Origin of the sequence: Rossellomorea vietnamensis, assembly GCF_025398035.1 — a bacterium.
In the GTDB taxonomy this organism is placed as follows: domain Bacteria; phylum Bacillota; class Bacilli; order Bacillales; family Bacillaceae_B; genus Rossellomorea; species Rossellomorea vietnamensis_B.
This window is the reverse complement of sequence record NZ_CP104558.1, coordinates 3632650-3863335: the sequence shown is the minus strand read 5'-3', so window position 1 is coordinate 3863335 and position 230686 is coordinate 3632650. Positions and strand designations below refer to the sequence as shown.

Below are 230686 nucleotides of genomic sequence, written 5' to 3'. Positions count from 1 at the left end.
GTCGTATCTGTTGAATGACGTCAGGGACCTGGCTCCCGATCTGATTGATCCTGATGCATCGTTCCAACAACCGGAAGGGGTCGTCAGAAGATCCTTCTGTTCCATCTCGGGACTGCTTCCATCCGAAGCATGCAGCCAGGCGGGACTCGTTAAAAGTGATTTATTCAATGCAAAATACGTTCCTACCAAAACGGATGACAGCTTACTTATGAGTCGTTACGTCATGGTGAACGGAAAGAAATACCTGGCATTGCCGAATACGCCGGCAGAATTTTCACAGCCGGGTGTCATCCTGAACCCTGACTTTGTAAAAAATATCTTCGGTGCAGTGCCTGGAGACCCTGACAAACTGATCCCGGATGGAGACGAACGATTTAAAAATGTCCTCATCGCGGAGAACAAGATTTCTGATGACGGGGCAGCTCCCGGAACCGTCAATGCAAGCGGAAACGGGAACAAAATCACGTGGACACCATCCGCAAGCGGCGATGTCGTCGGATACCGGGTATACCGGACATCCGGCGGAAAAGTCGGAAGCGTCAAGTCCGGATCCAGTTTAGCAGTATCTGTTGGAAACGGTGATTTCTACGTGGTTGCCGTCGATGTAGCCGGTAAAGAATCTGCCCGTTCCAACACGGTCCAGATCGGACAACCGGCACCAAAACCGGATCCCAAACCTGAAAAACCAGGTACAGATCCGAAACCACCTGGTGACAAACCAGCCGATCCACCTCCTAAACCCGATAAACCGGACAAGCCGGAGCCACCACCTCCTGCAGATGATGGCGGCGGAGATGGCGGCGGAGATGGCGGCGGAGATGGCGGCGGAGACGGCGGTGGTGACGGTGGTGGTGACGGTGGCGGAACCGAACCACCTACAGAACCGGATCCACCACCCGCGCAGAACTGATGATTGATTGAAAAGAGGGAAACGTCGTTGTGACGTTTCCCTCTTTTTTTGCATTGTAATCACGTATTAGCTGTGCTTACATGGCTTATGTTGCCTTCATTCACATAGTAGGGGGAATGTGCATTTTTGTAAGAGGTCTTATCCTTAATTTAGGAACCAGTTAAAGTGAAAATAAGCGGAAATTTTCCGGTTAAGACTGCATAATAGAGCTTTTGTTCGGGATATAAGCGGAATTATTCCGCTTAAGCAAAGGAAAATTAACCATTTTTATCGTTTTCGAGTAAATAGTCGGAATTTTTCCGTCTATTTAAGGTATTTTCCGTTCTATTTGAGAAATAAGCGTAATTTCTCCGCTTATTGAGTCAAGTCCTTTATATTGTGTAAATTCCATACTTGTCTTTCTTAACTGTAAATTGAATATAGGTATTCCATTCAACATTTTTTTGCGAAACTTCCATAATTAATTTATTCATAGCCAGGGCAGGCTGTCAAAGGCTCCTCACTTTGACAGCCTGCCCTGGCTATGACACCATTCGAATGGGAAGTTTCATTCAAAAATGCTTAGGGCTTTTAAAAGAATTTTCTTTTTGAATAATTGGTCTCTTGGTAATGAAATAATACTGCCCCAACCAACCGAAAAGCTGACTGCGTATTAGGGAAAATCCGTATGACCTTTTCTCTTCTTCGAACCTCTTGGTTTAAGCGTTCCAAACTGTTTGTACTACGAATGTGTGGTCGAATTTCCTCTGGGTGCTCCATGTACTGTATGGTATCTTCAAAGCCTTCATCTAAGATGGCCAACGCTTTTTCATATTTTTTATTCTCGCTAAACTGACTCATCAGTTCTTCTTTAAAGTTCCTCATATCTTCGATTTTGACGGCTTCAAATACCCGCTTAATCATCGTTCTAATTTCTTTGGAATCTTTCTTAGGGAGTTGGTTAATAATATTTCGTTTGAAATGTACATTACACCTCTGCCAACTGGTTCCAATAAATTCACGGAGAACGGCTTTTTGTAGGCCCTTATGGGCATCTGAAATCACAAGCTTAGGTGACTGTAAACCGCGCGATTTCAGCTGTTGAAAGAACCTACTCCAACTTTCGTAGCTCTCGACATGATCGACCATTAATCCTAAAATCTCACGATTATTTTTCTCAGTAAGAGCTGTCGCAATGTAGACGGCTTTTGAAACGACACGATGGTGTTCGCGAACTTTTATATACATGGCATCTACAAATATAAATGGAAAATAAGTTCCGTTCAGAGGTCTCTTAGCCCAATCATTAATGATAGGATCTAATTTTTGAGTCAGGGAAGAAACGAATGATTTTGAAACTGTTTCACCACAAAGCTGTTCCACAATATGAGTAACCTTACGGGTAGAAACACCATTGATCACCATTTCAAGCATCGAAAGAACAAAAGCTTGATCACAACGTGAGTACTTTTCAAATATGGAAGGAGAAAAATCTCCATTACGGGTGCGTGGTACCTTCAATTTGATCTTCCCAACACTCATCGTGAAATCACGCTCATAGTATCCGTTACGATAATCTAAACGATCAGTAGATCGTTCGTAGGAAGCTGCTTGTAGGTACTGGTCTCTCTCCCTTTCCATGTATTCATTTAATACAAGGACGATGGCTGAGCGAACCACCGTTTCGATGTTAGAATTTATTACTGCTTCTTTTAAAGAATCCAAATCTAGGTTAAACTGTAATTGAGTCATCTTTATTCCTCTTCTCATTGTTTATCGTCGTTGAAAACAGTGTTGACAAGAAGGAATAAAATGACTCTTTCTTTTTACACAATTATATGGACTTAATCGCTTATTGACCATACCGGCATTAGCCTCCATTATTGATCACGGACAAAAGAAATTCGAAAAAAGCCTTAGAGAAATTTGTATCTCTAAGGCTTTTTTCTATGTGTTTTTTCACCAGGCTGCAATCTCTCCTCACAAATAAACCCCCACTCACAAAGAGCGGGGGTCCTTCCAACACATCTATCAATCTTCCATCGTACTCAAATCACCTGTCGGCAAGTCTAACTCCCATGCCTTCAATACGCGGCGCATGATTTTTCCGCTACGCGTCTTCGGAAGCTTGTCGCGGAATTCGATTTCCCTCGGTGCCGCGTGGGCTGCGAGTCCTTTTTTAACGAACTGGCGAATCTCTTCCTTCAACTCGTCCGTCACTTCGTATCCGTCACGAAGGGCGATGAATGCTTTGATGACTTCACCGCGGACCGGATCGGGCTTCCCAATGACACCTGCTTCAGCGACAGCCGGATGTTCAACAAGCTTGCTTTCCACCTCGAAAGGACCTACCCTTTCTCCGGACGTCATGATGACATCGTCGATCCGGCCCTGGAACCAGAAGTATCCGTCTTCATCCATATAAGCGGAATCCCCTGATACATACCAGTCTCCAGGCATGAAGTAAGATTCATACTTCTGTGGGTTGTTCCAGATTTGATTCATCATGGATGGCCAGCCTTTTTTGATGGCCAGGTTCCCCATCCGGTATGGTGGTACTTCATTTCCTTGATCATCGACGATCGCAGCTTGGATACCAGGAAATGGTTTTCCCATGGAACCCGGTTTGATCTCCATGCTTGGATAGTTACAGATCAGCTGACCGCCTGTTTCCGTCATCCACCACGTATCATGGATGCGCAGGTTGAATACCTTCATTCCCCAGCGGACAACCTCGGGATTCAACGGTTCCCCAACGCTCAGGATATGACGTAGGGAGCTCAGGTCGAACTGCTTCACGACTTCATCCCCTGCACCCATCAGCATTCTGAAAGCAGTCGGTGCACTGTACCAGACCGTCACACCATAGTCTTCAATTGTTTTATACCAGTTCTCCGGCTTGAAACGTCCCCCGACAATGACATTGGAGGCGCCAGTCAGCCAAGGGCCGAAGATTCCATAAGAAGTACCTGTCACCCAGCCTGGATCCGCTGTGCACCAATACACATCTTCTTCCTGGAGATCCAATACCCACTTAGATGTTTGGTAATGCTGGATCATGGCGTTATGGACGTGAAGCACCCCTTTAGGTTTTCCAGTGGAACCTGACGTATAGTGAAGAATCAGACCATCGTTCCGGTCCACCCATTCCACTTGGAGCTTATCGCTTGCTTCAGCAAATTTAGCCATAAAGTCCACATGAACATCATCTTCCTCCACATCTTCCCCAACAAGGAATACATGCTTCAGATTCGGCAGCTCACTTACAGGAACCCTCTTCAACAGCTCAGGCGTGGTGATCAATACCTTCGCTTCACTGTCTTCCAGGCGATCCCGCACGGCACCTTCCATAAAGGCTTCAAACAATGGTCCGACGATGGCACCCAGTTTGATCGCACCCAATACGGAAAAATATAGTTCAGGAGATCTTGGCATGAAGATGAACACGCGGTCACCCTTTTCCACATCCCCGAAACGCTTTAATACATTTCCTGCTTTGTTCGACATCTTCTTCATATCAGAGTACGTATATTTTTCATCACGTTCTGCATCTCGGTAATAAAGAGCGACCTTATTCTTCCTGAAAGACACTGCATGCCGGTCAATTGCTTCGTGAGCAAGATTGACGCGACCTGTTTCCGCCCATGAAAATTCCTTCTCGACCTCTTTCCAATCGAATGAATCATACGTATTTTCATAGTTTTCAAGATTATAGTTTCCCTTTGTCACTGGTAGCGCTTCCACTTTCATATACCGTATCCCCCTTATGTAAGAAATTACAATCTTATTATAGTATAAAACGAATATTTTCTCAATTTTTTAAAAAATCTGCCATGGAGTATATCCACTGGATTCTGATTCAATAACCCCTCTAAACCTTGTCATTAATAGGTATTTCAGAATAACAATCCGAATCTAAACGTCTGAATTTTTTGTGAAAGCGCTCTCTCGTTTTTAATTTCATGTATAATGGAAGGGAGGAATATCTTTAGGTGGTGTCCAGATGAAATTGAAAAAAACCTATAATGCAACAGAGTTAAAGACAACTAAAGGAAATATCATTATTGAAGGTCCGATTTCGGCAGAGGAGTTATCACGCCTTGATTTCCATGAGGACCTGGTCGCTTTCAGACCCCCGGCCCAGCAGCACAAAGCCCTTGTCGAGATCGCCGGTTTACCGGAAGGGCGCATCTTGATTGCCAGGGACAATCATACAATCGTCGGGTACGTTACATATTTATACCCTGATCCCCTCGAACGGTGGTCACAGGGGAAGATGAAGAACCTGATCGAACTTGGGGCCATCGAGGTCATCCCAAAATTCCGCGGGGCGGCCGTCGGGAAGAATCTATTGAAAGTATCCATGATGGATGATCATATGGAAGATTATATCGTCATTACGACAGAATACTATTGGCACTGGGACCTTAAAGGGACGGGCCTTAATGTATGGGAATACCGGAAAGTGATGGAGAAAATGATGAACGCCGGCGGATTGGAATACTACGCAACGGATGATCCTGAAATCAGTTCCCATCCGGCCAACTGCTTAATGGCAAGAATCGGCAAACGGGTGGATGCAGATTCCATCCAGCAATTTGACCAGCTTCGATTTATGAATCGTTTTATGTATTGACGTGACTGTTTCTAAAAGGGGTGGAGAGCGTGATTGTAGAAGAGATAATGAAAACGAAAATCGAAACATTGAAAGCCGCCGATACGATCGAATCGGCCATCAATTTAATGAGGGAAAAGAAAATCAAACATATCCCGATCACGAATGACGAGATGGAAGTCGTCGGCATCGTAAGTGACCGGGACGTGAAGGATGGTACACCTTCCATCTTCCATGATGGATCCGTTACGTCCGAGCTGCAGAAGCCTCTTAAATACATCATGAAGACCGACGTGATCACGGGGCATCCACTGGATTTCGTGGAAGAAGTCGCTGCCCTCTTTTATGAGCATCATATCAGCTGCCTTCCCATACTGAAGGAAAAGAAACTAGTCGGGATCATTACGGAAACCGATCTGCTGTATACCCTCATTCAATTGACCGGTGCCCATCAGCCCGGATCCCAGATTGAAGTGAAGGTCCCTCATAAAGCAGGCATCCTCTATGAAGTGGCCGGCATCATCAGACGGCATAATTCCAATATCCAAAGTGTCCTTGTCTATCCGGATAAAAAAGACGAAGCCTTTAAAATCCTTGTATTCCGGGTTCGGACGATGAACCCGATGAACGTGATCAGTGATCTTAAGAAAGAAGGATATGACGTGTTATGGCCAAACATGCCGGGAATCTCATCATGACAAAGGATGCTGTCTTCATTTATTCAGATGAACTGCTGGGGTACCGGTTCTCTGATGAGCATCCCTTCAATCAGACCCGGATCACCCTGACGATGGACCTCTTAAAGGAAGTGAAGGCTCTTCAACCGGATGACATCGTCCCTCCGCGGATGGCTACTGATGAAGAGTTGTTCCTTAATCATGATCCCAACTATGTAAACGCTGTCAGACAAGCGAGTAATGGCCAGCTTTCTCAAGATCAGGCAGAAGGGTTCGGGATCGGTACAGAAGATACCCCTATGTTTCAAGGTATGCATGAAGCTAGTGCGTATTTAGTGGGCGGCACGCTGACGGCCGTCGACTGCGTCATGACCGGTAAGGCGAAGCATGCCCTGCACCTCGGGGGCGGATTACATCACGGGTTCAAGGGGAAGGCTTCCGGATTCTGCATTTATAATGACAGTTCCGTGGCGATCCGTTATTTGCAGGAAAAATACGGTGCAAGGGTATTGTACGTCGATACCGATGCCCATCATGGGGATGGGGTCCAGTGGTCATTTTACGATGATCCCGATGTTTGCACCCTGTCGATTCACGAAACAGGCCGGTATCTCTTCCCGGGAACGGGCAATATCAATGAGCGTGGTCACGGAAAAGGATATGGATATTCATTCAATATCCCCCTTGACGCCTTCACGGAGGATGAATCGTGGCTCGAGGCCTATGAGACGTCCTTCAGGGAAGTCATTGAATTCTTCAAACCGGACGTGATCCTCACCCAAAACGGGGCGGATGCCCATTACTATGATCCACTCACCCATCTTTCGGCAACCATGAACATCTACCGGGAAATTCCCCGCATCGCCCATGAGCTTGCCCACGAGTATTGCGATGGGAAATGGATTGCCGTCGGCGGCGGCGGCTATGATATTTGGAGGGTCGTCCCCCGTGCCTGGAGCATGATCTGGATGGAAATGACGGGGCAGATGGACCTCGCTTCCTCTTTCCCATCTAAATGGGTCGAACGCTGGAAAGGAAAAGCTGGCGTCACCTTACCGACAGAATGGACTGATGCACCCGATATCTATAAGCCGATACCACGAAAAGGGGAAATCACGGAAAAGAATAAACAAACCGTTGAAAAAGCCCTTTATTCCATTCGGCAGCAGCTGAAACACAAGCCATCGATGTAATGCAAGACTAACAAGTGTACAGTAGAGATGATAGAATGATAGAATAAGTGCCGAGCCCCGAAACATATGCCGGGGTTTGGCGCTTTTCTGATTAAATCTTTCTATCAATTTGTTTACATAGCTTTCTTGTAAAGGAAAATGTGTTAAACTCCTCCATAATCTTCTAAGAAAAAGGATGTGTGAGGCAATGAATAAATATTTGCCGCTAATGTTAACCGTAACACTTGCACTGGGAGCCTGTTCCTCCCCCACTGCAACAAAAGAACCTGAAAAGAAAGAAACTGCTTCGGAACAAGACAAGGCAGAAAAGAAACCGAAAGAAGACAAGGTAGCAGAAAAGAAGGAAGAGAGTCAGCCACCTTTTAAACCGCTGGAGCCGGCTAAGGATGCAGTGTCCTTGAAGGAAAGCCTGGCTGAAGAAACTCCGGCCGAAGAAACAGAGACCGATCAGGAGGGGCAAAAGGAAAAACCTCAGCGTACGGTACCTTTGGGTGAGACGCTTGCTAACGGTGTGGAAGACCCATCGGACGGACCATTAAAGAATCATCGTCTCGTAACCTACTACGGAACTCCGGCATCGAAACATATGGGGATTCTCGGAAAATACGAACCAGAAGAATACATAAAGAAACTGAAAGAACAAACCCAGGTCTATTCTGATCTCGACCCGGACCGTCCAGCGGTCCCGACGATTGAATTGATTACCACCATGGCCCAAAATGCGCCGGGTCCAGACGGTGATTATGTGCAGATGACGTCTGAGGAAAATATCGAAACGTATGTGAAGCTTGCCGAGAAGCATGATGCTCTCGTACTGCTCGATATCCAACTCGGAACGGATACGGTGATGAATCAGGTGAAAATGGTAGAAAAGTGGCTTAAGCGCCCGAATGTTCACCTCGCCATCGATACGGAATTCCACGTAGCGGAAGGTGAAAAACCCGGAGAGGATCTCGGTGAAGTCGATGGCCGCGACATCCAGGAGGCCATCGAGTATATAGGGGCGATGGCGGAAGAAAATAACCTCCCGGATAAACTGGTCCTCGTCCACCAATTCACCGGTCCCGTGCTGACGAACAAAGATGCAATCAAACCGACTGAAAACGTCGAAGTCGCCATCAACTTCGACGGTTGGGGAGCAGCCGCGGATAAGCAGGCATTGTATGGCCGATACGTCCGGGATGAGCCGACTCAGTATGGCGCCTTCAAAGTCTTCTATGAGAAGGATTTTCCTGTCCTGACACCCGAAGAGGTGCTGAAAATGGATCCGAGTCCGGCAGTCGTCAACTATCAGTAATTATGTTGACCTGTATAAAAAAAGCAAGGAATTCTCTTTGATGAGAAATCCTTGCTTTTTCATTTATCCTCCAATATAGGACATCTCGATTTTCCGGGATGCCTGGCTTTCTTCCGTCCTTATTTCAGAATAACGATCATCCCGTTTTTCCCATACGTTTCTGATCGCCTCTTTCAATTCATCATCTGAAGCATTACCCCGTATCATGGACTTCAAGTCGAATCCGCTTTGGGCAAATAGACAAGTGAACAGCTTTCCATCTGTGGATATCCGTGCCCGGTTGCAGCTGGTACAAAAACTTTCCGTCACGGAGGAAATGAATCCTACCTCCGTATCGGTCCCGTTATACCTATACCTTTTTGCCACCTCTCCGACGTAACCGGGCTCGACGGGTTCCAACGGATAGTGACTGTTTATGAGATCATGGATTTCCTTCTTGCTGATGACATCTTTATAATTCCAGCCATTTGTGGTTCCGACATCCATAAACTCGATGAACCTGAGAGTGATCCCTTCTCGTTTGAAATAGTGGACCATGGGCATGATCTCATTGTCGCTAAGACCTTTTTTCACGACCATATTCACTTTCACTTCAAGACCTTCCCCTTGTGCAGCGCGAATTCCATCTAATACAGGCTTCACTCCCCTGCCCACATCATTGATCTTCATAAATACCTCATCATTCAAGGAATCCAGACTTACATTCACTCTTGTCAGGCCGGCTTGTTTCAATGCCTTTGCATGCTTTGGCAGGAATACCCCGTTTGTCGTTAAGGCGATATCCTTTATCCCTGACACGTTATATAAGCTTTCAATCAGGACCGGCAGATTTCGTCTAAGCAACGGTTCTCCGCCCGTGAGTCGGATTTTTTCCACACCGAACTCAGAAAAAATGCCGGCTAAACGAGTGATCTCCTCAAATGAAAGAATCTCTTCTCTTTCTAAAAAGGGATAATCTGCACCAAAAATTTCTTTCGGCATGCAATACCTGCACCGGAAATTACATCGATCCGTTACAGAAATCCTCAAATCACGAAGGGTTCGGGTTCTCTTGTCTTTGATATGTTCCATGCAGGGCTCACTCCAGTTACATATTTCATACTTTCATTTAATATGAGTGTCGTAATCTTGCTTCGTATTAATATTATGAAAGGCTTCCCTTTCTCCTATTTCCTCTTCTGTCAGATAGAGGACAGAGAGTCCTTTAAGTATAGTACCCATTTTGTACTCTTCCCTAACGAGCTGGTCATAGATTCTTTCCCTGACAGAATTTCGGTACAGGGCCAATAAAGGCTGAAGCTTACCTCCGATGACCGGCACAATCGCATCGTACGTTCCATCTATTTTACTTACCAGGCAGTCCACTAAACTACTCGTCACCAGCGGTACATCGACAGGGAGGACGGCATACCATTCCGCTTGGCATTCATTCATGGCCGTGTAGATTCCAGCCAGGGGTCCACAGCCTTTGAATTCTTCCATATCCTCCACTACCTTCACATTCGCCATAGCATTGAATCGGGGAAATAACGTTCTGCTCGTTACAATGATCACCTCATCAGCAAATGAAGAAACGGCCTGAAGAGAGTGTTGAAAGAACGGCTTTCCTTTGAAGAGTGAGAAAGCTTTATCGCTTCCGAACCGCCTGGATTGTCCACCTGCCACTATGACTCCGGCTATTTTGACTTCACGCATCCTCCACACCTCTTTCCTTTTTCAAAGATGACTGAACCCATGAAAGATACCATTCTTCAAATTCCTTCATCCCGTCAGGTGAAAAATAAGCAATTTTCTCCTTCTGCTCTTCAATCACGAAAGGGGCGATCACCGCCATCACATTCTCGATCTCTCCAAGGAGTCCATGATCACTTTGGTCCCGGAGAAGGACGATCTTCGGATATCGTTCCCTTTTATATCCTTCTACTATGACGAGCTCCGTTTTCATATAAGAATAGATCGCTAGAATGTCATCAAGCTGCCAGTCCGGTTTTGAAATGGACAGCTGAAGCATGCCGTCTCCTTCTACACCTGATATCTCAGCTCCTGACTTCTGGTGAAACGTACTATCTGTGTCTTCAACCACATCGGGCGTACCGCCGTGCCCATGATGCTTACAAGAAGAGACCGAAACACCTGATGAAGTCGCCCATTCAATCATGCGGCACACCAGTGAAGTCTTCCCGCTATTCTTATACCCAACCACCTGTATAACCGGAACACCCTTGAACACACGCATCACCTCTCTGTCATTTATTAAATCCCTGTTCCAGGAGTGGGCAATTTACTTTCCTCCACATTACGATTACACTAAAAACAGAGGTGAACACAATGTCTAACTTTACTCATTTTAATGAAGAGGGCAGAGCAAAGATGGTCGATATATCGGATAAAAAGGAAACCGTCCGGAATGCCATTGCTCACTCTTCGATTCAAGTCAATCAGGAAATTCATCAAAAGATCGTCGATCATGATTTTAAAAAAGGCGATGTCCTTGGAGTGGCACAGGTTGCCGGTATCATGGCGGCAAAACAAACATCTTCCATTATCCCGATGTGCCATCCCATTCCCATCAGCAGTGTCAATATCTCTTTTACATGGAAAGAAATGAGTGAAGCCGCTTATGAGTTACATATTACGGCAGAAGTCAAAACGAAAGGGAGCACCGGCGTGGAGATGGAAGCCTTGACTGCCGCTACGGCAACAGCCCTTTGTGTGTATGATATGTGTAAGTCTGTAGATAAAGGAATGATCATCGGACAAACCTACTTATTGCATAAATCCGGCGGGAAAAATGGTGATTTTCACCGGGATCATCTCTGACACGCCATCCCCATGAATCTTCCGGCCTTCGATTTTCAAGGCCGGTCGTTGATTCGGTTCACCAATAACAGGAAGAGGAAGGAAAGTGCGATGCTTATCCCGACATACTTCCACGCCAGTCCGTCTTCCCCGGATTCAATGGCTACGTAAATGGCCGTCGAGATGGTCTGGGTTTTCCCCGGGATGTTCCCTGCAAACAATAACGTGGCGCCGAATTCCCCCAATGCCCTTGTGAAACTGAGTACCGATCCGGTCAGCAGGGATCTGCTTGCAAGCGGGATCGAAACGTACATTAGTGTCTTCCTCTCTGAAGCCCCATCCACCCGTGATGCATCCTCGATATCTTCATCTATGCCAAGAAATCCTGCTTTGGCTGATTGATACATCAAAGGGAACGCCACCACGACAGCGGCCACGATGGCGGCATATGGTGTAAACAAAATCGTTTCTCCCATTACTTTTTCTATAGCTCTCCCTATTGGACTATTGATCCCAAACACTATGAGAAGGATAAATCCAACGACGGACGGGGGTAATACGAGCGGCAGCATGAACACGGTTTCCAAAACGGTCTTGCCCCGAAAATGGATCCGGGAGAACGTATATGAAAGTGCTACAGAAACAATGAACGTAAAAATGGTTGCTGACGCTGCGACCAAAAGGGAAAGCTTGATAGGGAACCAAAATGATTCCATCTGAATGTCCACCTACTTTTATTCACAAATTACCCTTTCGAAAATCCAAATCTTTCAAACGTCGCTTTTCTTTTATCACTGATGACAAATTTATAGAAAGCGGCTGCTTCTTTAGGATGCTTGCTGCTTTTCAATACTCCGGCGTAGTAACCGATCTTTGAATGATAGGAAGGGTTGATCTCCCGAATGGATTTCACCTTTTCGCTTGCGGTCAAATCACTGGCATAGACAATCCCGAACGAAACAGACTGATTCTCTACCAGTGTAAGGACTCCTCTAACATCTTTGGCCAATACCAGCTGATCCTTGACCATATTCCACTTATCCATTCCCATCAGTGCCTGTTTCGCATAGTATCCCGCCGGTACGAATGCCGGGTTCCCTATGGCAAGCTTATCCTTTGAGCGGGAAAGTTCATTCAGATTTGGATTCCTGCTGGATGCAGGGGCGATGATCACTAACCGGTTTGTTAAGAACGACCCTCCAAGGCTTGAGTCAATCAATCCCCGGTCTACCAATCTCTCGTAATCCTTTTTTGATGCAGAAAGGAACACATCACTCGGTGCCCCCTGTTCCACCTGTTTTCTTAATGACCCGGTCCCTCCAAAGTTAAAGACGACCTGAATGGTGGGATGCTGCTTTTCAAATTCCTTTTTCACTTCCATCATACTATCTTTCAGACTGGCCGCTGCCGATATGGTCAGGGTGACCTTGTCCTGTTCTTCAGGAGAACAGCCGGTTACGAGGAGTATGATGGTGATGATGATCCATATCCTTTTTCTCATCATGTGTTCCTTCTACCTCGAATCCTTTGTCAATTCACTTGCCATATGACCTATTTCGGGAATGATCAATTGTTCCATCGCAAGCTTCACGGCCCCCGATGATCCCGGCATGGAAAAAATGATCGTGTCACCCGATACTCCTGCTATCGCCCTTGATAGAATGGCGGCAGAGCCTATATCATCCCGGTAGCTCAGGAATCGGAACAGTTCACCAAAGCCCACCAATTCTTTATCCAATAACGATTTTACCGCTTCTATCGTTACATCCCTTTTGCTTATACCGGTTCCGCCATTTAATAGAACCGCCTGTATTTCTTGATTATGTATCGCTTTTTCCAGTGCAGCCGTGATGAGGCTGATATCATCTTTTACGATTTCATATTCAGCGACTGCATGGCCTGATTGTTGGAGAAGTTCCTTCAGCAGCTTCCCGCTTTTATCTGTTTCTTTTGTTCTTGTATCGCTTACTGTAACCACTTTACATGAGACTACTTTAGCCGATGACTTCCGATGTTCCGCTAGCAATGGATCGTCCCCTTTCATATCTTTATCGTTCGTTGTCCATTATCCCCCGCTTACTGGGGGAATGAGGGCAACGACGTCTCCTGATGAAATCACTTCATCTTCAAGGGAGTATTGTTCATTGACGGCAACCATGACACCATCCAGGGGAAGGTCATACTCCTCCATCAGCCTTTCCTTCAACTCTTTCACGGTGAGTTCCCCCTTATCGATCGTCATCTCTTGTCGACCTGCTCTTTCCTGCAGATGGGCAAAAAGGAATACCTTAATCATCCGTTCCACTTCCTTTCATCGGTTTCCCGTCAGGATATTCCACCTGCTGTAGTTGATCTCCTATCCACTGTTCCCCATCTTCCCAGTGCTCTTTCTTCCAGATCGGGACGACTTTCTTAATCTGTTCAATCACGTATTCATTGGCTTCATAGGCCGCTTTCCTGTGGGGGGATGATACGGCAATGACCACTGCGTGATCGGATATTTCGAGCCTTCCCACCCGGTGTGTGATCGCTACCTTGGCAGCCGGCCATTTGTCTTGGACCTGCCCCCCGATTTCTGCAAGTTTCTTTACAGCCATTGATTCATAGGCCTGATATTCTAAATAGAGGGTTCTTCTTCCTTTCGTCCATTCCCTGACGGTGCCGCAAAAAATGGTTACGGCCCCGGCGTCGCGGCTTTCCACTTTCGCAGAAACTTCTTCTGGATGAATAGGAGCGTCTGTTATCACAAATAAATCATCATTCACGGAGCTGCATCCTTTCTTCACTTGATTCCTTTTTCTGAAAAGGATTCCCGAACTGTTCACTGCCCTGCTGATCGTCCAGCAGCAGGACCTGAACCCGCATTCCCTGCTTATATCCCCTTGTTCCACCCGGAAGGACAATCAGGACATTGGCAGAAGCCAGGGAGGATACGACTCCTGATTTATCAAGACCTGTAGGCGCGGCAATCACGCTTCCGCCTGAATACGTCATTTCCCCCCGGACAAACCGGGTAAAGGGATTTGGTTTGGGAAAATCTTTACCGAGAACGGCTTCTTCACTTCTGACAAAAAGATGTGGGCAGTTTAAAAAATACCGAATGACGGGTCGGACGAATAATTCAAAGCCTACATAACAGGCAGATGGATTGCCGGATAATCCGAATAGGAGCTTTCCATCCTTCTCTGCAACCGTTGTGACACTTCCAGGCCGCATTCCAACTTTATTGAAAAGTACATTGGCACCAAGCTTACGATAAATATCCGGAAGGTAATCATAATCGCCGACGGATACACCGCCTGTCGTGATCAGGAAATCCACCTGTTGAAGGGCATTTTCCACGTGCCCGAAACACAAGTCAAAGTCATCGCTCAATTGCCCCAGGAAAATCCCTTCGCCCCCTGCCCGTTCAATCTGGGAGAGGACCATATAGGAATTACTATTCCGAATCTTGCCGGGTGCGAGTGGTTCATTTATTTCAAGCAGTTCACTTCCCGTCGCCAGGACCCCTACTTTCGGTTTCCTGCTGACGGGTACTTCCTTATAGCCGAATGTGGCCAGGAGTGCCACGATCCCGGGATTGATGTACGTTCCTTTTTCAGCAAGGATCGTCCCTTTTTTCGTATCCTCCCCGCGGAAGGAAATATTGTCCCCCTCCTTATACGGCCGGTTTATGGTCATGTATACTCTTCCGTTTTCTTCATAGTTCTTCACCAATTCAAGCATGACCACTGCGTTCGCTCCCTCGGGAATCGGTGCGCCTGTCATGATCCTGACGGCCTGGTTTTCTTTTATTGGTTGATTATATACACTTCCTGCCCCAATTTCAGAAACCACTTCCATCCTAACAGGGTTTTCCCTCGATGCATCTGCCGTATCTTCGGCTCTTATGGCAAACCCATCATATGGAGAGCGATCAAATAGAGGGACGTCATGATCGGCAAATAGATTTCCCCCAAGGATTCTGCCGGTTGCCTTTTCAATTTCCACGGTTTCGATTGTGCCTGTCTTTTTATACTTCAGGAGACTTTCTATGGCTTCTTCTACATTAATGGGCGTTCGACGTTCCAACATCTATCCCCCTCCTATCCAATTAAGCGATGGTAAATCTTTTTAGCTTCGTTCATATCATTGGTACCATGGATAAATGTCCGGCCATCATGAAAGAACACGATCCTGTAAGGCTCATAATGAAACGAAAGCAAATAGGGATTCCGCTTCATATCACCTAACCCCTCTAAGTTTTGTTCCAGCTCATGTAATGAGTGAGTATGATGCGGCGACCTGATCTGCACTGTATCCCTTCCACAAAGAACCGTTGTCTTTATCCGGTTTTCGAACTGTAAATATGGATAAACAGGATTTTCACCACAGGAAGGGCAGTCCTCTCTTTTCGCCTTTGATACATTCATCGTAAAGGATTGATTGCCCCACAGATCGAAGGTGATCAGCCCGCTTCTCAATGAGTCGTAATCTTCCACTAAAAGCTTCAGTGCTTCCGTCGTTTGATAGGCCGCTACCATTTGCACCGCAGGAGCGATGATACCGGAAGAATCACACGTCCCCCCTGACATCGGGAAGGATCCCGTGAGACAATTCAAGCAAGGCGTCTTTCCCGGAAGGATCGTATAGCTCATCCCTGTGCTCCCGACACAGGATCCATATATCCACGGAACGTGATGTTTTAGAGAGATGTCATTTATGATAAAGCGAATATCAAAATTATCCGTACAATCCAACAACAGATCCGCATCGTTCGCGTGTTTTGACAGCCACTCTGCGTCAGCTTCTGCCACGCAGGCGGTGATATGTACTCCTGAATGAATTTTTTCCAATCGGTTTTTGGCGGCGACCGCTTTAGGTAACCCCTCCACGGCATCGCTCTCTGTATATAACTGCTGACGATGAAGGTTGCTCATCTCTACATAATCGCGGTCAATGATTGTCAATCTGCCTACACCCGCCCTGACAAGGGATTCTGCATTGGCAGATCCCAACGCCCCCGCCCCGATCACGACGACATGCTTTTCAGCTATCTTCCCCTGCCCGGCTTCCCCGATAGGTTTGAACAATATTTGACGGGAATATCTGTCACTCATCCTGCTTCCGCCCCTTTTAGGCTCTGTTCGTTTCAAGTGAAGGGTTGGTATCCCTTCCCCGAACTCTATTTTTCAGAGCATTCTTAATAATCATAGAAACATTATCTTTTACCCTAAAGAGTCCATTTATATTCCTAATATGATCATAACTTTCTATCAATCTATCTTTTTACCGACATCACACCGTTTATACGGTTTATATTAAGCACTTTTCCCAAAGGTTGTTGTTTTCTAACATAGGAAATGCCGAGGCTCTGTCTATGTGAGGATGGGATAGATGGTGAGGGGAACGGCTTCGCTTTCCGGCGGACGAACGAACAAGCCTCCTCGCATTCGCTGCGGGGTCTTGTCTCGTCCGTTTTTCCGCAGGAGTCTACGCCGTTCCCCTCCCCATCTAAAAGAGAAATCGTGACAGAGCTTACTAGTAGAAAAACGAATGGAATAATACTTTACTATTCAAGCTAAAATCGACCACTATGCACATAAAAAAATGATTTTTTCTAAACGTGTATGGAAGTATATTAATCTCCATACCAATACAGTTGATTGTAGCGGAAGGTGCTCGACTCCGACGGGAATAGCGGGAAAGTTGAGACCCCGCAGGGCAAAGCCCGAGGAGGCTCAACTCACGCCCCGCGGAAAGCGAGCACCTGCAGCGGAAATCAACCACTCCTCGCTACCTTACATAGCCACAAAGTTTACGAAATGAACCTTATATCAAATTAAGAACCTATTTTTTCATTTTTTTAAACATTTCATGTTTTCCTTTCTTACTTAATAGGGAAAACACGATATGATGATAGTTTCATAAAGGGGAGGAGATCCTGTTGGAGGATAAAAGTATTCTAACCCGTACTGTCCGCAAATATGGAAATGGAGCCTTTTTTGATGAAGTGGATGAGGTGGCGGCTGAATTCCCGCTTACCGTTCATTTAAATGGGGAAGAATGGGCGACGATGGTCTGTTCTCCTTCCAATCTGGAGGAATTGGTGGTTGGCTTTCTGGCTTCTGAGGGGATCATTCGGCGCTTCAGTGAAATCACCCGTCTCTCCATCGATCAGGATAAAGGGTTCGCCTATGTACAAATCGATAAGCTGCCGGAAGACCGGGCAAGGAATACCTCGAAACGATTTATCGGTTCCTGCTGCGGGAAAAGCAGACAATTTTATTTCACGAACGATATGCTCACGGCTAAAACGGTTACGGCCAATACGGAACTTACCGCTCTCATGGCCATTCATCACATGCAAGAGCTGCAGGAGCATTCCCAGGATTTTCACAGAACAGGAGGAATGCACAATGCAGCAATTTGCAGTACCACCGGCATCATCCAATGTTATCAGGATATCGGAAGACATAACGCACTGGATAAGCTCTATGGATACTGCCTCATGAATCACATTCCGGTCAGGGATAAGGTCATTGCGTTCAGCGGGAGGATCTCTTCTGAGGTGCTGCTGAAGATTTCCAAGATGGGGATTGCCATCCTGCTTTCCAAGTCGGCGCCGACCAATCTTGCATTGGAACTTGCAGATGACCTGGGGATCACGGCCGTTGGATTCATCAGGGGTGACAGAATGAATATCTATACACACCCTGAAAGGATCACCGGTACAGAGCTACATATTTAGGAAAGCATGTAAATCGATTAAGAGGGGGAGTTTTTTTAATGGAAGGAAAGGTAACCGTTTTCATCAATGGCATTCAATATGAGGCAGAACCAGGTATGTCTGTCCTGGAATTTCTTAATCTAAGGAAGGTGGAAATTCCACAGGTTTGTTACCAGGAAAGCCTCGGAGCCATCGAAACCTGTGATACATGCATTGTCTCCATTAATGGGGAATTGAAAAGAGCCTGTGGGACACCGCTTCAGGAAGCAATGGATATTCAGACGGAGCTTTCCCATGTGAAAGAGGCCAGATTCAAAGCGATGGACACCATTTTAGAAAACCACGAACTATACTGTACGGTCTGTGAGAAAAACAATGGTGACTGCACCCTCCATAATACAGTGGCCATGATGGGGCTTGAGCATCAGATGAAACCGTTCGAACCGAAGCCATATGAGAAAGATTTCTCCGGCCAATTCTATCGGTATGATCCGGATCAATGCATCCTTTGCGGAAAATGCGTGGAAGCATGCCAGGATATCCAGGTCAATGAAACACTGTCCATTGACTGGGAGCGTAAAAATCCCCGTGTCATCTGGGACAATGATGTCCCGATCGATCAGTCCTCCTGTGTCAGCTGCGGGCAATGTGTGACCGTATGTCCGTGCAACGCCCTCATGGAAAACGATATGCTCGGAAAAGCGGGGTATATGACAGGCTATAATACGAGCCTCCTGCGCTCGATGATTGATATCACGAAAAATGTGGAAACTGGCTACGGTCCCCTTTTCGCCGTTTCCGATTCAGAAGCCCAGATGAGGGATGATCAAATCAAGAAAACCAAAACCGTGTGCACGTATTGCGGGGTGGGCTGCAGCTTCAATGTCTGGACAAAAGGAAGGGACATACTAAAGATGTCCCCTACAGAAGAAGCTCCGGCTAACGGGATTGCGTCCTGTGTGAAAGGGAAATTCGGATACGGTCATGTGAACAGCGACAAACGGCTCACCCGTCCATTGATCCGCGAGGGAGATCATTTCAAAGAAGTCGAATGGGAAGAAGCCCTCCATTATGTGGCAGAGAAATTCAAGGAAATCAAAGAAAAGAATGGACCGGACGCACTCGGATTCATCGCCTCCTCCAAGGCCACCAATGAAGAGTCCTATCTCCTGCAAAAGTTGGCGAGACAGGTCATCGGAACGAATAACGTGGATAATTGTTCCCGCTATTGCCAATCTCCCGCAACCAAAGGGTTATTCAGGACAGTCGGATACGGAGGGGATGCAGGTTCCATGAAGGATATCGAGCATGCCGACCTGGTCATGCTGGTCGGGACAAACACAGCGGATGCCCATCCTGTGCTCGCTTCCAAAATCAAACGTTCTCACAAACTCTTCGGACAAAAATTGATTGTGGCTGACTTACGAAAGCATGAAATGGCCCAGAGAGCCGATATGTTCCTACATCCAAATCCAGGGACCGATCTCGTATGGCTATCTGCCCTATCCAAATTCATCATTGATCAAGGTTGGCATGATAAAGAGTTCATCGATGAAAAGGTGAATGATTTCGATGAATTTTATCAAAGCCTTGCTCCTTTCACCATGGAATATGCCGAGGAAAAAACGGGTATTTCCCAGGAACATCTCAAAGCCGTTGCAGAGAATATCCACCGAGCTGGTTCAACAGTCATTTGCTGGGCAATGGGGGTTACACAGCATCAAATCGGGTCTGATACGTCCACTGCCATCTCGAACCTTCTGCTGGTGACAGGAAACTATGGAAAACCCGGGGCAGGCGCATACCCTCTCCGCGGTCATAATAACGTCCAGGGAGCAAGCGATTTCGGAAGCATGCCGAATACCTTCCCGGGCTACCAGAGTGTGGAGGATGAAGAAATCCGTGCAAAATTCGAAAAGGCCTGGAAAACGGAGCTTCCTAAAGATGTCGGTATGAACAACCACGAAATGGTGGAGGAAATCCATGAAGGAAACCTGAAAGGATTGTATGTCACCGGTGAGGATATGGGAATCGTCGACTCGAACATCAACTATGTGACAGACGCCTTTGAGAAGCTTGAGTTCTTCGTCGTCCAGGATCTGTTCCTTACAAAGACCGCAGAATATGCCGACGTCGTGCTTCCTGCCGTACCAAGTGTCGAAAAGGAAGGGACCTTCACGAATACGGAGCGACGCATCCAGCGTATATATCAAGCCCTCGAACCGTTAGGGGAAGCAAGACCCGACTGGGAAATTTATTCAGGTATCGCTGAAAAACTTGGATTCAATTGGAATTATCAATCTCCGGCAGACATCATGGATGAAGCCGCTTCACTCACACCATTGATTGCCGGGGTTTCCTACGACAGATTGGAAGGATTCAACAGTCTGCAATGGCCCGTACAGGAGGACGGGACGGATACACCTCTCCTATACACGGACGGATTCCACTTCGATGACGGAAAAGCCCGATTCTACCCGCTCCAATATGAATACAATTATCCTGCACAAAAAGGATACGATTATCATGTGAATAACGGGCGGGTTCTTGAACATTTCCATGAAGGAAATATGACCTCCCATACGAGAGGCATCCGAAATAAAATCCCGGAACCATTTTTTGAAGTATCCGAGAAAATGGCTAAGGAACTTGACATTGAAGAAGGGGCCCTCATCAAGCTTTCCAATGATAATGGAGAGAGCACCGGCAGGGTCCATGTGACGAAGGAAGTATTTGACAAGGAATTGTTCATTACCTTAAACAGTGACGGTAAAAATGCGGTGAACTACTTGACGAGCAGCCGTGTGGATAAAGACACGGATACACCTGCTTATAAAGAGGTTCCTGCCAAAGTGGAAGTTCTCGAGAAAAAAGGGAAATCTCCCATTCCCCATAATAATCACCGCTGGGCAACACGCAATCCGCAAATGGGCCCTGAAGTAGAAAGAAAATGGGATCGAAAAGATTACGTCTTCCCGGGAAGTGAGGTTGATACGAATGGCTAAATCCATTGATAAGATTATTCCTCTCGAGATTCCGAAAGAAAAAATTCAGGAGCAGAACTTGAATGAACTGATAGAAGCCCTGGCTGATAATAAAGATTCCCTTTTAAAGGTCATCGGAATCATAAAGCACATGGATGAAAATCGAAATCTGGATACAATCAGCGCAATGGTAAATCATCAGGAGGACATCCTGTATAACTTTTCAAAGGAAGCCAATAAAGATCAGAACGCGGCCATCCTTAATAATCTGGCCCGTATGACTGAATTACTCGGGAGTTTGAATCTGGAAGGAATTGAAACATTGAGTGTCCGGAATACACGAAATCTGAATATAGGAAAAGAAAGGCCTCCTACCAAGAGAACCGGGATTTTCGGACTGTTTCGCGCCCTCGGGGACCCGGCCGTTCAGCGTACGATTACGATCATCATCTATATTTTAAGAGGGATCGGGAAAAACCGGGTGAAAAACGACAAGAAATAATATACAAAAAACAGGCTTCCGACCTTTAAGGTTGTGGAAGCCTGTTTTCTATTTTTCCTGAAAGTCTATTGTTCCTCATAAGCGGGGTCGGTGATGATCACTTCGACACGCCTGTTTTTCTGAAGGTTCTCCACTTTATCATTAGGAGCGACCGGACGTGTATCCCCATATCCGACGGCGATGAACCGCTTTGGATCGAGATCTTCCGTTGTGATCAAGTAACGGACCACACTGCTCGCCCTTGCCGATGAGAGCTCCCAGTTTGACGGGAAGCGATATGTATTGATTGGGCGGTTATCTGTATGTCCCTCCACTTTTACAAAGTTGGGGATTTCGGATAATAGCCCGCCGACCTTGTCCAAAAACGGATAAGCATCCGGAAGGACCGTTGCTTCACCTGAAGCAAACAGTGCTTGCTCCTGAAGGACCAGGACGACTCCCCGCTCGGATCTGGTCGCCACCACGACGTCAGTCAATTCGTTTTCTTTCAAATAGCTCTGAATATTTGAAAGTAATGAGTTCAGGTCCTGTTCCGCTTCTCTGCCTTCACCAGATTTCACTTCGGGTTCTGCCGACGGTTGATCAAAAGGGATGACAGAAGGATAGAATTCGAGAATCTGCCGCTGCTGAAAGGAATCCGCGATGGTCCTGAATTTCACAATATCGATCTGTGACATCGAGAATAATAGAATAAAGAATACAAGAATAAGAGTAATAAGATCAGAAAACGTAACCATCCATTTTGGAGCCCCCGGAGACTGAGATGCCGGTCTTCTTCTACGCTTCATCTGGTGCTGCCCCTTCTTGTTTCCTTTCTGTATACATCTGTAATTCCTCGTTGGATAAGAATACTCTTAATTTCTCTTCCAATATTTTCGGATTTTGACCGGATTGTACCCCGATGACCCCTTCGATCACGATTTGTTTCATAAACACTTCTTTCTCTGTTTTCATCGCAAGCTTGGATGCCATTGGCAGGAAGACGAGATTCGCAAGCAGGGATCCATACAAGGTCGTAAGTAAGGCGATCGCCATATTGGGACCAAGTGAAGAAGGATCATTTAAATTCTTTAACATCAGGACGAGACCGATCAGCGTACCGATCATCCCCCATGCAGGGGCATATTCCCCTGCCTTATCCAATAAACTCTTATTTTTGCGGTGCCGCTCTTCTAACGCAATGATTTCAGCATTCATGATATCGACGATCACATCCTGCTCGATTCCATCGACTGCGAGGAGGACCCCTTTTCGGATAAAGGGATCCTCGACCGCTTCCACTTCTGCCTCAAGTGAGAGGAGACCTTCCCGCCTCGCTTTTTCTGACAGGGTCACAAACGTCCGGATCAAGTCATGAAGATCATATTCCACATCCCGGAAGGATTCTCTCATCACTTTCCCCAGCTGTTTCAATTCCCTGATCGAAAAGCTGACCAGCATGGCTGCGATCAATCCGCCTATGACCACGAAGATGGACGGAAGATCAATGAAGGAACTGAATCCGGTCACTCCCGCATTCGAAATGATCGCGAATGCCACGAATAGAAACCCTACTACAACCCCGATTGGTGTAAGAACATCAAGCTTTTTCATTTTGACTCTCCCTACAAAATAAGTTCTGTTTGTCTTTATCCTTTATATCGACAAACTTCTTACTTTGTTGAGTTGCGGTGTTCAAGTCGATGCGGAAGAACAACCGTCGATTCTTCAACCGTTTCCTTGTTCATGTATTTCGTCAATAACCGCATCGCCACTGCTCCGATATCGTATAAAGGCTGAACGACGGACGTCAGTTGAGGTCTGACCATCAGGGCAAGTCTAGTGTTATCAAAACTGATGACTTCCACTTCTTCCGGGATGGACACGTTCTGATCCTGAGCCCCGTGGACGACACCAAGGGCCGTTTCATCATTCCCGACGAAGATGGCTGTCGGCTTGTCCGATAGCTCTGAGAACTTCTGCCATGCTTCAAGTCCTGAATCATACGTGTATTCACCTTCTACAACCAGGTCATCACTGTATTCGACGCCTGCCTTGGCAAGTGCTTCCCTGTATCCTTCAAGTTTGAACTTCATATTGATCGTATCGTGGAAAGGACCGCTTACAAAGCCGATGCGCTTGTGTCCCTTCTCAAGAAGGTCAGAAACCGCATCAAAGGACGCCGCCTTATAATCGATGTTCACTGAAGGAACCTTGTTCGTTTCTTCAACGGCACCGGCCAATACGATCGGAACCGGGGAACGTTCGAATTCCTGGACATGCTCTTCTGAAATATGACCGCCAAGGAACAGGATGCCATCCACTTGCTTCCCAAGCATCGTATTCAATAGATGAAGTTCCTTCTCTGTATTCTGATCCGAATTACTTAAAATGATATTGTATTTATACATCGTGGCGATGTCTTCAATCCCACGTGCAAGTTCTGCATAGAAAATATTTGAGATATCAGGGATGATGACCCCTACCGTCGTCGTTTTCTTGCTCGCAAGCCCTCTTGCTACAGCATTCGGACGATAGCCGAGTCGATCGATGACCTCTAATACCTTCTTCCTTGTTGCCGGTTTGACATTCGGATTTCCGTTAACCACCCGGGACACCGTCGCCATACTTACATTGGCTTCTCTTGCTACATCATATATTGTCACGTTCATAGCTTACACTCCTTTACTCTTCTACTCATTTACCTTATTCTACACCAAATAAACCTAAAGAAAAAAGCGATTACAATAGTTTGTTAAAAAATGCACATATTTATGTTCACATTAGTGTTATATAGGTTATTTATCTGCAATTATGTAGATAATCATACGATAGTCTTGATATTACTGCAATAATCACATTTGATTTGTGCAAAAAGATTATTATAGCATATTGAACGGGTGCACGGTCGGTTTATTTTTTATGTGATGAGATAGAGGAAATGGTATTTCGCTGATATCCATACCATCCTCCCATCAATGCACTTCTTTCCCACAATCAAAAAGGGCTGAATCCCCGTTAAAAAGGATTCAGCCCTTCATTTATTATACTTCTATCGTTCTGCCCTTCAACACTTCCTTGTAGAAATGATCGAATTGGTCAAGGTCCATTTGCTGAGCGGAGTCGGATAAGGCAACGGCAGGATCGGGATGAACCTCAGCCATCACTCCATCTGCGCCGATGGCAAGTGCCGCTTTCGCTGTTGGAAGCAACAGATCTCTGCGTCCGGTTGAGTGCGTTACATCCACGAATACCGGTAGATGCGTCTCCTGCTTAAGAATTGGTACAGCGGAAATGTCAAGTGTGTTTCTAGTTGCTTTCTCGTACGTACGGATTCCACGCTCACAAAGGATGATGTCACCGTTCCCCTGAGAGATGATGTATTCAGCAGCATTGATGAATTCATCGATCGTTGCCGCTAAACCACGTTTAAGCAATACCGGCTTTTTAACGGCACCGGCTGCTTTTAATAATTCGAAGTTTTGCATATTTCTTGCACCGATCTGAATCACATCAATGTATTCCACCGCATGTTCGATATCAGCTGGATTCACGATTTCACTGACAACAGCCAAATCATATTCATCCGCCACTTTTTTAAGGATTTTCAAGCCTTCAATCCCCAGACCCTGGAAGTCATAAGGCGACGTTCTTGGTTTGAACGCTCCGCCACGGAGCATTTTCAAGCCTTTTGCTTTAACGGCTTTCGCGACTTCTGCCACTTGCTCGTATGATTCAACGGCACATGGACCGAAGACGAAATGAGGCTTTCCATCTCCAATGGCTTCTCCATTAATATTGACGATTGTGTCTTCCGGTTTCTTTTTACGGGAAACCAGCAGGGCTTTCCGGTGATCGTCCTTCTGAAGTTCGAGACCGGCTTTGAAGATTTCTTTAAAAATATGTTCAATGGTCGAATGTTCGAATGGACCATCATTATTTTCTTTAATCAGATCAAGCATTCCTCGTTCACGAACAGGATCATAGCGGTATACTCCTTGAGTCTCCTTGACACGACCGATTTCTTGAACTAGTTTAGCACGTTCATTAATGGTGTCTAATAGTTTTAAGTTCATCTCGTCTACTTGTTTACGTAATTGATCGAGCTCTTGATTACTCACAATACAGCACCCTTTCTTTTTTTATCCTGTTCATACGTAAAAACTGTTATAGTTTTAAGAAAGTATGATACATTTTTGATATTGAAACTTATTATAATAGAACACATCGAAAATGTCACGATAAAATTCTTTATTAATTAGACGCTTTTAAGCGCTAAAGTATTTTAGTATTGTATGAGACTAGGCTAAAGCGGGTGAATACGAATTGAAAAAAAAGCAAAAAATCTTTGCATTGGACATCGGAACACGGTCGGTTGTCGGGATCATTCTGGAAGAAATAGACGGAATATTTCAAGTTTCCGATATTTTAATAGAAGAACATAAGAAACGGGCCATGCTCGATGGACAGATTCATGATGTCCCGGCTGTTTCGGAGGTTATCTCCTCCATTAAAGGACAGTTGGAAAAGAAACACGGTCCCCTTTATAAAGTGTGTGTCGCAGCTGCAGGACGCGCCCTGAAAACAGAAACGGCCCTATCAACGTCAACGATCAAGGGAAAACCCTTGCTTCAGAAAAACGACGTCCTTCATCTGGAGCTGAGCGCCGTTCAACAGGCACAAGCAGCTGCTGCTGAAAATGAGAACGATTCAAAGGGCTATCATTATTACTGTGTTGGGTACTCCGTCCTTTTTTACCGGCTGGAAGGCGAGGAGATCGGCAGCCTGATCGACCAGCAGGGGGATGAAGCAAGCGTCGAAATCATCGCGACCTTCCTGCCCCGTGTCGTCGTGGACTCCCTTATTGCGGCACTGACACGGTCAGGGCTTGAGATGGAAGCCCTGACACTGGAGCCCATCGCTGCCATCAACGTTCTCATCCCTGAATCCATGCGCCGGCTGAACGTTGCCCTGGTTGATATCGGAGCGGGAACCTCGGATATCGCCATCACCAATTTGGGCACGGTCATTGCCTATGGGATGGTGCCGACAGCAGGTGATGAAATCACTGAAGCGATCAGTAACGAGTTATTGCTTGATTTCCCTTTGGCCGAACAGGCGAAGCGGGATCTTCAGTCTTCAGAAGAGATTACGGTGACCGATATTCTCGGGTTTGAAACGAGCTTTCCGTCCCATGAAGTGGTAGAGAAAATCTCTCCTTCTGTGAACCGGCTAGCCGGCGAGATTTCGAATGAAATCCTGCGCCTGAACAACGGAAAACCGCCACAGGCCGTCATGCTCGTAGGGGGAGGCAGCCTGACACCCGGCCTCCCTGTCCAACTGGCTTCATCCCTGGAGCTGCCTGCCAACCGGGTGGCCGTAAGAGGTGTGGACGCGATTCAGAACATAACTGTATCGGATGAAGTGACAAAGGGACCTGAACTTGTCACGCCGATCGGGATCGCCATTGCAGCGAAGCAGGCCCCGGTCCAATATGTCACGGCGTATGTAAATGACCAGCCTGTCCGCTTATTCGAAGTCAAGGATCTGACAGTTGGCGACTGCCTCCTTGCTGCGGGGTTAAAATTAACCAAGTGGCATGGTACACCTGGAAATGGATTCTTCGTCAATGTGAACGGACAGGACATCACGTTACCTGGTGGTCACGGCGAGCCGCCACACATCGAAAAAAATGGCCTCCAGTGTGCACTGGACGAAAAAATTCAGAATCATGACCGGATTTCTGTTCAGAAAGGGAAAGACGGATCATCTCCTCAGGTGACAATCGGAGACCTGGTGGATTCCTCCTCGGCAATGCAGATTGTCATAGATGGGAACCCGCACCTTCTCTCCCCTCTCGTCTTCAGGAATAATCAAGTCGCACGATTGGAAGACATCATTTGCGACCGTGATGCGATCCGGATTGAATTGATCGATACCCTGCAGGATCTGTTGACCCACTTGGGCTACAACGAGTGGATGGAGGGAACGAAGCCTTATCGAATCTCCATCAACGGGGTGGATACCTTCTTCCCATCCTATTCCGGAAAATTATTGATCAATGGGATCGAGGCGAAACACTCATCTAAAGTCAAGAATGGGGATGAGATCTCATACAAACCGGGTGTCACTCCAACGGTGAATGAACTGCTTGCCAAGAAACAGATAACAGTGGAAAAAGCAATCATGATTACGTTTAACGGCCAGGAATTACATCTTCAGAAGGAAAGCAGCACCGTCACACGGAATGGCATCAAGCTCGCCATGGAAGATCGTTTATTCCCTGGTGATTCCATACTGATAGAAGAACAGCATGCGGGTTCATTTATCTTTCAGGACTTATTTAATGCGGTGGAAATCAACATGCCCCCTCATTCGAACGGAAGCTTTGTCCTTTTGAAAAATGGAGTGGAAACGACTTTTTACGAAGAAATCGAGCAGGGTGACGAACTGGAAATCATCTGGCCCCAAGCTTCCCGCAGATAAAAATCAGACAACAAAAAAACTGGCGATTACGCCAGTTTTTTATTATGATCCAACTTGTCCCGGAATGCTGCTTGTACGGTTCGTTGGATGAATCGACTGATCATCTGATGTGGAAGTAGAGCTTGTCACAGGCTTAGACGGAGTGGATTCACCAGTCACTTCTTCTCCCGCTTCTTTTACCTTACTGCCGATATCCTTTAATTCTTCTGCGGCTTCTTTCGTCGTGGCAATCATTTCAGTTGAATCATCTTTAATTTGATTGACTTGATCCACCACATCGTCATTCACCTTTTCGTACAGGTTCTGCGCGTCGTTGATGGCTTCTTTCAACACATTGGACGCTGTTTTCAGGCGGTCCTGCCAGTCATTCACCACTCCTGAAGGATTCTCTCTCACCTTGGCAACCATCCCCATTGTAGAGTCCTTCATGTCAGATGTCCTTGATGTCACATTTTTCCTCGTTGTTTTATCCAGCATGGCAAGGGCTCCACCTACGACGGCTCCCATCACCATTCCTTTTACTAATTTGCCGCTCCTTTTTCCGTTCACTTTCGCATTATTTCTTGTCCCAGTTTCATAAGGTACAGGCTGTGTCATAAATCGTTCCTCCATTTATCTATTTTTTATTCTTATAAGTTACCTTCCCTGTGAGAAGATAAATAAACGTTTAGGAGGGAATTACCAAATATTTTCAAAAAAAAAGACCCTGATTAAATCAGAGTCTCCTTTGTCTTATAGTTTGTCCAGTTCGCTTTCGGTGATTTTCCAGTGGGAGGCATTCCAGCCGGGTTTTCCCTCTATGAAGAGGAAGGCCTGGGGTGATTCGTGGCGGATGCCGTATTTTTCGGCGATATGCTGTGACAGTTCCCTTGATTCCTGGACGGCCAGATAGTAGCCATCTTCCTCTTCATGCTTGTTCAAAAATGCCTGGTATTCGGTGAAGGCATTCGAGCTTACAGGGCAAGTGAGACTGTGTTTCATAAAGAAGAAACGCGGATTTGTCTCGGAAAGTTGTTCAAACTCCTGAACGGTATCGATCTTTTTCATCTGTTCCATACTTCCTTTCACAATTGTAATGGTTCCTTAGCCATAGTGATTTATAAACCTTTTCATTTCAACAAAAAAACGGTGAAGTCATCATATCACTTCACCGCCCTTTGAATCAATGATTATTGATTGTATGTCTTTTCAGTTTCGTCAAAAGCTTTCTTCGTTTCTTCAAGCTTCTGATTCACATCTTCCGTTTCGTCAGCAGGTGTCGTTCCCACTGCTGAAACTGCTTGAAGCTCTTCATTTGTTTCTTGGAGTTCGTTATTATTGGTGCGGTATGTTTTCAGTTTCCCAACCACATTGTTGGACTGTTCTTGTACGGATTTTGTCAGGGCAGAAGATTTTTCTTTCGCCACTGCTGCAAGCTCATTGCTCTTCTCTACAGCCGTGTCTTTCCATTGTCCTGTCTTTTCCTTAAGGACGACGGTTTTCTCATTGATATCATTTCGAAGGTCCTTACCTGATTTCGGTGCCATTAGAAGGGCCGCTGCCGCTCCCACGATTCCTCCGATCAGTGTTCCGATCATGAAATCCTTTGAGTTGATGTTGTTGCTGTCATTTGTCTGGTTTTGGTTCTGGTTTTGATTGTACTGTTGAGTCATGTAAAAATTCCCCTCTCTAATTGTTATAAGATCTTGCTCTTTTAACTAATTTTTCTCGAGATCGAACTTCCTTGGATGCTTGGTTTGGAACAGCTACATCAGCAACATCAGGTTGTGTTGGCTGTTTTTCCTGTTTTTGTTTCCATTTGTCCTTTAACTCAATGAATGCATTACCCCATTGAACCACCTGTGAAATCTTGCCCTGGTTGCGCTCCAGTTCAGTCGAAATGGAAGTACTTACCTTCTTCACCGAGTTATTAAGGTTCTGGATGGAATGCCCTACATCTCTTACCGCATAAACAACCGTGTTCAGATCCTCAGACTTCTTCTGGATATCCTCAGCCAATAGATTCGTTTTATGTAGTAATTCTGTAGACTCTCTTGTTACTCCTTGAAGCTGGCTCTCAAGTCCGGTCATTGTCGTTGAGACGCTGTCCAATGTAGAGCCCAGGGACTTCAAAGTCTTCATCAAACTCATAACCAAAATGAAAAATGCAACTGCTATGACAGCTACGCTTAGATAAAGAATGATTTCCATATGCCACACCTCCATGTATAGAAATTCTTTACCCTTATGATGAACAAATAAACATTATACTAGTATTTCTTCATCCCAAACCAATTTCCTGCATGAAAAATAAATATTTTTTCTTGGGTTAGCATTTCACATTTTGGTCGAGTCATGCCAACGTATTTTAGGGTACAATAAAAAAGACTACATATAAGGGGGAAAAAGAAATGAAAGATCCACGCATTGAAAAGCTGGCGAAAAATTTAATTCAATATTCTGTTCAATTACAGCCTGGAGAAAAAGTGCTGATCGAAAACTTCGGATTGCAGCGTGAACTGGTGACGGCTCTCGTAAAAGAAGCGTATGCAGCCGGAGGTCATCCTTTCGTATCCATCAAAGATCATGCAGTCGACCGTGCACTGTTAATGGGGGCACAGGAAGAGCAGTATGATATGATCGCAAGCTTCGAAGCAAATGTCATGGAGCAGATGGATGCGTATATCGGTTTACGTGCAGGCGATAACATCAGCGAACAATCAGATGTACCGGACGAAAAAATGAAGATCCACGGTAATACGATCGGGAAGAAAGTACATAGAGAAATCCGCGTCCCTAAGAAGAAGTGGGTCGTGCTCCGCTACCCGACGGCATCCATGGCACAGCTCGCCAACATGAGCACAGAAGGCTTCGAAGACTTCTACTTTGACGTTTGCAACCTGGACTACAGCAAAATGGACAAAGCGATGGATAACCTCGTTGAACTCATGAACAACACAGATAAAGTCCGCCTTGTCGGGGAAGGGACGGACCTTACATTCTCCATCAAGGACATTCCTGCCGTGAAATGTGCGGGGTGCCTGAACATTCCTGATGGAGAAGTGTACAGTGCACCTGTGAAGGACTCGGTGAACGGCGTGATTTCCTACAATACGCCATCTCCTTATAACGGATTTACGTTCGAAAACGTCAAATTGACATTCAAAGAAGGAAAGATCGTGGAAGCCACTGCGAACGACACAGACCGGATCAACAAAATCTTTGATACGGATGAAGGGGCACGATATGTCGGGGAATTCGCCATCGGCGTGAATCCATTCATCCAGCATCCGATGCAGGACATCCTCTTTGACGAGAAAATCGACGGCAGCTTCCACTTCACACCGGGGGAATGCTACGAAGAGGCATATAACGGAAACCACTCCAACATCCACTGGGATATGGTGATGATCCAGCGTCCTGAATATGGCGGCGGCGAAATCTATTTCGATGATGTATTGATTCGAAAAGACGGTCGATTTGTCATCGAAGAGCTTGAAGTGTTGAATCCGGAGAATTTGAAGTAAGAAGTTTGAAGCCGCCGTCATTACTGACGGTGGCTTTTTTATCAAACCACAAAAAAACCGGCTCCCATAAGAGCCGGTTTTATCTATTATTTCTCTTCTTTCAATTGTTCCCCAAGCTTCTGTTCATATGCCTGCTGGAACTTTTGCACGTCTCCCGCCCCCATGAAAATCAGTACGGCGTTTTCATGTTTGAGTAAAGCGGTCGTATCTTGTTCGTCTATGATTTCGCATCCTTCGATCTTACTTTCAAGATCGTGGATGGAAAGTTTTCCGTGGTTTTCCCGTGCGGAACCGAAGATTTCACATAAGTACACTTTGTCCGCAAGACTCAAGGTTTCGGCAAACTCGGTCAGGAAGGTCTGCGTACGTGTAAATGTGTGAGGCTGGAAGACAGCGATGATCTCTTTTTCAGGATATTTCTGTCTTGCCGAATCAACGGTTGCCTTGATTTCAGTCGGATGGTGAGCATAGTCATCGATCAGGATCTGTGAGCCCACTTCTTTTTCAGAGAAACGGCGCTTGACTCCTTTAAATGTGCTCAACCGTTCTTGGACGATGGCCGTATCAAGCTCTTCATAGTGACAGATGGCAATGACGGATAGGGCGTTCATGATGTTATGGTCACCGAAGGTCGGGATTTTGAATGCGGCATAAAATTCATTCCGCACAAACACATCGAATGATGTACCCGTTCTGTCCCGTGAAACGTTTCTCGCCTGAAAGTCGTTTTCCTCGGCGAAACCGTAAAACACCACCGGTACCTGCGCCTGGATTTTTTGTAACTGCTCGTCATCCCCGCATGCAATGATTCCTTTTTTCACCTGCATGGCCATCTCCTGGAAAGCAGAAAAGACGTCATCCACATTTGCAAAGTAGTCGGGATGATCGAAATCAATGTTCGTCATGATGGCATAGTCAGGGAAATAAGACAGGAAGTGTCGTCTGTATTCACATGCTTCGAATACAAAGTAATTCGCATCCACTTCGCCTTTACCGGTTCCATCCCCGATCAGGAAGGAAGTCGGCTTTGCGCCACTGATGACATGTGCCAGTAAACCGGTTGTCGATGTTTTTCCGTGGGCGCCCGTTACGGCAACACTTGTGAATTCCTGCATGAAGTCACCAAGGAATTTATGATATCTTGTCACAGGCAGTCCTTGTTCAACGGCCGCTTGTATTTCTTCATGGGTGTCAGGGAAAGCATTCCCTGCGATCACATGCATATCCCCTCCAATGTTTTCTTTTTGGAAAGGTAGTATTTTTATATTTGATTCATCCAGAGCCTTCTGAGTAAAGAAATATTTATCTACGTCAGATCCTTGGACCTCGTAGTCCATATCATGGAGTATTTGGGCTAATGCACTCATGCCCGACCCCTTTATTCCTACGAAATGATATATCGTCATAATAGAACCTCCAACAATCGTCTATCTAAAAGCATTATATGAAATCTATATTTATTTTGCCATCGGTCTTTAGCTTTCGATATGTGAGTTTAGAAAAAAGCGTACTTTCTTCAACTTGAAACATTATATCATTTTTTGAAATCCCTGACCATGCAGAAGCTACGAAAGACTGGGCAGAATGAAGTTTGGCGCTTCTTCTTTTAAGAACGTCCTCCATAATACCCCAGTTTCTTGATTCATTTGACTATAGTGTGTTTGTAAATTTGCTATTACGTCCATTGATTTCACGGGAAAAACAGGACCTAAGATCCACTGATGAACCACCAGCGGGACTTTCCTCACGAAATAGACCTGTTCTTCAAATATTTCCTTTTCTATCCAATCAGGGTTCATTTTAACAATCACTTCTTCTCCCTGAATGATCGTTTGGCAGCGTACGGTCCGTTCTTCTTTCCCTTTGACGATGACGGGTTCCCAGGCAGCCGTCAATACAACGGCACCAAGGAGTTTGGTTGATTCCTGAAGGGGATGTGACTGCAGAAATTGAAAGAATAAGGTTTGCCCCTTGATGGTTTTATAATCAAATAGAAACCATTCTTGAAACAATTTCTCGAATCGAGCCTCTATCCGGGCCTCATCGTGTTGAAGAAAACGTTTAGAGAAGATCATTTTAGCCCGTACTTTTTCCCTTATATTCGTTTCCTTAAAAGCGTACTCATACGCTCTACGGTAGAGGTCCTCAATATGACCCTCGGCGATCTGCTGTTTTTTCTGCCTGAACCGCTCAAGATCTAACGTGCTTTCCTGCTCTTGCATGTTCTCACCTATTCGAATTCTACTTTTTCCAGACGGGGGTTCGGGCGAAGCTTCCTTCCTGCCTTCGCTTCCGGGGAACCGTCGATGACGACGTTGTCCCCGGTGAATCCAACGTGGATCTTCAGAAGACTGCTTCCGACTCCGTACATATCGACTGGAACTTGATTTTCCTCAAACTGGCGTATGCGGTCTTCGTTAAAGCCGCCCGATACGACAATCTTGACGTGCTGGTAGCCTTCTTCGTCCAAAGCATCTCTCAATGCATTGATGAGTTGCATATTGACCCCGCGGGGATCAAAGGTTCCAAGCACATGCTGATTACGAAGGAAGTATTTATCGATCATCATTCTTGATGTATCTACCCTTACCCCTTTTAATTCCTGGCCAAACTCTCTCGCGACCTTCAATGAGTCCGTAATGACATCATTATTGTAATCGACCAGGGTGATCAGCTCATCTTCGGGGAATGTTTCCTTGTACGCTTTCGTTGCCTCTACGATATCCCCATTGAATAATTGAATGAGGGCATGAGGCATGGTTCCCATCCCTTTTTTTCCCCACCATTCATTCATGGCGTGGGTCGCCTGGGCGGTAGACCCTCCTATGAAGGCTGCATAACCGTCTCCCGCCTGTTGGGTAAAATGATCGTCACGGTCTCCCATAAAGATGACGGGCTTCTGTTTCCCCGATAAGGAAGCAGCTTTCATCACATTGTAAACGCTCGTCGCAACGGACGTCCTTCTCGCAAGAATGCCGTCGATGATGCCTTCTAAATATCCAAAGTCCTGATAGCGGCCCTTGATGGTCAGTACGGTTTCAAACGGAGAGATCTGGTCTCCATCCTTTAAGGAGTGGATCTCAAGATTCTGCGGGTTGTCAGCGAATGTATGCAGAAGGGCGATGACTTCGTCCGTTCCGCAAATCACGGCATGTGTCTTTTGAAAGAATTGCATGGTGATGACTGCATCCGGTTTATGTTTCTTGGCAATTTCCTTCGTCTTTAAAAAATACACAGCTGAAAACCAGCCATCCTTGATTCTTTCATCAAACTTGAATGTATGATTGGTCAACCTGTTGAGTTTTCCTTGAAGTTTTAATTCGATTTCTTTCATCACTAAAGCTCCTTATGGCTCTTCCTACACAAAAAGAATAGGTATTCTGTTTACATTCGTCCTTGTTGGACAGATATAAACAGAATACCATGTATTAAATATTTGTACTAGTCTATGCGAGTGTCTCCAATTCACTTTCGGAAATGAGGACATCCCTTGGTTTACTGCCTCTGGACTCGGAAATGATTCCATTACTCTCCATCATTTCCATCAATCTTGCGGCCCGGTTATAACCGATCCTGAATCGGCGCTGCAGACTTGAGGCCGATGCTCCGCCCTGATCGACGACAAACTCACATGCTTCTAAAAACAAGTCGTCCTCTTCCTCGGTGACCTGCGCTTTCTTGATCAATTCATCCTGCTGGAAGAGATAATCCGGTTCCCTTTGTTCCCTGACATGACGGATGATGTCATCGATTTCGTCATCGGATACGAACGTACCCTGCAAGCGGACCGGTTTGGATGAACCATTCTCAAGGAACAGCATATCCCCTTTACCGAGAAGGCGCTCTGCACCGCTCCCATCGATGATCGTCCTTGAGTCGACGCTTGAGGAAACGGAAAATGCAACCCTTGTTGGTACATTCGCCTTGATCAAGCCTGTGATGACATCAACTGAAGGACGCTGAGTGGCAATGATCAAGTGAATTCCGCAGGCACGTGCCTTCTGGGCGATACGGCAAATGGCTTCTTCCACATCTGCAGGCGACATCATCATCAAATCTGCGAGCTCATCGATGACAATGACGAGGTAAGGTAGCATATCGCTGTATTGTTTATTCCGCTTGGCGAGTTCGTTGAAACGCTTGATATCCCTTACCCCAGTGTGGGCAAATAATTCGTATCGTCTTTCCATCTCTTCCACCGCCCATTTAAGGGCGGCGGTCGCTGCTTTCACATCGGTGATCACCGGGCTCACCAAGTGAGGGATCCGGTTATAAGGTGCAAGCTCGACCATCTTAGGGTCAATGAGGAGCATCTTCAATTCATCCGGAGATGACTTATACAGAAGACTGACGAGAATCGAATTGATACACACACTTTTTCCCGAACCTGTCGCCCCGGCGATGAGACCGTGCGGCATCTTGCTCAGATCCGTCACGATGGGCTGTCCGGAAATATCCAGTCCAAGGGCCGCGGTCAATGGTGAAGACGGCTCCTGGAAGGCAGGACTCGCTATGACTTCACTGATGCATACCGGACGGCTCTCCCTGTTCGGCACCTCGATCCCGATGGTGTGTTTACCCGGAATCGGCGCTTCCATCCGGATATCCTTGGCTGCCAGGCTCAGCTTTATGTCGTCTGTCAGATTCGTAATCTTATTGACCTTCACCCCTGGTTCAGGCTGCACTTCAAAACGTGTGACCGAAGGCCCCTGGGTGACATTCACCACTTTTGCCCTGACGTTGAAATTATGAAGGGTCTCATCAAGTAAAAGTCTTTGAGAATCCAGCCACTCTTCGCTCATTTCCTTTGATACGGGCGGCGTCAAATAATCCACTTTCGGAAAGACATAGTCTCTTGTCCGTTTCGATGACGAGCTTAATTCACTGTAGCTCTTTACCGCTTCTTCTCCTTGGACCTGAGTCTGTTGAGACGGCTTTTCTTCGCGTCCCACGTCTTCAGCAGCTTTTTCCACACGTGCCTCTTGAACAGGAGGTGCCGCCTGTTCAGTGGTGGTTCTCTGTCTCTCCATGGAAGGGGAACCTTCCGTACGTACGGACGATTTTCGAGAATCCATCTGCCGTTTATCTTGTTTAAGCATCAGCACGTTAAAAGGAAGATGTGACCTCTTCCTTCTTTCCGGTTCCTTCTTGATCGGCTCTGAAGGTACGGTCGCTTCTGGTTCTTCGTCGACGTGACTTTCTTCAACAAGGGGCTCTTCTTCAATGACAGGCTTCTCATCAACAGCCGGTCCTTCTTCCTCTGCCGATTCTTGATGCGGTTGAGCCGTTTCGCCGGCAGGAACTTCCTGAACCGATTTAGCTGATTCCGCTGCTTCGAATTGGAGGGACGGACCTTCCTCTTGAGCCGTATCACGATGCACTGCCATATCCGGTTCTTCTTTAACCGGCTCAGGTTCGTTTATTAGTGAAATACACTCATGTGATGAGGTAGGAATGACTGTTACTTCGTCGCCCTTTTGTTCCGTTTCATGTATTTGATACGGTTGTATCTCTTCAGCTTCGATCTTCTCAGCGTGAGTCGGGTGTTCTACAGGTTGGCTGCTTTCTTTCACTTCTTCCGTATATGACTGTACAGGGGCTTCAACCTCTGGCTCCTTAGCAAAGGCAGACTCTTTTTCTACAACAGGAAGGGATTCCTCTACGATCGATAGAGCTTTTTGATTGATGACTGCTTCTTTTCTCTCTTCTTCATTATGTAAAAACTTATTCAGCTCATATTCGACACTTTCTTCTTTCTTAACCGGTCTTCCTCTAAAACCATAGATGGGCGATGGAATCTCCGTTGGCGTAAACGGCCGGCTGTTTCCTTTTTCCACCTTTGTCGCTTTCTTTGTCTTGATGGGGGTAGACTGGTTCTCTTCCTTCCACTTTCGGTTGTCTGAAGAGTGGTTTCGGCTTTTCGGCTGCCGACGCTCCTGCTCTCTAGGTTTTTCTTTTTCTATTTCTCTTTCTTGATTCCTTTGAGTTCTCCGTGGACGCTCTCTGTTTTCACCGTCTGATATTAGGGGAAATCGGAAATTCCCTTTTGGGTATTGATAGGTCATCCTTGCTTCTACATCACGTGAATGATTCGGCCCTGCTATATATTTACGTTCAGCCTTTGTCGGTTCGAGCTGCTGAACATTGTCGTGGTTTTCATCATAGTACTCTTCAAATTGTTCATCATTATCTGATAATTTACCAAATATTTTTTTAATCCAGCTCACAAACATCACTCTTTCTTTCATACTTACTATTTATTTTATCAGGTAAAGAGAAAAATTCGAGTCATTTCGATAGAATAGGAGAATTGTTAAAGGATTGTGTCGAAATAAACATAGGTGTAAAGGGTTTGTAATATACAAAAATACCTGAGCCCACACTCCGGACCCAGGTATTTGTTGTTATGCTGTGAATGGTTGACCTATTTGGTATGTGTCTTCTAGGACGAGGATCCCTTTTTCCTGGGGTGCATCTGGAAGGGCAAGTTCTTTGGCTGAGCAGATCATGCCTGATGATGCGACTCCTCTAAGTTCTGCGTCTTTGATGACCATACCGCTCGGCATGACGGCGCCTACTTTTGCGACAACGACTTTTTGACCTTTGTCTACGTTAGGTGCACCACACACGATTTGCAGGGTTTCATCCCCGACATCGACGGTACAGATGTTCAGTTTGTCCGCATTTGGATGCTTTTCTTTTTCAGATACATAGCCGACAACAAATTTAGGTGAAAAGTCTGCTTCCAATACTTCATCGAAACCGTTCTTCTTGATGGCTTCGTTGATCAATTGGAGCTTCTCATCATTCATTTCTACAGGTCCCACTTCACTTACACTTAAATACTTGGATGCATGGAATAGGTTATAGCCGAGTGTTTTCCCTGTTTTCTCATCGAATAAACGCGCTGCGTCTTCTTTTCTTTCGTGCTGTACTTCTCCTTCAAAGCCCGGATCCAGTGTAACAATCAGGGTATCACCAATGCCTTCCAAGTTATAAAATACGTTCATCATTTTTTCTCCCTTTCCTTTTTGCGATTTTTTGCCAAAATGAAGATCGGTTCCAATTCCCCTTCTTCATATACAAAGGATAATGCTGTGATCGGTACATTTCCTGTCGTAAAGAAACTCATTGTCATCTGGGCAAGGACGTCATAGCCCGTTTCATTCCGGATATCACCGATGACCAATACATCCTGATGGGGGACCGATACCGTCATCTCACCTTGAATATCCTTGCTGACCTGTTTTAAGAAACTATCATTCAAAATACGACTGGCATCGTATCCGTCATTGTTATTGAGAAAATAGAATAGATTTCCTGCTACTTCATCCTTTTTCATGTCTGTCGGCAGGCTTCTGACGTTGAAAAGGGCAGTCTCCTTCATTTGCTCATGAGTCCATCCTTCCGCCTCCAGCATGTTTTCATCCAGCAGACGGTAGGTTTTCCCTAAATCAACGGCATAGTAGATACGCGTTTCAGCTGTATGCTCGTCCGTCACGAGTGCCACACCTTCATTTGATTCGGTTGCAAAACTGGTGGAACGGATGACAGGAAAGACCTTCTTCTCTTTATTGCCAAGATTTGCTTCTGTTCCCATCACATTTAAAGCTTCTTCTACGTAATAGACGACTTCATCGATGATGGATTTATTGTTTTCCTTCCATTTCGATACGATCGGCGGCAGGGCGACGGTGATCCCTTTTTTCGTAGTGGTATTCTCGATTCTCAGTGAATCTTTATCCCGATCATATGTAAACGTACGATTTGGTTTCTCTAATCGTTCCTGGAGTATGCTTTTTAGCTTTTTTATGTCCAAATCTGATCCTCCTTTGGTGATACATTTATATAGAAAGTACTGATCCTAAACCTTCGTTTTTCATTCTCACTTATAACATTTTACATGAAAATGGCGAGATTACAAAAGGAACCTTTTGATTTAGGGAAAAAGAAAAGGGATCCCGTTTTTCAGGAGATCCCCTTTGCTGTTAATTATGAAGCTAACGAATTCATGAAGTCTTCGATTTGTTCTTTTGATTTCCGGTCTTTGCTCACGAAGCGTCCGAGTTCACGACCGTCTCCGTACGCGAGGAAGCTCGGAATTCCGAAGATATCAAGCTCGATGCAGAGGTCGATGAATTGATCTCTATCTACATATAAGAATGTATAGTCACTGTACTCACTTTCGATTTCCGGAAGGATCGGTTCGATGATTCGGCAATCCGGACACCAGTCGGCTGAGAACATGAATACATGCTTCCCGCTTTCTTTCAATTGATAGAATTCTTCCACTGATTCAAGTTTACGCATTTTATTTGCCCCCTGTTTCAATCGTCATTTGGTTTGGTTTGATCCAACCTAGTTTACGCATATATTCAGATATTAACAGGCTAATGAATGCAGGTCCAACAAAATGCAACAGCAGGATTTTCATTGTGACATCCCAGCTGAATCCCATCGTTTTGAACGTCATGACCTGTCCGACGAATCCGCTCGTTCCCATCCCGGCTCCGGCTGCATTATTTTCCATCAGCCAAACGGTCGTGCCGATGGGAGCGAGAATCATGCCAGCCAAAGTCGGTGGAATAAGGATAAGAGGATTTCGAACAATATTCGGGACCTGTAGCATGGAAGTCCCGATTCCCTGGGCGAATAATCCGCCCACCCGGTTCTCCCGATAGCTGATGACGGCAAATCCAACCATTTGAGCGGCGCAGCCAATCGTGGCGGCGCCGGCAGCGACCCCATTCAAATCAAGCATCAACGCAATGGCCGCACTTGAAATCGGGGCAGTCAGGGCAAGACCCATGAGGGCCGCAACCAGGATCCCCATGATGATCGGTCTCTGTTCCGTCGCCCAGCTGATCCAGCTTCCAAACATACTCATAAAGTCGGCGATTCCCGGCCCGATGAAGTAGGCGACCGTGAATCCTGCAAAAATCGTGACAAATGGCGTCACGATAATATCTATCTTCGTTGTCTTACTGACAAGCTTTCCAATTTCCGTAGACAGGACAGCCGCTACATAAGCTCCTGCCGGTCCTCCAAGGGTCGCTCCGGCAGCCCCTGTCACCACGGCAGCGAATATGACCAACGGCGGCGCCCCAAGACCAAAGGCAATCGCCACACCGATCGCCGGCCCCATCAAGCTGATGGCAAGTGTCCCCATCTCAATGAAGAATTCACTTAACCCTGCAGGAAGGGGAAGCTGCTCCCCGATCGTCTTGATGATCAATCCAATGATCAACGAACTGAACAACCCCAGCGCCATATAACTTAAAGCATCTATAAAATACGTCTTCGCCGACAACGTAACACCTTTTCTATCCAAATACCCTCTCATGTCCTTCACTCCTCTGCTTACCATTCCTTTTACTAGTGTAAAGACACATGTTTGATTTGTCTATTATTTTCATTAAACTAAAGAGTATTTATTTTCTTCTATTTCTCCATCTGATATGACCTATCATGAACTTTCTGGGCTCTGTCAATCCACAAGTACTGTTTGGAAAGGATGACAAAGCTAAATAGTGACGATTGGAAGAAACCCATGACTGTTTACATCTCATGAAAAAATTTCTGTTAATGGACTAGCGAAAATGATATGGACAACTGAATTAACATAATTTCAAGGAAAATTGAGTTAAGATTGTAGTTTGCTGTGGGGAGGTGGTGTTGTTTTCAATATAGAAGAAGTGTCGTACCACAGAGTGGATTGTAGCGGAAGGCACTTGACTCCTGCGGGAAATAGAGGAAAGGTTGAGACCCCGCAGGGCAAAGCCCGAGGAGGCTCAACTTCCTCCCCGCGCGAGTCTTGTGCCTGCAGCGGAAAGGAACGGTCTTTGTTTTCACTTATATAATCCTCGCGAAAGGTTAATAAAAAAAAACGGCCCCTCCCCGCTCCCGCAGAAAAAAACCGGTCTATATCATCTAGTTGTGTTTGACTGATGCTGCAATTTTCATCATCATTTCAGCGTTATCCGCCAAGTCTTCCATTTCTGACTGAGTTGTGACTTTCGTTCCGCCCACTCCTACAGTAAGTTCATATTCTTCTGTATCCGGCAATTCCTTAATGACATAATATCCTAAGCGGTTGTCTTCCTTAAAAGTCCCATGCTTCACGAGACTCTCCTTGTCATTAATGGCCATTTTATATAGAAGTTCACTATCCTTATCTTCTTGAGGATTCGTGAAAAGTATAAACGTATCAGAACTTTTTGAAATAATGATATTATAAGGAGATTCTTTTTCTATCTTGGCACCGAACGGGAGATAAAAGCTGATGTTCCCAGCGTCTTCACCGGCTTTCTCATTGGAGTCCAAAGCTCCCTCCACCACGCTTGCCGTCTCCTCTTTTTCCTGGTCGATCGATGTATTGCATCCTGCTAAAATAAGCAAAAGTATAAAGAAAATGATCGATGCTGTGGTTTTCATCCTCGATTTCCCTCCCTTTCATACCTAGGACCTACGCTTATGATACCCTCATAAAGTCCCGGCTGACAACCCTTCCAAAAATAAATTCTGCCTTTTTCATGGGAAAAGTGGTTGAAATACCTTTGAAAGGGTATTTATGATAAGATGACTAAAAACAGGAAGGTGATCAATATGGAATTAACCGTGTATTTAGCCGGAGAGATACATAGCTCCTGGAGGGATGAATTAAAAGAGAAAGCGAAAGCCCTCAGACTCCCCCTACAGTTCGTTGGCCCCATGGAAAATCATGACCGTTCCGATTCAATCGGGGAAGAAATCCTCGGTGAACAGCCGAACAAGATATTCCGGGATGAAGCTGCTTCTGCCATCAATAATTTCCGGACGGAACTGCTTATGAAGAAATCCGATGTGGTGATTGCTTTATTCGGTGAAGAATATAAGCAATGGAACACGGCAATGGACGCGAGCACGGCCATTACCCTACAAAAGCCCCTGATCCTCATTCGCCCGGAAAAACTTCATCATCCATTGAAAGAGCTTACAAATAAGGCGAATGTCACAGTAACGTCCATCGAACAGGCACTAAAGACCCTTTCTTACGTTTTTGAATCCGAATGACCCAAACCTGTCAAAAAGCCTGCAGGATCAATCCTGCAGGCTTTTTTCTGCGCAATTCTCATACACCCTAAAGACCTAATTATTTTTACTATTTAAAAATAATTAAATATTAGCAATCTATAGAAATTTTATGTTATAATTAACCATTTGCAAACTTTTTTTGACTTTAAGAAAATATTAAAATATTATAGTAAAAGAATAAGGGAGGTAGTAACATGTCATCAATGAATAAACAGAAAATTGTGGATAGTGTCCCTCAAAAAGGATTCTTTGGTCATCCGAAGGGATTATTCACTTTATTCTTCACGGAATTTTGGGAGCGCTTTTCTTACTACGGAATGCGTGCCATCCTCGTATTCTACATGTACTATGAGGTATCAAAAGGTGGACTGGGTCTAGAGGAAGGTACAGCTTTAGCCATCATGTCCATTTACGGTTCACTCGTGTATATGTCCGGGGTCATCGGAGGCTGGTTGGCTGATAGGATATTCGGAACTTCGAAAGCCGTCTTCTACGGTGGAATATTCATCATGTTTGGTCACATTGCTTTATCATTTCCAGGGAGCTTATCTCTGTTCTTTGTTTCAATGGTATTGATTGTTGTCGGAACAGGTTTATTAAAACCGAATGTTTCTACAGTTGTAGGTGAAATGTACAGTGAAAATGATACCCGCCGTGATGCGGCATTCAGTATTTTCTACATGGGGATCAACTTAGGTGCATTCATCGCTCCACTGATTGTCGGTAGTCTTATGGAATCGAAAGGTTTCCACTGGGGATTCGCGGCAGCCGCAATCGGTATGTTCTTAGGTCTTGTTGTATTCATGTTAACGAAGAAAAAGAATCTTGGCCTTGCGGGTACATATGTACCAAACCCGCTTAATGCCCGTGAAAAGAAGAAATACGGATTAATCGTAGGTGCGGTAGTAGTTGCTTTGGCTATCATCTTAGGTACTACAATTCCAGCAGGTTTATTTACACTGGACGTATTCATCAATATTGTCGGAATCTTTGGTATCGTCGTTCCAACCATCTACTTTATTGTGATGTACTATAGTCCGAAAACAACGGCAACGGAGCGTTCAAGGGTACTAGCATATATTCCATTATTTATTTCAGCCGTGATGTTCTGGTCGATCCAGGAACAAGGATCCACTATCCTTGCGGCATATGCAGACAAGCGTACACAGCTTGATTTCATGGGGATTTCGATTTCTCCTGCTTGGTTCCAGTCACTGAACCCATTATTTATCATCCTGCTGGCACCAGTATTTGCATGGATGTGGGTGAAATTGGGTGACCGTCAGCCATCCATCCCGAAGAAATTCTCATTCGGTCTATTGTTTGCCGGTTTATCTTTCTTAGTGATCCTGTTACCTGCACAAATGGGTGGAGAAGGTTCACTTGTTAATCCATTATGGCTTGTACTAAGTTACTTCATCGTCGTTCTTGGTGAATTATGCTTATCACCAGTCGGTCTGTCAGCTACAACAAAGCTCGCTCCTGAAGCGTTCTCAGCTCAAACGATGAGTCTCTGGTTCCTGGCTTCTGCCGGTGCACAGGCTCTGAATGCACAGCTTGTCCGCTTCTATTCACCTGAAAATGAAACCATTTATTTTGGTTCAATCGGTGGAATGGCCATCGCGTTAGGTGTCATCTTATTCCTGATTTCACCAATGATCCAACGAGCGATGAAAGGTGTAAAATAAGCATTTCAATCCCCCTGGACTTGTTTCAGGGGGATTTTTTCGCATAAAAAAGAGAACCCCATTCACAACGGGGTTCCCCTGTTCTTACCAGAAAAGTCCGCAGCCACAACCGCAGCGCTTGTGTCTCTTGCATCCGCATCTTCCACGATTGTCATCATCGCCTCTTCTGCCTCTGCATCCTCTGTTACGGTCTTCTGCTCCTCGTACGTTGTCTCTATCGCATCCGCATCGTCTACGATCCTCATTCGCCCCAAACAAGTTACATCTTCTTCTGTCCCCAAAAAGGAATTTATCCCAGTCGCAACAGAAACCACGGTCACGACAATCGTCGCGACGATCATCACGGCGTCCGCCAACTCGGTCGTTACAATAGTTGCATCCCATAAATTCTAACCTCCTTAGAAAGAATTTATCAGATAATAGAAAGTCTGATATACTCCATCCTATGAAGGACCAGTGAAATTGGTATGGGCCAAGTACCTTGGAAGGACAGATATACATAAGATTATTTTGTCCGGTATTGCCACTGCCCAAGCAGGAGCTGAACGACGTGCAGGAACATCGTTTCCCTTGTAACGAGTCCATTGGTGAATATCCCCACGGCCCCTTCTTTCTTCCTGATTCCCGTCCGCTGGGTATACTCATCCATCAGGGGTCCGAGCTCTTTCCCTGCTTTTAATTCCCGGCTGATTTCGTTTGGCAGGGCAATCCTGGCACCACCGCCGATGATTTCGTTCCCCTGCCTGTCGACGAGGGCCCCCCAGTTACAGACGAACATTCCGTAGAGGGATTCTGATACTCCCCCTTCAAGGCCGATCCCTACATCACAATCTGTTACCTTGAGAACATTTTTTGCGCGGTTCAATGCGCCTTCGATCGTCTCCTGATCGGTCATGGGCTGCTCACTGACATGGGACTCGGTTTTCAGGCACTGGAACTGAACCTCCTTGTATTGCTCCTCGAACACCTTTTGTATCGCTTGCACCTTCGCTGGATTCGTTGTTCCGATTGCTATCTTCAACAAATTCATACCTCATTTCTAAAAGGTCTGACAAACGCCTTTTTTTCTCTCCATAAAAAAGCTGTCCCAACTTGAATATGATTGAGACAGCCCTATCCTATTTTTTTAGTGGTGATCATCCATTGGATTTAATGGTTTCGATGGTCGAGCGGTCGCATTCTTTCACTAACTTGACGATCAGCTCTTTGGCTGCCGCATAATCATCTACATGGATCATGGACGCATGAGTGTGGATATATCTCGAACAGATACCCACTACCGCACTCGGGACACCTTCATTGGACATGTGCACCCTTCCGGCATCTGTACCGCCTTGTGAGACAAAGTACTGATACGGAATGTCGTTTGACTCCGCTGTATCCAGAACAAATTCCCTGATTCCCCTGTGCGTGACCATGGAACGGTCGAGAATGCGGAGCAGTGCCCCTTTTCCAAGTTGACCAAATTCATTCTTATCCCCTGACATATCATTTGCCGGACTCGCATCGAGGGCAAAGAAAATATCCGGATTGATCATATTGGCTGCTGTCTGGGCGCCGCGAAGTCCCACTTCCTCCTGAACCGTCGCACCGGAGTAAAGGGTGTTGGGCAGGTTCACGCCCTGAAGCTCTTTTAATAATTCAATGGATAATCCGCATCCATAGCGGTTATCCCAAGCCTTGGCCAAGATCTTCTTCTCATTGGCCATCGGGGTGAATGGACAGATCGGTACAATCTGCTGACCAGGTTTGATTCCGATTTCACGGGCATTTTCCCGATCATCCGCACCGATATCGATGAGCATATTCTTGATGTCCATCGGCTTGCGGCGCTGTTCTTCCCCTAACAGGTGAGGCGGTATACTTCCAATCACACCTGTCACCGGCCCGTTATCTGTCATGATCTGGACCCGCTGAGCAAGCAGCACCTGGCTCCACCAGCCGCCGAGGGTTTGAAAACGGATCATTCCATTGTCTGTAATCGATGTAACCATGAAGCCGACTTCATCCATGTGCCCGGCAACCATGACAACGGGATCCTGATCGCTTCCTTTTCTTACACCGAATACTCCACCCAATCGATCTTGAACGATTTCATCAGAGTACCGGGATAAATGTTCTTTCATAAATGCCCGGACCGCATGCTCATTACCGGGAGCTCCCTGTAATTCAGTCAATGTCTTAAATAACTCTAACGTATCTTGTTTCATGTCTTATGCCCCTTTTATATAAAATCTGCAGTATGTATAATCTTATTTTACAGAACTTTCGCACCTCTTACCACCTATTGAGAATAAAAGCAGTTCTCTTTTTTCTGTTTTCTTTGATAGAATGTACCTAAGGATGACAAATTATCGATCATTGCCGGCAAGGCTTGAATGGACCAAGATGGACGGTCCGAGGGTTCCGGCACGTGAAATTAGCCTGTGGAGGGAATAAAGGATGAACTGGAAATCTTTTGTATTTGGAATCGGGATCGGAGCAGCGGGCGGTTATCTGCTTAAAGAAAAGCTTGATGATTCCCGCCTTATTTCTGCTGAAAAAGTATTAAAAGACGTCAAACTTTCTTTCAAAAAAGAAGGCGGCATCGATGGTTCATGGATCGGGATGAAGCCTGAAGACTATCAGAAGCACTCCGTCAGCACCAAAGTGTATAAAGGCGGCATATCAAGACGGAAAAACGGTGAGCTTGAGCAGTATGAGTTCGTAGCTGACGCTTATACCGGTACCGTTGTGGATGTATACCCTTTAGTGTAAAAAAATGGGATGATCCCGATTATCTCCGGGATCATCCTTTTCTTATTTTTCTCTCATTACCTTATCCATGATTTCCCCGTCCTTATTCCACTTGATGCCTCTGTATACCGCATCATGATAGAAAAGGAACCAGAATTCTTCTTCAATCGCTTTCCCTATCCATTTTTCTTTTGCCCCGATGGACGTCATCGGATAGTCATCATAAGCTAGTACCCATAATGGATTCTTGTGTGCGTGGGTCGGCATGATATCTGCCATATGAATGAATGTCTCTTTGCCATGCTCTATGAGGATGATCGAATGGCCGTCACTGTGACCTCCGGTGTGAACCATCTTGATCCCTGGAAGGACCTCTATCTCGCCTTTGAACGTTTCCACTTGTGACTGAATGCTTTCCCAATTTTCCTTCCAGTATGTATTGCGGGAGCGCACGTTGGGATTCCTCATCTCATCCCATTCCACCTGAGAGGTGTAGATGACGGCATTCGGGAAGACAGGAACCAGTTCCTCTCCCTCGAACTTCGTCAATCCGCAAGCATGGTCAAAGTGCATGTGCGTCATCAAGACCACATCAATATCGTTTGGCGTAAGGCCAAGGGATGAAAGGGATGCTTCAATATCCGATTCCTCATGCACACCGTAATTACGCTTTTGTTTTTCATTCAGTTTCCCTTTGCCGATACCCGATTCGATCAATACATTTTTCCCTTCCCACTGGAAGAATAGCGGGTCGGTTCGCAATTCAATCTGATTGTATTCATTGACTTCATACTTCTTGGACCACAGCGGCTTTGGAACCACTCCAAACATGGCTCCCCCATCCATGTGCGTCACGCCGCCGTTTAACCAGTGTATCGTCAGATCTCCAACCTTCAACGTTTCCATCCTGATTCCTCCTTTGTTCATACCCCTTCATTTTATCAGAATAGATGGACAACTTGTAGGCGAATGCCTCGCCAATCAAAAAACCGCCCTGCGACTTCACAGGGCGGCCTCTCTCTTATGCTTGATGTTGAAACTGGGCTTCGACACGGTAGATCCTTTGCCCTTTGGCTGAGAATTTCTCTTCGTATTCTGTCATGATATTGCCTTCGAATTCACTGTTATGAAGGTCGAGGCTTAAGAAATTCAGATGAAGTCCGTACCATGAGAAACTCTTTAAGGAGTACTCGAATAATCCTTGATTATCTGTTTTGAAGTGGATTTCCCCGCCCTTGATCAGGATTTGCTCATACATGGATAAGAAGTCCTTGTACGTCAGGCGGCGTTTTTCATGGCGATTCTTCGGCCATGGATCAGAGAAGTTCAGATACACTCTATCCACTTCTCCCGCTTCGAAGTATTCCGTGAGATTCCTCGCATCGACATTCAACAGCTTAACGTTCGGAAGTTCCGCTTCGATCAGACGATCAAGAGCCGTCACGATGACACTTTCATATAACTCGATTCCAATATAATTAACGTCCGGATTGGCCCTTGCCATTTCCGTGACGAATTGACCTTTTCCTGTCCCTACCTCGATATGGATCGGGTTATCATTACCAAACTCTTTGTTCCATTGACCTTTTTTCTCCTGGGGTTCTGCCACAACATACTGTGGATGATCACTGATTTTCTCAGAAGCCCATGGTTTATGACGTAAACGCATGTAGACACCTCATTTTTTATTATCGAAAAAACCATACCATGACTCCCCGTCCTATGCAAGAGCCAAAAATGGAATGGAGCGCCCGGTGGAGGTCCGTCCCTCAAAAAAGGGCGCATAATTGAAAAAGGAATTCACACACTAACAGTGAATTCCTTTTTGGGTCTGTTCATTTGAAGGGCCCTTGGGATGTACGTGTTTCATTCCACCATACGAAAAATGAAAGGGTGTACCCGATGCCTTTAAATTCACAGAATCAAATGCAGTTGTTATCAGATATATTAAGCAACCATTCGACGGATTGCTGCGGTTCGGTTTCGGAATGTGAGCAGGTTGAACGGTTGGTTAAGTCATTGATGGTCAATGCCGATATTCACGAAAACGTCAAACCCGTTTTGCAGGAAATTTATCAATACAGTCAGAGCGGGATTTCCTCATCTGACTTAACGAACCATATTACGACGAATAAGCAAAACCTGTCCCAATGGGTCACGGATATGAACAGCTATTCCTGATTCATATCACCTTGTGTAAATATTGAATCCAATGATTCATTTCGTGGAAACGGGCTTTCCCCTTATGCCATTGGATGGATAGGATCGTCTGAGCCACCACATACCATTTCATGCGCAGCTTCAAGTTATCCGTAAGCTCGGCACCATACTGGGTAAGCCAGCTTTCCCACTGATCCTCAGGGATATACCAGTATAACAGCAAGCCTACATCAAAAGCCGGATCTGCAATCATCGCTCCGTCCCAGTCAATTAAATACAACTGGTTGTAATCAGACAGCAGCCAGTTGTTATGGTTGACATCTCCGTGACAGACCACATATTCATCCTGTTGTACTTCCATAAGCTCCTTTTGAAGAAATGAAAGCGCTTCTCTGATGACAGGCAATGAAAGAAGATCGAACTCGAGCCCTGTCTCCACTTCCGTCAGCATATGCTCCGGTTGAAACGGTTCTTTCCCAAGCCGCTCGAGCATGGTTGAAAGAGGCTTCGAGGAGTGGATCTTGTTCAGCAGCCTCGCCACCCGTTCGTCCTTCATCTCTTCAGGCTTCAACTCTCTCCCATTTAACCAGTGTTGTGCCGTGATGACGTCCCCGTTTTCCATTCGTTTTGTCCAAACAAGCTTGGGCACGATTCCTTCTGCTGACAAAACAGCCACAAAAGGGGAAGAATTACGCTTCAGAAATAACCTCTGCTCCTGATACTGAGCAAAGAACGCTTCTCCCGTCGCACCGCCTGCGGGGACTATTTCCCAATCTTGGTCAAATAAGTGTTCCAATATATTCACCTTCTATTGGTCCTTTGTCATGTTTATATGTTCACGTTTATAGGGTCTTTTTTATCATGTTGGTGCCTTATTAAAAGGTCTAATAAAATAAAAAAGACAGCTATTGGGCAATACAAATCAATAGCCATCTGTTTACGATTTTATCGTCATCTTGCGTTTTCGTCAAGCACTGGAATGAATGGTCACCTTACAAATACATAGGAAGACACCGGCCGGAGGGTGATGGAAGTCTCCTTCACATCATACAGGCCGCTTACGCTTGCCTGATTGCCATCCGATAAACAGACCCATTGTTTTCCTTCAGCGAGGGAATATTCGCAGGGTTTTGTATCCGAGTGAAAGACCATGAGGATCTCATCCCATGGACCATATGGATGGACATTCTGATAGGTGACATCCACGAGATTCGCCTTGCTGTGGGACACTTTCACATGCTCCCGGATCAAATCACTTTGTTGAAAACGGAAGGCCCCGTGACTTTTCCGTATCTGGATGAGGGCTTTCACATACCGGACCACTTCGTCGTACTCTTCTCTTCTGACCCAGTCCAGCTGATTGATTTCTACGGGTGAGTTATAGCTGTTCTCGATTCCCTTTTTTGTTCTGAAGAATTCCTGCCCCGCATGGAGAAACGGGATCCCTTGAGACAAGAGCACCATCGTGGTCGCTAATTTGTGCCTGGCCTTAAGAGTTTCTTCCTCTTCATTCATGCATGCCTTCATTTTATCCCACAAGGTATGGTTATCATGGGACTCTACATAGTTGACGGATTGAGCGGGTTCTTTAAAGAGTCCCCGTTCCCCGCTCTTCATTCCGATGCTGCCGGTGAGGACCAGCTCCACCTTCTGTTCGAGATGTCCGTGACCGAGGGCAAAGCCTTTGTCATATAAATTAAACGTGCTTCCTTTAATGGTATCCCTGAACCAATCATTGAATTGTCCGATTCCCTGAAGATGATGGGCATTCCGAAGATTGGCTTTTTGGTGGGGAGGGAGTGGCGTATTCAGATCCCACCCTTCTCCTATTAGAATCGCCCCCGGCAACACTTTATCCACTTCTTCACGGATCACGGTCATCGTCTTGACGTCCAGGATTCCCATCAAATCAAAACGGAAACCGTCGACACCGTATTCTTTTATCCAATAAAGAATCGAATCGACAATGAACTTCCTGGCCATGAGACGTTCTGAGGCAAAGTCATTCCCTACCCCCGTCCCGTTTGACGGTAAGCCATTTTCATCATGTCGGAAAAAATAGCCGGGCACGAGTTTTTCAAAAGAGGAATGTTCACGGATGAACACGTGGTTGTAGACCACGTCCTGAATGACCCTGATATTCTCATCGTGAAGGCTTTGAACCACAGCTTTTAATTCCCTGATCCGCTCATACGGATCTTCAGGCTTTAAGCTGTAACTCCCTTCAGGTGCATTGAAAAATAAAGGATTGTATCCCCAATTATAGGTGGTATCAGAAGGGTTATCCGTCACACCGTCGAAGTCGTTTACGGGAAGCAGCTCCACATGTGTGATGCCGAGCTCCTTCAAGTATTCGATCCCGCTCGAGAATCCTTTCGGTGTCTTCGTTCCTTTTTCCGTAAAGGCGCTGTACTTCCCCCGAAACTTCATTCCACTCTCTTTCTGGGCAGAGAAATCCCTGATATTCAATTCGTAAATCACGCTATCCGTCGGTGAGGCTAATGGGGCGAGGGGAGCAACCTTTTCCCCGGGATTGATGACACAGCCCCACTCGCTATTCAATGAGACCGCTTTCACATAAGGATCGATCAGCTCATCCCAAACGAGATTGATGCACGGGAGGATCGAATACAAATATCCTTCTATATCGTGATCTACCCGGCATTCCCATACACCGTTTTCCATTCTCGTATACGGGTATTGGATTTCTTCATCATCCGGGGAATTGAGCTTCAACCGGACCTCTGTCGCTGTAGGGGCCCATACCTTGAATACGGTGCATCCATCCTGATACGTAACACCGAGGTCATTTCCATCGTAATAGTACCTTTGATCAAATTCTTCGGTCCGTATGACCGCCCCGATCTGAAGGTCCGTCTTTGTCCCATGCTCGTCGACGATTTCATACGTGTCGCCTAAGATGATCTTTTCACTCTGAATGGTCGTCACATATTTCATCGCATCATTCAGGGGGATCTTCTCTTCAATGTGAAGAGCGATCTTTTCATCATCCTTGACCAGGGTGAAGTGATTGGAATTTCCTTCATGATAATCGTATGGAAGGATCATGGTAATTACATTGAAAGTATCTAAAAACGCGTCATAATGCCTGCTAATGACTAACACTTCTGCCACCCACTTTTGTTTAACATTTTCCGACTCTCTGCCATCTATAAGAACTGTATTCGTTAGAATGACCGCTACCTTATAGTATTCACTGCATTTCTATTTGCTCCGCTGTTCACGGTTTCATTTCCCATCTCTATCTTTCATCTTTTATTAAGGTATATGCCTGTTTTTAATGAAGTAGTCAATCAACTCTATTTGAAAGAATATACCCTGTACCCGTCTTCTCAAAACCGACGGCTACTCCTTTGACGCCGCTTCTTCCCACTGCAGCCTCTTGAAGGAAGTCGTTTGACAATACTCCATAATGGCCTGAGCCGCTTTCAATTGGACACTCTTGATCGGTGAAGAGCTTGAACGCTGCTGCTGGAACCATTCATGGTGGATCCGTTTATCCAAAAACTGAATCCCGACTGGGGATTGAGGATAATCTATGTACCCATTCCTGCTTATGACGGCTTGGTAAATGGGCAGTTCCACCCCGGCATAACGGGTGATCTGATGGACGATTCTCTCCATCCTTTTCAAGCCGATAAGGGGATTTAACACCTTTTCTTCCCTATCCCCCCATTTTTTTACCCAGAACCGCTCCCCTGAACCGATATAGGCTGTTCCCTCTTCAAACTCGAGAAAGGTCAAACACCATATGCCTGTAGGGGTGATCAGGACCGTTTCCAGTTCGACGGGTGCATTTTTAATTTTCAGGACGGGGTTGTACATGACAAAAATATTATCCGGGAAGCGTTGAAGAAGATACCGTAATCGTTCGTCATAATGGTAGCTGTTATCCACATAGGATTTCTCCGTGATCGTAGAACTCGCCCATCTCAGCTGAAAATCAAATACAAGGTTCAAGAAGGAAGCTTTCAATTCTTCTTCCGAGTGAATATCCTGACCTGCATCCATGTCCAATTGAAGGTCTTCATCACTCGACTCCGGAATCGTTACTTCTTCTTCATCCTCTTTCTTCTTAAAAAGGGAAAAGAGCTTGTCTTTCATGGAGTTCTTCTCTTCGTCAGCCCATTCCTGGACTGGTGGTGATGGCTTTGGCAGATCTCCATTCTCCCAATGTTGTTTCATTTTTTCCCATTGCTGCTTTTTTAATCGGACAAATTGGGAAGGATATCTATATAAATCCGTTTCGTATCGTGAAACGTAATCTTGAAGTTTAATCAGCTGTGCCATAGGAATCGGTCCTTTCGTGTCGGTCAATTTGCCTGTAAAGGGATGGTGTGGATGGCTTCATACTTAGGCAGCCGGTCCATGTGGGTTTGATATAATACCACTTCTGTTGCTGTAAACGTATGGCGTTCAGGAGGCTTGTATCCATTCAGCCACTCTTGGGTAAAGGGAGCTTCCTCATTCCATTTCCGCCCCACTGTGATATGCGGTGAAAATGGTCTCTGATCCAATTGAAAGCCCGCTTCTTCACATGCACCAAACACAAGGTCCTTGAGACGGTGAAGCATGTCGGAAGGCTCGACCCCCATCCACAGGATCCTCGGGGAATCACTCTTCCCGAACGTGCCAAATCCGCTCAAGGTCAACGGAAAAGAAGGATGCCTCAGCCTCCCCACTTTATCCATGACCGGCACGAGTTCAGCCGCACTCCCCAAAAAGGCCAGAGTCAGGTGATAATCCTCCGGGTGGACCCATTTCTTAAACGAGCCCTCAAGCCTCATCGGCTCCATGCAATCATTCAAATACCGCTTCGTTTCCTCAGGCAGGGAAAGTGCAAAGAAATAGTGAGCTTTCAACATATCACCCGTCCTTTCAGTTATTACTTTCATTTTAGCAAAATGTGTCATGAGAGAGAATGACTAGAAGGAAATGCAATAAAAATGAAATACAAAGCTAATTTATTTGATAACATTTATCTGAATTAGTACGATAGAAGAAGAAAGTTTTCTGAAAGGAAGATGAACATGAAAGTTGTACAAAATATCGCAGAATTGATCGGGGACACCCCCCTTGTAAAATTAAATAGGTTAAACCCTGCTGACGGTGCGGATGTATATGTAAAATTGGAATTCTACAATCCGAGTAAAAGCGTCAAGGACAGAGCCGCTTATCAAATGATCGTGGAAGCGGAAAAAGAAGGCTTCTTGAAAGAAGGTTCAACCATCATCGAGCCTACGAGTGGAAACACGGGGATCGGCCTTGCCATGAATGCAGCGGCACGGGGCTATCGTGCGATCCTTGTCATGCCGGATACGATGACTCAAGAACGGATCAACCTCCTGAAGGCCTATGGAGCTGAAGTGGTATTGACACCAGGGGATGACAAAATGCCCGGTGCCATCGAAAAAGCCAAAGAACTGACAGAGCAGATCCCTAACAGCTTCATGCCCATGCAGTTTGAAAACGATGCAAATCCCGAGGCCCACCGGAAAACAACGGCCCTTGAGATCGTCGAAGCCATGAAGGAAATCGGCAAGCCCCTGTCGGCATTCGTCGCTACGGCGGGTACAGGGGGAACGATCACCGGAACAGGCGAGGTGCTCAAGGAACATTATCCCGAGCTCGCTGTCCATGTAGTGGAGCCGGCGGGATCACCGGTCCTATCCGGAGGGAAACCAGGCAGGCATAAATTGGTCGGTACAAGTCCAGGCTTCGTTCCCGACATCCTGAATACGGATGTATATGATGAAATTCATAAAATCGAAGACGAACAGGCCTATGACATCGCCCGCCGAATGGCAAGCGAAGAAGGGATCCTAGTCGGACCATCATCAGGAGCCGCCTGTTACGCTGCGATCGAAGTGGCGAAAAAATTATCACCTGAAGATGTCGTGGTGTGCATCGCCTGCGATACGGGAGAACGCTATCTATCAAGTGACTTATTCAGATTTTAATAAAACGACAAGAGGCTGCCCCAAATACGTGGCAGCCTCTTTCTTATGTTCATTTAACGCGATGATAATGTGAGATGAATTGTTCGGGAGAAGATTTGACGACGAACGTCCAGACCCCTTCGATCGTGTGAAGATACAAAAACGTATAATAAGCGGACAGGGGCTTACTTGTCACATCCATCACATCACTGATGGTGAAGCTTTTCGTAGGCGTGACAATCCGGTCACTGTACAAATACAGATGCTCCTCCGTCTCTACGGTGAATTGCTGGTTGTCTTCTATTCTTCGTTCGGTCTTCATAAATGGTTGTGAACAAATCAACATGTATTGCCTCCAAAACTGGTTTAACGGGCTTCCTTCCCTTTTCTTTCATTGAACAGCGACTGAAGCCTTTTCGTGACAGCACCTGGTGTTCCTTCTCCGATTTCCTGTCCATCGATCTTGACCACAGGCATCACTTCTGAAGTGGTACTGGCAATGAATACTTCATCTGCTGTCATCAATTCAGAAACGGAAAACGTTTCTTCTTGAAAAGAGATCCCATTTTTTCTGCATAGATCTTCAATGACTCTTCTTGTGATTCCATTCAGGATCAGGTTTGTCACGGGATGCGTATAGATGATCCCGTCTTTCACCATAAAGGCATTGGAAGAGGAGCCTTCGGTTACCGTGTCACCGCGATGCAGAATTGCTTCGAAGTGCCCTTCTGACGCCGCCTCCTGTTTTGCCAGAAGGTTACCAAGGAGATTAAGGCTCTTTATGTCACAACGCAGCCATCTGATATCTTCCACGAGCTTGGCCGTTACGCCCTGCTCCATCTGGTGAGCCGGAACAGGGAAGTCCTTCGTATACGCAACGACACTTCCCACTACATCTCCTGAAGGAAAATGATGCTGACGTGCTGATACACCACGTGTCACCTGTAAATAGACGATTCCGTCCTTGACGCCATTGACGTTAATCAAATGAAGGAGCTTAGATGTGAAATCCTCTTCGCCATACGGGATGGAAAGCTTCATTTTTTCAGCGCTTTGATACAGCCTTTCCATATGCTCCTTCATGGTGAATGTGTTTCCGTCGTACACCCGGATCACTTCATAGATGCCGTCCCCGAATTGATAACCACGGTCCTCGATATCGACCTTCGCCTTGTCACGATCGATCAGTTCCCCGTTTACAAATACTGTGTTCATCCTACCCTCTCCCCCTTCTCTCTCTTATGATTCACACGCTAATTCATAAATCGCCTGGGCGTAAATGGCCGTCGCTTTAAGGAGATCCTCGATATACATGTATTCATCCTTTTGATGGGCAATATCTTCACGGCCCGGGAATAATGCTCCAAAGGCTACACCGGCTTCCAGGCTTCTCGCATATGTGCCTCCACCGATACTCAATAACTCGCCTCTTTCGCCCGTTTGATCTTCATATACTTTTTTCAGTGTCCGTACGAGTTCATCATCCTTGGAAACATGATGAGGCTTGCTGTCTGTGAAATTCTCGATGGAATACCCCTCAATGTTCTCGATGATGCTCTTCCCTTTATCCATATCAAAGGTCACCGGATAGCGCATGTTCAACCCTAATCGTCCGCCTTCAGCTTCCGAGTAGCGGAGCTTCCCGACGTTGATGGTCAGATCCCCCGTAATGTCGTCCGTGTAGCTGACACCAAGCTGGATCCCCCTTGAATCTTTGAAGAAATGCTTAGTCGTGAATTCAAAGAACTGTTTTCCCTGAGAGGAAAGTGGCAGCTTTGATAAGAACGCGGCTAAATAAAGACCGGCATTTTTTCCATTGTCCGGCTCCATGCCGTGTGAAGACACGCCTTCCACCTGGAACACGAGCTCTCCATTTTCGATATAGTAGCTTCCTTTGACCCCTTCATCCTTTGTGAAGATTTCAAAGTTCTGTACCCATTTCGTATGATCCTCATCAACAACCAGGATGGCCTTTGCATAATCAGGTACCATATTGTACCGGCGTCCGGATTCAAAGGAAAGGACTTTGATCCCTGAATCAGCCACCTGCCCGGGCTTCACCTGGACCAGATCATAATCCGCGATCCCTTTTTCAGCATGGATGATCGGAAAATCTGCATCTGGAGCAAATCCCATCGTCGGCATTTCCTCGTTTTTGAAATAATGCTCTACGCATCTCCAATCGCTTTCTTCATCCGTACCGATGATCATGCGGATCCTCTTATTGAAGGTTGGATCCAGATCCTTAACGATTTTCATGGCATAATAAGCGGCCATGGTCGGTCCCTTGTCATCGATCGCTCCACGGGCAAAAATCTTCCCGTCTTTGATTTCACCGCCATAAGGATCGACGCTCCATCCGTCCCCTTCAGGAACCACATCCACGTGACAAAGAATGCCGAGAAGATCCTTCCCTTCACCGAATTCCAAATGCCCGGCAAGGTGATCAACGTTTTTAGGAGTGAATCCGTCTTTTTCACCCAGAGTCAACAGGTAAGACAGAGCTTCCTTCACACCTTTTCCAAGAGGAGCCTCTTCTGTTGCATCCTCTTCATCCAGCACACTTTTGATCTGAAGGAATTTCTGCAAGTCCTTAAGCAAATCATCTTTCCGTTTCTCCACTTCATTCGTCCAATTGATACTCATACACTCCACCTGCTTTATATGTATTGTCTTCCCCTCCCATTTTATACTGTTTGACGGGGAAATCCAAACGAGGCGAATGAAGAAAAATCCTTACTTATGAAAAAGCTCATTTTCTCAAAGATTTATATCGATTATCTTTAAACAAAGCTATTTTTGTAATCATTGTTGCTTTTTTATGTAGCGAGTTGTGGTTGATTTCCGCTACAGGTGCTCGCTTTCCGCGGGGCGTGAGTTGAGCCTCCTCAGGCTTTGCCTTGCGGGGTCTCAACTTTCCCGCAATTCCCGCAGGAGTCGAGCACCTTCCGCTCCAATCAACATTCCAAGTGTAAGTGTTTCTCCTTATAGATTAAATCTCTCATCCTTTCAACTAAAACATTCTCAACTGCATTGAACAAAATAGCTAATGACACTAATAATCTTTTCCTTCATTCAGATGAACCATTTAGCTTTATCAACTATCGCTTCCCCTCAGGCAGATTTTGAATGACATAGCAAATCAAAGCCTAAGAAAAGAGCCTTAAATACTCATAAACCAAATCTTAAGTGGTAATGATTATTAAGCTATCATAATAAGGTTAATCCGGTGATATATAAATAATTTGTTGTTGAAATAAACCATTAACATATCTATGAATTTTTTGTCTTTCCGTCATTAGGCAGTCAGATTATAGAAGCACAGAGTGGATTGTAGCGGAAGGCACTTGACTCCTGCGGGAAATAGAGGAAAGGTTGAGACCCCACAGGGCAAAGCCCGAGGAGGCTCAACTTCCTCCCCGCCGGAAAGCAAGTGCCTGCAGCGAAAAGGAACGGTCTACGTTTTATTCCTACAAACCTCCTCTAGAGCAAATCAACTACTTCCTATCAACTGTGAGGTAGCAATACTCTACACGAAAAGAGCTTTATAGAGATAAATACATATTTTTAGCATTTTCTTCATATTCTAGGAATACACCCAACAAGTTACTAGGTAAATTGTTTGTAAATTTGGACAATATTCTAGAAATTTTGTCGGATTAGGGGTACAATGTAATTGTCTGACATCTTATGAGTAAACTCTATTTGTAGAAAAGGGGTTGTCTAAAGCGCATAGTACATATGGTAGCACGTGAGGTGCACACATGACGCATGTAGTCTTGGCCTTTTTGGAAAAATGATGAGGGAGTGGTTTTTTGAAACCTTCAACCAATCGTATGCTCACTAGAATCAAAGCTGTATACATGTACATCAAACAGAAGGGTACTGTAACAACTCAAGATCTTGTAGACGAATTTGGCATTACTCCTCGAACCATACAAAGAGATCTCAACGTGTTAGCCTATAACGACCTCGTCCAAAGCCCAAGCCGTGGACAGTGGACAACAACAGAGAAAAAAGTGAAGCTGACGTCATAAACAAACATTGACGGCTACAGACTGAACGTACCAGAACAAATATCGGACTAAATGACTGAAATAACAAAAAAACGGGACAGCACCTTTAGCGAAGGGTGCTGCCCCGTTTTTTTATTGGGGTTTATATTCTTTCAGGAGCGTTACTTCCTCTTCCGTCAGTTCACGGTACTCACCAAGCTCCAGGTCTTCATCAAGCTCAAGGGGTCCCATGGTCAAACGCTTCAGATAAACTACGCGCTTCCCGACACTTTCAAACATCCTTTTCACCTGATGGAATTTCCCTTCCGTAATCGTCAATTCGATATCCGAAGTCAGACCCGATTTTAAGATCGTTAAATCCCCCGGCTTCGTTTCATATCCATCGTCCAACGTGACACCATTTTTGAACGCTTCCACATCGGCTTCGGTCACTTCTCCGTCGATCACGGCAAAATACGTCTTCGGCACATGGCGCTTTGGCGAAAGAAGCTGGTGGGATAATTGACCGTCGTTCGTGATCAGAAGGAAGCCTTCCGTATCCTTATCCAGTCTTCCCACTGGAAACGGATTGAAGATTTGATCTTCCAGCTGAAGTAAATCAATCACTGTTTCATCCTGTCCGTCTTCAGTGGCGGAAATGACTCCCGGCGGCTTATTCATCAGCAGGTAGATGTATTCCTTATATTCGACCTGTTCACCGTACAGCATGACGGTATCCTTTTCTGTATCAATATGGACCTTTCCATCCTTGATGACTTCCCCATTCACCTGCAGGCCGCCATCCTTCAATAATTTCTTTACTTCCTTCCGGCTGCCGTAGCCCATATTCGCAAGCATTTTATCTATTCTCAAGTCAATCACACTCCATTCATTATTCCTTTTAAGGTCGTACTTCAACGGGCATGCGCCCTTCCTTCTATTATTCTTCACAGAGGCTGCTGAAGGTAAGCAGCTTTACTCAAAATAAAAAAGGGATGACCACGCATCATCCCTTTTTCTTTTACCCGATACGCAGCTTACTGCGGATTTTCGAAATCTTGTCACCGAACAATTTGTCTGCGAGTTTGCTTCTTAAGCTCAGGTAGAAGTATACGAGTGCTCCCACTCCGCCGCAGATGGCTACAAGGATGATGGATTGAAATCCTGTCTCCGGACTAAGGAATTTAACCAGGACAGCATACAGTACCAATACGACCCCTGCCATAACGGCATTCAAAGCGCCGATGAACATGGTCCTTCTCAAAATCAACCTGAATTGATATCGAGCGTACTTTTTGATCACATAGAGATTGATCAGGATTGCCACTGCATATCCGATCGTTGTCGCAAGCACGGCCCCCTGTGTTTCAAACAGGCGAATGAGCGGGATGTTCAGGACCAGCTTCAGAAGCAGTCCTACAAGCAGGCTGAAAATCGTGAACTTTTGCTCATCAATCCCTTGAAGGATCGCTGCTGTCACCGCAAATAATGCAAACAGGATCGCTACAGGTGCATATGATCGTAAAATCGACGTCCCGAGAGCGTCACTGTGGTAGAACAACGTATACATCGGTTCAGCCAAAAGGGCCAGTCCGAGTGCTGCCGGCACGGTCAGAAACAACAGAATCTGAAAGGTCTGATCAATGTTCCTGCGCATCGTCTTCCGGTCACCGCTCGTATAAGACGTAGTGATCAACGGAATCAGCGTCATGGAAAAAGCTGTCGCCAGTGACACCGGAATGATGACGAGTTTGTGCGTATAGAAGTTCAATACGGCAAAAGCATGGTCCGAGACTTTCGCGTTCCCGATATCTGCCATGGCAGTGTTGAACGTGATCTGATCCACCAGTTGAAACAATGGATTGGCGAGTCCCACAAAAATGAAGGGAATCGAATAAGCAATGATTTCTTTGTACATCGCTTTTAACGAAATCTCTTCGTTCCCCCGGTCCTCTTCAAGGAGTTCATCCAAATGAGGTTTTCGCTTGAACCAATACCAGATCAATGCTCCGAGACTTGCAAGTCCCCCTACGAAAGCTGCGAATGTCGCAACGGAAATGGCCGTTGTCACGGTCCCATCCAGAATGTTCAATACAACATAAATCCCGCCAAGGAGGAAGACGATCCGGACGATCTGTTCAATCACCTGGGAAACCGCTGTCGGCCCCATGGATTGATGACCCTGGAAGAATCCCCGGATCAAACTCATGAACGGAATGATGATCAGGGCAAAGCTCACGGCCCGGATGACGGTGGTCACCTGGGCAACGGAAATGACCTGCTCATCGCTTTTGATCGTCATTTCTGCAAAGATCGGTGCGAATGCATACATAATGAGGAATGATACGACACCAGTCAGCGTCATGAGCAAGAGCCCGGATTTAAATAATTTCCGCCCTACGGCATATTCTCCGATGGCATTATATTTTGAAACAAATTTTGAAACGGCCAGTGGCACTCCTGCAGTCGCTACTGTCAGAAAGATCGTATAAGGTACATATCCATATTGATAAAGGGATGCCCCTTCTTCATGACCTTTTAACAAATCATCAAACGGTATAACATAAAAAAGACCCAAAAACTTCGAAATAAAGGTCCCTAACGTTAAGATAAACGTTCCTCTTATTAATTTAGATGACATAGTATCCCTCTCTATATATCTTGTTGCCCGTTACACAAACAAAATAAAATCCAACTCGAAATTTACACACTATCAGTAGTTTACTACTGTACGAATCGAATGACAATTTTTTTCGAATGTTGTATTTAAAACCCATCCCCTTTAAAATAAGGTGAAACTTCTTTTCTAGAAGCGAATATTAAAAGTTGGTGGAAAAAATGGTAAAAACATACGATGTCATCATCATAGGCGGAGGACCATCGGGATTGATGGCCAGTATCGCAGCCGGGGAAAACGGCGCGAAAGTCCTCCTTGTAGATAAAGGGACAAAGCTTGGAAGAAAGCTTGCGATATCAGGTGGCGGCCGCTGCAATGTGACCAACCGTCTTCCTGTAGAGGAAATCATCAAACATATCCCCGGAAACGGGCGTTTTCTATACAGCGCATTTTCAGAGTTTAATAATGAAGATATCATTTCCTTCTTTGAAAACCTGGGAATTCAGTTGAAAGAAGAAGATCACGGACGGATGTTCCCTGTGTCGAACAGGGCCATGGATGTCGTGGAAGCTTTACTCGGACGCATGAAGGAATTGAAGGTCGACACCCGGACAAGCACCAGTGTCGAAGAGGTTCTGTACGAAAATGGCAAAACGGCGGGCATCCTCTTGAAAGACGGGGAAACGATTGCTGCCAATGCTGTCGTGATTGCGGTCGGAGGAAAGTCCGTCCCTCACACCGGATCGACAGGTGACGGGTACCCATGGGCGACCAAAGCCGGTCATACGATCACGGATCTGTTTCCGACAGAGGTTCCCCTTACATCGGACGAGCCATTTGTGAAAAAGAAAGAGCTTCAGGGCCTTTCTTTGCGAAGCGTCGATTTAAGCGTGCTGAATCCGAAAGGGAAAAAGATCGTCACCCATAAGATGGACATGATCTTCACTCACCTCGGCATTTCCGGCCCGGCTGTTCTCCGCTGCAGCCAATACGTCGTAAAGGCAATGAAGAAATGGAACCTGACACACGTGGCCATGCAGATCGATTCCATGCCCGATCAAAATGAAGAGCAGCTATTCCAATCCCTGAATAAACAAGTGAAGGAAGATGGAAAGAAAGCGGCGAAAAATATCTTTAAAGGCCTGGTTCCTGAGCGATACCTTCTATTTTTACTGGATCGCGCAGAAATCGATCATGATGAAAAAGGAGATCACATCTCCTCAGAAAAAATCCGTCATTTTGCCAAGCTCTTAAAGCAGTTCACCTTCAATGTGAACGGCACACTGTCCATTGATAAAGCCTTTGTAACGGGAGGCGGGGTGTCCATCAAAGAAATCGAACCGAAAACGATGGCTTCGAAAAAGATGGAGGGTCTCTTCTTCTGCGGGGAAGTGCTTGATATCCACGGATACACAGGCGGTTACAATATCACCTCTGCCTTAGTGACCGGCCGGCTTGCCGGGTTGAATGCAGCAAAGGTTTAATGGTCAGAAAGAAAGGTTGATCCTCATCCCCTGAGCGATCAACCTTTTTATTTTCTATACACGACCATGGCAGAGAAGCAATAGATCTGGTCCTCCACTTCCTCCGACATCGCAGCCACATGATATTTAATATCCACGATCTTTTTATCATCCATCTTGCTGAGAAAATGGTTCATATCTTTCTCTAAATCTTTTTCATGCTCATAATCGAATACCTTCACCTGGATCATGGGATCCCCTCCCGGATTGCTTTTGGTACCATTATTGTCAGAATATTATATTTTTAAACAACAGAGACGGGGATTATACACACTACGAGTTGAAACAAGGTAAAAGGATACATATGCATCCTGCTTCTCAGCTTATATATTATGACAATATATTCATTTTTTGTATAAAAACTGAAATATTATAATAATTTTCTAAATTTTCATTTAATATAAGGACGTAAGCCAATTAGGAGGGATATTCATGAAGCACTTAAAATCCACCAGGAACCGCATGCTGGCCATTCTATTTCTTTTCACACTTATCTTAAGCCCCTTACACTCCACAGAGAATCCTTCAACAGCAAACGCATCGAATGACTATGCAGATTTGGATCAGAAAATTCATGACATACTGGCAGATGAACGATTAGATGGGGCGATTGGTTCTGTCAGTGTGCGTGATGCAGAAAGTGGTGAGATCGTTCTTGACCGCTTGGGTGATATCCGGTTAAAAACAGCCTCTAATATGAAGCTTCTTACTGCAGCCGCTGCGCTTCACACACTTGGGCCGGATTTCAGATTCCAGACAGAAATCCTGACAGATGGAGAGATTGTCGGAAAGGTCTTGAAAGGAAACCTATACCTAAAAGGAAAAGGTGATCCGACACTCCTGAAAGAAGATTTTGACAAGATGGCTGCCTTCCTGAAGTCGAAACATATTCAATCGATTCAAGGGAATATCATGGCGGATGACACTTGGTATAATTCGGTCAGACTTTCTGAAGATATGATTTGGAATGATGAATCTTATTATTATGGTGCCCAGATCTCAGCTCTTACCGCTTCACCAAATACTGATTACGATGCTGGTACGGTCATTGTTGAAACGTCTCCTACACAAGTCGGACAGCAAGCAGATATCACACTTTCCCCTGATACAAGCTATCCGACCATCATTAACAAAACGAAGACCGTGGAGAGCGGTACACGGTCGATCAGCGTCACAAGGGAACACGGGTCCAACAATATTATTGTAGAAGGCACTATTCCGGTAGGCAGTTCCACCGCCCGCTCTTGGGTGACCCTTTGGGAGCCGACAGGGTATGCGTTGGATCTATTTAAGAAATCCCTTGTACAAGCAGGAATCCAAGTCAAACAGCAACAGGGGGATACCGGAAAAGCCCCGGCAGAAGCTGAAGTCCTGTACACCAAGGAGTCCATGCCTCTTTCCGAATTAATGATTCCTTTCATGAAGCTAAGTAACAATACCATCGCTGAAACGTTAGTGAAAGAAATGGGACGGGCAGTTCATAACGATGGCAGTTGGGATAGAGGATTGGAGGTCATTGAAGATTACCTTTCAACCCAAGGATTGAACACAGATACCATGCGCCTCCGGGATGGTTCCGGTATATCACACGTAACGAACGTCCCGGCAAATGAGTTGTCGAAGTTACTATATACTGTTCAACAGGAAGACTGGTTTCCTGTCTATTTAAACTCCCTACCCATTGCAGGTGCCAGTAACAGACTCGAGGGAGGAACCCTGAGAAACCGCATGAAAGGAACCCTTGCTGAAGGGAACGTAAAAGCCAAGACCGGAACCATCACAGGGGTTACCGCACTTTCAGGATATGTGACGACGAAAGATGGTAAGGACCTTGTGTTTTCCATCCTATTAAATAACTTTGTTGGCGGTAACCTTAGAGATATTGAAGATAGGATTGCTGTTGCATTATCGGAGTATGAAGTAAATCAAGATTGAGATAGAGTGGATTTTCTATACAAAAACCTTGATTCAAAAAAAGCACATCCCACTCAAAAATGGGATGTGCTTCTATACTATACTATCTCATTATTTCTTCGCAGCCGTATCCCCGGCCCAGTTCATCATGCCGCCTTCCATGTTCACCACTTTATAACCTTGTTCCTGCATATAGTGAGCAACATTTCCGCTGCGGTTTCCGGAACGGCAGATAAAGATATATTCTTTATCCTTGTCAAACTGATCAAGTGACTCAGGGATTTCCCCCATCTTGATATGCTTCGCTCCCGGGATCATACCCTCTGCCACTTCTTCATCCTCACGGACATCCACTAAAAGCAGATCCTCACCGTTCTTCAACTTCTGCTCTAACTCATCCGTCGTAATCGTTTTAATAGTATCCATCTTCTCAACTTCCTTTCCACATTCAATCATTATTCAACACGATTATACCAAAGCCTGTCCCCCAAACAAAAATATCAGACTCAAAAAGAGGGACGGACCTCATCGAAATGCTGATTTAAAGCGATTTACGCTTCAAAACAGGCCCATTTCGAGGTCCGTCCCTCCCATTTATCAGTTGGCTACGATGTTGACTAGTTTGCCTGGTACGGCGATGACTTTGCGGATGGTTTTGCCTTCGATTTGTGTTTTGATTTCATCGTTATCCATCGCTGTTTTTTCAAGGTCATCTTTGGTCATGTCGCGCGGGATCATGACTTTAGCTTTCACTTTTCCGTTCACTTGAAGAACGATTTCGACTTCGTTGTCGACTAGCTTCGATTCATCGAATGTCGGCCATGCTTCGTAAGAGATCGTTCCTTCGTGACCAAGCTTGCTCCAAAGTTCCTCTGTCATGTGAGGAGCGATCGGAGAAAGAAGCTTGATGAAGCCTTCTACGTATTCCTTCGGAAGGGTGTCCGCTTTATAGGCATCATTGATGAATACCATCAGCTGTGAAATCCCTGTGTTGAAACGAAGTCCTTCATAATCCTCCGTCACTTTCTTAACGGTTTGGTTATACGTTTTATCAAGATCACTGTTCGGTGCATCTTTCACTTTAGAGGATAATGAACCATCCTCTTCGACAAGAAGGCGCCATACACGATCAAGGAAGCGGCGAGCTCCATCAAGTCCGTTTGTGCTCCAGGCAATGGATGCTTCCAGTGGTCCCATGAACATTTCATATAGGCGAAGGGTATCGGCTCCGTGAGATTCCACAACCTCATCCGGATTCACGACATTCCCTTTTGATTTACTCATTTTTTCATTATTTTCCCCAAGGATCATTCCCTGGTTGAACAGCTTCTGGAACGGCTCTTTCGTTGGCACTACCCCGATATCATAAAGGAACTTGTGCCAGAAACGTGCGTACAGTAAGTGAAGGACCGCATGCTCGGCTCCCCCGATATACGTATCCACCGGCAGCCATTCCTGCATTTTCTTCGCATCGGCAAGGGCATCTTCGTTATGTGGATCGATATAACGGATATAGTACCAGCAGCTTCCTGCCCACTGCGGCATAGTATTGGTTTCACGACGTCCTTTTTTGCCTGTTTCAGGATCCTCGACGTTCACCCATTCACTGATGTTCGCAAGTGGAGATTCACCTGTTCCGGACGGCTTGATTTCAGTCGTCTTCGGAAGGACAAGCGGCAGCTCACTTTCAGGAACGGTTGTTGTCGTACCATCTTCCCAGTGGATGACTGGAATCGGCTCACCCCAGTAACGCTGGCGGCTGAACAACCAATCGCGTAGACGGTACGTGATTTTCTTCGTTCCGATATTCTTCTCCTCTAACCAGGAAATGGCTTTCGCAATCGCTTCTTCTTTACCAAGTCCGTCAAGGAAGCCGGAATTCACATGATCACCGTCACCTGTGTATGCTTCTTTTTCAACGTTGCCACCAGCGACGACTTCCACGATTGGAAGGTCGAATTCTTTCGCAAATTCATAATCCCGTTCGTCATGGGCAGGAACGGCCATGATGGCACCGGAACCGTAGCTCATCAGAACGTAGTCGGCGATCCAGATTGGCATTTTCTCACCGTTAGCCGGGTTGATTGCATAAGCTCCTGTGAAAACACCGGTTTTTTCTTTTGCAAGATCGGTACGTTCAAGATCACTTTTCGACTTGATCTTGTCGATGTACTCATCCACTTTCGAGCGCTGTGCGTCCGTCGTGATTTCTGCGACGAACGGATGCTCAGGAGCAAGTACCGCATAGGTCGCACCAAAGATCGTATCCGGACGCGTCGTGAACACATCGAATGATTTGTCATGACCTTCGATGGCAAAATTCACTTCTGCCCCTTCAGAGCGTCCGATCCAGTTACGCTGCATGTCTTTGATGCTTTCCGGCCAGTCAACCTCTTCAAGGTCTTCAACAAGACGATCAGCATAAGCCGTGATCTTCAGCATCCACTGCTTCATCGGACGGCGCTCTACAGGGTGGCCTCCGCGTTCACTCTTCCCGTCAATGACCTCTTCATTGGCAAGCACCGTTCCAAGTGCCGGACACCAGTTCACGGCAACCTCATCCACATAGGCTAAACCTTTTTCATAAAGCTTGGTGAAGATCCACTGCGTCCACTTGTAGTAGCCGGGATCAGTCGTATTCACTTCACGGTCCCAGTCGTAGGAGAAACCAAGTGATTTGATTTGTCGGCGGAATGTATCAATATTTTTTTGAGTGAATTCTGCCGGATCATTTCCTGTATCAAGGGCATATTGCTCAGCCGGTAAACCGAATGCATCCCAGCCCATTGGATGAAGGACATTGTACCCCTGCATACGCTTCATGCGGGAAAGGATGTCTGTTGCCGTAAAGCCTTCCGGATGCCCGACGTGAAGACCGGCACCTGATGGATACGGGAACATATCCAGTGCATAGAAATTGGATTTCCCTTCGTCTTCCGTTACCTTGAACGTTTTATTCTCTTCCCAATACTGCTGCCATTTCGTCTCAACACTTTTATGATTAAAACTCATATTGAGATCCTCCTTTAATTTTCATGTTCTTAAAAAAATAAAAAAAACCCTCATCCCAAATAAATATTTGGGACGAGAGTCTGTATGTACATTCTCCCGCGGTACCACCCACATTAGTGTACGCGCACTCAGCTTCATTCATCCTTAACGCGGAAAACGGCAAGTCTTACTGTAACTTCACACTTGCAACTCAGCAGGCGAGTTCATGATGCTTCTGGTTGACTTTCACCACCCGTCAACTCTCTACGACAGAAAACCGTCACTACTACTCCCGATCAACGTTTCAATATAAGTAAACACTATATGTATTCACTATTTTAGTGAAAAATATACAGAAGCGCAAGCCTATTATTGGTTTGGAGAGGATATTTTAGTCATTTGTTTGAGAGTATGTTCGCAAATCTGGACCTACTCGTCAGTTATCAGGCTATTATTGAGAAGAATCCGGTTTTTCGATGGAAGGGGAACGGTCACGGGAGACGACTCCGTCCCTTTCATTGCAAATTGGGACCGGGCTCGAGACGAATCCAGCCGATTCTGCTGAAAATCCGGCCGATATCGAGAAAAATCCGGCCGTTTCGACCTTGAATCCAGCCGAAATGGAAGATAATCCGGCCGTTTTGATGAAGAATCCAGCCGTTTTACATTTTCATCCAACTCAATATTCACTTTCGCTACACACTCCGCAAAAAAAGAAACGGCCCCCTAAGGAACCGTCTCTCCTCCATCAATCTATTGAACCGTATACCCGCCGTCCAGTACGACTGCCTGCCCGGTGATCCCTTTTGCGGCATCACTGCACAGGAACATCGTATAGTCGGCAATTTCTTTTACGTCCAGCAGTCTTTTCTGGGGCACCAAAGGATAAATGACTTCTTCAATCACTCTCTCGAAAGGGACGTTGCGCGTCTTCGCGAGGTCCGCCAGTTGATTCCGGACCAAAGGCGTATCCACGTAGCCAGGACATACGGCATTCACGGTGATGCCATGTTCCGCCGTTTCCAGTGCCGCGACTTTCGTCAAGCCGATGACTCCGTGTTTCGCAGAATTATAGGCGGCTTTGCCTGAAAATCCGACCAATCCGTTAATGGACGCCATGTTGATGATCCGTCCCGCCCCCTGCTTCTTCATGTGGGGAAGAGCATTCTTAATGGCGACAAATGGGGCCGTCAGCATGACTTTTAACAGCAGCTCGAATTTTTCAGTAGGGAACTCTTCGATATGTGAAACATGCTGAAGCCCTGCATTGTTGATCAAGACATCGAGCCGACCGAAATGATCCACCGTTTTTTCGATCGCTTCTTTTAATTCTGTTTCCGATGTTACGTCACAGCCCAACCCGAGAACCTCATAACCTTCTGCTTTAAGAGATTCCGAAGCTTCCCCAACAGCATCTTCCTTCAGATCCGTGAGGACGACTTTCGCTCCAGCTGCGGCGAATTCTCTGCCGATTTGGTAGCCGATCCCTTGGGCTGCCCCTGTTATGAATACCACTTTATTTTCTACCATTTTCTTAAATCCCCACTCCCAAGCTGAATAATACGATCGCAAGTGCCAATCCGATTAGCGGGACGATGACCGTCAATGCTCCGACAGCGCCATACGCTTCTCCGTGTGATTCATTACAGATCGAGCGGATCGTCGTCACGACGTATCCATTATGCGGCAGTGAGTCCAGTGCTCCTGAAGATATCGCCACTACCCGGTGAAGGGCTTCTGGATTCACACCCATATCGACGTAGTGCGGTGCAAGGATCGGCAGGGCAATCGCCTGACCACCCGAAGCCGAACCTGTCATACCGGCAATCACACTGACGGCGATGGCTCCACCGATCAATGGTGAACCAGGAATATTCGTCATGACATCGACTGCTGTCGTGAAGGCAGGAACCGCTTTGGCCACCCCACCGAAACCGACAACGGCCGCCGTGTTCCCGATGGCGATCAACGCTCCGACCGTCCCCTCGGAAACCGCTCCCCAGAAACCTTTGAAATACTTACGATTCAATACATAAGCGGAAATGACCCCGCCAAGCAAGGCGATGATCAGAGCCGACTGCTTTAACGAATCGTGGAATGAAAAAGCCAGGATGAGGACGACCAATAATGGGATCAATCCCATGAACGGGTTTGGTAACGGTCTGCCTTCATCGATGACCGGATCTTCTTCACGGGCGTGGAATTTCTCTCCTTTTCTCACAGCCTTCGTGATCATGCGCTTTAACCACCAGTACCCAAACACCGCCATGAATACGGCAACGATCAAGCTGACCTCCCAGCCTGCATAAGGTGTTGTGTTCAAGTATTCGATGGGGATCCAGTTCTGGATCTCCGGTGAACCGGCTGAGGTCATCGTGAACGTGACCGAACCGAACGCCAGTGCCGCCGGAATGAAACGGCGCGGCAGATCCGCTTGTTTAAACAGACTGACCGCCATAGGATAAACGGAGAATGCAACAACGAACAGGCTGACTCCACCGTACGTCAATACCGCACAGGCCAACACGATGGCGAATACAGCGTATTTCATTCCCAATTTTTCTACTACAAAACGGGAGACACTGTCTGCTGCACCACTATCCTCCATCACTTTCCCGAACACGGCTCCCAGTAGGAACATCAAATACCAGGCTGCGACAAAGCTTGTGAAACCCGACATATAGTTCGTGACGAGATCTGCTTCACCTTTTCCCGCCAGCTGCGGAAAAAGCGGCATCCCGCTTAGCACGGCTACAAATAATGCCGAGATGGGTCCAACGATCAGGATGTTCATGCCCCTCATCGTTAAAAAGATTAATAAAATGAGTCCTCCAATCAGACCGATCATGCTTAACATGATATTTCCCCCTTTGTTCTCTAAAGATGATGACGCTTACATTTTTATCTTGATGCGTACGCTCCCCTTTCCCAAAAATATGTTCACTTACTAAACATGCAATAATTGTGCCAACTTTCAGATTACTATAAAAGCACTTCCAGAGTTTTTTGTAGTCCGAAATTCTGGACAAATCCACTCTTCAGTCACGAAATGTTCACCATTTCTCTTAAAAATAAGATAGTCCGGAAAAGCGGACTGTTTTCCGTATTTCCGGACTACTTCTTAAGTTTATAGAAGACCATACTTATTTAATTTTTCATACATGCTGGATTTACTGATTCCCAGTGACTTTGCAGCCTTTCGCTTATCGGGCTGGGCTTGCAGACTCTGGGTGAGAACCGACTTTTCCGTTTCTTCCAGGATTTCTTTCAGCGTTTTAGATCCCACTCCGTATATATTTCCCGTCTTCATATACGTCGGTAATGACTGAAGGGAAATCGTGCTTCCATTCGTCAAATAGGTGGAAGCATGAATGACATTTTCCAATTCACGGAGATTCCCCGGCCAGCTGTAGGAAAGAAAAATCCGCAGCACCTCCTGGTCGAAATCCTTGATGCGTTTTCCCGAGGATTTTGTGGATTTCTCCAGGAAAAAGGATGCGAGGGTTTCAATATCATCTTTCCGCTCACGCAGTGGAGGGATCTGAAACGGGATGACATTGATCCGGTAATACAGGTCACTCCGGAATCTCTTTTCTTCCATCATTTTTTCAAGCGGACGGTTCGTGGCGGCAATGATCCTTACGTCCACATTCTGTACCCGGGTTGAACCGACTGCCTCGACTTCCCCTTCCTGTAAAACCCTGAGAAGCTTCGCCTGCATATTAAGAGGCATATCACCGATTTCATCAAGGAATAATGTCCCCTTATGGGCAAGTTGGAATTTCCCTTTCTTTCCGCCCTTTTTGGCCCCGGTAAATGCTCCTTCTTCGTAACCGAAGAGCTCCGACTCCAGGAGCTGCTCGGGGATCGCTGCACAATTCACTTTAATGAAAGGCTGTCCGCTTCTTTCACTCAGCTGATGGATGCTGTGTGCGAACAGTTCTTTACCCGTTCCGCTCTCCCCCCTGATCAGGATGGAAATATCACTCGGCGCGATCATTTGGGCTTTGTCCTTCAATTCATTCATACCGGGTGATTCCCCGATGATGTCATTGAGCGAGTATTTCACACCGGTATTGATATCCTGTATGTAACTTTGGATCTTTGACATCATATTTTTCACATGTGAACTCATTTGCATCCATTCACTCGTGTCACGGAAAATGACGGATCCGAATGCTCCGATCACCTTCCCGTCCACCAGAATCGGGATTCGGTTGGCGATCATGTAATTTCCTTTAATATATTGAAGATCTGCCACCTCTTCTTTCCCGCTCTCCGCCACTATATGCATCCTCGTGTTTTCAATCACGTTTGTTACGTGTGATCCTATCGCTTTATCCCGTTCAACCTCAAGAAAGCGACAGTAATTGTCGTTTATATAGATGATGATCCCTTTGTCATCGACGACGACCAACCATTCGAAAGCGTTTTCAAGAATGATTTCAATCATGTCGACGGACACCTTTTTTAATAAGCTGCTCATTTCCCATCGCCTCCGCTGTTTTGCAAGAGAATATATACTTCTATAGTAGCACAACCTATTATGCGTTTTTTGAAAACTATTCAGATTTGTCAATAATTTCAATTACCAGTCGGGATTCGGTTTAATGCCTGCCGTATTAGGGAATCTTCATAACAATGAATGGAGGAATGAAAGGATGAAAATCGCAGAACTGAAAATATTTTATTTCGAAGACGATGGAATCATCCCGAATAACCCGGACCTGCCCGTTCTCATTTACCGGAACGCACTCGATCAGGCAAATGAAGCCGAAGAGGTTTTTAATCAAAATCACTGGCTGAACAGCTGGACAAACGGCATTTACGATTATCACCATTATCACAGCAATGCCCATGAAGTTTTGGGTGTCATGCAGGGTGAGGCAAGAGTTCAATTAGGCGGGGAAATGGGCGAAGAAGTAACGGTTCATCAAGGTGATGTGATGGTCCTTCCAGCCGGGACCGGTCATAAGAAATTGACAGCAAGTCCGGACTTTAAAGTCGCCGGCGCTTATCCTGACGGGGACAGTTATAATGTAAAAAAGGGTTCATTACGCGAACGTCCCAGTGTGTTAATTGAGATCAAGAACGTTTCTCTTCCAACATCAGATCCTGTATTTGGAGATAAGGGTCCTCTGATAAAATATTGGCTCAAGAAATGAGTTAGAAACCATTCTGCACTGTATTCATTCTTATTTCTCTATAGTAATGCTTCTTAGAAACGGCTATCATTACTTATAAAAGCGCATTGTAATCTTCGGATAAAGATTATATTTATAAAATAGTCTTGTTTTCTTTCAAGTCCTATGCTATTCTATATTAGCGATGAGCTGAATTGTGTAAGTCGGTGATCACGTCCTTGTGACAACAAACGATGTGGCGTTTGCTGATTATCCGCCTCAATTTTTTGCAAGTGGGCTTCCATAGGAAATGGGAGCCCTTTTTATATGGAGAAAAACCCCCAATGATTCCTCATTGGGGTTTTTTCATTGTTGAACGGACATGGTCACGGCGCTTTTCTTTTTCAATGGACGGTCATATTGACTGGTAATCCATAACGATACGATGAAAAACGCAATCAGCGTCATGAAGAGCACCTGCATGCTGAATACATCCACCAGCACCCCTCCGATAAATGGACCGATCATTCTTCCACCCGTGGCCGTACTGTTGACGATTCCCTGGTAAAATCCTTCCCTGCCCTTTGGAGCAAGTGAGTTGGCGATTGTCGGGACCGCCGGCCAGATCAGCATTTCACCGATCGTCAAGATGATCATGGCAATGGCAAACCACTGAAATTGATCGGCAATCGACGCTACACCGAACGAAATCATGAAAATGACGGTCCCGATCATGATTTGCAGCTTTAAATTGTTCTCAAAACGCTTGATCAATTTGGATAAAAGCGGCTGAGCCAGAACGATCAATGCTCCATTGATCGTCCACAATAAGCTGTACTGTTTCAGGGATATATTGATTTCCTGCGTATAGGTGGCGATGGTGGACTGCCATTGCACGTATCCCATCCAGCATAAAAGATAAGCAACACATATGAAGAGCAGCGCCTTCAGCTTCGATTTGTCCCTTATCACCTTCGATTCATTCAATACCGATGTTTGATGACCCGCAACCGAAATGTTCCGGTATCCGAAGAAGGCGATGAAGAAAAAGACGATATACATACTCAGATTAGCCATAAATATATAGTTAAAGGAGAATGAGGCGACGAACCCGCCCAATGCGGCTCCGACGGCCACTCCAATATTTTGGGCTACATAGACGGAATTGAATGCTTTCCGTCCCCCTTCCGGCCACACCGAACCTGCCATGGCGTACATGGAAGGAAATACGATACCTGAACCGAATCCGACAACGGTAAGGAAGACGACATAGTATGAAAAGCCGTGCCATATATTCATTCCGATAAGGGCGGATAATGTGATTGAAATTCCCAACAGGATGGATCGATAACCGCCAAAACGATCGAATAACGTCCCTCCGATAAGATTTCCGATCACACTCGCGCCTGCATTCATCATCAGCACAATTCCCGCTACAGACAATGACTTTCCTAAATTTTCATGAAGGTAAATCGTATTAAGCGGCCATAAAAAAGAGGCTCCCGTCACATTCACCATCATTCCAATGACAAGTAACCATAATGATTTGGGCATCATTCTGCCCCCTTTCCACTCTTTTATTTCGAGTCCCAAAAGGATTTTACTCCTTTTCACGAAAGGGGGCAAGAATTATTTTTTCATATCAAAAAAAAGACCAGGCACTCCTTATGAGCACCTGGCCGGGGACGTTTTATTTCCCGTTATGATGATTGGATTTGACGGGCTGACCCTGTTTTTCGTAGCGCTTTTTGGCTTCTTTGACAGGATTGTTTTCAGCACCGAATTCTGTATCCAATTTTCGGAAATCACTGCGGGTCTTTTGTTCAGGATTGTTTTGATCAGAGCGTGTACTCAATGTAATTTACCTCCCACTACATTCGGATCATGATCCAGCAAAATCATTTCGTTTTGCAGGTTTTGAAGTTGAAGTCTCATGCGATGCAGTTGTTCACGCTGCTGGGAGTTTGCACTGTTCGCCATGTGAGCCACGTCGTTGACGGCTTCTTCAAGCTGCTGCATGGCCTGTGTGTATTCCACATCATGATAATGCTCCTGCTGTGACCCTGCTTTATATTGTTGCTGAGCGTAACGAATGGCATCTTCGCATTTCTGAATGCATTCATCCATCGAATTCCTTGTTGCCATTTCGACTACCTCCTTGATGATTGGAATCAAGAAGAGGAAGGTCCTATCCTTACTCCCCTCCATCTTAGTTTGAACCTGTTTGCCCGTTTCAGAAGTGGTAATCTTCGCCTATTTCTATGGTCAGGATACATTTGTCCCCGTGTTCATGATAAAATCTCTTTAGCGTCATACATACCGCTATATCACTTGAAATTTAGGAGGTGTTTGTCATCGGGACAAACCCATTTCCATATGCCACAGATTCAAAACGATATCACACATGGAATTATCACCTCCGAAACCATTTCGGACATAAGGTGTTTAAAGTTGCCCTCGACGGCGGGTTCGATTGCCCGAACAGGGATGGCACCGTTGCACACGGCGGTTGTACTTTTTGCAGTGCCGCAGGCTCCGGGGACTTTGCCGGAAGCAGGGTCGACTCCTTAGAGAAACAATTCCATGACATCAAGGGAAGAATGCATCAAAAGTGGAAAGACGGAAAGTACATGGCGTATTTCCAGGCGTTCACGAATACCCATGCACCCGTTGACGTCCTGAGGGAAAAGTACGAATCCGTTTTGAAGCAGGATGGAGTCGTAGGCATATCCATCGCCACACGTCCTGATTGCCTTCCTGACGACGTCGTCGAATATTTGGCTGAATTGAATGAGAGAACTTATCTATGGGTTGAGCTCGGGCTACAAACCGTCCATGAAAAAACGGCAGGCTTGATCAACCGGGCTCATGATTACCAGTGTTATATGGAAGGCGTACAAAAATTGCGCAAGCACGGGATCCGTGTATGCTCCCATATTATTAACGGACTTCCCCAGGAAAATGAGGAAATGATGATGGAAACGGCACGTGAAGTCGCAAAGCTTGACGTCCAGGGAATCAAGATCCATCTTCTGCACTTACTGAAGGGAACCCCCATGGTCAAGCAATATGAAAAAGGTCTGGTGGAGTTCATGGATTTTGATCAATACGTGAAACTCGTTTGTGACCAACTGGAAGTCATCCCTCCTGAAATGATCATTCATCGCATCACCGGAGACGGACCTATCGACCTGATGATCGGACCGATGTGGAGCGTGAATAAATGGAACGTACTGAACGCCATCGATGATGAATTGAAACGCCGGGACAGCTGGCAGGGGAAATTTTATAAAATGGATGTGAAAGCATGAAATTAGATCGAATACTACCTTTCGCGAGAGAGCTTCTGGAACGGGCGGTGAAGCCAGGAGATATCACGATAGACGCAACGCTTGGAAATGGACATGACACCCTGTTCCTTGCCCGTTTGGTCGGGGAAAATGGCCGGGTATATGGTTTCGATATCCAGGAAGAAGCCATCCACAACACGAGGGAACAACTTATTACCCATGATCTCGCCGACCGGGTGACCCTGTTCCACCAGGGACATGAGACCGTCATGAACGTCATCCCCCCATTGCATTACGGGAAAGTGACGGGGGCCGTCTTCAATCTTGGGTATTTACCCGGCGGTGACAAGGATATCGTCACCCGTCCGAAAACGACGATACTCGCCTTGAATCAAATCCTTGAGATGATGGCCCCTGAAGGGATCCTTGTCCTTGTCATTTATCACGGACATCCTGAAGGCGCCGTCGAACGGGACTACATCCTCCGCTACGTAGAGCGATTGGACCAAAACTACGTGCATGTGCTGAGATATCAGTTCATGAACCAACTGAATAATCCGCCGTTTATCGTGGCGCTTGAGAAAAGATAAAAGTAGGGACGGACCTCCGTGGAGGTCCGTCCCTATCTATTTATAATAATTCGTTTGCGATCAGTTCGAATGATTTGAGTTTATCTTTGAAGTCATAGGTGATGCTGACAAGCATGATTTCATCGGTTTGGTATTGCTCGCTTAGTGCGAGTAGCTTTTCTTTTACTTTTTTCGGACCACCGACGACCATGCGTTTGCGGTTTTCACGCACTCTCATTGCTTCGAATGGGGTGTACTGATACGCTGCCGCCTTCTCAGGGCTCGGGGTTCCGTTCGAGCGCATGCCCTGTTCGATCATCAGGATGGATAGGTCGATGCTTGATGCGACCCTTTCCGCTTCTTCATCCGTTTCGGCACAAATGGCAAAAACGGCTACGATGTTCTTCGGTTCCTTCAAGTACTCGGAAGGAACAAAGTTATTCCGGTAGGCTTGAGTATATTGCGGACCGCCTTCCCCATTGATGAATTGGGCAAATGTGTATGGCAGTCCTTTTTGCGCGGCAAGCATGGCACTGGAAGGACTTGATCCGAGCATCCAGACTTCCGGCATGGTTTTGATCATCGGAGCTGCCGTAAGTCCTTGGTACGGATGGGCATCAGGCAGGGAATCCGTCAGATAACCGAGTAAGTCATCGATTTGTTCCGGATAACGGTTTACATCCCGCGGCTTCCCGTCATGGAGGGCCATCGTGGCCATCGGCATTCCACCGGGAGCCCTTCCCAACCCTAAATCGATCCGATTCGGATTCAAGCCTTCAAGCAAACGGAAATTTTCCGCCACTTTATAAGATGAGTAATGGGGAAGCATGACCCCTCCGGACCCGACACGGATTCTTGACGTATTTTGGGCAAGATGGGCAATCAGCACTTCCGGTGATGAACCGGCAAGGCTCGTGGAATCATGATGCTCGGATACCCAGAACCGTTCAAACCCTAATTTTTCTGCATGTTTTGCTAATTCTACTGTATTATTTAAAGCCTCCTGCGGGCTCATTCCTTCTGCAATCGGTGACTGATCTAGTACACTTAGCTTCAAAATGGACATCTCCTTTGATTGATGTGTGTATTATTATCAATTCTGAGGAAAAAAATGTCCACTAACATGCTTAAAGGGTGATGGCCGAAATGGCCATCACCCTTTGCTTGATTATTTCTTGTAGATTAACACTTTACCGACTGAACCATCATGACTTTGGCCAGTAACGCGGAATTTTAATCCGTAGTTCGGTACGTTACGTCCAGCGTCTACCATACCTTTGTTGCTGTAATCTTTACTATCGTCGAATAGTGGATTACGTTTAGTATGGTTGTCTTTCATCGTCAGCCCAAGCAGTTCAGTGTAATCCAGGAACATTTTTTCTGATTTATCCAAACTGAAAGCTGCATCGTGAACCTGGTAGCGTGTAGACCCTACAGATCCATCGCTCCAGTAGTTGGTTTTCTGGTCAGCATCGACAACTCCAACGAAACCGTCTCCAGGATGAGTACCTGTCCAGTTATCGCTGTATGATTTATCTACATACCATACGACCAATCCGTCATCGAATTGCATTAAGCTTGCGCCGCGGCGGATGTTGGCAAGACCTTCATCTACACCGTTATGACTGCGCCATTCAAGCAGGTAGTAGTGCTCCTTCAGGGAAATTCCGTTTGATACTTCGAAGCCTTCTGTTTTGAATTGAGGCTCACCTTCTGCACCATCTTCAAATACGACATTTCCATCGACAGTTAAAGTGGCGTTATCCAAAGCGAAACCATCAAGAGCAAGACCGCCATCTGTAACGTAATTGAATGTAAGCGTTACCTTCTGACCGGCAAATTGGCTTAAATCGTAAGACTTATCAACCCACTGACCTTTTGTAGATTCAGCTCGGCCGTCTCCATCAGTATCGTCGTTACCGATTGTGTCAATTTCTACTTCCTCGCCATTGGCTGTCTTAGCAACAACGTGAAGGAAATCGTAATCGTACTCAACATCATATAAGGTTTTGAAGCTGAATGTAGCGTTTGTTGCATTTGTTAGATCAAATTCAGGAGAAACGAGTGATGTATTAAGGTCATCTCCCTTTGTACTGTAGTAGTACTTTTCACCAAACTCAGGCAGGATACCCTGTACCTCTTTGTCTGGAAGGTTCACTTTCACGACATCATTGTTGGTACCCTTTGTCGCAGCCTCATCCAACAGATATTCCTTACCTTTGCGGGTAACATCCGCTGCATTGATTTCATCGCCGGATTGCCAATTCCCTTGTGTTCCTTCATTGTCCACTACAGCAGAAGCCTGCAGCATTTCTTTCATATAAGGACTGAATCCAGAAGGCATTGAACCCGGGATATCCCCAGCCCAGCTTCCGCTTGCCATGATGGACCAGTAGCTTACCGGTTCACCCGTTCCAGTGTATTGTGTATCGTATTCATCAGGGAGCCCTAAATCATGTCCAAATTCATGGGCCATGACTCCTACTGCACCGTCTTCAGGTTCGATTGTGTAATCATACGCGTACATTGTTCCTTGTCCCCAATAATCAACTTCCGGAGTAGGGGAGCCCGCAATCGGGAAGATTCCACCAAGGTTCCAGCGGTGTGACCAGATAGCGTCAGATCCCAATGATCCTCCACCTGCTTCTTCACCTACACCAGAATGGATAACCATCAGGTGGTCAACAAGTCCATCCGGCTCTAAGTAGTTCCCATCACCGTCAAGATCATAACGATCCCATTTGTCGTACTCTGAAAGATCAACGTTCGGGTCCGCTGCTGCTTGTGCAAGAGCTTCTTTGATCAGACCGCGTGCATCGACATCACTGCCGTCCGGCTGCGGATCATTTCCGCCATATGCAGCTGCCGGTTTACTTGCTGTGTACCAGCCCGCAACGTTTCCGTCCACTGAATAACTTCCACCAGATTGCTGCTCATAGTACTGCTTCATGGAAACGTATGTCTTTCCATCTGGACCTTTCCATCCTCCAGTACCAAATAGCATATCTTGATAGTGTTCTCGGGAGTAAGCATCCTCCCCTTCATAGTACATATCCGTCTCATCAGCCGTCATGGAATTATGAGGCTTGTCCGGATAGTCTACAAGAAGTACCAATACTTCATCGGTACGTTTTTCACCATCATATGCTTCTTCCTTTACCGGGTCAGGAGAGTTCTTCTTTGCATGTCCAAGTTTATTTCCTTTACCGTTCTTTACACCATTGTCTTTCATGGATTTTTGAAGCTTTGCTTTCGCTTCTGCTTCTTCGTTGTGAAGTTCGCCTTCACCTTCATCTGCTTGCTTCTCAGCTGATTCTGCTTTGGCTTCAAGGAATTTCTGCAGTCCCTTTTGTGCCTCTGCAGCAGAAGCATTTTTCTTGATCTTGCCTTCTTCCTTCAGCATTTCGATCAGTCGATCATCATTCGCAATCCCTAAATCAAACGCCCCCCCATGCTTATGATCATATTTCACCGTCGGCTTCGCTAACACATTCTGAGGCCCTACGGTCGCAGCTGATGCAGGTACAGCAAATGCCCCTACACTAAGCGCTGCGGCCATGGCCATGGATAAAACTTTACGTGATTTCAAGCACGATTCCCCCTTAGTTATGTACTAAATATTTACACTAACTACAATATACTCCACTATTCTGAAAAGTAAATATATTCAGAATACATTTGGTTATTTAGTATTACGAAATAAATTCAATATAGTTAAAAAGGTGCATATACACTCGACAGAACCAAAGGACTATCGTCACTAAACCAGGAAAATCAACAAAAAATTTATGTATAATTATGGTATATTTGGTCTCTTGTTGGGTGACTGTGTCCAACTTTGGTTGGGGAAAACAGACAGAAAAAGGGACGGACCTCCGAAGTATTTCGGAGGTCCGTCCCTCGATCGTCTATTATGATGTTTTTTTGCGGTTTCTCCATTTGCGGTAGATTTTCCCGTTCAGGTAGAAGAATCTGGTGATCCAGCCGGCTTCTCCGATGAATTGTTTGGAGAAGGATTGGACGCTTGCCTGTTTACTGGCTTTCTCGTCAGACAAATAGACTCCGATGAGTCCTTTATTGATCAAACGGTGAAAGTGAGCATGGGGAAGCTCATGGGTATGTTCATCGGCCTTCTGCAGAAAATGGATGAGTCGCTCCTTTAAATGCTCATCATTTTCATAGTAGAAACAGAAGTTCAAATCTCCCCCTTCCCGGTCCTCATCCTGATCGATGAAGTAATCGAGAAGGATATGTAATCCTTGAATGTATGGGAAATAGCCCCGCTTGATTTTCTCTGTATGCGAAGGCTTGAAGTCACTTCGATTGGCATAAGAGACTAAGCAGAAGATTCCAAGGGTCGAACCTGAACATGCGGAAAATTCATACCAGTCCATTTCAGGCAGGTTCGGTCGATGGGTTTCGAACCAATCCTGAAGCCGTCCCTCTCTCTCTTCTTTCTTCACGTGTTTATGTATCTGCAGATCACAATAGTACTCACACAGTTCCAGGAGATCATCCTTGATGCTTTCGTAATGGCGTAAGCTACCTAGAACGGATTGGCAGGTCAGGACCAGATCCCTGAGATATCCTCCATCATCCTGATCTCGTCTTAATGCATAATAATTGACGGGTTCCGCCCCCACCGTCAAGGAATCCTTCATGGACTGATGCAGGAGGGCAAAGTCATCGGGATCAAGGGAAACACTGCGATCGCACAGATTATCCAGGTAATCGCTGATCGTCTGATACGCGACGATGAACCGGATCGTATCTGCTTTATGATCCAATGCCAGAAGGGAAAGGATCGATCCTCCCTCGCAATGGAACGTTTTATGCTGGATGCTTGCAAGTGCCTGGTTTCTCAGTTCCTGATTGGGTATCTTTTCCGCCCGCTTTTTCCAGCCGTCCAATTCTTCATGCACGATGGGAAAAACGGTGCGGTACACTCTTGTCATTAATGAAAAGGGATCACTTGGTATCGACATTTCATCACCTCTTTTACAAAATGTATCCCAGCGCTTTCAATCGACTTTCAATGAAGATCTTAGAATACTCATAGATCTCTTCTCTTTCAGGTTCATTATAAATTTCATGATAGCACTTTGGCCATTCTTTGTAATGCATTTCAGATAATGACAGCTCATTGAACCATTTTTTCACTGTCTTCTTTTCGACGATTTTATCATCCCCCGCCTGCATCACAAGCAATGGGACGTCTGGCATTTTTTCCAGGTTGGCAAATGCTTGCTTCATCGCCTGTACAAGCTCCCTGTACCAGCGGACAGACACTTTCGTGATATAGAGCGTATCATTGCTGTCGATTTCCCGGACATCTGCGTTCCGGGTCGCCATATCGATGGTCAAACCTGACGGGAACTTCACCATCGGAGCGATTTTATTTAAACCGAGGGATAATAGCTCGACCGGTTTAGCCGGGGTCGTAACCAGTCCCAAACAAGGCGAGGATAAAATGACACCCGCTACGTTCACATGGGATTCCTGAAGGAGTCTTATGGCGATAAGCCCACCCATACTATGACCGATCACAAAGACAGGCAATTCGAATTGATAGGCTGCCTGGACCCAGTCCTTCACTTCCACGATGTATTCATCAAAGGAATCGATATGGCCCCTTTGACTTCTTGACGTCATTCCCTGACCGGGTAAGTCACCCATGACGACGTGAAAGCCTGCAGCACGCCACATTTCAATGAGCCAACCATATCTTCCGTGATGTTCCATCGCCCCATGAATGATGACGATGACTGCCTTTGCCTCTTGATCTGATTCCCATTTCCACATGACAAATCCTCCTTTGTAGTTCTCTCCATGAATGAATTCTGCTACCATTATTATAATAAATATTATTGAAAGGGGTAGTAAAAAATGCTCTATCCATATTACGATAAAAAACCCATCATCGCACATTCGGCATTCATCGCCGATTACGTGACCATCTCCGGGGACGTGGAGATTGGTGAAGAATCGAGTATCTGGTTCAACACCGTCATCAGGGGGGATGTCGCTCCCACTAAGATCGGTGATAAAGTAAATATACAGGATAACTCCATTCTTCATCAGAGTCCAAATAACCCTCTTATCCTTGAAGATGAAGTGACTGTCGGACATGGGGTGATCTTACATAGCTGCAAGATCAGGAAAAAGGCATTGATCGGCATGGGTTCCATCATCCTCGATAATGCCGAAATCGGCGAAGGAGCGTTCATCGGAGCCGGAAGCCTTGTCCCCCAGGGGAAGGTCATCCCGCCAAATACCCTTGCGTTTGGACGACCGGCAAAAGTCGTGAGGGAGCTCAATGAGCACGATATCAGTGAAATGAAGCGCATTTCAAGGGAATACGCAGAAAAAGGTCAGTATTATAAGAACATCAAACCCTTTTAACTTCCTATACTTGGGATACCCCATCCTCCTTGAGAATACTCATGGAAGATTTTCTTGAGGGTCTGATACCTCTCAGAAACCAACCCAGAATGCAATCACGAAAAAGACCAACACCCCAAAAAGTGTTGGTCTCTTCTATCTTTCATTATTCAGCCAATGCTTCTGCTTTCAACGCATCCGCTTTGTTCGTGCGTTCCCAAGGAAGATCGATGTCATTGCGACCGAAGTGTCCGTAAGCAGCTGTCTGCTTGTAGATCGGACGACGAAGATCAAGCATCTTGATGATTCCTGCAGGACGAAGGTCAAAGTTATTGCTCACAACGTCAATTAATACATCTTCTGAAACTTTCCCTGTTCCAAATGTATCAACGGAGATGGATACGGGCTTCGCCACACCGATTGCATACGCTAATTGAACTTCACATTTCTCAGCAAGTCCCGCTGCCACGATGTTCTTCGCAACATAGCGCGCTGCATAGGCCGCTGAACGGTCCACTTTCGTTGCATCCTTACCAGAGAAGGCACCTCCACCGTGACGGGCGTATCCGCCGTAAGTGTCAACGATGATTTTACGTCCTGTCAGACCTGCATCACCTTGTGGTCCACCAATTACGAAGCGGCCAGTCGGGTTGATGAAGTATTTCGTTTCTTCATCGATCAGTTCTTTCGGTACAACCGGGTCGATGACATATTCTTTCAGGTTGCGCTGGATTTGCTCAAGCGTCACTTCAGGGTGATGCTGAGTCGAGATAACGATCGTGTCGATGCGGACCGGCTTATCGTTTTCATCGTATTCAACGGTTACTTGTGTTTTTCCATCCGGACGAAGGTAAGGAAGGATCTCTTCTTTACGTACTTCCGTTAAGCGACGGGAGATTTTGTGTGCAAGGGAGATCGGAAGAGGCATAAGCTCTTTCGTTTCATTACAAGCGAATCCGAACATCAACCCTTGGTCACCAGCACCGATTGCATCGATTTCTTCATCCGTCATTTGACCTTCACGGGCTTCAAGGGCCTGATCGACACCTTGAGCGATATCCGCAGACTGCTCATCAATGGAAGTCAGAACCGCACATGTTTCAGCATCAAAGCCGTATTTCGCACGGGTATAGCCAATTTCACGGATCGTTTCACGAACGATTTTCGGGATATCGACATACGTATTCGTAGTGATTTCACCGGCAACGAGCACAAGACCCGTCGTGACAGACGTTTCACACGCTACACGTGCATTCGGATCATTGGTAAGAATTGCATCAAGAATTGAATCAGAGATTTGGTCACAAATTTTATCTGGATGTCCTTCGGTTACGGACTCAGATGTAAACAGACGACGTTTAGTTGACATCAAGGTTCCTCCTTAAGCATATTTGTCAAAAATCTTCTTCTGACAAAACAGTAAACAGATACGGTACTCATTTCCCTAAGTAGTATGAAGTAAACATGATTCTTTTATCAATCAATCATGATTTATGTGCATGTGGTCCACTATAAACAGAAAAAACCCTTCCTCAGGAAAAAAGCTTCAGAGGAAAGGTTTCAGATCATAGCCGCGCCTTTTCTCTCTTATCGTTCAAGGTTTTAGAGACCTTGCCTCAGTTTAGCACCTTCGCTTAATCGGATTCATTAAAGAAATGGATCCATTCACTATTTAGCAGGTTGCTGGGTTTCATAGGGTCTGCTCCCTCCACCAGCTCAGGATAAGAGTATCCGTTCAAGGAACAATGATAACGGTTAGGACAAGTGGTGTCAACTTTTTTTGAATGACAGGTTTAACCATTCCTTTCATGGTTTCAACCTGTTTTTTTATCATTACATAACCTAATGGGGTAATGAGGCTAAACATTTAGAGGTGGATTTCATATAAATAAGAAGAAACATGCTTTATTCGGTCAAGAAATGTGACAAAATGAAGACACATTATAAAATTAAATAAATAGTATAGACTAATAGCTTGATTGTGTTATACTATTTTTGTAAAGTAAACGATACCATTTAAATAAATTTATATAAAGGAAGGGTTCGAATGAATTCAGTGAGCATGTCTAATGAATTAACGGAATTACTTAATGGTCAAAACATCCAGGAACAATTATCTGTTTCTCAACTAGTCGAAAAGGTCCTTCAGCGAAATGAAGGCGTTTTAACTTCATCAGGTGCAATCAGAGCAGAAACTGGTAAATACACAGGACGCTCTCCTAAAGATAAATTTATTGTGGAAGAACCAACGACGAAAGATAAAATCGAATGGGGTTCTGTCAATCAGCCGATCTCATCGGAATCGTTCGATAAATTATATACGAAAGTCATCGAATACTTAAAAGAAAAAGAAGAAGTATTTTCATTTAAAGGGTTCGCAGGTGCCGACCCGAAACATAGACTACCGATCCAGGTGATCAATGAATTTGCCTGGCATAATCTGTTTGCCCACCAATTATTCATTCGCCCGGAAGCAGAAGAGTTAAAAGATCACAAGTCAGAATTCACCGTCATTTCAGCCCCGAACTTCAAGGCTGATCCTGAAGTCGACGGCACTCACTCCGAAACGTTCATCATCGTTTCATTTGAAAAAAGAATCGTATTGATCGGTGGTACGGAATATGCCGGTGAAATGAAGAAGTCGATCTTCTCGGTCATGAACTATGTACTTCCTGAATCCGACATCCTTTCCATGCACTGCTCTTCGAACGTCGGTCGTGAAGGCGATGTTGCATTGTTCTTCGGATTGTCCGGTACAGGGAAAACGACTTTATCCGCTGACCCTAACCGCCGCTTGATCGGTGATGACGAGCACGGCTGGTCCCCGAACGGCGTATTCAATATTGAAGGCGGATGCTATGCTAAGTGCATCGGGCTTACACGTGAAAAAGAACCTCAGATCTTTGATGCGATCCGTTTCGGTTCCGTCCTGGAAAATGTCGTTCTTGATGATATGTCCCGCATCGCGGATTATGATGATAACACTTTAACAGAAAACACGCGTGCTGCCTACCCCCTTCAAGCGATGGAAAACATCGTGGAGCCAAGTATCGCAGGACACCCAAATACAATTGTATTCTTAACAGCTGATGCTTTCGGGGTATTACCTCCGATCAGCAAGCTGACAAAAGAACAGGCGATGTACCATTTCTTAAGCGGCTATACATCGAAGCTTGCAGGTACAGAGCGTGGAATCACGTCACCACAGGCTACATTCTCGACATGCTTCGGTTCACCGTTCCTCCCTCTTCCTGCCACTCGCTATGCAGAGATGCTTGGTAAGAAGATCGATGAGCACAATGCACAAGTATTCCTCGTGAATACAGGTTGGACCGGCGGAGAATACGGGGTTGGGAATCGCATGAAGCTTTCCTACACCCGCGCCATGATCCAGGCGGCCCTTGAGGGTGAACTTACGAATGTGGAAACGGCAACAGACGAGATTTTCGGCCTGAACATCCCGGTTCACGTTCCTGGTGTTCCAGACGAAGTGCTTCAACCTAAGAAGACATGGTCCAATGAAGCGGCCTATGAAGTGAAAGCAAAAGAACTTGCTCATAAATTCAACGAGAACTTCAAGAAATTCTCGAACGTCCCTTCTGACATCGAACAAAAAGGCGGCCCGTCCGTAAAATAAATCACTTAACATACAAAGGTCCGTCCCTCAAATCAGAGGGACGGACCTTTGTTATGGTTATAGCCCTTTTTTGCGGCCGGTGATTCTGTTAAATAAGAATACGACAACGGCGATGATCAGTAGAACATGGATGACGGCTCCACCGATTTTAAAGATCAATCCTAGTAACCAAAGAACTAATAAGATTCCGATGATGGTCCAAAGCATGTGTGCTCCTCCTTAGAACTGTTATAGAAAAACTGTTATTGATCATAAGTTTCCCTAAAAGGTGAATTTTAAAACCACTACCATTTCCCTATTCTTTTATTACGATCCTAAAGAAAAATAATACTTTACTAAATATTACTAATTTTGGTATGATTATGATTAAATTTTACAGGGGGAATAGAGATGATCAGACAGCTTACAGAGAAAGATCATGTTATTTGTCAGCGACTCATTCAGCAGCAGCCTGCTGAGAACTTGTTCATCATCGGAGACATCGAAGCCTTTGGGTATGAACAGGATTTCCAGAAGATTTGGGGAGATTTTGATGAGGAAGGAAATCTCAGGGGGATCCTCCTCAAATACAGGGAAAATTTCATCCCTTATTCCATGGGGGATTTTGACGCAGAAGGCTTTGCCGCCATTATCAACGGAACAGAAGACTACAGCATCGTTTCAGGATTGAAACGGATTGTCACTGAAGTTGAACCCTTCTTATCCAGGGAAATCAATTCGAAAAGACATATGTATTACGCCAAATGTGACAGTGCATCCTCCATGGAAGACCGGGAGCTTCCTCATGTGAAAGAAGCTTCTTTCACCGATCTACCTCAACTCGTGGAGCTTTTGAACGCTATCCCGGAATTCAGTGAAGGAAGTTTTACGGTAGAGAAAAGAAAGCATGGGATGGAAAAGGGCGTAGCCCGCAGTTACTATGTAGAAGAGGACGGAAAGTTCGTTTCTTCCGCTTCCACAACAGCGGAAAACAGCATGTCCGCCATGATCGTCGCCGTATGCACACATCCCCAATACAAGAAAAAGGGCTACGCAACAGAGTGCATGACAAAGCTTTGCCGTGACGTATTGAACGAAGGAAAAGAACTATGCCTTTTTTATGATAATCCTGAAGCAGGAAAAATTTATAAGCGTATCGGATTCAAAGATATCGGTTATTGGTCAATGTATAAATTCAACTAAAAAAAGTGGATTCCTATAAATAGGAGTCCACTTATTTCTTATGCTGCCACGTTCGGGTTCTGGATCAATTTTGCCTGTACCAATCGTTTTCTTACGGTGATTCCAATCCAGCTTGCCAGGAATGCTTTGATCAGTCCCACGACGATAAATGGATAAACCCCCGCTGCCATCGCTTGACTCCAGCCGAGATCCGCCACAAATTTCAGTTGGATGGTTCCAAGGATCAACGTGATGATCATGCCGACCGTGTTGGCGATCATCGCCATTGGAATCGTAAATCTCGTTTTTTCAAGAATGAGTCCTGTGAAGTAAGCCGCAATGATAAATCCGAAGATATAGCCTCCTGTCGGACCGACCAGGACCTGTGCCCCTCCACTGAAACCGGCAAACACCGGGACCCCTACCGCGCCGAGTGCCGCATAACATATCAAGGACAGCGCCCCGTATCTGCTTCCAAGAATCGTAGCCGTGATCCCGACTGCCAGGGTTTGGCCGCTGATGGGAACGAGTGGCAGTGGTATTTCAATCTGTGCGAAAATTCCTGTCATGGCAGCAAAGATGGCACAGTGAATGATCATCCTCAATTTTTCTCCATTCATGTGTAAATCCCCCTTATGTATGTAAACTTCTTATACATTTTAGTTTACACAAATCTGAAGAATTAAGGAAGCACCATTTCCATAAAAAAAGCGGAAAAAATATCATGTTAGCGTACAAGCTTGAATATCTTTTGAGTATGTGCGGAATGGAAAAGGAGGAGACATATGAAGCGTCTGGCCGTATTAGTGTTATGTGTATTCCTATTGAGTGCCTGCGGGGAGAAGAAACCTGCATCGTATGAATTATGCGGGTATGGGGATATGATGGTCGTGAACGACAAAGAGTATGTGAAGGTATCTGCCGAGAAGAAACTCACCCTTCAGAAAAAGGTGGGATCCATTAAAGAAAAGATCGAAACCAAGTATCACCCCGTCAATAATTTCACCGCTAACACACTGGCGGAAGGTACCCCCATTTATAGCGTAAAAGACCACAAGAACTATCTGATCGCACAAACGAAGGATAACCGCTATCTGCTATATGAGGAAATCAAATAAAATGGAAGGCTGTAAGCATTTGTTTACAGCCTTCCGTTTTCAATTGGTGGAATTGAGGGAAATGAGCCGGTAGACGATCGTCGTCTTCTCATCCTTCCACTCCATCTTTTCAATTCTTCCGAAACCACTCGGATCACTGTGCTTCGTTTTTTTCACATCTATGGGAAGATGCATCGGATAGAGCCGGTATCCGTCCTTTTGAAGCTGAAACAGATTCTCTTCTTTTCTCACTTCTTTTCCTTTAGTCACAATCATCGTATTCAATTCCAGACCCATGCCCATCTTATATGACCTCAATCCTTATTAGTTTATTGATTTTTCATCCATGATGCCAGCAGGGAAACGATTTCTTGATTCTTCCGTGGCGGAAAGTAGTGCGTAAACTCTTTGAAATAATGGGACGAAACCCGCTTCCCGAGCTCCTTCAATCTTTTTTCTAATCTATATGCATGCTCGACGGAAACGTTCTGATCTTTTTCACCATGAATGATCAAGACCGGGGCCTCAAGGTTTTCAAGTGAATACAGGGGAGTCCTCCATTCGTATCGTTCGGGCACTTTATTCGGACTTCCCCCGATCACCCTCTTCATCATTCTCCGCATGTCCTTTCGTTCATCATACGTCAAGAACATATCAGACACACCTCCCCATGTGACGATGGACGTCACGTCCCTCGACTCGATCCCTGCCATCAGGGCCATGACGCCGCCCCTCGAGAAGCCGAAAACATGGATACGATTCTTTGCCACCCGGGAGTGATTTCTCAACAGTTCCACTCCTGCAACAGCATCTTGTCGGTCATCCCCGGCGAAATCTTCATTCCCTTCTCCCCCTAGGTTCCCCCTGTAATATGGCGCAAACACGATGAATCCGTGTGATGCGAACTGAGCGATCCTGGCGGGCCTGACCATGCCGACACCTTTGATCCCTCCCCTTAAATAAAGGAAACCATCGTATGTACCTTTTAAAACAGGCTCTGCCAGCAAGCCCTTCACCCTCAGTCCCGAGGATATATAGGTGATTTCATATAATTTGACATGAGGGTTCGGAGAGGGAAACAACGTTTTCTTCACGATCATTCCGTTCTTCATATTCTCTTCCTTTCAAAACGTGCTATGGGTATTCACACATTTTTTATACTCTACATAGACTATTTTAGCAAATGGAATTCACGTTGCTTTATGACCATCCTACCCTACTGCCAACCAAATAAACAAGGTTAGGCTGCACTCATCCCGACTACTGATTACGTGAAAAGTAAAGGAGGAAGATTAAATTGAAAAAATGGCTTCGAAGCGGTTTAGGTGTATTCCTCATTCTTATGCTGACCATTGGATTGACTGCATGTGGAGAAAAAGAGGAGGCTGTCCAAAAGGTTCGTGTAGCGGAAGTGACCCGCTCGATTTTTTACGCACCTGAATATGTAGCAATCGAAAAAGGATTCTTTAAAGAAGAAGGACTCGACATTGAACTGACCACCACATGGGGAGGGGATAAGACGATGACCACCCTTTTATCAAACGGTGCGGATGTCGCACTGGTCGGCTCTGAAACGTCCATCTACGTCCATGCACAAGGGTCGGATGATCCCGTCATCAACTTCGCTCAATTAACCCAAACCGACGGTACGTTTCTCGTCTCCAGGGAAAAGGTGGAGAACTTCGAATGGGATCAGTTGAAGGGATCAACCTTCCTTGGACAGCGTAAAGGCGGCATGCCGCAAATGGTCGGGGAATTCGTGTTGAAGAACCACGGCATCGATCCGCAGAACGATTTGAACCTGATCCAGAACATTGATTTCGCCAATGTTGCCAATGCCTTTGCATCCGGTACAGGCGACTACGTCCAATTATTCGAACCGACCGCCTCCATCTTTGAACAAGAAGGAAAAGGCCATATCGTCGCTTCCTTTGGGACCGAATCAGGGCATGTGCCGTACACAACCTTCATGGCGAAAGACAGTTACATGAAAGAGAACAAAGAAACGGTGGAGAAATTCACGAAAGCCCTTTACAAAGCTCAGCAATGGGTGGAAGAACATTCAGCGGCCGACATCGCCAAAGTGATTGAGCCATACTTCGAAGATACGGAAGTGGATTTAATCGAGACGGTTGTCGACCGGTATAAATCACAAGGCTCCTTCGCCACAGACCCGATCCTGGATGAAGAAGAGTGGAACAATCTTCAGGCCATCATGGATGAAGCAGGAGAACTCCCTCAGTCAATTGATCACAAAACGCTCGTAAACACTTCCATCGCTGAAAAAGCATCAAAGTAGCAACACCCGGGGGCTGACACATGTCAGCCCTTCCGTTGTAAAAAAATTCGAAAATGGAGGCTTAAAACAGTGAACTTTCTATCGATCGATTCCGTCCACCACACCTACTTTTCACCGAAAACGGCCACCCATGCCCTCACAGACATAACATTGCAGGTAGAGGAAGGTGAATTCGTCTCGTTCATCGGTCCATCGGGATGCGGAAAGACGACGCTGCTTTCCATCGTTGCCGGCCTGATTCAGCCGACAGAAGGAACCGTCACCTTGTACAATAAGCCCATCAGGAATATGAAGAAAAAATTGGGATATATGCTTCAGCAGGACTATCTGTTCCCGTGGAAAACGATTGAAGAGAATATTCTTCTCGGATTGGCCATTATGGGGAACCTGACAGAGGACAAAAGAAAAGAAGCATATGCTTTATTGAGGGAAATGGGCCTTGAGGGTGTAGAGACATCCTACCCACGGGAATTGTCAGGGGGAATGCGTCAGCGGGTCGCACTGATCCGGACACTCATCACCGAGCCCCAACTGCTTCTCCTGGATGAACCTTTCTCTGCACTTGATTATCAAACGAAATTGAAGTTAGAGGACCTGGTGTTTTCCACTTTGAAGTCCTTCGGGAAAACGGCCATCCTCGTCACACATGATATCGGGGAAGCGATTTCCATGAGTGACCGCATCATTCTATTCGGTTCGAAACCGGGGCGTGTCCATATCATATTCGAAGTGCCACAACCGTTAAAGGGATTGATGCCCTTCGAGGTCAGAAATCATGAAGCGTATCCGGAATTTTTCCAGACGATTTGGAAGGAGCTTGAGAAACTTGAATCAAGAATCGATTAAACAAAAACACCAGGAATACATTCAATCATTGAAAAGAGAGCAGCGATGGGTTTGGTTTTATCAAGCCCTTATTTTCACCGTCTTCTTCTCACTGTGGGAAATCGCCAGTCGAAACAGCTGGGTGGACCCCCTCATCTTCAGTTCGCCTTCGAAGATATGGAAGCTGTTCATCGTGAAGTTGGGGGACGGGAGCCTTTTAGCCAACCTGTCTGTGACACTTGGGGAAACCGTCATCGGATTCATCCTCGGCACCCTGCTAGGCACCCTGCTTGCCGCTTTACTTTGGTGGTCTCCGTTTCTTTCGAAAGTATTGGACCCTTATCTTGTCATCCTGAACGCCATGCCTAAGGTCGCCCTCGGACCTATCCTGATTGTCGGACTCGGACCGGGCTTCACGTCCATCATTGCCATGGGAACCGTCATCTCTGTCATCATCACCACCATCGTCGTCTATACATCCTTTCGGGAAGTCGACCCGAATTACTTGAAGGTGATGCAGACATTCGGGGCGAAACGGGGACAGATGTTTAAAGAAGTCATCCTCCCCGCTTCCTTCCCTACCATCATTTCGACCTTGAAAGTCAATGTAGGGCTATCCTGGGTCGGTGTCATCGTCGGGGAATTCCTTGTGTCCGCCAAAGGTCTCGGATACATGATCATCTACGGATTCCAGGTCTTCAACTTCACACTAGTCCTTCTCTCCCTACTCGTCATAGCCGTATTCGCAACCATTATGTATAAGCTCGTGGAGCAGCTCGAGAAGAAATGGATCAAGTCATAAGATCGAGGTCTCTTACCCTTTTCAGTGCCGATTCCACCACCCGATCCTTCATGATGAAACTAAAGGAAGGGTCTTCGTGAATCTGTGTAAAATCACCGTCCCAAAGCACGGACCCTTCTGTTTCCAGGTAATCATCTTTTTGGATCATCTCTTCTGCTTCCGCAAAGAAAATCGTTTTGACAAATGGTGTGTGGTCAAACACCTTATATTCCCCAATGAAAAGGGGCTCTTTGATCACTCCCCCCGTCTCTTCAAACGTTTCGCGGACTGCAGCGTTCTCAAGGGTCTCCCCCTTTTCCCTCTTCCCACCTGGAAACTCGAGACCCCTTTTTTTATGGCGGGTCAATACCCATCGCCCTTTATAGCGGCAGATTACAAGGACATGGCAGGACTCCTGTTGAAACTCCCCCTCATGAAAGGATAATTCCACTCTTTTGCCATTTTCATCTATAAACCGTTCCATCTACGTCACCTCATCCGTACACACTTTCTTTCATCTAACCACAAATAAAAAGCATTGGTCCACAGATATCACTTCTGAACCAACACTTTTATCATTACTCGTGATCTTCATGAGGCTTGGAGTCGAGGATGCCTATGCTTTCGATGAAAGTCTTGACGTCTTCATCTCCCAGCCGGTGAAGCATTTCATACACTTGATGCAGATTTTCATCATAGGCATCATTTTCCCGGTCAAAATGGTATTGAACATAAGGAACGTGAGCCCTGTAGAAATTTTGCCAGTCGACCGAATGATTGGAATCAAACACTTCCCGGAGCTGGGTGATTTCTTCATCGGTCGCAGATATTTTAAAGTTCCATTCGGAATCCGTCGAGCTTCTTGAAATTTCACCGGTGGCCACTTCAATATAATAATCATGTCGTTCTTCGCTCATCTTCCCACTCCTTCACTGTACTTACCCTTCATTTTCCTCAATTGACGGAATTCTATTCACTTGGATTTCTTCTTCAACACTTCAACCGCTTTCCGCAAAAATTCCGGTACGGGCACTCCTGCTCTCCCGACATTCTCAATGATCGAAATCAACTCATTGCATAAATAAAAAATAATCGTCGCATTACGAATAAAGTGTTGATTTGTTAGTATAGTATCAATAAGATGAGCAACGGTGACAAGCGAGAAAATCAGCACTTTCCGGCCGATCCCCTTTATACCGAATTTGCTTGAAAGTTTTCCTTCGATCCCGCTTGCGATCATCCCTGTAAAATAATCGAGGGTCACGGCGATCAACAGAAACGTAATCAACATGTCCCACTCTCCGAATAAATTAAGAATAAGGGCACTGAGACCCGAGCCAACGAACAGCAAGCTTTTCTCCAATTAAAGCATCTCCTTTTTCTAGTGGCTGGTTTATCGCAGACAACTTTTTCATCACCAGTGAAACGACGGACGCGGGCGGCAGAACGCCTTTACACGGTTAAAAAGTCCGATAAAAGGGTAAAGACAAATAAGAGTTGTCCTAGCATAATATGTAGAGTAATTCATAAACGTTCATGTTAAAATGAAACAAAAGGGAGGTGAAGTGCATGAAGTTGATCGAAGAGATTTATGAAATGTACCGTGGAAGAATCAAAGGTACCGACGAAGACTTAGACCTCATTGCCCTTACAATCTTAGAAGATACATCCAGGAATGAATTATTGGAAATGATCCAGGAAATGGAAACAGAAGAATTGCAATACTTCTTCCGCTTATACATATTTGAAACATTGAAAGAAAAATGGTCCAACAGCGAGGAACGGGTGAGACTGGAGAAGAAAAGCCTTCATTAAGCCGAAATCTTTTCGCAAAAAAAGCGTTGCCCCGATTAACCGGAGCAACGCTCTTTTCATCCTTTTATATCCACTGCATGTCCTTTACTTGGATGAGGAGCAGGTTGACTGGCCTGCAGATCCCTCATCATCACCGTGACCTGAGCCGTTTGAGTCGCCATCTGGCTCTTAAGCAGGTTCATGCTGAGCGTCCTCTGAAGCTCAGCCACCTGTTTTCCCATCATAGAAGACATTTCCATGGTATCTTCCCCCTCGCTTCGTCTTTCAAGGATCGTGCATACTATATTCAGAATACCAAACATCCAATGGAAAACATAGGAAACGTCATAAAAATGTTGTTTTTTCTCCTATATGGCCGATCCTTCTATGGTAAAATAGTGAAAAAAGGGGGTTGCATGATGTCAATGACTCTTGTCCTGATTATTGCGGTTGTCATATGTATCCTGGTGATTTTCGTCAGTGCCCTTACAACGTCCAAAGCCTATACAACCGTTAAACATACAGTCGATCCACTCGAAAACAATCCTCACCTCGAACAGATGAAACAGGATGAGGAAAAGAAAGAATAAATTCAAAAAAACCACCGCTCATGATGAACGGTGGTTTTTCTTTATGCAAATACTTGCTTCAATTCTTCATTGCTCTGACTCAGCCAGAAACGCATCAGTTTCTTGGCCCCTTCCAGGTCATGAAGCTTCGCCTGCCCGCATTGCTTCTCATTGGCTGCAGGAATTTCTTCGATTTCTACCGCTTCTTTCATGGTAGCATTCAACAGGTCGATGATCTCTTCCACTTTCGGCTCACCGCTGACGACTAAATAATAGCCCGTTTGGCAACCCATCGGGGAAATATCAATAATATCAAAATGAGCATACGGCTCAGCATATTTACGGATCGTGAAGGCTAATAAATGCTCAAGAGTATGAATGGAATCAGGCTTCATCGCCTGCTTGTTCGGCTGACAGAAACGGATATCAAACTTATTCACAAGTCCGTCGCTTCCCACTTTATGGACACCGCAATGTCTCACATATGGTGCTTTCACTGCATCATGATCTAATTCAAAGCTTTCTACTGAAGGCATTAAAATCACTCCCATTTAGTTTCTACTTCATAGTATAACGTAAATTCATAGTTATTTCATCAACTTAATCTGAATTAGGCGAAAATCCTATTTTCCTACCCGGGCTGACAGGCCAAAATCTTTCAATCCCCCTCCAGATTCTGATATAGTAAAAGAAAATCAACAGGGAGACGGATTATGAAACAAGTATTGTTAGTATTGTTCAAGTTTTACCAGCGCGTCATTTCTCCCCTTAAACCCCCTACTTGCCGCTTTTATCCTACATGCTCCCATTACGGTGTCGAAGCCGTGAGCCGGTTTGGCGCACTAAAGGGCGGCTGGCTGACGATCAAGCGGATCGTGAAATGTCACCCATTTCATCCTGGAGGGATCGACCACGTGCCGGAAGAATGGCCACGGCAAAAAGATAAATGATTCAGGCTGGCTCCAAATCGGGAGGCAGTCTTTTTTTTATAAAAATAATCCATTTATCTTGCTTATTCCCCTTATCGGTAGTAAAATAACCTTTGTGCTAAATCGTAATCATTACAGTTAAGGAATGAATACCACTAAAAAAGGAGGATTCCTCTTGAACTATATTCGCATGAGTTTGCTATTATTATTGATTTTCGTATTGTCTGCCTGCGGAGCCGACTCCGCTCAGGACGGCAAAAAGAAAGATGTTTTAGAAATTTACACGACCGTCTATCCACTGGAGGATTTCACGAAAAAAATCGGCGGGGACTATGTGGATGTTGAAAGTATCTACCCTCCAGGTGCCGATGAACACACCTTCGAACCATCTCAGAAAGATATGATGAAGATGGCTGACGGGGACGTTTTCTTCTATGTTGGAATGGGCCTTGAAGGATTCGTTGAAAACTCCAAATCACTATTAGAAAATGAAGGCGTTACTGTGGTACCGACAAGCAAAGGTATCGAAGTGCCTCATGAAGAAGAGGCTGATGAACACGACCATGACGACCATCACCATGATGTGAACCCTCACATCTGGCTGGATCCCGTATATTCGAAGGAAATGGCCAAGAATATCGCCGACACCCTCTCGAAGGAAATGCCCGAGCATAAGGATGAGTTCCAGGCTAATCTTGAAACGTTGTCGAGTGACCTGGACGAGTTGGATGCTGAGTTCAAAAAGATGGCTGACAACGCGCCAAAGAAGACATTTTACGTGTCCCACGCCGCCTACAGCTATTGGGAAGAACGCTACGGACTTCACCAGGAAGCCATCGCCGGCTTGAATACAGCCAATGAACCATCCCAGCAGGAGCTGAAGAAAATCATCGAAAAAGGAAAAAAAGACAATGTTCAATACGTTCTCTTTGAACAAAACGTCTCTTCACGGCTGACAGAAGTCGTCCAAAATGAGCTTGGTGCGAAGTCACTGACACTTCATAACTTATCCGTCCTTACAGCAGATGATCGAAAAAAGGATGAGGATTATTTTTCACTGATGAAAAGGAACATCGATACATTACAAAAAGCATTGCAATAAGAGTGGCCACGGTGGCCGCTCTTTTTTTATGGTGTTTATAATCGGTGAAGGTTTAACACTCTCCCAAAATAGAAAATCTCCCTCCCAAAAAACATGAATATTATTTTCCATTAAGTGGACAATAAGGAAATGTTAAAGACTAGTAAGGGAGATTTGAAAATGGATGAATTAGTAATCGCTCGTTCCATGTTTGGGATCACCATGGGGTTTCATATCATTTTTGCCACACTTGGAGTAGGTATTCCGTTAATGATCCTCGTGGCCGAAATCATGTTTCAACGGACCAATGACCTTGATTATTCGGTGATGGCGAAGCGCTGGACGAAGGCGTTTGCCGTTCTGTTAGGGGTGGGTATCCCAACCGGGACGATCGCCGGCGTTCAACTCTCACTCCTTTGGCCGGGATTCATGGAGGTCATCGGGCGCGTCATGGCCCTGCCGTTTCAAATTGAAATCTATGCTTTCTTTGTGGAAGCATTGTTTATGTCCATTTATGTATATGCAGCAAGCCGGATCGCACCATGGATGAGGATCGTGAGCCTGGTCCTTGTTGCCATTGGCGGTCTTGCTTCAGCCGTATTGATCACCAATGTCCATGCGTTTGAAGGAACGCCTGCGGGATTTGAAATCATAAACGGACAAATCACCAACGTAGATCCGTGGAAGGCATTCTTTAATCCGAGTTTCTTCGTGACAGCCGGACACGTGGCGTTATCGGCCTATGTAGTCGGGTCGTTTACGATTGCGACGGTGTCCGCATTTAAAATGCTCCGATCTTCTTTCGGTTCGAGAATTTATGCCTTTCACCGAAAGTCGCTCATGATTTGCTTATTAGTCGGGGGTGTCTTCGCATTCTTGACCGCCATCAATGGACATGAATCAGCCCAGAAGCTCCATGAGTATCAACCTGAGAAATTGGCAGCCGCCGAAGGTCTGTTCGAAACCCAGACTCATGCTCCCCTTTCGGTTGGAGGATTCACCGACCCTGTCACACAAGAAGTGAAGTGGGGGATTGAAATTCCGTGGGCCCTCAGTTTCCTTGCCGGGAACAGTTTCGATACGGAAGTGATCGGATTGAACGACTTCCCTGAAGAATATTGGCCGCCTCTATTCGTCCATACCTTATTTAATGCGATGGTCGGGATCGGCTCATTGCTTATCTTACTGTCACTGGTCGCCTATGTATGGAACAAATTACTGAAAAAGGACCGGTTCCCGAAATGGCTGATGTGGGCATTCGTTGCGGGTGGCCCGCTGTCGATCATGGCCATCGAATTCGGTTGGATTTTCGCCTGTACCGGCCGACAGCCTTGGACGATCTACCGTATTCTCAGTACGGAAGACTCGGTGACCACTTCAGGGAACTTAGGAACCCTATTCATCCTATTCGTGTCCGTATATGCGATTTTGGCCGTGTCCGTCGTTCTCGTCCTTCTCTATTATTTCAAACGGAATCCGCCAGAGAAGGATATTACCAAAGCGGAAGCGAGTCACAAGGATATTCCATTATCAACTTAAACAGCAGGAGGTGAAGATATGACACAATCATTGATTGCCATCACGATCCTATGGGGCTTCGTTTTTATCTATGCCGTCATGGCCACGATGGATTTCGGCGCAGGTTTCTGGTCGATGATCTACATCAATCATGACAAAACGAAGGCGACGAACATTGCCAATCGCTATCTGTCCCCGACCTGGGAGGTCACCAATACATTCATCGTCGCCCTGGTCGTCGCCGTGTACAGTATGTTCCCTGGAGCCGCCTATTCATTAGGGACCGTATTGCTCGTTCCCGGAAGTTTGATTCTGCTGCTTCTGGCCCTGCGGAGTGCCTTCCTTGTATTCTCTCATGTAGCAGATGACTACAGAAAACCGCTGACCTATGTAACGGGGATCACCGGGTTATTGATTCCGGGCCTGCTCATCAGTGTACTGCCCATTTCTCACGGACCTTATATTGATTTCAGCGACGGACAGACCCTTCACCTGGGAAAATTGTTTACTAGTCCACATGAATATGCCTTCTTCGGTTTCGCCGTCGCAAGTACGCTATTCTTGTCATCTCTGCTTCTCGCTGACTACTCCAAGGCTTCAAAGGAATTCGAAGCCTTCAAAGTATATCGCCGGGACGCTCTGATCATCGGTCCCATCTCGGTTGTCATGGCCTTTCTCATCATGTTCACCATGAAAAATGAGGCAAGATGGATTTACGATCGTATGATGGACGACCTGCCGATTCTACTCGTCTCCCTTCTCGGGTTCCTCGTCGCCGGAGGTGCTTTGTTCCTTCCGACGAACAAGGAAGGGATGAAAGGGATGCCCCGGGTGGCCGTCATTGCCGTTACCTTTCAATATGTACTGGCGAGTTATGTGTACGGTCGGGCACATTTACCTTATATCATCTATCCGGAGGTCACGATCCAATCGGGTTTTACCGACCCAAACTCCTTTAAGGCTGTATTCATCACCTATATCGTCGGGTTCATCATCCTGTTCCCTGGTTTTGTCTACTTCTGGAGTTTATTCATGAATGATAAACGGTATTTACGGCAAAAAAGTGAATGAATTCGCTCCGGGACTCCCGGGGCTTTTTTCATTCTGATCCGTCAGGTAGATTAGTTGCCTATCCGCACTCCTACACTTTACACTTACTGTAGAACCTGATGGAAAGGATGATGGAAGATGGCACAATCGATTAAAGGCAAAACGGCTTATATTACGGGGGCTGCCCGGGGAATCGGAAAAGCGACTGCATTAGAGCTTGCCCGTGAAGGCGTCCATGTCGGGTTGATCGCACGTACAGAAAGCACGCTGGCACAAGTGGCGGAGGAAGCACGATCTCTTGGAGTGAAAGCCAGTGTGGCTGTAGCCGATATTTCCGATATGGAACAAGTGGATACGGCCGTTTCAAAACTTACAAATGAATTGGGACCGGCAGACATCCTAATCAATAACGCTGGTATCGGAACGTACGGCTCGTTCCTGGACATCGATCCCGAAGAGTGGAAACGGACCTTTGAGGTCAATGTATTCGGCACCTATTATGTCACCCGTGCCGTCCTGCCCCAGCTGATTGAGAAGAACCGGGGGGACATCATCAATATCTCATCGAGCAGCGGCTTGAAAGGCACAGAGGGAAGCACGGCATACAGTGGATCCAAGTTCGCCGTCCAGGGGATGACAGAGGCACTGATGCAGGAAGTCCGAAAACATAACATCCGTGTCATGACCCTGAATCCGAGCCTGGTGGCAACGGACCTGAACTTTGGAGATAAGCTTGACGAGGCAGACAAAGAAAAGTATATGCAGCCCGAGGATTTGGCAGAGCATATGGTTTCGCAGCTGAAATTACACCAGAGGATCTTCATCAAACAGTCTCTTCAGTGGGCGACGAATCCGTTTTAAATGGAAGAAAGCCAGGGAGCATATGCTTCCTGGCTTTTATCTGTGTTGATCGACAAGAATGGTATTACCGTCCGGATCTTCAATCGTGAAGCTGGCTGGTCCCTCGCTTGTTTCATCCGCTTCAGACAGCATCGTTACCCCATTTGCTTTCAGATTCTTTTGAAGGTCTCGAACGTCCGTAAAGGAATCAAGGTTTTCCGCATTTTGATCCCAGCCTGGATTAAATGTCAGGATGTTCTTTTCAAACATTCCCTGGAACAAGCCGATGATACAACTTTCATTCTTCATGATCAGCCAATTTTGATCGATATTCCCGCCCATGACTTCAAATCCAAGGTTTTCGTAAAATGATTTTGATAAATGGATGTCTTTTACACTTAAACTGACAGAAAATGCACCTAGTTTCATGGTTCCTCCTCTAAGGATTTTTCTTTAAGTATAAAGGGACCTGTTTGAAAATACAATATTTCCCGCTTTATATTCAAGTGATCAGTGGGAGGACAATGTCTCTTTATATAATGTGACTTCTTTTAGACGAGCCCGATTTAATTCCACTCCAATCCCTGCCCCTTCCAAACGATTCGCGACACCATTTCTCACAACGATCGGAGAGGTAATGATGTCTTCTTCCCAATACTTCGAGGATGAAGAGATATCACCCGGAATAGAGAATCCTTCAAGGGTTGAAAGCGCCAGATTATGAGCCCGGGATACCCCGAATTCGATCATCCCCCCGCACCATACCTTGATCCCGTTTTCCCGGCACAACCGGTAGATTTCAAGCGCACTCGTGTATCCCCCGACCCTGCCAAGCTTGATGTTGACCACTCCGCAGCTATTCAAATGGATGGCACTCTTCATGTCGTGGGGTGTCACGATGCTTTCATCGAGACAGATCGGGGTGTTTATCTCCTTTTGCAATAAAGAATGTTCAATCAGATCGTCGACCCCAAGCGGCTGTTCGATCATCTCTAAATCAAATTCATCCAATGCCTGAAGCTTTGTTATGTCTTCAAGGGTGTAAGCGGAATTGGCATCGGCTAAGAGAGACAGGTTCGGGAAATGGGACCTTAATTCTCTGACGATCCCGACATCTTTTCCCGGAGAAATCTTCAGCTTTATTCGCTGATAACCATCTTTCACGAGATCTTCAGTCTGTGCGACCATCTCTTTCAAAGTCCCCGATCCAACCACAGCTCCGGCAAGAATTTCTTTACGCGTCCCGCCGATCATGTTCCATAGTGGCTCCCCTTGCTGCCTTGCATAAAGATCCCATAAGGCCATTTCAAGGGCAGCCTTCGCCATGGCATTTCCCCGTACCGCTTCGAACCGCTTACCGATTTCCTCAGGATGATGAAATGGTTTACTGTTCATAAGGGGGATCAACACATCCTTCAGCATATGAAAGGATGTGTTCACCGTCTCCTCTGTATACCATGGTGTGGAAAAGGCGACACCTTCCCCCAGTCCACACATTCCATCACTGTCCCTGACTTCGACGATGATGCCTTCCCGGTCTTTAACCGTTTGAAGATGGGTCACAAATGGCTTCTTTAAAGGCATGGAAATAACATGGAGGGTGATGGATTCAATCTTCATCGGCAACCATCCCTTTTTCCCACTGCTCTCTTAACACTCTCCTCAGCAGTTTGTTTGAGGCATTTCGTGGAAGTTCATCTACAAACACGATTTTTTTCGGACGTTTATAAGACGCCAGGTTCTTCTCGCAGTGTGTAATGATATCCTCTTTTGTCAGATGATCTTTTTTTACAATGAAGGCACACGGAACTTGCCCCCATTCGTCACTTGTAATCCCAGCCACACCTGCATCCTCCACCCCGTCACAGCTGAGGAGGACACTCTCGATTTCAGCCGGATACACATTTTCCCCTCCGGAAATGATCAAGTCCGAACGCCGGTCGAGGACAAATAAGAACCCTTCTTCATCCATATATCCGATATCTCCCGTATGAAACCAGCCGGATTCAAAGCTCTTGGCGTTGGCTTCCTCCCTACGGTAATATCCAGTCGTCACATTCGGTCCTTTCACAAGGATTTCGCCTTCCTGATTCGCCTTGGCGGTTCCTTCTTCATTCTTGATTTTTAATTCAGAAGGAAAGAGGGGCTTTCCGGCCGATCCGAGCTTAGACATACTGTACTCCGGCGACAATGTCACAATCTGAGAGGCAGTCTCTGTCATACCATAGGTTTGGAAGACCGGCACCCCGTTTTCTTTACACTTCTGCAGTAATGGAAGCGGTGCAGGACCACCGCCCAGCAGCATACAGCGAAAACGTGGGTGATAGGTTTCATCCCCCATGTCTTTCATCAAACGGGAGAGCATATTGCTGACAACCGACATGATGGTGACATTCCCGGACATCAATTCACGGTTGATCCCTTCCACATCGAAGGTTTCAAACAGACGTACGTTCATTCCGTAAACAACGCTTCGCATCAGGATTGAGTAACCACTGATATGAAAAAGGGGTACAGAACAAAGCCATGTATCATTTTCAGTTATTCCAAGATTCAGGGAAGAACCGATGGCGCTCCACCAATGGTTGCCGTACGATTGAAGAACACCCTTTGGCGCTCCTGTCGTACCCGATGTATACATGACCGAGCATGCTTGGTCTAACTGAAAATGATCCTTCACCTCAAAGCGTGTCGGGTCAGTGCCGAATAATTGAGAGAAAGAGACTCCCTCCACTTCTCCCCCTAAAAAAGAAAGCTTCCCTGCAAATTCATCATCATAAATGACCGTCCCTAATCCCATATCTTGAATCTGGAAAGAAAGTTCATTTTCACTTAACTTATTGTTTAACAGTACAGTCGTGAAACCGAGCTGTTGAATGGCATGAACAAGGAAGACAGACTCCACTTTGTTTTTAATCATGAGTCCCAAAAAAGGATGAGACGAATGTTTCACGATGGTATGCAGTTGTTCCCCGATCGAAATGGCTTTTTCCCACAGCTCTCCAAATGTATACTCCACATCACCATTCGTTAACGCTGTTCGATCAGGGGTTAAAAACGCTCGTTGTTTCAGCCAGTTAGGCAATTCCTGTGTAGTCATCCTGTCATTCTCCATTCCTTTCGTATTGATTCACTTTTCATTTAAAAAAGCCCGATGAATCCATATCAGATTCATCAGGCCACCCTCAAATCAAGGGAAACGAGGGAATTGTCCGAAGTCCGGCTTGCGCTTCTCTTTGAATGCGTCGCGTCCTTCTTTTGCTTCTTCCGTTGTGTAGTAGAGAAGGGTAGCGTCACCTGCAAGCTGCTGGAGACCTGCCAGTCCATCTGTATCTGCGTTGAATGAAGCTTTTAAGAAACGAAGGGCAGTCGGGCTTTTCTCAAGCATTTCTGAAGCCCATTGAACCGTTTCCGCTTCCAGCTGCTCATATGGCACAACTGTATTCACAAGACCCATTTCAAGGGCTTCCTGGGCGTTGTACTGACGGCATAGGTACCAGATTTCTTTCGCTTTCTTGTGGCCGATGATGCGTGCAAGATAGCCTGCACCGTATCCAGCGTCAAAGCTTCCTACTTTAGGACCTGTTTGTCCGAAGATTGCATTGTCAGCGGCGATCGTAATATCACATACAACGTGAAGGACATGTCCTCCTCCGATCGCATAACCGGCTACCATTGCAATGACCGGCTTAGGAATCACACGGATCAGACGCTGTAAGTCCAATACATTCAAGCGAGGAATTTCGTCTTCCCCTACATATCCGCCATGACCGCGTACACGTTGGTCTCCGCCTGAACAGAATGCTTTCTCACCTGCACCTGTTAAAACGATGACACCAACCTTGGAATCGTCGCGTGCATAAGCGAATGCATCGATTAGTTCCATCACGGTTTTAGGACGGAATGCGTTACGAACTTCTGGTCGATTGATCGTGATCTTAGCGATCCCATTGTATGTTTCGTATAAAATATCTTCGTAATTTCTTTCTGAAACCCATTCAAAAGCCATTGGTTTGTTCCTCCTTTATGTAGTAAAAAGTAGTTCCTCTATTATTGTACCAAACTTTCGCGATTCTTCCACATGAATTGCATGACCGGTGTTGGAAAATGTCAGGATTTGAAAATCGGGATTGAGCTTTTTCATCTCGCCGGCAATATGAATGAACTTATGATCCAGCTCTCCGACGAGTAACCGGACTGGACATGTCAGTTCATCGAGCCTGTCCCATAAAGAATCCTGTGCACCGGTCCCCATCCCTTTCAAGCTATTGGATAAGCCTGTGGCCGATTGGTTCAGGCGCTGTTGCCTGATGTCGGAACGTTCTCCATCCGATAGCCTCTTCTGAGACGCGAACAGGGGAATCTCCTGCCAGAAGTCGACAAAGTCTTTGATGCCTTCCCTTTCTATTCTATCAGCCAGTGCATGATCCTTCTTCCGCCGCTCTTCTCTTTCTTCACTCGTCCTCAATCCTGGAGAGGCGCTTTCCAATATCAATGCCTTCACTTTTTCAGGATAAGTCAAGCTGAAGTGAAGTGCCATACGCCCACCCATTGAATACCCGACCAACACTGCGTTGGGGATGTCGAGCTTATCCAGGAGGCTGCATATATCCGCTGCACCCCGCTCCATTGTGTATCTTGTAGCGTCTTTCGGGGATTCCGTACGACCATGACCGATCAAGTCAATGCTGACACATCGAAAGTTCACAGACAATTGATCGGTGATCCTGGACCACGTTGTTGTGTCGCCTGTGAAGCCGTGAAGGAAAACCAATGGGTCTCCCTCCCCTTTCACTTCTACAAAATAATGAATATCATTCACTTGAAGAATCAAGATTTTCACCCTTTAAGTTCTTCGTCATTTCCCGGGAAACAAAATTCCACAATTTCCGATGATTTGCTACATTTTCTTCCCGATTGGTCACGACCTCAATGATCTTGATTCCCTTGCTATGCTCTGCTTCCTGGAGAGCCGGGATGAATTCTTCCTGGGTTCCAACATGGAAATAATGGGCTCCGTATAGTTTGGCTGCATGAGCAAACTCCAAATCCATCGGGGTTCCGAACAGATCTTCGAAGTGAGTCTGGTCACCCGCTTGTGGCAAGTAGGAAAAGATCCCGCCACCATTATTGTTCATCACCACAATCGTCACGTCCAATTGATATTTCCTTGCTGTCAATAACCCATTAAGATCATGGAAAAAGGCGAGATCCCCAATCAGGAGATACATCGGCTGAGATACGGTACTCATGCCGAGAGCCGTGGATACGACTCCGTCAATCCCGTTGGCTCCGCGGTTGGCAAAGATCCGAAGGGACCGGTCATTCGTGAAAAAGTATGTATCCAAATCACGGATGGGCATGCTGTTGCTGGAAAACAGGGTGGATCCTTCAGGCAAATGCTGTATCAACTGATGGACCGCCATCCCTTCATCCCAGGATTGGTGACCCTTGACGAGTAAATCCTTTGTTTCCTTATTGACACGCTTCCACTCTTCCAGCCAGTCCATATTCCTTTGCCCACTTTGTTCCATCAAGCTTTGACAAAACAGGTTTTCCCCGCATTGGATGAAATCGGTGCCGCGTGCCGTCGGATCCTGCCACTCTTCCCCCTTACTCACAACCCATGCCGGAATATCCGGCAGGCCTTTCAGGAAGAGCATAAGAGCCTTTGATACGGGCATGGCACCGAAACGGATAATGAGATCTGGCTGAAGTGATTCTTTCAATTCATCTATTCTTAAGAACGTGTCGTAGCAGTCAATGATATGTTCTTTAGAATGGTTCCCGCTCCGGACGAAGGACAGTGGATCCGCCACGATCGGCAGCGCATATTCCTCGGCAAATCGCACGATGGACGGAACAGCTTCTTCGCTTAGACCGGGGCCGCACACGATGAGGCCCCGCTGTGTATTCACTAATGTCTCCTGGAGTTCATGCTTGAAGTCAGGAGATAACTGTCGCTCTCCTTGAAGGACTCTTTTTCCAGGTGTTCCACTTGAGAATTCAACTTTTTGCAAATCCGGGATCAACGGTTCCCTAAACGGGAAGTTATAATGAACCGGCCCTTCCGGATACCCCGTTGAAAGAGCTACGCCCCTGACAGCAGATGACCGTGCATACTGCAGCATCGACGGAATGCTTTCAGGCAACGCCATATCGATGGACCATTTCACATGCTTCCCATAAAGATCGATCTGATCAATGGCTTGAGGGGCACCCACTTCCCTAAGTTCATGGGGCCGGTCGGCCGTCAGCACGATGAGGGGCACCTTAGCATAACGAGCTTCAATGACAGCAGGATAGTAATTGGCCCCGGCCGTCCCGGAACTGCATAGGATGGCGACGGGCTTTTTCTTAGCCTTGGCGATCCCCAACGCAAAAAAAGCCGCAGAGCGTTCATCCACATTGATGTACGTCTTCACCCCGGGATGATGCGCAAATAACAACGCTAAAGGAGTAGAACGAGAGCCGGGACTGATGACGACTTCGTCTACTCCATTTCCAACCAATTCTTCCATGAAGGCCGCTAAATAATCTGTCAGTTTCTTTTGATGTTCATCATTCATGTACGGTCCCTCCTAATCCCCGGAGCATCGGCCGAAATTTCATCTGTGTTTCCTTAAACTCACTTTCAGGTTCAGAGTCGGCTACGATCCCGCACCCTGCATACAAGTAGGCCTTGTCTCCCTGAAGGAGGCCTGAGCGAAGGGCCACGGCATATTCACCATTTCCATAGGCATCGATCCAGCCGATGGGAGCGGCATATAGACCACGGTCCATATCTTCCTCCTGCCTGATCACATGCATCGCCTTGTCCCTCGGGACGCCACCCAGTGCGGGAGTGGGATGCAATTTTTCAACAAGGCTCAAAAGGGATGTATTCTCGGATGCCTGTCCGATGACCGGTGTATAAAGATGCTGGATATCCTTGAGCTTCATAAGCTGTGGCGTAGAAGGAATCAAAAGTGTGTCACAAAATGGGTCGAGGGCCTGTCGGATGCTATCCACAACAAGATGATGTTCGTATCGGTTCTTTTCATCCTCGAGTAGCTCTTCCCCAAGTTTCTCATCACTTTCCAAGGTATTTCCCCTCGCGATCGAACCCGCAAGGCAGGTGGAGAGGATTTCTTCCCCTGTTTTCTTTACGAGTCGCTCAGGAGTTGCACCGATAAAGCAGCTTCCTTCCCATTCAAAGCTGAATACGAAGCTGTCTGGCTGCTGCTTCCACAGGTTATCCAATACAAAATCAGATGTCACCTGTTGGTTGAATGACACTTCACATTTTCTCGCAAGGACGACTTTATCCATCTCACCCTTCTGAAGGCGATTCACTACACTCTGCACGGATTCCTTCCATTCTTCAGGTTTTACATCACGGTTCCCGATCCATTCAGGGCGTTCGGGAATGATGGCCTTTCGGGCGTTTGCAAGAAGTTCTTCCTTTAATCTGATCCGTTCATGGAATGAGCGTTCATCTTCATCCGGATGACAGATGACATTCATCGTCAAATAGTTCGTTTTTTCAGGCTTTGTTAACATGAACATCGGGAGTTGGAATGTCCCTGTAGAGAATTGATTCCATTCTTCACTATTATCATTCAACGGGTCAAAACGGAACCCACCGTATAATAGTGGGCCTGTTCCTGCCCATTTATCTCCTGTCACGATCACAGATTCCTGAGTAAAGCGCTTCCACTCGTTCTCAACGGTAAAAAAGCGCCCTTCTTTTTCATCTGTAGACAGAATATGAGCCGCTCCGAGCCCTACCAGCGTGATGGTATGATCGCGGTCCTTCCATAGAAAACGTTCTCCATGAAAAGAGTTTCCTCCATAATAAAAAGAAAGAGGATCCACGGCATCCACTTCCTCCACTATACTGAGAAGGACGGGGCGATGTATTTGTTTAGCCTTCGTTCTGGCTGTATCATATGCTTTTTCAATATTGGTCTTATGGATGGTAACCAATTGAATTCCCCCAAACAAAATCACGTACAATAGTCAAACTTACTATAAGATACACCTGTCCTTATAGTGTGTCAACGGAGTTCAAGACATGTTTACAATATTTATCCTTATTATATATATAATAAACCCTTTTTCTTCTTTTGAGAAACCAAAAGCTTTGTAAAAGTCCTCAATTACTGGAAAATAGAACCTTCACGAATTTGTAGAAAATGATTGACAGTCCCCTTCCCTTTACCTACACTTTAATCTGTAAAGGAATTGTAATGTTTTCTGAAAATTCCTTATTGCGTAAGGGAGAGAGTATGATGGAACAACAAGCATCCAACGTGTTGGAATCAGATAAAGGGTGGAAAATCTGGTGGCAATTGACCCGGCCACACACTCTGACAGCGGCATTCGTACCTGTATTATTAGGGACGGTACTCGCGCTGCAATTTACGAAAGTGGACATTTTGCTGTTTGCAGCCATGCTGGTTGCCTGCCTGTTGATCCAGGCGGCTACGAATATGTTCAACGAATATTATGATTATAAACGGGGCCTGGATACAGAGCACTCGGTCGGGATCGGCGGAGCGATCGTCCGTAATGGGGTCAAACCATCAACGGTCATCAACCTTGCCTTCTCACTATACGGTATAGCCCTTCTGTTAGGGATTTATATCTGTCTTAACAGTACATGGTGGCTGGCCCTCATAGGAATAGTGTGCATGGCAGCGGGGTACTTTTATACTGGCGGACCAATGCCAATTGCTTACACACCATTCGGCGAAATCGTAGCCGGATTTTTCATGGGATTTGTGATCATCCTCATCTCATTTTACATCCAGACCGGCTACATCAATGGGGACAGTGTCCTCATCTCGATTCCGGTTTCCATATTGGTAGGTTCCATATTATTGGCCAACAATATCCGTGACCTCGATGGAGACAAAGAAAACGGCCGCAAAACCATCGCGATCCTGTTAGGAAAAAAAGGGGCGATCATTCTCTTAGGCAGTATGTTTGTCGTTTCCTACGCCTGGATCATCGGATTGGTCGTAACGGGGATCTCATCCCCATGGCTGTTCGTAGCCTTCTTGAGCATCCCTAAAGCGGTCAAGGCTACCACCGGATTCATCGGGAAATCACAACCCATCGAAATGATGCCCGCCATGAAAGCCACGGCCCAGACCAATACCATATTTGGATTCCTATTATCCATTGGATTATTACTTGCATATATGCTGTAAAGAACACAAAAAGTCGACCCGACAAATCCGGGTCGACTTTTTTTTAATGTTTTAACCTTCCCACTTTCGGATAAAGTATGGTTAGGACAAGTTTTAAGCGAACATAATGAAGGATGTGAAGAAATTGCTAACAGACAGCCAAATGCAGTCATTAAAAGAAGAATTGGTTCAACAGGAAAAGCAGTTAAAGGAACATTTACATCAGGATTTAGATAATCTTCACCATACAAACGAACGCGATAACTCAGGAGAACTTTCCCTTTATGATAACCATCCTGCCGATATGGGTACAGAGTTATATGAACGGGAGAAGGATTTCGCCATCGACGACCATGCGAAGCTTGAACTGGATAAAATCCAACAGGCCCTGCACGCGATTGAAGACGGTTCGTACGGAGAATGTAAAGAATGTGGACAGGATATCCCTTACGAGCGTCTCGAAGTCATTCCGACCACCCTTTATTGTAAGGACCATACCCCGGAGAAGTCGACACCGCAGGATAGGCCGGTGGAAGAAGACGTGCTGCAGCCGCCAGTCGATAATGAATTCAGACATGAAACCGATGGGAATGTGCGCGACGATCAAGACAGCTTCCAGGAAGTCGGCCGTTTCGGGACATCGGAAACCCCATCCGACTTTGAAGGGGATCACGAGGATTACTCAGACCTGTATCAGGATGAGGACACATCGGAAGGGTTCACCGAGGATTTTGAATCATTCGTCGGGACCGACATGGAAGGTTCGAACCGTAAAGCATATCCGTCGAAGACACATGAAGAGTATGAGGATATGCTCGATGAAAATGATATGGAGTCCCCTCTGGGTGACATCCCCTATAAAGATGGAGACAGCTACGTTTCAGACAAGAAGAAAAAATAGAAAAAACGCTTGGGATCCGATTCCCAAGCGTTTTTTCTATTTCATCAAGCTTCCCTGTGCAATGCCCCATATATCCTTCGCATATTGCTCGATTGTCCGGTCACTGGAGAAATAGCCCGAATTGGCAATGTTCTGCAGGCACATCCTTGACCAGTGCTCTTTGTTTTCATACGCCTTTCCGGCCTGTTCATGAACCCTTACGTAGGAATCAAAATCCCTCAAAACAAAGAATTGATCATTCTCAGTGAGTAACGAGTCATAAATGGTTTCGAAATGATCACCTGCATCCGGCAGGGTATCATCGATCAATTGGTTCAGCACCTTTTTGATCCGTGTATCATAGTGGAAGTACTCCATGGCGTAATAGCCTCCATGGTGCTGATATTTCATCACTTCCTCAGCTGTTAAACCGAAAATAAAGATATTGTCCCTCCCGACCTGTTCGAGGATCTCAATATTGGCACCGTCAAGTGTCCCAAGGGTCAAAGCACCGTTCATCATGAACTTCATATTCCCCGTACCGGACGCTTCCTTACTCGCCGTTGAGATCTGCTCGGACAAGTCAGCTGCCGGGATGATCTCTTCTGCAAGGGACACCCGGTAATTTTCAAGGAACACGACTTTAATGCGCCCCTTCACAAGCGGGTGATCATTTACGAGATCGGCTACAGAGTGGATCAGTTTAATGATTTTTTTGGCATAATAGTAACCCGGGGACGCCTTTGCCCCGAAAATGAATGTCCGTGGATGAAAATCAAATCCCGGATCTTCCACACAGCGATTGTACAGGTGAAGGATATGCAGCACATTCATTAACTGACGTTTGTACGCATGAAGCCGCTTCACCTGGATATCGAATATCGAAGACGGATCGACAATGATACCATTGCTTTCATATATCAGCCCGGCAAGCTTTTGTTTATTTCCCTGCTTCACATCATACAGGTCTTTCAGAAATGCCGTATCATGATGATACTCCTTCAGCTTCACCAGTTTGGAAGGGTCTTTGATCCACTCATCCCCGATCGAGGAGCTAATCAGGTTCGAAAGGGATGGATTGCTGTTAAGGAGCCACCTTCTATGGGTGATCCCATTGGTCTTACTATTAAATTTCCCTGGATAATATTGATAGAATAAGTTCATTTCCCGCTGCTTCAGGATTTCCGTGTGGATCTTTGCCACACCGTTTACACTGAAGCTTCCTACAATCGCAAGATGGGCCATTTTGACTTCATCATGAGAGATGATCGCCATGTCCTCTATCCTCTTCCACTCACCGGGATACTCTTTCCATAGTTCCCTGCAGAACCGTTCATTGATTTCATTCACAATCATGTGGATGCGGGGCAGAAGGGGCTGGAATATACGGATCGGCCATCTCTCCAGTGCTTCTGACAGCGTCGTATGGTTTGTATAAGCGAATGTATTCGTCGTGATCTCCCATGCCTCTTCCCATTCAAAGGAGTATTCATCCAGAAGGACCCTCATCAATTCCGGGATGGCAAGAACCGGATGGGTATCATTGATATGGATTGAAATATTCTCATGCAGTTCCTTCAGATCCCCATTTCGGTAAAGGTACGAATCCAGAATCGAGCGGATACTTGCTGACACCAGGAAGTATTGCTGCTTCAGACGCAGGATTTTCCCTTCCTCATGGGTATCGTCAGGATATAGGAATTCCGTGATGGCTTCTGTATCACGCTTGTATTTCATCATATCTTTTCCCGCTTTATAGGCGGCAGGTTCGGCACTCCATAATCGGAGCGTATTGACCGTCGACGTTTCGAACCCCACGACAGGCATATCATAAGGAACCGCTGCGACGATTTCTGCATCTACATGTCGAAACCTTAAGACATCCTTTTCCGTATAGGATTCCACCTTCCCCCAGAAAGGCACTTCGACTGTCAGGTCGGATTTGCGGACCTCCCACACATGTCCATGACGAAGCCACTGTTCCGGAAGCTCCATCTGAAATCCGTTCACGATCTTTTGTTCAAACAATCCATGCTTATAACGGATCCCATATCCATGGCCGGGTAAATTAAGGGAAGCCAGGGAATCCAGAAAGCAGGCGGCTAAACGGCCAAGACCGCCATTTCCAAGGCCAGCATCGTGCTCAACCTCTTCCATTTCCGCAAGGTCGATTCCAAGATCCAGAAGACCTTTATCCACAATTTCGTAAATCCCCAGATTCGTCAGATTTTGCCTGAGCAGACGCCCCAGCAGGAATTCGATGGATAAATAATACACCTGCTTTTGTTTATTGAACCGGTACTGCTCATTCGTATGGATCCAGTTCATCGAAATATATTCCCGTATCAAATGACCCAATGTGAAAAACTGATCCTGACTGGTGGACTCAGGAAACGTCTTTCCATACATCATTTCAAGCTTCTTCAGAAACAATTCTTTGAATTCAATCGGATCAGAAAACATGGCTTTCACTCCTTGATACCAGGTCAGCGTATAGTTGATTATACTTAAAGGCCGATTGGGCCCAACTATAATCTTTATTCATTGCGTTACGTACAATATGATTCCATGTTTCCGGATCTTCGTGGAAATACGATAGGGCTCTTCGATAGGTGTAAAGCATATCGTGAGCATTAAAGTTTTTGAATGAGAAGCCGTTTCCGCTCTTCGTCTCCTCATTGTAGGATTCAACGGTATCGTTCAGTCCGCCTGTCTCCCTTACAAGTGGCAGGGCTCCGTATCTCATGGCGATCAACTGTCCCAGGCCGCATGGTTCGAACTTGGAAGGCATCAGGAACAAATCGCTGGCAGAATAGATTTGTTTCGCCAATTCTTCGTTGAAGCCGATCTGTACTCTGACCTTCTCTGGATACGTCCACTCCATTTCCCTGAAAAACTGTTCAAACTCCCAATCTCCTGTCCCCAACAGGACAAACTGGACATTTTCCTGGATCATCTCATGAAAGACGCCCCTGATGAGTTCGAGACCCTTTTGGTTCGTCAGTCTCGAAATGATGGACACAAGTGGAATTCCTTCATTTTCCTCGAGGCCCAGACTTTTTTGCAGATGTTGCTTCGCCTGCTTCTTTCCTTGAAGATTTCCGCTGAAGAAAGGAAACTCCCCGTCATCAGGATTATACACCTCATCATCAATTCCATTGAGGATCCCCAGTAATTGGTTATACCGCTGGCCAAGTATATTATGAAGCTTTTCCCCGTAGTAAGGCGTGAGGATTTCTTCTTTATATGTAGGACTCACCGTTGTGACGAAATCCGAAGAAATGAGCGCGCCTTTCATGAAATTGATATTCCCATAAAATTCGAGGTACTCATGATGAAAATACTTCTCCGGGATAGCGAGTAACTCCGTCATCACCTGTTTAGGGTAGATTCCTTGAAATTGCAGGTTATGAATCGTGAATACACTGCGGATGAATGAGTAGCCCGGTCTCTCCTGATACTCGCTTCGGAGTAGGAACGGCACCATCCCCGTGTGCCAATCGTGACAATGAATCACATCAGGATAGAAATCAAGGACAGCGATGCTTTCCAACACAGCCCTTGTAAAATAGGAGAATCTTTCCCCATCGTCAAAGTATCCGTATAACCGCTCCCGGTTAAAATAATATTCATTATCCACAAAATAATAGGTCACGCCATTTTCACTATACTCTTCAATTCCACAATACTGATTTCTCCAGCCTACTGACACGAAAAACTCTTTCTTCCGCTTCATTCTTGAACGGAATTCTTGAGGGATCCCGCCGTATTTAGGCAGAATCACCCTGACATCCGTGCCTAAACTTCTTAACTCCTTGGGCAAAGCGCCTGCAACGTCGGCCAAGCCCCCGGATTTAATAAATGGGACACACTCAGATACTACAAATAACACTTTCACGAATTCATCAGCGCTCCTTGAATCATCCCTTTGCGAATGACGATTGGATTGTTTGCTTCCCCGATAAGCTTGACACCATCTTCTATCCTTACATCTTTATCCAGAATTACATTCTCCAGTACACAGTTATCTCCAATTTGGCTCTTCTGCATAATGATGCTGTTAGAAATTGTGGTATCCTTGCCGACCTTCACCGCTCTGAACATGGTAGAATTCTTCACACTGCCTTCAATGAAACATCCATTGGCGATGATGCTGTTTTTCACGCTTGCAGCGGATGTATAGCGTGTCGGCGGCTCATCCTTCACTTTCGTATAAATGGGCATATCTTTCTTGAACAGCTCTTTCCAATAGGAGAGGTTCATAAGCTTCATGCTCGCATCATAGTATTCTTCAATGGAATCTATCGTCTGAACAAATCCTGCATGCTCATATCCGCACACCTTGAATCCGCTATCCATGTCGTCCACTACATCCTGCATACATGTATAGCCCGATTCACGTCTGTTCTCGACCAAATCAATCAATGTAGACGTTTTGACTAGGTACATATCTAAGGAGCTGCCGTTGTGACGCATTTCGGTTATATCACAACCGATACGGATATGACGTTCCAGTACGGGTTGATAATCGATGTTGCATAACGTGAAGCAATTGCTGATCAGGGCGTACTCCTGGGTACTGCGTCTGAAGTAGTCCATATGATGGGCAAAGTGATTAAAGGACCCGACACCCTCTTCATTCGCTTCCAATCCAGGAGCAGGAAAGAAAAACAAGCCATCCCGCTTCCGGTTCAGGTCCCAGTTCTTTCCTGACCCGAGGTGATCCATCAATGATCTGTATTGAAACTTTGGAAAAATCGCAACGCTGCCGATATCAGAATTCACCATATTGGAAAGGACAAAGTCAATCAACCGGTATCTGCCGGCTATGGGAAGGGCCGCTAATGAGCGATGCAGCAATAAATCCTCCAGGGAATCGTAGTAACTCGTAGCATCAATAACACCAAGCATTGTATTTTTCAAAACACTTCTCCTCCTCTAATGTTGTTAAGATGGTCTTGAACCTTACACTCTTTCCTGTTCCAGAAGCGTTTCAATGAAAGATTCCGTCACGAGAATCACTTCATCTGATCCTTCTTCCGGCATGATGCATAAGCCCTTTGGAACCCTTACATTTGAAGGCACAATCGCCTGCTCGATATAGGCGTTTTCCTCAACGACAGCGTCCGGCATAATGACTGAACGACTGACATGCGCTCCCTTTTTCACCGTCGTTCCCTGGAAGAGTACGGACTTTTGAATCGTTCCTTCAATCGTACACCCTTCATTTACCAGAGATCCCTCCACAAGGGCATCTTCTGAAATATATTGAGGCGGCTCATTCGGATTAACCGAATACACTCTCCAATCATGATCGAACAGGTTCAGCTCATTCTCTTCATCGATCAGGTCCATATTTGCTTCCCAAAGGCTCTTGACCGTACCGACATCCTTCCAATAGCCTTCAAATGGATAGGCCATCAATTTCTTCTTCTCATCCAGGAGGAGAGGGATGACATCCTTCCCAAAATCATGGCTCGAATCTGGATTCCGTTCATCCATCTCCAAATAATCCTTCAGCACGGAATAATTGAAGATGTAAATGCCCATCGAAGCAAGATTGCTTTTCGGGAAAGGTGGTTTTTCTTCAAACTCCGTGACACGCATATCCTCATTCGTGTTCATCAGTCCAAAACGGCTCGCTTCATCCCATCCCACTTCAATGACTGAAATCGAGACATCTGCTTTTTTCTCGATATGATAATCAAGCATTTTACTATAATCCATTTTGTAAATGTGATCACCTGACAGAATCAATACGTACTCGGGATCGTATTGCTCAAGGTAATTCATATTTTGATAGATGGCACTGGCAGTCCCTGTATACCAGCGCATTTCGGATGATTCTGCATATGGGGGCAGGACGGTCACACCACCGTTCTTGCGGTCAAGATCCCACGCACTCCCGATCCCGATATAAGAATTCAATACGAGGGGCTGGTACTGGGTAAGAACTCCGACCGTGTCGATGCCTGAGTTCGTGCAATTGCTCAGGGTGAAATCAATGATACGGTACTTTCCTCCAAATGGTACGGCGGGTTTCGCAAGACTTTTCGTCAATGAACTTAACCTGCTCCCTTTTCCACCTGCTAACAACATGGCCACACATCTTCCTTTTGCCATTCCTCTTCTCCCCTTTCACTCGTTTGGTCTTAAATAAACGGCTGCGTATGGTGGTATCGTCATTTCCACATACCCATCCCTTCCATGATACGGTTGATTGTGCACGGTAAGTGGGGTGGGGTTCACCTGATGGGAACCTCCAAACCTTCCATCATCACTATTCCAGATCTCTTCATACGCAGAAACCTTATCTACCCCCACCTTATACTGGTGATACACATGAGGACTGAAATTGCAGATCACCACAAGATGATCTCCCTTCTCTATCCCGTAACGGATGAAAGAGAAAATCTGCTGCTCTGCATTATTTACATCAACCCACTGGAATCCGTCTGAACGATGATCCATCTGAAATAATGGCTCAGCACCTTTATATAAATGCATTAGCTCTTTAAAATATGAATTGAATTTGTGATGAAATTCGTAATCCAGTAAATGCCAATCCAACTCCTCAAGATCCTTCCATTCTGAAAACGGGGCCAGTTCACTTCCCATGAACAGAAGCTTTTTTCCTGGATGAGCCATCATGAAGCCGAGGAGCAGCCGGTATTGAGCGAATTTCTGCCAGTAATCCCCGGGCATTTTATTTAATAACGACTTCTTCCCATGCACCACCTCATCATGGGAGAAGGGAAGAACATAATTCTCTGAAAAGGCATATAACAGTGAAAACGTGATGAGAGAATGTACATGCCTTCGTTCAGAGGGATCGGTTTCCATATATTTAAGGACGTCATTCATCCATCCCATATTCCACTTATAATTAAATCCAAGTCCTCCATAATGAACGGGAGACGTCACCTGGGGCCAGTCCGTAGAATCCTCTGCAATCATCAGGATCGAAGAATCAAACTCAAAAACGGCCTTGTTCAAGTTTTTCAAAAACTGTATGGCACCTTCATTCGGGTTAAGCTCACCCTGATTCGCCCAATAGATGATGTTCGCCACCGCATCGATCCTGAAGCCATCGATATGATACTGATCCATCCAGAAGCGGGCGTTTGAAATCAGGAAACTCCTCACTTCTCCTTTGCCTAAGTCAAAGTTCGCCGTACCCCACGTATAATTCTCCCGGTCCCTTTCCTCACTGTACTCGTAGGCAAACGACCCATCAAACTCGTATAACCCATGCGCATCCTTACAAAAATGACCTGGGACCCAATCCAGGATCACGCCAATATTATGTAAATGACATTCATTCACAAATGCCATCAAATCATGTGGTGAGCCGTAGCGACTGGTAGGGGAATAATATCCCGTACCCTGATAACCCCAGGACCGGTCAAATGGATGCTCCGTGACAGGCAGCAGCTCGATATGGGTGAACCCCTGCTCTTTCACATGGGGAATCAATTGCTGCGCTAATTCCCTATAAGATAGAAACGTTCCCGCTTCCTTCTTCCACGTACCTAAATGGACTTCATAAATCGCCATTGGCTTGTCATAGATCGTAGTGGATGAACGGTCCTCAAGCCACTTCTCATCTTCCCATCGAAAGCCCTCCAGCTCATACACGACACTTGCCGTATGAGGACGCTTTTCAGAGGCAAACCCGTACGGATCCGCCTTTAGCTTCTTTGCCCCAAGGGGAGTCGTAATCTCATACTTATACGTTTCTCCTGTCAGATCTTGATCGACTCGAATCGTCCACAGACCTTCACTGTTCCGCTTTTTTAAATCATATCCATTCCCATTCCATTGATTAAAGGAACCCACCAATGAAACATGCCTTGCTTTCGGTGCCCAAACGCAAAATTCTGTATAGGTCCCAGTGGAATCCCTTCTCACATGTGCACCCATAAACTGATAGGCCTGCTGCAAATTTCCCTCATGAAACAAAAACACATCGTAATCTGTTATGGTCATTGCGTTCATCATCTCACCTACATTTTTTCAATCTACATAACTACTTTCTAACAACATCACCAAAATCCTCTTTATAATCGTCGTTCAATTACGACAATTTACTACATGCATATATGTAAAAGCGGCCAATTTGGAAAGTTATACTAAATGGTAAGGTTTACATTGTAAAAACATAGGGGAATTACGTTGAATTCTTAGCGGAATTTGTCGAAAGTTTTTTTATGAAAAAGGTTAATATTTGTAGGAAATATAGAGGGATTCCGTTATTTTGTATAGGATTTTGATTGGTTGGAAGATGGAGCAGCGGTGTCGAATGAAGGGAGGAAAAAGAGGTTAGAAGTTGATAGTAAAAGGGGAAAATGAATAATATATCCATTGATGAAAAAACCAGGAACAAATTTTTCTTAATATTAAACATGCTCATATCAACTTCATTTCAAGCAAAGTACTTCTATGTACAATAAAAAAAGACTATCAAAAATGATAGTCTTTTCATAATGACCCATACGGGATTCGAACCCGTGTTACCGCCGTGAAAGGGCGGTGTCTTAACCGCTTGACCAATGGGCCTTAATGGCGGAGAAGGAGGGATTTGAACCCTCGCGCCAGTTGCCCGACCTACACCCTTAGCAGGGGCGCCTCTTCAGCCACTTGAGTACTTCTCCAAATATGGCTCCGCAGGCAAGATTCGAACTTGCGACCGATCGGTTAACAGCCGATAGCTCTACCACTGAGCTACTGCGGAATAATGAAATGGTGGGCCTAAGTGGACTCGAACCACCGACCTCACGCTTATCAGGCGTGCGCTCTAACCAGCTGAGCTATAGGCCCAAAAATGAATTGGAGCGGGTGAAGGGAATCGAACCCTCATCATCAGCTTGGAAGGCTGAGGTTTTACCACTAAACTACACCCGCACTAAAACATGGGGCGACTGATGGGAATCGAACCCACGAATGCCTGAACCACAATCAGGTGCGTTAACCACTTCGCCACAATCGCCATAATGTGTCTAAATATAAAAATGGTGGCTCAGGACGGAATCGAACCGCCGACACATGGATTTTCAGTCCATTGCTCTACCAACTGAGCTACTGAGCCAAATAGTTTTCGGCTTCCGCTAAGCTTCGAATCTCTTCGTCAGCTCACTCAGTCACATCCTCACGTATGTTAAATACGCTCCGGTGTTCCTTCGATCGCTTCCTCGACCTTCTCGCTTATCGAAACCCTTTTCCTTTTCAATAAACAGAACTATATTAAAAAATAAATGGCGGTCCGGACGGGACTCGAACCCGCGACCTCCTGCGTGACAGGCAGGCATTCTAACCAACTGAACTACCGGACCAGAGTTTTTTGCGCAAGCAAAATAACTACCCTTACCTTGCACCAGCAAAATAGGTTTCCATATTCTGCGCTAGCAAAAATAACTATCCATACGTGACTCATCGTGAATTATAAAGTTCCTAATTCATAAACAAATCAAAATGGTATTGCGGGGACAGGATTTGAACCTGCGACCTTCGGGTTATGAGCCCGACGAGCTACCGAACTGCTCCACCCCGCGACGATAAAATATAAAAGATAATATGGAGGAGGAAGGGGGATTCGAACCCCCGCGGGCTGTTACACCCCTGTCGGTTTTCAAGACCGATCCCTTCAGCCGGACTTGGGTATTCCTCCGTAATAAAAATGGTACTTGGTGGACCTTGTAGGACTCGAACCTACGACCGGACGGTTATGAGCCGTCTGCTCTAACCAACTGAGCTAAAGGTCCCTATTGGTAGCGGCGGAGGGGATCGAACCCCCGACCTCACGGGTATGAACCGTACGCTCTAGCCAGCTGAGCTACACCGCCAAGAAACTACTAGCTATTAGGCTTATGAATAAAACCAATGAAGTTTATTTTACTGTCGTAAAAAAAACTTGGTGGAGCCTAGCGGGATCGAACCGCTGACCTCCTGCGTGCAAAGCAGGCGCTCTCCCAGCTGAGCTAAGGCCCCAAAGAAGTGGTCGGGAAGACAGGATTCGAACCTGCGACCCCTTGGTCCCAAACCAAGTGCTCTACCAAGCTGAGCTACTTCCCGATATATGGCGCGCCCGAGAGGAGTCGAACCCCTAACCTTTTGATCCGTAGTCAAACGCTCTATCCAATTGAGCTACGGGCGCTAAATGAATTCTAGTTTTTTCACTAAGTAACGTAAGGAAAGATATTTTGCTGGCGCAAAAATCTTTGGTGCCGAGGACCGGAATCGAACCGGTACGGTAGTCACCTACCGCAGGATTTTAAGTCCTGTGCGTCTGCCAGTTCCGCCACCCCGGCAAGTCTCTGGAGCGGAAGACGGGATTCGAACCCGCGACCCCCACCTTGGCAAGGTGGTGTTCTACCACTGAACTACTTCCGCAAAAGAAATGGTGCGGGTGAAGGGACTTGAACCCCCACGCCTTGCGGCGCCAGATCCTAAGTCTGGTGCGTCTGCCAATTCCGCCACACCCGCATATTCTATTCATTTTCACATTAGAGAAAATGAAGGTAAGATATTTTGCTGACGCAAAAATCTTTGGTGAGCCATGAAGGATTCGAACCTTCGACCCTCTGATTAAAAGTCAGATGCTCTACCAACTGAGCTAATGGCTCATCTCATATAAAACCAAATGGTGCCGGCAAGAGGACTTGAACCCCCAACCTACTGATTACAAGTCAGTTGCTCTACCAGTTGAGCTACACCGGCGTGTATGTTGTGGTGGTGAATACTGCTTAAATAAAGCAATTCACCGAAGAAATGCATGGAAATATATTTTGCTGGCGCAAAAATCTTTGGTGGAGGATGACGGGATCGAACCGCCGACCCTCTGCTTGTAAGGCAGATGCTCTCCCAGCTGAGCTAATCCTCCATTGTATACAGCCTGGCGACGTCCTACTCTCACAGGGGGAGATCCCCCAACTACCATCGGCGCTGAAGAGCTTAACTTCCGTGTTCGGCATGGGAACGGGTGTGACCTCTTCGCCATTGTCACCAGACTATGTCTTGTCTCTTTTTAAGGACAAGTATTATTATATCGTGTAGATATAATTTTTCAAGGCTTTTTTATATTTTCGCATAAAATTATTCCCTGAAAACTAGATAAAGAATTGATGTCAAGAAAGCCGAATATCGACCAATTGTTGTTCATATAAATATGACTCTTTGTGGTTAAGTCCTCGATCGATTAGTATCAGTCAACTCCACATGTCGCCATGCTTCCATCTCTGACCTATCTACCTAGTCATCTTCTAGGGATCTTACTCACTTACGTGATGGGAAATCTCATCTCGAGGGGGGCTTCATGCTTAGATGCTTTCAGCACTTATCCCTTCCGCACATAGCTACCCAGCGATGCCTTTGGCAAGACAACTGGTACACCAGCGGTGCGTCCATCCCGGTCCTCTCGTACTAAGGACAGCTCCTCTCAAATTTCCTGCGCCCACGACGGATAGGGACCGAACTGTCTCACGACGTTCTGAACCCAGCTCGCGTACCGCTTTAATGGGCGAACAGCCCAACCCTTGGGACCGACTACAGCCCCAGGATGCGATGAGCCGACATCGAGGTGCCAAACCTCCCCGTCGATGTGGACTCTTGGGGGAGATAAGCCTGTTATCCCCGGGGTAGCTTTTATCCGTTGAGCGATGGCCCTTCCATGCGGAACCACCGGATCACTAAGCCCGACTTTCGTCCCTGCTCGACTTGTAGGTCTCGCAGTCAAGCTCCCTTGTGCCTTTACACTCTGCGAATGATTTCCAACCATTCTGAGGGAACCTTTGGGCGCCTCCGTTACTCTTTAGGAGGCGACCGCCCCAGTCAAACTGCCCACCTGACACTGTCTCCCACCCCGATAAGGGGCGCGGGTTAGAATTTCAATACAGCCAGGGTAGTATCCCACCGATGCCTCCACCGAAGCTGGCGCTCCGGTTTCCAAGGCTCCTACCTATCCTGTACAAGCTGTACCAAAATTCAATATCAGGCTACAGTAAAGCTCCACGGGGTCTTTCCGTCCTGTCGCGGGTAACCTGCATCTTCACAGGTACTATAATTTCACCGAGTCTCTCGTTGAGACAGTGCCCAGATCGTTACGCCTTTCGTGCGGGTCGGAACTTACCCGACAAGGAATTTCGCTACCTTAGGACCGTTATAGTTACGGCCGCCGTTTACTGGGGCTTCGATTCGCACCTTCGCTTGCGCTAAGCACTCCTCTTAACCTTCCAGCACCGGGCAGGCGTCAGCCCCTATACTTCGCCTTACGGCTTCGCAGAGACCTGTGTTTTTGCTAAACAGTCGCCTGGGCCTATTCACTGCGGCTCTCTCGGGCTTGCACCCTACCAGAGCACCCCTTCTCCCGAAGTTACGGGGTCATTTTGCCGAGTTCCTTAACGAGAGTTCTCTCGCTCACCTTAGGATTCTCTCCTCGCCTACCTGTGTCGGTTTGCGGTACGGGCACCTTTTTCCTCGCTAGAGGCTTTTCTTGGCAGTGTGGAATCAGGAACTTCGCTACTATAATTCGCTCGCTATCACAGCTCAGCCTTCGCGATGACGGGATTTGCCTCATCATCAGCCTAACTGCTTAGACGCACATATCCAGCAGTGCGCTTACCCTATCCTCCTGCGTCCCCCCATTGCTCAAACGGAAAAGAGGTGGTACAGGAATATCAACCTGTTGTCCATCGTCTACGCCTATCGGCCTCGACTTAGGTCCCGACTAACCCTGAGCGGACGAGCCTTCCTCAGGAAACCTTAGGCATTCGGTGGATGGGATTCTCACCCATCTTTCGCTACTCATACCGGCATTCTCACTTCTAAGCACTCCACCAGTCCTTACGGTCTAGCTTCGCAGTCCTTAGAACGCTCTCCTACCACTGACACCTAGAGGTGTCAATCCACAGCTTCGGTGATACGTTTAGCCCCGGTACATTTTCGGCGCAGAGTCACTCGACCAGTGAGCTATTACGCACTCTTTAAATGGTGGCTGCTTCTAAGCCAACATCCTGGTTGTCTAAGCAACTCCACATCCTTTTCCACTTAACGTATACTTTGGGACCTTAGCTGGTGGTCTGGGCTGTTTCCCTTTCGACTACGGATCTTATCACTCGCAGTCTGACTCCCATGGATAAGTCTTTGGCATTCGGAGTTTGTCTGAATTCGGTAACCCGATGAGGGCCCCTAGTCCAAACAGTGCTCTACCTCCAAGACTCTTACACATGAGGCTAGCCCTAAAGCTATTTCGGAGAGAACCAGCTATCTCCAAGTTCGATTGGAATTTCTCCGCTACCCACACCTCATCCCCGCACTTTTCAACGTGCGTGGGTTCGGACCTCCATTCAGTGTTACCTGAACTTCATCCTGGACATGGGTAGATCACCTGGTTTCGGGTCTACGACCACATACTCAAATCGCCCTATTCAGACTCGCTTTCGCTGCGGCTCCGTCTTATCAACTTAACCTTGCATGGGATCGTAACTCGCCGGTTCATTCTACAAAAGGCACGCCATCACCCGTTAACGGGCTCTGACTACTTGTAGGCACACGGTTTCAGGTTCTATTTCACTCCCCTTCCGGGGTGCTTTTCACCTTTCCCTCACGGTACTGGTTCACTATCGGTCACTAGGGAGTATTTAGCCTTGGGAGATGGTCCTCCCAGCTTCCGACGGGATTTCACGTGTCCCGCCGTACTCAGGATCCACTCAAGAGGGAATGAAGTTTCAACTACAGGGTTGTTACCTTCTTTGACGAGCCTTTCCAGACTTCTTCGTCTACCTCATTCCTTTGTAACTCCGTATAGAGTGTCCTACAACCCCAAGAGGCAAGCCTCTTGGTTTGGGCTATATCCCGTTTCGCTCGCCGCTACTCAGGGAATCGCAATTGCTTTCTCTTCCTCCAGGTACTTAGATGTTTCAGTTCCCTGGGTCTGCCTTCCATACTCTATGTATTCAAGTAAGGATATTGTTCCATTACGAACAATGGGTTCCCCCATTCGGAAATCTCTGGATCAAAGCTCACTTACAGCTCCCCAAAGCATATCGGTGTTAGTCCCGTCCTTCGTCGGCTCCTAGTGCCAAGGCATCCACCGTGCGCCCTTCATAACTTAACCGAATTGGTTGTTACATCAGGTTTAAAACCTAAAATGGCGATACTCGGTAATTTCTTGACTATCAATTTATCTTTATCTAGTTTTCAAAGAACAAACACAACTTCTATCTCGTAAGAGATAGAAAATGTTTTGATGGTTGAACCATCAAAACTGAACAAAACTTCGACGTGTCAACTTGTTTTGTAAATCTTCCTTAGAAAGGAGGTGATCCAGCCGCACCTTCCGATACGGCTACCTTGTTACGACTTCACCCCAATCATCTGTCCCACCTTAGGCGGCTGGCTCCAAAAGGTTACCTCACCGACTTCGGGTGTTACAAACTCTCGTGGTGTGACGGGCGGTGTGTACAAGGCCCGGGAACGTATTCACCGCGGCATGCTGATCCGCGATTACTAGCGATTCCAGCTTCATGTAGGCGAGTTGCAGCCTACAATCCGAACTGAGAACGGTTTTATGGGATTGGCTAAACCTCGCGGTCTCGCTGCCCTTTGTACCGTCCATTGTAGCACGTGTGTAGCCCAGGTCATAAGGGGCATGATGATTTGACGTCATCCCCACCTTCCTCCGGTTTGTCACCGGCAGTCATCTTAGAGTGCCCAACTGAATGCTGGCAACTAAGATCAAGGGTTGCGCTCGTTGCGGGACTTAACCCAACATCTCACGACACGAGCTGACGACAACCATGCACCACCTGTCACTCTGTCCCCCGAAGGGGAAAGCCCTATCTCTAGGGTTGTCAGAGGATGTCAAGACCTGGTAAGGTTCTTCGCGTTGCTTCGAATTAAACCACATGCTCCACCGCTTGTGCGGGCCCCCGTCAATTCCTTTGAGTTTCAGTCTTGCGACCGTACTCCCCAGGCGGAGTGCTTAATGCGTTAGCTGCAGCACTAAGGGGCGGAAACCCCCTAACACTTAGCACTCATCGTTTACGGCGTGGACTACCAGGGTATCTAATCCTGTTTGCTCCCCACGCTTTCGCGCCTCAGTGTCAGTTACAGACCAGAAAGTCGCCTTCGCCACTGGTGTTCCTCCAAATATCTACGCATTTCACCGCTACACTTGGAATTCCACTTTCCTCTTCTGCACTCAAGTTCCCCAGTTTCCAATGACCCTCCACGGTTGAGCCGTGGGCTTTCACATCAGACTTAAGGAACCACCTGCGCGCGCTTTACGCCCAATAATTCCGGACAACGCTTGCCACCTACGTATTACCGCGGCTGCTGGCACGTAGTTAGCCGTGGCTTTCTGGTTAGGTACCGTCAAGGTGCCGCCCTATTCGAACGGCACTTGTTCTTCCCTAACAACAGAGCTTTACGATCCGAAAACCTTCATCACTCACGCGGCGTTGCTCCGTCAGACTTTCGTCCATTGCGGAAGATTCCCTACTGCTGCCTCCCGTAGGAGTCTGGGCCGTGTCTCAGTCCCAGTGTGGCCGATCACCCTCTCAGGTCGGCTACGCATCGTTGCCTTGGTGAGCCGTTACCTCACCAACTAGCTAATGCGCCGCGGGTCCATCTGTAAGTGGTAGCTAAAAGCCACCTTTCAACATTTCCTCATGCGAGGAAATGAGTTATCCGGTATTAGCCCCGGTTTCCCGGAGTTATCCCAGTCTTACAGGCAGGTTACCCACGTGTTACTCACCCGTCCGCCGCTGATATCAGGGAGCAAGCTCCCATCAATCCGCTCGACTTGCATGTATTAGGCACGCCGCCAGCGTTCGTCCTGAGCCAGGATCAAACTCTCCGATAAAAGTTTGAATAGCTCTTTAAAAATAAATCTAGAATTAACGTTGACGTATTGTCTTGTTTTGTTCAGTTTTCAAGGTTCAATGTTTATCACTTGTCCAAGAAGCGACTTTATTAATATATCATGTTTTTCACTCTCGCGTCAACAACTTTTTTCATTTGTTTTTCGTAAATGTTGATTGCTGTATCAGCGACGTTTATTAATATAACACGCTGTTAATGCTATTGCAATATATTTTTAAGGAAAACGTAAAAATATTATTAATCCCGAGCATGTTCTGATAAATGAACATTCCCCATATACATGAGTACTACGCATTCTGAAAGGGGATTTCACTGACATGCTTACAACCGTTGCACTATTTCTATCTTTCATTATGGCCGTGTATTTATTTGCGTATTCTTATGTACAGGCCCTTAAGATATGTGAAAGTACTGTTCCTGTAAGGGGATTGACCTTTATTTTTTCAGTGGTCATGGCATTTGTATTTTCCGGGTTTACATACGTATTTTCTTAGTTCGGCGTATCGAAAAAGACTAAGGGGCTCCTTCGCTCCTTAGTCTTTTTGATTGAGGTCCACCAGCAGCCCTTCTTCCCTGTGCTCTTCATTCCCTATTGTCAAAATTTCTTCCTCCAACAGGACAGGATTATATTTATAATAAAAGTGTTTCGACGGGTTCTCCTTCAACACCCAGATCCACATGGAGTTGAAGCCCATGTTCTTGAGCTCTCCCCTGGCAATCCCGAATAATTCTTTTCCGATGCCCTTCCCTTGATAATCTTCAAGAAGATAGATGGCATACAGCTCTCCTTCATATTTACCAGAACGCTCTTTTCCAATTGAAACAAAACCGACGATTTCTCCGTCTTCCTTTTCACATACATACGTGTGATGGGAATCTGAAAGGATACTGGCCCACCTCTTTTCTCTTTCCACTATGGATAAAGACTCCAGGTAATCTTCTGAGACAATTCCCCGGTAGGTGGTCCTCCAGCTATGCACATGGACGTAAGCGAGGCTCCCAGCGTCTTGTAACTCTGCCTTTCTATAGGGCATCCGTCTTCACCTCACTGGCTTGGGTAAGCTTTTTCAGTTTTCTTTCTTCTATTAAGAAAAGGGTCACACCGGTCATAATGACCATGCCGCCCAGCACCTGAGTCATCAGCACTTTTTCCCCTAACAGCCAATAGGCCAGCAGAGATGCGCCGATTGGTTCAAAGAGAATGGCCATGGAGATCGTCGAGGTACTTAACCACTTTAGGGACCAATTAAACAATGTATGCCCGAGTAGCGTCGGGATGATGGCAAGAAGAAGGAAATAAATCCAATCTTCCTTTGGATAAGGTCCAAGACTTTCCGATTGGATCATAACATAGAGCAATAAGACGATAGAGCTTATGACATAAACGAGGTACGTATAGGTCATTAGAGACAGCCGCTTTCTGATTGTCTGTCCGAATAAGAGGTATCCCGTTATCAGGGCGCATGCAATCAAAGCCAAAATGTCTCCCCAAAGGGCGCTGCCGCTTATCCGGAAGTCCCCCCAGCTTATGATGAAGCTCCCGGCAACGGCTAAGACAGCGGATAATAAAGCCTTTGGCGTTAACTTCTCCTGAAAGAACAGGTACGCACCGATAAAAGCAAATAACGGTTGCAGTGTGACAAGCACCGTGGAACTCGCGACCGAGGTGTAGTGTAAGGATTCAAACCAAAGGATGAAATGAAACGCCAGGAATACACCGGCTAAAATCGAAAACATCCAATCTCTCACTGTAATAAGTTTCAATTCCTTCACATACTTTAAGAAAAATACCGGGGACATTAGAAGAACGGTGAAAAACAAACGGTAAAATGCCAAAATGCCTGACGGCGCACTCGATACCTTTACTAAGATGGCAGAGGTAGAAACGGAGATGACTCCGATAGCAAGGATAAGGTATGGATTCACTTTCGCATCCGACATGAGAGACCTCCTGAAATATGTAGTTCATTGCTCTATTTTATAATCAGACGAATCGAATTACTACATGAAATTTTTACAGTTTGGAAGGATTGGAGGGGGATGGATGGAGCTATTAGATACGACATTCTTGATCAAACTCGGTGTTTCAGCCGTATTGGGATTGATCATTGGTCTCGAGAGGGAATTAAAGAGAAAGCCTGTAGGACTGAAGACGTCCCTTGTCATTTGCATTGTGAGTTGTTTGTTGACGATTGTGTCCATGGAATCCGCCTATCTTTCTGAAGGATCGGACAAAGTGAATATCACCATGGACCCGCTTCGACTAGCCGCTCAGATTGTTTCGGGTATCGGCTTCCTCGGAGCAGGTGTCATCCTTCGCAAAGGGAACGATAGTATTTCAGGTTTGACCACTGCCGCGATGATTTGGGGGGCAGCAGGAATAGGGATAGCCGTCGGTGCAGGCTTTTATTTCGAAGCAACTGCAGGGGTCATCCTTTTGATCGTATCCGTTGAAGTGGTCCCGGTCATCATTACTTACTTAGGCCCAAAACGCCTGAGGGAAAAAGAATTGTCCCTTCGCGCCACGATAGCGGAGAAGAAGGAGATCAAGTCGATCATCGAGAAAATCAAAGCCGAAGAAATCACCATTGAAAATATCCGGATCAAAGACTTAAAGAATGGGCACCATCTATTAGAATTAAAGATCATTGTCGATTTCAGGAAAAAGACGGTAGACATTTACTACACCATTTCAGAGATAGAAGGAATCAAGGATGTAGAGATTGAGAGCTTATAAACGCAAGAAAGAACGAGAGGAAATCCCCTCGTTCTTTTATTTGTCCTTCTCTATTTTACTGGTTTCTTCAAGAAGCCTACCATCAGCGCTGTGATGACGGAGCCGATCAGAACCGCCAGTAGATATAAGAACGGATTTCCTTCCACTACAGGGAAGACGAATAATCCTCCATGAGGTGCCGGTAAACCGATCCCGAAGAACATGGTCAGCGCCCCTGCGATCGCCGATCCCGTCACAATCGAAGGAATCACACGGAATGGATCCGCTGCTGCAAATGGAATCGCACCTTCTGTGATAAAGGAAGCGCCCATAAAGTAAGCTGCAATACCTGCTTTTCGCTCATTGTCATTGAACTTCTTCTTAAATAAGGTTGTAGCCATGGCGAGTCCTAATGGAGGAACCATCCCTCCTGCCATGATGGCCGCATGGGGAGCCAGATTACCGCCTTCTATCATGGCAATACCGAATGTGAAGGCTGCTTTATTGATGGGACCTCCCATGTCGACTGCCATCATTCCACCCAGGATCAACCCAAGCAATATCAAGTTCCCTGTTCCCAGGCCGTCAAGCCAGTTCTGTATGCCTGTATTGACTGCACTAAGGGGTTCAACCAGGAATTGAAGCATGATCACACCTGTAATGAAAATACCAAGTAACGGATAAATGAGTACCGGCTTGATTCCTTCCAGTGCGGAAGGGAAATTCTTCGTTAAACGTTTGATTCCAAGTACGACATAACCGGCTAAGAAACCGGCAATGATCCCGCCTAAAAATCCACTTTGACCCGTTGCGGCAATCAATCCGCCTACCATACCAGGGGCAAATCCCGGTCTGTCGGCAATACTCATGGCAATGAATCCTGCAAGGACTGGAACCATCAGGTAAAAGGCATTCCCTCCACCGATCGTATTCAAGATCGCTGCAAACTCATTGTACTCGGGAGAATCAGGGTTCGCTGACTGGATGCCGAATAAGAATGAGATGGCAATCAGGATCCCTCCCCCTACCACGAATGGAAGCATATTGGATACACCATTCATGAGATGCTTATAGAACCCTGATTTTTGCTTTTTCTCAGAGCCCTTGTCGGAATCTTTCTCCTGCTCTCCCCCTTTATATATTGGGGCATCCTGTGTCATGGCTTGATTCAATAGTTCTTCAGGACGCCTGATCGCCTCGGCCACTGGGACTTCGATGACGTGTTTTCCTTTGAACCGGTTCATTTCCACTTTTGTGTCAGCTGCGACAATGATGGCTACGGCACTTTCAATGTCCTCTTGTGTCAGGACGTTCTTCGCCCCTCCTGAACCATTCGTCTCTACCTTCAGGTTCACATCCATCGTTTTCGCCTTAGCCTTTAAAGCGTCGGCTGCCATATACGTATGAGCGATCCCTGTGGGACATGCCGTTACAGCCAGGATTTTCCCACCCGGAGCAGACGTTTCAACCGTTGTCTCTTCTTCCTCACCATCATGGGCATTAATGATTTCCAAAACCTCTTCTTCCGTACCTGCTTTCAACAGTGCTTTCCGCACATCCACATCCATCAGCATGGATGAAAGGCGACTGAGTGCTTCTAAATGGGTTTGATTCGCTCCTTCAGTCGCGGCAATCATGAAGAACAAATGAGCTGGTTCGCCATCAAGGGATTCATAATCAACACCCGCTTCTGATTTACCGAACGCAATCGCAGGCGCTTTGACTGCGGATGTTTTCGCATGGGGAATCGCAATCCCTTCCCCGATTCCCGTCGTACTCTGTGCTTCCCGATTAAGAATCGCTTTCTTGAATTCATCTCGGTCCTGCAATTTACCACTTTGGTCCAAAACGGATACCAACTCGTCTATGACTCCGTTTTTCGAATGAGAAGATATATGAAGCTGAATCGTATCTTTTGTCAGTAACTCCGTTATTCTCATTTTGAACTCCCCCTCTATATGTTTGTAATCTGAATGTCTTCAAATAATCTTTCCACGTGTTCCGATGAACAGAGGCCAATGGAATAGGCAGTCGCCGATCCGGCTGAGGTACCCAAGCGGAAAGAATCCTTCACGCTCCATCCCCTGGACAGGCCTGCAAGGAATCCGGCGACCGTTGAATCCCCTGCACCGACCGAGCTTTTCAATTCCCCTTTGGGTACAGAGGAAAAAAACACCTCATCTTCAGTCAACAGGAGTGCACCTTTTTCAGCCATGGACACCATGACGTTTTCAACACCGGTATCCTTGAGTATCTTTCCGTAATGTACAGCTTTTTCAATAGAGTGGATCTCTACATCAAACATTTCCCCGAGCTCATGATGATTCGGCTTGATGAGGAATGGCTTTAAGGGCAGGACCGGTTCGATTAATTTTTTCTCAGCATCGATGATCACTTTCGTCCCTTGTTTTTGACATTGAGCGGCAATCTCCTGATAAAATGTTTTCGGAACCGAACCAGGTATGCTTCCTGCAAGCACAATCATGTCATCTGCCGTCAAGGAAGATATTTGATCGAACAGCTCCCGGATATGCTCTTCCCTGATGGAAGGCCCGCTCCCGTTTATTTCGGTCTCATCATCCGCCTTCACCTTGACGTTTATGCGAGAGGCTTCCTCTACCTCGACAAACTCTGTCCTGATATCCTCTTGATTCAAAAATTGTTTAATATACTCTCCCGTATATCCCCCTGCAAATCCAAGAGCCACACTATCCACATTCAATAAGTGTAAAACGCGGGAAACATTGATCCCCTTCCCCCCTGGAAAGGCACTTTCTGCACTGCTCCGATTAAGACCGCCTTTTTGAAAGGAATCCAGTTCCATAATGTAATCCACAGAAGGATTCAGTGTTAATGTATAAATCATGTTTTCACAACCTTTATCGTAGTTTGATTCTTCATCGCCGTATCGTGTTCTTCTTCTATAGTGTTCGTAATGATCATCGCTTTATCGAGGTCCACTATTTTACTGAAAGCAATCTCTCCAAATTTCGAATCGTCGGCAAGGAACATTGCTTCTCTTGATAACTCAATGGCCATGCGTTTCACCTGGGCCTCTTCCGGATCAGGCGTGGTGAAACCATATTGTGCATGCACGCCGTTTGCCCCCATAAATGCTTTATCAAACCGGTATTGACGAATGGAATCCAGTGCCCCACTACCGACCATCGCTCTTGTAACGGGCTTGACGTACCCACCGATCATATACGTTTTAATTCCTTTCTGAAGCAGGGCTTCCACATGGGTCAATCCATTCGTGACGACGACGATGTCTTTTTCAGGAAGATGATCGATCAGACTCAGGGTCGTCGTACCGGCATCCAGATAGATGCAATCCCCATCTTCCACCAGAGAAGCTGCGTATTGGCCGATTATCTGTTTTTCATGAAGGCTTTTGGATGATTTTTCAGAAACGCTCAATTCCTTCAATTTCCCTTGAAGCTTCGACGCTCCGCCGTGGACCCGTTTCAGGAATTTTTCCTGCTCAAGCTGTGTCAGGTCCCTGCGAATCGTTGACTCTGAGGCATTCGTTGCGTCCACGATATCCTGGATCTTAATCGCATCCTTCTCCTTCAATAAGTCTAAAATGATTCGATGACGTTCCTCGGTTAACATGGTCTCTCCTACTTTCTCCGATCGTTTGTTACCTTCATTATAATGATAACGGTTACAAAAATCAATCATTTTTAATCAAAAACATTCATAATCAGTCATATTTCAATCATAAATGAGCATCAATTGGCTAGCCCAGGGTGGGTTTGCCTGTTGAATCAGCTTTTATATTTACCTGTCAAAACCGGCTATATATTTGACAGGCAAAATCATCGGTATTTTCTCCTGTTGAAATCCTTCCATTTTTCAGCTGCTGATTTCCCCCACATAATCAGCAGCTGAACGTATAGCCACCCACAACAAAAAAAGCCAGCCCCCTCACCATCATGGTGAAAGGACTGGCTTACTATTCCCGAATTACTCGTGAGACTCTTCATGAGAAGCCTCAGGATTTTCTGAACTTTTCGGATTCGGATTTATATATTGATAATCTGAACGATCGATTTGCTTATAGCCTTCTGGCTTGTAGAAACGAAGTAAGTCTTCATATACTACTTTATCTGAGAGTTCAAGACGTTTCGTAGCTTCTTTAGACGCTTCTTCACATGCGTTGCTTCCTTCTTCTACAGGTTGACCCGTTTCGTTATCGTAACATACTCCTTTGATATCAGAGTATTCAGGTGTGATGACGTCTCCATTACGGAAAGGAACGATTTGCTTGCGATCTTTGGACAATAAGTCCTGACCGAAACTGATGTAGTCCTTGTTATCCACACCAAGAAGGTTGAATAGTGTTTCACGGACGTCCACTTGACCACCGTATGTGTGGTTGACTTCACCTTTTACACCAGGAGCGATGATAAATAACGGAACGCGTTGAAGCTGTGCATTTTTGAAATCTGTGATTTCTTCGCCTGTGACTTGTTCCATTGCTCTGTTGTGGTTTTCAGAAATACCATAGTGGTCACCGTAAAGGACGATGACGGTATCATCATATAGTCCACTTTCTTTCAAATCATTAAAGAATTGTTCCAAAGCAGAATCCATATAGTTGGCCGTTTGGAAATAACGGTTCACTACACCATCGCCGAATTGACCCGGTTCGAAGTCCGTATCATTCTCATGACGATCGAACGGGAAGTGATTCGATAGCGAAATGAATTTCGTATAGAACGGCTGTGGTAATTCTTTAAGCATCGGCATGGACTCTTTGAAGAACGGCTTATCCTTTAATCCGTAAGGAAGCTGCTCTTCAGGTTTACTCATATCATAATACGTTGCATCGTAGAACTCATCATATCCCATCGTACGATACATTTCAGAACGGTTCCAGAACGTTTTATAGTTTCCGTGGAACGCAGCTGAAGTATATCCTTCACCTTTTAAGATTCCAGGTGCTGATTGTAACGTGTTATTGGCGTTCGTCATGTAGACGGCACCCTGAGGTAAACCGAATAATCCATTTTCCATGATGAACTCGGCATCGGATGTCTTCCCTTGACCCGTCTGGTGGAAGAAGTTATCGAAATAAATCGCATCTTCTTTTTCCACTAGGGAGTTAAGAAATGGTGTTACCTCTTGACCATCGATTTCTTTCCCGATCACAAAGTTTTGCAGGGATTCCATCGATACATAAATGACGTTTTTCCCTTTTGCTTTACCGAAATATTCAGGGTTCGGATCCACTTTATTTGCTTTTACATAGTTCTCTACTTCTGATACTTCATTGCTGTCTGCCAGGGCACGCTTGGCAGATGTCTTGGAGTTCTGGATCACATCATAAATCGTGAAGTTGTGAGTACCAAGATACTTCACAAGATAGTTACGGTCAAAGCTTCGTGTTAATAGTTCCGGACGGTCGATCTCTGCAAGACCAAGGTTCAGTAAGAATACAAGGACTGCCGATGTCATGACCGCGAATACTGAACGGAAGCGTAATTTTTCCTGTGGCTTCACTTTCTTCATGATCATCAGTCCGATGATAATGAACAGGTCAGAGAAGTACAGGATATCGATAGGACTCAATAGTTCCAGTGCACTTCCGCCAAGTCCGTTATTCGTCTTAGCCTGAAATAATACCGGGACTGTAATGAAGTCATTAAAGAAACGATAGTACACGACGTTCGCATACAGGACAAAGGACATCAGGAAGTTAATGACGATGAATGCAATATACCGTCCCTTGCCTTTCCAGAATAATGCGAGAGCAAAGAATAGGAGCGCTGAACTTAATGGGTTAAGAAATAAAAGAAAATGCTGAAGCGCATTTTGTATTCCGAGATTAAATTCAGCTAAATATACCGCGTAGGTCTTGATCCAAAATAATACGACGACTGTAAAGAAGAACGATAACTTCCCAGTGCGCATATCTTCAAACTGTCTTTTAAAGAAGTTCATACTTCATCACCTTTTTTTATTGTATTTAATTTGTGGCATTTATGAGCATCATTTGATTAAGGAATTGTTAAGCGAATGTAAATCCAATCGAATCAACAACGAGTATTATAACAAAAATTGATTTCATGTGTATAACAATTTGCGGTAATTGTATCAAAAATATTTCATGGGGATTCGACAATCACTGCTGATTGGAGTGCGGAATCCATATCTGCCAAGGGCTGAGGAATTTTGAACAAGAAGTGAACGGCCCATATATTCCCACTCTGGTGGTTGAATATACTACCATTGTTAAAAATATCCGTGTTTTGTTTGCTCAGTGTAAACTAATTCCCCATAAATCTTTACGTAAAACATAAATATCTAATTAAATTATTCCCAGTAAGTCAGGGTCTTCTCCTTTATTATGCTCCACCCTTACATATTTACCTTTTGAAAATCGGACTCCTCGAGCTCTTTCACTTTGTTTTCCTTCACCTGGCGGTAGGCCGCTTTGAATTTCTTTTTATAGTAGGATTGTCCGCTCGTTGCCTGGACATATCCTTCTATCATGAACGAAACCGATAGCATCGTCGCAGAAAAAAACAGGATCGGCGTCAACGGGATCCACGGTGACCCTTGTAGATAGCGGAAGGAATCGCCTATCAGACCGGACCATTCATACGTAATCGATCTCGGCGGGTCATGTACCATCTGATAGTCCACGTCCGTCCCACCCAGGAATAAGGTGAGCAGCCCAAGATGTATGAAGATGACGAGCGTTTGCATGAATTGCTGCCCCAGTAAAATCACGAGCTTTTCTTTCATGGAAGGTAAGATATGCTTAAAGATGATCCTCCACTTCCCTGCCCCCAGTGTTTTCGCACTCAAAATGAATTCCTGCTTGTACACTAAAGACACTTCATTCCCGAGAAGCGCAGACAGGATCGGGACGATAAGGAATGTTAATATGAGAATTTCGATGACGAACCGCTCCACGATGGAAGTGGAAAATCCTTCGAACGGTTCCCAAAGGACCGGCTCCAGCAAAAAATACGCAAGGATCGTCAAAGGGATGTAGTGGAAGGAATCGATCCAGCCATTGATGTACTTCTTGTACTTCATCAGGAAGGTTCCCAGTATCAAACCGAGGGGAATCGATAAAAATACCCGTAAGAAGGCAATCACAAAGGCCGTTAAGATGGTATATTTGGCCCCGATGATGATTTTACCGAGCATGTCAAGGCCCTGGGCGTCGGTCCCGAATGGAAATAACCACTTCGGTGAAATAGGCGAAGATTCTACGACGACCCCTTCTACAGAGATAAAATACAACCTTCTGACCTCGTTCCCCCATATAAACGAGTACAAGAAGCTTGAAGCAATCATCACAAAAATAAAGATGAATCCAATAAGAAAGAACGGGTTTCTCCATACGCTTTTCTTCATATTAAATTTCCTCCCCCTTGTTGGCTTTTTTAGAGAGAATCATTTCTCCCACCGTATAAAAGACAAATAGAGGAATGAAAATCGAAAGAATGGCGATCGTAAACATCTTCGGCTGTAACGTCGACTTCAGGAAACGGGTAATTCCGGCGATATTGAACAAAAGCTCCAGGACGAATAAATTGGAAAGCATGAACCACACCGTTTTCTTGGATTGAAAAAAAACGGAGATGATGGCATTCCTTAATATATGGAAGGTTAAGATCACCAGTTTCCCCAAACCGATTGATTGAGCAAGTGTTACATAGTCTTTTCCTTCTTCCCTTTCAAATGAAAGGATTGAAATCCTGAACAGCTGGACCGTCGGCAATACCGCCAACACAAGGATAGGAAGAAGATATGCCTTTTCTGTCGCCACGGAAGCAATTTCAAAAAATAAAATGCCCGTCTGCTTATACAGGAAGAGGACAAGAAGCTGTGAAAGCAAGATGACCAGAACATCCGGCATCGATTCGAATAGATATAGGAAGAATTTGATTCGATTTCGTTTTTTCTGTGAAAACAGCATGGTGAAGATCGTGAGGAGAATGCTTAAGAAACTTGCGAGTAGAAATGCGGAAAATAAAATGATGAGTGAATAGATGATCGGCTCCCATAAATAAGGAAACAGGCTGCGTTCCTGCTCTAAACCGATTACCTTATATGTTAAATCCCCGGCATGAAACAGGGCATATACGATTTCGTTTACCGATTGCCAGTACGCCTGCAATCTCAATTCCCGCTCACCAATACCCGAAAGCAGTACGGGCAGGCCGCCTATAAAAATGATCCCTATGATCGATAATAGGAATTTCACTACTATACCACCTATAAATTTCAACTCTCTGTCCTCCGTTTACAATATTACTTTTAATAGTATCATAGATCGGAAGGTTTTATACATTTTTTCCCTTTTATTTTAAAAGAGGCAAAATAAAGACCGGAGTCCCCTAAATGGACTCCGGTCCTTTCACAATCAGATTTTGGACAATTCATTCAACACAAATGTTTCGACCACTTCTGCTACACCGTCTTCCATATTGGAAGCTGCAACGTAATCCGCCTTCTTCTTAATGTCATCCGGGGCGTTACCCATGGCGACTCCGAGGCCGGCAAATTCAATCATGGTCAGATCATTGTAGCTGTCCCCGATGGCAATGACTTCCTCGGGCTTGATTCCCATTGGTTTGATCAGATAGTCGAGGCTGGCTCCCTTTGTGACACCCAGCTGGGTGAATTCCAGGAAGAATGGCTTCGATCGCATCACGCTTAGTTCACCATCAAGCTCGGCTTGGAGCTTTTTCTCCACTTCCGCCAAATGATCGGCTTCTTTCAGCATAAGAGCTTTCACGACCGGGCCCGTGATCGCTTCCTTAAAATCCGGAACGACCTTCACCGGCAGGCCCGTCAAGTCACTTTCTATGGAAGCGAATGGATTCGTTTCTTCTACTATAATGGCATCTTCTGCATAAGTCAGAATACCTACATCTTCACGCTTACTTATATCATATAAGGAATGAGCCGTTTCAGCTGTAAGAGTTCGGCTGTATTTCTCTTCATTTGTCTTGCAATCTATGATTTTCGATCCATTGAAAGGCAGGATGTAGCTTCCGTAATGATCAAGTTTCAATTCTTCCGCTACCCAACGCATTCCCTGGGTTGGACGTCCGGATGCAAGGACGACTTTCACTCCGGCTTCCTGTGCCTGTATGAGTGCGTCTTTCGTGCGTGCTGAAATCGTTTGGTCGTCCTGTAATAATGTATCATCTAAATCAAGTACAATCATTTTATAGCTCATAAAGAACATCCTTTCAGGAAATCCAATTTTATATTATCTTACTATAACATCTACATTCATAATGAAAAAGAAAATAGACCGCCAGAATGACAGTCTATTTCAAGTTTACATGTTTCAGATCCCACTTTCTAATGGTAAAAACAGCCTGATGTGACGTTTCAAACCGGACCGTATCATTGTTTGGTGATGGGTAGAATCGGGCTGTAAATGTTTCCTCTCCTTCATTGACGAATACTTCAATGGAAGATGTGTCGACAAATACCCTTAGTGAATTTAGTTGCTTCACTGAACATTGACGCTTCTCGACCACTCCATTCACATAGCTTTTACGCTCAAGAGTCACGGTCTGTTCCCCTGAAGAATAAACAAATCTGATTCCATCTCCGACCGTTAAATCAAACCAGCCTTCAGTCATAGACAGATCCGTTATCTCCATCTCAAATGCTTTTCCCTTCACAGCCTTAAGCACGCGGGTTTCTCTATTTAATTCCACATTGACCTGGATGGCTGGTCCGACTCTTAAATCCTCCATTTCTTCAAGTGGAACCTGCCTCACCTTACCGTCCACAAGTTTCAGTTCCCGGGGGAGAGTCATGGTATGAAGCCATTTATGTTCAATGGTGGGATGATCCTGTTCGTTTTGATCAGGTACACTCATCCAGGCAAACAGGATACGTCTGCCTTTGTCGTCCAATGTCGTTTGAGGTGCATAGAAGTCGAACCCCCTGTCCAATTCTTCAAACTCCCCATGTTCGAATGTACCTGTTGCTGAATCGAATTGTCCGGCCACATAGCCTGCCTGATATACATTCTGATACTTCATGCCGGAAGCCTCAATCCCCTGGGGTGAGAAGATAAGGATATCACGCTCTCCTAACGGAAACAGGTCGGGGCATTCAAACATATAACCGAAGTCAGCAAGCCTGCCTTCTCCCCCTCCTGTCAGGACACCTTGATAGTCCCAATTCTCGAGGTCATCCGACCGGAACAATGCGACAGCACCTTTTAGCTCCCGTGTCTGGGCACCGACCACCATAAAGAAGGCTCCATCTTGTTCCCACACTTTCGGATCGCGGAAATGGGCCGTAAATCCGTCCGGCAGATGAACGACAGGTCCTCTTTTGTCAAAATGAAGGCTTTCTTCTGAAATCGCCAGGCACTGATACGTTTCCCGGTTTCCTTCTTCGTCCTTTACATTCCCTGTATAGTAGGCATAGATTTTCCCATCGTGTTCGATGGCGCTGCCTGAGTAACAGCCGTTTTTTTCATACCATTCTGATGGGGTGAGGGCGATTTCTTCATGGGTCCAATTAACAAAATCGTTTGAAGAGTAATGTCCCCAGAACTTTGCCCCGTGTCCTGTCTTGAAGGGCATCCATTGATAGTACACATGGTACGTGCCTTTGAATTGGATGAACCCGTTTGGATCATTTAATAAGCCAACTGTAGGCATGAGGTGATAATGGAGGCGGTATGGATCTTTCTCTACCACATCCTTATGCTTTTCCATTTCTTCATAGGCTGCTCTTCGCAGCTGTTCATCCCTTGACATCACACTTCCCCCTTTTTCAGATGAAGGCTGACTTCCTCCAGGGAGGGAAGGGCTGTCATCGCTCCTTTGGTGGAGGCGGCAAGTGCCCCTGACACAGCAGCAAACCGGGCCATGCTTGCTGCTTCTTCAATAGATAGTGATTCCATGCTTCCTTTGTATTCATGGAGTGAATATAGAATCCCAGATACGAATGCATCACCGGCTCCCGTTGTATCCACCGCTTTTACCTTCATAGACGGAACATGCTGACTTTCATCCCCTACGCACACATAACTTCCCACTGCCCCCATCGTAATGATTAGGAATGGGATATGATATGATTTCATCTTCGAGATCCCGGCTTCGATCTCTTTCTCTCCTGTAATGAATTCCAGTTCTTCCTCAGAGATCTTCACAACATCACTTTCCGAAAGCATACTTTTGATTGTATCCCGGGCGTTTTCCTCGGAATCCCATAATCCCAATCGTAAATTCGGATCATACGACACCAATAAACCATTCTCTTTCGCAACTGTTACCGCATGATGCGTCGCTTCCTTTGACGGAGAGCTGATCATGGAAATCGAACCAAAGTGAAGGATCCTATGGGAAAGGAAATCCTCTTCGTCTATCTCTTCCACTTCAAGGAATCGGTCGGCGCTCGGGTCGATATAAAAGTCGAAACTGCGCTCGCCGCCTTCTCCATTTGTGACAAATACAACTCCTGTACGAATGTCAGGAGTCAGAAGCATGTGATGGGTCCTGACCCCATAATCCTGAAGGGTTTCTTTCAGGAACCTCCCCAATACATCGTTACCCACTTTCCCGAGGAAAGTAGATTTCGCACCTAACCTAGCCAGTCCGACGGCTACATTGGCAGGAGCTCCTCCGGGACTTTTTTGAAAAGTACTATTGTTTTCGTCCAGCGGGATGAAGTCGATCAATGCTTCTCCCAACGAAATGATTCCCTCTTTCATATCTGGTTCCTCCTCGTTTCATCTAGGCTTATCTTAAATATAGCAAATCCTTACCAGTCAAGGTGACCGGTAAGGAAGAGTAGTCCTCATTATTTTGTTTCTTCCTTCCAGCCAAGAAGTAATGTGGCAATGAAGGCACCTGCCACTGCGATGACAAATCCGATTCCATAATTAAGCGGATCCTGGGCAATGGCAAACATGGGAATACCGGTAAGTCCGATTCCATTCGCCATCACATGGGTGAATACGACGTACGCCCCACCAAGTGCACCACCTATTGCCGCTCCGATAAATGGTCGACGATGCTTTAAATTCACTCCGAAAATGGCCGGTTCTGTAATTCCAAGAAAAGCAGATACCGCTGCAGGTACAGCGATCTCCTTCGTTTTCTTGTTTTTCGTCCTGAAGAAGACAGCAAGTGTCGCCCCACCCTGTGCAACGTTTGCCATTGCCCATATTGGAAGCAAATAGTTCCCGCCTATATTCGATAACAGCTCAGCCTCAATGGCGTGGAAACTGTGATGCACGCCCGTTAATACAATGGTTGAATACAATCCCCCGAAGATGAGCCCGGCAATGGGTCCGGCCGTGTTATAGACAACATCCAGAACTGTTGTGATACCGTTACCAAGGATTCTTCCAAGTGGTCCCACAACGAGTAAGGCTGTAAACCCAGTAAAGATGACGGTCAAGAAAGGAGTCACCAATAAATCTATAGTATTCGGTACTACTTTCCGTAATCCCTTTTCAACCTTTGCCATTACATAAACCGTTAATAATACTGGAATGACTGTTCCCTGATAGCCGAGCATTTCAACTCCGAATCCGAAGAAATCAAGTGTGGACGGCTGTGCATCTGCAAGCCCCCAGGGGTTGAGTAATGCAGGGTGGGTCATGATTCCCCCGATGACTGCACCTAAATAACCATTTGCGCCAAATTCCTTCGCCGCACTCATCCCGATCAGGATCGGCAGAATGATAAAGGCTGCAGAAGAAAACATATCGAGCATGACGAATAGACCGCTTTCAGGATCGACCCATTCATACGTTTTCATCAGGCCAAGTAATCCCATCAACATACCAGCCGCTACGATGGCCGGGATGATTGGAACAAATATATTGGAAAGTGTACGGGCAAAGCGGGCAAACGGGTTCATCTTCCGTTTCGCTGCATCACTGTGAGTCTCACCCGTTGGTGACTTATCATCCATTGTTGCCCCGACAAGCGGTGCAAAATGTTCAAATACTTTGTTTACATTCCCAGTCCCGAAGATGATCTGGAACTGTCCGGAGCTTGAAAATGCCCCTTTCACACCATCCAATTCTTCGATGCCACTCTTGTCTATCTGACTTTCATCATCGATGACGAGACGCAACCGCGTCGCACAATGTGTGGCGCTCACCACATTATTTTCACCGCCCAATAAAGGGACAAGTTGTTCTGCCACTTCACGATAATTCATTAAGAACCCCTCCTGTTTTTTAAAGAAAATCAATAAAAAAAGACCCAGTACCCTTAAGAGGATAGAAGTAGGTCAAAGAGAGACGCTTACCATTATCGTCTTAAAGATTCTAGGTCTTGCCTGCATGATCAGTAACAATCCTACTGTATGAATTTAACTTGAGTTCATTCTACAAGATGAGAGCGATACCGTCAACCCAATCACTTTAACAAACGCTGAATATGAAGGGCGATATACGCGACCTCCGATGAGGGGAATTCGATGCCATATTCTTTCTCCAAATACCCGGCAATTTGTTCAGAACATTCATACGCCCGTACATACTTCACTTTAATGAGGTCAAGCATATCCTCATCAATGGGATCAAACTGGTCCCCCTGTTCGATCCTGTTCAAGGCAAAACGGAGGTGGGTGATCAACCGTTGATAGTTGATGCTCGACTCCTCTACCTCTATGGACAAGATGGATTCCACCTGTTCCACAAAATCTCTCAGGACCGTTGCCTGCTTCAACGATTCACTCATGGACGGTGCATCCATCTTCGCCGTATGGATGTGGAGGGCGATGTGAGCTGCCTCATCATCGGGGATTTCAATGCCCAGTTTCTCCATGATTTCCGCCTTTGCCCATATACCCACTTCATACTCCTTTTTATAAAGGAGCTTGATTTCGTTTAACAGCTTATTTTGAATGGGTATCCCTTGCTCAAGTCTTTCCAATGCAAATGAAAGGTGATCCGTCAAAGCGATATGGATATGATCGCTCAAAGGTGCATTCAGATGACCTTCTGCATAGCTGATGATGTTTTCAGCGATTTCAATATGTTCCTCCGGCAAGGTAGCCAGGAGCTGTTGGAATTTCTCGGATGATTGTTCATGAAGGACAAAAATCTTCTCAATTTTATTCTTTGGGATGATATCATTCCTCTTTTTCTGAAAGGCAATCCCGCTTCCCATCACAATCTTCTCCTGGGGTCCATCCACCACTACGACAGCATTGTTGTTCAGTATTCTAAAAATGCGCATACCTATCCTCCGTACAGTTCATTATCTTTATGTTACACGAGTTGGTGCAAAGATAACAAGATAAGTGTGGCGATACAACATTTTCTTAATACATGGTATGCTGAAAGAAAAATGGAAAGCGGGAACAGAATGATAACTACATATTTTGAGAAAATCCAGGAAAAACTTCATGTGGTGCAAACGAAAGAAGCAGACAGAATGGCAAGTCTTGCCCAACGCATTTCTTCCTGCATCCAACAAGACGGCATCATCCACCTTTTCGGGTGCGGCCACTCTCACATCCTCTCTGAAGAGGTGTTCTACAGGGCAGGTGGACTGGTTCCGATCAACCCGATTTTGATCGAGCCCCTCATGCTTCACGAAGGCGCCGTACGCTCTTCTCAATTAGAAAAAGCGGAAGGGTATGCGTCTGAGTTCATGAGTGGTCAGGACATCCAGCCTCAAGACGTGGTGATCGTTCTCTCCACCTCAGGAAAGAACCCTGTCCCTATCGACGTGGCCCTTTATGCAAAGGAAAACAGTACCTATGTCGCTTCCATCAGTTCCTTTGACTATGTTGAAAAAGAAACATCCAGGCACCCGAGCGGGAAATTCCTTAGTGAAGTGGTGGATCTTGCCATTAACAACCACTCCGTCGTAGGGGACGCTGTTATGACCCACGAACGGGTGGCGGTTCCATTTTCACCTTCATCAACCGTCATCGGAGCTGCAATTTTGAATAACATCATGGCCGGTGCCATCGAACATATGGCGGATAAAGGATATAAGCCGCCTATCTTCATAAGTGGAAACGTGGACGGTGCGGGTGATCATAACGAAAAGCTGATCGAGAAGTACCGAATGCGGATCCCCCTTTTAACAAAAGGACTGTAATCATAAAAGGAGCAGGAACCCTATCATCATGGGTTCCTGCTCTTTTTTCACATTCTGTCCAGGTTAATCTTAAACTTATATTTATCCGCCCGATAAACGGATCGTACCAATTCAAAAGGGGTTCCATCTTCCAGGAATGAATCCCGTTGGATGAAGAGCACCGGCTCCCCGCTTTTTACCTTGAGATGCTTCGTATCCGCTTCTGTCACAAGAGCTGCTTCCACCGATTGGGTGGCATGACTGATGTGAAGGTTCAACTCTCTTTCGATATAATGGTACAGGGATTTCTCCAATATTTCCTGATTCAATCCAGGAAGCAGCCTGACGGGTATATAACTCGTCTCCAAGGCCATCGGTTCGCCGTTTGCAAGGCGGATCCGTTTCATCGTATACACAAGTTCTTCTTCCTCCAGAGAAAGAAGCTCCCGAATATCCTCCGATGCCGGGGAAATTTCGAAATGCAATAATTTATTGCCAGGCTCAAGTCCCCTGCTTTTCATATCTTCGCTAAAGCTTGTCAGTCCTTGGAGGCTTTGTTCGATTTTCCGGTGGGAGACGAATGTGCCCCGCCCTTTTTCTCTATATAAGACATTCTTATTCACCAGATTGGTAATCGCCTGTCTAACGGTCATCCTGCTGATTTTAAATGACTCAGCAAGCTCCCTTTCCGATGGCAGGGCGTCCCCCGGTTTTAGCTCTTCAGACTGTATTAAATGGTTAAGGTGTTCTTCTAACTGATAATACAAAGGAAGAGGAGAATTTTTATTAACCACGAACGGTTCTCCTTTCGATCTAACGGGTTTTATTTTATTATATCTGGCATGTGTATAACAGACAACGATGCGATGAGGGCAGACTGTGTACACAACCTGCCCTTTCCATTTATTTCAGCTTTCTCAGCTCGTCTGCGACAAATTCTACATCCGTTCCTACAATGACTTGAAGGTTCCGATTATTCACCTTCATCACACCTTTCGCCCCGTGAGCTTTTAACGCTTTTTCATCTACCAGTGTGACATCATTGATTTCGAGACGTAATCGTGTGGCACAGTTATCAATGACAGCCAGATTTTCTTTACCACCCAGATCTTTAAGGAAGTGAGAAGCCATGATTTCGTACTTACCATTCCCGCCTGAACCTTTATCCGGTGCCACCACATCTTCATCATCTTCACGACCCGGAGTCTTCAAATTGAACTTCTTGATCAAGAAAGTGAAGAGGAGGAAGTAGATGATCCCGTAAAGGATCCCGACTCCGAGTAGCAGCCAAGGTTTCTGACCGATACTGAAATTAAGGATGTAATCAAAGGCACCCGCCGAGAAACCGAATCCATGATGAATGCCAAGTACATAGGTAACGACCATAGAGCTCGCTGTCAGGACAGCGTGAATCCCGTAAAGGACAGGAGATAAGAACATGAAGCTGAATTCGATCGGCTCAGTGATCCCTGTTAAAAAAGAAGTGACGGCGAGTCCGATTAACATACCTGCTACATTGGCACGCAGATGTTTTTTTGCTGTCACGATCATGGCAAGACACGCTGCCGGAAGACCGAACATCATGATCGGGAAGAAGCCGGTTTGGAACGTTCCGGCTGTAGGATCTCCTGCGAAGAAGCGTGGGATATCCCCTTTCACGACTTCACCCGCTGCATCTTTGAATGTACCGAATTCAAACCAGACAAGGGTATTCAATACATGATGCAGTCCAACCGGAATCAGGAGACGATTCAGCAGGCCGAACACACCCACTCCCGTCGCACCTGCACCGATGATCCATTCACCGATGGAATTGATCCCGCTCTGAATCGGTGGCCAGATGATACCGAAGATCCCTGCAAGTACAACCATGGATGCAGCCGTCACAATGGGAACGAAGCGTCTGCCTCCAAAAAATCCGAGCCATGCCGGAAGTTTAATATCATTGTAACGGTTATATAATAAGCCTGCCACGACTCCGGATATAATCCCTCCGAAAATCGCCATATTGGAATCGGGATCCAGGGCTTTTAAACCGCCCGTCAGTACCAAATAACCAATGGCACCAGCCAATCCGGCTGTACCATTTCCATCTTTCGAAAATCCGATCGCCACACCGATCGCAAAGATTAAAGCTAAATTTTTAAATATGGCATCTCCTGCTTCAGACATGAACGCGATACCCAATAGATCATCCTGACCCAGGCGCAGCAATAAGGCAGCTGCCGGCAGGACCGCGATGGGAAGCATGAGCGATTTACCGATTCGTTGTAAGAAACCTAACATACTATTCTCTCCTTTTATTTCATTTCATTTGAAAGCGCTTAGGAAAAATAATATCACTAAAAAGGAATAGATGTCTATACCAATTAATTGATTGGAACTTATTGCTTTATTGTTTCCGTTATCCCATACACATTGCATTATTAAAATATCATGTTTCACCAATAAACTGGTATAGACATCTATACTTACTGATGGTATTGTAGAATGGTAAAGTACACAAGGAGTGATTTCAATGAACTCAAATATAGAAAAACTGCTGATACTGAATGGAACGATCTATGCAGAAAATACAGTGTATGAAAAAGGCTATATCAAAATAGAAAATGGCATGATTACCGAAATGGGTGAACGCTCCCGTTTAACCGATACAGAAGATTATAAAGTGATTTCCCTTCCCCATGGGTATAGTGTGGTCCCGGGAATGATAGATATTCATATCCATGGCGTAAATGGAGCCGATACCATGGATGCGACCAGGGAAGCCCTAGATACGATGACCGGGACTCTTCCGAAAGAAGGAACCACGAGCTTCCTTGCCACAACCATGACAGAAGGATCCGATTCAATCGAAAAAGCATTGAAGAATACTGCAGATTATATGGCCAATCATCAAAAAGGCGGTCAGGCGGAAATTCTCGGACTTCACCTGGAAGGACCGTTCATCAACCCTGACCGGGCAGGCGCGCAGCCTCTCGATCGAATTCAAAAGCCGAGTGTCGACATATTTAAACGCTGGCAGACACTCTCTCAGAACCAAATAAAATTAGTCACCCTCGCCCCCGAGCTTGATGAGGATCATGAACTGATCTCTTACTTAAAAGAAAACGGGATCATCTCTTCAGTGGGCCACTCCAGTGCAACCTTCGATGAAGTCGGGGAAGCCATCGACGCCGGCTTGTCCCATGTGACCCATTTGTTTAATCAAATGTCAGGCCTGCATCATCGTGAGCCCGGTATTGTCGGGGCATCCTTCCTGCGACAGGAACTGATGGTGGAATTGATTACAGACGGCATCCACGTCCGCCCTGAAGTGATTCAACTGGCTTTCAATCAGATCACAGATGAACGCTTGATCCTTATCACCGATTCCATGAGGGCGAAATGTCTGAAGAATGGTCAGTATGATCTAGGCGGTCAGATGGTGACGGTCAAGGACGGCAGGGCCCTATTAGATGAAGACACATTGGCAGGAAGCGTCCTGAAAATGAAGGATGCCTTTTCAAATATCCAATCATTCACTACAGGTGATATGAGAAGTGCGATCAAAATGACCGCAGAAAATCCCGCCAAACAATTAAACATCTTTGACCGGAAAGGAAGCCTTGCCCTCCGGAAAGATGCAGACATTGTCCTATTGGATGAAAACAAAGACGTATTCACAACGATATGCAAAGGAAAAATAGCCTATACCCGAGAGGATGACACTCATGAAACTAATTGAAGTAAAAGACTATCAGGAAATGAGTCAAGTCGCTGCAGACTATCTATTATCCAAAGTGAAAACATCCGGAAATCTGACCCTGGGACTGGCCACAGGGGGTACCCCAAAAGGGCTTTACGAGGCACTGATAGAAGACCATGAGCAAAACGGGACGTCTTATCGACATGTATCTTCCTTCAATCTGGACGAATACATCGGACTACCCCGTCAACACCCGAACAGCTACTATCAATACATGAATGAGAACCTATTCAGACACATTGATATCGATTCGGAAAACACCCATATCCCTTCAGGAGATGCAGCCGACGCCGAAAAAGAATCCAATGCGTATGATGAAAAAATCCGTTCCCACGGCGGCATCGACATCCAGGTACTGGGAATCGGCAGCAACGGTCATATCGGGTTTAATGAACCCGGCACCTCTTTTGACTCCAGCACTCATGTCGTGGAACTTGCCCAATCAACCCGCGAGGCTAATGCCCGTTATTTTGATTCAATCAATGAAGTACCGACACATGCGATAACGATGGGAATCGCTTCAATCATGAAAAGCAGGGAAATTCTCCTCCTTGTTTCAGGCGAAGCGAAACAGGAAGCACTAAAAAAATTAGTAGAGGGCTCTATTTCCGAAAGCTTCCCTGCTTCCATCCTGAATAACCATGACCATGTAACGGTAATCGCTGATGAAGAGGCTTTCGCCCTCGTAAAAGGGTTGGAATTAGCGAATAAAGATGTGAAGTGACGAATGAAAGCCGGGCCATATCCGAAAAGCGGCGGCGAGGCACCAGCCGCCGCTTTTCCATTGATAAAAAATAATTTTAAAAAAGCATTGACGAACACTCTGAACTTTCTTATAATAAATCTTGACCGAATCACGGGGCATTAGCTCAGCTGGGAGAGCGTTTGGCTGGCAGCCAAAAGGTCAGCGGTTCGATCCCGCTATGCTCCATACCGCAATATAAAAAAAGGCGTCCTTATTGACACAATAAGGACGCCTTTTTTTATTGTGTCAACAATGGGTTTATTGTCCTGGTTCTAAGGGTAGTAGATAAAAAGTAAATTTATGGATAAAATACGACGTTGTATGACTCTATCGGCAAAAAGGAGAATGATATGAAAGAAATGAAGCCTCTATTTATTATAGCCTTGTTACTCCTCCTTCTAACAGGATGTCAGGGAGATGCAGAAAATGCTGCTTCAAAGGAAAAAGGCGGACAGGATCCCGGTCAACCCGCCCAAGCTTCCAAGGAGGTTGACCTATCAAATACCCCGGAAGAATGGATCAATGAGGATGAGGGCGAACTCTATCAAAAATACATAGAAAAGAAAAGCTGGTCCAAAGAACCCGAAGCCTATAAAAAGGCAACAGGGAAGGCCGTCGATGAATATATGAAGAACATTGGAACGAAGGAAACGAAGAAATGGACCGAACAAAATTGGGCACAGTCCATCCTCTCAAGCCTCCAGACGGGATACGGGGATATTGCCTCTGAGCTTGAAAACTATGAGGTCGTGTATGAGGAAATGAAGCTTCCCGATGGCAGACTTCTGCAGGATGTCCCGATGGATGAGATCACCGAGAAAGAAGACAAAAAGGTTAATGTCGCCTTGTTGATCGATTCCAGCGGGAGTATGAAAGCCGAAGTGGATGGTGAAAGCAAGATGGCCCTTGCCAAGGATAGCCTGGAAAGCCTAGCAAAGGAGTTACCCGAATCCGTGAATGTTTCCCTGATCGCGTTCGGACATAAGGGAACAGGCAGTGATGCCGATAAAGACATGTCATGTAAGGCAGTCGAATCTATCTATCCCCTTCAACCATATGATGAGGGTGCCTTCTCGGAATCACTGAAGAAATTCGATCCGAAGGGCTGGACCCCACTGGCATCAAGCATCGAATTGGCCAACGAACAACTTACTTCCCATAGTGACGAAAAGACGGAGAACTTCATCTATGTCGTGAGCGATGGAATCGAAACCTGCGATGGGGATCCCGTGGCTGCTGCCAAAAAGGTTAAGGCGGACAATACCAATGTCAAAATCAATATCATCGGGTTCGATGTGGACTCAGAAGCCGACGGGCAATTGAAGAAGGTGGCAGAGGCCGGTGGTGGAGAGTACTCCTCCGTGAAAACGAAACAACAACTGTCTGAAATTGAAAATGTGTGGAAAGAAGTCATCAATAAAAATACGTGGAGATGGTGGGCGGTCAACCGGTTCAGTGACAATGTTTGGACGACAGTCGATCATTATAATGCCTTGAGGGATATCGCCTCTACCTATCAAACGATGATTCGGAATGAAGAAAACAGGATGATCCAGACTCTCAATCGCCTGGAAAAAGAGGAGCTCATCGATTCAGAGAAACGCTCTGCCATCTCTTCTCTCCTCGATGGCCGTCAAGAGAAAATCAGGAACTACCTGAATGACCTGGAATCAACGAAGCGCAAAGAAGTGAAAACCGTTTCCGATGAGCTGGATAAACGATTGGATGCGATTAAAAAGCAGGTTGGGATATAAATTGGGAGCCGGTCATATGACCGGTCTCTTTTTTCGTGTGATTTAATTGACTTTTCTGAATACGATAAGTACCATTTTCTTTATAAGGAAAAGCACGCCGATTACATACGCTTCCTTTTGACGATTGCATTTCTTCCGGCAGAGATGAAAGGAGAACAAAGATCATGAATCAGTATGGAAACCATGTCCAAAATGAAATTTATCAAAGGAAGGTCCGTCCCTCCATCCCCTTCCGGTTTGAAGAGCTGGAGCAAATGGCACGGGAAAAGCTTGAAGACGGCCCGTTTTATTATGTGGCGGGAGGTGCCGGCGGCGAGGGGACGATGCGCGCGAACAGAAGGGCCCTCGACCGCTGGCAGATCGTCCCCCGTATGTTGAATAATGTCGAGAACCGCGACCTGAACGTGACTTTATTCGGCGAAACCTACTCCTCCCCCCTCCTCCTTGCACCGATCGGAGTGCAATCCATCGTTCACCCTGATGGGGAGCTGGCGTCAGCCCGCGCGGCGGCATCCATGAATGTCCCGTTCATTGCAAGTTCAGCGTCTACTTACTCCATGGAAGAAATCGCTTCCGTCATGGGGGAGTCCCCAAGATGGTTCCAGCTGTATTGGAGTAATGACCTTGAGATTGCAGCAAGTATGCTTCAGAGGGCTGAAGCGTCAGGATACTCGGCTATCGTCGTGACCCTTGATGCCCCGATGATGGCGTGGCGTGAATACGATCTTGAAAACGCCTATCTTCCCTTTTTGTCGGGAGAAGGAGTCGGTAATTACGTGAGCGATCCTGTCTTTCGTTCAAAATTGAAAGAACCCCCTGAAGTCGACCGGAATGCAGCTGCCATCCTCTGGTCCCAAGTGTTTGGCAATGCAAGACTTACATGGGATGACCTGGCCTTTCTGCGTGAACATACGAGTCTGCCGATCCTGCTGAAAGGCATTCTCCATCCCGATGACGCCAAGCTTGCCATCGACCGGGGAATGGATGGAATCATCGTATCCAATCATGGTGGAAGACAGGTTGACGGGGCCATCGGAGCCTTAGACTCCCTGCCCGTCATATGCGACGTCGTGAACGGCCGTATCCCTGTGCTTTTTGACAGCGGGATCCGGCGAGGAGCCGATGTCGTAAAAGCCCTTGCCCTCGGAGCAGATTCCGTTCTCATAGGCAGGCCCTATATGTACGGTCTGACCCTGGCAGGTGAACAAGGGGTGAAAGACGTGATCCGGAATATACTGGCCGATCTCGATTTAACATTGGCCCTTTCAGGTCAATCATCTGTTTCCGGATGTGATGCCTCTCTTCTAAAAGACGTGAAGGACGGTTCATTTCATTCGAAGAAAGGATGGAACGCACAGCCAACTGCAGGATTCAAGTCATAGTGAAGGAGCCTCTGTCCAATCTCTGGCAGAGGCTTTTTGCGTAGATGATTTTGGCCCCCTGCCAAGGGTTTTTCCATGGTATACTTTCTTCTATAAAGGGGTTGATAAATATGGAAAAATATCCAGTATTTGAAACAGAGAGATTGGTTCTAAGACAGATTGCAATGGAAGATGTCGGTTTTCTTTATGAACTCTATACGTCCCTGGACGTTCTCCGCTATTTCGGCATGAGTCCGATTGAATCGAAAGACGTGGCGGTCAGTATGGTTGAAAACTATGAAAAGCACCTGGAAACAGGCGGTCCCATGCGTTGGGCCATCGTAGAGAAGGATTCCAACAAGATGATCGGGACATGCGGGTTCCATGGCATTTCAAAGGCTTATAAACGCTGCGAAATCGGATATGACCTGCATCCCGGCCATTGGGGCAAGGGAATCATGGGTGAAGCCCTGGCCCCACTACTCCATTACCTTTTTTCAGAAAAAGGAATGATTCGTATAGGAGCAGTGATCGTTCCTTATAATAAGGCATCAGCACGGGTAGTGGAGAAGCTTGGATTCAAGCAGGAAGGTTTGCTGAGGGAATATATCCTACAGGATGACCAGGCATTTGACGCATATATGTACAGTTTATTGAAGAAAGAATGGCTTTCTGAGTTTTAGAAGAACCTGAATAGGAAATAATGGTCAGTGCATATGAAAAAGGAGCTGGTAGAATGGTACAGCAATTGTTTCATGGGTTCTTGCGCTGGCCCTTAGTTATTCGGATCTTCATGATTGCCATCACGCTGATGCTATCTTTCGGCACAGTCATTCATTTTATAGAACCTGATACTTTCCCTTCGTTATTTGACGGGATCTGGTGGGCCATCATTACAACGTCCACCGTGGGTTATGGAGATTTCGTCCCCTTAACATGGGAAGGAAGATTGCTTGGGATTGTACTCATCCTGGTTGGTGCAGGTTTCCTTTCAACCTATTTCGTCACACTGGCAGCAGAAACCGTCATGACCCAGAATGCCTATCTGGAAGGAAAGGCAACATTTAAAGGAAAAGAACATGTCATCATTGTAGGCTGGAATGAGCGTACACGGGAAGTGATCAATCAGCTGACCTCCCTTCAGTCAACCTGTGATATTATCCTGGTCGATGAAACCCTCCAAAAGAACCCCTATAACAATCATCATATCCATTTTGTAAAGGGGACTCCTTTCAAGGATTCCATCCTGAAGAAAGCCAATTTGAATGAAGCATCGATTGCCATCATCACAGCCGATCAAAATAAAGACGAAATGACTTCTGATATGAATTCGGTCCTGACCCTCCTTGCCATTAAAGGAAATCATCCCGGACTATATACCGTGGTCGAAATTCTCCAGAAGGATCAAGTCGCTAATGCGAAACGGGCCGGTGCCGATGAAGTCATCCAGACCAATATGCAGACAAGCTACGTAATGATGAATAGCATCATATCCCAGGGAATGTCCAAAACAATCTTAAAGCTGTTGAATCACCTTAAAGGAAATAATCTGAAGCTCATCCCTGTTGCAGAAGAGTACATCAATGAAAACTTCCACTCCCTCAGTGGACACCTACTCAAGAACAACATTATCCTTCTGGGCATAAAAAAAGGAGAAAACACATCCGTGAATCCTCCTTTAACGACGATTGTTGAAGCATCAGACGAACTTCTTGTGATTTCTAACTAGAAAACAGAGTGGTCTCAAGTTCCTTCACAAGTTCCTTCCCAACGGCAATGTACTTTTCAGGAAAACTTGCATCGGGATCCTGTGGCTCTGAAAATTGATTGACAGAACCGGAAAAGTTCCCTGTCGACGCAAAGTCGTCCAGGCCGATCTGATACTTATGTGAAAGAAGGAACGGTTTACCGAATTCAACGGTAGCCCCCCTTGAGTCCAGTTGACCGTCCACTGAGGTAAACGGCACTCTTAAAAATTGATACCCGACCTCGTCATCAATTTTATAATCGAAGTAGCCGTGATCGTAATCCCAGTTACCGCCGATCGAATATCCAAGCGGCTTTAGTAGCTGTTCCAGTTTATACAGTTGATAATGCTGTCCTTCAATGCTTGATGAAAGCTCAATCACGTGGATGCATCCCCTTTCTTTTAGGGATAGTTTCTCCTAAAAGAAAAGAAAAATGTAAAAGAGCACTGAGATTTACTCAGTGCTCTTGTTCATTATTTCAGACGTTTTTCAAGCTCGGCTTTCTTCTCTTCGAATCCAGGTTTTCCAAGAAGGGCAAACATATTCACTTTATATGCTTCCACTCCCGGCTGATCGAATGGATTCACACCAAGAAGGTATCCACTCATGGCACATGCTTTTTCGAAGAAGTACACAAGGTAACCGAATGTGTAGGTATCCATTGCAGGAATCTCCACGATCAGGTTAGGTACCCCTCCATCTGTATGGGCAAGCAGTGTCCCTTCAAATGCTTTATTGTTCACGAAGTCCACAGTTTCACCCGCAAGATAATTCAATCCATCCAGGTCACTGTCCGCTTTCTCGATTTTCAGCTCATGACGGGGCTCTGAAACCTTGATGACTGTTTCGAAAATGTCACGGCGTCCTTCTTGAACGTATTGTCCAAGAGAATGAAGATCTGTCGAGAAGTTCGCAGAAGAAGGATAAATGCCTTTTTGGTCTTTTCCTTCACTTTCACCAAACAACTGCTTCCACCATTCCGCAAAGTACTGTAATCCCGGCTCATAGTTGATGAGCATTTCGATTGTCTTGCCTTTGTTATATAAAGCGTTACGAACCGCAGCATATTGGTAAGCAGCGTTTTCAGTCAGCTCGGATTTACCGAAATCTTCCCGGGCCTGTGCAGCACCGTTCATCATCGTCTCGATTTCCACTCCGCTGACGGCGATTGGAAGCAATCCTACTGCTGTCAGGACAGAATAGCGTCCCCCGATATCATCTGGAACGACGAATGTTTCATAGCCTTCGTCTGTCGCCAGCGTCTTCAGTGCACCCTTCGATTTATCCGTAGTGGCATAAATACGTTTACGTGCTTCCTCCACTCCGTACTTTTCTTCCAACATATTGCGGAAGATACGGAAGGCAAGCGCCGGTTCAGTCGTCGTACCTGACTTTGAAATCACATTGATGGAGAAGTCCTTTCCATCAAGAAGATCCATTAAGTCTCTCATGTATGTGGAACTGATGTTTTGTCCAACGAATAACACTTGGGGTGTGGAACGCTTATCTTTCGGAAGAGCGTTATAGAAGCTGTGGTTCAGCATCTCAATCGCCGCACGCGCTCCCAGATAAGATCCACCGATACCGATCACAAGAAGGATATCGGAATCATTCTTGATTTTCTCCGCTGACTTCTGAATGCGGGAAAATTCTTCTTTGTCGTAATCTACAGGAAGATCGATCCAACCAAGGAAGTCGCTCCCTGCACCTGTTTGTTCATGTAGTGAATGATGGGCAACCTTAACCGCATCACTTAAGTATGTAAGTTCGTGTTCTCCAAAAAACGATAGCGCTTTTGAATAATCAAAACGAATGTGTGTCATAACCATCCTCCGATTAAAATATTTTCTTCTATCTCACTTTATCGAAAGCTGACCCGAGAATCAAGAAAGCTCCCTCTATGTAAGCGTGTGCATGAGAAACTTTTTATCCACTGCTGCCTTACCCGCTTATATTCCCCTAGTTATTGGGAAAGAAACCCTGATATTTTAGGAATTTGTGGAGGGGTTATGGTGATTCCACCCGCTAAGCGTGGGAGAGGGACGGAATCCAGCCGAAACCGACAGAAATCCAGCCGATTTTTGCTTGAATCCAGCCGAAACGTCTTCAAATCCAGCCGTTTCACTCAAGAATCCAGCCAAAAAAGCATAAAATCCAGCCAATTAACTTTATTTCCCAAAAGCTCACCACCGCCAACCAACACCAATAACCACTCCACAAAAAAGAGGGACGGACCTCGTTCACCAAGGTCCGTCCCTCCCCATTTCATTATAGAGATGCTCTTAAAATCGCAAGAACGTCGTCTTTATTCAGTTTATTGAAGTTACCGAATTCGCCGTTGACCATGGCTTTGTCTGCCATAAGGTCGATCTGGCTATCATCAATGTCATAGTCCGCCAATCGTGTTGGTGCACCTAGGCTTGACCAGAATTCACGAAGCTTTTCGATTCCTTCAAGTGCCACTTCTTCTTCCGATTTGCCGGCTGGGTCGACGTTGAATACACGTTCAGCCATTTGGGCAAATCGTGATGGGTTCACTTTCAGGTTATGCTTCATCCAGTTCGGGAACAGAATCGCCAGTCCACCGGCATGTGGGATATCATATACAGCTGACACGGCATGCTCGATGTTATGGCTTGCCCAGTCACCGTTATAACCCATTTGCAGCATTCCGTTAAGGGCAATCGTACCGGAGTACAGAATCGTCTCACGAAGCTCATAGTTTTCAAGATCATCGATCAGCTTCGGAGCTGTTTCGATCACTGTTTTCAGAACAGATTCACACATGCGGTCTTGAAGCGGTGTGTTTGTTGCATTATTGAAATACTGTTCAAACACGTGACTCATCATGTCCACCATGCCATAGATGGTGTGATCCTTTGGTACAGTAAACGTATTTTCCGGATCCAGGATGGAGAATTGAGGGAATGTCACCGGGCTTCCCCAACCATACTTTTCATTTGTTTCCCAGTTTGTGATAACCGATCCGGCATTCATTTCAGAACCCGTCGCAGCCAAAGTAAGAACCGTTCCGAACGGAAGGGCTTCTTTCGCGAACGTTTTCTTCGTTACAAGGTCCCAAGCGTCTCCATCATATTTTGCACCTGCAGCGATGGCTTTCGTACAATCGATGACGCTTCCGCCGCCGACGGCCAGGATAAAGTCGATGTTCTTCTCCTTAGCGATTTCCACTCCTCGTCTCACTGTAGAAAGACGTGGATTCGGCTCAACTCCGGATAATTCAAATACTTCACTGTCAATCCCTTTCAGCACTGACATCACTTGATCGTATAATCCGTTACGCTTGATGCTTCCCCCGCCGTAAACGACAAGCACCTTTTTACCATATTGAGGCACCAATTCTTTCAATTGTTCTACTTGTCCTTTACCAAAAATTAATTTAGTCGGATTGTAAAATGTAAAGTCATTCATTATTTGTTACCTCCTTGTATTCTGTAAGGGCCGGTTTATTTCGTTACCCAAAATGTTCTTAGCACATTTTCTATTATCGAATATATCATCCCCAAATTGCAAAGAACTTGCACAAGGAAATTTTTCTAAGGGCAAGTTGAATAGGAATGGGCTCAGGGGGAAACTTATGAATGAGCCATTGAATAGAAGGAGGAAAACAACATGAGTGGTATTCAGCGTATTGCTTTGGTGCTTACGATCATTGGTGCTATCAACTGGGGACTTATCGGTTTCTTTCAATTCGATCTTGTTGCAGCGATCTTTGGCGGACAAGATGCCGCATTGTCCCGTATCGTTTACGGTTTAGTCGGGATTGCCGGCCTCATCAACCTTGGTCTGTTATTCAAACCGACGGAAGAGCTTGAAAGAGAACCTCATACAGAGCCGACGAGATAATATAAGAACCTCAACGAAAAAGGTGACCCACCCCGGGTCACCTTTTCTCATTTCAATAACTTCTTGATGATCTGCAGGCCGAATCGCCCGCTTGGGTATCTGAAGCTCATATCGAACTTCGTCGTCTGTTTCAAGATGCTCTTATAATGGGAGAAGGTCGAAAAGCTCGATTCCCCGTGATAATTTCCGATTCCGCTCTCACCTACCCCGCCAAAAGGAAGATAAGGTGTGACGATGTGCATGAGCGTATCATTCACGCATCCGCCCCCATAGGAAATCGTTCCGTTGATCCTCTCTTCCGTAACAGGATTGCTGGTGAACAAATAAAGGGCAAGGGGTTTCGGACGTTCGGTCACAAACTCGATGACTTCATCCAGATCCTCATACTCAATGACAGGAAAAACAGGGCCGAAAATCTCATCCTGCATCACCGGAACAGAAAAATCCCTTGGCTCCATTAAGGTCGGTTCGATTTTTAAGCTCGCGGGATCAACATTTCCACCTAATAGGATTTCCCCGTCATCCAGATAGCTTGTCAGACGATTGAAATGACGCTCGTTGACAATCCGTCCGAATTTATCGCTTTTCAAAGGTTCAGTCCCATAAAACTCAATGACGGTTTTCTTGAATTCGGTGATGAATTCATCTTTCTTGCTTTTATGGATAAATAAATAATCCGGTGCGATGCACGTTTGACCTGCATTTGTCACTTTCCCGAAAGCGATACGCTTGGCGGCAAGAGGGATATCCGCCGTTTCGTCGACAATACACGGGCTTTTCCCACCCAGTTCAAGGGTTACCGGGATCAACTGCTTGGCCGCGGCTTCCATGACCACTTTCCCGACAGGCACACTTCCGGTGAAAAAAATATAATCAAAACCTTGTTTGAGAAGATTCTGGGTCGTTTCCACTCCACCCTCTATGACGAACAACTGTCTTGGATCAAAATGAGTGTTGATCATTTGAGCGAGTAATGCAGAAGTCGTCGGGGTGAGCTCCGACGGTTTGATGATTGCTGTATTCCCCGCTGCAATCGCTCCGATGACCGGTGCCAGGGCAAGCTGGATCGGATAATTCCACGGTGCGATGATCAAGGTGACACCGTATGGCTCCGGCACAGTATAGGCCTTCGATCCAATATGGGTTTTCGCCGTTTTCATTTTTTTCGGTTCTGCCCACTCATCGATATTCTTAAGGACGAATCGAATCTCCTCCAGAAGGATGCCGATTTCCGTCGTATACGCTTCCATGTCGGATTTATTCAAGTCTTTTTTCAGGGCACTGATGATTTCCGTTTCATGATTTTTTATGACCGTGGAGAATTTTTCTAACAAATCTTTTCTGTATTGAAGGGGTCGGGTCACCCCGGACTTAAAAAATTGCTTATGCTGCTGAAGACTTGCTTCTATCGCCTCGAGAGAAGCTTCCTCTATGAACAATTCAGTAGACATTTGATTCCCTCCGAATCTTTAATGTTTATAAGTTTAAACATAAGAACTAAAATTCCGCAAGCAATGTACATATACCTATAGGCATTTTCAGTGATTTTACCCTAAACCACCACTTTCTAATCATTTCTACATTCCTTTCGGGAACTCCTTTAAATTAAAAAAAGAACGTACCTCATATAAAATGAGAATACGTTCTTCTTATTCATGCGATCGTTACACCCAACCTCTAAATCTTGAGGCTTCAGCCATTTTGCGTGCGCCGACCATGTATGCGGCTAGTCGCATATTCACTCGACGATTCTGAGATGTTTCGTATACATTGTTGAAAGCTTCGACAAGTTTAGCATAAAGCTTCTCGTTTACTTCTTCTTCAGTCCAGTAGTATCCTTGATTGTTCTGAACCCATTCGAAATAAGAAACCGTTACCCCTCCGGCACTTGCCAGTACGTCCGGCACCAGGAGGATCCCTCTTTCTGACAGGATTCGTGTTGCTTCGAAGGTAGTAGGACCGTTTGCAGCTTCTACCACAATGGATGCTTTAATATCATAGACATTTTCTTCCGTGATTTGATTTGAAATCGCTGCAGGTACAAGGATGTCACACTCGAGTTCCAGCAGTTCCTTATTTGAAATCGTGTTTTCAAATAAAGTCGTTACGGTACCAAAGCTGTCCCTGCGATCCAACAGATAATCAATATCCAAACCAGCCGGATCATGGAGAGCTCCATGGGCATCGGAAATCGCGATGACCTTCGCACCGGCATCATTCATGAATTTTGCAAGGAAGCTTCCGGCATTACCAAATCCCTGGATGACGACGCGTGCACCTTTAATATCGATGCCGCGTTTCTTTGCTGCTTGTTCGATACAGATGGTCACACCTTGAGCCGTTGCTTTTTCACGACCTTGGGAACCACCAAGGACGATCGGTTTTCCCGTAATGAATCCCGGTGAGTCATTTTCACGGAGACGGCTGTATTCATCCATCATCCAAGCCATGATCTGAGAGTTCGTGTACACATCAGGTGCCGGGATATCCTTTGTCGGCCCAACGATCTGACTGATGGCACGTACGTAGCCGCGGCTTAGCTTCTCAAGCTCAGTGAAAGACATCGTGCGCGGATCACAGATGATCCCGCCTTTCCCTCCACCATAAGGCAGATCCACAATCCCGCATTTCAAGCTCATCCACATGGACAAAGCTTTGACTTCCTCTTCATCCACTTCAGGATGAAATCGTACTCCACCCTTTGTAGGACCTACTGCATCGTTATGTTGTGCACGGTAGCCTGTAAATACTTTGATACTGCCATCGTCCATGCGAACCGGGATCCGGACGGTCAACATACGAATCGGCTCTTTCAGGAGTTCATACATTTCTTCCGTATATCCAAGCTTCGATAAAGCATCATTGATGACATGCTGTGTAGAAGTAAACAGATTAAGGTTTTCTCCCATTGTAAACATTCGCCTCTTTATTATGTGATCTGAAACGTTGTTATTGTAACACATTACCGTATCTTAAACCATTGACTTGGGAAAGAAATAATTTTTATTTTCAAGCGTTTTCAAGGCTATTCAAGAAAAAAACTTCTCAGTCCGCCTGCGCTATCAAGACAGTACTTTTTTGATTCTTTCAATGGCCCAATCAAGGTCTTCTTGTGAGATGACCAGCGGCGGGGCAAAACGGATGACTGTATCATGTGTTTCTTTACAAAGCAATCCTTCTTCTTTCAGTTGTTCACAGTATTTGCGGGCCGGTTCTGTCAGTTCCACCCCGATAAATAATCCGCTTCCACGAACTTCCTTAATCATAGGATTATCTATCTCACGAAGTTTACTCATAAAGTATTCTCCCATTTGAAGGGAACGGCCAGCCAGGTCTTCATCGATCAATACATCAAGGGACGCAACAGACACCGCACACGCCATCGGATTCCCTCCGAATGTCGAGCCATGGGAACCTGGATTGAATACGCCCAGCACTTCTTCATCAGCAACCACACATGAGATCGGGAACACGCCCCCTCCCAGTGCTTTTCCAAGGATGTACATATCAGGATTGACATCTTCCCACTCACATGCAAACATTTTTCCGGAACGGGCCAGTCCTGCCTGGATTTCATCTGCAATGAAAAGGACATTATTTTCCTTACATAGTTCATAAGCCGCTTTCAAGAACCCTTTTGGAGGGAACACGATGCCTGCTTCCCCTTGGATCGGTTCGATGAGGAACGCCGCTGTGTTTGGTGTGATTGCTTCCTTCAACGCATCAAGATCCCCGTAAGGAATCAGGTTGATACCCGGAAGCATAGGACCGAATCCCCGCTTGTATTCCTCTTCTGAAGAAAGGGATACAGCTGTCATCGTCCTGCCGTGGAAGTTTCCGTTACAGGCGATGATTTCAGCGCTGTTTTCCGCTACACCCTTCACATCATACGCCCAGCGACGAGCCGTCTTGATCGCCGTTTCCACAGCCTCAGCACCTGTATTCATCGGAAGAGCCATGTCTTTACCCGTCAGCTGACAGATCTTCTCATACCACGGTGCCAATTGATCATTATGAAACGCACGTGACGTAAGCGTCACACGGTCTGCCTGATCTTTCAGCGCCTGGATGATCTTTGGATGACGGTGTCCCTGGTTGACCGCTGAATAGGCGCTGAGCATATCCATATACTTATTGCCTTCAGGATCCTTTACCCATACACCTTCCGCTTCTGAAATAACGATTGGAAGTGGAAGATAATTTTTGGCACCATACTTTTCTGTTTGTTCAATAATTGAATGAGTACTTACTGTCATACTGATTCCTCCTTACATATTTTAAACCTTTATCTTTTTATAAAAGGATGGAGCCCCTGTATTCAAAGGCCCCTCCCGTTTTCACATTTAACGTGTTACTGATTTTATTTTCACTCCAAGGTGTAGCAGAGGATCATCGGTATGCTCGATTTTATTCATCCTCATCCTTAAGTGTGCAAAAAATATTTGCATTTAGAAAACCCTTACATTTATAATAATGCAAAAGATAGTTGCGTTTTTCAAGAGTTTTTTTAAAATTTTTTATAATTCCACTCTTTTTGCGTTCCCGATGAAGTGGGGCTCGCTACCATCCATGTCAATATGGGAAATTCGTTGAAAAAATAAGAACCAAAGATCAGTAAGGGGAGAGAAACAGCATGCTGGAATCTGAAAAACGATTGTATATGTATGAAAAAGTCGCTGAACATCTCGAATCAGGCGTCCATGTCATCGATTCTACCGGGAGAACCATCATCTACAATCGCAAGATGCGTGAAATCGAAGGAATGGAAATTGAAGACGTCCTCGATAAAAATCTGCTGGATGTTTTTCAATTTCACTCCGAGGAAGAAAGCACCCTTTTAAAGGTCCTGAAAACGAATAAACCTACCCTCAATGTCAAGCAGACCTATTTTAATATGAACGGAATCGAAATCACGACGATGAATGACACCTTCCCGATTTTTCTCGATGAAGTGCTGATCGGAGCCATCGAAATTGCCAGGGACATCACCAAACTGGAGAAGGTGATGAGGGATCAAATACATAAAAAGTCCAGCAGCTTTTTCACATTCGAAAGCATCATAGGGCATCATCCCCGTCTCGAGGACGCTGTCGAAACAGGAAAACAGGCGACACGTACCTCCTCCCCTGTCTTGATCTGCGGCGAAATCGGGACCGGGAAGGAACTGTTCGCCCAGAGCATTCACAACGACAGCGCTCGTGCCAACCGTCCCTTCATCACCCAGAATTGCTCTTCTTTACGCGATGACATGCTTGATGAAATTCTTTTTCACGACAAGAGTGAGGGAAAAGACCCTGAACATCACCGTCCCTCTCTCTTCCGACAGGCACAGGGAGGAACTCTCCTCCTCGACGAAATCAACTCATTACCCCCTTCCCTTCAGGAGAAACTGTTAAACTTCCTCTCTAGAGGGACGGACCTTCCTTTCGACGTCAGGGTGATGGCGACGGTGAACGAGGATCCGATCGACGCCATTGCAGAAGGGCGGTTATTGAAGGACCTGTATTATCGTCTGAGCGTCGTGTCTATCTTCATCCCTTCTCTCCGTTCGAGAAAAGAAGATCTGCCTGAGCTTGTGGATTATTTCATCAACCAGTTCAACCATCATTTCGCCATGAATATCAAGGGGATATCCGACGAAGTGCGGGAGATTTTCCAACAGTATGACTGGCCGGGGAACGTACGGGAGCTTGAGCATGTCATGGAAGGGGCATTCAATCTCGTAGGGTTTGAGGAGGAGATCGGCTACAAGCATCTTCCCTTTGGTTTCAGGCAGCGGATCCATCACAGTGTGACAGATGATGAAAGCCAGGATGGGTCGGAATTTCTCTATCAATCAGGCACGGAAATCAAGCCGTTAGAGCTTTTCATAGAGGAAGCCGAAACCTATTATATTCAGAAAGCATTGAAATACCACGACTTCAATATCACCAAGACCGCGAAATCACTGGGGATGAGCAGACAGAATCTACAGTACCGGATACGGAAATACGGGATCGAGCGGAATTCGTTTTGATTGGTTGGTGACCACTTTCTTTTTTGGGGGAGTGGTTTTTTGATTGGGCGAGGGGTGGCGGCTGGAGTTGTTTGACGGCGGGAAAATTTTCGTAGAACGGTTGATATATTTTCATTAGAAAAAGAGACAACCTGTAAAACAGGCTGCCTCTAAACGTGGACATGTCATACTTTCATCAATTTAGAATCCGTAATGAATCGGACACCTTCCGTAGATTCCAGGGAGAATACTCCCCCTCTACCTTCTCTCACATCCAGAATGATCCGGAAATGCTTCCAATATTCATATTGTTGTTCGTTCATATAAAAAGGACAGTCGGCTACAGTACCTACCAATACATCACTGTCACCGATGATCAGATCATCTTGACTCAAACACATAGGGGAACTGCCATCACAACATCCACCAGACTGATGGAACAAGAGGGCGCCGTGCTTTCCCTTTAACGTTTCTATCAGCTGGAGTGCTTGTTCCGTCGCCTCTAGTCGCTGTTCCATTTTAGAAGAATCCTAACGCTTTGGGGCTATAGCTGACTAGTAAATTCTTCGTTTGTTGATAGTGTGACAGCATCATTTTATGGTTTTCACGACCGATACCGGACATTTTGTAGCCTCCGAATGCCGCATGTGCCGGATATTGATGGTAGCAGTTGGTCCACACGCGTCCTGCCTGAACCTCTCTGCCGAAACGGTAAGCCGTGTTCATGTCACGCGTCCATACACCCGCACCAAGTCCATATAGAGTGTCATTGGCAATTTCAAGGGCCTCTTCCTTCGTCTTGAACGTCGTCACGGAAACAACAGGTCCAAAGATTTCTTCCTGGAAAATACGCATTTTATTATCGCCTTTGAATACGGTCGGCTTCACATAGAAACCTGATTCCTGATCCCCATCAAGCGTATTTTGCTCCCCACCAATCAGTAATTCTGCTCCTTCTTCTTTCCCAATTTCGATATAAGAGAGAATCTTATCCAATTGTTCTTGAGAGGCTTGAGCCCCGAGCATTGTATCTGTATCCAACGGGTTCCCCTGCTTGATTTGTTTCACGCGTTCGATTGCACGCTCCATGAATTTATCGTAGATCGATTCCTGAATCAGTGCTCTTGAAGGGCAGGTACACACTTCTCCTTGATTCAGCGCAAACATGACGAATCCTTCCACTGCTTTATCCAGGAAGTCATCATCCTGATCCATCACATCTTCAAAGAAGATATTAGGTGATTTACCACCAAGCTCCAATGTGACAGGGATAATGTTTTGAGAAGCATATTGCATGATCAGGCGGCCGGTTGTCGTTTCACCCGTGAAGGCTACTTTGCCAACACGCTTACTTTGAGCCAGAGGTTTCCCAGCTTCCACACCAAACCCTTGAACCACGTTCAATACGCCTTTAGGCAGAAGGTCTTCTATCAGTTCAACGAGAACCATGATGGAAGCTGGTGTCTGCTCTGCCGGCTTCAATACGACACAGTTTCCTGCAGCAAGGGCAGGAGCAATCTTCCATACCCCCATCAGAATCGGGAAGTTCCAAGGGATGATCTGCGCAACAACCCCAATCGGTTCATGGAAGTGATAGGAAACTGTATCATTATCAATTTCTCCTAAGGATCCTTCCTGGCCTCTGATGCATCCTGCGAAGTAACGGAAATGGTCAACCGCTAATGGTAAGTCCGCAGCCATCGTTTCACGGACAGGCTTTCCATTATCCCACGTTTCAGCTACAGCCAGCATTTCAAGATTTTCTTCAATACGATCTGCAATTTTATTTAAGATATTCGATCTTTCTGCGACAGAGGTTTTGCCCCATGCGTCTTTTGCTGCATGGGCAGCATCCAATGCTTTTTCAACATCCTCTTTGTTTGAACGGGCGATTTTCGTGAAGACCTTCCCCGTTACAGGTGATACATTTTCAAAATACTCCCCGCTTGCCGGCGGTACATATTCCCCACCGATAAAGTTCTCATATTTGTCTTTAAATTGGACCAGCGAACCTTCTGTATTCGGATTATTATAAAGCATCTAAGATCCTCCTGTATTTATGTATTTTTTACTATGTTAAGCGCTTTCATTTTTCATTATATGTCATTCGGGAGGTACGGACAAGTATATTGTTAAAAAATTCTTTATTTTTCGTTAATTTACGATATATTTTGATCATCTTCTAAACAATCATAAAAAAAGACGACAATCTTCTCTATGAGGATTGTCTAGTTTTGAGTACTTCTATATACGCTTGAAATCACGATATCATCATCCGACATAATGTGACCATGGCTTTTCTTTAGTGCTTCCTCCAGATGGTCCGGCATTTTACTGGATTCATATGCACAGACGATCGTAAGGTTATGCTCATGAATAGCTCTATCCGTTTCTATTTCAAACCATTCAATAATCGACGTTGGGTCTTCCAACGTGCCCCACTCCACATTCGTCCACGAGCGGAAAGAAATGTCGTTCTCCAAGTATGGCGTAATGGTTTTCATCAGTTGTTCATAAATGGCTGGAGGATGATAACTTCCGCTGGACTGATAAAATTCAAAATTACTGATAGGCTGAATCTTCTCCAATTGTTCACTTGTTAATTGGCTTTTCAGCTGTTTTAGTAATACGTTCATATTCCTCTCGTTCTCGATTAAAATGACGGTTTCCCCCATTTCAACCCCTTCAAGAGTATAGTTTAACGTATTTTTCAAGTATCGCTCTCTATCTCGATAAGCATATAAAACATGAGTGCATTTGTCCCCGGCTAAAAGGTTACTGATTTTCTCTTCCAATTTCCTCCACCTCCCCTTTCCGTCTTCTGTGAATACTTATTCAACATTATATTGGTAAAATCCTCTATTATAAAAGGAATTCACAGGTTTGTAAGGTGTTGGGAGTGAAAAACAAAAAAGGCTGTCCATTTGTTGGACAGCCTTTAAATTACATTATTTCTTGATTAGATCTTCACGTTCTGATTGCTCGATCCACTCTTCAAGTTTGTCTTTAAGTGTGTTGAAGCCTGCTGGTGTTGTTTCTTCGTTTGCTTGCTTCACACTTCCTTGACCTTGACGGCGAGGTTTTTTCGCTGCTGCCGGCTTTGCTTGTTGTGCAGGAGCTTCTTCTGTAGCACGGATAGAAAGGCTGATTTTACCAGCTGCTTCGTCCACTGATAATACTTTAACCTTTACTTCGTCGCCTACTGAAAGGTGCTCACTAACGTCTTTAACAAATCCGTGAGTGATTTCAGAGATATGAACTAATCCTTGAGTTTCTTCGTCAAGTGCAACGAACGCACCGTATGGTTGAATGCCTGTAACTTTACCTGTTACAACAGTTCCTGTTTCGAATTTTGTAGTCATGGTAACACTCCTAGTATATATATTATTTTTCGTCTTTACACGCAATTGTAGATTATATCATAGAATCGGGAATTCGGCAAAGGGATTTTCTCTGCCCTCTTCCATTCACATCCTACTATCCGTCTAGAATTGCTTTCTCACTAGTTATGCTTCCCAATTATTCATTATATTAAAACAGAATGAAACAGGGCTTAACTGGGATCAATCCGTTCTGAATGCTGGTGGATGCACATTTTACGAATTCACCCCTTTCTTCTATATTATGTCACCTCTCTCCCCTTTAAAGAAATCTTCCGGTTTTGCCCCAAAAAAAAAAAAGCCCGACCCAATCAAATATAGGTCAGACTAAAAGTTCTTAAGTGCTGATGATTTTTTCTTTCTCTGCTTTTGGATAAATGGAACGGCATATAACATGAAGGCTGCGATATGTGCGAAAGCAAGATTTGCCACGAACAGACTCCATAGGGTTACATGTCCCCACCCTCCAAGTTCAGGTACCGCTACATAATAGATAAACACTGACCATAGAGCTATAACAAATGGGATGTGAAGAACCGCCCATTTACGATGTTCGACCCAAAGAAAAAGTGGAGTTGCCGTTGCGACGAATAGGTATACTAGAAAGACATCCATTTTCAATTCCTCCATTTCTGTAGTAAACGCTTTCAATTGTGGCGAAAAAAAGAATAATTTGTGAACGTTTTGTTACAATTAGTATACTACATATTCAGAAAATTTCCAGTCTATTTGCCTTGTTTTTGACTTCTTTTCTAAAAATTAGTTGAAAAGTAATGTTTTTAAGCGTTTTCATCCATAATAAATGGAAATGTGGTGCCATACTTTCTTCATTGAATACCATTACCTATCCTTTACCTCATTTATTGAAAATTTAAAAATCCGGTGTACAGAGGTACTAAAACATAGTACGATTGAAAAATCTTATTTTTTGAAAGGAGGATCTTACGTATGGCCAAGAAAGATCAATGGACTTCTAAGATAGGCTTTATCCTGGCAGCGGCAGGGTCTGCCATCGGCTTGGGCGCGATTTGGAAATTCCCTTATATGGCCGGTGCGAATGGCGGGGGTGTTTTCTTCTTGCTCTTTATACTTTTTACCGTTTTAATTGGGACCCCCATTCTTCTCGCTGAATTTGTCATCGGCAGGCGTGCAGGGGCGGATGCTGTTACTTCTTATAAAATATTGGCCCCTCATTCCCGTTGGCACTGGATCGGTTATTTAGGAACGGTGGTGTCGTTCATCATCTTATCCTTTTACAGTGTGGTGGGAGGATGGATTCTTTCCTATTTGGCAAGAAGTGTGACAGGCTCTTTGACAGGAAAAACGCAGGAACAATACGGTGCTTTGTTTGAAAGCATCATAGCGAATCCAAAAGAAGTGCTGATTGCTCAGTTCGCTTTCATCGTCATCACGATCCTTGTCGTACAGGGCGGGATTCAAAAAGGGATCGAACGTGCCAGTCGCTATATGATGCCTGCACTATTCATTTTATTCATCATTCTGGTGATCAGGTCCCTGACATTGGAAGGAGCGATGGAAGGTGTCCGCTTCCTGTTACTGCCTGATTGGAGCTATTTGAATGGAGAGACGGTCCTCCTCGCACTGGGACAGGCATTCTTCGCTTTAACGGTCGGTCTATCCGTCATGGTGACGTATGCATCGTATCTATCTAAAGAAGACAGCATGCCAAGGTCCGCCATCAGTGTTTCAAGTCTGAATATCTTTATTTCGCTCCTCGCAGGTCTGGTGATTTTCCCGGCAGTGTATGCACTGGGCTTCAAACCTGATGAAGGACCGGGGATCGCTTTCGTGGTCCTTCCTGCCGTGTTCAATGAGATTGCATTCGGTGGGATATTCTTAACCGTGTTCCTTATCCTGTTACTGTTCGCTACCCTGACATCGGCTTTTTCCATCTTGGAAATCGGGGTCGCTGCCTTGTCCAAGGGGAATCAGAAGAAACGAATGCCGTTTACCTGGCTTATCGGGATTCTCGTTTTCATTTCGGGAATTCCGAGTGCCCTATCATTTGGCGTATTCAATGAATTTCTTATCGGAGGAAAGAACTTCTTTGATTTTGCCGATTATATAACGAGTAATTTCGGATTGCCTGTAGGTGCACTACTCATTTCCATCTTCGTATCGTACCGAATGAAACGAGAGGACGTCTGGACTGAACTTCAATCCGGTTCATCCATATCCAGGGGCTTGTTCAACAGCTGGATCTTCCTCCTGCGCTACATCGTACCAGTAGCGATCATACTCGTTTTCATATCGTGAACCTAAGAGGTCCGTCCCTCAACATGAGGGACGGACCTCTTATTTATGTAACATTTTGTTCACGGGTTATCGGGCTAATTTTTTCCAATTGGTGATAAACTAAAGATATACGGAAGGCATTTATGAGGAGGGATTTTGCTATGTCTCATTTTGGTGAAAATCTGAAACGAATAAGGGAAGAGCGTAAATTGTCTCAACAGGAATTGGCTTTACGGGCCCGATTGGGGACGAAAACGATTGAGAAATATGAATCTGATTTGCAGATTCCCGACACCCAAACCATTCTTAAACTTTCCACTGTTCTCGATATACCTGCTTCCGAGCTCATGGAACGGGAAGTGAAGGGTCACCATACTCCTACAGGGGTCGACGCTGAGATGGAGCAGCTGATCAAAGAACTGGGTCCGAAGCGGACGAAGCTCATCCTTCGCAAGGCCAAGGAATTCTCAGAAGAGGATTTTCTGAGGGTGATGCAAATGCTATATGAATTAAAATATGAAACACATGAATCGTAAAAATATTTTTTGATAAAAATGTATAGAGAAACACAAAAGGGGTCATACTGAAAATAAGCTTTCTAAGTATTCCCCCTTTTGTTTTCATTTGTTGGACGATCATGGTATCGTCCTATTTTTTTGCCCTTTTTTAAGGATGCCTGTCATCGACCGGTAATCCGGTGCAAGGCATCCTTTAATATAAACCCTAACCCATTAACTGTGATTCTCCACAAATCGCTTCATCCGTTTCACAGCTTCCTGCAGCTGCTCCATGCTCGAGGCATAAGAACAACGAATAAACCCTTCTCCCCCTTTACCGAATACATTACCGGGCACAACCGCCACTTTTTCTTCCATCAGGAGTTTTTCTGCAAATTCCCCGGAAGACATTCCCGTCTTTTGAATGGAAGGAAAGGCATAGAACGCTCCTCCCGGGGTGTGGCATGTTAAACCCAATTCATTCAGGGAGTCGACGAAATAGTGACGTCGGTGACGGTAGCTTCTCTTCATTTCCATCACATCGTCCATCCCCTTATCCAGTGCCTCGACTGCTGCATATTGTGCAGGCGTCGACGCACACATCATGGCGTACTGATGGATCTTCAATAAGGATGAAGCAATCTCTTCAGGGGCGCATATATAGCCGAGCCTCCAGCCCGTCATGGCGAACCCTTTCGAGAATCCGTTTATGACGATGGTCCTTTTTCTCATGTCTTCCAGGGAAGCGATGGATACATGGTGAGAGTCATAGGCAAGCTCCGCATAAATTTCATCTGAGAAGACGACGAGGTCATGCTTCCGGATCACTTCAGCCAGACTCTCTAAATTCCCCCTTTCAAGGACCGTCCCTGTAGGATTGTTCGGGGAACAAAGCAGCACAGCTTTTGTCTTTGACGTAATGGCCGCTTCGAGTTCTTCAGCTGTAACCTTGAAGCCATTTTCCGGTTTGGTTTCGACTGTTACCGGCACTCCTCCCGCCAATTGGACGAGGGGAACGTACGAAACGAAGCCCGGTTCGACGATGATCACTTCATCCCCCTGATCGATAATGGCCCTCATGCTGATATCAAGTGCCTGTGAAGCCCCGACCGTCACGATGATTTCCGTTTTCGGATCATAGTCAACCGAGTACCCGTCTTTCATATACCGGGCAATCTTTTCCCTCAATTCGAGAAGTCCTGCATTCGCAGTATAGGAGGTATATCCCTGTTCCAAGGATAGAATTGCCGCTTCCCTCACCGTCCAGGAGGTGATGAAATCCGGCTCCCCTACGCCTAAGGAAATGACCCCTTCCATATTGGCAGCCAGATCGAAGAATTTCCTGATCCCTGAAGGCTTTAAATTCTTAACGGATTGAGCTATGTACGATGTCTTGGTTGTCATGGTGACACCACGATTCTTCTATCTTCGCCCTGATCCCCGAAGATCGTTCCATCATGCTTATATTTCTTCAATTGAAAATGTGTGGTCGTTGATAAGACTGAATCCAGAGTGGAGAGCTTTTCAGACACGAATGTCGCCACTTCATGCATGGACCGCCCTTCCACCGTCACGGACAAATCATACGCCCCTGACATCAGATAAACACTTTTCACTTCTTTATACCGGTAAATCCGGTGAGCCACTTCATCAAAGCCCACCCCTCTTTTCGGAGCGACTTTCACATCAATCATGGCCGTCACGCCTTCATGGCCTTCCACTTTCGACCAGTCCACAATCGAGCTGTATCTGACAAGAATATTCGCTTTTTCAAGTTTTTCAACCGCTTCCTCAATTTCCTTTGCCGGCACTTGAAGCATCTTCCCTAAATCTTCTGTCGAAATCCTTGCATCCTTCTGTAAAATCCTTACTAAATCAAGCTCCATTTCTCTCAGTTGCATTCTTCTTCCTCCTCATCGCCACTAAATGGTTTCATTATATCAGAAGTCACGTATATGAAAAGAGTCAACCTATTTTCCCCTTAACGAGAATGGATATGTCAGAAGGTTCGAATCAAGGTGTGAAATATGGAATCGGGGGTAAAATAACTATAATCAAACCAGAAAGGAGTGAGGAAAAATGCGGGAAAACGATTTCTCCAGAGTGGTGGAGGTGAACGGTACCAATGTTTACTTTGAATATCACGAACATCCCACTGCCAGAGAGACCTTCGTCCTTCTTCACGGATTCCTGTCATCCACCTTCAGCTTCAGACGGCTCACACCTCTTTTGAAAGAACATTATAATGTTATTTCCATCGACCTCCCTCCCTTTGGAAACAGTGGGAAACACAACAGCTTCACCTACTCTTACGACAATCTTGCCAATACGGTCATCGCTTTATTGGATCATCTGAGGGTAAGCAGCATCCACTTGACGGGTCATTCCATGGGTGGGCAGATCGCCTTGAATGTCATGAAAAAGGCCCCTGACTTAGTGAAAAAAGGTATCCTGCTCTGCAGTTCGGGATATCTAAAGCGGATGAATTGGCCCGTCACGATGCTGAGTCACATCCCTTTTTTCCATCTTTACGTGAAACTGTGGCTTACTCGCTCAGGGATCCGCAATAACCTTGAAAACGTCGTCCATGATTCTACCATGATTGATGATGAAATGATGTTTGGCTATTTGAGACCTTTCCTGGAGGATGATATTTTCAAAGCGCTGACAAGGATGATTCGGGACCGCGAAGGAGATCTATCGGTGAATGACCTGCGAAATATCCAAACCCCCTGCCTCCTCGTTTGGGGAGAACATGACAGGGTCGTGCCTTTATCAACGGGAGAGAGGCTGAATCAGGATATCCCTAACTCGAAACTCGTGGTCCTGAAAGAGACGGGACATCTTGTACCGGAAGAAAAACCAAGGGAAGTATTGGAGAATATTCATTCATTTGTTTCCGCCTCCCCGGAAGAAGTATCGGATGAGGCCAGGACTGAGCCTCTATTTCAAAAAGGACTTTCCCAGACGCTTCTAACTGAAACGTAGGGAGAAGTCCCTTTTTCTTTCCTTTGAGAAGGGACTCCACTCCCCTCCTCTTCCTGTTCTGAAAGATAAACGATAAACATATCATTTTCATCTTTTTCGTTTCCATCATATGATAATACTTACAAATACATAATCGAAAGGGGAATAATAAATGAGTAGATTTGAAAAAATCATCAACCGGAAAGGATCCTCCTCCGTTAAGTGGGATCTCACAAAAACCGTGTTCGGGAGAGACGATGTCCTGCCTATGTGGGTGGCGGATATGGACTTTCTTCCGCCTGAGGCCGTATTGGAAGCCCTTGAAAACAGACTGAAGCATGGAATCTTTGGGTACACGTTTGTAGGGGATAAGACAGCCGCCAGCATTAAAGAGTGGGTCCAAAAACGTCACGGCTGGGATATCGAAACAACCTGGCTGCAATACAGTCCCGGAGTCGTTCCCGCTATTTCCACCATCATCCAGGCTCTCACTGTTCCCGGAGACAAGGTACTTGTCCAATCTCCCGTCTATACTCCTTTTTTCAGCCTGGTAGAGGATAATGACAGGGAAATCGTCAATGCCCGACTGCACTATCATGAAGGAAGATATTCCATCGACTTTCATGCCTTTGAAGAATCCCTCAAAACAGGTGTGAAGCTATTCCTTCTCTGCAACCCTCATAATCCGAGCGGAAGGGTGTGGAAGAAAGAAGAGCTAGTCAAAATGGCTGAATTATGTCACAAGTACAACGTCCTGATTGTGTCCGATGAGATTCATTCAGATCTGGTTTATAAACATCATACGCATATCCCCCTCGCCTCTCTGGATGAGACATTCCGGGATATGACGATTACGTGCATTGCACCAAGTAAAACCTTTAACCTTGCCGGGTTACAGGCTTCAGCCATGATTACCCCCAATGCTGACATCAGGGAAAAGATCGCAGGCGTCCATAAAAAACAGGGCTTTTTTACTCTCAATACACTCGGTATCATCGGAATGGAAACAGCCTATCGCCACGGAGAACAATGGTTAGAAGAGATCCTGGATTATCTCCAGGAAAATGTAACCGTCACGAAGCAATTCATTGAAGAACATCTGTCCGAACTGCAAGTCGTGGAAGCAGAAGGGACGTATCTGCTCTGGATCGACTGTACGAAGCTGGATCTATCCGATGATGAACTGAAGAACAGACTATTGGATAGAGGAAAACTTGCATTGGAACCGGGGACGAAATATGGTCCTGGCGGGGAAGGCTTTGTCCGCATGAACATTGCATGTCCACGGGAGACGCTGATGGACGGGCTGGGAAGACTAAGGACCGCATTAAGCTGAATGAAAAATGTACCAGGTACGGATCATTCCGATTCTGCCTGGTACATTTTTTTTACGGCTATTTCTTATCGCTTTTGATCTCGCCACAGGCAATGCGTTTACCGGAATCCCCCGAAGGTTGTGTCATTCCGTCGTCTTTATTTTCATCAATGATGAGGGAGGTCCCTTCTTTAGTAAAAAGGGAGGTCTTCCCCTTTGATAACGTAACCATCGGAGCCATGAGCTTCACCTTCACCGTTCCGTCCTCCCCGACGATGAGGTTGGGCAGATCTCCGCCGTGGGCCCCTTCAGGATGAAGCAGTCCATGCTTCGTGTCGTCAGGATTGAAGTGATTACCTGACGATACGAAATCCGGCCGCTTGCATACTCCTTTTTCATGTATATGGATTCCGTGCTCCCCCGGAGGAAGCCCTTCGAGATCCAATGCGACTTCCACTCCGTCAGATTGCTCCTGAAGGGTGGCATTCCCCAGTGAATCACCGTTCTCATTTTTCATTTCCACTTCCAGCTTTTTCGGGTTTTCAATGGCACATCCGCTTGCAAGGAGTGTGATCATGACCATATATAATAGGGATAATTTTTTCATATCGTTCTTCCTCCATCTCTGCATACTCTTTCACCATTGTTGACTCCCGTGGTGAAAATTATTCCTACTTCCATGACGTGCTGCTGTATGAAGGATATCCAGCAGAACGAAAAAAACACGCTCAGGAGGCGTGTTTCGATTTTTATTTTGTTCTCTTCTGAACCCTTGCTTCTTCTTCCATTTTCTTTGTTTTCAGTTCTTCGCGCTTTGAAGCTTTCTGGATGATCCGGAATGTGAGCAAGGCAGCGATCATGAAAATGGCCATCGTAATGCCGGCTGGGATATATTCTGTCTTATCTTCGGGGAAATAGAGAAATAAATTTAAAATAAATGAAGAAAGCATGGTACGCTCCTTTCGAAAACAAACTCTTTGTCCATTATAACAACTCTCTCAAAGACAAACCAACTTCAAATTGTCACCTTTTTTACGATTTATTGAACGTCCACGCGACAATTTCCGAGGAAATACCTCTTCTTTCCCTATATAAAAAAGCCGTAAACCCACAAAAATGGTGTTCACGGCTCTTTCAGGTTTATTTTACAACCTTGATGTTTTCAATCACGACGTCTTCTTTAGGAAGATCGTTCGCCCCTACTTCTACGTTAGCGATTTTATCCACGATGTCCATACCGTCCACCACTTGTCCGAATACAGTGTGCTTCTGATCAAGCCAAGGCGTTCCACCGTTCTCCATGTAGGCCTCGACGATCTGATCCGGGAATCCGGCAGATTTCATCTGATCTTCCAACTGAGGGTCGATGTCACTTTTTTGTACAATGAAGAATTGGCTGCCATTTGTATCTGGGCCGGCATTCGCCATCGAAAGGGCACCGCGCAAATTGAATAACTCCGGTGAAAATTCATCTTCGAAAGATTCTCCGTAGATGCTTTCCCCACCTGTTCCGTTTCCATTCGGGTCTCCTCCCTGAATCATGAAGTCTTTAATGACCCGGTGGAATTTCAAGCCATCGTAATAACCGTCTTTACTGTGTTTGATAAAGTTCTCCACGGTTTTAGGCGCCTGTTCCGGGAATAACTTGATCTTGATGGTTCCCATGGAAGTTTTCATTTCAACTAATTTTTCGTTTTCAGCAACTTCTGTTGTCAGCTGAGGATAGGTCATATCTTCATCTCCTTTGGTTTCTTCTGCTGTTTTCTGCTTCTCGGATGCTTTTGGCTTTTCTTCTGTGGTATCTCCCTTTTCTGTTTGTCCACATGAGGCAAGGGCTAAACCTAGTAAACAGAGGGTAACGATCATTAAACGCTTCATATATGTACCTCCACATGTTACCTTTATAGTAGTTATTTCTCAGTTCCATTCTGCTTACATTATAATAGAGATTGATGTATTAGAGGAGGTTTTTTATGAAAAACATACAAATTGGTGATTATGTCACAGCTTTTTATAAAACGGGAAAATATGTAGGGGAGGTCACAGGAGAACGACCAGGTGCCTTTGTCGTGAAGATCCTGGCTGTCTTAAAGCATCCGAGGCAAGGCGACCTGCACAATCCACAGGCTGTGGATGTACCCTTGTTTCATGAACGGAAAGCCCTTGCCCACGGCGAGCGTGCCAACATGCCGGAGAAAATGGTTAAGCCATATGACGGGGACATCCCCGATTATAATGAAACTCTTATCGAGTCATACTTAACATTAAAGCAGGAACTTGAAGCAGACCCTTCCCCCCACGCACAAAAGAGCCTGGAAACAATGCAGTCCATTCAAAGGGAATACGAACTGATGTATAACCTCACGTTCTAATGAAAGACGAGGGACGGACCTTCATTTGAAGGTCCGTCCCTCGTCTTGTCATGCAAGCTGGTTGTAGAACTTGGAGAGGTCGATTCGGTCACCGATGGTGGTGGGTTCGGCTTTATCGAGGTATTTTTTGTCTTTTTCGACCAGGTTATAGATGTGCTGGGTGGTGAGGGCATCATCCAACGCTTTATGGTGCTTTCCGACACCTTCCCTTCCATATTCCTGGACGGCCTTCCATAGTCCCGTCTGGTTCTGATCACCGAAGAAGCGTTTATATTCCATGGACAGATCGACGAATTGAGCTTGGAAAGGAAATGGAACGCCTGTCTGGGCGCAGTTATCGCGCAGTACCTTCATATCCATGTTTCCCCACGTCACTACTTTCGCGACTCCCTTATCATTTAACCCGTTGAAATAATCTATCAGACATTGGAACGATATCCCTGAATCCACTTCACTCTGGCTGATGGATAAAAAACGTTTGCAGCGGTTGGTCAGTTTGGGAAATGCAGTCGGTTTTACATAAGAGGAAAACGTACCTGTCACCTTTCCATACTCCACCACCACTACCCCGGCTTCGATGATTTCAGGGAAGAAACCTTTGGGGACCCTATGTCGTTCCGGCATAGAAAACTCAAAATCTATAAACACAAGCTGTTCCGCTTTCGCCACGTGAACTCCCTCCTCAAAATGTAGATAAGACCCCAATTTATCTATAATAAAGAATGTTTTTTAGGATAATCCTATTTTATTGCTCCATCCGAACGGAGAACTGTACGACAAGCTCTTCATTTCTCCATACTTCTTATTCTTACATTATATCATGCTAAGCCCGGAAATTATGACTAATTCCCGGTTTTCCATGTGAATAAATGTGATTCAGTGGACTATGAATCAAATCTTTAATAAAATGAATATTTAGGTATACGAAATAAAAAATCAAATAGAAGGTGTTAATCATTTCACAAAAAAGAAAGAATCTAACCATCATGCTCATGGCCAATTTTCTGGTGGCGGCCAGCGCAACCATGGTGCTGCCTTTTTTATCCCTTTACATTGAAACCTTTGGCACTTACAGTCACGAATATGTACAGCGCTGGTCAGGTTTTGTCTTTGGCGTTACATTTTTAACGGCCTTCTTCATATCTCCCTTATGGGGGCGGATCGGGGATCGTTTTGGATATAAACCGATCCTCCTCATCACGGGATACGGGATTGCAACGTCCATCTTCTTAATGGGGTTTATGCATTCCGTCGGGGGACTATTCATCCTGCGGGGAATCATGGGTGCGGTGACGGGATTCATCCCTACATCGATGGCCCTCATTTCCTCCCAGACACCTAAGGAAGAAGCGGGAAGGACACTTGGCACCCTTCAAATGGGAACCGTATCAGGCGGTTTATTCGGGCCCGTGATTGGAGGACTGTTGGCAGACAATGTGGGGTTTTCCTACACGTTCATCTTCACTTCCATCGCCATTGCCACTGCTGCGACCGTCGTCCTTTTCGGCATCGATGAACAAAGAAGCAGGGAACAACGGGATCAACGAAACAAGTACTCGAGTAAAGAAGTCCTGCAGCATATCTTCAGTCATAAATTACTTGTGACGGTCCTTATCCTTTCCTGCCTGATTCAAGTGGCGAACTTCAGCATACAGCCGCTTCTCGCCTTGTATGTTGATGAACTCACTTCTTCTAGTAATCTGGCATTTTTAGCAGGAATCGCCTTTTCTGCTACAGGATTCGGGAATTTGATTGCAACCAGACGATGGGGAAAGCTTGGAGACGATATCGGGTACGAAAAGGTTTTATCCATCCTTCTCGTTCTCGCATCTATCTTCATCGTTCCACAGGCCCTGGCTGTCGAGCTATGGCAGCTTGTCCTTTTCCGGTTTCTGTTCGGAATTGCAATCGGCGGCATGATTCCATGCGTCACAGCATACATCCGTCAGGAAGCGCCTTTGAGTATGCAGGGGGAAGTCCTTGGGTATAACCAAAGCTTCCGGTTCCTTGGTAATGTAATCGGACCTGCCTTTGGAGGAGTGGTATCCGGATATATTGGCATTTCTTCCGTTTTTTATGTAACAGGTGCTTTATTCTTGGGGGCATTTGGATTATTATGGTGGAGTATACATCATTCTGAAACCCCAAGTCATGTGAAAGATTACTAGAAAAGTAGAGTGAAATATGAGAGTTTTTGCAGGTTATATAACGGTGATTAGTTTTATGCTCATCTTCTTCACCACGTTATTTTTTGCGACGGGTGAATGGAACAAGGTACAAAGCTTTCAACAGGAGTTGGAGCATGCCGTGAGTACCGATTCCATCGACCTGAATCGTACAAGCTTACTCCTTGATGGGGACGGTAAGGTCTTTTCAGAAGTGAACCGCCCTTACCGTCTATATTTGGCGGACGAGAAGATCCCCCCATTCCTAAAGGATATTCTCGTCGCATCTGAAGATCAGCATTTTTACGAACACGTCGGTTTCGATGCCGGCGCAATCCTCCGGGCCGTCGTGAAAAATCTGGTGTTCACCCATATCCAGCAGGGTGGTAGCACCATTACACAGCAGCTCGCCCGAAACCTTTATCTGGATCAGGAGAAAACCTATAATCGTAAACTGACAGAGTTGTTTTATGCCCATGAAATTGAACAATCCTTATCAAAGGATGAAATACTTGAGTTATATATGAACGTCATTTACTTCAGTAATGGAGTATACGGGATTGAAACAGCCTCCCAATACTATTTTCAAAAAAGCGTCACCGACCTTAACCAGGCGGAGATGGCGTTCATCGCTTCGATCCCGAATAATCCGGGTAAATATGATCCCCTTGACCATTTCGATCAAACGAAGGTTCGTCAGGAGCGTCTGCTCGATATTCTTGTAAGCACTTCAAAGTTATCGAAGGATGAAGCAGAGAAATTAAAGAAAATGCCCATCAACCTGAATGTCCGCAAGAAGACCGACCTCTATCCCGACTATGCCTTTTATGTGGAGAACGAGCTGAAGGAACTGATCGCTCTAAACGAAGGATATAAGCTGGAACTGGAAAACACCGCTTCTGAAGAGGAAAGGAATCGGATAGCCGGGAAGCTCGAGGAACGATTTCAAGACGTGATTTCGTCAGGTGTCAGGATTCAAACGGCGTTGCAGCCCGCTCTTCAGCAAAAAAGTGTCCGGGCTTTGAATGGACAGCTGAATGAAGACTTACAGGGAGCCACCGTCACCATCGACAACAAGTCAAGAATGATTGTCGCCCTATCCGGGGGCAGGGACTACCAGAAATATAATTTCAATCATGCGTTTCAAGCCTTCAGGCAGCCCGGTTCGGTTATTAAACCGCTGCTCGTATACGGTCCTTATATAGAGAAATTCAAGGCTGAGATTAATGACAAAGTCAATGCCAATCAATACTGTGTCGGCGAGTATTGTCCGATCAACTATGGAGGAATCCAGCCGGGTACGGTGACATTACAACAATCCCTGGCACAATCCTATAACGGCTCGGCACTTCGTCTCATGGAAAAAGTCGGCATAGAAAAAGCCTTCCAAGCCATCTCGCCTTTTTCCTTTGAAAGGGTGATAAAAGAAGATAAAACCTTCGCCTCTTCCATTGGCGGCTTCACATATGGCATGAGTCCCCTGGAACTGACGGACGCCTATACCTCTTTTATTGACGGCCGTTATCAGGAGAGTCATGCCATCATTTCCGTCAGTGACAGTCACGGAAAGATTCTTTATCAATGGAAAAAGAATCCGAAGAAAGTCTGGTCAGCAGATACCACTGCTAAAATGAGAAAAATGCTCAATGAAGGGGCGACATCAGGAACCGGAAGAGCCGCGTATGTATCCAAGCCATATGTAGGAATCAAAACCGGCACGACCAATAACTATCATGATTACTGGGTGATGGGTTTGACCGACACCCTTACGACAGGCGTTTGGGTCGGCCATGATATCCCCCGTGATATGAGTGAGATCGAACGCCAGCGTCCAAGCCATAAAGTGTGGCAGGAAATCATGGAATGACTTTATAATAGAAAAAGCGTCTGCAGCATGTGCTGAAGACGCTTTTTCTATTATAATTTCACCTTCGACATAATCGGGAGGCTAGCCATCACTCCATTATAAAGCTTCAAAAAAACAAAGAAGATCGTCAAAAATAACGAAGACCATGAGAATACCTGCAAACTCACCACTCCGAAGATCCCCCATTTCGAGAGGGACGGACTTATTTTATACACAAAGTAGATAAAATAAGCGAGTGAGCTAAGGGCAAAAATGATGAAAAGCCCAATAAAAGACTTAAGGCTCACCACAGACACCAAGCCCCCGATGAAGTAAATCATCGAGCCTGTACGGACAAGATTATACAACTGACCATCCGAATCCGTGGCAAAAAACAGCATGGATACCCCATTGATGGTCTCAGCAATCAGTTTTAAAGCCGCGAACACCATGAAGAAGGCGACCATTAACAGGATCAAAATGGCAAGCTTAAGCTGTATATCGGATAAAAACTCCCTCATGCCCGGGTAGACACCGATTTTTTTAAATACGTCCACGAAGACTCCCACTCCATAAACGGAAAACGTCAGACTAAACAATAGTATCGAAAAAAGGGGTAAATAACTTGTTAAGTATGTATTTTTCACTCAAAACTCTCCCATAACGATTCTTCATCCACTCTCATCATAATCGTTTATGGATAGCTTGAAAAGGGTATAGAAACAGAAGGGACAATGACTATATACCTATCTACCCCTGTCGTACATTAAACAAAAAAACGCCCCTTCTGTTATGGAAGAAAGGGCCGTTTCATTGAAGGGAATGAGAATGGGGTACCACTCTGATATATTCCCTGGATCCAAATGGTTGTCTCCCGCGTACGGGTTCTTTCGTTATTTCCTCTTCCACTTCTTCCGTTTCACCATATTGAACCGGTTTGATATTCATACTCGTCGGGTCTTCTGTCTCAATGAACCCCCGATTAAATCGATCCTCGGTTTCCACCATCCACGCAAAGCCAAAAAAAGCAAAAAATATGGTCGTAACCGCTACTGTTTTCTTTTTCATAACTTCACCACCTTATGGATAGGATTCTCCAATTTGACCGAAACTATTCTGGAAGTGTCGGGATTACAGGATAAAATCCAACATTTTTTTCTACATGCATTTCCACGTATCTTCATATTTAATACTTCTTGAAAGTTGTGATATGTATGGGATGCTGAGTAATGCAAGCATTTATTTTTTACGTTATAATGCTTTTTAGGGTTCAGGTTCGGTCGAGTAAGGAAGAATGTTGCCGAATGATGAATGAGGTTGACATGAGACCATGTTGAGAATAAACGATTATGATAAGAGGGGGGTTTTAAATGACTTTATTACATTGGGCAATTGTATCGCCTTTTTTATTTGCGATACTTATTCCATTTCTATATAAAGCATTTCGGAATGTACATACCGGCTGGTTCGTACTATTATTGCCGGCAGCTTTATTCACGTACTTTTTTCAATTCATCTCCATTACAAGAAATGGGGACACCGTCAAGGAAACACTGGAGTGGATGCCTTCCTTCGGGATCAACTTCACCGCTTACGTAGATGGCCTTGGATTGCTGTTTGCCATGCTCATCACGGGGATCGGTTCACTGGTTGTCCTTTACTCCATTTATTATTTAGATAAGAAGAAGGAGCAATTACATAATTTTTATGTGTACTTAATGATGTTCATGGGGGCGATGTTGGGCGTTGTCCTTTCCGACAACCTGATCGTCCTTTATATGTTCTGGGAATTCACTTCCATTTCATCATTCTTATTGATCGGGTATTGGTACCACCGGGAGCGTTCCAGGTATGGAGCACTAAAATCCATGCTCATCACGGTATTTGGGGGCCTCAGCATGCTTGGGGGATTCCTGCTCCTCTATCTCATGGGCGGGACTTTCAGCATCAGGGAATTAGTCGGACAAGCTGACCAGCTTATGACACAGGCGTTTTTCATGCCTGCTTTGCTTCTGGTACTATTGGGAGCTTTCACGAAATCCGCTCAGTTCCCATTCCACATCTGGCTGCCCGATGCCATGGAAGCACCTACACCGGTCAGTGCCTATCTGCACTCTGCCACAATGGTTAAAGCAGGTATCTATCTTGTCGCCCGCTTGAGCCCGGTATTCGCAGAATCTAGCGTTTGGCTGTGGCTCGTCGGAGGCGTCGGGATCTTCACTTTATTCTGGGGTTCTTTCAACGCCGTCAAACAAACGGACTTAAAAGGGATCCTCGCCTTTTCCACCGTCAGTCAACTGGGTCTCATCATGTCCCTGTTGGGAGTGGGAGCGGCAGCTCTTCATTACACAGAGCTGGATGATAACATTTATATGGTGGCAACACTCGCTGCCGTATTCCATTTGATCAACCACGCGACCTTCAAAGGAAGTTTATTCATGGTCGTCGGGATCATTGATCACGAAACGGGTACCCGGGATATCCGTAAACTTGGCGGGCTGATGAACTTCATGCCCATCACGTTCACCATCGCCATCATCGGAGCATTCTCCATGGCAGGGCTCCCTCCTTTCAACGGATTCCTTTCCAAGGAAATGTTCTTTACCGGGATGGTCAGGGTCCTTGAAATGGATATTTTCAACCTGGATACATTCGGCTTGATCTTCCCGCTCCTTGCGTGGGTCGGAAGTGTGTTCACGTTCATTTACAGCATGATCCTGGTCTTCAAGACCTTTACCGGGAAGCACCAGCCGGAGAAGCTCGAAAAGAAACCGCATGAAGCCCCTCTTGGAATGTTGATCTCACCGATCATCCTGGCTTCCCTCGTGGTCATCTTCGGTTTCTTCCCGAATATCCTGTCAGAGCGGATCATCGCACCTGCAGTGAAGGCAATCACGCCAAGCCTCATCCAAGAGGGACACGAGGTTGAAACGCACATTTCATTCTGGCATGGATTTACACCTGAGCTGTTCATGACATTCGGGGTCATCCTATTCGGTATCCTGTTGTATCTCCTCCTTCCTTCATGGAAAAAGGTGTACAAATGGATCCCCGAGCGCTTTACGCTGAATTCTTTCTATGATGGAGGTCTCATCAAGAGTGAGCGTGGAGCCCATAACTTTACAAGCGGCTATATGACAGGCTTTATCCGTACGTATCTGGTGTACATCTTCTCCTTCTTGATTGCCATATCATTGTTTGCGATGTGGTTCAATGGGGCGTTCGCCATCAATTTGGAGGAAGTTGCTCCAGTCGGAGTCTATGAGATTGCCATAGCGCTTCTCCTTGTCATCAGTTCTGTCACCATCCTGTTTGCGAAATCACGACTGACGTCCATCATTTCGCTTGGAGCTGCAGGGTATACCGTTTCACTATTCTTTGTATTATTCCGCGCCCCGGACCTGGCCCTGACACAGCTTGTCATTGAAACCGTGTCGGTCGCCCTGTTCTTACTTTGCTTCTATCACCTGCCTAAATTAAGCAGGCATGAAGAACGCATGCGGTTTAAACTCGGGAATGCACTCATATCGATCGGGGTTGGAGTGGTTGTCGCATTATTTGCCATCTCTTCCTACAGCTCGAAAATGTTTAAGTCCATTTCGAAGTATTATATTGAAAATACCCATGATAAAGCCGGCGGGGAAAACATGGTCAACGTCATCCTCGTAGACTTCCGTGGGTTTGATACGATGTTTGAAATTTGCGTCTTGGCCATTGCGGCACTTGGCATATTCTCCATGATCAAACTGCGCCTTACAAGGAGGGATGAAGGATGAAAACAAAAGTAAAAACGAATGATGTCATCCTGCAGACCGTCACCAATGTGGTCGCATTCATCATCATCCTGTTCTCGCTGCGCCTTTTCTTCTCGGGTCACTATACCCCGGGGGGAGGATTCATCGGGGGCTTGATGACGTCGGGGGCCATTGTATTACTGTTACTCGCTTATGACATCAAGACCGTCGCCACCATTTTACCGGTGGACTACAAGATCATCACGGCGATCGGACTGTTCTTTTCAGTGGCAACGGGTGCGGGGGCTTTATTATTCGATGTTCCGTTCCTCACCCACGCGTACGATTATTTTCACCTTCCCCTGTTAGGGAAGACATCGCTGCACACAGCGGTTCTCTTTGATACAGGCGTGTATCTGGTGGTCATCGGGGTCACCATGACCATCATTCAAACGATTGGGGTGAGCGAATAATGGAGATCATCATGGCCGTCGTCGTCGGAATCCTATTTACAAGCGCCGTGTACTTAATGTTATCCAAGAGCTTGCTCCGGATCATCATCGGGACAGCCCTGTTGAGCCACGGTGCCCATTTATTGATCCTTTCCGTGAGTGGTCTTAAAGGGGGAGCTGCCCCTCTTCTCGGGGAACACGCTGAATCATATGTCGATCCTTTGCCACAGGCATTGATCCTGACGGCAATCGTCATCAGCTTTGGAGTGACAGCTTTCTTCCTCGTTCTCGCTTATCGGGCATATCAGGAGCTTGGCACGGATAATATGGATCAGATGAGAGGTAACGAAGGAAATGACTAACTTATTAATACTACCGATTCTAATCCCGTTATTTACGGCGATTATCTTAATGTTTATCAGCAAATATGTGAAACTGCAACGAGGGATTTCAGCCCTTTCAACGCTGGGGACTGTAGCAGCTTCCCTCGTACTCATCAATACGGTTCACCATGACGGTATCCAGACGGTGAACCTTGGAAGCTGGGAGGCTCCTTTTGGGATCACCCTCGTTTCCGACATGTTCTCTGCCTTACTGGTCACTACGACAAGTATCATAGCCTTTATCGTGCTTCTCTACTCGTTTAAGTCGATCGGGGTTGACAGGGAGCGATTCTACTATTATCCTGTCGTTCAGTTTCTATTGGTTGGAGTGAACGGGGCTTTCACGACAGGTGATATCTTCAACCTATTCGTCTTTTTTGAAGTCATGCTGATGAGTTCTTATGTGCTATTGGTTCTTGGCGGCACAAAAGCACAACTTCGTGAGGGGATCAAATACATTCTCGTGAATGTCATCTCCTCCGCCCTATTCGTCATTACCGTTGCCTACTTGTATTCAGTCGTTGGAACGTTGAATATGGCGGATATTTCGAGGAAAATCGCAGAAGTGGATCAGCCTGGCATCATCACGGCGATCGCCATCCTGTTCCTATTGGTCTTTGGCCTTAAAGGTGCGATCTTTCCCCTTTACTTCTGGCTGCCGGGCTCTTACTATGCGCCACCGACACCGGTGCTCGCTTTGTTCGGAGCCCTGCTTACGAAGGTAGGCGTTTATTCGATCATCCGGACATACACGTTATTTTTCTATCACTATACCGGATTTACCCATGAGATCCTGAGCATACTCGCCATCCTTACCATGGTGCTCGGCTGTATCGGTGCCATAGCCTATTGGGATGTTAAAAAGATCATCATTTATAACATCGTCATTGCTGTCGGTGTGATTCTGTTCGGGGTATCGACGATGAACCCTGAAGCATTGGAAGGTGCCATTTATTACCTGGTGCATGACATGATCATCAAAGCCGCTTTATTCCTTCTGGTCGGGGTAATGATTGCCATCACAGGCACGGCCAATCTGAAGAAAATGGGGGGACTCATCAAGCACTACCCTTGGCTCGGGTGGACATTCCTGGTTGCCGCATTCTCCCTTGCCGGCATCCCGCCTTTAAGCGGTTTTATCGGGAAATTCTTAATTGTACGGGGAAGCTTTGCCGCAGGAGCCTATGTAGGGGCAGGAGTCGTCCTCGCATCCAGTCTGTTGGTGCTCTACTCTGTCATCAAGATCTTCCTGAATGGCATCTGGGGAACCCCGAAGGAATATAACGGAGTGTCAAAGGGAGACGCCCGATACTTATGGATGACGTCTGCTGTACTCGTCGTGCTGGCTGTTTTTTATGGTCTTGGGGCAGAAGCGATGCGTCCACTCTTTTCACAAGCAACCGAAGTACTGGTGAATCCGAATCTCTATATAGACGCAGTGTTAAAGGAGTAATGTAGAATGGCTTTTCAAATATTATTAAACTTTTTCCTGGCCTTTGTCTGGATGTTTCTTTCGGTATCCTTTACTTCTCAGTCATTCTTTATTGGCTTTTTACTAGGATTGCTTGTTATCTTTGCATTCAGAAGATTTTTCAACTCACGCTTTTATTTATTACGGGTGGCTGCCGTGATCAGTTTATTCTTCCTCTTCCTGAAGGAGCTGATCATGGCAAATATCTCGGTTTTAAAAACGGTTTTGAAACCGAAGTTGGATTTCCAGCCGGGCATCTTCGCTTTACCGACAGAATTAAAGACCGATTGGGAGATCACACTCTTGGCGAATCTGATCACATTGACACCCGGGACGCTGGTCATGGATGTGTCGTACGACAAGAAGATTCTTTATGTTCATGCCATCGATATGCCGGATGTCGATGAAGCCATCAATGATATAAAGGATTCTTTTGAAAAAGCCATCATGGAGGTGAGCCGCTAATGTTACATCTGTTCTTTCAAATCACATTATTATGCGTCTCCATATCCATGCTCGGCCTCGTTTACCGGGTGGTGAAAGGTCCCACGATCCCTGACCGGGTAGTGGCACTCGATGCGATCGGGATCAACCTGATCGCCATCATTGCACTCGTTTCCATGATGCTCGATACGTACGCTTTTCTGGAAGTGATTCTGCTTCTCGGAATCCTTGCTTTCATCGGAACCGTCGCCTTTTCAAAGTTTCTGGAGAAAGGGGAGATCATCGAACGTGAGCGAGATCATTAGATTTTTCATCGGATTCTTTTTAGTCATTGGAGGATTTCTCAGCCTCGTCACGGCTTTCGGCGTACTGAGACTTCCTGATGTATATACGAGAAATCATGCTGCTTCTAAAAGTGCGACGCTCGGGGTCATGTCGATCCTGCTCGCAACCTTTCTTTACTTTTATCTGGAGCATGGTCATTTCAATTCACGACTGATCCTGGCCATCGTCTTCATCTTTGTCACTGCGCCGGTTTCCGGCCACCTCATTTCACGTGCTGCCTATAATACAGGCGTCAAACTTTGGGACAAAAGTGTACGGGATGACTTAAAGGATAAAGAACAATATGAGCGTCAGAACAGTCAATGAGGAACAAAAAAGGCTTGACCCCATTTTATGAAGGGTCAAGCCTTTTTCTATTTCCTAGCGCTGATACAAGTGATCTTCAACGCTTCCATCCTGTTTATGCACAACCAGTGTCCCGGAATGATCCGTCACATAATCTTTCGCTTTCGATAGGAGTTTGTCCTTTGTACTCTCAACCAGGATGGCCCTCTTTCCGTCGGCCTTCTTCAACTGCCAGCCGTCGTCATGGGGAGTGACATGATATTCTGTCTTATCCGGTGTACTCCCTTCTTCAGACTGATGGGCACGGTCAGTGGCGATGGCAATCGCCCTTCCTTCTTCATACCCTTCATCCAACAAGGCATTGGCTATCTCTATGGCTTTGTTCCGTACGTCTCTTGGCAGATTCTTCAGTGAAGCAGGATAATCATTTTTTGTCCAACTCATTTGTATGGCCTCCTAATGTATTGGTTAGTAATTGATTTCCCATTTTTTCACTGAATAAACATAAGGGTGTGTACTTATCAGCGTTTCGGTACCACGGCCATCGTGCAGCGCGATACACAGATCAATTGATCGTCCTCATCTGTAAGCTTGATGTCCCATACCATGGTGGTCCTGCCCTGATGCATGACCGTTCCCGTCGCAGTGACGATCCCTTCACGCTTCGCTTTAATATGATTCGCATTGATTTCAAGGCCGAAGCATATTTCTTTATCCAGGTCGATCAATTGTACCGCCCCTACACTCGCAACCGTTTCAGCAAGTGCCACCGAAGCCCCGCCATGAAGGAAGCCGAACGGCTGTCTCGTCTGTTCATTTACCGGCATCGTCGCAATGACCTTCCCCTTTCCCAATTCTACAAATTCGATCCCTAACGCATTGATCAATGTGTTCTCTGTATTCACGTGAATTCCCCCATATCTTAATCTTCTCTACTATCTTTTCGAGAAAGTGTGTGAAAATCCTCTATTTTCCCTGCCCTATCCGTCCTTCCTACCATACATGAATAATCCGCTGAACAGTTTCATACATATCCTTAGAGCATTTTTAACGAAAGGGGTTTTCTGTTATGTATCGGTACCACCCTTTTTATCCGCCTGTTCAACGCCCCTACTCACCGATCCACCCGAGGGCACAACCTATTCCCTCCTATCATCGGAACTACCCTGCTGTCGAAACTAAAACATTCATGTCTTCGGCAGGTAAAACGTTGAACCTGCTGGGAGATGCCCAAAAGGTGCTTCAGAAAATCAACACTTCCAAAGACTTCTCCTCGAAATTCATGAACGCTGCACAACAATCGAACGTACCTGAAGTACATAAATTACTTCAAACCATCGGTACAAGGGTACAGCCGGTTGTGTCGTTCAATCCGGATGGTGTGCGCCTCGTCTTTGACGAAAAGCTGGGTCAGGTGGATTGCTGCCATTTAATCGTGATTGTGCGTTGGATGTGATGGGCACAAAAAAGAAGCGAGGCAACCCCCGCTTCTTTTCTTTATAAAATGATCGCTGCGATCCAGCCGAACAGGATCAATGGAATATTATAGTGTAAAAAGGTTGGGACACATGTATCCCAAATGTGGTTATGCTGTCCATCGGCATTCAGTCCCGCGGTCGGTCCAAGCGTACTGTCTGATGCCGGCGACCCTGCGTCACCAAGGGCACCTGCTGTACCGACAATCGCAATCGTTGCGAGAGGGCTGAATCCAAGCTCCATGGCAAGCGGGACGAAGATGGCCGCAATGATCGGAATGGTGGCAAATGAAGAACCGATCCCCATTGTGACCAGCAGGCCGACGACGAGCATGATGAGGGCAGCCAAAGCCTGGTTGCCGCCAATGACATCAGCCGTCGCCTTTACCAATGTTTCTACATCTCCCGTTTCCGATACCACTTCTGCAAATCCGGATGCCGTGATCATGACAAAGCCAATAAAGGCCATCATTTTCATTCCTTCATTCAGCAATCCGTCTGCTTCTTTCCATTTAACCGAGCCTGAAATATACAGGACGGCAATGCCTGCCAGTGCCCCAAAGATCATCGATTCCAACTGAAGCTGAACGTATAAGGCCACTACGATGGAAATGAGAGCGAAAACCATCGCTCTTTTATTGTAAACGACCTTTTCATCGGCAATGACTTCTTCCGCTTCACTGTAGTCCCTCGGTTTGCGATAACTCACAAACACAGCAATCAGTAATCCGATCACCATTCCTCCTACAGGGAGAAGCATGGCTTTCGGAATATCGCCCATGTTGATTTCCATTCCACTCGATGCCATGTTCTGAGCGATGATTTCATGGAACTGTAGTCCGAATCCAACCGGTAAAAGAATATACGGAGCCGTCAATCCAAACGTAATCACCGATGCGATCAAACGTCTATCGATCCGCAATTCCGTCATCACCTTCAATAAAGGCGGGATGAGAATCGGGATAAAAGCGATGTGAATCGGAATCACATTTTGAGAAAAACAAGCCATGATTAAAATAGAAATAACAATAAGTGCTTTCGAAAGGGCTGTCTTTCTTGAATCTCCTTTTTTCCCAACGACCTTCAATACCCAGTCCACAAGCAGATTCGGAATTCCCGTATAGGAAATCGCCACTGCAAATCCACCCAGCAGGGCGTAACTTAACGCGATGCTCGCCCCACCGCTAATTCCCTCTGTAAAGACGGAAATCGTCTCGTCCAATCCCAGTCCGCCCGTCAGTCCCCCGACCAGCGCCCCAGTAATCAGAGCGAATACTACGTTCACCCGCGCAAGGCTCAATATGAGCATGACAAGGACTGCTATTACAACTGCGTTCATAACTTCTTCCTCCTAAAAATCTCGATGTATCGTTATCGATTTGTTGCTTTAGTTCGCTAAATTGGTAGAGTGATAAAATCACGTTTTCAACTTTAACAAGATAAAGAGAGTTTGTCAACACTTTAGCAGGGTGAAAGATGGGGTGGGAATTTTTTCATAGGTTTGTGAGGGGTGGTTGTTTGTGGGTGAGGGTCCGGCAAGGGTGGTGAGGGGTTCCATTATATGTTAATTGGCTGGTTTTTTTCATATTATGGCTGGATTCGGTTCTAATCACATAGGTAGATATCTCATAAAAAAAGAGCCTCCCTCCAGCGCCTACAATCTCAGGCACTGAAACAAGACTCTTCCGTCGTACAAATGTCGTTATTTCTCTAATGGGACAAAACGTTCTACGAGTAAGGCAAGTGTTCTTGCCATGACGCCCGTTGCACCTGAAGGACCGAGATCATGGCTTCCTTTCGTGGTAGCCGTCCCCGCGATGTCGAGGTGTACCCAAGGCAGGCCTTCGGCGAATTCACCGACGAACGCTCCACCCATGATGGCATGGCCTGCTCGTCCAGGTGAGTTGTTCAAATCGGCAATATCACTTCCGCGGACACGCTTTTTATCATTTTCCGTATAAGGAAGGCGCCAGATAAATTCACCTGATTCCCCTGAAGCCTCCAGCACCTGCTCGAAGAATGCTTCATGATTTGTGAGGGCACCGGTTTTATCCTCACCGAGAGCCACGATGACCCCGCCGGTCAAGGTTGCAACGTCCACTAAATAGTTGGCTCCTTGATGCTTGGCATAGGTCATACCGTCAGCAAGCGCGAGACGTCCCTCTGCGTCCGTGTTCAACACCTCGATGGTCTTACCGCTCATGGAGGTAATCACATCGTCAGGCTTGAATGCAGAGCCGCTCACCATATTGTCCGTGGACGGGATGACGGCAACGACATTTTGTTCCGGTTTGATTTCACCGATGATTTCCATGGCACCCAGAACAGCAGCTGCGCCGCCCATATCTGTTTTCATACCGACGATTCCATCTTTGGGCTTCAAGGAGTAGCCGCCTGTATCAAACGTGATCCCTTTACCGACTAAACCGATGACATCCTTCCAGTCCTCTTTCCCGTTGTATTTAAGGACGATCATCTTCGGAGGTTCCACGGATCCCTGGTTCACGGCAAGAAGTGCGCCCATTCCAAGGTGCTCCATTTCTTCCTTGTCGAGGATTTCCACCTCAAAGCTGTATCTTTCAGCCAATTCCAGAGCGTACTCTGCCAATTTTGTCGAAGTTAATAGATTGCCAGGGGTATTCACCAGCGTACGGGCTGAGTTTACTCCATTCCCGAAGGCAGAACCAATGTGTAAAGCCGTCTCGACTTCCTTCGAATCTCCTTTAGTATAAAATTCGATTGCTTCTACATGTACTTCCGGTTCATTTGATTTTTTCTTATAGCCGTCGAATTCATATGTAGACATCGTAAAGGCTTCCATGAAGGCATGGGCCACATCCGTTGCCACCATCTCTTCAGAAACAAATGTTTCAAGTGCGACTGAAAACGAGGACACTTTCATATTTTTCAAGGTTTTGGACGCAGAGCCCAATGATTCTTTTAAAAGATCGAATGTCAGCTCTTTGTGTTTTCCAAGTCCTACGAATACGATTCTTTTCGCGTTAAGTTTGCCAAACGTATGTATCTTGGATACCTTCTTGTGCTTGGAAGAAATGTCCCCATCCTTCACAAGCTGTGTAAGATAGCCTTCAAACTTATGATCTAGCTCTTTCAGCTCTCCTTCGAATGTTGGCTGATTGTAAATACCCACGATCAGGCATTCTCCATTTGCATTGGTTACTTCATTTTGATTGATTGAAAATTTCATGTTCACCGACACCTCCGCTCTCTATTATAGCGAAGATGTCCAATTATTTCGACTTTCCAACAATCTGCTTTTCAAAGTTATACGAGGGGTGGATGGGGTATGATATAATGAGAACATTATTTTTATTCAAACAATTGAAAGGGTGGCATTTCACAGCATGGAAGTACTGTTTAATTTTCCATTATGGGCGTCTTTATTTTCGGTCTTTTTTGCTCAGTTTGTAAAGGTTCCCATCCAGTTTATCGCGACGAGGGAATGGAATTGGTCATTGATCACCTCAACAGGGGGGATGCCGAGTTCCCATTCAGCGGCCGTGACGGCATTATCTACCGGGGTTGCCCTTGAGGTGGGACTCTCTTCCCCTATCTTCGCTGTATCTGCCATGTTTGCCATCATTACGATGTTTGATGCAACGGGTGTCAGAAGGCAGGCAGGAGAACAGGCGATCGTTCTCAATCAATTGATGGTCGATTTCCAGAGGTTCATGTCAGAGGCTAAAGGCTGGCAGAACAAACCTGAACAGGAGAAGCGCAAGGAGCTGAAAGAATTACTCGGTCATAAACCGATTGAGGTATTCTTCGGTGGACTTTCAGGAATCATCCTGACCCTTCTGCTTCATTATCTATTCATCGTCTAGGAGTGTGATCATGAAAATCGTATCCATTTGCCCCAGTAATACAGAAATCATCGATTACCTGGGATTGACACCTCTTCTTGCAGGCGTGGATGATTACTCCGACTATCCGTCAGAGGTAAAGTCCCTTCCGCAGCTCGGACCGGATCTATCGATTAATATGGATAAGCTCGAGTCATTGAAGCCGGATCTGGTGTTTTCATCCTTAAGCGTCCCGGGTATGGAGAAAAATATAGAAGAACTCGAAAAGAGGAATATCCCACATATCACCTTGAACCCCCAGAGCTTCACTGATATTGCAGATGATCTCCTGACGGTGGGAAAAGCCTGTGGGATCGAGGAACATGCCATCAAACGCCGCCAGGAATTCATGGGTACTGTCGAACGCTTAAAGACGATCGGGGAAAAGGTGTCACATCCTCCGTCCCTTTATTGGGAATGGTGGCCGAAACCCGTCTTCACCCCTGGAAGGGTCAATTGGCTGACCGAGTTAAGCACAATGGTCGGTGCCCGAAACCTTTTTGACGATGTGGACCTGGCAAGTGTCCAAACCGATTGGGAGGACGTATTGAAACGCAATCCGGATTATATCTGCCTGGCATGGGTCGGCGTCAGGCAAAGAAGGGTCAAGCCTGAGATCGTAAAGAACCGCCCTGATTGGAATACACTCGACGCCGTACAGGAAGACCGGATTTTCGTCCTGGAAGAAGCACTCTATTGCAGGCCATCCCCCCTTCTGTTAAAAGGGGCCGTGAAACTTGCCCGGTTGCTTCATCCCGATTTATATCATGAAATGTAAAAGAAGATGCCTGCTCGCTTATAAGTGAGCAGGCATCTTCTTGTTTCTTTACATCCTATCAGTTCTTATGCACCGAGGCTTCATAAATCGAATCAACAGCCTTCTTCAACGCAGCATCAAACTTTTCATCGGTTTGATCGGCACTCAGGTCGGCAGCCAATGCCCGGGAGAAGCTTGCAATCACTCCGTCATTTTCTTTGAGCTTCTCGTTTGCTTCATCTCGGGAGTAGCCTCCTGAAAGTGCGACGACACGCACGACACGCGGATGGTCAACCAATTTTTTATACGCATTCGCTTTCGTCGGGATCGAGAGCTTCAGCATGACGTTTTCCTCTTTTGATAAATCATTCAAGTGTTTCAAGATTTCATCACACAAAATCTCTTCTGACTTTTCCTTTTGTCCACTATGGATATTGACTTCAGGTTCGATGATCGGAACCAAACCGGCAGCAATGATGCGTTTTCCAAAGTCGAACTGCTGATCGACGACTTCTTTGATGCCGCCCGTGTTCGGTTCATGGATGACCGAGCGCATTTTCGTGCCGAAAATCTTCCGTTCAGTGGCACGGCGCAGAGTCTCATCCAAGTCGGGGATCGGTTTCATGAGCTGCACACCATTTTCCTCGTCCGCCAGTCCTTTATCCACTTTCAGAAAAGGGACGATGCCTTTGTCTGCAAGGTAATCCGCTGTATATTTACCTTCAATTTCCCGGTCCATCGTTTGTTCAAAAAGAATGACCCCGAGGATCCTCTCGTGGCTGAAGGATGGGGAAGTGATGATCCTCGTCCGCATTTCATGTACCTTATCGAACATTTCGTCTTCATTGGAATAAGAATCTTCAAGGACTCCGTACCCTGCCAATGCCTTCGGTGTACTGCCGCCGCTTTGATCAAGCGCCGCGATGAATCCTTCTCCGTTCTTCATTTTGTCGAATTGACTTTTGTTCATATCTTCCACTCCTTTTGGTTTCGTTTCTCCCTTTCTTTTTTCCCCTATTTACTCTGTTGTTAAACGGATTGCACCTTAGTTCTTACCTGAGACCAGGGCCATCAATAAATAAAGCACGCAGGTTGACTGCGTGCCCCTTTTCTATTCTTTTTCAGGTGATAATATCTGCTGCCTGAAAACCTGCATGGATTTGTTCTCATTAAGGTCGGTCAATTCCTGTTCGGATAATTCACCCGTACCCATCTGGACCACATAGACTTCCAGTGTCTGTTTGCCCCACTCATTATAAACGTCGTCCACCGTTTCATAATAGAGGTCTAATTTATTTCCTTTGATCGCACTCCCTGTATCAGCTACGACCCCATACCCATAGTGAGGGATAAACAGGATGGTTCCGATTGGATAGACGGAAATATCCGCGGCTATCGTAGAATACAGATCGCGCTTCACTTTCACTCCTGAATATGTAATGCCGTAAAGGGGATGACCGGGGTCCTTCCCCGTCGATTCAACGCCGGCCGTATAGCCCGTCGCTACAACCTTATGTTTCGTATATTGATCCCAATCGATGGATTCTTCCAATGTGGCAGGCTCAGCAGATGCACTGGCTGACACTTTTGTCTCATAGCCTGTAAACCTTTTAAGAAACTTGAATGACAAATGCAGTGGATTTGTCTTATGCTCATTGTCTTGGAGACTCTTTTGATCACTGTCACCCTTGTCCATCATCCAGGTTTTAAAGGTCTGTGCCTCTACCCCCGACACCGATTGAAAGGTCGTACCGAGTGCAAGGATAAATAAACTGATCATAACGAATCTCTTCGTCCAAATTTTAAACAGATTCATGTATTCACTCCTCCCACCCTACATACTTCCCATTGGGGAGGAGATATATGCATAAATTGATAAAAAAATCGAATAGTTGTAATATTTGGAAATTATTTTAGTTTTCCTTTTAGGGGAAAAGTCCTTTAAAACCAGGCTATTCTATACTTCAACTAGTATGTTCTATTTTCTAAAATATTTTCTTAGAGGAATTAATATTTATGAGCAAGTGCCTGGAAACAGAGACCGTTCCTTTCCGCTCCAGGCACTTGCTTTCATCCCAAATAAAAAATCCGTTCAACCTTGGGATTTAGGTTCCCGGTTAAACGGATGTGGTTAGAACATTCGATATCCTTTTGCTCTCAGGATTCTCATGACGATGCCTGACAGGATGGCACCTGCGAGGCCGCTTCCGAGAATCACGAGATCGGCTACAGCCAAGTGGCTGAGTCTGGTCCCAAGTTCTGAAAAAGACTCCCCTGCATTTCGGAAATAATCTATAAAACGAACTTCGTCCACGATAAAAATAACGACAATCGGATAAATGATGGCCATGATCCATGTCATGCGCAATAACATATTTAACAAAAATCCTATTCCGAAAAATAGAACAAAAAATAGAAGCATCGATATAATCATTACATGTATAGGCATTTCAAATTACACCTCCATAACACTAAAGAATAGTGTACCCCGAGTGAAATGTAAGCGTCAATATTTCAGGGAAAGATTTGTCACTTATTCACAAAATAAACTTATTTTATCATCCAGACATGAAAAAACAGACCCAACACCGGTTTCCATACTCCACAAGGGAAGTATCCACCTTCGTTAGGTCTGCTCTCATCCTCTATCCTTTAGGGGTTATTTCTGTTTCCCGCTGCCGCAGCAGCACGGACACGTTTCAGAACCACCCAATACTAACTGAAAGTATCCTTTTCCTGAACAATAAAGACAGTATTTCGTTTTAGCATTCGCAGTAGCTCTCATTTTTCCCTCTCCCTTTTCTTTAATTTCTTAATTTTCTGATAATATATCATCTATCCTAAATAAAGAAAAGGGACGTTAAAGGGGATGTACCTTTAAGAAAGCGAATACATTTGTGTTTTTCTTTCATTATCTCTTTCTTTCTTAAAATTTACAGAATTTTATAAAAATAAACGATATTGTGTGTAGGCGAATTGGTCACCGGGATTGATGCCCTCGATCAGATTCAACTTCTGCATGGAACTCATTCGTTTGATCATCTCATGCACCATCACGGATGTCTTCTCATCTGCCAGAAGTTCCTGAGGCGATTTCCACTGGACATCCCATAACTCAGCTTCTTCTTTTTCAATAGAAGAAATTCCCTTATTCTCCAATAGAAAGATCATCATGTTGTCGCTGATGTCGTTCTGGATGACCCCGGACCTTACGCCGATGATCCCTTTAATGGTTGTATGTAATCCCGTTTCTTCCTTCACTTCTCTTATGACTGCTTCATCAACGGTTTCCCCGGCGTTGACAAATCCTGCTGGCAGGGACCACATCCCTTTCAATCCGCTGTATTTCTTTTTGACCACGAGCCATTTCCCATCTTCATCTATGACCAGACCTGCAACGGCCAGCCACACCTTACCCCTTTTCATTGCAAGCACCTCCGTCTAATTCCTTCATAATAAAAAGCAGAGTGGAATCCACTCTGCTTTCATTTTAACCTTCAAGGCTTAAAAGAACTTGAATTTACCTTTTTTGAACACTAGTGATGGTCCACCAACCATGTAAAGAGCACGGTTGTCGACAACCTTCTTCATGAAGGAAGCTTTAGTACCGGTGATTTTCTTGCCATAGACGACACCGATCGCATCATCTTCACCAAGTGAACATACGGTACCTTTGATGTCCGGAGTGAATAATTCCAGATCCTCTTTACCGTGCAGTAAAGATGCGATGTTACGGGCACATACTTCCCCTTGCTGCATAGCGATCTGTGCAGTCGGCGGGTATGGACGATCCGTTTCTTCATTGATCATCAGTGAACAGTCACCAATGATGAAGATATTGTCATGTCCAGGTGCGCGAAGATCACGGTTGATTTTGACGCGGGCACGCATGTTTTCGATTCCAGCTCTTTCGATGATGGAGTTACCACGAACACCTGCAGCCCATACAATCGTACCAGCTTTGATTTCTTCGACTTCATCTTCACCTTTGGAGATGAGTACGCTGTCTGCCTTTGCTTCTTTCAGTGGAGTTCCGATATGGAATTCCACGCCTTTTTTCTCAAGCTTGGCACGTGCGTATTTTACTAGCTCCGGATCGAATCCAGGAAGGATCATCGGTGCAGCTTCCACACATACGATGCGCACTTTCTTACGGTCTATATCATATTCATGGCAAAGCTCAGGAACACGGTTACCCAGTTCTCCGAGGAATTCGATACCAGTGAACCCTGCTCCACCTACAACAATGGTCAAGCGTTCATCGTTCAATTCTCCTTCGTTCTTATACGTAGCAAATTGCAATTCAATGTGCTCACGGATTTGACGGGCAGAGTTGATGTTCGAAATCATGAATGCATGCTCATGAAGGCCTTGAATTCCGAATGTCTCGGATTCTGCACCAAGAGCCACTACCAGGTAATCAAATTCTACTTCGCCTTCACCCGTGATGACTTTCTTCTCTTCCACTTTGATATCTTCAACAGTCGCTTGCAGGAAGTTCACTTTGCTCGTGTTGACAACGTCTTTCACGTCGTAGCGCACACGGTCGTGATGTAGCGTACCTGCTGAAGCTTCGTGTAACCAAGTGGTTTCATAATGATAATCGTTCTTATTAATTAAAATAATTTCTGCTTCATTTGTTCCGAGTTGCTTTTGAAGACGGGTTACCGTCATTAATCCACCATAACCTGCACCTAATACAACGATTCTTGGCTTTCTCAACTGAATCACATCCACCTTTTTTGATAAATTTGCTTTGGATACTCTTAGAGTCCTCCACATTATGCGTTTTTATCCCGTTCAATCTGATACTATTATCTTTTTCCCTATAAAAAGGAAGCTAAAACAAATCAAACGCGATGTTTTTTCCTTATTGAAAAAGGAAATAGTGTATAAAAATATGAGAACAAAGTATGTGACATATTTCACGAACTACTCCATAGTTATGCGAAAATTGTCATAAATTCTTAACAATATGTCTACATTACATAATATTCTTTTTGCCTAGCATTTTCAAGATATATATAGGAAATTAAATTCTTAAGAATATTTAAAAAATGTCTGTTGAATCAATCAAAAGTCGTAGCTTCTTTCATAGATAAGTCTGATTTATCTGAACATACATCTTCTATCATTGGGAATAATCAAAAGCTGTGTGATAGAATAAAGGTAAAAGAAGCATATCTAAATGGTTGGAGGGATCAAGTTGAAGGAAGATCAAAAAGTGTATGATATTACGATCATAGGCGGCGGTCCAACGGGGCTGTTTACAGCGTTCTATGGCGGAATGAGAAAAGCATCAGTCAAGATCATCGAAAGTTTACCACAACTCGGGGGGCAGCTTGCTACTCTTTATCCTGAGAAATACATATATGACGTTGCCGGCTTTCCAAAAGTGAAGGCCCAGGACCTCGTCAATAATCTAAAAGAGCAAATGGCGAAATTCGAAACGACCATCTGTCTGGAGCAGGCCGTGGAAGGTGTAGAAAAACAGGCTGACGGCATGTTCAAGCTTACCACCGATAAAGAAGTCCATTTTTCCAGAACGATCATCATTACGGCAGGGAACGGCGCCTTCCAGCCACGCCGCCTGGAACTCGAGCATGCGTCTGAATTTGAAGGTAAAAACCTTCATTACTTTGTCGATAACCTCGAGCATTTCAGAGGGAAGAAAGTGGTCATTTGCGGCGGCGGGGACTCTGCTGTTGATTGGGCGCTTATGCTTGAGCCGGTTGCAGAAAAAGTTTATCTCGTACATAGACGCGATAAATTCAGGGCTCATGAGCACAGCGTGGAGAATTTACACAACTCCACGGTTGAACTGAAAACCCCATACGTCCCATCTGAGTTGGTCGTCGATGAAGAGAAGATCAATCAGCTCGTACTGGAGGAAACGAAAGGCGACGAAAAGGAAATTATCGACCTTGATGAATTAATTGTCAATTTCGGATTTGTCTCCTCCCTCGGTCCGATCAAAGATTGGGGTCTTGAAATCGAAAAGAATTCAATCGTGGTCAATTCCAGAATGGAAACGAATATCCCGGGCATTTATGCAGCCGGTGATATCAGTACGTATGATGGGAAAGTCAAACTCATTGCAAGTGGATTCGGCGAGGCCCCGACAGCCGTCAACAATGCCAAAGCGTATATGGATCCAAAAGCAAGGGTGCAGCCGATGCACAGTACGTCCATGTTTACGGATTAATACCATTCAAGGCTCAGGATACCGTATCCTGGGCTTTTTTTTATTGATATTAGAGTTTGCGATCACAACTTCCTTCCGACCATTGTGCTCTTCACCTATTCACGCCGACTCCCTTGTTTATTTTCATTATGAATGGGTAGACCAATAGTAGGACAAAAAATTTCAGATAAAGGATGATGTGTAAAATGAATGTGTTAGTTATTGGAGCAAACGGCAGCACTGGCCGCCATATATTAAAAGAGCTTTCAAATAGCAGTCAGCATTTCGCGAGAGCCATGATCCGAAAGACAGAACAGGCGAAGGAAATGGAAGACTTGGGAGCAAGACCGATTGTTGCAGATCTTGAACAGGATTTCTCGTATGCCCTTGAAAATGTGAATGCCGTCATTTTTGCAGCCGGCAGTGGTGGATCGACTGGGGATGACAAGACGTTAGCCATCGACCAGGAGGGTGCTAAGAAAGCAGTGGATTATGCGAAGAAGATGGGAATCGAGCGTTTTGTGATGCTCAGCTCCATGGGGGCCGATAATCCTTCAAGCGGACCGGATGAATTACAATTCTATTTAAAAGCCAAAGGTGCTGCCGATGCCCACTTGAAAGAGAGCGGCTTGAACTATACCATCGTACGGCCAGGATCCCTTTCATTCGATGATGCAACCGGAAAGATCGAAGCGGCAACAAGCATCACGGATAAAAGTCGTGACATTTCCCGTGCAGATGTCGCGAAAGTACTCGTGGACTCTTTAACCATCGAAGAAACCAACCACAAAGTATTCGAAATCTTAAGCGGTGACACACCTGTTGAAGAAGCACTGAAAAATATTCATTAAGAGCGAAAAAGGGACGGACCTCAATTTGTGAGGTCCGTCCCTTTTATGTTTAGCAATTTTCCGGCGTACCTTTATTCGTCGCCGTCACGAAAGACGATCCGCACCCGCATGAAGCGATGGCGTTCGGATTGTCGATGGTGAATCCGCCGCCCATCATGGACTGCTTGTAATCTATTTTTGTTCCATTCAGGATGGCAGCATCATTTTTTGCTACGACCAGCTTGATTCCATGCTGTTCTGTCGTTGTATCTCCATCTTGAAGCTCATGTTCAAATCCCATACCATAAGAAAGGCCGCTGCAGCCTCCCCCTTTTACCGCTACTCGTAACATGGCATCTGTTTCGTCATGTTCCTTCATCATATCTTTAATCTGAAGGGCAGCAGCTTCTGTTAGAATGACAACTTCACTCATTCATTACACCCCCAACCTTTTCATTTCTTACTACTTAGTATACTCCTTTCTATTTTACTACTCAACCGATGGGGCTTTGGTGAATGATTGGAAGGATAATTATACGAATATTCTCATTAAACACAACTTTTTACTCAACACGAATAGAAAATACTGGTTCACTTCACCTTCACCAAGGTATAATAAGGTAAATAGTCCCGATTATGAGGTGAGATTCATGACGGTGGTGACGCCCTTTTATGATAAAAAGACGCAATGTCTTTCGTGTAAACACTCCTTCAGTACGACAAAGATACGGTCCCGCTTTGTAAAGCTTTCAGGCTATGACAGTGACTTTTGTCCCCTGTATCAAGCAGCTGAAATAAACCCTTTGCTTTATAACGTTTCGGTTTGCCCGAGATGCGGGTTTTCATATACAGATGACTTCACTGCCTATATCCCACCTGTGCTCAAGAGTGAACTGAAAGAGAAGATCAGTCTGCACTGGCAGCCTCAGGATTACGGAAAGCTCAGGTCATATGAAGATGCGATCAACACGTATAAGCTTGCTGCTTATTGTGCTTTGATCAAAAAGGAAAAAAAGTTGACCATTGCAGGGTTATATCTCCGGACTGCCTGGCTCTACCGGAAAACGGATGATCAAGAACAGGAAAGGCGCTTTATTAACCTTGCTACACATGAGTACATAGATGCTTATATGACAGATGGTACATCAGGTTCTCTAATGTCTGAAACAAAGCTTCTATACATCATTGCCGAATTACTCAGGAGACAGAATAAAATCGAGGAATCCGTAATCTATCTTTCTAAAGTCATCGGAAAGCAGCATCTGTCTACTGAACCGAAGATCATTGATATGGCCAGGGAACGGTGGTACGAGATCAGGGAAGAATATAAAGAATCTAAATCGATGTAAAAAGAACACTGGTGGACACTCCACCAGTGTTCTTTCGTTTATTCCAAATGAACAAAAAAATAAGCCGGTCAATACCGGCTTTTCGTTAGAACATCGGGTTTTCTTCAAGGAATTGATAGATATGATCCACCAGTTCTTCAGGCGTGTCGCCTGTTACGACCTCCCCGTTGACGAGAGCATAAAAGGACTGGGCGCATTTTCCGCAGTATCCCAGGCATCCGTACTCAATGACATCAAGGTTCGGGTCTCTTTCTAATATCTCAAGCGCCTTTTGCGCACCGCTAGCAAGATTGCTTATACAAAATTCAATAATAGGTTTCAATTCCATCACCTCACTACTCTTTGTTATGCTACCTTTTTTTGACCTTATCGTCAATGATTTGCATTCCATGTAATGGTATAACAGATTGTGAACATTTTCGCTTATTTCTGTTGTGAAAACACCTTTATTTCGATATACTTTTAATGTTAATAGGTTTATTTATGTAGAATTTACTCGAATTATGCTTCACATTGAAAATGCTTACTTTGCCAGGACCCGCTCCGGCGTGACTGTCCTTTAATCCTGTCCCGATCCATAACGGGATATAAATCATATACAAACACACTATTTCAACAATAATGTAGAGTGCAAAAAGGGGAAATTTCCATGAAACAATTAGTTCTGCTTGGCGGAGGATATGGGAACATGCGCGTCCTTCTTCGCTTGTTACCCAACCAATTACCTGAAGATGTATCGATTACCCTGATTGACAGAAATCCTTATCACTGTCTGAAGACAGAATACTATGCGCTTGCTGCCGGTACGATTTCAGATCAGCATGTACGCGTATCATTCCCGGAACATGCCCGGTTATCCTATGTATACGGAGATATCTCAGGCGTGGACATGGAGAATAAACTCGTTCGTATGAAAGATCAGGATCCCGTCCCTTATGACGACCTTGTCATCGGACTTGGGTGTGAAGATAAATATCATAATGTACCGGGTGCAGATGAACATACGTTCTCGATTCAAACAATTGAAAGGTCACGAAAAACGTATCAAACCCTGTGTAATCTTCCAGCGGGGTCAATCGTCGGAATCGTCGGCGCAGGCTTAAGCGGGATTGAACTTGCCAGTGAGCTTAGGGAAAGCCGTTCTGACCTGAAGATTAAGCTATTCGACCGTGGCCCGCGTATCCTAAATGCCTTCCCGGAACGTCTGAGCTCTTATGTTCACGGCTGGTTTGACGAAAATGGCGTAGAAATCGTGAACAATTCCAATATTACAAGAGTGGAACCGAATACACTGCATAACCACGAAGAACAGATTTTCTGTGATGCCATCGTGTGGACTGCCGGGATTCAACCGAGCAAGGTCGTTCGCGATATGGATGTGGAAAAGGATGCAAGCGGTCGCGTCATCCTGACAAAGTATCATAACCTGCCACAGGATGAGAACGTGTATGTGGTCGGTGACTGCGCAAGCCTTCCTCAAGCTCCAAGTGCGCAACTTGCCGAAGGGCAGGCAGAACAAATCGTCACCATTTTACTGAAGCGCTGGAATAACGAAGAGCTTCCGGCAGAGCTACCAAAGATCAAGCTAAAGGGGATCCTTGGTTCACTCGGAAAGAAGCATGGCTTCGGACTGGTGAATGAGCGCTCCATTACAGGACGGGTCGCCCGATTGTTGAAATCCGGAGTATTGTGGATGTATAAATATCATAATGGATGATGTAATAAGAACCGCTCGTGGGCGGTTCTTTTTTATGCGCATTATTCCATCAAAAAAAGGCTTCCTCTATAGAAAGCCTTTCTCACCAAGATTGATCAAACCGCCTTATATCCATACTTCTCAAGTTCTGAGTAGATCGTCTTCAGACGGGGATTTCCTTCTCCGACAATTTTGCCTTCCAATAAGACAATGGGATAGAACATATCTTCTTCCACTACCCTTGAGGCAAACTGTTTCACCGATTCTTCTTCCGGCGGATTATGGATATCCACATATTTAATGACAAATGGTTGATTTGGATATTTCCTGCTCACTGCAGCCTCCAGCCATTCGTACGTTTCTTTCGATGATGGCAAGTTCACGCAGCTTGGACAAAGTATTTCTGCCCCGTACACGTAAAGTTCAACTGGCTTACGATTCATGTGATTCTCCCCCTTATTCCCCTCTTTTGTTTATTTTACAAAAAAAGCAGGGGGGTTGGAACCATTTTCTTTCTGGAAACGGAATGGGAAACATTTCTTGAAAAAGAAATGCCCAATCCTTTGCAGGTTGATAGATTTTTTGCGAATATGTCATTATAATAGATAGTAAGGAAAGGAGTAGATAATTATGGCTGAAAACGAAATGATTGCACCCGTTCAGGAAGTATTAGATAAATTACGTCCGTTCCTACTTCGCGATGGTGGAGATTGTGAACTTGTAGACGTTGAAGACGGCATTGTGAAATTGCGCCTTCTTGGTGCTTGCGGAAGCTGCCCAAGTTCAACCATCACATTAAAGGCAGGAATCGAACGCGCATTGGTGGAAGAAGTTCCTGGTATCGTTGAAGTAGAGCAAGTATTCTAATCGAGATTTAATCTAAAAACCTGAATCCTTATTTGGATTCAGGTTTTTTTTACTTTACCGCTGTTTTCGGGTTGTCCCCTTTAAGAACGGCCTGTATGTTCTCTACACACAGGGTCATCATGTCAAGACGGGTGTCTTTGGAAGAGCTTCCGATATGGGGGAGGGCGACGACTTGATCCAATTGGAGGAGAGGATGATCCTCGCTTATCGGTTCGGTTTCGAATACATCCAGGCCGGCTCCCGCGATGTCTCCCCTCTTTAACGCCTGCAGGAGGGCCGCTTCATTGACGATGGCTCCACGTGCTGCATTGATGAAGATCGCTGTGTTCTTCATTTTTCTGAATTGATCTTCCTGGAACATACCCTGTGTTTCCGTGTTTAAAGGTGCCAGGACGACCACGAAATCCGATTGGGCAAGAATGTCATCGAATGACACATATCGGACTCCAAGGGTCTCTTCGGCTTCGGGTTTACGGGAACGGTTATGGTACAGTACTTCCATATTAAATCCTTTCGCCCTTCTCGCCACAGCTTCCCCGATGCTTCCCATTCCGACGATCCCCATCGTTTTATGATGAATATCCGTTCCGGCAAGGAGAAGGGGTGACCAGCTTTTCCACTTCCCTTCTTTAATATACCGGTCGGCTTCTACGACTCGTCGTGAGGTTGCCATCAGGAGGGCGAAAGTTAAATCCGCCGTCGTTTCCGTCAGGACATCTGGTGTATTGGTGATTGTGACACCCTTTTCCTTTGCCGCTTCCAGATCGATATTATCGAAGCCCACCGCAAGGTTTGCCACAACTTTCAAATAGGAGGCATTCTGTAAGAGTTCCCGGTCGACCTTGTCCGATAGCATGGTAAGTAAAGCAGATGCTTTCTCTGCTTTCTCCAGGAGGATGTCCCTTGGTACCTGGGCATCCTCCTTTTCCCACATCTCCACATCGAACTCACTTTTTAATGGGGCGACCACGGCCTCAGGAAGTTTCCTCGTAATATAGATGAATGGTTTCATATACATCCCCTGCCTTCACTTTTCTTTAGTTTAGCATAAAAGGGAAGGCAGCTCCCTCGCGGCGAAATGGGTTACAGCCATGCAATGAGGGGAATTCCCCATTTCTTCACAGGAACCTCCGACATATGGTAAAAATCCGCCAGAAACGCTTCGTATTGATGTGAATTCTTCAAATAGCGCTCCAGTTTCTCCTCGACTGTCTTTTTCTCCTGTTCTGATTGTGAAATGTAGTACTCCTCGATGCATTCGAAATAATGCAGGGGAAACAATAGCCGGGAATACAACAACCTCCATGCAAAAGGAGAAAGGGGTGTAACCGACTCATACTCTTTCATGAATTCCTGAAGCTCAGGATGAAACGTTTGGCTCCTCATGAAGTATCGTTCCCTCACCCACTCGGCTATGTCCCGGCTGCAATGGTCGAATACCCATTGAAACGGGAAATGTATGCACATTTCGGTCCCCCATGTGGAATCGAGAAATCGTTCATGACAGATCGTTCCGGCATCCTCTGCCTTCGGGTCTTCATCAAGCTCCGTATCGACCAGGTATTGAATGGCATTTTCCGAAAGCGCACTATAATAAGGATAACTCTCGACAAACCGGCGTTCAAACTCGTCAGCGGGCTGGTCCTGAATGACCTGATAATAGGCTTTTTCCAATTGAGCCATCCGCTTTTCCCACAGACTCTTCCACTGTCCCATGCGATTTATTTTTTCCACTTTCTCTTCGAAGGTCCGTCCCCTGAAATGGAATTTGCTTAGCTTTCGGCCGAGCTTATGATAAGGCGGGGATTCCATGCCCTCATTTCGAAGGACGACATAATCCTTATCCTTTTCCACTACGAGGAATTTCCCCTCATGGCTCTGTACAAAGGTCGACACATGCCGGTCCCCTGTGCTTTTCAGGTGTTCTGCTAATTTATAGAGTTCCACCAGGGTTTCCTGTTCCATATTCGATACACCCACAATACTATATACTAATCCCCCGACCATATATCGATCCATCATTCCATCGAAGAATGCCCGCTCAGGATGTAACCCAAAATGGTTTATTAAAATCTCTTGAGACATACCGACCTCTCCTATCTTTAATGACCGTTCTTTTTCATCATTCATGTGCTAAATGCGCTATCCGGGATCATCATTCCCAAGCATTTATGAATATCCAAATCCATGGATGGGCAAGAATGAGAACAGAAGCTATTATTATGTCTATTTTTCAATCGGGTATCATATGAGTAAAACAAGGCTTCGTCTAATCGAAATAGGGGTTTTATAATCTTTCAAGGAAAAAGGTGAATAAGATGAAGGATAAAGAGTCAATGGATTTATTAGAGAAAACAGCACGGAAATGGCTGCATGAAAGAGGAGTGGAAATAGAAGATATCGCTCAATTAGTCATGTACCTTCAACAGAAGTATCATCCTGATCTTGAATTGGAGGAATGTGTCTATAACGTGGAACGTGTATTGACGAAGCGTGAAGTGCAGAACGCTATACTTACAGGTATTCAACTTGATATATTAGCTGAGAAAAAGATGCTGATGGAACCCTTGCAGGCGATTGTTGAAGTAGATGAAGGATTATATGGTGTGGATGAAATCCTGGCCTTTTCCATTGTGAATGTATACGGATCAATCGGATTCACGAACTATGGATATATCGATAAACAGAAGCCGGGGATCCTGGAGCGATTGAATGATAAATCATCAGGTATGTGCCATACCTTCCTGGATGATATTGTAGGAGCCATTGCAGCGGCCGCTTCAAGCCGATTGGCACACCGGGCGAAAGGCGCAAAGTAGGGTATATAAGTATTCCAAATCAGACGACAGGGTCGTCTGATTTTTAGTGATGGAAGAAGTGCACAAGGTAAATAATACAATTAACCCTAAAAGATCATTCATTGTAAATAATTAGATCCATTTAACTAACTTAATGTTTGCACAACAGAGGATAGTTTTATATAATTACCACTATAGTTGTAATTATATTCATTATAGTTGTACCCAGGGCTAAACTGACTACATACACACCCAAAAAAGGCTATCACTCGTTTGGAGTCCGCAGCATCACACATTTCACATACGTTTTGAAAATGATCGAGGTGAGATCTTATTAAACTCCTGAGTGACAAAGCCCTTATCGATGCCTATACAAAAGCAAAACAGTTAAAACTCAGTAATGAATTCATCATTCTGATCGAACAAGAAATTAAAAAGAGAAAATTAGTTCATTAAAGAATCGTTTGATTGTAGATGTCTTCATGTTCTTCACAAGTCGGCATGATGTCTTCCCACTGTACGTCAAGAGCACACACAATGGCATTCAACTTGTTCAGGGACGGATTCGCCTCTCCCTTTTCAATCAACGAAATATAATTGACCGTTAATCCACATTTACGACTTAATTCTTGTATGGTGATTTCTTTCGCTCTTCTATGGTGCCTTATTTTCTTTCCGACAAGTCCTGTAACTGTAATACTCATTACCTCACTACCCTTTTAAAAATTCTTTAGAAATGACGTGGATTGTTTCGAAAATCAAGCTAAGAAACAGTGACTTTCATTCTTAAAGTTGTGTACATTCGTAAAGAATAGTTAGAAATTGAAAAGGTATCAATGCTAATAGTCCCCTACTACCTTTGATGTTTACCCTAGTTGGATACCTTTACACTTAATTTCGAAAACTTTTTTAAAAAAATTCATTAATTTCACTCATTCGTCTTCATGAACCTTCTGGGTACTCAAATATGCGTCATGGAAAGTTAACGTTAGTTAGAGGAAAAAACATAATTCATTAGGAGTATAATGTACGATCCTACTACTTATTTTTACAACAATATCTATAGAGGCATAGATATTGTTACCAAAAGGGCCACTGCAAAAGTCCCCCTTAGTATAAATAGTATTTTGCTTACTTCTTTTCACACTAGTTCTATTTTACTTATACAAACGTGTGTTGTCTATTATGAATATGTTACTAATTAAAGACATTTTCTTCTATTTGAGTACTCAGCAGGGTAATGAAAGATGTGGAGGCTGCAATCAGCCTCCACTTTTTTTATATTATATATCCCATTGATCCAATGTTTCAATTGTGTAGGTAGGCTGAATATGCTTTTCGGTCAACGCTTCTTTTGTTGTAACTCCTGTATGAACAAGGAGCGTATCGAGTCCTGCATTTATTCCTGCCAGGATATCTGTATCATAGTTATCCCCTACCATCAGGGTTTCTTCCTTTGAGACACCTAACACAGACAATGCCTGTTCCATGATGATGGACTCCGGCTTTCCGATAAAGATCGGTTCGGTCTGGGTGGAGACCGTCACGACAGACGTCAGGGAACCATTCCCCGGAAGCAATCCCCTTTCAGTCGGAATCGCGATATCTCCATTCGTTGAAATGAACGTTGCCCCGTTTCTCACCCCCAGGCAAGCGAGGGATAATTTCTCGTAATTAATCTCACGGTCAATCCCCACTACTACGAAATCCGGTTTATCTTCCTGCAGTGTAATGCCGTTTTCTTCAAGTGCTGAGCGTATCCCCTCTTCACCTATGACATAGGCCGTTCCTTCAGGCTTTTCCTTCGCCATATACTGTGCCGTCGCCATGGATGTCGTAAATACCTGTTCCTTTGTTGCGGGAATATCAAATGACCGCAATTTTTCCGCCACCTGTTCCGGTCTTCTTGAAGAGTTGTTCGTCACGAAGAGATAAGGTAAGCCTTTATCCTGCAGCCGCTTCACGAAATCCCCCGCTTCTTCAATCTTCTCCTTCCCTTTATACATCGTTCCATCCAAATCGATTAAATACCCTTTATACTCTTTCATCATCTACCTCCATTTAGTCTGGTTAGTATGTCCAATATTTCTATTTGCTTCATTAAAAGTCACTCTCTAAAGAAAATAAGACAGCGCTTCTGTTGAAAAGAAAGCGCTGTCAAATACGTTTAGTTTTTAAATGCCGAAACGGGGCCCAATTCATTTTCAAGGTAGTTTCGGACCTGTAACGGGAACTGGTTCAGTGTTTGGGACACTTCTTTCAGGATCGTATGTAATTGCTTGTGGTCGATGGTTGTATATTCCTGAACCAGTGATTTACGCTGTTCGACGAGGCGTTTCAGGTCTTCACTCATCTTGTCCGTGATCACTTTTTCATCCAGGAGAATATCAATGATATCCTCATAGCTCCCCGGATCCCTCATGATGAATCCATCGATCATGCTGTTCCCTACGTCCAAGACAGATTCAATGATGACGTGGGCAACCCTTTCGAGCGCCAATTTTTCCAGAGTAGCATTCCACTGTTCCTGACGGCTGAATATGTTTAGCTGCTCATCCATATAGACCAATATTTCTTCAATCTTTTCCCTGTCTACGAAATACATGATGCTCACCTCTCTCTTCAACAATAACCTGACACTTTATTTTAACATAATTTCACCTGGCCCATACAGGTACATCCTGCAATTCCCCTCTCAGTTTGGTATGATGAAATAAGCATAAAAAGAGGAGGACATCGTGATGAGTGAACGTTTTTATTTATATGACGATACAGAGAATACACGAACGCGATTCGTAAGTTTCATGGGGGAAAATCAGCGGTACGACCTGGCCATTACCCAAACGGAACGCTATTACGGCAAATCATTGGTACTGGATCTTCAGGGCAGTCGATTTGCCATCATGGGAAGAGATGACCTTGATGAACCGGGATACGTTGAGAGTGTATTTAAATTAACCGAAGAAGAAGCGGATGAATTACGGGACTTCTTAGGTGAAATCATTCTTTGATCCATTTGGTCCCCTGAGAGAATGAACTCCACCTCCCCCTCACATACTAATGGTATGAAAGGTGGGAGATAAAATGAGCAAAGACCGGAAATCCTATGACAAAGAAGACGAGGAATACAGTGACTTCTCCAATGTAGAAACCTACCGTAATTTCCTCGTCCCCGAGACACTTCCGGAAGGTCCTTACGGTGCTCCCAGAGGTAAGCATACCCCTGTCGAAAACAAGAGTACACCATGGGAAGAAGGCCAACGGTATTATAGTGCCTTCAACTACGAGAATAAATCCCTGCATCAGGATATACCCCGTCAGGAACCCGGATCGCATCCTGTTCATGCCGACCCGGATGTGAATGAAGAACCGCCCTATACTGAAAATAAATAAAAGAAAGGAACAAACGACCATCATCGTTTGTTCCTTTCACCATTATTTATTGACTTTCTTCACGAGAAAATAAGCGCACCCAAAATTACAGTATTCATATAAGTAATCCTTATGAGTACTCACCTTTGTGTCGAAAGAAGCCTTTTGATTGTGATCATCGAAGAATCCTTTCAATCGGAGCTGTCCGTATCCCCAATCACCAAGGATATAGTCGTACTTGCTTAAGATATCGCTATACCTTTCCTTGAAAGCTTCCTCGTTGAATCCGTCCCTGAATTCCTCGACGATTTCGTAGCACGTGTTCTGCACACAAATCACCTCTGTCCACCCACTTTCGTTTCCTTATTTTAAATTATAACGGATTGTCCATTAATTACTATGAAAAATTACCATTAGAGATGGTCACCCTACTAAATAGGGGGTGTTTAAGTTGAATAAATTACTTTTAGGTACAACGCTACTCGGCATCACGCTAATCGGAACAGCCTGTAATGGCATTGACACGGCCAATGAGGAAATGTTCCACGACAACGGGAATACCATTAACGTAAGTGACAGGGAAGACCTGTATAACGAAAATGGCTGGACCAAAAAAGGGGCACACCGTGGGGAAGAATTTGGTTATGTCCGACAGCAGAAGAGCCCTACCGGTGGTCAAAACATTTCCACGAAGGATATGTACAGTATCAATCGTGAGCAGGTAGCCGACAGCATCAGCAAAATGAGTGTCGCCCTTCCTGACGTGAAGGATTGCTCTACCCTCGTGACGGACGAAGAGGTTCTGGTCTCTTATGTGACCGACAAAAAAGATAAAGAAGGACGCTTCGAAGTCGCCGATCAGGTGAAAAAAACAGCTATGTCCGTCATTCCGCGCTGGTACCACGTCTATGTGACCGATGACAAAGCGTTAATGCGCAATGTTGAAAACCTGGCCAAAATGGATAGTGACAGCAAGAATGCGAATACTGCCATAGACGATACCATCAACTTGATGCTGAAAGACTCTCCACAAGGAAGAAACGTAAGCTCAGGTGAAAACTCAAATGGTGAGATGACGTCTGATCAATACGAAATGCGTGACGATGACACCCATAAGATCAATATGGACCGTCAGAAACGTAATGACCTAACGGATTGATGGTATAACCTCCATCTGCTGCAAAAAGGACTGACTGTCAGAGAGTTTCTCTTTCAGGTCAGTCCTTTAATGTTTCTCTAAATTATGCGTTCTGTACTTCCTGCTCACCTTTAGCTTGTCTTGCTTTCGCAGCTGCATTTACCTGCTCATCGGCATGGTAAGACGAGCGTACGAGAGGACCTGCTTCACAGTGGCTGAACCCTTTTTCCATTGCCGCTTCACGAAGTTCGGCAAATTCATCAGGATGATAATATTTTTGAACCTTCAAATGCTTCTTCGATGGTTGCAGATATTGACCTAATGTCACGATGTCAACATGATTGGCACGTAAATCATCCATTGTTTCGAGAATTTCTTCCTTCGTTTCCCCAAGACCGACCATGATGCTCGATTTCGTAGGAATATCCGGATTCAATTCTTTCGCACGGCGGAGGAATTCCAATGTACGATCATAAGTCGCACGGGCACGAACTCTTGGAGTCAGTCGGCGAACGGTTTCAACATTGTAATTCATGATGTCCGGCTTAGCATCCATCAATGTCTTGATATTATCGAATATCCCACCCATATCAGAAGGGAGTACTTCGATGGATGTGAACGGGCTCTTGCGACGGATAGCACGGACGGTTTCAGCAAAGACTTGTGAACCGCCGTCTTTCAAGTCATCACGGGCAACTGCCGTAATGACGACGTGCTTCAAGTTCATCAATTGCACGGAATCAGCAACGCGTTCCGGCTCTTTCAAGTCCAATTCAGTCGGAAGTCCTGTTTTAACGGCACAGAAACGGCAGGCACGTGTACAAATGTCACCCAGGATCATGAACGTAGCTGTACGTCTGGTTCCCCAGCATTCATGAATATTAGGACAACGGGCCTCTTCACAAACTGTATGAAGATTGTTTTCCCGCATCATTTTTTTTAGACCCATATAATTATCGTTCGTATTCAGCTTAATCTTAAGCCAATCCGGTTTACGAATGTGTTCATCTTTCTTACTCATACCCCTCATCTCCAATCCTAAATAATTCTGACTTAGGCAAAGAGTGAAACGTTGTCTCGTTCATCCTATGTAAAAAAAGCCATCATCAATATACTTCTTTTGTCACTTTATCATACTAAAAAAGTGAAAACAAGCATGTGATACCCTATTACCATTTATTGATGATTATGAATCCCCGATAACGATACAAACTACAGATAGGCCCCTAAAAATGGAGGGATGATTTTGTATAAACGATTGGTATTCTGCATTGTATTCTTCTTCATGATAAGCCCCTGTCAAAGCTTCGCAGCGGAAAAGCTGACAGATGAGCAGATACACACAAAAAGAATGGAACTGTTCCAGAAGAGTGAGGCTATGACTCAAATCCCCTGGTACTACCTGGCAGCCATTGATCAGTACGAACGCAGTCTGAGGTTCGCCCGGAAAGACAGGGAAAAGCCATCCTCTTTCATCTCGATTTATATGGAACCTGAAAAGTGGGTCGGACCATTGAACCCCCACTCAGAGGATGACAACCCTGAAACGATCGCTCTTTTCAACGGAATCGGCCGGGACGGGGATCATGACGGGAAAGCCAGCCTGAAAAGTGATGAAGATAAACTTGCCGCATTAACCGACTTTATCCTTCGTTACGGCATCGATCATGACAACTTCAAGCTTGCCCTCTGGGATTATTACAAGCGGGATAAAACCGTCAGTATCATTATGGGAAATGCCAAAATATATAAACAGTACGGAACGATTCATCTCAATCAGAAAGCCTTTCCGCTTCCCCTGAGATTTAACTATAGTTACCGGAACACCTGGGGAGACGCCCGTGGATGGGGTGGAAGACGGATCCATGAAGGGACGGACCTCTTCGCTGATTACGGTGTTCCAGTCAGGGCTACATCATATGGCATCATTGAGATGAAAGGCTGGAATCGGTATGGAGGCTGGCGAATCGGAATACGTGATATTAATAATACGTACCACTACTTTGCCCATTTGAGTGGTTTTGCCAAAGATCTTCATGTCGGACAAGTCGTTGAACCGGGAATGGTGGTCGGCGGTGTAGGAAGCTCAGGATATGGACCTCCGGGAACATCAGGGAAATTCCCGCCTCATTTGCATTATGGAATGTATAAGGATAATGGCCTGACAGAATGGTCCTTTGATCCATACCCTCATCTAAGAATGTGGGAACGCCAAGACAGGATCAAAAGCAGGAAACATTAAAAAAGCAGACAATGGGGACTCCACTGTCTGCTTCTTCCTTATACTTGTTTCTTCGATTTGGATACAGCGTTCATGATACTAGCTGCTAATCCACCCCAGATGATGACCATTCCGACTATCATCATTGTAATCGCGCTACCAGTCATGTTAGCTTACCTCCTTATAGCTATCGGCTTCTGTCTTGGCATGCCAGCGTTTAAATCCGAAGGCCACTCCTGCAATGATGGCAAATGCAGCTACGAACCATCCACTGTATAAAATGAAAGCATCAGAATATCCTTCGTAGTTACCAGTTTCCGTATCAAACTCTTTTAGTAAATTCATTTTGAATAATCCGAACATCATCCAACCAAGGACGATCGGTGTGATGACGCCCAAACATACTTTCCACCAGGCCCCAAGCTGGATATCCGATATTCCATTCGCATGGGATTGGAATGCCCCCAGCTTGCGAAGGAACCAGGCGATCACGACTACTTCCACTAATCCGACAAACGCCACTCCGAATTGGTTGATGAAGTAATCCGCAACATCAAGGAATAACAGACCACCCTGTGTTGCAAAGAGGATGGAAATGACAGCTGAAAGACCGCCACCGAATAGTACCGCTTTGTTGCGGGAAATCCCGAATTTCTCAGAGACGGCTGCCACATATGTTTCCGAAATGGAAATCAATGAAGACAGACCGGCCAGTACAAGTGAAGCAAAGAATAAGAAGCCAAAGACTTCGTTGAATGCCGGGAATTCGTTAATGATCTGCGGGAAGACAACAAACGCCAGTCCCACACCGCCACTTACAACATCCTGCACAGCCACACCTTGTGATTGTGCCATGAAACCAAGTGCTGCAAATACACCGATACCTGCCAATAGTTCGAACCCGGAGTTACTGAACCCTGTGATGAAGGCGTTGTTCGTAATATCCGATTTCTTTGGCAAATAACTTGAGTAGGTAATCATGATGGCAAAGGCAATGGATAAACTGAAGAAGATCTGTCCATATGCCGCCACCCATACGCCTGGATCGGCAATTTTACTGAAGTCCGGCTTGAAGAATGCATCCAGACCATCCATCGCACCAGGTAACGTTAAAGCGCGAACAACGATAATTAAGAATAAGATAACAAGTGCTGGAATAAAGATTTTATTCGCTACTTCGATTCCTTTCTTTACACCTTTGAAAAGAATGCCGAGTGTAACCGCCCATACGATCACAAGCGGGATGAATACCCCGGGAACCACACTGCCTGTCTGACCTGCATCAACCGACAATTTTAAATAATCACTGAACAGGAAGGATTCTGTATCCTTTCCCCAACCTAAATTGAAAGAAAAAACACTGTATGACATCGCCCAGGCGATAATGACGGCATAATAGGTAGAGATGACGAATGCAATTAAAACCTGCCACCATCCAAGCCATTCTGTTTTCTTATTAAGACGGAAATAAGATAACGGTGCTGAACCACGGTACTTATGACCAATTGTAAATTCAAGTACTAATAATGGAATACCTGCTGTTAGAAGAGCGAATAAATAAGGAATAAAGAATGCTCCTCCGCCGTTTTCATATGCTACTGCCGGAAAACGCCAAATGTTCCCTAATCCGATTGCTGAACCGACAGCTGCAAGAATAAATCCTGCCCGTGTACCAAACTGTGCACGATTCTCCATGTTGTTCCCCCCTAGTTCTTTCCAACTACCTGCCTTGAGGTATTTGAAATTTTTATATTTTCAGATTATTTATAATCTAAAGTCAGTATAGCTAGTTCCAGGACAATTGTCAAAGCTTTATTTTAGTGTTTTATTGAGAAATTAACCAAATTCCCACAGTACTATTTCACTATAAGAATTTTGTCGGATTTTGTGGAATGGGAGGCAATTGTATGACGGGGCTCCAAGCATAAAAAAAACCAGAAGCCGAATGGCTCCTGGTGTTCATCTCTACTATTCTGCAGATGCAGGTTTCGCTTTTTCACCGAACAGGAAGGCGATTGCCAGGATTAAGATGATGACAACCACAAGTCCCAGGATGGTGCTTCCAGTGAATCCTAATACAAGGTAACCGATTGCGGCTACCACTGCACCGATGACCGCATATGGAAGTTGCGTAAGCACGTGATCGATATGGTTGCTTCCCGCTCCTGTAGAGGAAAGGATCGTCGTATCCGAAATCGGTGAACAGTGGTCACCCAGTACAGATCCGGCAAGCACCGCTGCCATGGCAGGAAGTAAGATCGTTACATCCGATGCTGCAGCAATTTCCCCTGCGATCGGCAGTAATATACCAAACGATCCCCAAGAGGTTCCCGTTGAGAAAGCCATGATGCCGGCAACCATGAATAAAATGACCGGAAGTGCCTGCATCGGCAGGCTTGATTGCTCTACCAAACCTGCAAGATACGTACCTGTTTGCAATTGGTCGATAAGCGTAACGATCGTCCAGGCAAAGATCAGAATATAAACAGCCGGAAGCATCGACTTGATTCCTTCCACTACGGCTGTCCCGATTGCACTCCCTTCAATTCCTTTCAAACTTACTTGACGAAGGAAGAAAATCAGGGAAACAAGAAGTCCGAATAATCCACCATACAATAACGATTTGGTTACATCCGTATTTTCAAAGATCGGCAGCAGGTCAAATGATCCCACCGCTTGATACCCAGTCCACAGCATCATGGAAACAGTACCGATGACTAGGGCCACGATCGGCCAGACAAGGTCGCCTACCGAGCCTTTTGAGCTGACTGGAAGATCGTTTTTCAATTCACCGGGAATTTCTTTGCCGGGATCATAAAGATCTCCCGTTTCTAGTGCACGTACTTCATGCTCTTTCATTTTACCGAAATCAAGTCCCTTATAAGCAACCATGACGACTAGCAGTACGGCCGCCCACACGTAAAGGTTCATAGGGATCATTTGTATGAAAGCTGAAAATGCCGTGTATTCCGTGATGCTGTGAGCAGTCAGAATAGAACCGATGATCCCGATGATGTATGCTCCCCAGCTTGAAATCGGGGACACTACACAGATCGGAGCCGATGTTGAATCAATGATATAGGCTAATTTAGCACGTGAGATTCTGTGACGATCCGTGATGGGTCTTGAAACCTGTCCAACAGCAAGGGCATTGAAATAGTCGTCAATAAAAATGATGATACCCAGTACCGCAGCCAAAAGCTGTGCACCCTGTCTTGTCTTCACACGTTTCATCGCCCATTCACCGAATGCGCGGCTCCCGCCTGAGATATTCACAAATGCGGTGATGATACCAAGAATGAGTAAGAAGAAAATGATGTAGACATTCCAGGTGTTAAGTCCGCCGTCTGCGACAAAGATGCCCTTGAAGGCGTCCCAGATAAAGCTGATTGTTTTCGTGATTGAGAAGTCTGCCAACAAAAAGGCAGATGCGACGATCCCTACTCCCAGTGAAAGCAGTACCCGTCTTGTGAGAATAACCATAAGAATGGCTAAAAGGGGTGGTAATAATGAGTAAATCGTGTTTTCCATAGTGTCCTCCTCCTATTTGATAGGGGGGAACCATCGTAGCATGACAGAGGATAATAAAAAAAGGCAACGATAGAGAAACTATCATTACCTTTGTTAGTAACGTAAGTGCTCCATCACGATCTGTAGCTCCCCATTATAGAGATTTCCCTATAATGACAGTGTTATCCTTCTTCAAGACAACCCCAGCAAATACACCTTCGACATGCATATTTACTTCGGCAAAGATTCCCTTTCATCTGTTTTCTCCGTTGTCATCCTCGAACAGATTACTCTTGAACCCTGCGCCTCTACCCCATCGGACTGATGATGTGGTGTGTTATAAAATTTTCTTTATTAATATAACAAACTATCATTCTTTTGACAACTTTTTTTCGTGACTAATTTGTGGGAAATTCAATGGAAGGACTCGATTCCCCTCCACCATTGTTATAAAATTGCGGTACATCCAGATGGACAGTGCCCATGGCAACCAGAATATCCTGCTTGATCGTTTCGGTTTTCGTTGCAAACGGGATGATGATCTGCACATTCACTTCAAGCTCCACAAATACCTTCACAACCGCATTATTGATGCCGAACTGTTCCACCGTCGTTTTCACATCGGACCGTACATCACCGATGGAATGAAAGCGGATCGGGATTTTCGGTCCCAGGTTCCCGAGCAGTACGTTATTCGTCGCCTGACCCAAAGGAACGGAATAAGTGATGCCCTTCGATGTTTTCGACTTCCCTTCATCAATTTCCACCTCAGTGAGAAATTCCAGGTTTTCTATATTCCCGGCTTCTGCTTCCTGAAGGTTCTGCTGCACAAGATTTGTTATCTCTGCCTGGACCCTGTTAATCGTCTGTGTATTATATTTAAATGAAACGATATCTCCTTCTGAATTCTTCACTTCTTCGGTTATATCCGAAATATCCAGAACATCGGCAATCTTCTTATTGATGGCTTTGTTAATCACCAGGGTACCGATCCTGCTCGTCTGTGTCTCGGCATATGCAAGGAGCGTTGGCTTCAACCCTTTGTTAATGATCCACAATCCGAATCCCGTTGAGATCATAAAGAACAGAAATGTAATAATCATGACATGACGAAAAGGCAGCGGACCTCCTCGGGGTTTGTAGGTTTTGAACTTAGACACAAAAATCCCCCCTCACAAGCTATTTGTATGCATTGTAAGAGGGGTTTAGCGCAAAAATTTATTTAATCTTAAGAGATTGCGGTTCATAATCAGGATCAAAGCCCGTGATCACCTTGTCTAATTCCTTGCTTAAATCGAGTGGGTAAGGAGCGTCTGACTCCTGCCCATCTTCTTCGATGATCCGTATGACAGGACGGTCTGTGACTCCTCTATTTTGATCGGTCACAATCCCTTTCCTTCCATCATTCAATTCCACGATCATGCCATTCGGATACATCGCGACCGATGAACGGAATGCTTCGATCACTTGTGAATCGAACAGGGATCCCGATCCCGCATATAATACCTCTAATGCCTGATGGGGGAGCATCGCTTTCCTGTAGACCCTGTTTGAAGTCATGGCATCAAATACATCGGCCACAGCGATGATCTTTGCGAACGGATGGATATCCTCACCCTTGATCCCCCGCGGATAACCGGACCCATCGAGCCTCTCATGATGCTGATAGGCACAGTGCGCGATGATCAGGGACACCGAATGCAGCTGTCTCAAGATCTCAAAGCCATGTTCAGAGTGTTTCTTGATTTCACAGAATTCGTCTTCCGTAAGTTTCCCGGGCTTCAACAGGATCTCTTCCGGCACAAGCATCTTCCCGATATCATGGAGGATCGCCCCAACCCCGAGCTGCTCCAGCTGCTTCTGTGAAAGCTTTAGTTCAAGACCGATGGAAAGTGTATATAACGTAACATTAAATGAGTGATGAAAAATATAGGAGTCGTATGTAAACACATCTGTCAAAATCGTGAGAAGATCATGATTCCCCTTTACTTCGGACAGGACGACATCGATCACCTGCTTCAATTGAGTGGCACTATCTTCAATCATGAGGAGGCTTGGCTTCTCTTTGGATGTGCTTAGTTGATTGAAGGCCATCTCAATATTCTGAACCGCCTCTTGTCTCACTTTACTCGAAACGGTCCCCTTCACATGGATTCCACTTGAAAGAGAGTCTTCAATATAGACATACTGAATACTAAGCTCCTGCAATCTGTAAATCATGCGTTCTGTAATGGGAACATTATCATGAATCAACGCTTGACCTCTCATATTATATACCGTTGTAGCTAGAACCATGCCGGGTTTCAACGCCCGTGTTGATATAAGCCTCATAGAATTCTCCTATGTAATTCTTTCATTTTTCGACAAAATTTCCTAGTATCTCCATTATAAAGGATAAAAAGGATCTTGCAAGGTGTATTTGGTTAAATATTCATGAAAGAATATAGACGAAATAAGAGGGAAAAACAAAGACCAGCCGCTCAGGAGAGCACTGGTCCTATTTTGATTCTATATCATTTTTAACAGCGCGTCCCTTCCGGCCATCCCCGTGTAGATGCCGAGATTCGCTGCTTCATAGGTGACGGACTCCAGCGGTGCATCGAGGAGCTGATCGATGGTTTTCACACCAACCGCTCTTCCCGCGATGATCCCCCTGTCCTTTAATTTTTCATTCAGCAGCGCAACATCAAGTGCCCCACACATGATATATCCTTTTTCACTCGTCACGACGAGGAGATTGGTTTTCGGAAGTGCAACGGAAATCGCTGTAAAAGTATGTCCCCCAATGGTGATCGGAGATACATTCATCATGTTTCATCGCTCCCTTCACTCATATGTATGTCATGAGCGTGGAAACGGTGAGACATTTACTGTTTCAATTTCCATTCGAGGACATCCCGTAAAAATTCCGGCATAAAGTACTTCTTCTCAAGCCTCTGAAGGTCCGGAAAGAAGTGGCCGAATGTAAACATATCCGGCAGGGCCAGCTTGTATATCTTCCCGGGGTCGACGGGGACCTTCCCGATGAAGATGTCATGGTCTTCAAAGTGGATATTCGAATACACGAACCTCCCCATCACTTTCCCCCTGAAACCAAGTCCTTTCACTTCAAGATGCGGCCAGTCCTCATTAAGGGTCTGCTTAATGATTTCCTTCAGCTCGGCTCCCTTCATCCGGATCATGCAGGGGTTGATCGGGTGGGGAAGGATACGATGCAGGTCCTGCTTTGTCACCATTCCTTCCTCAAGTCCATCTATGAGGAGACCGGCATTAAGAAAACCGCAATCGGCCCCACACCACTCCATTAGTGCATCACAAAGCATTTCAGGCAGCGGGGACGTGTGAAACCAGTCAACCGGGAAAGATTTTGTCAGGCAGGTCACTTCCTGCTTTAATAGCTCCTGCCCGTTCCGGAACCATTGATCCCTGTCCTCCGCTTCCCTGACAACAGACGGAAGTTCCGCCTGCTCATATAGACGGGCCTTTTTTTCCACGACCTGCTTTGTAGATGTATCCACCTCGATCTTCATATGACCGACATAATGGCCGTATTTCCCTGCAGCACCAAGCATGGTGCCATTCACCTCTTTCCCCTGAGGTAAGACATGATGAGTATGGGCCCCCAGGATAACGTCTATTTCAGGGAATTGATTCCCGATCATCTCATCATCCCTTTTTCCCAAATGGGAAAGGAGTATGATCATATCGACATTGGGGCGAACCTCCTGAACCAACTTCCTCAGTTCATCCAAAGGGGAGGTGATGTTCCAGCCCAGAGCTTCGTAAAAAGGTTTGAAGTAGGCCGTTAATCCGATGACGCCAATCCTCACTCCACTGCCGGTACGATAAACCCGGTGAGTCTCCGCCCAACCTGGACGCCTGGAGGAACGATCCAGCAGGTTTCCTACAATCACATCAAACCGGGCACTGTCATACAGGCTGTTTAAATCATCATAATCCAATGTGATTCCTTCATTGTTTCCGATTGTTACAGCATCGAACCCGGCTTCATTTAATAACTCGACGTTCCCTTTTCCTAACGTCGCTTCTGTCAATGGATGCCAGCGGTCCACATGATCACCGATATCAAATAGATACACAGATTCCCCGTCATTCATATGCTTCTGTTTTCTCTGTTTTAAAAAGTCCCTGATCCTTGGCCAGTTCTCCAGGTGACTGTGAAGATCGTTTGTATGATAAATATGAATGGTTTCTCCCATAAATCGTTCACTCCTATTGGAGGAATGTTATCCTGTCATTCCTTGATAAATCAATCGAATACCAATTAAAATCAATATAATCCTCAATACGCTCACCAATACTTTGGACTCGAGCTTCGTATTGATATATGCCCCGGCCTTTGCCCCGATCCAGGCTCCCGGAATGAGAGCCAGTGCATACAGCCATTTGACATTCCCGAATATCACATGTGTTCCCGAGCTCACCAATGCCGAAAGAAAAATCATAAACATGGATGTTGCAACAGCCACATGGGGCGGGAAAAGAAAAATCAGGATCATGGCCGGGACCATCAGAGAGCCGCCGCCAATGCCAAACAAACCCGATGTAAATCCAACGACGAAGGCGATCACCACTCCAAGTAATGGAGGATATCCATACCGGAAGGTTTCTCCACTTGGATCGGTAAATTCCCTCTGAAAAGAGGCATTCCTGAATTTTTCTATAGGCTTTAATTTATTCCTGATCATCAGAATAAGGGCCACCAGTATCATAAAGATACCAAAATAAAGATTGAAGCTTTCCATATTCAATCCCTTGTTTACCCAGGCTCCAAGAATCGAACCGGGTCCGCTCCCCGCAAAGAAAATCAATCCGCTTTTATAATCGACGGTTTTATGCTTTAAGTATGCAAGGGTGGAAGATAACCCTGTAAATATCATGATGACCAGTGAGGTACCCACAGCGGTCTGAGGGTTCATCCCTTCTACCAGGCTTGTATATGTACCAAAGTAGATCAGGGCGGGTACAATGATGACGCCACCGCCTAAACCGACCAGTGATCCTATCGCACCTGCCAAAAGCCCGATTGATAGAAGAACAATCCATTCCATCTGTTTTTCATCTCCTGTCGGCTAAAATAAATCCAACTGCTTCGGGGCAAGACCTTCATACTCTAGCCCCAATAATTCAATCAGTTCTTTCGCATTATCAGCCGCGTCCCCACCAGAATTATTGTTAAAAAGAATATAAAGATCCTTAGACCTTTCGTGCAAATGATGAAGATGGGGAATCCACTCCTCGAGCTCGGCACGATTATAGCGATATAAATAGCGGACCTCCCGCCAATCTTCCCCATTCGGTTTATTCCAACCATAGAGATTCCTGCCGTGAAACCGGATGAGAGTGGCATCTTTATGCGTCGCTTCGAGCACCCGGGGAACGGATCCTTCACCCGCTTGGGGTTCATCGCAAATGCTGTGGATCCATCCTTCTTTTTTCATGAATGTCAGCGTCTTGTCCCGATACTCGGGTCTGAACCAGCTCTGATTCCGGAATTCAAGTGATACAGGAAGATCTTTCAATTGCTCCCTGCAGTACCGAATATAATCGACATTCTCTTTTTTACAATCGTACCATGGCGGGAATTGAAGAAGGACCATCGCCAGTTTCCCTGCATCCACGTATGGAACAAGGGACTCTTTAAAGGCTCTGAACATCTCTTCCTTTGTTTCAAAAGGGATCTCTCCACGCTGATGGCCAGTCATCCCCTGGTACGCTTTCACAATGAATTTAAAGTCCTCTGGTGTTTCCTTTACCCATTTCTCTGCATTCCGAATAGGCTGGACAGCATAAAACGTCGTGTCCACCTCAACGATGGGGAAATGAGCTCCGTATTCTTTTAGTTTGTCCCTGGGGGAAACATTCTCATAAAGGGTATCATGATCTCCCCAGCCTGTAACTCCTATGTATATCATCCGCATTCACCTGCTTTATTATGAACATGTCCATTTTATCATAAGGGAAATGGAAATTCTTATGTTTGGATTGAGGGTGGATAAAATAGTGGGGAATAAATTAAGCCAGAAAAAAACTCCCCTGATGACTCAAGGGAGTTTGATTGATTATTAACCGATTGAACCTTCCATTTCGAACTTGATCAGACGGTTCATTTCGACTGCATATTCCATTGGAAGTTCTTTCGTGAATGGCTCGATGAAGCCCATTACGATCATTTCTGTTGCTTCTTCCTCAGAAATACCACGGCTCATAAGATAGAATAATTGTTCTTCTGATACTTTTGAAACCTTCGCTTCGTGTTCTAACGAGATGTTATCGTTCAGAATTTCGTTGTAAGGAATCGTATCGGAAGTCGATTGATTATCCATGATCAGCGTGTCACACTCAATATTTGAGCGTGCGCCTTCCGCTTTACGGCCAAAGTGTACAATTCCACGGTACGTTACTTTCCCACCATGCTTGGAGATGGATTTAGAAACGATTGTAGAAGATGTATTAGGTGCAAGGTGAATCATTTTCGCTCCTGCATCCTGGTGCTGGCCTTTACCTGCAAGTGCAATGGATAGTGTCATACCACGTGCGCCTTCACCCTTAAGGATGACAGCCGGATATTTCATCGTCAGTTTCGAACCGATGTTTCCATCCACCCATTCCATCGTTGCGTTCGCTTCACATACAGCACGCTTCGTCACAAGGTTGAACACGTTGTTCGCCCAGTTTTGAATCGTCGTATAACGGCAGTACGCATCTTTCTTGATGATGATTTCAACGACTGCAGAGTGAAGTGAGTTCGTTGTGTAAACCGGTGCTGTACAACCTTCAACATAGTGCACGCTTGCGCCTTCGTCGACGATGATCAGCGTACGCTCGAACTGACCCATGTTTTCAGAATTGATACGGAAGTAAGCTTGAAGTGGTGTATCCACCTTTACACCTTTAGGTACATAGATGAAAGATCCACCGGACCAAACCGCTGAGTTCAAGGCTGCGAATTTATTATCCGTTGGAGGGATAACCTTCGCCCAATGCTCACGGAATAGCTCTTCATTTTCTTTAAGGGCGGAATCTGTATCTTTGAATACGATCCCCATGTCTTCAAGATCGGATTGCATGTTGTGATAAACAACTTCTGACTCATACTGAGCAGAAACCCCTGCAAGATACTTTTGCTCTGCTTCAGGGATCCCTAATTTATCAAACGTCTGCTTGATTTCTTCAGGTACTTCATCCCAGCTGCGCTCTGACTTTTCAGAAGGCTTCACATAGTAAGTGATCTCATCGAAGTTCAGTTCCTGCATGTCTCCGCCCCATTGAGGCATAGACATATTATAAAAATGCTCAAGTGACTTCAAACGGAAATCAAGCATCCACTTAGGCTCATCTTTCATACGGGAAATTTCTTCAACGATTTCCCGCGTCAAACCACGTTTAGAACGGAAAATCGATACGTCTTTATCGCTAAAGCCATATTTATAGTCTCCGATCTCAGGCATCTTCTTTGCCATGTTGATTCCTCCATTCTTAAATAGAGTCGGAGAAGAGCTTATTCTTGCTCTTCTTCCTGCACTCCTTTTTCCATCGCTTTCCAGGCCAGTGTCGCACATTTGATACGGGCCGGAAATTTCGCGACTCCTTGTAATGCTTCTATATCTCCTAAATCCACATCGTCGTCATACTCATTGCCCTGCATCATATCAGAGAAGATCTTCGAAAGCTTGAGTGCCTTCTCGATCTCTTTTCCCTTGACCGCTTGTGTCATCATGGACGCAGAAGCCATGGAGATCGAACAGCCTTCCCCGTCGAACTTCGCATCCTGAACGACACCATCTTCAACCTTTAACGTAAGGTGAATGCGGTCTCCACATGTAGGGTTATTCATATCGATGGTAAAGCTCCCATCCTCTAAAGAACCTTTATTACGTGGATTCTTATAATGATCCATGATGACTTGTCGATATAACTGATCTAAATTATTAAAAGACATCGCTGAAAAACTCCTTTGTCTTCACCAGGCCGGCAACAAGTTTATCAATATCTTCTTCTGTGTTGTAAAGATAGAAGCTTGCACGTGCCGTTGCCGATACGTTCAACCACTTCATCAGCGGCTGTGCACAATGATGGCCTGCACGGACGGCAATCCCTTCTGCGTCAAGTACGGTAGCCACATCATGGGGATGGACATCATCTATGTTGAAAGTCACAAGACCGGCACGCTGCCCGGGATCACTTGGTCCGAAGATGGTCATACCCTCTACTTCGTTCATCTTATCCAAAGCATAAGCGGCAAGCTTATGCTCATGCTCTTCAATGTTATGAAGACCGACTTGCTCAAGGAAATCGATGGCAGCTCCAAGGCCGATGGCGCCAGCAATGATCGGAGTACCTCCTTCAAATTTCCACGGAAGCTCTTTCCAAGTGGATTCCTGAAGTCCGACAAAGTCGATCATCTCTCCACCGAATTCAACCGGCTCCATATTATTCAGATGCTTTTTCTTGCCATACAATACCCCGATTCCGGTAGGACCCACCATCTTATGACCGGAGAAGGCGAAGAAATCGCAGTCCAAATCTTGTACGTCAATCTTCATATGTGGAGCAGCCTGTGCTCCATCCACCACCATGACGGCACCATTTTCATGAGCGATCTTGGTGATTTCCTTGATTGGATTCATCGTACCGAGTACGTTTGAAACCATCATGATGGAAACGATCTTCGTTTGAGAAGTGACGGTCTCCCTTACATCCTCGATCGCAATCGTTCCATTTTCCTGCAGAGGAACGTATTTCAACGTTGCTCCCGTTTCTTTCGCCAGCTGCTGCCAAGGAATGATATTACTGTGATGTTCCATATGAGTGATCACAATTTCATCACCCTCAGCTAAATTGGCCCGGCCGTAGCTGGCTGCGACGGTATTGATCGCGGTCGTCGTCCCACGGGTGAAAATGACCTCCTGGGTAGAGGAAGCGTTGATGAAATTCCGGACCTTTTCACGGGCCCCTTCATAGCCATCTGTCGCTCTAGTCCCAAGGGTGTGGACACCCCGGTGAACATTCGAGTTATATCCACGATAATAATCGTTTACTGCTTCTATAACGGAAACCGGCTTCTGAGACGTTGCGGCACTATCAAGATAAACGAGTGGATGGCCATTTACTTCCTGGTCGAGAATCGGAAATTGTTTACGAATCTCTTTTACATCCATTAGTTTACTTTCCTTTCAATTACCTCAACCAGTTGTTTCTTGACTCCTTCGATCGGTAATTGCTTTACCACAGGAGCAAGGAAGCCGTGAATCACAAGACGTTCAGCTTCATGCTGAGGAATCCCTCGGCTCATTAGATAGTAAAGTTGAAGTGGATCCACTCGCCCTACTGAAGCCGCGTGTCCTGCCGTTACGTCATCTTCATCAATCAGAAGGATCGGGTTCGCATCCCCACGTGCTTTTTCGCTAAGCATCAATACGCGTGATTCCTGCTCTGCATTTGACTTTGAAGCACCATGTTCAATCTTACCGATGCCGTTGAAGATAGAAGATGATTCGTCCTTCATAACGCCATGCTTAAGGATGTATCCTTCAGAATTCTTTCCGTAGTGAACAACCTTCGTCGTGAAGTTTTGCTTCTGTTTGCCGCGACCGACGACTACGGTTTTCGTATCGCCATAAGAGCCATCGCCCATAAGGTTCGTCACGTTTTCAGAAACAGTGTCACCGTCGTTCATTAATCCTAAAGCCCACTCGATGCGTGCATCCCTTGCAGCTACTCCACGACGGTTTACGTAAGTCGTGATTCCGCTTGAAAGATTATCCACTGCACCGTATGCCACTTTAGCGTTATTGTTTGCCAATACTTCTGTGACAATGTTATAAACTCCATCTTCAACGTCTGCAGTAGAGATATAGTTCTCCACATATGTGACAGAGCTGTTATCTTCAGCGACAACCAATACATGGTTGAACATCGCAACTTCAGCATTGTCGTGAACGTAAACCGCTTGAATCGGTTGTGACAGCTCCACGTTCTTCGGAATGTAAAGGAATGCTCCTCCATTCATCAATGCAGCATGGAGGGCTGTAAGCTTATGCTCATCCGTTTTGACGCCTTCAGTCATGAAGTACTTCTGTACAAGCTCACTGTGTTCTTTCACAGCCGTAAAAATATCCGTAAAAATAACACCGTTATCTTTTAATTCGTTCGATAGTGAAAGAAAAGCAGGTGTATTATTCCGTTGAATATAAAGACTTTGATCTTTGTTATCTAAATCAACTAGTGCTTTCGCTTCTTCAGGCAGCTCGCTCAATGATGAAAACGCGTCACTTTCCACTGTATGCTTCTGGAATTGAGTGAAGTTCCAGTTTGTGATCTTCGTTTTATCTGCAACTGGAAGGCTAAGATCCTTTACTTTATCAAAGGCATCTGTACGAAGGGCTGTTAACCATTCCGGCTCTCCAAGTTGTTTTGAGTAGGAGCTGACATAGTCTTGATCTACTGGTAGTTTCGTTTCTACAGTCATTTTCATCCCCCTAACACTTACGCTTCTTGGCCGACAGTTTCGTCTTTGATTCCCAGCTCTTCTTTAATCCAGTCATATCCTTCTGCTTCAAGGCGCTGTGCTAATTCTTCGCCGCCTGATTTCACAATGCGTCCCTGCATCATAACGTGGACGTGATCAGGAGTGATGTAGTTAAGAAGGCGCTGATAGTGAGTGATGATCAGGCAGCCGAAATCTTCCCCACGCATTTTGTTGATTCCTTTGGAAACCACTTTAAGCGCATCGATATCCAGACCTGAATCAATCTCGTCAAGGATGGCGATCTTAGGTTGGATCATCATTAGTTGAAGGATTTCATTACGTTTCTTCTCTCCGCCTGAGAATCCTTCGTTCAGGTAACGTTGAGCCATATCCGGGTCCATCTCAAGGTATTCCATTTCAGAATCCATTTTGCGGATGAACTTCATAAGTGAAATTTCTTCGCCCTCTTCACGACGGCTGTTGATCGCTGAACGTAAGAAGTCTGCGTTCGTTACACCGCTGATTTCACTTGGGTACTGCATTGCAAGGAATAGACCTACGCGTGCGCGCTCATCCACTTCCATTTCAAGGACATCTTCACCGTCGAACGTGATGCTTCCTTTTGTCACTTCATACTTTGGGTGACCCATGATAGCAGAAGATAAAGTTGATTTACCTGTACCGTTTGGTCCCATTACTGCGTGGATTTCTCCACCTTTAATTTCAAGGTTAACCCCTTTCAGGATTTCCTTTCCTTCAATCTCAACATGAAGATCTTTGATTGTTAAAGTAGAACCTGCCATGTATATTTACCTCCGTGACTTTATAATGAATTTAAGAATATAATTCTTTAATCATTCTCAATTTATTCTCATTACAATCTTATAACAAATAAAAGCTATTATCAACTTTTTCAAGTTGTCAGTTCATGTTAACCGAACGATAGAATCCCTTTCTATTGTTGGCCAAAACGGGTGGGAAAATGTAGGCGGTCTAAGAGGTGTTTTCTTAGGCGGACTATGTGAGAACTTTTGCTTTTCTTATAGCGAGTGGTTTGATTTCCGCTGCAGGTGCTCGCTTTCCGCGGGGCGTGAGTTGAGCCTCCTCGGGCTTTGCCCTGTGGGGTCTCAACTTTCCCGCTATTCCCGTCGGAGTCGAGCACCTTCCGCTCCAATCAATTTTCAAAGCTTGAGCTTCCTATAATGACCACAAATTTTATTTTTAAAAACAAAAAACCAGTGCATCGTCTACACTGGTTTGCTTTTTTCTTCCTTATTATATATTAGCGTGCACCCTGCGATCAAGTGCAGCAATCATTCGGCGGCTTTCTTTGTAATCCTGCTCTCTTTTCTTCTCTACTTGCATTCTGACTTCATGCTTTCGTTTGTACACCTCATAACCTATTCCATGGGCTCCATGCATTGCCTTCTCCATTTCACTTGTGTACGAGATACTCTCAAGAGAGTCGATAATGAATCATTCCTTTCGGGTTTTTAATTACTTTACAACTATACTACCCCCTCGTTCACAAGACAAAACCGGTATTTCATCATTTTTTCTAAAATTTATCCGTCAGCCTGATTCCCGGGGGCTACCCTTAAGTTTTCACAAAATTCCGCCACTATACTGCCAAATAATACTGTCCCGGTGGAAATTTATTAACTCGCATGTATATTTATTACCGTTAGAGGTATGCATTTTAATGGTATTTGTAAAAGTACCCATAAAAAAAGAGAAGGATCTCTCCCTCTCTTAGCACTCATTGCTTTAGTTGATTCAAATCCTGAATCGACTGCTGTACTAATGTCACAGCCTGACTCATGACCGCTCCTCCGCCGAATGCCGCTGTCACCCCGATGGCTTCGAGGATCTCTTCTTCAGAACATCCTTGATCCAGACATCCTTTTGTATGGTAGATGATACAATATTCATCCTGGGAATAAAGGCTGATCCCAAGTGCAATCAACTGTTTTTCCTTTTTGGAAAGGACTCCCTCTCTGAAGCAGTGCTCTGTAAACGTATTATATTGCTCGGCAAGCTCAGGCATTTTCTCAGTG

The 230686-nt window shown here is 45.5% G+C and carries 226 protein-coding genes, 22 tRNA genes, 3 rRNA genes, 2 riboswitches and 1 other annotated feature (2 of these 254 running past the window's edge); of the genes, 79 read left to right on the top strand and 172 right to left on the bottom strand.

Annotation, left to right across the window (positions count from 1 at the left end; genetic code table 11):
* Positions 1 to 910 carry the 3' portion of a transglycosylase domain-containing protein gene (locus N5C46_RS19775; RefSeq protein ID WP_261749905.1) on the top strand. The gene continues 2090 nt to the left of window position 1, outside the view, so the window shows 910 of its 3000 coding nt (coding positions 2091-3000); the start codon falls outside the window, past its left edge; the stop codon is at positions 908 to 910.
* A gap of 570 nt (positions 911 to 1480) precedes the next feature.
* Here N5C46_RS19775 and N5C46_RS19770 read toward each other — a convergent pair.
* Together N5C46_RS19770 and acsA are read right to left on the bottom strand one after the other, a co-directional pair.
* A complete protein-coding gene (locus N5C46_RS19770; protein WP_261749904.1) occupies positions 1481 to 2641 on the bottom strand; it encodes an IS256 family transposase in 1161 nt (386 codons plus the stop codon).
* Positions 2642 to 2920: 279 nt separating this feature from the next.
* On the bottom strand, positions 2921 to 4639 hold the full coding sequence (gene acsA / locus N5C46_RS19765) for an acetate--CoA ligase (RefSeq protein ID WP_261749903.1): 1719 nt from the start codon (positions 4637 to 4639) through the stop codon (positions 2921 to 2923).
* A 253-nt stretch (positions 4640 to 4892) separates the two neighbouring features.
* Here acsA and N5C46_RS19760 point away from each other — a divergent pair, with 253 nt between their 5' ends.
* The 4 genes from N5C46_RS19760 (at position 4893) to N5C46_RS19745 (ending at position 8671) form a co-directional block, all read left to right on the top strand.
* Entirely contained in the window at positions 4893 to 5525 is a 633-nt protein-coding gene (locus N5C46_RS19760) for a GNAT family N-acetyltransferase (RefSeq protein WP_261749902.1), read from the top strand.
* A gap of 29 nt (positions 5526 to 5554) precedes the next feature.
* Positions 5555 to 6202, top strand: coding sequence for an acetoin utilization AcuB family protein (locus N5C46_RS19755; protein ID WP_224522170.1), 648 nt, complete (start codon positions 5555 to 5557; stop codon positions 6200 to 6202).
* Entirely contained in the window at positions 6199 to 7374 is a 1176-nt protein-coding gene (locus N5C46_RS19750) for an acetoin utilization protein AcuC (RefSeq protein WP_261752386.1), read from the top strand. The genes N5C46_RS19755 and N5C46_RS19750 overlap by 4 nt, the downstream gene beginning before the upstream one ends.
* Positions 7375 to 7561: 187 nt before the next feature.
* Positions 7562 to 8671 carry a hypothetical protein gene (locus N5C46_RS19745; RefSeq protein WP_261749901.1) on the top strand — a complete coding sequence of 370 codons (1110 nt, stop codon included), beginning with the start codon at positions 7562 to 7564 and terminating at the stop codon, positions 8669 to 8671.
* A gap of 63 nt (positions 8672 to 8734) precedes the next feature.
* Here N5C46_RS19745 and moaA read toward each other — a convergent pair whose 3' ends face one another.
* The 3 genes from moaA to mobB are packed head-to-tail and all read right to left on the bottom strand — an operon-like array spanning position 8735 to position 10901.
* Positions 8735 to 9742 (bottom strand): GTP 3',8-cyclase MoaA, encoded by a 1008-nt coding sequence (gene moaA, locus N5C46_RS19740; RefSeq protein WP_261749900.1) that lies wholly within the window; start codon positions 9740 to 9742, stop codon positions 8735 to 8737.
* Positions 9743 to 9775: 33 nt separating this feature from the next.
* Positions 9776 to 10366, bottom strand: coding sequence for a molybdenum cofactor guanylyltransferase (locus tag N5C46_RS19735; RefSeq protein ID WP_261749899.1), 591 nt, complete (start codon positions 10364 to 10366; stop codon positions 9776 to 9778).
* Positions 10359 to 10901 (bottom strand): molybdopterin-guanine dinucleotide biosynthesis protein B, encoded by a 543-nt coding sequence (mobB, locus tag N5C46_RS19730; protein WP_261749898.1) that lies wholly within the window; start codon positions 10899 to 10901, stop codon positions 10359 to 10361. The genes N5C46_RS19735 and mobB overlap by 8 nt, the downstream gene beginning before the upstream one ends.
* Positions 10902 to 10999: 98 nt before the next feature.
* Between mobB and moaC the strand changes: the two genes are divergently transcribed.
* A complete protein-coding gene (gene moaC / locus N5C46_RS19725; RefSeq protein WP_261749897.1) occupies positions 11000 to 11491 on the top strand; it encodes a cyclic pyranopterin monophosphate synthase MoaC in 492 nt (163 codons plus the stop codon).
* 35 nt (positions 11492 to 11526) lie between these two features.
* On the opposite strand, the gene modB is transcribed toward moaC, so the two are convergent.
* From modB to N5C46_RS19690, 7 genes are read right to left on the bottom strand one after another with little or no spacing between them, the layout of a single operon-like run.
* The gene (gene modB / locus N5C46_RS19720) at positions 11527 to 12186 is read right to left on the bottom strand and encodes a molybdate ABC transporter permease subunit (protein ID WP_261749896.1); all 660 of its coding nucleotides are present in this window, start codon (positions 12184 to 12186) and stop codon (positions 11527 to 11529) included.
* Between the two features lie 29 nt (positions 12187 to 12215).
* Positions 12216 to 12971 carry a molybdate ABC transporter substrate-binding protein gene (gene modA, locus N5C46_RS19715; RefSeq protein ID WP_261749895.1) on the bottom strand — a complete coding sequence of 252 codons (756 nt, stop codon included), beginning with the start codon at positions 12969 to 12971 and terminating at the stop codon, positions 12216 to 12218.
* Between the two features lie 12 nt (positions 12972 to 12983).
* Positions 12984 to 13514 carry a MogA/MoaB family molybdenum cofactor biosynthesis protein gene (locus tag N5C46_RS19710; protein ID WP_261749894.1) on the bottom strand — a complete coding sequence of 177 codons (531 nt, stop codon included), beginning with the start codon at positions 13512 to 13514 and terminating at the stop codon, positions 12984 to 12986.
* Positions 13515 to 13535: 21 nt separating this feature from the next.
* Positions 13536 to 13766 carry a molybdopterin converting factor subunit 1 gene (gene moaD / locus N5C46_RS19705; protein WP_261749893.1) on the bottom strand — a complete coding sequence of 77 codons (231 nt, stop codon included), beginning with the start codon at positions 13764 to 13766 and terminating at the stop codon, positions 13536 to 13538.
* Positions 13759 to 14235 carry a molybdenum cofactor biosynthesis protein MoaE gene (locus tag N5C46_RS19700; protein WP_261749892.1) on the bottom strand — a complete coding sequence of 159 codons (477 nt, stop codon included), beginning with the start codon at positions 14233 to 14235 and terminating at the stop codon, positions 13759 to 13761. Before N5C46_RS19700 ends, moaD begins: the two co-directional genes overlap by 8 nt.
* Positions 14228 to 15544 carry a molybdopterin molybdotransferase MoeA gene (gene glp / locus N5C46_RS19695; protein ID WP_261749891.1) on the bottom strand — a complete coding sequence of 439 codons (1317 nt, stop codon included), beginning with the start codon at positions 15542 to 15544 and terminating at the stop codon, positions 14228 to 14230. The genes N5C46_RS19700 and glp overlap by 8 nt, the downstream gene beginning before the upstream one ends.
* 11 nt (positions 15545 to 15555) lie before the next feature.
* On the bottom strand, positions 15556 to 16569 hold the full coding sequence (locus N5C46_RS19690; protein WP_261749890.1) for a MoeB/ThiF family adenylyltransferase: 1014 nt from the start codon (positions 16567 to 16569) through the stop codon (positions 15556 to 15558).
* An 827-nt stretch (positions 16570 to 17396) separates the two neighbouring features.
* Here N5C46_RS19690 and fdhD point away from each other — a divergent pair.
* The 3 genes from fdhD to N5C46_RS19675 are packed head-to-tail and all read left to right on the top strand — an operon-like array spanning position 17397 to position 21665.
* Positions 17397 to 18200 (top strand): formate dehydrogenase accessory sulfurtransferase FdhD, encoded by an 804-nt coding sequence (gene fdhD / locus N5C46_RS19685; protein WP_261749889.1) that lies wholly within the window; start codon positions 17397 to 17399, stop codon positions 18198 to 18200.
* Between the two features lie 38 nt (positions 18201 to 18238).
* Positions 18239 to 21184 (top strand): formate dehydrogenase subunit alpha, encoded by a 2946-nt coding sequence (gene fdhF / locus N5C46_RS19680; protein ID WP_261749888.1) that lies wholly within the window; start codon positions 18239 to 18241, stop codon positions 21182 to 21184.
* Positions 21177 to 21665: a helical membrane plugin domain-containing protein gene (locus N5C46_RS19675; protein WP_034765705.1), complete on the top strand. Its 489-nt coding sequence runs from the start codon at positions 21177 to 21179 to the stop codon at positions 21663 to 21665. Before fdhF ends, N5C46_RS19675 begins: the two co-directional genes overlap by 8 nt.
* 65 nt (positions 21666 to 21730) lie before the next feature.
* On the opposite strand, the gene motS is transcribed toward N5C46_RS19675, so the two are convergent.
* The 4 genes from motS to N5C46_RS19655 all read right to left on the bottom strand — a co-directional run bounded on the left by motS (position 21731) and on the right by N5C46_RS19655 (position 25765).
* A complete protein-coding gene (gene motS, locus N5C46_RS19670; protein ID WP_261749887.1) occupies positions 21731 to 22453 on the bottom strand; it encodes a flagellar motor protein MotS in 723 nt (240 codons plus the stop codon).
* Complete coding sequence (gene motP / locus N5C46_RS19665; RefSeq protein ID WP_261749886.1) at positions 22443 to 23258, bottom strand: flagellar motor protein MotP; 816 nt, start codon at positions 23256 to 23258, stop codon at positions 22443 to 22445. Before motP ends, motS begins: the two co-directional genes overlap by 11 nt.
* 59 nt (positions 23259 to 23317) lie before the next feature.
* Entirely contained in the window at positions 23318 to 24316 is a 999-nt protein-coding gene (gene ccpA, locus N5C46_RS19660) for a catabolite control protein A (RefSeq protein ID WP_224522154.1), read from the bottom strand.
* 372 nt (positions 24317 to 24688) lie between these two features.
* Positions 24689 to 25765, bottom strand: coding sequence for a bifunctional 3-deoxy-7-phosphoheptulonate synthase/chorismate mutase (locus tag N5C46_RS19655; protein WP_034765697.1), 1077 nt, complete (start codon positions 25763 to 25765; stop codon positions 24689 to 24691).
* Positions 25766 to 25970: 205 nt separating this feature from the next.
* Here N5C46_RS19655 and N5C46_RS19650 point away from each other — a divergent pair, with 205 nt between their 5' ends.
* Complete coding sequence (locus N5C46_RS19650; RefSeq protein WP_261749885.1) at positions 25971 to 28130, top strand: cell division FtsA domain-containing protein; 2160 nt, start codon at positions 25971 to 25973, stop codon at positions 28128 to 28130.
* A 42-nt stretch (positions 28131 to 28172) separates the two neighbouring features.
* Here N5C46_RS19650 and N5C46_RS19645 read toward each other — a convergent pair whose 3' ends face one another.
* The 4 genes from N5C46_RS19645 to N5C46_RS19630 all read right to left on the bottom strand — a co-directional run bounded on the left by N5C46_RS19645 (position 28173) and on the right by N5C46_RS19630 (position 30320).
* On the bottom strand, positions 28173 to 28727 hold the full coding sequence (locus N5C46_RS19645) for a YtxH domain-containing protein (RefSeq protein ID WP_261749884.1): 555 nt from the start codon (positions 28725 to 28727) through the stop codon (positions 28173 to 28175).
* Positions 28728 to 28862: 135 nt separating this feature from the next.
* Positions 28863 to 29177: a bacillithiol system redox-active protein YtxJ gene (gene ytxJ / locus N5C46_RS19640; protein WP_034765690.1), complete on the bottom strand. Its 315-nt coding sequence runs from the start codon at positions 29175 to 29177 to the stop codon at positions 28863 to 28865.
* 122 nt (positions 29178 to 29299) lie between these two features.
* On the bottom strand, positions 29300 to 29782 hold the full coding sequence (locus tag N5C46_RS19635; protein ID WP_261749883.1) for a YtxH domain-containing protein: 483 nt from the start codon (positions 29780 to 29782) through the stop codon (positions 29300 to 29302).
* Between the two features lie 16 nt (positions 29783 to 29798).
* A complete protein-coding gene (locus N5C46_RS19630; RefSeq protein WP_034765684.1) occupies positions 29799 to 30320 on the bottom strand; it encodes a DUF948 domain-containing protein in 522 nt (173 codons plus the stop codon).
* 200 nt (positions 30321 to 30520) lie between these two features.
* Between N5C46_RS19630 and N5C46_RS19625 the strand changes: the two genes are divergently transcribed.
* Positions 30521 to 31636: an aminopeptidase gene (locus N5C46_RS19625; protein WP_261749882.1), complete on the top strand. Its 1116-nt coding sequence runs from the start codon at positions 30521 to 30523 to the stop codon at positions 31634 to 31636.
* Positions 31637 to 31722: 86 nt separating this feature from the next.
* Here N5C46_RS19625 and murC read toward each other — a convergent pair whose 3' ends face one another.
* The 9 genes from murC to N5C46_RS19580 form a co-directional block, all read right to left on the bottom strand.
* A complete protein-coding gene (gene murC, locus N5C46_RS19620; protein ID WP_079532874.1) occupies positions 31723 to 33042 on the bottom strand; it encodes a UDP-N-acetylmuramate--L-alanine ligase in 1320 nt (439 codons plus the stop codon).
* A gap of 159 nt (positions 33043 to 33201) precedes the next feature.
* Entirely contained in the window at positions 33202 to 33858 is a 657-nt protein-coding gene (locus N5C46_RS19615; RefSeq protein WP_261749881.1) for a hypothetical protein, read from the bottom strand.
* A gap of 8 nt (positions 33859 to 33866) precedes the next feature.
* Positions 33867 to 34970, bottom strand: a complete 1104-nt coding sequence (locus tag N5C46_RS19610) for a nicotinate phosphoribosyltransferase (RefSeq protein WP_034765673.1) — start codon at positions 34968 to 34970, stop codon at positions 33867 to 33869.
* 112 nt (positions 34971 to 35082) lie between these two features.
* Positions 35083 to 37863 (bottom strand): DNA translocase FtsK, encoded by a 2781-nt coding sequence (locus N5C46_RS19605; RefSeq protein WP_261749880.1) that lies wholly within the window; start codon positions 37861 to 37863, stop codon positions 35083 to 35085.
* Positions 37864 to 38040: 177 nt separating this feature from the next.
* A complete protein-coding gene (gene ytpR / locus N5C46_RS19600) occupies positions 38041 to 38646 on the bottom strand; it encodes a YtpR family tRNA-binding protein (RefSeq protein ID WP_261749879.1) in 606 nt (201 codons plus the stop codon).
* Complete coding sequence (locus N5C46_RS19595; RefSeq protein ID WP_261749878.1) at positions 38646 to 39455, bottom strand: DUF1444 domain-containing protein; 810 nt, start codon at positions 39453 to 39455, stop codon at positions 38646 to 38648. The genes ytpR and N5C46_RS19595 overlap by 1 nt, the downstream gene beginning before the upstream one ends.
* Positions 39456 to 39628: 173 nt before the next feature.
* Complete coding sequence (locus N5C46_RS19590; RefSeq protein WP_261749877.1) at positions 39629 to 39946, bottom strand: thioredoxin family protein; 318 nt, start codon at positions 39944 to 39946, stop codon at positions 39629 to 39631.
* 1 nt (position 39947) lies between these two features.
* Positions 39948 to 40979 (bottom strand): PTS sugar transporter subunit IIC, encoded by a 1032-nt coding sequence (locus tag N5C46_RS19585; protein WP_261749876.1) that lies wholly within the window; start codon positions 40977 to 40979, stop codon positions 39948 to 39950.
* 587 nt (positions 40980 to 41566) lie between these two features.
* Positions 41567 to 42070, bottom strand: coding sequence for a hypothetical protein (locus N5C46_RS19580; protein WP_261749875.1), 504 nt, complete (start codon positions 42068 to 42070; stop codon positions 41567 to 41569).
* 171 nt (positions 42071 to 42241) lie between these two features.
* On the opposite strand from N5C46_RS19580, the gene N5C46_RS19575 reads away from it, so the two are divergent.
* Complete coding sequence (locus N5C46_RS19575; protein ID WP_034765653.1) at positions 42242 to 42688, top strand: YtoQ family protein; 447 nt, start codon at positions 42242 to 42244, stop codon at positions 42686 to 42688.
* A gap of 215 nt (positions 42689 to 42903) precedes the next feature.
* Positions 42904 to 44397 carry a peptide MFS transporter gene (locus tag N5C46_RS19570; protein ID WP_159362620.1) on the top strand — a complete coding sequence of 498 codons (1494 nt, stop codon included), beginning with the start codon at positions 42904 to 42906 and terminating at the stop codon, positions 44395 to 44397.
* Positions 44398 to 44459: 62 nt separating this feature from the next.
* On the opposite strand, the gene N5C46_RS19565 is transcribed toward N5C46_RS19570, so the two are convergent.
* The 3 genes from N5C46_RS19565 to N5C46_RS19555 all read right to left on the bottom strand — a co-directional run bounded on the left by N5C46_RS19565 (position 44460) and on the right by N5C46_RS19555 (position 46607).
* Positions 44460 to 44741, bottom strand: coding sequence for a hypothetical protein (locus N5C46_RS19565; RefSeq protein ID WP_261749874.1), 282 nt, complete (start codon positions 44739 to 44741; stop codon positions 44460 to 44462).
* 161 nt (positions 44742 to 44902) lie between these two features.
* On the bottom strand, positions 44903 to 45427 hold the full coding sequence (locus N5C46_RS19560) for a DUF84 family protein (RefSeq protein ID WP_336275509.1): 525 nt from the start codon (positions 45425 to 45427) through the stop codon (positions 44903 to 44905).
* 106 nt (positions 45428 to 45533) lie between these two features.
* Positions 45534 to 46607 carry a M42 family metallopeptidase gene (locus tag N5C46_RS19555; protein WP_061811408.1) on the bottom strand — a complete coding sequence of 358 codons (1074 nt, stop codon included), beginning with the start codon at positions 46605 to 46607 and terminating at the stop codon, positions 45534 to 45536.
* Positions 46608 to 46839: 232 nt separating this feature from the next.
* On the opposite strand from N5C46_RS19555, the gene N5C46_RS19550 reads away from it, so the two are divergent.
* Positions 46840 to 47154: a PepSY domain-containing protein gene (locus tag N5C46_RS19550; RefSeq protein WP_261749873.1), complete on the top strand. Its 315-nt coding sequence runs from the start codon at positions 46840 to 46842 to the stop codon at positions 47152 to 47154.
* 42 nt (positions 47155 to 47196) lie between these two features.
* Here the strand turns inward: N5C46_RS19550 and N5C46_RS19545 are convergent, their stop codons facing one another.
* A complete protein-coding gene (locus tag N5C46_RS19545) occupies positions 47197 to 48039 on the bottom strand; it encodes a YtnP family quorum-quenching lactonase (protein ID WP_261749872.1) in 843 nt (280 codons plus the stop codon).
* Between the two features lie 115 nt (positions 48040 to 48154).
* On the bottom strand, positions 48155 to 48802 hold the full coding sequence (gene trmB, locus N5C46_RS19540; protein WP_261749871.1) for a tRNA (guanosine(46)-N7)-methyltransferase TrmB: 648 nt from the start codon (positions 48800 to 48802) through the stop codon (positions 48155 to 48157).
* Between the two features lie 233 nt (positions 48803 to 49035).
* Between trmB and N5C46_RS19535 the strand changes: the two genes are divergently transcribed.
* Positions 49036 to 49314 carry a YtzH-like family protein gene (locus tag N5C46_RS19535; protein WP_034765629.1) on the top strand — a complete coding sequence of 93 codons (279 nt, stop codon included), beginning with the start codon at positions 49036 to 49038 and terminating at the stop codon, positions 49312 to 49314.
* A 1-nt stretch (position 49315) separates the two neighbouring features.
* Here the strand turns inward: N5C46_RS19535 and N5C46_RS19530 are convergent, their stop codons facing one another.
* The 4 genes from N5C46_RS19530 to thpR all read right to left on the bottom strand — a co-directional run bounded on the left by N5C46_RS19530 (position 49316) and on the right by thpR (position 54179).
* Positions 49316 to 50089, bottom strand: a complete 774-nt coding sequence (locus tag N5C46_RS19530) for a phosphotransferase family protein (RefSeq protein WP_034765627.1) — start codon at positions 50087 to 50089, stop codon at positions 49316 to 49318.
* Positions 50090 to 50280: 191 nt separating this feature from the next.
* Positions 50281 to 52419, bottom strand: a complete 2139-nt coding sequence (gene pulA, locus N5C46_RS19525; protein ID WP_261749870.1) for a type I pullulanase — start codon at positions 52417 to 52419, stop codon at positions 50281 to 50283.
* 240 nt (positions 52420 to 52659) lie between these two features.
* Entirely contained in the window at positions 52660 to 53604 is a 945-nt protein-coding gene (locus tag N5C46_RS19520) for a nuclease-related domain-containing protein (RefSeq protein WP_261749869.1), read from the bottom strand.
* A gap of 23 nt (positions 53605 to 53627) precedes the next feature.
* Positions 53628 to 54179 carry an RNA 2',3'-cyclic phosphodiesterase gene (thpR, locus tag N5C46_RS19515; protein WP_261749868.1) on the bottom strand — a complete coding sequence of 184 codons (552 nt, stop codon included), beginning with the start codon at positions 54177 to 54179 and terminating at the stop codon, positions 53628 to 53630.
* A gap of 165 nt (positions 54180 to 54344) precedes the next feature.
* On the opposite strand from thpR, the gene cysK reads away from it, so the two are divergent.
* Positions 54345 to 55274, top strand: a complete 930-nt coding sequence (gene cysK / locus N5C46_RS19510; protein ID WP_261749867.1) for a cysteine synthase A — start codon at positions 54345 to 54347, stop codon at positions 55272 to 55274.
* A gap of 49 nt (positions 55275 to 55323) precedes the next feature.
* Here the strand turns inward: cysK and N5C46_RS19505 are convergent, their stop codons facing one another.
* The 3 genes from N5C46_RS19505 to pepV are packed head-to-tail and all read right to left on the bottom strand — an operon-like array spanning position 55324 to position 57899.
* On the bottom strand, positions 55324 to 55599 hold the full coding sequence (locus N5C46_RS19505; RefSeq protein ID WP_098439293.1) for a hypothetical protein: 276 nt from the start codon (positions 55597 to 55599) through the stop codon (positions 55324 to 55326).
* A 20-nt stretch (positions 55600 to 55619) separates the two neighbouring features.
* Positions 55620 to 56468, bottom strand: a complete 849-nt coding sequence (gene dat, locus N5C46_RS19500) for a D-amino-acid transaminase (RefSeq protein WP_261749866.1) — start codon at positions 56466 to 56468, stop codon at positions 55620 to 55622.
* A gap of 24 nt (positions 56469 to 56492) precedes the next feature.
* Positions 56493 to 57899 (bottom strand): dipeptidase PepV, encoded by a 1407-nt coding sequence (pepV, locus tag N5C46_RS19495; protein WP_261749865.1) that lies wholly within the window; start codon positions 57897 to 57899, stop codon positions 56493 to 56495.
* Positions 57900 to 59068: 1169 nt separating this feature from the next.
* Between pepV and N5C46_RS19490 the strand changes: the two genes are divergently transcribed.
* Positions 59069 to 59290: a DeoR family transcriptional regulator gene (locus N5C46_RS19490; protein ID WP_034765604.1), complete on the top strand. Its 222-nt coding sequence runs from the start codon at positions 59069 to 59071 to the stop codon at positions 59288 to 59290.
* Positions 59291 to 59401: 111 nt separating this feature from the next.
* Here N5C46_RS19490 and N5C46_RS19485 read toward each other — a convergent pair whose 3' ends face one another.
* Both N5C46_RS19485 and N5C46_RS19480 read right to left on the bottom strand, forming a co-directional pair.
* Positions 59402 to 60127, bottom strand: coding sequence for a pseudouridine synthase (locus N5C46_RS19485; protein ID WP_336275589.1), 726 nt, complete (start codon positions 60125 to 60127; stop codon positions 59402 to 59404).
* 142 nt (positions 60128 to 60269) lie between these two features.
* Positions 60270 to 61889, bottom strand: a complete 1620-nt coding sequence (locus tag N5C46_RS19480; protein ID WP_224522131.1) for a putative polysaccharide biosynthesis protein — start codon at positions 61887 to 61889, stop codon at positions 60270 to 60272.
* A 197-nt stretch (positions 61890 to 62086) separates the two neighbouring features.
* Between N5C46_RS19480 and N5C46_RS19475 the strand changes: the two genes are divergently transcribed.
* Positions 62087 to 63349 carry a BaiN/RdsA family NAD(P)/FAD-dependent oxidoreductase gene (locus tag N5C46_RS19475; protein ID WP_261749863.1) on the top strand — a complete coding sequence of 421 codons (1263 nt, stop codon included), beginning with the start codon at positions 62087 to 62089 and terminating at the stop codon, positions 63347 to 63349.
* Between the two features lie 47 nt (positions 63350 to 63396).
* Here N5C46_RS19475 and N5C46_RS19470 read toward each other — a convergent pair whose 3' ends face one another.
* Positions 63397 to 63579, bottom strand: coding sequence for a sporulation protein Cse60 (locus N5C46_RS19470; RefSeq protein WP_034765594.1), 183 nt, complete (start codon positions 63577 to 63579; stop codon positions 63397 to 63399).
* A gap of 241 nt (positions 63580 to 63820) precedes the next feature.
* Between N5C46_RS19470 and dacB the strand changes: the two genes are divergently transcribed.
* Entirely contained in the window at positions 63821 to 65323 is a 1503-nt protein-coding gene (dacB, locus tag N5C46_RS19465; RefSeq protein ID WP_261749862.1) for a D-alanyl-D-alanine carboxypeptidase/D-alanyl-D-alanine endopeptidase, read from the top strand.
* 90 nt (positions 65324 to 65413) lie between these two features.
* On the opposite strand, the gene N5C46_RS19460 is transcribed toward dacB, so the two are convergent.
* Positions 65414 to 65728 (bottom strand): rhodanese-like domain-containing protein, encoded by a 315-nt coding sequence (locus N5C46_RS19460; RefSeq protein ID WP_261749861.1) that lies wholly within the window; start codon positions 65726 to 65728, stop codon positions 65414 to 65416.
* Positions 65729 to 65899: 171 nt separating this feature from the next.
* A complete protein-coding gene (gene leuS / locus N5C46_RS19455; RefSeq protein WP_261749860.1) occupies positions 65900 to 68314 on the bottom strand; it encodes a leucine--tRNA ligase in 2415 nt (804 codons plus the stop codon).
* A gap of 65 nt (positions 68315 to 68379) precedes the next feature.
* Positions 68380 to 68602, bottom strand: a binding site (T-box leader).
* 167 nt (positions 68603 to 68769) lie between these two features.
* Here leuS and N5C46_RS19450 point away from each other — a divergent pair.
* Positions 68770 to 69093 carry a hypothetical protein gene (locus tag N5C46_RS19450; RefSeq protein ID WP_261749859.1) on the top strand — a complete coding sequence of 108 codons (324 nt, stop codon included), beginning with the start codon at positions 68770 to 68772 and terminating at the stop codon, positions 69091 to 69093.
* Here N5C46_RS19450 and N5C46_RS19445 read toward each other — a convergent pair.
* The 3 genes from N5C46_RS19445 to N5C46_RS19435 all read right to left on the bottom strand — a co-directional run bounded on the left by N5C46_RS19445 (position 69047) and on the right by N5C46_RS19435 (position 72779).
* Complete coding sequence (locus tag N5C46_RS19445) at positions 69047 to 69823, bottom strand: 3-hydroxybutyrate dehydrogenase (protein ID WP_261749858.1); 777 nt, start codon at positions 69821 to 69823, stop codon at positions 69047 to 69049. The two genes, N5C46_RS19450 and N5C46_RS19445, sit on opposite strands and share 47 nt — an antisense overlap.
* Before the next feature lie 4 nt (positions 69824 to 69827).
* Positions 69828 to 71150 carry a GntP family permease gene (locus N5C46_RS19440; protein ID WP_261749857.1) on the bottom strand — a complete coding sequence of 441 codons (1323 nt, stop codon included), beginning with the start codon at positions 71148 to 71150 and terminating at the stop codon, positions 69828 to 69830.
* Positions 71151 to 71420: 270 nt separating this feature from the next.
* A complete protein-coding gene (locus tag N5C46_RS19435) occupies positions 71421 to 72779 on the bottom strand; it encodes a sigma-54 interaction domain-containing protein (RefSeq protein WP_261749856.1) in 1359 nt (452 codons plus the stop codon).
* 175 nt (positions 72780 to 72954) lie between these two features.
* Here N5C46_RS19435 and N5C46_RS19430 point away from each other — a divergent pair, with 175 nt between their 5' ends.
* Positions 72955 to 73458 carry a cupin domain-containing protein gene (locus tag N5C46_RS19430; protein ID WP_261749855.1) on the top strand — a complete coding sequence of 168 codons (504 nt, stop codon included), beginning with the start codon at positions 72955 to 72957 and terminating at the stop codon, positions 73456 to 73458.
* 324 nt (positions 73459 to 73782) lie between these two features.
* Here the strand turns inward: N5C46_RS19430 and N5C46_RS19425 are convergent, their stop codons facing one another.
* From N5C46_RS19425 to N5C46_RS19415, 3 genes are all read right to left on the bottom strand, one after another.
* On the bottom strand, positions 73783 to 74970 hold the full coding sequence (locus N5C46_RS19425; RefSeq protein ID WP_261749854.1) for an MDR family MFS transporter: 1188 nt from the start codon (positions 74968 to 74970) through the stop codon (positions 73783 to 73785).
* Between the two features lie 136 nt (positions 74971 to 75106).
* Positions 75107 to 75271, bottom strand: a complete 165-nt coding sequence (locus N5C46_RS19420) for a hypothetical protein (RefSeq protein WP_060672924.1) — start codon at positions 75269 to 75271, stop codon at positions 75107 to 75109.
* Entirely contained in the window at positions 75268 to 75561 is a 294-nt protein-coding gene (locus N5C46_RS19415) for a YtzC family protein (RefSeq protein ID WP_261749853.1), read from the bottom strand. Before N5C46_RS19415 ends, N5C46_RS19420 begins: the two co-directional genes overlap by 4 nt.
* 200 nt (positions 75562 to 75761) lie before the next feature.
* Here N5C46_RS19415 and N5C46_RS19410 point away from each other — a divergent pair, with 200 nt between their 5' ends.
* Together N5C46_RS19410 and N5C46_RS19405 are read left to right on the top strand one after the other, a co-directional pair.
* Positions 75762 to 76727, top strand: coding sequence for a tRNA modification radical SAM protein MnmL/YtqA (locus N5C46_RS19410; protein ID WP_261749852.1), 966 nt, complete (start codon positions 75762 to 75764; stop codon positions 76725 to 76727).
* Entirely contained in the window at positions 76724 to 77296 is a 573-nt protein-coding gene (locus N5C46_RS19405; RefSeq protein WP_034765556.1) for a tRNA 5-(aminomethyl)-2-thiouridylate-methyltransferase MnmM, read from the top strand. Before N5C46_RS19410 ends, N5C46_RS19405 begins: the two co-directional genes overlap by 4 nt.
* 40 nt (positions 77297 to 77336) lie before the next feature.
* Here N5C46_RS19405 and N5C46_RS19400 read toward each other — a convergent pair whose 3' ends face one another.
* The 4 genes from N5C46_RS19400 to N5C46_RS19385 form a co-directional block, all read right to left on the bottom strand.
* Positions 77337 to 78341, bottom strand: coding sequence for an LLM class flavin-dependent oxidoreductase (locus N5C46_RS19400; RefSeq protein ID WP_261749851.1), 1005 nt, complete (start codon positions 78339 to 78341; stop codon positions 77337 to 77339).
* A 102-nt stretch (positions 78342 to 78443) separates the two neighbouring features.
* Entirely contained in the window at positions 78444 to 80864 is a 2421-nt protein-coding gene (locus N5C46_RS19395; RefSeq protein WP_420720425.1) for an immune inhibitor A domain-containing protein, read from the bottom strand.
* 322 nt (positions 80865 to 81186) lie between these two features.
* Positions 81187 to 82260 (bottom strand): tetraprenyl-beta-curcumene synthase family protein, encoded by a 1074-nt coding sequence (locus N5C46_RS19390; protein WP_261749850.1) that lies wholly within the window; start codon positions 82258 to 82260, stop codon positions 81187 to 81189.
* A 13-nt stretch (positions 82261 to 82273) separates the two neighbouring features.
* Complete coding sequence (locus tag N5C46_RS19385; RefSeq protein ID WP_261749849.1) at positions 82274 to 83077, bottom strand: alpha/beta hydrolase; 804 nt, start codon at positions 83075 to 83077, stop codon at positions 82274 to 82276.
* Positions 83078 to 83161: 84 nt separating this feature from the next.
* Between N5C46_RS19385 and N5C46_RS19380 the strand changes: the two genes are divergently transcribed.
* On the top strand, positions 83162 to 83677 hold the full coding sequence (locus tag N5C46_RS19380) for a gamma carbonic anhydrase (protein WP_261749848.1): 516 nt from the start codon (positions 83162 to 83164) through the stop codon (positions 83675 to 83677).
* 145 nt (positions 83678 to 83822) lie between these two features.
* On the opposite strand, the gene metK is transcribed toward N5C46_RS19380, so the two are convergent.
* Entirely contained in the window at positions 83823 to 85025 is a 1203-nt protein-coding gene (gene metK, locus N5C46_RS19375) for a methionine adenosyltransferase (protein ID WP_261749847.1), read from the bottom strand.
* A gap of 215 nt (positions 85026 to 85240) precedes the next feature.
* Positions 85241 to 85384: riboswitch (SAM riboswitch) on the bottom strand.
* Positions 85385 to 85703: 319 nt separating this feature from the next.
* Here metK and pckA point away from each other — a divergent pair.
* Complete coding sequence (pckA, locus tag N5C46_RS19370) at positions 85704 to 87293, top strand: phosphoenolpyruvate carboxykinase (ATP) (RefSeq protein ID WP_261749846.1); 1590 nt, start codon at positions 85704 to 85706, stop codon at positions 87291 to 87293.
* A gap of 57 nt (positions 87294 to 87350) precedes the next feature.
* On the opposite strand, the gene N5C46_RS19365 is transcribed toward pckA, so the two are convergent.
* The gene (locus N5C46_RS19365; RefSeq protein WP_106298475.1) at positions 87351 to 87500 is read right to left on the bottom strand and encodes a lmo0937 family membrane protein; all 150 of its coding nucleotides are present in this window, start codon (positions 87498 to 87500) and stop codon (positions 87351 to 87353) included.
* Between the two features lie 183 nt (positions 87501 to 87683).
* Between N5C46_RS19365 and N5C46_RS19360 the strand changes: the two genes are divergently transcribed.
* Positions 87684 to 88475 (top strand): GNAT family N-acetyltransferase, encoded by a 792-nt coding sequence (locus N5C46_RS19360; RefSeq protein WP_261749845.1) that lies wholly within the window; start codon positions 87684 to 87686, stop codon positions 88473 to 88475.
* A gap of 38 nt (positions 88476 to 88513) precedes the next feature.
* Here the strand turns inward: N5C46_RS19360 and N5C46_RS19355 are convergent, their stop codons facing one another.
* On the bottom strand, positions 88514 to 89074 hold the full coding sequence (locus N5C46_RS19355) for a biotin transporter BioY (protein ID WP_261749844.1): 561 nt from the start codon (positions 89072 to 89074) through the stop codon (positions 88514 to 88516).
* A gap of 165 nt (positions 89075 to 89239) precedes the next feature.
* Here N5C46_RS19355 and N5C46_RS19350 point away from each other — a divergent pair, with 165 nt between their 5' ends.
* The gene (locus N5C46_RS19350) at positions 89240 to 89572 is read left to right on the top strand and encodes a hypothetical protein (protein ID WP_224522113.1); all 333 of its coding nucleotides are present in this window, start codon (positions 89240 to 89242) and stop codon (positions 89570 to 89572) included.
* Between the two features lie 39 nt (positions 89573 to 89611).
* Here N5C46_RS19350 and N5C46_RS19345 read toward each other — a convergent pair whose 3' ends face one another.
* The gene (locus N5C46_RS19345) at positions 89612 to 89854 is read right to left on the bottom strand and encodes a DUF2584 domain-containing protein (protein ID WP_079534072.1); all 243 of its coding nucleotides are present in this window, start codon (positions 89852 to 89854) and stop codon (positions 89612 to 89614) included.
* Positions 89855 to 89880: 26 nt separating this feature from the next.
* On the bottom strand, positions 89881 to 90651 hold the full coding sequence (locus tag N5C46_RS19340) for an alpha/beta hydrolase family protein (RefSeq protein ID WP_261752383.1): 771 nt from the start codon (positions 90649 to 90651) through the stop codon (positions 89881 to 89883).
* A gap of 242 nt (positions 90652 to 90893) precedes the next feature.
* On the opposite strand from N5C46_RS19340, the gene N5C46_RS19335 reads away from it, so the two are divergent.
* From N5C46_RS19335 to N5C46_RS19325, 3 genes are all read left to right on the top strand, one after another.
* The gene (locus N5C46_RS19335; protein WP_261752382.1) at positions 90894 to 91850 is read left to right on the top strand and encodes an ABC transporter substrate-binding protein; all 957 of its coding nucleotides are present in this window, start codon (positions 90894 to 90896) and stop codon (positions 91848 to 91850) included.
* A gap of 69 nt (positions 91851 to 91919) precedes the next feature.
* The gene (locus N5C46_RS19330) at positions 91920 to 92696 is read left to right on the top strand and encodes an ABC transporter ATP-binding protein (RefSeq protein WP_261749843.1); all 777 of its coding nucleotides are present in this window, start codon (positions 91920 to 91922) and stop codon (positions 92694 to 92696) included.
* Complete coding sequence (locus tag N5C46_RS19325; RefSeq protein WP_034765514.1) at positions 92677 to 93477, top strand: ABC transporter permease; 801 nt, start codon at positions 92677 to 92679, stop codon at positions 93475 to 93477. The genes N5C46_RS19330 and N5C46_RS19325 overlap by 20 nt, the downstream gene beginning before the upstream one ends.
* Here N5C46_RS19325 and ytkD read toward each other — a convergent pair.
* From ytkD to N5C46_RS19310, 3 genes are all read right to left on the bottom strand, one after another.
* Positions 93467 to 93940, bottom strand: coding sequence for an RNA deprotection pyrophosphohydrolase (ytkD, locus tag N5C46_RS19320; RefSeq protein WP_261749842.1), 474 nt, complete (start codon positions 93938 to 93940; stop codon positions 93467 to 93469). The two genes, N5C46_RS19325 and ytkD, sit on opposite strands and share 11 nt — an antisense overlap.
* 94 nt (positions 93941 to 94034) lie before the next feature.
* On the bottom strand, positions 94035 to 94373 hold the full coding sequence (locus N5C46_RS19315) for a hypothetical protein (protein ID WP_034765509.1): 339 nt from the start codon (positions 94371 to 94373) through the stop codon (positions 94035 to 94037).
* Between the two features lie 56 nt (positions 94374 to 94429).
* Entirely contained in the window at positions 94430 to 94819 is a 390-nt protein-coding gene (locus N5C46_RS19310) for a phage holin family protein (RefSeq protein WP_261749841.1), read from the bottom strand.
* A gap of 206 nt (positions 94820 to 95025) precedes the next feature.
* Between N5C46_RS19310 and N5C46_RS19305 the strand changes: the two genes are divergently transcribed.
* The gene (locus N5C46_RS19305; RefSeq protein WP_060672906.1) at positions 95026 to 95271 is read left to right on the top strand and encodes a DUF6154 family protein; all 246 of its coding nucleotides are present in this window, start codon (positions 95026 to 95028) and stop codon (positions 95269 to 95271) included.
* Between the two features lie 56 nt (positions 95272 to 95327).
* Here N5C46_RS19305 and N5C46_RS19300 read toward each other — a convergent pair whose 3' ends face one another.
* Positions 95328 to 95510 carry a hypothetical protein gene (locus tag N5C46_RS19300; RefSeq protein WP_224522109.1) on the bottom strand — a complete coding sequence of 61 codons (183 nt, stop codon included), beginning with the start codon at positions 95508 to 95510 and terminating at the stop codon, positions 95328 to 95330.
* A 159-nt stretch (positions 95511 to 95669) separates the two neighbouring features.
* On the opposite strand from N5C46_RS19300, the gene ytzI reads away from it, so the two are divergent.
* Complete coding sequence (ytzI, locus tag N5C46_RS19295) at positions 95670 to 95840, top strand: YtzI protein (RefSeq protein ID WP_229594227.1); 171 nt, start codon at positions 95670 to 95672, stop codon at positions 95838 to 95840.
* A gap of 41 nt (positions 95841 to 95881) precedes the next feature.
* On the opposite strand, the gene N5C46_RS19290 is transcribed toward ytzI, so the two are convergent.
* Positions 95882 to 96355, bottom strand: a complete 474-nt coding sequence (locus N5C46_RS19290) for an S-ribosylhomocysteine lyase (RefSeq protein ID WP_034765503.1) — start codon at positions 96353 to 96355, stop codon at positions 95882 to 95884.
* A gap of 177 nt (positions 96356 to 96532) precedes the next feature.
* Here N5C46_RS19290 and yidD point away from each other — a divergent pair, with 177 nt between their 5' ends.
* From yidD to N5C46_RS19265, 5 genes are all read left to right on the top strand, one after another.
* Positions 96533 to 96769, top strand: a complete 237-nt coding sequence (gene yidD, locus N5C46_RS19285; protein ID WP_261749840.1) for a membrane protein insertion efficiency factor YidD — start codon at positions 96533 to 96535, stop codon at positions 96767 to 96769.
* A gap of 154 nt (positions 96770 to 96923) precedes the next feature.
* Positions 96924 to 97850: a metal ABC transporter solute-binding protein, Zn/Mn family gene (locus N5C46_RS19280; RefSeq protein WP_336275508.1), complete on the top strand. Its 927-nt coding sequence runs from the start codon at positions 96924 to 96926 to the stop codon at positions 97848 to 97850.
* 159 nt (positions 97851 to 98009) lie between these two features.
* Entirely contained in the window at positions 98010 to 99368 is a 1359-nt protein-coding gene (locus tag N5C46_RS19275) for a cytochrome ubiquinol oxidase subunit I (RefSeq protein WP_034765501.1), read from the top strand.
* An 18-nt stretch (positions 99369 to 99386) separates the two neighbouring features.
* Positions 99387 to 100418 (top strand): cytochrome d ubiquinol oxidase subunit II, encoded by a 1032-nt coding sequence (locus N5C46_RS19270; RefSeq protein WP_098439260.1) that lies wholly within the window; start codon positions 99387 to 99389, stop codon positions 100416 to 100418.
* A gap of 117 nt (positions 100419 to 100535) precedes the next feature.
* On the top strand, positions 100536 to 101258 hold the full coding sequence (locus N5C46_RS19265; protein ID WP_261749839.1) for a 3-ketoacyl-ACP reductase: 723 nt from the start codon (positions 100536 to 100538) through the stop codon (positions 101256 to 101258).
* Between the two features lie 36 nt (positions 101259 to 101294).
* Here the strand turns inward: N5C46_RS19265 and N5C46_RS19260 are convergent, their stop codons facing one another.
* The 7 genes from N5C46_RS19260 to N5C46_RS19230 all read right to left on the bottom strand — a co-directional run bounded on the left by N5C46_RS19260 (position 101295) and on the right by N5C46_RS19230 (position 109205).
* Complete coding sequence (locus tag N5C46_RS19260) at positions 101295 to 101666, bottom strand: VOC family protein (protein ID WP_261749838.1); 372 nt, start codon at positions 101664 to 101666, stop codon at positions 101295 to 101297.
* Positions 101667 to 101747: 81 nt separating this feature from the next.
* On the bottom strand, positions 101748 to 102857 hold the full coding sequence (menC, locus tag N5C46_RS19255) for an o-succinylbenzoate synthase (protein WP_261749837.1): 1110 nt from the start codon (positions 102855 to 102857) through the stop codon (positions 101748 to 101750).
* On the bottom strand, positions 102847 to 104337 hold the full coding sequence (locus N5C46_RS19250; RefSeq protein ID WP_261749836.1) for an o-succinylbenzoate--CoA ligase: 1491 nt from the start codon (positions 104335 to 104337) through the stop codon (positions 102847 to 102849). Before N5C46_RS19250 ends, menC begins: the two co-directional genes overlap by 11 nt.
* 90 nt (positions 104338 to 104427) lie before the next feature.
* Positions 104428 to 105246, bottom strand: coding sequence for a 1,4-dihydroxy-2-naphthoyl-CoA synthase (menB, locus tag N5C46_RS19245; RefSeq protein ID WP_034765489.1), 819 nt, complete (start codon positions 105244 to 105246; stop codon positions 104428 to 104430).
* A gap of 15 nt (positions 105247 to 105261) precedes the next feature.
* Positions 105262 to 106071 (bottom strand): 2-succinyl-6-hydroxy-2,4-cyclohexadiene-1-carboxylate synthase, encoded by an 810-nt coding sequence (gene menH, locus N5C46_RS19240; protein ID WP_261749835.1) that lies wholly within the window; start codon positions 106069 to 106071, stop codon positions 105262 to 105264.
* Positions 106052 to 107806 carry a 2-succinyl-5-enolpyruvyl-6-hydroxy-3-cyclohexene-1-carboxylic-acid synthase gene (gene menD, locus N5C46_RS19235; RefSeq protein WP_261749834.1) on the bottom strand — a complete coding sequence of 585 codons (1755 nt, stop codon included), beginning with the start codon at positions 107804 to 107806 and terminating at the stop codon, positions 106052 to 106054. The genes menH and menD overlap by 20 nt, the downstream gene beginning before the upstream one ends.
* The gene (locus N5C46_RS19230) at positions 107799 to 109205 is read right to left on the bottom strand and encodes an isochorismate synthase (RefSeq protein WP_261749833.1); all 1407 of its coding nucleotides are present in this window, start codon (positions 109203 to 109205) and stop codon (positions 107799 to 107801) included. Before N5C46_RS19230 ends, menD begins: the two co-directional genes overlap by 8 nt.
* A 305-nt stretch (positions 109206 to 109510) precedes the next feature.
* On the opposite strand from N5C46_RS19230, the gene N5C46_RS19225 reads away from it, so the two are divergent.
* Entirely contained in the window at positions 109511 to 110434 is a 924-nt protein-coding gene (locus N5C46_RS19225; RefSeq protein ID WP_261749832.1) for a 1,4-dihydroxy-2-naphthoate polyprenyltransferase, read from the top strand.
* A 115-nt stretch (positions 110435 to 110549) separates the two neighbouring features.
* Entirely contained in the window at positions 110550 to 111314 is a 765-nt protein-coding gene (locus N5C46_RS19220; RefSeq protein ID WP_336275507.1) for a TraR/DksA C4-type zinc finger protein, read from the top strand.
* 36 nt (positions 111315 to 111350) lie between these two features.
* On the opposite strand, the gene N5C46_RS19215 is transcribed toward N5C46_RS19220, so the two are convergent.
* The 29 genes from N5C46_RS19215 to N5C46_RS19075 all read right to left on the bottom strand — a co-directional run bounded on the left by N5C46_RS19215 (position 111351) and on the right by N5C46_RS19075 (position 127152).
* Positions 111351 to 113756 carry a glycogen/starch/alpha-glucan phosphorylase gene (locus tag N5C46_RS19215; protein WP_261749830.1) on the bottom strand — a complete coding sequence of 802 codons (2406 nt, stop codon included), beginning with the start codon at positions 113754 to 113756 and terminating at the stop codon, positions 111351 to 111353.
* Positions 113746 to 115191, bottom strand: a complete 1446-nt coding sequence (gene glgA, locus N5C46_RS19210) for a glycogen synthase GlgA (protein ID WP_261749829.1) — start codon at positions 115189 to 115191, stop codon at positions 113746 to 113748. Before glgA ends, N5C46_RS19215 begins: the two co-directional genes overlap by 11 nt.
* Entirely contained in the window at positions 115188 to 116216 is a 1029-nt protein-coding gene (locus tag N5C46_RS19205) for a GlgC family sugar phosphate nucleotidyltransferase (protein ID WP_261749828.1), read from the bottom strand. The genes glgA and N5C46_RS19205 overlap by 4 nt, the downstream gene beginning before the upstream one ends.
* A gap of 42 nt (positions 116217 to 116258) precedes the next feature.
* The gene (locus N5C46_RS19200; RefSeq protein WP_261749827.1) at positions 116259 to 117416 is read right to left on the bottom strand and encodes a glucose-1-phosphate adenylyltransferase; all 1158 of its coding nucleotides are present in this window, start codon (positions 117414 to 117416) and stop codon (positions 116259 to 116261) included.
* 15 nt (positions 117417 to 117431) lie between these two features.
* Positions 117432 to 119291, bottom strand: a complete 1860-nt coding sequence (glgB, locus tag N5C46_RS19195) for a 1,4-alpha-glucan branching enzyme (RefSeq protein ID WP_420720424.1) — start codon at positions 119289 to 119291, stop codon at positions 117432 to 117434.
* Positions 119292 to 119780: 489 nt separating this feature from the next.
* Positions 119781 to 119852: transfer RNA gene (locus N5C46_RS19190), tRNA-Glu, on the bottom strand.
* Between the two features lie 4 nt (positions 119853 to 119856).
* Positions 119857 to 119947, bottom strand: a tRNA-Ser gene (locus N5C46_RS19185).
* 5 nt (positions 119948 to 119952) lie between these two features.
* Positions 119953 to 120027 (bottom strand) — tRNA-Asn (locus N5C46_RS19180).
* Positions 120028 to 120036: 9 nt separating this feature from the next.
* Positions 120037 to 120113: transfer RNA gene (locus N5C46_RS19175), tRNA-Ile, on the bottom strand.
* Between the two features lie 10 nt (positions 120114 to 120123).
* Positions 120124 to 120197 (bottom strand) — tRNA-Gly (locus N5C46_RS19170).
* Positions 120198 to 120206: 9 nt separating this feature from the next.
* Positions 120207 to 120282: transfer RNA gene (locus tag N5C46_RS19165), tRNA-His, on the bottom strand.
* A gap of 23 nt (positions 120283 to 120305) precedes the next feature.
* Positions 120306 to 120381 (bottom strand) — tRNA-Phe (locus tag N5C46_RS19160).
* 167 nt (positions 120382 to 120548) lie between these two features.
* Positions 120549 to 120625: transfer RNA gene (locus N5C46_RS19155), tRNA-Asp, on the bottom strand.
* Positions 120626 to 120770: 145 nt separating this feature from the next.
* Positions 120771 to 120844, bottom strand: a tRNA-Met gene (locus N5C46_RS19150).
* A 23-nt stretch (positions 120845 to 120867) separates the two neighbouring features.
* Positions 120868 to 120960, bottom strand: a tRNA-Ser gene (locus tag N5C46_RS19145).
* Between the two features lie 17 nt (positions 120961 to 120977).
* A tRNA-Ile gene (locus tag N5C46_RS19140) sits at positions 120978 to 121054 on the bottom strand.
* 4 nt (positions 121055 to 121058) lie between these two features.
* A tRNA-Met gene (locus N5C46_RS19135) sits at positions 121059 to 121135 on the bottom strand.
* A 69-nt stretch (positions 121136 to 121204) separates the two neighbouring features.
* Positions 121205 to 121280: transfer RNA gene (locus tag N5C46_RS19130), tRNA-Ala, on the bottom strand.
* A gap of 7 nt (positions 121281 to 121287) precedes the next feature.
* Positions 121288 to 121364, bottom strand: a tRNA-Pro gene (locus N5C46_RS19125).
* Between the two features lie 5 nt (positions 121365 to 121369).
* A tRNA-Arg gene (locus tag N5C46_RS19120) sits at positions 121370 to 121446 on the bottom strand.
* A gap of 65 nt (positions 121447 to 121511) precedes the next feature.
* Positions 121512 to 121600, bottom strand: a tRNA-Leu gene (locus N5C46_RS19115).
* A 7-nt stretch (positions 121601 to 121607) separates the two neighbouring features.
* Positions 121608 to 121682 (bottom strand) — tRNA-Gly (locus tag N5C46_RS19110).
* An 8-nt stretch (positions 121683 to 121690) separates the two neighbouring features.
* A tRNA-Leu gene (locus N5C46_RS19105) sits at positions 121691 to 121775 on the bottom strand.
* A 64-nt stretch (positions 121776 to 121839) separates the two neighbouring features.
* Positions 121840 to 121915: transfer RNA gene (locus N5C46_RS19100), tRNA-Lys, on the bottom strand.
* An 18-nt stretch (positions 121916 to 121933) separates the two neighbouring features.
* Positions 121934 to 122009, bottom strand: a tRNA-Thr gene (locus tag N5C46_RS19095).
* Positions 122010 to 122096: 87 nt separating this feature from the next.
* Positions 122097 to 122172 (bottom strand) — tRNA-Val (locus N5C46_RS19090).
* Between the two features lie 10 nt (positions 122173 to 122182).
* Positions 122183 to 122299 (bottom strand): 5S ribosomal RNA (gene rrf / locus N5C46_RS19085).
* 168 nt (positions 122300 to 122467) lie between these two features.
* Positions 122468 to 125403, bottom strand: a 23S ribosomal RNA gene (locus tag N5C46_RS19080).
* 197 nt (positions 125404 to 125600) lie between these two features.
* Positions 125601 to 127152: ribosomal RNA gene (locus N5C46_RS19075) — 16S ribosomal RNA — on the bottom strand.
* The 16S, 23S and 5S rRNA genes sit together here with 21 tRNA genes alongside, the layout of an rRNA operon.
* Positions 127153 to 127489: 337 nt before the next feature.
* On the opposite strand from N5C46_RS19075, the gene N5C46_RS19070 reads away from it, so the two are divergent.
* On the top strand, positions 127490 to 127666 hold the full coding sequence (locus tag N5C46_RS19070) for a hypothetical protein (protein WP_261749826.1): 177 nt from the start codon (positions 127490 to 127492) through the stop codon (positions 127664 to 127666).
* Positions 127667 to 127705: 39 nt separating this feature from the next.
* Here the strand turns inward: N5C46_RS19070 and N5C46_RS19065 are convergent, their stop codons facing one another.
* Together N5C46_RS19065 and N5C46_RS19060 are read right to left on the bottom strand one after the other, a co-directional pair.
* Positions 127706 to 128206, bottom strand: a complete 501-nt coding sequence (locus N5C46_RS19065; RefSeq protein ID WP_261749825.1) for a GNAT family N-acetyltransferase — start codon at positions 128204 to 128206, stop codon at positions 127706 to 127708.
* On the bottom strand, positions 128196 to 129113 hold the full coding sequence (locus tag N5C46_RS19060) for a DMT family transporter (protein WP_261749824.1): 918 nt from the start codon (positions 129111 to 129113) through the stop codon (positions 128196 to 128198). Before N5C46_RS19060 ends, N5C46_RS19065 begins: the two co-directional genes overlap by 11 nt.
* Positions 129114 to 129216: 103 nt before the next feature.
* Here N5C46_RS19060 and N5C46_RS19055 point away from each other — a divergent pair, with 103 nt between their 5' ends.
* Complete coding sequence (locus N5C46_RS19055; RefSeq protein ID WP_261749823.1) at positions 129217 to 129909, top strand: MgtC/SapB family protein; 693 nt, start codon at positions 129217 to 129219, stop codon at positions 129907 to 129909.
* Between the two features lie 50 nt (positions 129910 to 129959).
* Here the strand turns inward: N5C46_RS19055 and N5C46_RS19050 are convergent, their stop codons facing one another.
* From N5C46_RS19050 to N5C46_RS19000, 11 genes are all read right to left on the bottom strand, one after another.
* A complete protein-coding gene (locus N5C46_RS19050; RefSeq protein ID WP_261749822.1) occupies positions 129960 to 131828 on the bottom strand; it encodes a PTS fructose transporter subunit IIABC in 1869 nt (622 codons plus the stop codon).
* A gap of 14 nt (positions 131829 to 131842) precedes the next feature.
* Complete coding sequence (gene pfkB, locus N5C46_RS19045; RefSeq protein WP_261749821.1) at positions 131843 to 132754, bottom strand: 1-phosphofructokinase; 912 nt, start codon at positions 132752 to 132754, stop codon at positions 131843 to 131845.
* Complete coding sequence (locus N5C46_RS19040; RefSeq protein ID WP_261749820.1) at positions 132751 to 133572, bottom strand: DeoR/GlpR family DNA-binding transcription regulator; 822 nt, start codon at positions 133570 to 133572, stop codon at positions 132751 to 132753. The genes pfkB and N5C46_RS19040 overlap by 4 nt, the downstream gene beginning before the upstream one ends.
* Before the next feature lie 285 nt (positions 133573 to 133857).
* Entirely contained in the window at positions 133858 to 135837 is a 1980-nt protein-coding gene (locus N5C46_RS19035) for a lipoteichoic acid synthase (protein WP_261749819.1), read from the bottom strand.
* Positions 135838 to 136254: 417 nt separating this feature from the next.
* The gene (locus tag N5C46_RS19030; RefSeq protein ID WP_261749818.1) at positions 136255 to 137265 is read right to left on the bottom strand and encodes an ABC transporter permease subunit; all 1011 of its coding nucleotides are present in this window, start codon (positions 137263 to 137265) and stop codon (positions 136255 to 136257) included.
* Position 137266: 1 nt separating this feature from the next.
* Entirely contained in the window at positions 137267 to 138118 is an 852-nt protein-coding gene (locus N5C46_RS19025; RefSeq protein ID WP_261749817.1) for an ABC transporter permease subunit, read from the bottom strand.
* Positions 138119 to 138277: 159 nt separating this feature from the next.
* Positions 138278 to 139099 (bottom strand): Cof-type HAD-IIB family hydrolase, encoded by an 822-nt coding sequence (locus N5C46_RS19020; RefSeq protein ID WP_261749816.1) that lies wholly within the window; start codon positions 139097 to 139099, stop codon positions 138278 to 138280.
* A gap of 94 nt (positions 139100 to 139193) precedes the next feature.
* Complete coding sequence (locus tag N5C46_RS19015) at positions 139194 to 140651, bottom strand: sucrose-6-phosphate hydrolase (protein ID WP_261749815.1); 1458 nt, start codon at positions 140649 to 140651, stop codon at positions 139194 to 139196.
* Entirely contained in the window at positions 140651 to 141607 is a 957-nt protein-coding gene (locus N5C46_RS19010; protein WP_261749814.1) for a carbohydrate kinase family protein, read from the bottom strand. The genes N5C46_RS19015 and N5C46_RS19010 overlap by 1 nt, the downstream gene beginning before the upstream one ends.
* Positions 141608 to 141696: 89 nt before the next feature.
* Positions 141697 to 143070: a sucrose-specific PTS transporter subunit IIBC gene (locus N5C46_RS19005; RefSeq protein ID WP_261749813.1), complete on the bottom strand. Its 1374-nt coding sequence runs from the start codon at positions 143068 to 143070 to the stop codon at positions 141697 to 141699.
* A gap of 200 nt (positions 143071 to 143270) precedes the next feature.
* The gene (locus N5C46_RS19000) at positions 143271 to 144095 is read right to left on the bottom strand and encodes a PRD domain-containing protein (protein WP_261749812.1); all 825 of its coding nucleotides are present in this window, start codon (positions 144093 to 144095) and stop codon (positions 143271 to 143273) included.
* A gap of 129 nt (positions 144096 to 144224) precedes the next feature.
* Between N5C46_RS19000 and N5C46_RS18995 the strand changes: the two genes are divergently transcribed.
* Positions 144225 to 144968 carry an SIS domain-containing protein gene (locus N5C46_RS18995; RefSeq protein WP_261749811.1) on the top strand — a complete coding sequence of 248 codons (744 nt, stop codon included), beginning with the start codon at positions 144225 to 144227 and terminating at the stop codon, positions 144966 to 144968.
* Between the two features lie 47 nt (positions 144969 to 145015).
* Here the strand turns inward: N5C46_RS18995 and N5C46_RS18990 are convergent, their stop codons facing one another.
* Complete coding sequence (locus N5C46_RS18990) at positions 145016 to 145741, bottom strand: GntR family transcriptional regulator (RefSeq protein ID WP_034763886.1); 726 nt, start codon at positions 145739 to 145741, stop codon at positions 145016 to 145018.
* Positions 145742 to 145850: 109 nt separating this feature from the next.
* A complete protein-coding gene (nagE, locus tag N5C46_RS18985) occupies positions 145851 to 147233 on the bottom strand; it encodes an N-acetylglucosamine-specific PTS transporter subunit IIBC (RefSeq protein WP_261749810.1) in 1383 nt (460 codons plus the stop codon).
* A gap of 232 nt (positions 147234 to 147465) precedes the next feature.
* Here nagE and nagA point away from each other — a divergent pair, with 232 nt between their 5' ends.
* From nagA to N5C46_RS18950, 7 genes are all read left to right on the top strand, one after another.
* Complete coding sequence (nagA, locus tag N5C46_RS18980) at positions 147466 to 148674, top strand: N-acetylglucosamine-6-phosphate deacetylase (RefSeq protein WP_261749809.1); 1209 nt, start codon at positions 147466 to 147468, stop codon at positions 148672 to 148674.
* Complete coding sequence (nagB, locus tag N5C46_RS18975) at positions 148661 to 149419, top strand: glucosamine-6-phosphate deaminase (protein ID WP_261749808.1); 759 nt, start codon at positions 148661 to 148663, stop codon at positions 149417 to 149419. Before nagA ends, nagB begins: the two co-directional genes overlap by 14 nt.
* Positions 149420 to 149553: 134 nt before the next feature.
* Positions 149554 to 149626 (top strand) — tRNA-Ala (locus tag N5C46_RS18970).
* A gap of 164 nt (positions 149627 to 149790) precedes the next feature.
* Positions 149791 to 151194 (top strand): vWA domain-containing protein, encoded by a 1404-nt coding sequence (locus N5C46_RS18965; protein ID WP_261749807.1) that lies wholly within the window; start codon positions 149791 to 149793, stop codon positions 151192 to 151194.
* A gap of 164 nt (positions 151195 to 151358) precedes the next feature.
* On the top strand, positions 151359 to 152576 hold the full coding sequence (locus N5C46_RS18960) for a lactate 2-monooxygenase (protein WP_261749806.1): 1218 nt from the start codon (positions 151359 to 151361) through the stop codon (positions 152574 to 152576).
* 110 nt (positions 152577 to 152686) lie between these two features.
* Entirely contained in the window at positions 152687 to 153238 is a 552-nt protein-coding gene (locus tag N5C46_RS18955; RefSeq protein WP_261749805.1) for a GNAT family N-acetyltransferase, read from the top strand.
* A gap of 53 nt (positions 153239 to 153291) precedes the next feature.
* Positions 153292 to 154284: a potassium channel family protein gene (locus N5C46_RS18950; protein ID WP_261749804.1), complete on the top strand. Its 993-nt coding sequence runs from the start codon at positions 153292 to 153294 to the stop codon at positions 154282 to 154284.
* Here the strand turns inward: N5C46_RS18950 and N5C46_RS18945 are convergent.
* From N5C46_RS18945 to N5C46_RS18935, 3 genes are all read right to left on the bottom strand, one after another.
* A complete protein-coding gene (locus N5C46_RS18945) occupies positions 154277 to 154684 on the bottom strand; it encodes a YugN-like family protein (protein ID WP_034763870.1) in 408 nt (135 codons plus the stop codon). The two genes, N5C46_RS18950 and N5C46_RS18945, sit on opposite strands and share 8 nt — an antisense overlap.
* Positions 154685 to 154776: 92 nt before the next feature.
* Positions 154777 to 156126 carry a glucose-6-phosphate isomerase gene (locus N5C46_RS18940; protein WP_261749803.1) on the bottom strand — a complete coding sequence of 450 codons (1350 nt, stop codon included), beginning with the start codon at positions 156124 to 156126 and terminating at the stop codon, positions 154777 to 154779.
* A gap of 445 nt (positions 156127 to 156571) precedes the next feature.
* A complete protein-coding gene (locus N5C46_RS18935) occupies positions 156572 to 157735 on the bottom strand; it encodes an iron-containing alcohol dehydrogenase (RefSeq protein WP_261749802.1) in 1164 nt (387 codons plus the stop codon).
* Positions 157736 to 157936: 201 nt separating this feature from the next.
* Between N5C46_RS18935 and N5C46_RS18930 the strand changes: the two genes are divergently transcribed.
* Positions 157937 to 158170 carry a DUF378 domain-containing protein gene (locus N5C46_RS18930; RefSeq protein ID WP_034763863.1) on the top strand — a complete coding sequence of 78 codons (234 nt, stop codon included), beginning with the start codon at positions 157937 to 157939 and terminating at the stop codon, positions 158168 to 158170.
* Between the two features lie 47 nt (positions 158171 to 158217).
* Here the strand turns inward: N5C46_RS18930 and N5C46_RS18925 are convergent, their stop codons facing one another.
* The 3 genes from N5C46_RS18925 to N5C46_RS18915 form a co-directional block, all read right to left on the bottom strand.
* A complete protein-coding gene (locus N5C46_RS18925) occupies positions 158218 to 159621 on the bottom strand; it encodes an aldehyde dehydrogenase (protein ID WP_261749801.1) in 1404 nt (467 codons plus the stop codon).
* Between the two features lie 213 nt (positions 159622 to 159834).
* Positions 159835 to 161079 carry a Glu/Leu/Phe/Val family dehydrogenase gene (locus N5C46_RS18920; RefSeq protein ID WP_258262477.1) on the bottom strand — a complete coding sequence of 415 codons (1245 nt, stop codon included), beginning with the start codon at positions 161077 to 161079 and terminating at the stop codon, positions 159835 to 159837.
* A gap of 153 nt (positions 161080 to 161232) precedes the next feature.
* Positions 161233 to 162426: an ornithine--oxo-acid transaminase gene (locus tag N5C46_RS18915; protein ID WP_261749800.1), complete on the bottom strand. Its 1194-nt coding sequence runs from the start codon at positions 162424 to 162426 to the stop codon at positions 161233 to 161235.
* Between the two features lie 377 nt (positions 162427 to 162803).
* Here N5C46_RS18915 and N5C46_RS18910 point away from each other — a divergent pair, with 377 nt between their 5' ends.
* Complete coding sequence (locus N5C46_RS18910) at positions 162804 to 164186, top strand: sigma-54 interaction domain-containing protein (RefSeq protein WP_261749799.1); 1383 nt, start codon at positions 162804 to 162806, stop codon at positions 164184 to 164186.
* Between the two features lie 164 nt (positions 164187 to 164350).
* On the opposite strand, the gene N5C46_RS18905 is transcribed toward N5C46_RS18910, so the two are convergent.
* From N5C46_RS18905 to N5C46_RS18885, 5 genes are all read right to left on the bottom strand, one after another.
* Positions 164351 to 164683 carry a DUF779 domain-containing protein gene (locus tag N5C46_RS18905; RefSeq protein WP_098439222.1) on the bottom strand — a complete coding sequence of 111 codons (333 nt, stop codon included), beginning with the start codon at positions 164681 to 164683 and terminating at the stop codon, positions 164351 to 164353.
* Between the two features lies 1 nt (position 164684).
* Positions 164685 to 166205 carry an aldehyde dehydrogenase gene (gene adh, locus N5C46_RS18900; protein ID WP_261749798.1) on the bottom strand — a complete coding sequence of 507 codons (1521 nt, stop codon included), beginning with the start codon at positions 166203 to 166205 and terminating at the stop codon, positions 164685 to 164687.
* Between the two features lie 188 nt (positions 166206 to 166393).
* Complete coding sequence (locus tag N5C46_RS18895; RefSeq protein WP_261749797.1) at positions 166394 to 166960, bottom strand: MEDS domain-containing protein; 567 nt, start codon at positions 166958 to 166960, stop codon at positions 166394 to 166396.
* A gap of 153 nt (positions 166961 to 167113) precedes the next feature.
* Complete coding sequence (gene yugI / locus N5C46_RS18890) at positions 167114 to 167527, bottom strand: S1 domain-containing post-transcriptional regulator GSP13 (protein WP_034763847.1); 414 nt, start codon at positions 167525 to 167527, stop codon at positions 167114 to 167116.
* Positions 167528 to 167872: 345 nt separating this feature from the next.
* On the bottom strand, positions 167873 to 168160 hold the full coding sequence (locus N5C46_RS18885; RefSeq protein WP_261749796.1) for a spore morphogenesis/germination protein YwcE: 288 nt from the start codon (positions 168158 to 168160) through the stop codon (positions 167873 to 167875).
* A 333-nt stretch (positions 168161 to 168493) separates the two neighbouring features.
* Between N5C46_RS18885 and N5C46_RS18880 the strand changes: the two genes are divergently transcribed.
* Positions 168494 to 169822 carry a sodium-dependent transporter gene (locus N5C46_RS18880; RefSeq protein ID WP_261749795.1) on the top strand — a complete coding sequence of 443 codons (1329 nt, stop codon included), beginning with the start codon at positions 168494 to 168496 and terminating at the stop codon, positions 169820 to 169822.
* A 140-nt stretch (positions 169823 to 169962) separates the two neighbouring features.
* Positions 169963 to 170337 (top strand): helix-turn-helix domain-containing protein, encoded by a 375-nt coding sequence (locus tag N5C46_RS18875; RefSeq protein WP_261749794.1) that lies wholly within the window; start codon positions 169963 to 169965, stop codon positions 170335 to 170337.
* Positions 170338 to 170532: 195 nt separating this feature from the next.
* Here the strand turns inward: N5C46_RS18875 and N5C46_RS18870 are convergent, their stop codons facing one another.
* Positions 170533 to 171702, bottom strand: a complete 1170-nt coding sequence (locus N5C46_RS18870; RefSeq protein ID WP_261749793.1) for an aminotransferase — start codon at positions 171700 to 171702, stop codon at positions 170533 to 170535.
* Positions 171699 to 172199, bottom strand: coding sequence for an Lrp/AsnC family transcriptional regulator (locus tag N5C46_RS18865; RefSeq protein WP_261749792.1), 501 nt, complete (start codon positions 172197 to 172199; stop codon positions 171699 to 171701). Before N5C46_RS18865 ends, N5C46_RS18870 begins: the two co-directional genes overlap by 4 nt.
* Positions 172200 to 172377: 178 nt before the next feature.
* On the opposite strand from N5C46_RS18865, the gene N5C46_RS18860 reads away from it, so the two are divergent.
* A complete protein-coding gene (locus tag N5C46_RS18860) occupies positions 172378 to 173286 on the top strand; it encodes an alpha/beta fold hydrolase (RefSeq protein WP_261749791.1) in 909 nt (302 codons plus the stop codon).
* A 151-nt stretch (positions 173287 to 173437) separates the two neighbouring features.
* Entirely contained in the window at positions 173438 to 174601 is a 1164-nt protein-coding gene (locus tag N5C46_RS18855) for a MalY/PatB family protein (RefSeq protein ID WP_261749790.1), read from the top strand.
* Positions 174602 to 174659: 58 nt separating this feature from the next.
* Here the strand turns inward: N5C46_RS18855 and N5C46_RS18850 are convergent, their stop codons facing one another.
* From N5C46_RS18850 to N5C46_RS18840, 3 genes are all read right to left on the bottom strand, one after another.
* Positions 174660 to 175187, bottom strand: a complete 528-nt coding sequence (locus N5C46_RS18850) for a superoxide dismutase family protein (RefSeq protein ID WP_079533555.1) — start codon at positions 175185 to 175187, stop codon at positions 174660 to 174662.
* Positions 175188 to 175329: 142 nt separating this feature from the next.
* Positions 175330 to 175530, bottom strand: coding sequence for a hypothetical protein (locus tag N5C46_RS18845; protein WP_261749789.1), 201 nt, complete (start codon positions 175528 to 175530; stop codon positions 175330 to 175332).
* A 190-nt stretch (positions 175531 to 175720) separates the two neighbouring features.
* On the bottom strand, positions 175721 to 176458 hold the full coding sequence (locus N5C46_RS18840) for a peptidylprolyl isomerase (RefSeq protein ID WP_261749788.1): 738 nt from the start codon (positions 176456 to 176458) through the stop codon (positions 175721 to 175723).
* Positions 176459 to 176553: 95 nt separating this feature from the next.
* On the opposite strand from N5C46_RS18840, the gene N5C46_RS18835 reads away from it, so the two are divergent.
* The gene (locus tag N5C46_RS18835; RefSeq protein ID WP_261749787.1) at positions 176554 to 176952 is read left to right on the top strand and encodes a kinase-associated lipoprotein KapB; all 399 of its coding nucleotides are present in this window, start codon (positions 176554 to 176556) and stop codon (positions 176950 to 176952) included.
* A gap of 48 nt (positions 176953 to 177000) precedes the next feature.
* Here N5C46_RS18835 and kapD read toward each other — a convergent pair whose 3' ends face one another.
* Entirely contained in the window at positions 177001 to 177621 is a 621-nt protein-coding gene (gene kapD / locus N5C46_RS18830) for a 3'-5' exonuclease KapD (RefSeq protein ID WP_261749786.1), read from the bottom strand.
* A gap of 287 nt (positions 177622 to 177908) precedes the next feature.
* On the opposite strand from kapD, the gene N5C46_RS18825 reads away from it, so the two are divergent.
* Both N5C46_RS18825 and N5C46_RS18820 read left to right on the top strand, forming a co-directional pair.
* On the top strand, positions 177909 to 179120 hold the full coding sequence (locus tag N5C46_RS18825) for an MFS transporter (protein WP_261752380.1): 1212 nt from the start codon (positions 177909 to 177911) through the stop codon (positions 179118 to 179120).
* 16 nt (positions 179121 to 179136) lie between these two features.
* Positions 179137 to 180984 carry a transglycosylase domain-containing protein gene (locus tag N5C46_RS18820; RefSeq protein WP_261749785.1) on the top strand — a complete coding sequence of 616 codons (1848 nt, stop codon included), beginning with the start codon at positions 179137 to 179139 and terminating at the stop codon, positions 180982 to 180984.
* Positions 180985 to 181034: 50 nt separating this feature from the next.
* On the opposite strand, the gene N5C46_RS18815 is transcribed toward N5C46_RS18820, so the two are convergent.
* Together N5C46_RS18815 and N5C46_RS18810 are read right to left on the bottom strand one after the other, a co-directional pair.
* A complete protein-coding gene (locus tag N5C46_RS18815; protein WP_034763820.1) occupies positions 181035 to 181610 on the bottom strand; it encodes a DUF5366 family protein in 576 nt (191 codons plus the stop codon).
* 163 nt (positions 181611 to 181773) lie between these two features.
* Entirely contained in the window at positions 181774 to 182031 is a 258-nt protein-coding gene (locus tag N5C46_RS18810; RefSeq protein WP_261749784.1) for a hypothetical protein, read from the bottom strand.
* Positions 182032 to 182333: 302 nt separating this feature from the next.
* Here N5C46_RS18810 and N5C46_RS18805 point away from each other — a divergent pair, with 302 nt between their 5' ends.
* Genes N5C46_RS18805 through mnhG form a run of 7 tightly spaced genes read left to right on the top strand, consistent with a single transcriptional unit; the run spans position 182334 to position 188098 of the window.
* On the top strand, positions 182334 to 184739 hold the full coding sequence (locus N5C46_RS18805) for a Na+/H+ antiporter subunit A (protein WP_261749783.1): 2406 nt from the start codon (positions 182334 to 182336) through the stop codon (positions 184737 to 184739).
* Entirely contained in the window at positions 184736 to 185170 is a 435-nt protein-coding gene (locus N5C46_RS18800) for a Na(+)/H(+) antiporter subunit B (protein ID WP_034763813.1), read from the top strand. Before N5C46_RS18805 ends, N5C46_RS18800 begins: the two co-directional genes overlap by 4 nt.
* Complete coding sequence (locus N5C46_RS18795) at positions 185170 to 185511, top strand: Na(+)/H(+) antiporter subunit C (RefSeq protein ID WP_034763810.1); 342 nt, start codon at positions 185170 to 185172, stop codon at positions 185509 to 185511. Before N5C46_RS18800 ends, N5C46_RS18795 begins: the two co-directional genes overlap by 1 nt.
* Positions 185504 to 186985, top strand: coding sequence for a Na+/H+ antiporter subunit D (locus N5C46_RS18790; RefSeq protein WP_261749782.1), 1482 nt, complete (start codon positions 185504 to 185506; stop codon positions 186983 to 186985). The genes N5C46_RS18795 and N5C46_RS18790 overlap by 8 nt, the downstream gene beginning before the upstream one ends.
* Before the next feature lie 6 nt (positions 186986 to 186991).
* Positions 186992 to 187468: a Na+/H+ antiporter subunit E gene (locus tag N5C46_RS18785; protein WP_261749781.1), complete on the top strand. Its 477-nt coding sequence runs from the start codon at positions 186992 to 186994 to the stop codon at positions 187466 to 187468.
* Positions 187468 to 187752, top strand: a complete 285-nt coding sequence (locus tag N5C46_RS18780) for a Na(+)/H(+) antiporter subunit F1 (protein WP_261749780.1) — start codon at positions 187468 to 187470, stop codon at positions 187750 to 187752. Before N5C46_RS18785 ends, N5C46_RS18780 begins: the two co-directional genes overlap by 1 nt.
* Positions 187736 to 188098, top strand: coding sequence for a monovalent cation/H(+) antiporter subunit G (gene mnhG / locus N5C46_RS18775; RefSeq protein WP_098439204.1), 363 nt, complete (start codon positions 187736 to 187738; stop codon positions 188096 to 188098). The genes N5C46_RS18780 and mnhG overlap by 17 nt, the downstream gene beginning before the upstream one ends.
* Positions 188099 to 188152: 54 nt before the next feature.
* Here the strand turns inward: mnhG and N5C46_RS18770 are convergent, their stop codons facing one another.
* Both N5C46_RS18770 and N5C46_RS18765 read right to left on the bottom strand, forming a co-directional pair.
* Positions 188153 to 188521 (bottom strand): DUF2188 domain-containing protein, encoded by a 369-nt coding sequence (locus tag N5C46_RS18770; protein WP_224522057.1) that lies wholly within the window; start codon positions 188519 to 188521, stop codon positions 188153 to 188155.
* A 77-nt stretch (positions 188522 to 188598) separates the two neighbouring features.
* Positions 188599 to 188982 carry a PaaI family thioesterase gene (locus tag N5C46_RS18765; protein ID WP_261749779.1) on the bottom strand — a complete coding sequence of 128 codons (384 nt, stop codon included), beginning with the start codon at positions 188980 to 188982 and terminating at the stop codon, positions 188599 to 188601.
* A 164-nt stretch (positions 188983 to 189146) separates the two neighbouring features.
* Between N5C46_RS18765 and N5C46_RS18760 the strand changes: the two genes are divergently transcribed.
* A complete protein-coding gene (locus N5C46_RS18760; RefSeq protein ID WP_261749778.1) occupies positions 189147 to 189533 on the top strand; it encodes a YuzC family spore coat inner layer protein in 387 nt (128 codons plus the stop codon).
* A gap of 41 nt (positions 189534 to 189574) precedes the next feature.
* On the opposite strand, the gene N5C46_RS18755 is transcribed toward N5C46_RS18760, so the two are convergent.
* Complete coding sequence (locus tag N5C46_RS18755; protein WP_261749777.1) at positions 189575 to 190891, bottom strand: Na+/H+ antiporter family protein; 1317 nt, start codon at positions 190889 to 190891, stop codon at positions 189575 to 189577.
* Positions 190892 to 191254: 363 nt separating this feature from the next.
* A complete protein-coding gene (locus N5C46_RS18750) occupies positions 191255 to 192760 on the bottom strand; it encodes a leucyl aminopeptidase (RefSeq protein WP_261749776.1) in 1506 nt (501 codons plus the stop codon).
* A 157-nt stretch (positions 192761 to 192917) separates the two neighbouring features.
* Between N5C46_RS18750 and N5C46_RS18745 the strand changes: the two genes are divergently transcribed.
* Both N5C46_RS18745 and N5C46_RS18740 read left to right on the top strand, forming a co-directional pair.
* Positions 192918 to 193397, top strand: a complete 480-nt coding sequence (locus N5C46_RS18745) for a divergent PAP2 family protein (protein WP_261749775.1) — start codon at positions 192918 to 192920, stop codon at positions 193395 to 193397.
* A gap of 10 nt (positions 193398 to 193407) precedes the next feature.
* Entirely contained in the window at positions 193408 to 194193 is a 786-nt protein-coding gene (locus tag N5C46_RS18740) for an ABC transporter substrate-binding protein (RefSeq protein WP_261749774.1), read from the top strand.
* Between the two features lie 58 nt (positions 194194 to 194251).
* On the opposite strand, the gene N5C46_RS18735 is transcribed toward N5C46_RS18740, so the two are convergent.
* The 6 genes from N5C46_RS18735 to N5C46_RS18710 form a co-directional block, all read right to left on the bottom strand.
* Positions 194252 to 195142 carry a fructose bisphosphate aldolase gene (locus N5C46_RS18735; RefSeq protein WP_261749773.1) on the bottom strand — a complete coding sequence of 297 codons (891 nt, stop codon included), beginning with the start codon at positions 195140 to 195142 and terminating at the stop codon, positions 194252 to 194254.
* Between the two features lie 141 nt (positions 195143 to 195283).
* Positions 195284 to 195988: a 3D domain-containing protein gene (locus N5C46_RS18730; protein ID WP_261749772.1), complete on the bottom strand. Its 705-nt coding sequence runs from the start codon at positions 195986 to 195988 to the stop codon at positions 195284 to 195286.
* 315 nt (positions 195989 to 196303) lie between these two features.
* On the bottom strand, positions 196304 to 196621 hold the full coding sequence (locus N5C46_RS18725; protein WP_034763779.1) for a YuiB family protein: 318 nt from the start codon (positions 196619 to 196621) through the stop codon (positions 196304 to 196306).
* A gap of 210 nt (positions 196622 to 196831) precedes the next feature.
* On the bottom strand, positions 196832 to 196957 hold the full coding sequence (locus N5C46_RS18720; protein ID WP_261749771.1) for a YuiA family protein: 126 nt from the start codon (positions 196955 to 196957) through the stop codon (positions 196832 to 196834).
* A 158-nt stretch (positions 196958 to 197115) separates the two neighbouring features.
* A complete protein-coding gene (locus tag N5C46_RS18715) occupies positions 197116 to 197598 on the bottom strand; it encodes an NUDIX hydrolase (RefSeq protein WP_261749770.1) in 483 nt (160 codons plus the stop codon).
* A 78-nt stretch (positions 197599 to 197676) separates the two neighbouring features.
* A complete protein-coding gene (locus N5C46_RS18710; protein WP_034763985.1) occupies positions 197677 to 198894 on the bottom strand; it encodes an NAD(P)/FAD-dependent oxidoreductase in 1218 nt (405 codons plus the stop codon).
* A 484-nt stretch (positions 198895 to 199378) separates the two neighbouring features.
* On the opposite strand from N5C46_RS18710, the gene N5C46_RS18705 reads away from it, so the two are divergent.
* Both N5C46_RS18705 and N5C46_RS18700 read left to right on the top strand, forming a co-directional pair.
* Positions 199379 to 200377 carry an NAD(P)/FAD-dependent oxidoreductase gene (locus N5C46_RS18705; protein WP_034763982.1) on the top strand — a complete coding sequence of 333 codons (999 nt, stop codon included), beginning with the start codon at positions 199379 to 199381 and terminating at the stop codon, positions 200375 to 200377.
* A gap of 185 nt (positions 200378 to 200562) precedes the next feature.
* Positions 200563 to 201207 (top strand): SDR family oxidoreductase, encoded by a 645-nt coding sequence (locus N5C46_RS18700; protein ID WP_261749769.1) that lies wholly within the window; start codon positions 200563 to 200565, stop codon positions 201205 to 201207.
* Positions 201208 to 201256: 49 nt separating this feature from the next.
* Here the strand turns inward: N5C46_RS18700 and N5C46_RS18695 are convergent, their stop codons facing one another.
* On the bottom strand, positions 201257 to 201619 hold the full coding sequence (locus tag N5C46_RS18695) for a HesB/IscA family protein (RefSeq protein ID WP_226677042.1): 363 nt from the start codon (positions 201617 to 201619) through the stop codon (positions 201257 to 201259).
* A gap of 217 nt (positions 201620 to 201836) precedes the next feature.
* On the opposite strand from N5C46_RS18695, the gene N5C46_RS18690 reads away from it, so the two are divergent.
* Entirely contained in the window at positions 201837 to 202535 is a 699-nt protein-coding gene (locus N5C46_RS18690) for a DUF2225 domain-containing protein (RefSeq protein ID WP_261749768.1), read from the top strand.
* A gap of 85 nt (positions 202536 to 202620) precedes the next feature.
* Here the strand turns inward: N5C46_RS18690 and N5C46_RS18685 are convergent, their stop codons facing one another.
* Positions 202621 to 202863, bottom strand: a complete 243-nt coding sequence (locus N5C46_RS18685) for a YuzB family protein (RefSeq protein ID WP_261749767.1) — start codon at positions 202861 to 202863, stop codon at positions 202621 to 202623.
* Positions 202864 to 203184: 321 nt separating this feature from the next.
* Between N5C46_RS18685 and N5C46_RS18680 the strand changes: the two genes are divergently transcribed.
* Positions 203185 to 204252 carry an NAD(P)/FAD-dependent oxidoreductase gene (locus tag N5C46_RS18680; RefSeq protein WP_034763767.1) on the top strand — a complete coding sequence of 356 codons (1068 nt, stop codon included), beginning with the start codon at positions 203185 to 203187 and terminating at the stop codon, positions 204250 to 204252.
* Positions 204253 to 204347: 95 nt separating this feature from the next.
* Here the strand turns inward: N5C46_RS18680 and N5C46_RS18675 are convergent, their stop codons facing one another.
* Complete coding sequence (locus tag N5C46_RS18675) at positions 204348 to 204674, bottom strand: YuzD family protein (protein ID WP_261749766.1); 327 nt, start codon at positions 204672 to 204674, stop codon at positions 204348 to 204350.
* Positions 204675 to 204861: 187 nt separating this feature from the next.
* On the opposite strand from N5C46_RS18675, the gene N5C46_RS18670 reads away from it, so the two are divergent.
* Positions 204862 to 205098 carry a NifU family protein gene (locus N5C46_RS18670; RefSeq protein WP_034763763.1) on the top strand — a complete coding sequence of 79 codons (237 nt, stop codon included), beginning with the start codon at positions 204862 to 204864 and terminating at the stop codon, positions 205096 to 205098.
* A gap of 49 nt (positions 205099 to 205147) precedes the next feature.
* Here the strand turns inward: N5C46_RS18670 and N5C46_RS18665 are convergent, their stop codons facing one another.
* Both N5C46_RS18665 and yutH read right to left on the bottom strand, forming a co-directional pair.
* On the bottom strand, positions 205148 to 206110 hold the full coding sequence (locus N5C46_RS18665; RefSeq protein ID WP_261749765.1) for a 2-hydroxyacid dehydrogenase: 963 nt from the start codon (positions 206108 to 206110) through the stop codon (positions 205148 to 205150).
* A 71-nt stretch (positions 206111 to 206181) separates the two neighbouring features.
* On the bottom strand, positions 206182 to 207183 hold the full coding sequence (yutH, locus tag N5C46_RS18660) for a spore coat putative kinase YutH (protein WP_261749764.1): 1002 nt from the start codon (positions 207181 to 207183) through the stop codon (positions 206182 to 206184).
* A gap of 233 nt (positions 207184 to 207416) precedes the next feature.
* On the opposite strand from yutH, the gene N5C46_RS18655 reads away from it, so the two are divergent.
* On the top strand, positions 207417 to 207917 hold the full coding sequence (locus N5C46_RS18655; RefSeq protein WP_261749763.1) for a phosphatidylglycerophosphatase A family protein: 501 nt from the start codon (positions 207417 to 207419) through the stop codon (positions 207915 to 207917).
* A 312-nt stretch (positions 207918 to 208229) separates the two neighbouring features.
* Positions 208230 to 208352: a sporulation histidine kinase inhibitor Sda gene (sda, locus tag N5C46_RS18650; RefSeq protein WP_082386373.1), complete on the top strand. Its 123-nt coding sequence runs from the start codon at positions 208230 to 208232 to the stop codon at positions 208350 to 208352.
* Here sda and N5C46_RS18645 read toward each other — a convergent pair.
* The 3 genes from N5C46_RS18645 to N5C46_RS18635 form a co-directional block, all read right to left on the bottom strand.
* A complete protein-coding gene (locus N5C46_RS18645; protein ID WP_261749762.1) occupies positions 208349 to 208600 on the bottom strand; it encodes a helix-turn-helix domain-containing protein in 252 nt (83 codons plus the stop codon). The two genes, sda and N5C46_RS18645, sit on opposite strands and share 4 nt — an antisense overlap.
* Positions 208601 to 209179: 579 nt before the next feature.
* A complete protein-coding gene (locus N5C46_RS18640) occupies positions 209180 to 209944 on the bottom strand; it encodes a TIGR01457 family HAD-type hydrolase (RefSeq protein ID WP_261749761.1) in 765 nt (254 codons plus the stop codon).
* Positions 209945 to 210063: 119 nt separating this feature from the next.
* The gene (locus N5C46_RS18635; protein WP_261749760.1) at positions 210064 to 210501 is read right to left on the bottom strand and encodes a DUF86 domain-containing protein; all 438 of its coding nucleotides are present in this window, start codon (positions 210499 to 210501) and stop codon (positions 210064 to 210066) included.
* A 136-nt stretch (positions 210502 to 210637) separates the two neighbouring features.
* Here N5C46_RS18635 and N5C46_RS18630 point away from each other — a divergent pair, with 136 nt between their 5' ends.
* Together N5C46_RS18630 and N5C46_RS18625 are read left to right on the top strand one after the other, a co-directional pair.
* On the top strand, positions 210638 to 210907 hold the full coding sequence (locus N5C46_RS18630; RefSeq protein WP_034763751.1) for a DUF3055 domain-containing protein: 270 nt from the start codon (positions 210638 to 210640) through the stop codon (positions 210905 to 210907).
* Between the two features lie 73 nt (positions 210908 to 210980).
* Complete coding sequence (locus N5C46_RS18625) at positions 210981 to 211289, top strand: hypothetical protein (protein ID WP_034763749.1); 309 nt, start codon at positions 210981 to 210983, stop codon at positions 211287 to 211289.
* 42 nt (positions 211290 to 211331) lie between these two features.
* On the opposite strand, the gene N5C46_RS18620 is transcribed toward N5C46_RS18625, so the two are convergent.
* The gene (locus N5C46_RS18620; protein ID WP_044338154.1) at positions 211332 to 211607 is read right to left on the bottom strand and encodes a YutD family protein; all 276 of its coding nucleotides are present in this window, start codon (positions 211605 to 211607) and stop codon (positions 211332 to 211334) included.
* A gap of 103 nt (positions 211608 to 211710) precedes the next feature.
* Here N5C46_RS18620 and N5C46_RS18615 point away from each other — a divergent pair, with 103 nt between their 5' ends.
* On the top strand, positions 211711 to 212427 hold the full coding sequence (locus tag N5C46_RS18615; protein WP_261749759.1) for a YhcN/YlaJ family sporulation lipoprotein: 717 nt from the start codon (positions 211711 to 211713) through the stop codon (positions 212425 to 212427).
* Positions 212428 to 212509: 82 nt separating this feature from the next.
* Here N5C46_RS18615 and lipA read toward each other — a convergent pair whose 3' ends face one another.
* Complete coding sequence (gene lipA / locus N5C46_RS18610) at positions 212510 to 213427, bottom strand: lipoyl synthase (protein ID WP_034763745.1); 918 nt, start codon at positions 213425 to 213427, stop codon at positions 212510 to 212512.
* A 219-nt stretch (positions 213428 to 213646) separates the two neighbouring features.
* Here lipA and N5C46_RS18605 point away from each other — a divergent pair, with 219 nt between their 5' ends.
* Positions 213647 to 214648, top strand: coding sequence for a M23 family metallopeptidase (locus N5C46_RS18605; RefSeq protein ID WP_420720423.1), 1002 nt, complete (start codon positions 213647 to 213649; stop codon positions 214646 to 214648).
* A 38-nt stretch (positions 214649 to 214686) separates the two neighbouring features.
* On the opposite strand, the gene N5C46_RS18600 is transcribed toward N5C46_RS18605, so the two are convergent.
* The 16 genes from N5C46_RS18600 to N5C46_RS18525 form a co-directional block, all read right to left on the bottom strand.
* Positions 214687 to 214794, bottom strand: a complete 108-nt coding sequence (locus N5C46_RS18600) for a methionine/alanine import family NSS transporter small subunit (protein WP_079532007.1) — start codon at positions 214792 to 214794, stop codon at positions 214687 to 214689.
* Between the two features lies 1 nt (position 214795).
* Positions 214796 to 216322, bottom strand: coding sequence for a sodium-dependent transporter (locus N5C46_RS18595; protein ID WP_261749758.1), 1527 nt, complete (start codon positions 216320 to 216322; stop codon positions 214796 to 214798).
* 273 nt (positions 216323 to 216595) lie between these two features.
* The gene (locus N5C46_RS18590) at positions 216596 to 218158 is read right to left on the bottom strand and encodes a Na+/H+ antiporter NhaC family protein (protein ID WP_261749757.1); all 1563 of its coding nucleotides are present in this window, start codon (positions 218156 to 218158) and stop codon (positions 216596 to 216598) included.
* A 115-nt stretch (positions 218159 to 218273) separates the two neighbouring features.
* A riboswitch (Lysine riboswitch) is annotated at positions 218274 to 218456 on the bottom strand.
* 79 nt (positions 218457 to 218535) lie between these two features.
* Positions 218536 to 219297 carry a sporulation protein YunB gene (gene yunB, locus N5C46_RS18585; RefSeq protein WP_261749756.1) on the bottom strand — a complete coding sequence of 254 codons (762 nt, stop codon included), beginning with the start codon at positions 219295 to 219297 and terminating at the stop codon, positions 218536 to 218538.
* 58 nt (positions 219298 to 219355) lie between these two features.
* A complete protein-coding gene (locus N5C46_RS18580; protein ID WP_261749755.1) occupies positions 219356 to 220468 on the bottom strand; it encodes an HD-GYP domain-containing protein in 1113 nt (370 codons plus the stop codon).
* A gap of 177 nt (positions 220469 to 220645) precedes the next feature.
* Positions 220646 to 220948 (bottom strand): YunC family protein, encoded by a 303-nt coding sequence (locus tag N5C46_RS18575; protein WP_261749754.1) that lies wholly within the window; start codon positions 220946 to 220948, stop codon positions 220646 to 220648.
* A 56-nt stretch (positions 220949 to 221004) separates the two neighbouring features.
* On the bottom strand, positions 221005 to 222357 hold the full coding sequence (locus N5C46_RS18570) for a bifunctional metallophosphatase/5'-nucleotidase (protein ID WP_261749753.1): 1353 nt from the start codon (positions 222355 to 222357) through the stop codon (positions 221005 to 221007).
* A gap of 27 nt (positions 222358 to 222384) precedes the next feature.
* On the bottom strand, positions 222385 to 223209 hold the full coding sequence (locus tag N5C46_RS18565) for a sulfite exporter TauE/SafE family protein (protein WP_254652254.1): 825 nt from the start codon (positions 223207 to 223209) through the stop codon (positions 222385 to 222387).
* 21 nt (positions 223210 to 223230) lie between these two features.
* A complete protein-coding gene (locus tag N5C46_RS18560) occupies positions 223231 to 224073 on the bottom strand; it encodes a DUF72 domain-containing protein (RefSeq protein ID WP_261749752.1) in 843 nt (280 codons plus the stop codon).
* Between the two features lie 150 nt (positions 224074 to 224223).
* Entirely contained in the window at positions 224224 to 225621 is a 1398-nt protein-coding gene (gene sufB / locus N5C46_RS18555; protein WP_034763673.1) for a Fe-S cluster assembly protein SufB, read from the bottom strand.
* Between the two features lie 38 nt (positions 225622 to 225659).
* Entirely contained in the window at positions 225660 to 226100 is a 441-nt protein-coding gene (sufU, locus tag N5C46_RS18550; protein WP_079532022.1) for a Fe-S cluster assembly sulfur transfer protein SufU, read from the bottom strand.
* Positions 226090 to 227319: a cysteine desulfurase gene (locus N5C46_RS18545; protein ID WP_261749751.1), complete on the bottom strand. Its 1230-nt coding sequence runs from the start codon at positions 227317 to 227319 to the stop codon at positions 226090 to 226092. The genes sufU and N5C46_RS18545 overlap by 11 nt, the downstream gene beginning before the upstream one ends.
* The gene (gene sufD, locus N5C46_RS18540; protein ID WP_261749750.1) at positions 227319 to 228629 is read right to left on the bottom strand and encodes a Fe-S cluster assembly protein SufD; all 1311 of its coding nucleotides are present in this window, start codon (positions 228627 to 228629) and stop codon (positions 227319 to 227321) included. Before sufD ends, N5C46_RS18545 begins: the two co-directional genes overlap by 1 nt.
* A gap of 17 nt (positions 228630 to 228646) precedes the next feature.
* Complete coding sequence (gene sufC / locus N5C46_RS18535; RefSeq protein WP_098350060.1) at positions 228647 to 229432, bottom strand: Fe-S cluster assembly ATPase SufC; 786 nt, start codon at positions 229430 to 229432, stop codon at positions 228647 to 228649.
* A gap of 472 nt (positions 229433 to 229904) precedes the next feature.
* Positions 229905 to 230051 (bottom strand): YuzK family famiily protein, encoded by a 147-nt coding sequence (locus N5C46_RS18530; protein WP_167562138.1) that lies wholly within the window; start codon positions 230049 to 230051, stop codon positions 229905 to 229907.
* A 337-nt stretch (positions 230052 to 230388) separates the two neighbouring features.
* On the bottom strand, positions 230389 to 230686 hold the 3' portion of the coding sequence (locus N5C46_RS18525; protein WP_079532028.1) for a carboxymuconolactone decarboxylase family protein. The gene runs 68 nt beyond the window's last position; only the last 298 of its 366 coding nucleotides appear in the window; its start codon lies beyond the right edge, outside the window; it ends in the stop codon at positions 230389 to 230391.

Bases quoted from the DNA above. Each gene is read 5' to 3' on its own strand.
- N5C46_RS19590 (WP_261749877.1), bottom strand. From the start codon at position 39,946: ATGCGTAAACTTGAATCAGTGGAAGAATTCTATCAATTGAAAGAAAGC.
- N5C46_RS19360 (WP_261749845.1), top strand. From the start codon at position 87,684: ATGATCAGACAGCTTACAGAGAAAGATCATGTTATTTGTCAGCGACTC.
- N5C46_RS19570 (WP_159362620.1), top strand. From the start codon at position 42,904: ATGTCATCAATGAATAAACAGAAAATTGTGGATAGTGTCCCTCAAAAA.
- N5C46_RS19050 (WP_261749822.1), bottom strand. From the start codon at position 131,828: ATGAGAATAACGGAGTTACTGACAAAAGATACGATTCAGCTTCATATA.
- N5C46_RS18855 (WP_261749790.1), top strand. From the start codon at position 173,438: ATGAGTAGATTTGAAAAAATCATCAACCGGAAAGGATCCTCCTCCGTT.
- N5C46_RS18750 (WP_261749776.1), bottom strand. From the start codon at position 192,760: ATGAAATTTTCAATCAATCAAAATGAAGTAACCAATGCAAATGGAGAA.
- N5C46_RS19535 (WP_034765629.1), top strand. From the start codon at position 49,036: ATGCCTTTAAATTCACAGAATCAAATGCAGTTGTTATCAGATATATTA.
- N5C46_RS19385 (WP_261749849.1), bottom strand. From the start codon at position 83,077: ATGTGGAAATGGGAATCAGATCAAGAGGCAAAGGCAGTCATCGTCATC.
- N5C46_RS18920 (WP_258262477.1), bottom strand. From the start codon at position 161,079: ATGGGAGAAAACCTTAATCTGTTTACTTCTACACAGCATGTCATCAAT.
- N5C46_RS19000 (WP_261749812.1), bottom strand. From the start codon at position 144,095: ATGCGCATTTTTAGAATACTGAACAACAATGCTGTCGTAGTGGTGGAT.
- N5C46_RS18570 (WP_261749753.1), bottom strand. From the start codon at position 222,357: ATGGGAGAAACCATTCATATTTATCATACAAACGATCTTCACAGTCAC.
- modA (WP_261749895.1), bottom strand. From the start codon at position 12,971: ATGAGAAAAAGGATATGGATCATCATCACCATCATACTCCTCGTAACC.
- N5C46_RS19550 (WP_261749873.1), top strand. From the start codon at position 46,840: ATGAACTGGAAATCTTTTGTATTTGGAATCGGGATCGGAGCAGCGGGC.
- nagA (WP_261749809.1), top strand. From the start codon at position 147,466: ATGAACTCAAATATAGAAAAACTGCTGATACTGAATGGAACGATCTAT.
- nagB (WP_261749808.1), top strand. From the start codon at position 148,661: ATGAAACTAATTGAAGTAAAAGACTATCAGGAAATGAGTCAAGTCGCT.
- N5C46_RS19615 (WP_261749881.1), bottom strand. From the start codon at position 33,858: ATGCAAGAGCAGGAAAGCACGTTAGATCTTGAGCGGTTCAGGCAGAAA.
- N5C46_RS18950 (WP_261749804.1), top strand. From the start codon at position 153,292: ATGGTACAGCAATTGTTTCATGGGTTCTTGCGCTGGCCCTTAGTTATT.
- N5C46_RS18545 (WP_261749751.1), bottom strand. From the start codon at position 227,319: ATGGATGTAAAAGAGATTCGTAAACAATTTCCGATTCTCGACCAGGAA.
- N5C46_RS18955 (WP_261749805.1), top strand. From the start codon at position 152,687: ATGGAAAAATATCCAGTATTTGAAACAGAGAGATTGGTTCTAAGACAG.
- N5C46_RS19635 (WP_261749883.1), bottom strand. From the start codon at position 29,782: ATGACTCAACAGTACAATCAAAACCAGAACCAAAACCAGACAAATGAC.
- N5C46_RS19425 (WP_261749854.1), bottom strand. From the start codon at position 74,970: ATGCCCAAATCATTATGGTTACTTGTCATTGGAATGATGGTGAATGTG.
- N5C46_RS19435 (WP_261749856.1), bottom strand. From the start codon at position 72,779: ATGAGCAGCTTATTAAAAAAGGTGTCCGTCGACATGATTGAAATCATT.
- N5C46_RS19315 (WP_034765509.1), bottom strand. From the start codon at position 94,373: ATGAGCGAAGAACGACATGATTATTATATTGAAGTGGCCACCGGTGAA.
- N5C46_RS18785 (WP_261749781.1), top strand. From the start codon at position 186,992: ATGGCTTTTCAAATATTATTAAACTTTTTCCTGGCCTTTGTCTGGATG.
- N5C46_RS18530 (WP_167562138.1), bottom strand. From the start codon at position 230,051: ATGCATGGAGCCCATGGAATAGGTTATGAGGTGTACAAACGAAAGCAT.
- yutH (WP_261749764.1), bottom strand. From the start codon at position 207,183: ATGTCTCAAGAGATTTTAATAAACCATTTTGGGTTACATCCTGAGCGG.
- N5C46_RS19555 (WP_061811408.1), bottom strand. From the start codon at position 46,607: ATGAAACAAGATACGTTAGAGTTATTTAAGACATTGACTGAATTACAG.
- murC (WP_079532874.1), bottom strand. From the start codon at position 33,042: ATGACGATATATCATTTCGTAGGAATAAAGGGGTCGGGCATGAGTGCA.
- N5C46_RS19380 (WP_261749848.1), top strand. From the start codon at position 83,162: ATGCTCTATCCATATTACGATAAAAAACCCATCATCGCACATTCGGCA.
- N5C46_RS18930 (WP_034763863.1), top strand. From the start codon at position 157,937: ATGAGTGGTATTCAGCGTATTGCTTTGGTGCTTACGATCATTGGTGCT.
- N5C46_RS18655 (WP_261749763.1), top strand. From the start codon at position 207,417: ATGAAGGATAAAGAGTCAATGGATTTATTAGAGAAAACAGCACGGAAA.
- N5C46_RS19450 (WP_261749859.1), top strand. From the start codon at position 68,770: ATGGAAGGGGAACGGTCACGGGAGACGACTCCGTCCCTTTCATTGCAA.
- moaD (WP_261749893.1), bottom strand. From the start codon at position 13,766: ATGATTAAGGTATTCCTTTTTGCCCATCTGCAGGAAAGAGCAGGTCGA.
- motP (WP_261749886.1), bottom strand. From the start codon at position 23,258: ATGAAAAAGCTTGATGTTCTTACACCAATCGGGGTTGTAGTAGGGTTT.
- N5C46_RS19405 (WP_034765556.1), top strand. From the start codon at position 76,724: ATGAAATTAGATCGAATACTACCTTTCGCGAGAGAGCTTCTGGAACGG.
- N5C46_RS19270 (WP_098439260.1), top strand. From the start codon at position 99,387: ATGACACAATCATTGATTGCCATCACGATCCTATGGGGCTTCGTTTTT.
- N5C46_RS18780 (WP_261749780.1), top strand. From the start codon at position 187,468: ATGTTACATCTGTTCTTTCAAATCACATTATTATGCGTCTCCATATCC.
- N5C46_RS19580 (WP_261749875.1), bottom strand. From the start codon at position 42,070: ATGAAAACCACAGCATCGATCATTTTCTTTATACTTTTGCTTATTTTA.
- N5C46_RS18940 (WP_261749803.1), bottom strand. From the start codon at position 156,126: ATGACACACATTCGTTTTGATTATTCAAAAGCGCTATCGTTTTTTGGA.
- N5C46_RS18725 (WP_034763779.1), bottom strand. From the start codon at position 196,621: ATGCCTATACATGTAATGATTATATCGATGCTTCTATTTTTTGTTCTA.
- N5C46_RS18675 (WP_261749766.1), bottom strand. From the start codon at position 204,674: ATGAATCGTAAGCCAGTTGAACTTTACGTGTACGGGGCAGAAATACTT.
- menD (WP_261749834.1), bottom strand. From the start codon at position 107,806: ATGAATGATGAACATCAAAAGAAACTGACAGATTATTTAGCGGCCTTC.
- N5C46_RS18700 (WP_261749769.1), top strand. From the start codon at position 200,563: ATGAATGTGTTAGTTATTGGAGCAAACGGCAGCACTGGCCGCCATATA.
- N5C46_RS18905 (WP_098439222.1), bottom strand. From the start codon at position 164,683: ATGGAACAGCGACTAGAGGCGACGGAACAAGCACTCCAGCTGATAGAA.
- ytkD (WP_261749842.1), bottom strand. From the start codon at position 93,940: ATGGAACGGTTTATAGATGAAAATGGCAAAAGAGTGGAATTATCCTTT.
- adh (WP_261749798.1), bottom strand. From the start codon at position 166,205: ATGCTTTATAATAATCCGAATACAGAAGGTTCGCTGGTCCAATTTAAA.
- N5C46_RS19750 (WP_261752386.1), top strand. From the start codon at position 6,199: ATGACAAAGGATGCTGTCTTCATTTATTCAGATGAACTGCTGGGGTAC.
- N5C46_RS18645 (WP_261749762.1), bottom strand. From the start codon at position 208,600: ATGAGTATTACAGTTACAGGACTTGTCGGAAAGAAAATAAGGCACCAT.
- N5C46_RS18600 (WP_079532007.1), bottom strand. From the start codon at position 214,794: ATGACTGGTAGCGCGATTACAATGATGATAGTCGGAATGGTCATCATC.
- sufD (WP_261749750.1), bottom strand. From the start codon at position 228,629: ATGACTGTAGAAACGAAACTACCAGTAGATCAAGACTATGTCAGCTCC.
- pepV (WP_261749865.1), bottom strand. From the start codon at position 57,899: ATGAGTATCAATTGGACGAATGAAGTGGAGAAACGGAAAGATGATTTG.
- N5C46_RS19470 (WP_034765594.1), bottom strand. From the start codon at position 63,579: ATGATCCAGGTGAAGGTATTCGATTATGAGCATGAAAAAGATTTAGAG.
- ytpR (WP_261749879.1), bottom strand. From the start codon at position 38,646: ATGAACGTATTTTATAACTTGGAAGGCATTGGTGATACCCTGATTGTT.
- N5C46_RS18865 (WP_261749792.1), bottom strand. From the start codon at position 172,199: ATGCAACTGAGAGAAATGGAGCTTGATTTAGTAAGGATTTTACAGAAG.
- ccpA (WP_224522154.1), bottom strand. From the start codon at position 24,316: ATGAACGTGACAATATATGATGTAGCAAGAGAAGCCAATGTAAGTATG.
- N5C46_RS19445 (WP_261749858.1), bottom strand. From the start codon at position 69,823: ATGGTAGAAAATAAAGTGGTATTCATAACAGGGGCAGCCCAAGGGATC.
- N5C46_RS18965 (WP_261749807.1), top strand. From the start codon at position 149,791: ATGAAAGAAATGAAGCCTCTATTTATTATAGCCTTGTTACTCCTCCTT.
- sufB (WP_034763673.1), bottom strand. From the start codon at position 225,621: ATGGCAAAGAAGATGCCTGAGATCGGAGACTATAAATATGGCTTTAGC.
- motS (WP_261749887.1), bottom strand. From the start codon at position 22,453: ATGAAGCGTAGAAGAAGACCGGCATCTCAGTCTCCGGGGGCTCCAAAA.
- N5C46_RS19545 (WP_261749872.1), bottom strand. From the start codon at position 48,039: ATGGAAACGTTGAAGGTTGGAGATCTGACGATACACTGGTTAAACGGC.
- N5C46_RS18770 (WP_224522057.1), bottom strand. From the start codon at position 188,521: ATGAGTTGGACAAAAAATGATTATCCTGCTTCACTGAAGAATCTGCCA.
- N5C46_RS18595 (WP_261749758.1), bottom strand. From the start codon at position 216,322: ATGGAGAATCGTGCACAGTTTGGTACACGGGCAGGATTTATTCTTGCA.
- N5C46_RS19480 (WP_224522131.1), bottom strand. From the start codon at position 61,889: ATGTCATCTAAATTAATAAGAGGAACGTTTATCTTAACGTTAGGGACC.
- N5C46_RS19350 (WP_224522113.1), top strand. From the start codon at position 89,240: ATGAAGCGTCTGGCCGTATTAGTGTTATGTGTATTCCTATTGAGTGCC.
- N5C46_RS18880 (WP_261749795.1), top strand. From the start codon at position 168,494: ATGGCCAAGAAAGATCAATGGACTTCTAAGATAGGCTTTATCCTGGCA.
- N5C46_RS19250 (WP_261749836.1), bottom strand. From the start codon at position 104,337: ATGACTACACAGGAATTGCCTAACTGGCTGAAACAACGAGCGTTTTTA.
- N5C46_RS18605 (WP_420720423.1), top strand. From the start codon at position 213,647: ATGATTTTGTATAAACGATTGGTATTCTGCATTGTATTCTTCTTCATG.
- N5C46_RS19430 (WP_261749855.1), top strand. From the start codon at position 72,955: ATGAAAATCGCAGAACTGAAAATATTTTATTTCGAAGACGATGGAATC.
- N5C46_RS18840 (WP_261749788.1), bottom strand. From the start codon at position 176,458: ATGAAGCGTTTAATGATCGTTACCCTCTGTTTACTAGGTTTAGCCCTT.
- N5C46_RS18760 (WP_261749778.1), top strand. From the start codon at position 189,147: ATGTATCGGTACCACCCTTTTTATCCGCCTGTTCAACGCCCCTACTCA.
- N5C46_RS19065 (WP_261749825.1), bottom strand. From the start codon at position 128,206: ATGCCCTATAGAAAGGCAGAGTTACAAGACGCTGGGAGCCTCGCTTAC.
- fdhF (WP_261749888.1), top strand. From the start codon at position 18,239: ATGGAAGGAAAGGTAACCGTTTTCATCAATGGCATTCAATATGAGGCA.
- N5C46_RS19630 (WP_034765684.1), bottom strand. From the start codon at position 30,320: ATGGAAATCATTCTTTATCTAAGCGTAGCTGTCATAGCAGTTGCATTT.
- N5C46_RS18875 (WP_261749794.1), top strand. From the start codon at position 169,963: ATGTCTCATTTTGGTGAAAATCTGAAACGAATAAGGGAAGAGCGTAAA.
- N5C46_RS18910 (WP_261749799.1), top strand. From the start codon at position 162,804: ATGCTGGAATCTGAAAAACGATTGTATATGTATGAAAAAGTCGCTGAA.
- N5C46_RS19415 (WP_261749853.1), bottom strand. From the start codon at position 75,561: ATGGCAACAAGGAATTCGATGGATGAATGCATTCAGAAATGCGAAGAT.
- glgB (WP_420720424.1), bottom strand. From the start codon at position 119,291: ATGAACGCAATGACCATAACAGATTACGATGTGTTTTTGTTTCATGAG.
- leuS (WP_261749860.1), bottom strand. From the start codon at position 68,314: ATGAGTTTTAATCATAAAAGTGTTGAGACGAAATGGCAGCAGTATTGG.
- pckA (WP_261749846.1), top strand. From the start codon at position 85,704: ATGAATTCAGTGAGCATGTCTAATGAATTAACGGAATTACTTAATGGT.
- N5C46_RS19290 (WP_034765503.1), bottom strand. From the start codon at position 96,355: ATGCCTTCAGTAGAAAGCTTTGAATTAGATCATGATGCAGTGAAAGCA.
- N5C46_RS18625 (WP_034763749.1), top strand. From the start codon at position 210,981: ATGAGCAAAGACCGGAAATCCTATGACAAAGAAGACGAGGAATACAGT.
- N5C46_RS18665 (WP_261749765.1), bottom strand. From the start codon at position 206,110: ATGAAACCATTCATCTATATTACGAGGAAACTTCCTGAGGCCGTGGTC.
- N5C46_RS18805 (WP_261749783.1), top strand. From the start codon at position 182,334: ATGACTTTATTACATTGGGCAATTGTATCGCCTTTTTTATTTGCGATA.
- N5C46_RS19275 (WP_034765501.1), top strand. From the start codon at position 98,010: ATGGATGAATTAGTAATCGCTCGTTCCATGTTTGGGATCACCATGGGG.
- N5C46_RS19735 (WP_261749899.1), bottom strand. From the start codon at position 10,366: ATGCGTGAAGTCAAAATAGCCGGAGTCATAGTGGCAGGTGGACAATCC.
- N5C46_RS19070 (WP_261749826.1), top strand. From the start codon at position 127,490: ATGCTTACAACCGTTGCACTATTTCTATCTTTCATTATGGCCGTGTAT.
- ytxJ (WP_034765690.1), bottom strand. From the start codon at position 29,177: ATGAAAAAGATCGATACCGTTCAGGAGTTTGAACAACTTTCCGAGACA.
- N5C46_RS19690 (WP_261749890.1), bottom strand. From the start codon at position 16,569: ATGAGTGACAGATATTCCCGTCAAATATTGTTCAAACCTATCGGGGAA.
- N5C46_RS18885 (WP_261749796.1), bottom strand. From the start codon at position 168,160: ATGGATGTCTTTCTAGTATACCTATTCGTCGCAACGGCAACTCCACTT.
- N5C46_RS19260 (WP_261749838.1), bottom strand. From the start codon at position 101,666: ATGAAACTAGGTGCATTTTCTGTCAGTTTAAGTGTAAAAGACATCCAT.
- N5C46_RS18820 (WP_261749785.1), top strand. From the start codon at position 179,137: ATGAGAGTTTTTGCAGGTTATATAACGGTGATTAGTTTTATGCTCATC.
- N5C46_RS18690 (WP_261749768.1), top strand. From the start codon at position 201,837: ATGACGGTGGTGACGCCCTTTTATGATAAAAAGACGCAATGTCTTTCG.
- N5C46_RS19675 (WP_034765705.1), top strand. From the start codon at position 21,177: ATGGCTAAATCCATTGATAAGATTATTCCTCTCGAGATTCCGAAAGAA.
- modB (WP_261749896.1), bottom strand. From the start codon at position 12,186: ATGGAATCATTTTGGTTCCCTATCAAGCTTTCCCTTTTGGTCGCAGCG.
- N5C46_RS19520 (WP_261749869.1), bottom strand. From the start codon at position 53,604: ATGGCACAGCTGATTAAACTTCAAGATTACGTTTCACGATACGAAACG.
- N5C46_RS18960 (WP_261749806.1), top strand. From the start codon at position 151,359: ATGAATCAGTATGGAAACCATGTCCAAAATGAAATTTATCAAAGGAAG.
- N5C46_RS18735 (WP_261749773.1), bottom strand. From the start codon at position 195,142: ATGAACAAAAGTCAATTCGACAAAATGAAGAACGGAGAAGGATTCATC.
- ytzI (WP_229594227.1), top strand. From the start codon at position 95,670: ATGTCAATGACTCTTGTCCTGATTATTGCGGTTGTCATATGTATCCTG.
- N5C46_RS19710 (WP_261749894.1), bottom strand. From the start codon at position 13,514: ATGAAAGGGGACGATCCATTGCTAGCGGAACATCGGAAGTCATCGGCT.
- N5C46_RS18640 (WP_261749761.1), bottom strand. From the start codon at position 209,944: ATGAAAGAGTATAAAGGGTATTTAATCGATTTGGATGGAACGATGTAT.
- N5C46_RS19365 (WP_106298475.1), bottom strand. From the start codon at position 87,500: ATGCTTTGGACCATCATCGGAATCTTATTAGTTCTTTGGTTACTAGGA.
- N5C46_RS19475 (WP_261749863.1), top strand. From the start codon at position 62,087: ATGGTAAAAACATACGATGTCATCATCATAGGCGGAGGACCATCGGGA.
- metK (WP_261749847.1), bottom strand. From the start codon at position 85,025: ATGTCAACTAAACGTCGTCTGTTTACATCTGAGTCCGTAACCGAAGGA.
- N5C46_RS19020 (WP_261749816.1), bottom strand. From the start codon at position 139,099: ATGAGCTATAAAATGATTGTACTTGATTTAGATGATACATTATTACAG.
- N5C46_RS18795 (WP_034763810.1), top strand. From the start codon at position 185,170: ATGGAGATCATCATGGCCGTCGTCGTCGGAATCCTATTTACAAGCGCC.
- N5C46_RS19610 (WP_034765673.1), bottom strand. From the start codon at position 34,970: ATGAAAGAAATCGAATTAAAACTTCAAGGAAAACTCAACAGGTTGACC.
- N5C46_RS19030 (WP_261749818.1), bottom strand. From the start codon at position 137,265: ATGAAGAAAAGCGTATGGAGAAACCCGTTCTTTCTTATTGGATTCATC.
- N5C46_RS18870 (WP_261749793.1), bottom strand. From the start codon at position 171,702: ATGACAACCAAGACATCGTACATAGCTCAATCCGTTAAGAATTTAAAG.
- N5C46_RS19770 (WP_261749904.1), bottom strand. From the start codon at position 2,641: ATGACTCAATTACAGTTTAACCTAGATTTGGATTCTTTAAAAGAAGCA.
- N5C46_RS18730 (WP_261749772.1), bottom strand. From the start codon at position 195,988: ATGAATCTGTTTAAAATTTGGACGAAGAGATTCGTTATGATCAGTTTA.
- thpR (WP_261749868.1), bottom strand. From the start codon at position 54,179: ATGTTGAAAGCTCACTATTTCTTTGCACTTTCCCTGCCTGAGGAAACG.
- N5C46_RS18810 (WP_261749784.1), bottom strand. From the start codon at position 182,031: ATGAAAAAGAAAACAGTAGCGGTTACGACCATATTTTTTGCTTTTTTT.
- lipA (WP_034763745.1), bottom strand. From the start codon at position 213,427: ATGAGTAAGAAAGATGAACACATTCGTAAACCGGATTGGCTTAAGATT.
- N5C46_RS18575 (WP_261749754.1), bottom strand. From the start codon at position 220,948: ATGATGAATGTATCTCCGATCACCATTGGGGGACATACTTTTACAGCG.
- N5C46_RS19585 (WP_261749876.1), bottom strand. From the start codon at position 40,979: ATGAGAGGGTATTTGGATAGAAAAGGTGTTACGTTGTCGGCGAAGACG.
- menB (WP_034765489.1), bottom strand. From the start codon at position 105,246: ATGGCTTTTGAATGGGTTTCAGAAAGAAATTACGAAGATATTTTATAC.
- N5C46_RS18800 (WP_034763813.1), top strand. From the start codon at position 184,736: ATGAAAACAAAAGTAAAAACGAATGATGTCATCCTGCAGACCGTCACC.
- N5C46_RS18845 (WP_261749789.1), bottom strand. From the start codon at position 175,530: ATGCTTTCTTCATTTATTTTAAATTTATTTCTCTATTTCCCCGAAGAT.
- N5C46_RS18590 (WP_261749757.1), bottom strand. From the start codon at position 218,158: ATGGAAAACACGATTTACTCATTATTACCACCCCTTTTAGCCATTCTT.
- N5C46_RS19225 (WP_261749832.1), top strand. From the start codon at position 109,511: ATGGAACAACAAGCATCCAACGTGTTGGAATCAGATAAAGGGTGGAAA.
- N5C46_RS19040 (WP_261749820.1), bottom strand. From the start codon at position 133,572: ATGATTGATTTTTGTAACCGTTATCATTATAATGAAGGTAACAAACGA.
- trmB (WP_261749871.1), bottom strand. From the start codon at position 48,802: ATGCGTTTACGTCATAAACCATGGGCTTCTGAGAAAATCAGTGATCAT.
- N5C46_RS19745 (WP_261749901.1), top strand. From the start codon at position 7,562: ATGAATAAATATTTGCCGCTAATGTTAACCGTAACACTTGCACTGGGA.
- N5C46_RS19340 (WP_261752383.1), bottom strand. From the start codon at position 90,651: ATGATCGTGAAGAAAACGTTGTTTCCCTCTCCGAACCCTCATGTCAAA.
- pfkB (WP_261749821.1), bottom strand. From the start codon at position 132,754: ATGATTTATACATTAACACTGAATCCTTCTGTGGATTACATTATGGAA.
- N5C46_RS19345 (WP_079534072.1), bottom strand. From the start codon at position 89,854: ATGGGCATGGGTCTGGAATTGAATACGATGATTGTGACTAAAGGAAAA.
- N5C46_RS18720 (WP_261749771.1), bottom strand. From the start codon at position 196,957: ATGAGAGCTACTGCGAATGCTAAAACGAAATACTGTCTTTATTGTTCA.
- N5C46_RS19355 (WP_261749844.1), bottom strand. From the start codon at position 89,074: ATGAATGGAGAAAAATTGAGGATGATCATTCACTGTGCCATCTTTGCT.
- yidD (WP_261749840.1), top strand. From the start codon at position 96,533: ATGAAACAAGTATTGTTAGTATTGTTCAAGTTTTACCAGCGCGTCATT.
- N5C46_RS19015 (WP_261749815.1), bottom strand. From the start codon at position 140,651: ATGTCAAGGGATGAACAGCTGCGAAGAGCAGCCTATGAAGAAATGGAA.
- N5C46_RS18860 (WP_261749791.1), top strand. From the start codon at position 172,378: ATGCGGGAAAACGATTTCTCCAGAGTGGTGGAGGTGAACGGTACCAAT.
- N5C46_RS19215 (WP_261749830.1), bottom strand. From the start codon at position 113,756: ATGTTTTCTGATCCGATTGAATTCAAAGAATTGTTTCTGAAGAAGCTT.
- N5C46_RS18915 (WP_261749800.1), bottom strand. From the start codon at position 162,426: ATGACAGTAAGTACTCATTCAATTATTGAACAAACAGAAAAGTATGGT.
- N5C46_RS19400 (WP_261749851.1), bottom strand. From the start codon at position 78,341: ATGTCCATTTTGAAGCTAAGTGTACTAGATCAGTCACCGATTGCAGAA.
- N5C46_RS18850 (WP_079533555.1), bottom strand. From the start codon at position 175,187: ATGAAAAAATTATCCCTATTATATATGGTCATGATCACACTCCTTGCA.
- N5C46_RS19645 (WP_261749884.1), bottom strand. From the start codon at position 28,727: ATGACACAGCCTGTACCTTATGAAACTGGGACAAGAAATAATGCGAAA.
- N5C46_RS19760 (WP_261749902.1), top strand. From the start codon at position 4,893: ATGAAATTGAAAAAAACCTATAATGCAACAGAGTTAAAGACAACTAAA.
- N5C46_RS18740 (WP_261749774.1), top strand. From the start codon at position 193,408: ATGAAAATCGTATCCATTTGCCCCAGTAATACAGAAATCATCGATTAC.
- yugI (WP_034763847.1), bottom strand. From the start codon at position 167,527: ATGACTACAAAATTCGAAACAGGAACTGTTGTAACAGGTAAAGTTACA.
- N5C46_RS19625 (WP_261749882.1), top strand. From the start codon at position 30,521: ATGAAAGATCCACGCATTGAAAAGCTGGCGAAAAATTTAATTCAATAT.
- N5C46_RS19390 (WP_261749850.1), bottom strand. From the start codon at position 82,260: ATGTCGATACCAAGTGATCCCTTTTCATTAATGACAAGAGTGTACCGC.
- N5C46_RS18995 (WP_261749811.1), top strand. From the start codon at position 144,225: ATGATAACTACATATTTTGAGAAAATCCAGGAAAAACTTCATGTGGTG.
- N5C46_RS18635 (WP_261749760.1), bottom strand. From the start codon at position 210,501: ATGTATTTCGTAGACAGGGAAAAGATTGAAGAAATATTGGTCTATATG.
- N5C46_RS18935 (WP_261749802.1), bottom strand. From the start codon at position 157,735: ATGAATGACTTTACATTTTACAATCCGACTAAATTAATTTTTGGTAAA.
- N5C46_RS18565 (WP_254652254.1), bottom strand. From the start codon at position 223,209: ATGGAATGGATTGTTCTTCTATCAATCGGGCTTTTGGCAGGTGCGATA.
- N5C46_RS19440 (WP_261749857.1), bottom strand. From the start codon at position 71,150: ATGTTAAGCATGATCGGTCTGATTGGAGGACTCATTTTATTAATCTTT.
- N5C46_RS19010 (WP_261749814.1), bottom strand. From the start codon at position 141,607: ATGAAAGAGGGAATCATTTCGTTGGGAGAAGCATTGATCGACTTCATC.
- sufU (WP_079532022.1), bottom strand. From the start codon at position 226,100: ATGTCTTTTAATAATTTAGATCAGTTATATCGACAAGTCATCATGGAT.
- sufC (WP_098350060.1), bottom strand. From the start codon at position 229,432: ATGGCAGGTTCTACTTTAACAATCAAAGATCTTCATGTTGAGATTGAA.
- nagE (WP_261749810.1), bottom strand. From the start codon at position 147,233: ATGTTAGGTTTCTTACAACGAATCGGTAAATCGCTCATGCTTCCCATC.
- moaA (WP_261749900.1), bottom strand. From the start codon at position 9,742: ATGGAACATATCAAAGACAAGAGAACCCGAACCCTTCGTGATTTGAGG.
- dacB (WP_261749862.1), top strand. From the start codon at position 63,821: ATGAAGCACTTAAAATCCACCAGGAACCGCATGCTGGCCATTCTATTT.
- acsA (WP_261749903.1), bottom strand. From the start codon at position 4,639: ATGAAAGTGGAAGCGCTACCAGTGACAAAGGGAAACTATAATCTTGAA.
- dat (WP_261749866.1), bottom strand. From the start codon at position 56,468: ATGAACACAGTATTTGTAAACGGGGAACTGATCGATCGTGACAAGGCG.
- menC (WP_261749837.1), bottom strand. From the start codon at position 102,857: ATGAAGATTGAATCCATCACCCTCCATGTTATTTCCATGCCTTTAAAG.
- N5C46_RS19055 (WP_261749823.1), top strand. From the start codon at position 129,217: ATGGAGCTATTAGATACGACATTCTTGATCAAACTCGGTGTTTCAGCC.
- N5C46_RS19060 (WP_261749824.1), bottom strand. From the start codon at position 129,113: ATGTCGGATGCGAAAGTGAATCCATACCTTATCCTTGCTATCGGAGTC.
- N5C46_RS19005 (WP_261749813.1), bottom strand. From the start codon at position 143,070: ATGAATTATCGTGAAGTGGCAGAACAACTTGTCCCTTTATTGGGCGGT.
- N5C46_RS19335 (WP_261752382.1), top strand. From the start codon at position 90,894: ATGCTGACCATTGGATTGACTGCATGTGGAGAAAAAGAGGAGGCTGTC.
- N5C46_RS19305 (WP_060672906.1), top strand. From the start codon at position 95,026: ATGAAGTTGATCGAAGAGATTTATGAAATGTACCGTGGAAGAATCAAA.
- N5C46_RS18835 (WP_261749787.1), top strand. From the start codon at position 176,554: ATGAAAAACATACAAATTGGTGATTATGTCACAGCTTTTTATAAAACG.
- N5C46_RS19035 (WP_261749819.1), bottom strand. From the start codon at position 135,837: ATGAACTTCTTTAAAAGACAGTTTGAAGATATGCGCACTGGGAAGTTA.
- N5C46_RS19575 (WP_034765653.1), top strand. From the start codon at position 42,242: ATGGAATTAACCGTGTATTTAGCCGGAGAGATACATAGCTCCTGGAGG.
- N5C46_RS18560 (WP_261749752.1), bottom strand. From the start codon at position 224,073: ATGATATACATAGGAGTTACAGGCTGGGGAGATCATGATACCCTTTAT.
- N5C46_RS18695 (WP_226677042.1), bottom strand. From the start codon at position 201,619: ATGAGTGAAGTTGTCATTCTAACAGAAGCTGCTGCCCTTCAGATTAAA.
- moaC (WP_261749897.1), top strand. From the start codon at position 11,000: ATGTCTAACTTTACTCATTTTAATGAAGAGGGCAGAGCAAAGATGGTC.
- N5C46_RS18715 (WP_261749770.1), bottom strand. From the start codon at position 197,598: ATGAAAAGGGGTAAGGTGTGGCTGGCCGTTGCAGGTCTGGTCATAGAT.
- N5C46_RS18630 (WP_034763751.1), top strand. From the start codon at position 210,638: ATGAGTGAACGTTTTTATTTATATGACGATACAGAGAATACACGAACG.
- N5C46_RS18680 (WP_034763767.1), top strand. From the start codon at position 203,185: ATGAAACAATTAGTTCTGCTTGGCGGAGGATATGGGAACATGCGCGTC.
- N5C46_RS18745 (WP_261749775.1), top strand. From the start codon at position 192,918: ATGGAAGTACTGTTTAATTTTCCATTATGGGCGTCTTTATTTTCGGTC.
- N5C46_RS19265 (WP_261749839.1), top strand. From the start codon at position 100,536: ATGGCACAATCGATTAAAGGCAAAACGGCTTATATTACGGGGGCTGCC.
- cysK (WP_261749867.1), top strand. From the start codon at position 54,345: ATGAAAGTTGTACAAAATATCGCAGAATTGATCGGGGACACCCCCCTT.
- N5C46_RS19460 (WP_261749861.1), bottom strand. From the start codon at position 65,728: ATGGATACTATTAAAACGATTACGACGGATGAGTTAGAGCAGAAGTTG.
- N5C46_RS18755 (WP_261749777.1), bottom strand. From the start codon at position 190,891: ATGAACGCAGTTGTAATAGCAGTCCTTGTCATGCTCATATTGAGCCTT.
- N5C46_RS18790 (WP_261749782.1), top strand. From the start codon at position 185,504: ATGACTAACTTATTAATACTACCGATTCTAATCCCGTTATTTACGGCG.
- N5C46_RS18925 (WP_261749801.1), bottom strand. From the start codon at position 159,621: ATGTCTACTGAATTGTTCATAGAGGAAGCTTCTCTCGAGGCGATAGAA.
- N5C46_RS19505 (WP_098439293.1), bottom strand. From the start codon at position 55,599: ATGTTGATTTGTTCACAACCATTTATGAAGACCGAACGAAGAATAGAA.
- glp (WP_261749891.1), bottom strand. From the start codon at position 15,544: ATGTTGGAACGTCGAACGCCCATTAATGTAGAAGAAGCCATAGAAAGT.
- N5C46_RS19200 (WP_261749827.1), bottom strand. From the start codon at position 117,416: ATGGCAAAAGGAAGATGTGTGGCCATGTTGTTAGCAGGTGGAAAAGGG.
- N5C46_RS18670 (WP_034763763.1), top strand. From the start codon at position 204,862: ATGGCTGAAAACGAAATGATTGCACCCGTTCAGGAAGTATTAGATAAA.
- N5C46_RS18685 (WP_261749767.1), bottom strand. From the start codon at position 202,863: ATGGAATTGAAACCTATTATTGAATTTTGTATAAGCAATCTTGCTAGC.
- N5C46_RS18580 (WP_261749755.1), bottom strand. From the start codon at position 220,468: ATGAGGCTTATATCAACACGGGCGTTGAAACCCGGCATGGTTCTAGCT.
- N5C46_RS19300 (WP_224522109.1), bottom strand. From the start codon at position 95,510: ATGGAAATGTCTTCTATGATGGGAAAACAGGTGGCTGAGCTTCAGAGG.
- N5C46_RS19560 (WP_336275509.1), bottom strand. From the start codon at position 45,427: ATGAATTTGTTGAAGATAGCAATCGGAACAACGAATCCAGCGAAGGTG.